Source organism: Agromyces hippuratus (assembly GCF_013410355.1).
GTDB classification, from domain to species: Bacteria; Actinomycetota; Actinomycetes; order Actinomycetales; family Microbacteriaceae; genus Agromyces; species Agromyces hippuratus.
This window is the reverse complement of sequence record NZ_JACCFI010000001.1, coordinates 3,293,841-3,519,708: the sequence shown is the minus strand read 5'-3', so window position 1 is coordinate 3,519,708 and position 225,868 is coordinate 3,293,841. Positions and strand designations below refer to the sequence as shown.

General features: G+C 69.9%; 210 protein-coding genes (2 of these 210 only partly in view). 86 read left to right on the top strand and 124 right to left on the bottom strand.

Going from position 1 to position 225,868, the window contains the following annotated elements:
* Positions 1–1,964, bottom strand: partial view of a beta strand repeat-containing protein gene (locus tag BJY17_RS16435; protein ID WP_179552315.1) — the 5' portion only. The gene continues 2,557 nt to the left of window position 1, outside the view; 1,964 of the gene's 4,521 nt are visible here — the first part of the coding sequence; the start codon lies at positions 1,962–1,964; its stop codon lies beyond the left edge, outside the window.
* Positions 1,965–2,152: 188 nt separating this feature from the next.
* On the opposite strand from BJY17_RS16435, the gene BJY17_RS16430 reads away from it, so the two are divergent.
* The 4 genes from BJY17_RS16430 to BJY17_RS16415 all read left to right on the top strand — a co-directional run bounded on the left by BJY17_RS16430 (position 2,153) and on the right by BJY17_RS16415 (position 4,924).
* Positions 2,153–3,019, top strand: coding sequence for an alpha/beta fold hydrolase (locus tag BJY17_RS16430; protein WP_179552314.1), 867 nt, complete (start codon positions 2,153–2,155; stop codon positions 3,017–3,019).
* 31 nt (positions 3,020–3,050) lie between these two features.
* Positions 3,051–3,839, top strand: coding sequence for a strictosidine synthase (locus BJY17_RS16425; RefSeq protein ID WP_179552313.1), 789 nt, complete (start codon positions 3,051–3,053; stop codon positions 3,837–3,839).
* 30 nt (positions 3,840–3,869) lie between these two features.
* A complete protein-coding gene (locus BJY17_RS16420) occupies positions 3,870–4,472 on the top strand; it encodes a TetR/AcrR family transcriptional regulator (RefSeq protein ID WP_179552312.1) in 603 nt (200 codons plus the stop codon).
* An 86-nt stretch (positions 4,473–4,558) separates the two neighbouring features.
* Positions 4,559–4,924, top strand: a complete 366-nt coding sequence (locus BJY17_RS16415; RefSeq protein ID WP_179552311.1) for a hypothetical protein — start codon at positions 4,559–4,561, stop codon at positions 4,922–4,924.
* 124 nt (positions 4,925–5,048) lie between these two features.
* Here BJY17_RS16415 and BJY17_RS16410 read toward each other — a convergent pair whose 3' ends face one another.
* Both BJY17_RS16410 and BJY17_RS16405 read right to left on the bottom strand, forming a co-directional pair.
* On the bottom strand, positions 5,049–7,661 hold the full coding sequence (locus BJY17_RS16410; RefSeq protein ID WP_179552310.1) for an ATP-dependent Clp protease ATP-binding subunit: 2,613 nt from the start codon (positions 7,659–7,661) through the stop codon (positions 5,049–5,051).
* Positions 7,662–7,907: 246 nt separating this feature from the next.
* A complete protein-coding gene (locus BJY17_RS16405) occupies positions 7,908–9,404 on the bottom strand; it encodes an ATP-dependent nuclease (RefSeq protein ID WP_218889937.1) in 1,497 nt (498 codons plus the stop codon).
* A gap of 618 nt (positions 9,405–10,022) precedes the next feature.
* Here BJY17_RS16405 and BJY17_RS16400 point away from each other — a divergent pair.
* The 5 genes from BJY17_RS16400 (at position 10,023) to BJY17_RS16380 (ending at position 14,434) form a co-directional block, all read left to right on the top strand.
* Positions 10,023–10,928, top strand: a complete 906-nt coding sequence (locus tag BJY17_RS16400) for a hypothetical protein (protein WP_179552309.1) — start codon at positions 10,023–10,025, stop codon at positions 10,926–10,928.
* Complete coding sequence (locus tag BJY17_RS16395) at positions 10,921–11,751, top strand: hypothetical protein (protein ID WP_179552308.1); 831 nt, start codon at positions 10,921–10,923, stop codon at positions 11,749–11,751. The genes BJY17_RS16400 and BJY17_RS16395 overlap by 8 nt, the downstream gene beginning before the upstream one ends.
* 56 nt (positions 11,752–11,807) lie before the next feature.
* Entirely contained in the window at positions 11,808–12,809 is a 1,002-nt protein-coding gene (locus BJY17_RS19050; RefSeq protein ID WP_407647834.1) for an ImmA/IrrE family metallo-endopeptidase, read from the top strand.
* A gap of 400 nt (positions 12,810–13,209) precedes the next feature.
* Positions 13,210–14,109, top strand: coding sequence for an SDR family oxidoreductase (locus BJY17_RS16385; protein ID WP_179552306.1), 900 nt, complete (start codon positions 13,210–13,212; stop codon positions 14,107–14,109).
* Between the two features lie 121 nt (positions 14,110–14,230).
* Positions 14,231–14,434, top strand: a complete 204-nt coding sequence (locus BJY17_RS16380; RefSeq protein ID WP_179552305.1) for a hypothetical protein — start codon at positions 14,231–14,233, stop codon at positions 14,432–14,434.
* 200 nt (positions 14,435–14,634) lie between these two features.
* Here BJY17_RS16380 and BJY17_RS16375 read toward each other — a convergent pair whose 3' ends face one another.
* The 3 genes from BJY17_RS16375 to BJY17_RS16365 all read right to left on the bottom strand — a co-directional run bounded on the left by BJY17_RS16375 (position 14,635) and on the right by BJY17_RS16365 (position 16,568).
* Entirely contained in the window at positions 14,635–14,997 is a 363-nt protein-coding gene (locus BJY17_RS16375) for a PRC-barrel domain-containing protein (protein ID WP_179552304.1), read from the bottom strand.
* 130 nt (positions 14,998–15,127) lie between these two features.
* Positions 15,128–15,820 (bottom strand): SGNH/GDSL hydrolase family protein, encoded by a 693-nt coding sequence (locus BJY17_RS16370; protein WP_179552303.1) that lies wholly within the window; start codon positions 15,818–15,820, stop codon positions 15,128–15,130.
* A gap of 76 nt (positions 15,821–15,896) precedes the next feature.
* On the bottom strand, positions 15,897–16,568 hold the full coding sequence (locus tag BJY17_RS16365) for a molybdopterin-dependent oxidoreductase (protein ID WP_179552302.1): 672 nt from the start codon (positions 16,566–16,568) through the stop codon (positions 15,897–15,899).
* Positions 16,569–16,769: 201 nt separating this feature from the next.
* Between BJY17_RS16365 and BJY17_RS16360 the strand changes: the two genes are divergently transcribed.
* Positions 16,770–17,132: a cupin domain-containing protein gene (locus BJY17_RS16360; protein ID WP_179552301.1), complete on the top strand. Its 363-nt coding sequence runs from the start codon at positions 16,770–16,772 to the stop codon at positions 17,130–17,132.
* A 62-nt stretch (positions 17,133–17,194) separates the two neighbouring features.
* On the top strand, positions 17,195–17,986 hold the full coding sequence (locus BJY17_RS16355; protein ID WP_179552300.1) for an aminoglycoside adenylyltransferase domain-containing protein: 792 nt from the start codon (positions 17,195–17,197) through the stop codon (positions 17,984–17,986).
* Positions 17,987–18,002: 16 nt separating this feature from the next.
* Here BJY17_RS16355 and BJY17_RS16350 read toward each other — a convergent pair whose 3' ends face one another.
* The 3 genes from BJY17_RS16350 to BJY17_RS16340 all read right to left on the bottom strand — a co-directional run bounded on the left by BJY17_RS16350 (position 18,003) and on the right by BJY17_RS16340 (position 20,575).
* Positions 18,003–18,878: an RNA polymerase sigma-70 factor gene (locus BJY17_RS16350; protein WP_179552299.1), complete on the bottom strand. Its 876-nt coding sequence runs from the start codon at positions 18,876–18,878 to the stop codon at positions 18,003–18,005.
* Positions 18,875–19,483, bottom strand: a complete 609-nt coding sequence (locus BJY17_RS16345) for a carboxymuconolactone decarboxylase family protein (RefSeq protein ID WP_179552298.1) — start codon at positions 19,481–19,483, stop codon at positions 18,875–18,877. Before BJY17_RS16345 ends, BJY17_RS16350 begins: the two co-directional genes overlap by 4 nt.
* A 156-nt stretch (positions 19,484–19,639) precedes the next feature.
* Positions 19,640–20,575 carry a LysR family transcriptional regulator gene (locus tag BJY17_RS16340; RefSeq protein ID WP_179552297.1) on the bottom strand — a complete coding sequence of 312 codons (936 nt, stop codon included), beginning with the start codon at positions 20,573–20,575 and terminating at the stop codon, positions 19,640–19,642.
* Positions 20,576–20,647: 72 nt separating this feature from the next.
* On the opposite strand from BJY17_RS16340, the gene BJY17_RS16335 reads away from it, so the two are divergent.
* From BJY17_RS16335 to BJY17_RS16310, 6 genes are all read left to right on the top strand, one after another.
* Positions 20,648–21,604, top strand: coding sequence for an EamA family transporter (locus tag BJY17_RS16335; RefSeq protein WP_179552296.1), 957 nt, complete (start codon positions 20,648–20,650; stop codon positions 21,602–21,604).
* Between the two features lie 61 nt (positions 21,605–21,665).
* Positions 21,666–22,886 carry a serine hydrolase domain-containing protein gene (locus tag BJY17_RS16330; RefSeq protein WP_179552295.1) on the top strand — a complete coding sequence of 407 codons (1,221 nt, stop codon included), beginning with the start codon at positions 21,666–21,668 and terminating at the stop codon, positions 22,884–22,886.
* An 11-nt stretch (positions 22,887–22,897) separates the two neighbouring features.
* Positions 22,898–24,100 (top strand): serine hydrolase domain-containing protein, encoded by a 1,203-nt coding sequence (locus BJY17_RS16325; RefSeq protein WP_179552294.1) that lies wholly within the window; start codon positions 22,898–22,900, stop codon positions 24,098–24,100.
* 25 nt (positions 24,101–24,125) lie between these two features.
* Positions 24,126–24,761, top strand: a complete 636-nt coding sequence (locus BJY17_RS16320; RefSeq protein ID WP_179552293.1) for an HAD family hydrolase — start codon at positions 24,126–24,128, stop codon at positions 24,759–24,761.
* 9 nt (positions 24,762–24,770) lie between these two features.
* A complete protein-coding gene (locus BJY17_RS16315; RefSeq protein ID WP_056005054.1) occupies positions 24,771–25,361 on the top strand; it encodes a hypothetical protein in 591 nt (196 codons plus the stop codon).
* 219 nt (positions 25,362–25,580) lie between these two features.
* On the top strand, positions 25,581–25,976 hold the full coding sequence (locus tag BJY17_RS16310) for an amino acid-binding protein (protein ID WP_179552292.1): 396 nt from the start codon (positions 25,581–25,583) through the stop codon (positions 25,974–25,976).
* Positions 25,977–25,984: 8 nt separating this feature from the next.
* On the opposite strand, the gene BJY17_RS16305 is transcribed toward BJY17_RS16310, so the two are convergent.
* Entirely contained in the window at positions 25,985–27,163 is a 1,179-nt protein-coding gene (locus BJY17_RS16305; RefSeq protein WP_179552291.1) for a N(5)-(carboxyethyl)ornithine synthase, read from the bottom strand.
* A gap of 132 nt (positions 27,164–27,295) precedes the next feature.
* On the opposite strand from BJY17_RS16305, the gene BJY17_RS18995 reads away from it, so the two are divergent.
* Positions 27,296–28,348, top strand: a complete 1,053-nt coding sequence (locus tag BJY17_RS18995) for a GNAT family N-acetyltransferase (RefSeq protein WP_218889935.1) — start codon at positions 27,296–27,298, stop codon at positions 28,346–28,348.
* 54 nt (positions 28,349–28,402) lie between these two features.
* Here the strand turns inward: BJY17_RS18995 and BJY17_RS16295 are convergent, their stop codons facing one another.
* Entirely contained in the window at positions 28,403–28,753 is a 351-nt protein-coding gene (locus tag BJY17_RS16295) for a metallopeptidase family protein (protein ID WP_179552290.1), read from the bottom strand.
* Between the two features lie 107 nt (positions 28,754–28,860).
* On the opposite strand from BJY17_RS16295, the gene BJY17_RS16290 reads away from it, so the two are divergent.
* The gene (locus tag BJY17_RS16290) at positions 28,861–29,421 is read left to right on the top strand and encodes a DUF1697 domain-containing protein (protein WP_179552289.1); all 561 of its coding nucleotides are present in this window, start codon (positions 28,861–28,863) and stop codon (positions 29,419–29,421) included.
* Between the two features lie 87 nt (positions 29,422–29,508).
* On the opposite strand, the gene BJY17_RS16285 is transcribed toward BJY17_RS16290, so the two are convergent.
* On the bottom strand, positions 29,509–30,699 hold the full coding sequence (locus BJY17_RS16285) for an ROK family transcriptional regulator (RefSeq protein ID WP_322789881.1): 1,191 nt from the start codon (positions 30,697–30,699) through the stop codon (positions 29,509–29,511).
* A 188-nt stretch (positions 30,700–30,887) separates the two neighbouring features.
* Here BJY17_RS16285 and BJY17_RS18825 point away from each other — a divergent pair, with 188 nt between their 5' ends.
* Entirely contained in the window at positions 30,888–33,248 is a 2,361-nt protein-coding gene (locus BJY17_RS18825; RefSeq protein ID WP_281371179.1) for a beta-N-acetylglucosaminidase domain-containing protein, read from the top strand.
* Between the two features lie 152 nt (positions 33,249–33,400).
* On the top strand, positions 33,401–33,976 hold the full coding sequence (locus BJY17_RS16275; RefSeq protein WP_179552288.1) for a dienelactone hydrolase family protein: 576 nt from the start codon (positions 33,401–33,403) through the stop codon (positions 33,974–33,976).
* A 3-nt stretch (positions 33,977–33,979) separates the two neighbouring features.
* Here the strand turns inward: BJY17_RS16275 and BJY17_RS16270 are convergent, their stop codons facing one another.
* The 3 genes from BJY17_RS16270 to BJY17_RS16260 form a co-directional block, all read right to left on the bottom strand.
* Positions 33,980–34,876, bottom strand: coding sequence for a TerC family protein (locus BJY17_RS16270; protein ID WP_179552287.1), 897 nt, complete (start codon positions 34,874–34,876; stop codon positions 33,980–33,982).
* Positions 34,877–34,931: 55 nt separating this feature from the next.
* Positions 34,932–35,465: a dihydrofolate reductase family protein gene (locus tag BJY17_RS16265; RefSeq protein ID WP_275581164.1), complete on the bottom strand. Its 534-nt coding sequence runs from the start codon at positions 35,463–35,465 to the stop codon at positions 34,932–34,934.
* 68 nt (positions 35,466–35,533) lie between these two features.
* Positions 35,534–36,601 carry a winged helix DNA-binding domain-containing protein gene (locus BJY17_RS16260; RefSeq protein WP_179552285.1) on the bottom strand — a complete coding sequence of 356 codons (1,068 nt, stop codon included), beginning with the start codon at positions 36,599–36,601 and terminating at the stop codon, positions 35,534–35,536.
* 128 nt (positions 36,602–36,729) lie between these two features.
* Between BJY17_RS16260 and BJY17_RS16255 the strand changes: the two genes are divergently transcribed.
* Positions 36,730–37,152: an acyl-CoA thioesterase gene (locus tag BJY17_RS16255; protein WP_179552284.1), complete on the top strand. Its 423-nt coding sequence runs from the start codon at positions 36,730–36,732 to the stop codon at positions 37,150–37,152.
* 93 nt (positions 37,153–37,245) lie between these two features.
* Positions 37,246–37,944, top strand: coding sequence for a hypothetical protein (locus BJY17_RS16250; protein ID WP_179552283.1), 699 nt, complete (start codon positions 37,246–37,248; stop codon positions 37,942–37,944).
* Between the two features lie 98 nt (positions 37,945–38,042).
* Here BJY17_RS16250 and BJY17_RS16245 read toward each other — a convergent pair whose 3' ends face one another.
* The gene (locus BJY17_RS16245; RefSeq protein WP_179552282.1) at positions 38,043–38,714 is read right to left on the bottom strand and encodes a DUF4097 family beta strand repeat-containing protein; all 672 of its coding nucleotides are present in this window, start codon (positions 38,712–38,714) and stop codon (positions 38,043–38,045) included.
* A gap of 235 nt (positions 38,715–38,949) precedes the next feature.
* On the opposite strand from BJY17_RS16245, the gene BJY17_RS16240 reads away from it, so the two are divergent.
* From BJY17_RS16240 to BJY17_RS16230, 3 genes are read left to right on the top strand one after another with little or no spacing between them, the layout of a single operon-like run.
* Complete coding sequence (locus BJY17_RS16240) at positions 38,950–39,693, top strand: GbsR/MarR family transcriptional regulator (protein WP_179552281.1); 744 nt, start codon at positions 38,950–38,952, stop codon at positions 39,691–39,693.
* Between the two features lie 54 nt (positions 39,694–39,747).
* On the top strand, positions 39,748–40,404 hold the full coding sequence (locus BJY17_RS16235; RefSeq protein WP_179552280.1) for a CatA-like O-acetyltransferase: 657 nt from the start codon (positions 39,748–39,750) through the stop codon (positions 40,402–40,404).
* Positions 40,401–40,709, top strand: a complete 309-nt coding sequence (locus BJY17_RS16230) for a hypothetical protein (protein ID WP_179552279.1) — start codon at positions 40,401–40,403, stop codon at positions 40,707–40,709. Before BJY17_RS16235 ends, BJY17_RS16230 begins: the two co-directional genes overlap by 4 nt.
* Before the next feature lie 119 nt (positions 40,710–40,828).
* Here BJY17_RS16230 and BJY17_RS18385 read toward each other — a convergent pair whose 3' ends face one another.
* Positions 40,829–42,292 (bottom strand): helix-turn-helix domain-containing protein, encoded by a 1,464-nt coding sequence (locus tag BJY17_RS18385; protein ID WP_218889934.1) that lies wholly within the window; start codon positions 42,290–42,292, stop codon positions 40,829–40,831.
* 153 nt (positions 42,293–42,445) lie between these two features.
* Between BJY17_RS18385 and BJY17_RS16220 the strand changes: the two genes are divergently transcribed.
* Positions 42,446–43,111 (top strand): hypothetical protein, encoded by a 666-nt coding sequence (locus BJY17_RS16220; protein WP_179552278.1) that lies wholly within the window; start codon positions 42,446–42,448, stop codon positions 43,109–43,111.
* A gap of 30 nt (positions 43,112–43,141) precedes the next feature.
* Here the strand turns inward: BJY17_RS16220 and BJY17_RS16215 are convergent, their stop codons facing one another.
* Positions 43,142–43,615 carry a cupin domain-containing protein gene (locus BJY17_RS16215; protein ID WP_179552277.1) on the bottom strand — a complete coding sequence of 158 codons (474 nt, stop codon included), beginning with the start codon at positions 43,613–43,615 and terminating at the stop codon, positions 43,142–43,144.
* Positions 43,616–43,674: 59 nt separating this feature from the next.
* Positions 43,675–44,163, bottom strand: a complete 489-nt coding sequence (locus BJY17_RS16210) for a recombinase family protein (protein WP_179552276.1) — start codon at positions 44,161–44,163, stop codon at positions 43,675–43,677.
* A gap of 114 nt (positions 44,164–44,277) precedes the next feature.
* On the opposite strand from BJY17_RS16210, the gene BJY17_RS16205 reads away from it, so the two are divergent.
* Positions 44,278–45,543, top strand: coding sequence for a glycosyltransferase (locus BJY17_RS16205; protein WP_179552275.1), 1,266 nt, complete (start codon positions 44,278–44,280; stop codon positions 45,541–45,543).
* 31 nt (positions 45,544–45,574) lie between these two features.
* Here the strand turns inward: BJY17_RS16205 and BJY17_RS16200 are convergent, their stop codons facing one another.
* The 3 genes from BJY17_RS16200 to BJY17_RS16190 all read right to left on the bottom strand — a co-directional run bounded on the left by BJY17_RS16200 (position 45,575) and on the right by BJY17_RS16190 (position 47,964).
* On the bottom strand, positions 45,575–46,147 hold the full coding sequence (locus tag BJY17_RS16200) for a hypothetical protein (protein ID WP_179552274.1): 573 nt from the start codon (positions 46,145–46,147) through the stop codon (positions 45,575–45,577).
* A gap of 78 nt (positions 46,148–46,225) precedes the next feature.
* A complete protein-coding gene (locus BJY17_RS16195) occupies positions 46,226–46,591 on the bottom strand; it encodes a cupin domain-containing protein (RefSeq protein WP_179552273.1) in 366 nt (121 codons plus the stop codon).
* 2 nt (positions 46,592–46,593) lie between these two features.
* The gene (locus tag BJY17_RS16190; protein ID WP_179552272.1) at positions 46,594–47,964 is read right to left on the bottom strand and encodes an NAD(P)/FAD-dependent oxidoreductase; all 1,371 of its coding nucleotides are present in this window, start codon (positions 47,962–47,964) and stop codon (positions 46,594–46,596) included.
* Between the two features lie 146 nt (positions 47,965–48,110).
* Between BJY17_RS16190 and BJY17_RS16185 the strand changes: the two genes are divergently transcribed.
* On the top strand, positions 48,111–48,728 hold the full coding sequence (locus tag BJY17_RS16185) for a TetR/AcrR family transcriptional regulator (RefSeq protein ID WP_179552271.1): 618 nt from the start codon (positions 48,111–48,113) through the stop codon (positions 48,726–48,728).
* A gap of 19 nt (positions 48,729–48,747) precedes the next feature.
* Here the strand turns inward: BJY17_RS16185 and BJY17_RS16180 are convergent, their stop codons facing one another.
* The 8 genes from BJY17_RS16180 to BJY17_RS16145 form a co-directional block, all read right to left on the bottom strand.
* Positions 48,748–50,379, bottom strand: a complete 1,632-nt coding sequence (locus BJY17_RS16180) for an ABC transporter ATP-binding protein (protein ID WP_179552270.1) — start codon at positions 50,377–50,379, stop codon at positions 48,748–48,750.
* Between the two features lie 8 nt (positions 50,380–50,387).
* Positions 50,388–51,500 carry a serine hydrolase domain-containing protein gene (locus BJY17_RS16175; RefSeq protein ID WP_179552269.1) on the bottom strand — a complete coding sequence of 371 codons (1,113 nt, stop codon included), beginning with the start codon at positions 51,498–51,500 and terminating at the stop codon, positions 50,388–50,390.
* A 37-nt stretch (positions 51,501–51,537) separates the two neighbouring features.
* A complete protein-coding gene (locus BJY17_RS16170) occupies positions 51,538–52,029 on the bottom strand; it encodes a GNAT family N-acetyltransferase (RefSeq protein WP_179552268.1) in 492 nt (163 codons plus the stop codon).
* Positions 52,030–52,038: 9 nt separating this feature from the next.
* Positions 52,039–53,208, bottom strand: a complete 1,170-nt coding sequence (locus tag BJY17_RS16165) for an anhydro-N-acetylmuramic acid kinase (protein ID WP_246303748.1) — start codon at positions 53,206–53,208, stop codon at positions 52,039–52,041.
* Positions 53,205–54,116, bottom strand: coding sequence for an N-acetylmuramic acid 6-phosphate etherase (gene murQ, locus BJY17_RS16160; protein WP_179552267.1), 912 nt, complete (start codon positions 54,114–54,116; stop codon positions 53,205–53,207). Before murQ ends, BJY17_RS16165 begins: the two co-directional genes overlap by 4 nt.
* Positions 54,113–55,000 (bottom strand): ABC transporter permease, encoded by an 888-nt coding sequence (locus tag BJY17_RS16155; RefSeq protein WP_082600957.1) that lies wholly within the window; start codon positions 54,998–55,000, stop codon positions 54,113–54,115. The genes murQ and BJY17_RS16155 overlap by 4 nt, the downstream gene beginning before the upstream one ends.
* Complete coding sequence (locus tag BJY17_RS16150) at positions 54,997–55,968, bottom strand: ABC transporter permease (RefSeq protein WP_074261855.1); 972 nt, start codon at positions 55,966–55,968, stop codon at positions 54,997–54,999. Before BJY17_RS16150 ends, BJY17_RS16155 begins: the two co-directional genes overlap by 4 nt.
* A 64-nt stretch (positions 55,969–56,032) precedes the next feature.
* On the bottom strand, positions 56,033–57,583 hold the full coding sequence (locus tag BJY17_RS16145) for an ABC transporter substrate-binding protein (protein ID WP_179552266.1): 1,551 nt from the start codon (positions 57,581–57,583) through the stop codon (positions 56,033–56,035).
* 189 nt (positions 57,584–57,772) lie between these two features.
* Between BJY17_RS16145 and BJY17_RS16140 the strand changes: the two genes are divergently transcribed.
* From BJY17_RS16140 to BJY17_RS16130, 3 genes are read left to right on the top strand one after another with little or no spacing between them, the layout of a single operon-like run.
* Complete coding sequence (locus BJY17_RS16140) at positions 57,773–58,678, top strand: MurR/RpiR family transcriptional regulator (RefSeq protein WP_179552265.1); 906 nt, start codon at positions 57,773–57,775, stop codon at positions 58,676–58,678.
* The gene (locus BJY17_RS16135) at positions 58,675–59,838 is read left to right on the top strand and encodes an MFS transporter (protein ID WP_179552264.1); all 1,164 of its coding nucleotides are present in this window, start codon (positions 58,675–58,677) and stop codon (positions 59,836–59,838) included. Before BJY17_RS16140 ends, BJY17_RS16135 begins: the two co-directional genes overlap by 4 nt.
* Positions 59,835–62,702 (top strand): FAD-binding and (Fe-S)-binding domain-containing protein, encoded by a 2,868-nt coding sequence (locus BJY17_RS16130; protein WP_179552263.1) that lies wholly within the window; start codon positions 59,835–59,837, stop codon positions 62,700–62,702. Before BJY17_RS16135 ends, BJY17_RS16130 begins: the two co-directional genes overlap by 4 nt.
* 22 nt (positions 62,703–62,724) lie before the next feature.
* Here the strand turns inward: BJY17_RS16130 and BJY17_RS16125 are convergent, their stop codons facing one another.
* Positions 62,725–63,771 carry an NAD(P)-dependent alcohol dehydrogenase gene (locus BJY17_RS16125; protein WP_218889933.1) on the bottom strand — a complete coding sequence of 349 codons (1,047 nt, stop codon included), beginning with the start codon at positions 63,769–63,771 and terminating at the stop codon, positions 62,725–62,727.
* Between the two features lie 102 nt (positions 63,772–63,873).
* On the opposite strand from BJY17_RS16125, the gene BJY17_RS16120 reads away from it, so the two are divergent.
* Positions 63,874–64,563: a TetR/AcrR family transcriptional regulator gene (locus BJY17_RS16120; RefSeq protein ID WP_179552262.1), complete on the top strand. Its 690-nt coding sequence runs from the start codon at positions 63,874–63,876 to the stop codon at positions 64,561–64,563.
* Between the two features lie 52 nt (positions 64,564–64,615).
* Here BJY17_RS16120 and BJY17_RS16115 read toward each other — a convergent pair whose 3' ends face one another.
* Positions 64,616–66,208 (bottom strand): ABC-F family ATP-binding cassette domain-containing protein, encoded by a 1,593-nt coding sequence (locus BJY17_RS16115; RefSeq protein WP_179552261.1) that lies wholly within the window; start codon positions 66,206–66,208, stop codon positions 64,616–64,618.
* A 115-nt stretch (positions 66,209–66,323) separates the two neighbouring features.
* Here BJY17_RS16115 and BJY17_RS16110 point away from each other — a divergent pair, with 115 nt between their 5' ends.
* The 3 genes from BJY17_RS16110 (at position 66,324) to BJY17_RS16100 (ending at position 69,169) form a co-directional block, all read left to right on the top strand.
* Positions 66,324–66,665: a hypothetical protein gene (locus BJY17_RS16110; protein WP_179552260.1), complete on the top strand. Its 342-nt coding sequence runs from the start codon at positions 66,324–66,326 to the stop codon at positions 66,663–66,665.
* A gap of 148 nt (positions 66,666–66,813) precedes the next feature.
* Positions 66,814–68,067 carry a hypothetical protein gene (locus BJY17_RS16105; protein WP_179552259.1) on the top strand — a complete coding sequence of 418 codons (1,254 nt, stop codon included), beginning with the start codon at positions 66,814–66,816 and terminating at the stop codon, positions 68,065–68,067.
* Positions 68,068–68,134: 67 nt separating this feature from the next.
* On the top strand, positions 68,135–69,169 hold the full coding sequence (locus tag BJY17_RS16100; RefSeq protein WP_179552258.1) for an NADPH:quinone reductase: 1,035 nt from the start codon (positions 68,135–68,137) through the stop codon (positions 69,167–69,169).
* Positions 69,170–69,202: 33 nt separating this feature from the next.
* Here BJY17_RS16100 and BJY17_RS16095 read toward each other — a convergent pair whose 3' ends face one another.
* Positions 69,203–69,838, bottom strand: a complete 636-nt coding sequence (locus tag BJY17_RS16095) for a LysE family translocator (protein ID WP_322789880.1) — start codon at positions 69,836–69,838, stop codon at positions 69,203–69,205.
* 102 nt (positions 69,839–69,940) lie between these two features.
* Here BJY17_RS16095 and BJY17_RS16090 point away from each other — a divergent pair, with 102 nt between their 5' ends.
* Both BJY17_RS16090 and BJY17_RS16085 read left to right on the top strand, forming a co-directional pair.
* Positions 69,941–70,393 (top strand): Lrp/AsnC family transcriptional regulator, encoded by a 453-nt coding sequence (locus BJY17_RS16090; RefSeq protein ID WP_179552257.1) that lies wholly within the window; start codon positions 69,941–69,943, stop codon positions 70,391–70,393.
* An 83-nt stretch (positions 70,394–70,476) separates the two neighbouring features.
* Positions 70,477–70,944 carry a VOC family protein gene (locus BJY17_RS16085; protein WP_179552256.1) on the top strand — a complete coding sequence of 156 codons (468 nt, stop codon included), beginning with the start codon at positions 70,477–70,479 and terminating at the stop codon, positions 70,942–70,944.
* A gap of 65 nt (positions 70,945–71,009) precedes the next feature.
* Here the strand turns inward: BJY17_RS16085 and BJY17_RS16080 are convergent, their stop codons facing one another.
* The gene (locus BJY17_RS16080; RefSeq protein WP_179552255.1) at positions 71,010–72,107 is read right to left on the bottom strand and encodes an ROK family transcriptional regulator; all 1,098 of its coding nucleotides are present in this window, start codon (positions 72,105–72,107) and stop codon (positions 71,010–71,012) included.
* Between the two features lie 182 nt (positions 72,108–72,289).
* On the opposite strand from BJY17_RS16080, the gene BJY17_RS16075 reads away from it, so the two are divergent.
* Positions 72,290–75,511, top strand: a complete 3,222-nt coding sequence (locus tag BJY17_RS16075; protein ID WP_179552254.1) for a putative Ig domain-containing protein — start codon at positions 72,290–72,292, stop codon at positions 75,509–75,511.
* A gap of 144 nt (positions 75,512–75,655) precedes the next feature.
* Positions 75,656–76,930 (top strand): diaminobutyrate--2-oxoglutarate transaminase, encoded by a 1,275-nt coding sequence (ectB, locus tag BJY17_RS16070; protein ID WP_179552253.1) that lies wholly within the window; start codon positions 75,656–75,658, stop codon positions 76,928–76,930.
* Positions 76,931–76,990: 60 nt separating this feature from the next.
* Here ectB and BJY17_RS16065 read toward each other — a convergent pair whose 3' ends face one another.
* Together BJY17_RS16065 and BJY17_RS16060 are read right to left on the bottom strand one after the other, a co-directional pair.
* The gene (locus BJY17_RS16065) at positions 76,991–78,580 is read right to left on the bottom strand and encodes an amidohydrolase (protein WP_179552252.1); all 1,590 of its coding nucleotides are present in this window, start codon (positions 78,578–78,580) and stop codon (positions 76,991–76,993) included.
* A 30-nt stretch (positions 78,581–78,610) separates the two neighbouring features.
* Positions 78,611–79,939: an MFS transporter gene (locus BJY17_RS16060; protein ID WP_179552251.1), complete on the bottom strand. Its 1,329-nt coding sequence runs from the start codon at positions 79,937–79,939 to the stop codon at positions 78,611–78,613.
* Between the two features lie 95 nt (positions 79,940–80,034).
* Between BJY17_RS16060 and BJY17_RS16055 the strand changes: the two genes are divergently transcribed.
* Positions 80,035–80,931 (top strand): LysR family transcriptional regulator, encoded by an 897-nt coding sequence (locus tag BJY17_RS16055; protein WP_179552250.1) that lies wholly within the window; start codon positions 80,035–80,037, stop codon positions 80,929–80,931.
* A gap of 19 nt (positions 80,932–80,950) precedes the next feature.
* Here the strand turns inward: BJY17_RS16055 and BJY17_RS16050 are convergent, their stop codons facing one another.
* A complete protein-coding gene (locus BJY17_RS16050; protein ID WP_407647826.1) occupies positions 80,951–84,049 on the bottom strand; it encodes a DUF5107 domain-containing protein in 3,099 nt (1,032 codons plus the stop codon).
* Between the two features lie 47 nt (positions 84,050–84,096).
* Between BJY17_RS16050 and BJY17_RS16045 the strand changes: the two genes are divergently transcribed.
* On the top strand, positions 84,097–84,993 hold the full coding sequence (locus BJY17_RS16045) for an AraC family transcriptional regulator (RefSeq protein ID WP_218889932.1): 897 nt from the start codon (positions 84,097–84,099) through the stop codon (positions 84,991–84,993).
* Here the strand turns inward: BJY17_RS16045 and BJY17_RS16040 are convergent.
* A complete protein-coding gene (locus BJY17_RS16040) occupies positions 84,972–85,916 on the bottom strand; it encodes an aldose epimerase family protein (RefSeq protein WP_179552248.1) in 945 nt (314 codons plus the stop codon). The two genes, BJY17_RS16045 and BJY17_RS16040, sit on opposite strands and share 22 nt — an antisense overlap.
* 190 nt (positions 85,917–86,106) lie before the next feature.
* Here BJY17_RS16040 and BJY17_RS16035 point away from each other — a divergent pair, with 190 nt between their 5' ends.
* A complete protein-coding gene (locus BJY17_RS16035) occupies positions 86,107–86,817 on the top strand; it encodes a GntR family transcriptional regulator (RefSeq protein ID WP_322789879.1) in 711 nt (236 codons plus the stop codon).
* A 22-nt stretch (positions 86,818–86,839) separates the two neighbouring features.
* Here BJY17_RS16035 and BJY17_RS16030 read toward each other — a convergent pair whose 3' ends face one another.
* From BJY17_RS16030 to BJY17_RS15990, 9 genes are all read right to left on the bottom strand, one after another.
* Positions 86,840–89,482 (bottom strand): right-handed parallel beta-helix repeat-containing protein, encoded by a 2,643-nt coding sequence (locus BJY17_RS16030; protein ID WP_179552247.1) that lies wholly within the window; start codon positions 89,480–89,482, stop codon positions 86,840–86,842.
* 68 nt (positions 89,483–89,550) lie between these two features.
* On the bottom strand, positions 89,551–90,423 hold the full coding sequence (locus tag BJY17_RS16025) for an amidohydrolase family protein (protein ID WP_179552246.1): 873 nt from the start codon (positions 90,421–90,423) through the stop codon (positions 89,551–89,553).
* On the bottom strand, positions 90,420–91,370 hold the full coding sequence (locus tag BJY17_RS16020; protein ID WP_179552245.1) for an aldo/keto reductase: 951 nt from the start codon (positions 91,368–91,370) through the stop codon (positions 90,420–90,422). The genes BJY17_RS16025 and BJY17_RS16020 overlap by 4 nt, the downstream gene beginning before the upstream one ends.
* Entirely contained in the window at positions 91,340–92,128 is a 789-nt protein-coding gene (locus BJY17_RS16015; RefSeq protein WP_179552244.1) for an RraA family protein, read from the bottom strand. The genes BJY17_RS16020 and BJY17_RS16015 overlap by 31 nt, the downstream gene beginning before the upstream one ends.
* A gap of 20 nt (positions 92,129–92,148) precedes the next feature.
* Complete coding sequence (locus tag BJY17_RS16010; RefSeq protein ID WP_179552243.1) at positions 92,149–94,071, bottom strand: hypothetical protein; 1,923 nt, start codon at positions 94,069–94,071, stop codon at positions 92,149–92,151.
* Between the two features lie 3 nt (positions 94,072–94,074).
* Positions 94,075–95,025 carry a carbohydrate ABC transporter permease gene (locus BJY17_RS16005; RefSeq protein ID WP_179552242.1) on the bottom strand — a complete coding sequence of 317 codons (951 nt, stop codon included), beginning with the start codon at positions 95,023–95,025 and terminating at the stop codon, positions 94,075–94,077.
* Positions 95,022–95,921, bottom strand: a complete 900-nt coding sequence (locus tag BJY17_RS16000) for a carbohydrate ABC transporter permease (RefSeq protein WP_179552241.1) — start codon at positions 95,919–95,921, stop codon at positions 95,022–95,024. Before BJY17_RS16000 ends, BJY17_RS16005 begins: the two co-directional genes overlap by 4 nt.
* Before the next feature lie 103 nt (positions 95,922–96,024).
* On the bottom strand, positions 96,025–97,278 hold the full coding sequence (locus BJY17_RS15995; protein ID WP_179552240.1) for an ABC transporter substrate-binding protein: 1,254 nt from the start codon (positions 97,276–97,278) through the stop codon (positions 96,025–96,027).
* Between the two features lie 92 nt (positions 97,279–97,370).
* Complete coding sequence (locus BJY17_RS15990) at positions 97,371–98,384, bottom strand: LacI family DNA-binding transcriptional regulator (protein ID WP_179552239.1); 1,014 nt, start codon at positions 98,382–98,384, stop codon at positions 97,371–97,373.
* A gap of 138 nt (positions 98,385–98,522) precedes the next feature.
* Between BJY17_RS15990 and uxaC the strand changes: the two genes are divergently transcribed.
* The 6 genes from uxaC (at position 98,523) to BJY17_RS15960 (ending at position 104,805) form a co-directional block, all read left to right on the top strand.
* Positions 98,523–99,935, top strand: coding sequence for a glucuronate isomerase (uxaC, locus tag BJY17_RS15985; RefSeq protein ID WP_179552238.1), 1,413 nt, complete (start codon positions 98,523–98,525; stop codon positions 99,933–99,935).
* On the top strand, positions 99,932–101,176 hold the full coding sequence (locus BJY17_RS18990) for a mannitol dehydrogenase family protein (RefSeq protein WP_179552237.1): 1,245 nt from the start codon (positions 99,932–99,934) through the stop codon (positions 101,174–101,176). Before uxaC ends, BJY17_RS18990 begins: the two co-directional genes overlap by 4 nt.
* A complete protein-coding gene (gene manD, locus BJY17_RS15975; RefSeq protein WP_179552236.1) occupies positions 101,173–102,420 on the top strand; it encodes a D-mannonate dehydratase ManD in 1,248 nt (415 codons plus the stop codon). Before BJY17_RS18990 ends, manD begins: the two co-directional genes overlap by 4 nt.
* Before the next feature lie 41 nt (positions 102,421–102,461).
* On the top strand, positions 102,462–103,223 hold the full coding sequence (locus BJY17_RS15970; protein ID WP_179552235.1) for a DsbA family protein: 762 nt from the start codon (positions 102,462–102,464) through the stop codon (positions 103,221–103,223).
* The gene (locus tag BJY17_RS15965; RefSeq protein WP_322789878.1) at positions 103,220–104,098 is read left to right on the top strand and encodes a cytochrome c biogenesis CcdA family protein; all 879 of its coding nucleotides are present in this window, start codon (positions 103,220–103,222) and stop codon (positions 104,096–104,098) included. Before BJY17_RS15970 ends, BJY17_RS15965 begins: the two co-directional genes overlap by 4 nt.
* 65 nt (positions 104,099–104,163) lie before the next feature.
* Positions 104,164–104,805 carry a GntR family transcriptional regulator gene (locus BJY17_RS15960; RefSeq protein ID WP_179552234.1) on the top strand — a complete coding sequence of 214 codons (642 nt, stop codon included), beginning with the start codon at positions 104,164–104,166 and terminating at the stop codon, positions 104,803–104,805.
* 30 nt (positions 104,806–104,835) lie between these two features.
* On the opposite strand, the gene BJY17_RS15955 is transcribed toward BJY17_RS15960, so the two are convergent.
* From BJY17_RS15955 to BJY17_RS15930, 6 genes are read right to left on the bottom strand one after another with little or no spacing between them, the layout of a single operon-like run.
* On the bottom strand, positions 104,836–106,101 hold the full coding sequence (locus BJY17_RS15955; protein ID WP_179552233.1) for a flavin-dependent oxidoreductase: 1,266 nt from the start codon (positions 106,099–106,101) through the stop codon (positions 104,836–104,838).
* Between the two features lie 44 nt (positions 106,102–106,145).
* Complete coding sequence (locus BJY17_RS15950) at positions 106,146–107,885, bottom strand: dipeptide ABC transporter ATP-binding protein (RefSeq protein WP_179552232.1); 1,740 nt, start codon at positions 107,883–107,885, stop codon at positions 106,146–106,148.
* On the bottom strand, positions 107,882–108,742 hold the full coding sequence (locus tag BJY17_RS15945; RefSeq protein ID WP_179552231.1) for an ABC transporter permease: 861 nt from the start codon (positions 108,740–108,742) through the stop codon (positions 107,882–107,884). The genes BJY17_RS15950 and BJY17_RS15945 overlap by 4 nt, the downstream gene beginning before the upstream one ends.
* Complete coding sequence (locus BJY17_RS15940; RefSeq protein ID WP_179552230.1) at positions 108,739–109,695, bottom strand: ABC transporter permease; 957 nt, start codon at positions 109,693–109,695, stop codon at positions 108,739–108,741. The genes BJY17_RS15945 and BJY17_RS15940 overlap by 4 nt, the downstream gene beginning before the upstream one ends.
* A 48-nt stretch (positions 109,696–109,743) precedes the next feature.
* On the bottom strand, positions 109,744–111,402 hold the full coding sequence (locus tag BJY17_RS15935) for an ABC transporter substrate-binding protein (protein WP_246303747.1): 1,659 nt from the start codon (positions 111,400–111,402) through the stop codon (positions 109,744–109,746).
* A 19-nt stretch (positions 111,403–111,421) separates the two neighbouring features.
* Entirely contained in the window at positions 111,422–113,080 is a 1,659-nt protein-coding gene (locus BJY17_RS15930) for an amidohydrolase (RefSeq protein WP_179552229.1), read from the bottom strand.
* Positions 113,081–113,269: 189 nt separating this feature from the next.
* Between BJY17_RS15930 and BJY17_RS15925 the strand changes: the two genes are divergently transcribed.
* Complete coding sequence (locus BJY17_RS15925) at positions 113,270–113,968, top strand: TetR/AcrR family transcriptional regulator (protein ID WP_179552228.1); 699 nt, start codon at positions 113,270–113,272, stop codon at positions 113,966–113,968.
* A 3-nt stretch (positions 113,969–113,971) separates the two neighbouring features.
* Here BJY17_RS15925 and BJY17_RS15920 read toward each other — a convergent pair whose 3' ends face one another.
* The gene (locus BJY17_RS15920) at positions 113,972–114,970 is read right to left on the bottom strand and encodes an AraC family transcriptional regulator (protein WP_179552227.1); all 999 of its coding nucleotides are present in this window, start codon (positions 114,968–114,970) and stop codon (positions 113,972–113,974) included.
* A 138-nt stretch (positions 114,971–115,108) separates the two neighbouring features.
* Here BJY17_RS15920 and BJY17_RS15915 point away from each other — a divergent pair, with 138 nt between their 5' ends.
* The gene (locus tag BJY17_RS15915) at positions 115,109–115,927 is read left to right on the top strand and encodes an NAD(P)H-binding protein (protein ID WP_179552226.1); all 819 of its coding nucleotides are present in this window, start codon (positions 115,109–115,111) and stop codon (positions 115,925–115,927) included.
* Positions 115,928–116,054: 127 nt separating this feature from the next.
* Positions 116,055–116,426: a hypothetical protein gene (locus BJY17_RS15910; RefSeq protein ID WP_179552225.1), complete on the top strand. Its 372-nt coding sequence runs from the start codon at positions 116,055–116,057 to the stop codon at positions 116,424–116,426.
* 35 nt (positions 116,427–116,461) lie between these two features.
* Here the strand turns inward: BJY17_RS15910 and BJY17_RS15905 are convergent, their stop codons facing one another.
* The 3 genes from BJY17_RS15905 to BJY17_RS15895 are packed head-to-tail and all read right to left on the bottom strand — an operon-like array spanning position 116,462 to position 118,055.
* Positions 116,462–117,259: an SDR family NAD(P)-dependent oxidoreductase gene (locus tag BJY17_RS15905; RefSeq protein WP_246303746.1), complete on the bottom strand. Its 798-nt coding sequence runs from the start codon at positions 117,257–117,259 to the stop codon at positions 116,462–116,464.
* Positions 117,256–117,690, bottom strand: coding sequence for an SRPBCC family protein (locus BJY17_RS15900; protein ID WP_179552224.1), 435 nt, complete (start codon positions 117,688–117,690; stop codon positions 117,256–117,258). The genes BJY17_RS15905 and BJY17_RS15900 overlap by 4 nt, the downstream gene beginning before the upstream one ends.
* Complete coding sequence (locus BJY17_RS15895) at positions 117,687–118,055, bottom strand: ArsR/SmtB family transcription factor (RefSeq protein ID WP_179552223.1); 369 nt, start codon at positions 118,053–118,055, stop codon at positions 117,687–117,689. Before BJY17_RS15895 ends, BJY17_RS15900 begins: the two co-directional genes overlap by 4 nt.
* 132 nt (positions 118,056–118,187) lie before the next feature.
* Between BJY17_RS15895 and BJY17_RS15890 the strand changes: the two genes are divergently transcribed.
* Positions 118,188–118,763 carry a GNAT family N-acetyltransferase gene (locus BJY17_RS15890; protein WP_179552222.1) on the top strand — a complete coding sequence of 192 codons (576 nt, stop codon included), beginning with the start codon at positions 118,188–118,190 and terminating at the stop codon, positions 118,761–118,763.
* Here the strand turns inward: BJY17_RS15890 and BJY17_RS15885 are convergent.
* Positions 118,741–121,362 (bottom strand): MMPL family transporter, encoded by a 2,622-nt coding sequence (locus BJY17_RS15885; protein WP_179552221.1) that lies wholly within the window; start codon positions 121,360–121,362, stop codon positions 118,741–118,743. The two genes, BJY17_RS15890 and BJY17_RS15885, sit on opposite strands and share 23 nt — an antisense overlap.
* Before the next feature lie 120 nt (positions 121,363–121,482).
* Between BJY17_RS15885 and BJY17_RS15880 the strand changes: the two genes are divergently transcribed.
* From BJY17_RS15880 to BJY17_RS15865, 4 genes are all read left to right on the top strand, one after another.
* Positions 121,483–122,040 (top strand): TetR/AcrR family transcriptional regulator, encoded by a 558-nt coding sequence (locus BJY17_RS15880; protein WP_179552220.1) that lies wholly within the window; start codon positions 121,483–121,485, stop codon positions 122,038–122,040.
* 46 nt (positions 122,041–122,086) lie between these two features.
* Positions 122,087–123,445, top strand: coding sequence for an FAD-binding oxidoreductase (locus BJY17_RS15875; RefSeq protein ID WP_179552219.1), 1,359 nt, complete (start codon positions 122,087–122,089; stop codon positions 123,443–123,445).
* A gap of 34 nt (positions 123,446–123,479) precedes the next feature.
* Positions 123,480–124,577, top strand: coding sequence for a DNA glycosylase AlkZ-like family protein (locus BJY17_RS15870; RefSeq protein ID WP_179552218.1), 1,098 nt, complete (start codon positions 123,480–123,482; stop codon positions 124,575–124,577).
* A gap of 72 nt (positions 124,578–124,649) precedes the next feature.
* A complete protein-coding gene (locus BJY17_RS15865) occupies positions 124,650–124,946 on the top strand; it encodes a Dabb family protein (RefSeq protein ID WP_179552217.1) in 297 nt (98 codons plus the stop codon).
* On the opposite strand, the gene BJY17_RS15860 is transcribed toward BJY17_RS15865, so the two are convergent.
* A complete protein-coding gene (locus BJY17_RS15860; RefSeq protein WP_179552216.1) occupies positions 124,925–126,346 on the bottom strand; it encodes a hypothetical protein in 1,422 nt (473 codons plus the stop codon). The genes BJY17_RS15865 and BJY17_RS15860 overlap by 22 nt on opposite strands.
* Positions 126,347–126,430: 84 nt before the next feature.
* Between BJY17_RS15860 and BJY17_RS15855 the strand changes: the two genes are divergently transcribed.
* Positions 126,431–127,357, top strand: a complete 927-nt coding sequence (locus BJY17_RS15855; RefSeq protein WP_179552215.1) for a prenyltransferase/squalene oxidase repeat-containing protein — start codon at positions 126,431–126,433, stop codon at positions 127,355–127,357.
* A gap of 3 nt (positions 127,358–127,360) precedes the next feature.
* Here the strand turns inward: BJY17_RS15855 and BJY17_RS15850 are convergent, their stop codons facing one another.
* From BJY17_RS15850 to BJY17_RS15835, 4 genes are all read right to left on the bottom strand, one after another.
* Positions 127,361–128,362, bottom strand: coding sequence for a CPBP family intramembrane glutamic endopeptidase (locus BJY17_RS15850; protein WP_322789877.1), 1,002 nt, complete (start codon positions 128,360–128,362; stop codon positions 127,361–127,363).
* A 53-nt stretch (positions 128,363–128,415) separates the two neighbouring features.
* Entirely contained in the window at positions 128,416–130,101 is a 1,686-nt protein-coding gene (locus BJY17_RS15845; protein ID WP_179552214.1) for a 3-ketosteroid-delta-1-dehydrogenase, read from the bottom strand.
* 108 nt (positions 130,102–130,209) lie between these two features.
* Positions 130,210–130,698, bottom strand: a complete 489-nt coding sequence (locus BJY17_RS15840; RefSeq protein ID WP_246303745.1) for a GNAT family N-acetyltransferase — start codon at positions 130,696–130,698, stop codon at positions 130,210–130,212.
* Between the two features lie 56 nt (positions 130,699–130,754).
* On the bottom strand, positions 130,755–131,258 hold the full coding sequence (locus BJY17_RS15835) for a MarR family winged helix-turn-helix transcriptional regulator (RefSeq protein WP_322789876.1): 504 nt from the start codon (positions 131,256–131,258) through the stop codon (positions 130,755–130,757).
* Between the two features lie 155 nt (positions 131,259–131,413).
* On the opposite strand from BJY17_RS15835, the gene BJY17_RS15830 reads away from it, so the two are divergent.
* The 4 genes from BJY17_RS15830 (at position 131,414) to BJY17_RS15815 (ending at position 136,116) form a co-directional block, all read left to right on the top strand.
* Positions 131,414–132,709: a SufS family cysteine desulfurase gene (locus BJY17_RS15830; protein ID WP_322789875.1), complete on the top strand. Its 1,296-nt coding sequence runs from the start codon at positions 131,414–131,416 to the stop codon at positions 132,707–132,709.
* Positions 132,706–133,164 carry a Fe-S cluster assembly sulfur transfer protein SufU gene (gene sufU, locus BJY17_RS15825; protein WP_179552211.1) on the top strand — a complete coding sequence of 153 codons (459 nt, stop codon included), beginning with the start codon at positions 132,706–132,708 and terminating at the stop codon, positions 133,162–133,164. The genes BJY17_RS15830 and sufU overlap by 4 nt, the downstream gene beginning before the upstream one ends.
* A 299-nt stretch (positions 133,165–133,463) precedes the next feature.
* Positions 133,464–134,927: a Gfo/Idh/MocA family protein gene (locus BJY17_RS15820; RefSeq protein ID WP_179552210.1), complete on the top strand. Its 1,464-nt coding sequence runs from the start codon at positions 133,464–133,466 to the stop codon at positions 134,925–134,927.
* Positions 134,928–134,952: 25 nt separating this feature from the next.
* Positions 134,953–136,116, top strand: coding sequence for an NEW3 domain-containing protein (locus tag BJY17_RS15815; protein ID WP_218889931.1), 1,164 nt, complete (start codon positions 134,953–134,955; stop codon positions 136,114–136,116).
* An 82-nt stretch (positions 136,117–136,198) separates the two neighbouring features.
* On the opposite strand, the gene BJY17_RS15810 is transcribed toward BJY17_RS15815, so the two are convergent.
* Together BJY17_RS15810 and BJY17_RS15805 are read right to left on the bottom strand one after the other, a co-directional pair.
* Complete coding sequence (locus tag BJY17_RS15810) at positions 136,199–137,545, bottom strand: class I SAM-dependent methyltransferase (protein ID WP_179552209.1); 1,347 nt, start codon at positions 137,543–137,545, stop codon at positions 136,199–136,201.
* Positions 137,542–138,921 carry an FAD-binding oxidoreductase gene (locus tag BJY17_RS15805; RefSeq protein ID WP_179552208.1) on the bottom strand — a complete coding sequence of 460 codons (1,380 nt, stop codon included), beginning with the start codon at positions 138,919–138,921 and terminating at the stop codon, positions 137,542–137,544. The genes BJY17_RS15810 and BJY17_RS15805 overlap by 4 nt, the downstream gene beginning before the upstream one ends.
* 88 nt (positions 138,922–139,009) lie before the next feature.
* On the opposite strand from BJY17_RS15805, the gene BJY17_RS15800 reads away from it, so the two are divergent.
* A complete protein-coding gene (locus tag BJY17_RS15800) occupies positions 139,010–139,690 on the top strand; it encodes a YdeI/OmpD-associated family protein (protein WP_179552207.1) in 681 nt (226 codons plus the stop codon).
* Between the two features lie 10 nt (positions 139,691–139,700).
* On the opposite strand, the gene BJY17_RS15795 is transcribed toward BJY17_RS15800, so the two are convergent.
* The gene (locus BJY17_RS15795) at positions 139,701–140,504 is read right to left on the bottom strand and encodes an alpha/beta fold hydrolase (protein ID WP_179552206.1); all 804 of its coding nucleotides are present in this window, start codon (positions 140,502–140,504) and stop codon (positions 139,701–139,703) included.
* A 131-nt stretch (positions 140,505–140,635) separates the two neighbouring features.
* On the opposite strand from BJY17_RS15795, the gene BJY17_RS15790 reads away from it, so the two are divergent.
* From BJY17_RS15790 to BJY17_RS15780, 3 genes are read left to right on the top strand one after another with little or no spacing between them, the layout of a single operon-like run.
* Positions 140,636–141,346: a DUF2306 domain-containing protein gene (locus BJY17_RS15790; RefSeq protein ID WP_179552205.1), complete on the top strand. Its 711-nt coding sequence runs from the start codon at positions 140,636–140,638 to the stop codon at positions 141,344–141,346.
* Positions 141,347–141,351: 5 nt separating this feature from the next.
* Positions 141,352–142,506, top strand: coding sequence for a sensor histidine kinase (locus BJY17_RS15785; protein WP_179552204.1), 1,155 nt, complete (start codon positions 141,352–141,354; stop codon positions 142,504–142,506).
* A complete protein-coding gene (locus tag BJY17_RS15780) occupies positions 142,503–143,210 on the top strand; it encodes a response regulator (protein ID WP_179552916.1) in 708 nt (235 codons plus the stop codon). Before BJY17_RS15785 ends, BJY17_RS15780 begins: the two co-directional genes overlap by 4 nt.
* Positions 143,211–143,233: 23 nt before the next feature.
* Here the strand turns inward: BJY17_RS15780 and BJY17_RS15775 are convergent, their stop codons facing one another.
* The gene (locus BJY17_RS15775) at positions 143,234–143,737 is read right to left on the bottom strand and encodes a bifunctional nuclease family protein (RefSeq protein ID WP_179552203.1); all 504 of its coding nucleotides are present in this window, start codon (positions 143,735–143,737) and stop codon (positions 143,234–143,236) included.
* A 164-nt stretch (positions 143,738–143,901) separates the two neighbouring features.
* On the opposite strand from BJY17_RS15775, the gene BJY17_RS15770 reads away from it, so the two are divergent.
* On the top strand, positions 143,902–145,041 hold the full coding sequence (locus BJY17_RS15770) for an acyl-CoA dehydrogenase family protein (protein ID WP_179552202.1): 1,140 nt from the start codon (positions 143,902–143,904) through the stop codon (positions 145,039–145,041).
* A gap of 42 nt (positions 145,042–145,083) precedes the next feature.
* Here BJY17_RS15770 and BJY17_RS18635 read toward each other — a convergent pair whose 3' ends face one another.
* The 4 genes from BJY17_RS18635 to BJY17_RS15750 are packed head-to-tail and all read right to left on the bottom strand — an operon-like array spanning position 145,084 to position 149,024.
* Positions 145,084–145,674, bottom strand: a complete 591-nt coding sequence (locus tag BJY17_RS18635; RefSeq protein WP_179552201.1) for a TetR/AcrR family transcriptional regulator — start codon at positions 145,672–145,674, stop codon at positions 145,084–145,086.
* Between the two features lies 1 nt (position 145,675).
* Positions 145,676–147,244 (bottom strand): cytochrome b/b6 domain-containing protein, encoded by a 1,569-nt coding sequence (locus BJY17_RS15760; RefSeq protein ID WP_179552200.1) that lies wholly within the window; start codon positions 147,242–147,244, stop codon positions 145,676–145,678.
* A gap of 6 nt (positions 147,245–147,250) precedes the next feature.
* Positions 147,251–148,237: an electron transfer flavoprotein subunit alpha/FixB family protein gene (locus tag BJY17_RS15755; RefSeq protein ID WP_179552199.1), complete on the bottom strand. Its 987-nt coding sequence runs from the start codon at positions 148,235–148,237 to the stop codon at positions 147,251–147,253.
* 10 nt (positions 148,238–148,247) lie between these two features.
* Positions 148,248–149,024 (bottom strand): electron transfer flavoprotein subunit beta/FixA family protein, encoded by a 777-nt coding sequence (locus BJY17_RS15750; protein ID WP_179552198.1) that lies wholly within the window; start codon positions 149,022–149,024, stop codon positions 148,248–148,250.
* 164 nt (positions 149,025–149,188) lie between these two features.
* Here BJY17_RS15750 and BJY17_RS15745 point away from each other — a divergent pair, with 164 nt between their 5' ends.
* Entirely contained in the window at positions 149,189–150,985 is a 1,797-nt protein-coding gene (locus BJY17_RS15745; RefSeq protein ID WP_179552197.1) for an acyl-CoA dehydrogenase C-terminal domain-containing protein, read from the top strand.
* A gap of 111 nt (positions 150,986–151,096) precedes the next feature.
* Here the strand turns inward: BJY17_RS15745 and BJY17_RS15740 are convergent, their stop codons facing one another.
* The 8 genes from BJY17_RS15740 to BJY17_RS15705 all read right to left on the bottom strand — a co-directional run bounded on the left by BJY17_RS15740 (position 151,097) and on the right by BJY17_RS15705 (position 157,666).
* Entirely contained in the window at positions 151,097–151,993 is an 897-nt protein-coding gene (locus tag BJY17_RS15740; protein ID WP_246303744.1) for a lytic transglycosylase domain-containing protein, read from the bottom strand.
* Between the two features lie 155 nt (positions 151,994–152,148).
* The gene (locus BJY17_RS15735) at positions 152,149–152,922 is read right to left on the bottom strand and encodes a PspA/IM30 family protein (RefSeq protein ID WP_179552196.1); all 774 of its coding nucleotides are present in this window, start codon (positions 152,920–152,922) and stop codon (positions 152,149–152,151) included.
* Positions 152,919–153,554 carry a hypothetical protein gene (locus BJY17_RS15730; protein WP_179552195.1) on the bottom strand — a complete coding sequence of 212 codons (636 nt, stop codon included), beginning with the start codon at positions 153,552–153,554 and terminating at the stop codon, positions 152,919–152,921. Before BJY17_RS15730 ends, BJY17_RS15735 begins: the two co-directional genes overlap by 4 nt.
* Positions 153,555–153,697: 143 nt before the next feature.
* Positions 153,698–154,588: a sucrase ferredoxin gene (locus BJY17_RS15725; RefSeq protein ID WP_179552194.1), complete on the bottom strand. Its 891-nt coding sequence runs from the start codon at positions 154,586–154,588 to the stop codon at positions 153,698–153,700.
* Positions 154,585–155,820 (bottom strand): cupin domain-containing protein, encoded by a 1,236-nt coding sequence (locus BJY17_RS15720; protein WP_179552193.1) that lies wholly within the window; start codon positions 155,818–155,820, stop codon positions 154,585–154,587. Before BJY17_RS15720 ends, BJY17_RS15725 begins: the two co-directional genes overlap by 4 nt.
* A complete protein-coding gene (locus BJY17_RS15715) occupies positions 155,820–156,077 on the bottom strand; it encodes a hypothetical protein (protein ID WP_056657317.1) in 258 nt (85 codons plus the stop codon). Before BJY17_RS15715 ends, BJY17_RS15720 begins: the two co-directional genes overlap by 1 nt.
* Before the next feature lie 124 nt (positions 156,078–156,201).
* Positions 156,202–156,603 (bottom strand): PIN domain-containing protein, encoded by a 402-nt coding sequence (locus tag BJY17_RS15710; protein ID WP_179552192.1) that lies wholly within the window; start codon positions 156,601–156,603, stop codon positions 156,202–156,204.
* An 82-nt stretch (positions 156,604–156,685) separates the two neighbouring features.
* On the bottom strand, positions 156,686–157,666 hold the full coding sequence (locus BJY17_RS15705) for a LysR family transcriptional regulator (protein WP_179552191.1): 981 nt from the start codon (positions 157,664–157,666) through the stop codon (positions 156,686–156,688).
* A gap of 130 nt (positions 157,667–157,796) precedes the next feature.
* Between BJY17_RS15705 and BJY17_RS15700 the strand changes: the two genes are divergently transcribed.
* From BJY17_RS15700 to BJY17_RS15685, 4 genes are all read left to right on the top strand, one after another.
* The gene (locus BJY17_RS15700) at positions 157,797–158,243 is read left to right on the top strand and encodes a winged helix-turn-helix transcriptional regulator (RefSeq protein WP_179552190.1); all 447 of its coding nucleotides are present in this window, start codon (positions 157,797–157,799) and stop codon (positions 158,241–158,243) included.
* 69 nt (positions 158,244–158,312) lie between these two features.
* Positions 158,313–160,082 (top strand): L-aspartate oxidase, encoded by a 1,770-nt coding sequence (locus BJY17_RS15695; protein WP_179552189.1) that lies wholly within the window; start codon positions 158,313–158,315, stop codon positions 160,080–160,082.
* A gap of 124 nt (positions 160,083–160,206) precedes the next feature.
* Positions 160,207–160,764 carry an HdeD family acid-resistance protein gene (locus tag BJY17_RS15690; protein WP_179552188.1) on the top strand — a complete coding sequence of 186 codons (558 nt, stop codon included), beginning with the start codon at positions 160,207–160,209 and terminating at the stop codon, positions 160,762–160,764.
* Complete coding sequence (locus tag BJY17_RS15685) at positions 160,757–161,566, top strand: tyrosine-protein phosphatase (RefSeq protein WP_179552187.1); 810 nt, start codon at positions 160,757–160,759, stop codon at positions 161,564–161,566. The genes BJY17_RS15690 and BJY17_RS15685 overlap by 8 nt, the downstream gene beginning before the upstream one ends.
* A 42-nt stretch (positions 161,567–161,608) precedes the next feature.
* Here BJY17_RS15685 and BJY17_RS15680 read toward each other — a convergent pair whose 3' ends face one another.
* The 10 genes from BJY17_RS15680 to BJY17_RS15635 form a co-directional block, all read right to left on the bottom strand.
* Positions 161,609–163,720, bottom strand: a complete 2,112-nt coding sequence (locus tag BJY17_RS15680) for an FUSC family protein (protein ID WP_179552186.1) — start codon at positions 163,718–163,720, stop codon at positions 161,609–161,611.
* On the bottom strand, positions 163,701–164,618 hold the full coding sequence (locus tag BJY17_RS15675; RefSeq protein ID WP_179552185.1) for a DMT family protein: 918 nt from the start codon (positions 164,616–164,618) through the stop codon (positions 163,701–163,703). Before BJY17_RS15675 ends, BJY17_RS15680 begins: the two co-directional genes overlap by 20 nt.
* Before the next feature lie 2 nt (positions 164,619–164,620).
* Complete coding sequence (locus BJY17_RS15670; protein ID WP_179552184.1) at positions 164,621–166,354, bottom strand: cation:proton antiporter; 1,734 nt, start codon at positions 166,352–166,354, stop codon at positions 164,621–164,623.
* A 75-nt stretch (positions 166,355–166,429) separates the two neighbouring features.
* On the bottom strand, positions 166,430–167,101 hold the full coding sequence (locus BJY17_RS15665; RefSeq protein WP_074261971.1) for a GAP family protein: 672 nt from the start codon (positions 167,099–167,101) through the stop codon (positions 166,430–166,432).
* The gene (locus tag BJY17_RS15660; RefSeq protein WP_179552183.1) at positions 167,101–168,213 is read right to left on the bottom strand and encodes a hypothetical protein; all 1,113 of its coding nucleotides are present in this window, start codon (positions 168,211–168,213) and stop codon (positions 167,101–167,103) included. The genes BJY17_RS15665 and BJY17_RS15660 overlap by 1 nt, the downstream gene beginning before the upstream one ends.
* A gap of 42 nt (positions 168,214–168,255) precedes the next feature.
* Positions 168,256–168,966, bottom strand: a complete 711-nt coding sequence (locus BJY17_RS15655) for a hypothetical protein (protein WP_179552182.1) — start codon at positions 168,964–168,966, stop codon at positions 168,256–168,258.
* A gap of 93 nt (positions 168,967–169,059) precedes the next feature.
* On the bottom strand, positions 169,060–170,463 hold the full coding sequence (locus tag BJY17_RS15650; protein ID WP_322789910.1) for a glutamate decarboxylase: 1,404 nt from the start codon (positions 170,461–170,463) through the stop codon (positions 169,060–169,062).
* 75 nt (positions 170,464–170,538) lie between these two features.
* Positions 170,539–172,494 (bottom strand): YhgE/Pip domain-containing protein, encoded by a 1,956-nt coding sequence (locus tag BJY17_RS15645; protein ID WP_074261973.1) that lies wholly within the window; start codon positions 172,492–172,494, stop codon positions 170,539–170,541.
* The gene (locus tag BJY17_RS15640) at positions 172,491–173,264 is read right to left on the bottom strand and encodes an ATP-binding cassette domain-containing protein (protein WP_074261974.1); all 774 of its coding nucleotides are present in this window, start codon (positions 173,262–173,264) and stop codon (positions 172,491–172,493) included. The genes BJY17_RS15645 and BJY17_RS15640 overlap by 4 nt, the downstream gene beginning before the upstream one ends.
* A 64-nt stretch (positions 173,265–173,328) precedes the next feature.
* On the bottom strand, positions 173,329–174,582 hold the full coding sequence (locus tag BJY17_RS15635) for a metal-dependent hydrolase family protein (protein ID WP_218889930.1): 1,254 nt from the start codon (positions 174,580–174,582) through the stop codon (positions 173,329–173,331).
* Positions 174,583–174,643: 61 nt separating this feature from the next.
* Here BJY17_RS15635 and BJY17_RS15630 point away from each other — a divergent pair, with 61 nt between their 5' ends.
* The 5 genes from BJY17_RS15630 to BJY17_RS15610 are packed head-to-tail and all read left to right on the top strand — an operon-like array spanning position 174,644 to position 180,174.
* On the top strand, positions 174,644–175,072 hold the full coding sequence (locus BJY17_RS15630) for a LapA family protein (protein ID WP_179552179.1): 429 nt from the start codon (positions 174,644–174,646) through the stop codon (positions 175,070–175,072).
* Entirely contained in the window at positions 174,997–176,097 is a 1,101-nt protein-coding gene (locus BJY17_RS15625) for a linear amide C-N hydrolase (protein WP_246304081.1), read from the top strand. Before BJY17_RS15630 ends, BJY17_RS15625 begins: the two co-directional genes overlap by 76 nt.
* 49 nt (positions 176,098–176,146) lie before the next feature.
* Positions 176,147–177,754 carry a helix-turn-helix transcriptional regulator gene (locus BJY17_RS15620; protein WP_179552178.1) on the top strand — a complete coding sequence of 536 codons (1,608 nt, stop codon included), beginning with the start codon at positions 176,147–176,149 and terminating at the stop codon, positions 177,752–177,754.
* Positions 177,738–179,066 carry a threonine/serine exporter family protein gene (locus BJY17_RS15615; protein WP_179552177.1) on the top strand — a complete coding sequence of 443 codons (1,329 nt, stop codon included), beginning with the start codon at positions 177,738–177,740 and terminating at the stop codon, positions 179,064–179,066. Before BJY17_RS15620 ends, BJY17_RS15615 begins: the two co-directional genes overlap by 17 nt.
* On the top strand, positions 179,059–180,174 hold the full coding sequence (locus BJY17_RS15610; protein WP_322789874.1) for an AI-2E family transporter: 1,116 nt from the start codon (positions 179,059–179,061) through the stop codon (positions 180,172–180,174). Before BJY17_RS15615 ends, BJY17_RS15610 begins: the two co-directional genes overlap by 8 nt.
* Positions 180,175–180,243: 69 nt before the next feature.
* Here BJY17_RS15610 and BJY17_RS15605 read toward each other — a convergent pair whose 3' ends face one another.
* From BJY17_RS15605 to BJY17_RS15595, 3 genes are all read right to left on the bottom strand, one after another.
* A complete protein-coding gene (locus BJY17_RS15605) occupies positions 180,244–181,110 on the bottom strand; it encodes an AraC family transcriptional regulator (protein ID WP_179552175.1) in 867 nt (288 codons plus the stop codon).
* A 158-nt stretch (positions 181,111–181,268) separates the two neighbouring features.
* Complete coding sequence (locus tag BJY17_RS18815) at positions 181,269–181,712, bottom strand: peptidoglycan-binding domain-containing protein (protein ID WP_179552174.1); 444 nt, start codon at positions 181,710–181,712, stop codon at positions 181,269–181,271.
* Positions 181,713–181,889: 177 nt separating this feature from the next.
* Positions 181,890–183,122: a glycosyltransferase gene (locus tag BJY17_RS15595; protein WP_179552173.1), complete on the bottom strand. Its 1,233-nt coding sequence runs from the start codon at positions 183,120–183,122 to the stop codon at positions 181,890–181,892.
* A gap of 145 nt (positions 183,123–183,267) precedes the next feature.
* On the opposite strand from BJY17_RS15595, the gene BJY17_RS15590 reads away from it, so the two are divergent.
* A complete protein-coding gene (locus BJY17_RS15590; protein WP_179552172.1) occupies positions 183,268–183,669 on the top strand; it encodes a TIGR03618 family F420-dependent PPOX class oxidoreductase in 402 nt (133 codons plus the stop codon).
* 105 nt (positions 183,670–183,774) lie between these two features.
* Here the strand turns inward: BJY17_RS15590 and BJY17_RS15585 are convergent, their stop codons facing one another.
* Positions 183,775–184,374, bottom strand: coding sequence for a TetR/AcrR family transcriptional regulator (locus BJY17_RS15585; protein ID WP_179552171.1), 600 nt, complete (start codon positions 184,372–184,374; stop codon positions 183,775–183,777).
* A 61-nt stretch (positions 184,375–184,435) separates the two neighbouring features.
* On the opposite strand from BJY17_RS15585, the gene BJY17_RS15580 reads away from it, so the two are divergent.
* Entirely contained in the window at positions 184,436–185,233 is a 798-nt protein-coding gene (locus BJY17_RS15580; RefSeq protein WP_179552170.1) for an SDR family NAD(P)-dependent oxidoreductase, read from the top strand.
* Complete coding sequence (locus BJY17_RS15575; RefSeq protein ID WP_179552169.1) at positions 185,230–185,841, top strand: LysE family translocator; 612 nt, start codon at positions 185,230–185,232, stop codon at positions 185,839–185,841. Before BJY17_RS15580 ends, BJY17_RS15575 begins: the two co-directional genes overlap by 4 nt.
* Positions 185,842–186,351: 510 nt before the next feature.
* Here the strand turns inward: BJY17_RS15575 and BJY17_RS15570 are convergent.
* From BJY17_RS15570 to BJY17_RS15555, 4 genes are all read right to left on the bottom strand, one after another.
* Positions 186,352–186,834, bottom strand: coding sequence for a hypothetical protein (locus BJY17_RS15570; protein ID WP_179552168.1), 483 nt, complete (start codon positions 186,832–186,834; stop codon positions 186,352–186,354).
* 129 nt (positions 186,835–186,963) lie between these two features.
* Positions 186,964–187,707: a formylglycine-generating enzyme family protein gene (locus BJY17_RS15565; protein WP_179552167.1), complete on the bottom strand. Its 744-nt coding sequence runs from the start codon at positions 187,705–187,707 to the stop codon at positions 186,964–186,966.
* A gap of 92 nt (positions 187,708–187,799) precedes the next feature.
* Complete coding sequence (locus BJY17_RS15560; RefSeq protein WP_322789873.1) at positions 187,800–188,936, bottom strand: peptidoglycan-binding domain-containing protein; 1,137 nt, start codon at positions 188,934–188,936, stop codon at positions 187,800–187,802.
* A 76-nt stretch (positions 188,937–189,012) separates the two neighbouring features.
* Positions 189,013–189,471: a DNA alkylation repair protein gene (locus BJY17_RS15555; protein WP_322789872.1), complete on the bottom strand. Its 459-nt coding sequence runs from the start codon at positions 189,469–189,471 to the stop codon at positions 189,013–189,015.
* A gap of 29 nt (positions 189,472–189,500) precedes the next feature.
* Here BJY17_RS15555 and BJY17_RS15550 point away from each other — a divergent pair, with 29 nt between their 5' ends.
* Positions 189,501–189,908, top strand: coding sequence for a VOC family protein (locus BJY17_RS15550; RefSeq protein ID WP_179552165.1), 408 nt, complete (start codon positions 189,501–189,503; stop codon positions 189,906–189,908).
* 100 nt (positions 189,909–190,008) lie between these two features.
* Here the strand turns inward: BJY17_RS15550 and BJY17_RS15545 are convergent, their stop codons facing one another.
* The 6 genes from BJY17_RS15545 to nrdH all read right to left on the bottom strand — a co-directional run bounded on the left by BJY17_RS15545 (position 190,009) and on the right by nrdH (position 195,119).
* Complete coding sequence (locus BJY17_RS15545) at positions 190,009–190,278, bottom strand: hypothetical protein (protein ID WP_074261996.1); 270 nt, start codon at positions 190,276–190,278, stop codon at positions 190,009–190,011.
* A 67-nt stretch (positions 190,279–190,345) separates the two neighbouring features.
* Positions 190,346–191,101, bottom strand: coding sequence for a hypothetical protein (locus BJY17_RS15540; RefSeq protein WP_179552164.1), 756 nt, complete (start codon positions 191,099–191,101; stop codon positions 190,346–190,348).
* A gap of 89 nt (positions 191,102–191,190) precedes the next feature.
* Positions 191,191–192,213: a class 1b ribonucleoside-diphosphate reductase subunit beta gene (nrdF, locus tag BJY17_RS15535; protein ID WP_056005472.1), complete on the bottom strand. Its 1,023-nt coding sequence runs from the start codon at positions 192,211–192,213 to the stop codon at positions 191,191–191,193.
* Positions 192,214–192,270: 57 nt separating this feature from the next.
* On the bottom strand, positions 192,271–194,376 hold the full coding sequence (gene nrdE / locus BJY17_RS15530; protein WP_179552163.1) for a class 1b ribonucleoside-diphosphate reductase subunit alpha: 2,106 nt from the start codon (positions 194,374–194,376) through the stop codon (positions 192,271–192,273).
* 32 nt (positions 194,377–194,408) lie between these two features.
* Positions 194,409–194,825 (bottom strand): class Ib ribonucleoside-diphosphate reductase assembly flavoprotein NrdI, encoded by a 417-nt coding sequence (nrdI, locus tag BJY17_RS15525; RefSeq protein WP_179552162.1) that lies wholly within the window; start codon positions 194,823–194,825, stop codon positions 194,409–194,411.
* Positions 194,826–194,885: 60 nt separating this feature from the next.
* Positions 194,886–195,119: a glutaredoxin-like protein NrdH gene (gene nrdH, locus BJY17_RS15520; protein ID WP_056005481.1), complete on the bottom strand. Its 234-nt coding sequence runs from the start codon at positions 195,117–195,119 to the stop codon at positions 194,886–194,888.
* A gap of 417 nt (positions 195,120–195,536) precedes the next feature.
* Between nrdH and BJY17_RS15515 the strand changes: the two genes are divergently transcribed.
* A complete protein-coding gene (locus BJY17_RS15515; RefSeq protein ID WP_179552161.1) occupies positions 195,537–196,334 on the top strand; it encodes an alpha/beta fold hydrolase in 798 nt (265 codons plus the stop codon).
* A 702-nt stretch (positions 196,335–197,036) separates the two neighbouring features.
* Here BJY17_RS15515 and BJY17_RS15510 read toward each other — a convergent pair.
* Entirely contained in the window at positions 197,037–197,612 is a 576-nt protein-coding gene (locus tag BJY17_RS15510) for an HhH-GPD-type base excision DNA repair protein (RefSeq protein WP_179552160.1), read from the bottom strand.
* A gap of 139 nt (positions 197,613–197,751) precedes the next feature.
* Here BJY17_RS15510 and BJY17_RS15505 point away from each other — a divergent pair, with 139 nt between their 5' ends.
* Positions 197,752–198,135 (top strand): glyoxalase superfamily protein, encoded by a 384-nt coding sequence (locus tag BJY17_RS15505; RefSeq protein ID WP_179552159.1) that lies wholly within the window; start codon positions 197,752–197,754, stop codon positions 198,133–198,135.
* 144 nt (positions 198,136–198,279) lie between these two features.
* Here the strand turns inward: BJY17_RS15505 and BJY17_RS15500 are convergent, their stop codons facing one another.
* From BJY17_RS15500 to BJY17_RS15415, 18 genes are all read right to left on the bottom strand, one after another.
* Positions 198,280–199,311 (bottom strand): LacI family DNA-binding transcriptional regulator, encoded by a 1,032-nt coding sequence (locus tag BJY17_RS15500; protein ID WP_179552158.1) that lies wholly within the window; start codon positions 199,309–199,311, stop codon positions 198,280–198,282.
* 74 nt (positions 199,312–199,385) lie between these two features.
* Positions 199,386–200,435: a galactofuranose ABC transporter, permease protein YjfF gene (gene yjfF, locus BJY17_RS15495; protein WP_179552157.1), complete on the bottom strand. Its 1,050-nt coding sequence runs from the start codon at positions 200,433–200,435 to the stop codon at positions 199,386–199,388.
* The gene (locus tag BJY17_RS15490) at positions 200,432–201,478 is read right to left on the bottom strand and encodes an ABC transporter permease (RefSeq protein WP_179552156.1); all 1,047 of its coding nucleotides are present in this window, start codon (positions 201,476–201,478) and stop codon (positions 200,432–200,434) included. Before BJY17_RS15490 ends, yjfF begins: the two co-directional genes overlap by 4 nt.
* Complete coding sequence (locus BJY17_RS15485) at positions 201,475–203,148, bottom strand: sugar ABC transporter ATP-binding protein (protein WP_179552155.1); 1,674 nt, start codon at positions 203,146–203,148, stop codon at positions 201,475–201,477. The genes BJY17_RS15490 and BJY17_RS15485 overlap by 4 nt, the downstream gene beginning before the upstream one ends.
* Before the next feature lie 135 nt (positions 203,149–203,283).
* A complete protein-coding gene (locus tag BJY17_RS15480) occupies positions 203,284–204,270 on the bottom strand; it encodes an ABC transporter substrate-binding protein (protein ID WP_179552154.1) in 987 nt (328 codons plus the stop codon).
* A gap of 370 nt (positions 204,271–204,640) precedes the next feature.
* Positions 204,641–205,732 (bottom strand): LacI family DNA-binding transcriptional regulator, encoded by a 1,092-nt coding sequence (locus BJY17_RS15475; RefSeq protein ID WP_179552153.1) that lies wholly within the window; start codon positions 205,730–205,732, stop codon positions 204,641–204,643.
* A 12-nt stretch (positions 205,733–205,744) separates the two neighbouring features.
* A complete protein-coding gene (araA, locus tag BJY17_RS15470) occupies positions 205,745–207,268 on the bottom strand; it encodes an L-arabinose isomerase (protein ID WP_179552152.1) in 1,524 nt (507 codons plus the stop codon).
* Between the two features lie 45 nt (positions 207,269–207,313).
* Positions 207,314–208,930 (bottom strand): xylulokinase, encoded by a 1,617-nt coding sequence (locus tag BJY17_RS15465; RefSeq protein ID WP_179552151.1) that lies wholly within the window; start codon positions 208,928–208,930, stop codon positions 207,314–207,316.
* Positions 208,927–209,631 (bottom strand): L-ribulose-5-phosphate 4-epimerase, encoded by a 705-nt coding sequence (locus BJY17_RS15460; protein ID WP_179552150.1) that lies wholly within the window; start codon positions 209,629–209,631, stop codon positions 208,927–208,929. The genes BJY17_RS15465 and BJY17_RS15460 overlap by 4 nt, the downstream gene beginning before the upstream one ends.
* Before the next feature lie 169 nt (positions 209,632–209,800).
* Positions 209,801–210,916, bottom strand: coding sequence for a substrate-binding domain-containing protein (locus tag BJY17_RS15455; protein ID WP_179552149.1), 1,116 nt, complete (start codon positions 210,914–210,916; stop codon positions 209,801–209,803).
* A 77-nt stretch (positions 210,917–210,993) separates the two neighbouring features.
* Positions 210,994–212,349, bottom strand: a complete 1,356-nt coding sequence (mmsB, locus tag BJY17_RS15450) for a multiple monosaccharide ABC transporter permease (protein ID WP_179552148.1) — start codon at positions 212,347–212,349, stop codon at positions 210,994–210,996.
* A complete protein-coding gene (gene mmsA / locus BJY17_RS15445; RefSeq protein ID WP_179552147.1) occupies positions 212,346–213,887 on the bottom strand; it encodes a multiple monosaccharide ABC transporter ATP-binding protein in 1,542 nt (513 codons plus the stop codon). The genes mmsB and mmsA overlap by 4 nt, the downstream gene beginning before the upstream one ends.
* A gap of 171 nt (positions 213,888–214,058) precedes the next feature.
* Entirely contained in the window at positions 214,059–215,156 is a 1,098-nt protein-coding gene (locus BJY17_RS15440; protein ID WP_179552146.1) for a LacI family DNA-binding transcriptional regulator, read from the bottom strand.
* A gap of 70 nt (positions 215,157–215,226) precedes the next feature.
* On the bottom strand, positions 215,227–216,705 hold the full coding sequence (locus BJY17_RS15435) for an MFS transporter (protein ID WP_322789870.1): 1,479 nt from the start codon (positions 216,703–216,705) through the stop codon (positions 215,227–215,229).
* Between the two features lie 88 nt (positions 216,706–216,793).
* Complete coding sequence (locus BJY17_RS15430) at positions 216,794–218,143, bottom strand: phytase (RefSeq protein ID WP_179552145.1); 1,350 nt, start codon at positions 218,141–218,143, stop codon at positions 216,794–216,796.
* An 84-nt stretch (positions 218,144–218,227) separates the two neighbouring features.
* The gene (locus BJY17_RS15425; RefSeq protein WP_179552144.1) at positions 218,228–219,058 is read right to left on the bottom strand and encodes an aldo/keto reductase; all 831 of its coding nucleotides are present in this window, start codon (positions 219,056–219,058) and stop codon (positions 218,228–218,230) included.
* 77 nt (positions 219,059–219,135) lie between these two features.
* Positions 219,136–220,062 (bottom strand): cyclase family protein, encoded by a 927-nt coding sequence (locus BJY17_RS15420; RefSeq protein ID WP_179552143.1) that lies wholly within the window; start codon positions 220,060–220,062, stop codon positions 219,136–219,138.
* Positions 220,059–221,465 carry an APC family permease gene (locus tag BJY17_RS15415; protein ID WP_322789869.1) on the bottom strand — a complete coding sequence of 469 codons (1,407 nt, stop codon included), beginning with the start codon at positions 221,463–221,465 and terminating at the stop codon, positions 220,059–220,061. The genes BJY17_RS15420 and BJY17_RS15415 overlap by 4 nt, the downstream gene beginning before the upstream one ends.
* Positions 221,466–221,615: 150 nt before the next feature.
* On the opposite strand from BJY17_RS15415, the gene BJY17_RS15410 reads away from it, so the two are divergent.
* From BJY17_RS15410 to BJY17_RS15400, 3 genes are read left to right on the top strand one after another with little or no spacing between them, the layout of a single operon-like run.
* The gene (locus BJY17_RS15410) at positions 221,616–222,557 is read left to right on the top strand and encodes a hypothetical protein (RefSeq protein WP_179552141.1); all 942 of its coding nucleotides are present in this window, start codon (positions 221,616–221,618) and stop codon (positions 222,555–222,557) included.
* Between the two features lie 15 nt (positions 222,558–222,572).
* Entirely contained in the window at positions 222,573–223,745 is a 1,173-nt protein-coding gene (locus BJY17_RS15405) for a sensor histidine kinase (protein WP_246304068.1), read from the top strand.
* On the top strand, positions 223,742–224,392 hold the full coding sequence (locus BJY17_RS15400) for a response regulator (RefSeq protein ID WP_179552139.1): 651 nt from the start codon (positions 223,742–223,744) through the stop codon (positions 224,390–224,392). Before BJY17_RS15405 ends, BJY17_RS15400 begins: the two co-directional genes overlap by 4 nt.
* Before the next feature lie 6 nt (positions 224,393–224,398).
* Here the strand turns inward: BJY17_RS15400 and BJY17_RS15395 are convergent, their stop codons facing one another.
* Both BJY17_RS15395 and BJY17_RS15390 read right to left on the bottom strand, forming a co-directional pair.
* Entirely contained in the window at positions 224,399–225,190 is a 792-nt protein-coding gene (locus BJY17_RS15395; protein ID WP_179552138.1) for a slipin family protein, read from the bottom strand.
* A 134-nt stretch (positions 225,191–225,324) separates the two neighbouring features.
* On the bottom strand, positions 225,325–225,868 hold the end of the coding sequence (locus BJY17_RS15390; RefSeq protein WP_179552137.1) for a cystathionine gamma-synthase. Its footprint extends 638 nt past the window's final position; only the last 544 of its 1,182 coding nucleotides appear in the window; its start codon lies beyond the right edge, outside the window; its stop codon occupies positions 225,325–225,327.

Sequence of the window (225,868 nt, the reverse complement as noted above, 5' to 3'; positions counted from 1 at the left end):
GGGTCACCCACGTGCAGGGTGCGGCCGCCGACGACGAGGTCGGATGCCTCGCCGATGAGCTGCTGGTCGTCGTCGAGCACGATCGCGGTCGAATACCCGGTCGAGGTGCCGTCGCCGTCGAACACGAAGATGTCGTCGCCCGCGCTGCTCGCCGCCGCGGCCTGCGCGATCGTGTCGAACGGCTTGCTCCCGTTGCCGTCGTTGCCGTCGGCGGCGTTGTCGACGTACCAGACGCAGTCGCTGATGGCGATGGTCACATGCCCGGTGTCGGTCAGCGCCTGCACGGCGCCCCGGTCGGTGACCGTGTAGTCGAACCCGTCGGTGGCGGCGGTGCAGCCGACTGGTGGCAGATAGGCGAAGTCCCCGTCGGCCTCGAGGTAGACGAAGCCGCCCTGCTCGGTCACGGTGACACCGGACTCGATCGCGAGCTCGGTGCCCGGGTCGGCGTCGGTGTCGCCCTCGAGCAGGTTGCCCGCGACGAGGAGGTGCGGGCGGGAGAGGTCGATTGCGCCGTCGGTCGGGTCGTCGATGACGAGGAACGTGTTGCCGACGGCCGCGTCGGGACCGTCGAACGTCTCGTCGTCGGCGACGGGCGCATCGGCGATGCAGATCACCTTCACCGAGACCTGCGCGTTCGCGTCGCCGGGGGTCAGCGTGTAGCTGAACACGTCGTTCGCGTCACCGGGTGGCGCGTTGCAGTACTCGGCATGGGGTTGGTACGTGAGCCCTGTGCCGCCGCCCGTGATGACGACCGTGCCGTGCTCGGGCTGCACGACGCTCGTGATGGAGCGCGCGCCGCCATCGCTGTCGGTGTCGTTCGCGAGCACGTCGATCGCCGTGGCGGCGGCATCCTCGTCGACCGTGGCTTCGTCGTCGGCGGCGACCGGCAGGTCGTCGACACACGTGACCGTCACGCCGACCGTCGTCGTCGAGCCACCGGGTGCGAGGGTGTAGGTGAACTCGTCGATGGTCGTGCCGGGCGGGTCGTTGCAGAACCCGGGGTCGGGTTCGTAGGTGACGGATGCCTCGTCGCCGGCGATCACGACGGTGCCGTTCACGGGCTGACTGACCTGGCTGATCGAGATCGGCCCGCCGTCGATGTCGTCGTCGTTGACGAGCACGTCGACGGTCGTCGGCGCGGCGTCCTCCTCGACGGTCGCCGTGTCGGCGACCGCGGTCGGCGGCACGTCTTCGACGACGTCGAGCACGCTGATCGTGAACACCTGCTCGAGGCTGCCGCCGTACCCGTCGGTGCCGCGCACGCGGATCGAGTAGCTCGCCTTCGTCTCGAAGTCGAAGCTCGCCGCGGTCTTGAGCGTCGATCCGGTGATCGTGAACGCCGCGTTGTCGCCGCTGCCGGCGCCGCTGACGAGCGAGAACGCCGGCGTCGCGGCGGGGTCGTCGTCGACGAGGCCGAGGGTGCCGACGATCGTGCCCGCGGGTTCGTTCTCGGGCAGCGAATCGTTCGAGAGCGTGAGGGCGCTCGGGGCGTGGTTGCCGATCACGTAGCGCTGCTCGGTGCTGAGGCACGCGGTCGCGGCGCTCACCCGGCGCAGCACGCCAGAGGCGGGCGCGCAGAAGTACACGGGCTCGCCCGTCGTGGTCGGCACGACGAGCACCGTGCCGGCCGGCTTCGCGCCCGTGCACGACTTCGCCGACGCGAAGCGGCGCACCGAGCCGTCGGGCTGGATGCAGAGCGAGGTCGGGCCCGGCCAGATCGTGACCGGCGTCTCCTGCTTCGGACGGCAGTCGCCGGGGCTCGAAGCCGCCCGCATCAGCCCGTTCGACTTCTGCGCGCACGCATAGCGCAGCTGCGTCTCGGTGTCGGCCGCGAACGCGACCGACGGGGTCGCGAGCACGACGATCATCGCCAGCACCGTGAACAGCACGAGTGCGAGCCGAGTCGACCGGCGCGAATCCGGGGCGAGGGCAGCGACGGATTGCAGACGAAGCGCGTTGGACACGGGGGCCTCCTCGAGGCGGCACCAAGCCGTCGATCCGCGTTCGTCGGGTTCGATGCGGAGCTGTGCCAACACTCGACCCGTCGCGCACGTTCCACCAGACCCGAGAACGGGGGTGGCGCGCGGCTTCGCTTGACAACTTTACTGAGTCGACTCATAATTGAGTCAACTCACGAAAAAGGAGAATCCTCATGAGCACCACCCCCGATACCGCGAGCGGGCCGGTCACGTCCTACGCGAAGGCCCCCACCCGCACGATCACCGCCGGCGGCGTCACCTACGCCTACCGCGAGCTCGGCCCGAAGGGTGGCGTGCCCGTCGTCTTCTTCGTGCACCTCGCCGCGACCCTCGACAACTGGGACCCGCGCATCATCGACCCCATCGCCGAGGGCCGCCACGTCATCGCGTTCGACAACCGCGGGGTCGGCGCTTCCACCGGCGAGGTGCCCGACTCGGTCGAGGCGATGGCCGCTGACGCCTACACCTTCGTCCGCGCGCTCGGCTTCGACCAGATCGACATCTTCTCGTTCTCGCTCGGCGGCATGGTCGCCCAAGCCCTCGTCGTCGAGCACCCCGAGCTCGTGCGCAAGCTCGTGCTCACCGGCACCGGCCCCGCCGGCGGCGCCGGCATCGACAAGGTCGCCGGCGTCACCTACTTCGACATCCTGCGCGCGACCCTGACCCGCTCCGACCCGAAGGAGTTCCTCTTCTTCAACCGCAACGCCACCGGCAAGCCCGCCGCGAAGGCGTTCGTCAGCCGACTCCAGGAGCGCACCGTCGACCGCGACGCCCCGATCACGACGAAGGCGTTCCAGACGCAGCTGAAGGCGATCAAGAAGTGGGGTCGCTCGGCGCCCGCAGACCTCTCGAAGCTCACCCAGCCCACCCTGATCGCCAATGGCGACCACGACCGCATGGTGCCCTCGGTGCTTTCCGACGACCTGCACCGCCGCATCGCGGGGTCGGAGCTGATCATCTACCCCGACTCCGGCCACGGCGGCATCTTCCAGTTCCACGACCGCTTCGCGCCCGTGGCCGCCCGGTTCCTCGCGCGCTGACCGGCATTCGAATCACTCAGGAAGGCACACCATGACGAACACGATTCCGTTCACGAAGAAGGCGCTCGCGTCATCGATCCTGCTGTGGATGCGCACCGATCAGCCCCGCCAGCAGGGCATGGAGCACTGGAAGGGCCCGCACTCGAAGATCATCTCGGCAAGCCCGGGGCTCGACGAGTACCGGCAGCTCCACCTCGACGCCACCATTCCCGGTCTCTGGCCCGCCACGCACGGCGTCGAGACGACCATTCCCGCAGATCGCAAGATCGACGGGGTCGCCGAGGTCACCTTCGCCTCCGCGCTCGCGCCAGTGCAGGGCCGTGCGCAGACCAAGCTCGCGTTCCAAGACGAGGTGAACGTGTTCCGGCGCACCCTGATGTACGCCGGCCCGCCGAACTCCACCCGCTGGTACGAGCGAAACGGCGACACGGGGTCACGTGCCCTCGTCTACGTCAGGCGACGCGAGGGCGTCGGCACTCGAGCGTTCCGGAGGTACCTCACCGACAGCCTCGTGCCTGCGCTCACGAAGGCCGCACCCGTGACCGAGCTGCGCACCCAGGTCTTCATGCCCTGGAACGAGAAGCTCTGGAACACCCCCGACGTCGCCCACGACAATCCCGCCGACCAGCGGTTCCACGCCTCCTTGGTGCTCGGCTTCGCCGATGCCTCCGCGCGCGCGGCATTCTTCGAGGGCGACGCGATCTCGACCATGTCAGACGAGCTGTCGATGTTCGCATCGGCGGCGCACGCCTACAACGTCTCCGAGGCGTTGACATACGTGAGAGAGGGCCGAGTCCTCCCGCATTATGCTCAGAACTGAGCACAGTCAGATCGAATCCTGGAGGACGGAATGGCCTCGGTCACGGCACCGGTCGGGCGGCGCGAGCGGAACAAGCAGGTCAAGCTCGAACGCATCACGGCCGCCGCGCGAGAACTCTTCGCCGAGCACGGCGTCGACGACGTCACCACGCAGCAGATCGCCGAGAAGGCCGATATCGGCGCCGGCACCCTCTTCCTCTACGCCAAGACCAAGGGCGAGCTGCTCCTGCTCGTGCAGAATTCCGGCTACGCCGACGCCCTCGAAGAGGGACGGGCGGCCGCCGAGAGCCTGCCCGATGCGCTCGAGGCGGTGATGGCGATCGTGCGCCCGGTCGTGCACTGCAACCGCATCCAGATCGACAACGGGCGCACCTACCTGCGCGAGCTGGTCTTCGGCGACCCCGAAGAGCCGCACCACCGCGACGCGCTCACGCTGACCGCGCAGACCGAAGAGGCCGTCGCCGCCGTGCTGCGTCGCGACGACCGCCTCGGCGAGCGCGACGCCGCCACCCTCGCGCGCGTCGTCTCGGCGATCATGTTCGTCACCATGGCGGCGACGGCGAACATCACCCGCACCGTCGACGAACTCGTGCAGGACATTCGCGACCAGGTCGGCGTGCTGCTCCCGAGCTGATCGCCCGCTCGCGCCCGCGCAGGCCCCCCGAGTTGGGGGCAGCCGCACCCTTCCGGGCCGTGATGCGCGGTCGACAGGATGTCTCCATGGTCACTCCCGACACGGCACCGCCCCGCGACGAAACTCCGACGGATTCCCGTTCGACCAGCGCGGCCGTCTCATTCACGGCCGGGATCAGTGCGGTTGCGGCCAACCTGGCGTGGATCGTGGTCGCGCTGATCCCACAGGACTCCGTCGACGCCTGGAGCCTGCTCGGATGGGCCGCAATGACCCTGATCGTGTCGAGATCGCTCGCCGGGGTGCTCGCCATCGTGGCGATCGTCGCCGGCATCATCGCACTTCGCCGTCCGACCGGACGCGCTCGTGCCGGGGCGGGAGTCGCACTCGGGGCGATGGCTCTCGTCGATCTCCTGACGTTCCTCGTGTCGATGGCGTCGACGCTGCGGGGATGACTCCGGGCGATATCACCGCCTGTTCCTGCACGACGAACGCCCGACCCTCCGAGAGGGCCGGGCGTTCGTCTTCGGCCGGTTACGGTCGCTGATTCACACGGTTACGTGCGACGTGGCGAGGCGGTTACGCCGCCAGAGGCACCGTCACGGTCGCGCGGGGCACGGATGTCACGACGAACTCGCCGTCCGAGGCATCCACCTTCACTTCCTCGCCGTCGCCGAGCTCGCCGCTCACGAACAGGTCGCTGATGCGGTCGTCGATCTCGCGCTGGATGACACGGCGCAGCGGCCGGGCACCGTACTCGGGCTCGTAGCCGCGTTCGGCCAAGAGCGACACCGCGGCATCCGTCACCTCGAAGGCGACCTCGCGCGCGGCGAGCCGCGACGCGGTGGCGCCGAGCATGAGTCGCACGATCTGTGCGAGCTGCGGCTCGTCGAGCTTCTGGAACAGCACGATCTCGTCGATGCGGTTCAGGAACTCGGGGCGCATGGCCTCACGCACCTTGCCGATGACGCGCTGGCGCACGTCATCGGAGGAGCTGAAGCCCGAGCCATCCGTCGAGGCGACGAAGCCGAGTGCACCCGAACGCGACGCGAGGAACTCCGAACCGAGGTTCGAGGTCATCACGATCACCGTGTTGCGGAAGTCGACCGTGCGACCCTGGCCGTCGGTCAGGCGTCCGTCGTCGAGCACCTGCAGCAGCAGGTTGAACACATCGGGGTGCGCCTTCTCGATCTCGTCGAACAGCACGATCGAGTACGGGTTGCGCCGCACGCGCTCGGTGAGCTGCCCGGCCTCGTCGTACCCGACGTATCCGGGAGGGGCGCCGACGAGGCGCGACACCGTGTGCCGCTCGCCGAACTCGCTCATGTCGAAGCGCACGATCGCCTGCTCGTCGTCGAAGAGCGACGACGCCAGCGCACGCGCCAGCTCGGTCTTGCCGACACCTGTCGGCCCGAGGAACAGGAATGATCCGACCGGCCGCTTGGCGTCGCCCATGCCGGTGCGGCTGCGGCGCACGGCCTTGGCGACCGCGGTGACCGCATCGTCTTGACCGATGACACGCGCGTGCAGCTCGCCTTCGAGGTCGCCGAGGCGCTCGCGCTCGCTCTCGGTGAGGCGGTTCACCGGAATGCCGGTGGCCCGCGAGATCACCGCGGCGATCTCGGCCTCGTCGATCACGGTGCTCTGCTGGTTGAGCCCGTCACCCTGCTGGTTGAGCTTGTCGAAACCAGCGCGCCCCTTCTCGGTGGCCGCATCGAGCCGATCCTGCACCTTCGAGATCTCGTCGCGGATGCGCGAGGCCTCCTCGTAGTGCTCGGCGCTCACGGCGGCGTTCTTGTCGGCCTCGAGGTCGGCGAGTCGCGCGATGAGCGCGGAGACATCCGTCTTCATGCCGAGCTTGAGGCGCAGACGTGCGCCTGCCTGGTCGATGAGGTCGATGGCCTTGTCGGGCAGCACGCGGTCGGTGAGGTAGCGGGCGCTCAGCTCGACGGAGGCGCGCAGCGCGGCATCCGTGTACTGCACGCCGTGGTGCTCCTCGTAGGCGGGCTTCAGCCCGTGCAGAATCAGCACGGCGTCTTCGATCGAGGGCTCCCCCACGCGCACCGGCTGGAACCGGCGTTCGAGTGCAGGGTCCTTCTCGATGGCGCGGTACTCCTTGAGCGTCGTCGCACCCACGAGGTGCAGCTCACCGCGCGCGAGGCGCGGCTTCAGGATGTTGCCTGCATCGGTGCCGCCGTCGCCCGAGCCGCCAGCACCGACCACGGTGTGGATCTCATCGATGAAGATGATGAGCTCGCCCTTGTGCGCGGCGATCTCCTCCATGGTCTTGGTGAGGCGCTCCTCGAAGTCGCCGCGGTAGCGGGTGCCCGCGAGCATGCCGGGCAGGTCGAGCGAGATGACGCGCTTGTCGAGCAGGGCCTCGGGCACCGACTCCTCGACGATCGCGCGGGCGAGGCCCTCGACGATCGCCGTCTTGCCGACGCCGGCCTCGCCGATCAGCACCGGGTTGTTCTTGGTGCGACGGCTGAGGATCTCGATGGTCTGCTCGATCTCGTCGGCACGGCCGATCACGGGGTCGAGCTCGCCGTTCGCGGCCAGCTCGGTGAGGTCGGTGCCGAACTTGTCGAGCATGGGGGTGTCGGATGCCCCGGCGCCCGGCATGCCCGAGGCATCCGTGTCGCCGTCGGCACCCGGCATGCCCGCCTCGACCGTCTCGCGCATGCCTTGCGTGAGAGCCTCGGCGGTGACGCCGGCGCGCGCGAGCACCTGGCCGGCAGGAGCGTCTTGCCCCAGCACGAGCGCGAAGAAGAGGTGCTCGGGGTCGATGTAGGTCGAGCCGGCCGAGCGCGCCACCTGATAGCTGTGGAACAGCGCGCGGGAGGCGCTCGGGGTGATCGTCGCCGCGTTGATGTCGGCGGTGTCGCCGGCAGCGGGCAGGCGCGCCTCGGTCGCGGTGATGAGCCGCTCGGGGGCGACGCCGATGCGGGCGATCGCCTGCTTGACGCTCTCGTCTTCGACGATCACGCGCAGGATGTGCAGGGCGTCGAGCTCGGTCTGGCCGCGCTCGAGCGCGAAGCGTCCTGCTTGACGCAGGATGCCTTGAGTGCGGGCGGTCAGGAACCGGCTGAGGTCGATCGACCGAGCCTGACGCGCCTGCTCACCCGCGAGATAGCGGGCGAGAAACTCGTCGAACGAGCTCGCGCCGGCTTCGGGGTTGAAGTCTTCGGGCACCAATCCTCCTGGAGAGTTGAGCGGGGTACGCTCAAGTTCAACGCGGAGTGGGCTGGCGTATTCCCACGACATCTGATGGTCGCCTTTAGGCCAGCCGCAGGCAGATCCGCTTGCGATCAATCCGCACCTCGACATGGCCGCGCGCGAACTCAGCGAGCGCGATCGCCCCTACAGGCCTCGACCTGCGCCTCAAAGCGTCGACACCGTGTCAGCTCCGCCGCAACTACGCGATTCGCACCCAGCCCGCTAGCGGTGCTTCGGAATCATTGCTTTGAACGGATCGAACATCTCGTCTACCTCGCGCGGCACCAACTGAGCCCATTGCGCTAGGAACGCGTTCTGCACTACGAGTTCTGCCGTCAGATCCAGGTCCTCACCGATCTCCGCAAAGATGATGTGACGATCGCGATTCGACTGTGCCCGACGACGAACGGTGTCCTTCACGCGCTCCTGATCTGAGAGCGGCAGGTTGAGTGCCGCGGTAAGACGCGCAGCAACTGTCTCAATTTCGGCGAGAACTGTGTCAAGGACGTGCGCCTCGGGATCAACGGTGCCAGGCAACGAGAACACTTGCTCATTTGGATCGACGAGTGCTCGCTGATCACCATCAACTAGTGCGACGCTTTCATATCTGCGAGTTGGATCTCCGTTGTGATATCGATTCACCTTGATAGCTGGATCATGCCCACCCATGCCGTGCACCTTGATCGCAGAAAGCTCGGCCCCGTAGTAGCGAAGTGCAGTATGCACCATAAGTTCCGCGAACTTGTCCTCAACAAAGATTGCCAACTTTGAATCCACGCGACCCGTAATCGTCCGAAGCGCCTCGATGTTGAGCGCTCCTTGCACAACTTGACCGTTGAACGCAGCCCAGATCGCTGCTGGTGGCAAGGCTTCGATCGCAGCGTGGGAGTGTGTTGTAAAGATCACTTGGCAAGACTTGCGCTTCGCCACGTGAACGAGGTATTCGACGAGGGCGCGAGTCGCCACAGGGTGAAGACCGTTCTCGATCTCCTCGATGAGGATGAGGCTGTTGTCGGGAGCGAGTTCAATTCCGCTGACGATCTTGATGACACTCGCTTCGCCGGCGCCGAAGTGAAACTCAGAGTATTGGTTGCCGGTAGACTTGTCGGTTGCAGCGTAGAGCGTGGTTCTCCCGTTCTTGGTTACACCGAGCTCCGAGTATCCGCTTATCGCCTTCCCGAGAATCCGCTCCGATTCTGCCACGACCACATCTGGCAGCTTGGTTTCGCTTGTCGCCGCGAAACTTCCACCGATCGCTCGTTGAAGTTCGGTCCGTTCCGTCGCCGGCACAGTCCGATTCACACCGAAGATATGCACTTCTCGTTGAAACGGCTTACGGTTCCACTTTGAAGTCGGGTAGTTCACGCTACGACGGATTTCCAATCGCGCGTCCACGTCCTTATCGATCACGTAGTGCTCGATCGACCAATCCACCATGCTGCTGTCGTATTTGCCGCTCTTTGCGAAGAACCGACCAGGCGGTACGTCAGCGTATGCGAGTGCCGCAGCACCTAGGACCGTCGTCTTGCCGCCACCATTTGGCCCAACTAGTGCCGTCACGGGGAAGTCAAAGGTGACCTCACGATCAACGAATCCCCGGACTCGCTTCAATATGACGCGTTTTAGGTACTTGCCGTAACTGTTCTTGCTGACTTTTTCCAAGAGCGCGGCAACAGTACTAGGAGCGATCTGCCGACTATTCGAGAATGTCAACTGCACTCATTTCCACATTGAACGGGACCGACGACGAATTCCGAGCACCAGCACCCGGAGCCTACTGGACTGCCTGCTCAAATGTGGTCACCACTTCGACGGGTTCGGTCGCACTGCATCGAGAGATGGGGCTTCGAAAGCCACGCTCCTTCACTGATGCTTGCCCCAATGCTTCGTTCCCAACAGCTGGTAACTCACTCCTGGTTTCTGCGTCGGTGGCAGATGTTTGCCTTTCACCGCGTGATCGCGGCGACCGCGCACCCGCCGCGATGAAGAAGGAGCTGGCTGTGCCCTGAGGCGGAGACGGTCGTATGAACACAAACTGCACACTTATCGCCTTACGTACGAAACCTGACCCTCGTTTCGGGGGCAGTGCGAGACCCCAACCCGGCTCAGACCATCGATAGCGTGGAAACCGTGCGACGTCGAGCAGGAGGAAGCCACAGTGGCTGATAAGTGGACGCTGGCAGCAACTGCGTGCCGCCGCGCTCGCACCCGGTCGGTATCGGAGAACTTGGCCCGTCGAATCTGCTCTTCGGGCGTGTGCCTCGACCCTCGGTGTCTCGCGTGACGGCTTTCGATGAGCTATCCATTAAGGGCGTGGTTGGTGCCGAGTGCGTAGCGATGCTGACGAACATCTGCGCGCAGGTTGCTCGCACGCACTCGTTCCCGCCTCCCGAAGGTCACCGTCGTTGGTCCGATCAGGCTGTTCTGGACTACGTCGGAATCGTGTTCGCGCGCAAGGGCGGCCCCGGATTCCTCATTGAGTGCTTCCTGAAGGCGGACGATCAACAGTCGTTCGAACGGCTTCTCTACACGGCGATTCGTCGCGACCTCATCGATGAAGCGAAGGCGCGCCCCGTAGGAAAGCTTCGCCGTCGCCTGCATACGTTGCTGTCGAAGGACCCGCGTTTTGTGTTCGTACCCGAGTTGTTCGCCGGGGAGCACGCCTGGTCTCTACCTGCCCTCGGTGAGGCACGGTTCGACGGCGGCCCGGACGACCTTCGCGAGGCCACCGCAGCAGTGATCGTGGCGCCAATCGAACGGCTGCCCCCTGCCGGTCCGACGCCGCGCGCGGCTAGGGAGAGCCTTCTGACGCTGTGCCTCGCTGCCATCGAGATTGTCGCTGGCGCGATCCGCGCACAGATCCTCGCAAGGTTTCTTGCGCGCCGCTTCGGCATAGACATCGTCCCTGCTTGGTCCCTGAAGGACATCGACGGCGCCACTGAGGCGAGTGTCGAGTTACTCGACAATGAAGCTATCGCGCTCGGCGACGCCATCTACGCCGAGATGTCGCTCCTCGAGCGGATGCTCGTCGCATACCTTGACGACCCGGAGGCAGTACGCGCAAGGTGGGGGGAACCTGGCATCTCCGCATTGGATGACCTCACTTTCCGGCTCCGCGCCGTCGCGGCAGGATCGGAAATCGGCGTCGAAGCCCTGCGTCAGGTGATCCGACGGTGCATGGAAGATACGTCGTCTGTTAGTGGTGTGTCCGAATCCGAAGAGGGGGCGGTAGTCAATGAGTGACCTCACTCCCCTCACATTCGACGATCTCGTTCGATTTGCCAGTCGGATTCAGGTCGGCGCACCAACCACAGGCGACCGCGAACCAGAGCGTGGCGAACTGTGGCGACTCAACTGGGATGGCGTCACGGAGCTCGGCGTTGTTGTCGACGTCGAGGAGGGTGTTCCAATCACAGTTCCTGCCACCTTGACCCGGTCACGCCTGAGCGAATCACAGCCTTCGACGGCTCGAGTAGGAGATCGTCTACTCCATTTCGATGCATTCACGGATGCCACTCACCCAATTCCTGCTATTGCGTTCGACCGACTCGTGTCGAGCGAGGTCGATTGGTCCACCGCCACGGTTGACGAGGCGACCACTTCTCATCGCGATGGCGATGCGTCCTTAAGGCGACTCGCCTCGTGGAACCAGAGCTTCAGTGTCGGTTCTGGTGGACTAGGGGCCCGCCTGAAGTCGGCCGGATTCACGCCATCCTTGCTTCGTCGAGAACTCGATCTCTCATTGGACGAATCGCTCGCTCTCCTTCGCGATCACCGCGCGCTTTCTGACGACGACACGACGCGGATTTCGCGGCTGCTGGACACGACTTCAAGCGAAGTAGAGGCGCTTGCGGGCGCTGTGCCGGCATCCCTCCGCGCCGCTTTGTCGCGTCGGCGGTTCCGCGAGAGGGTGATGGCCTTAGCCGTTCGGCGCAAGGAACTCGCTTCCCGCGCGTGGGGATTTGCCTTGTTCGGGGTTTTGGAGACGCCCTATCGGCAGACTGGTGTGGGCGGCATGGAGGATTGGCAGGAACGTGCGGACCGCTTCTTTGAGGTGGCGCTGTGAGCAGCGCGTTCGACAGGGCCCGAGCCCGCGCAGACGCTCTCAGCCACGCGGGGGCGATGCTAGAAGCGTTTGAACGTCAATTCGGGTCAATCGAGTCACTTCGCGCTGACCCAATCGAATGGCTCCATTCTTCCCCGGAGTTCGAGCTGCGCATCTTGGAACCGAATGCTCCTAAACCCATCGGCGCACCTGACTGCGCGGTCGACGGGTGCTATCTCGGGGGGCCGATACCCCCGAGGATCGGTGTTGGAGAGTCTGTTCGCGCGCGTATGAATTTCACCGCGCTTCACGAACTGGGTCATCATGTTCAACGCACCACAGACCAACTGGCCGATGCGCTTGGGGAGCGTGATGACATCGGACTTGCGCTTGAAGAGCGAGCGTGCGACATGTTCGCTGCCCAAATTCTTGTCCCCGAGGAAGTCGCACATGATGAGCTGGGTGAGGCGACGCCGTCGGCAACCGCAGTCGTGGCGCTAATGGCCCGCGTTCCGCAGGCTTCTCGCGCTGTGGTGGTGATACGGGCGGCCAAGAACCTCGCATCGGATGGTCACGTTGCTCTGTTGGACGAGTACGGGCTCGTCGGGGCGTCATCGTCCAGAGGCGCGTTCGGACTCCGAACTGGCTCTGACCAGACGGCCACAGAAGTGTGGACCGCCGTACGAGCTCGCCCCGGCCAGGTCGTGCACACGCGTTCGCGCTTCGCCTACGGCGGCATACTCGCAGGTGAAACGATGTACACACAGGCGGCGCCGGTACCCGGCACGCACCTGACCGTCATTGTCGCCGCTACAGAGCGTGTGCCGTGGGAATTCTCGGTCTACGCACCCCACTTCGACAGCTACGGCTACTTCTGGACATGTGAACGGCCGGGCTGCGGGCATGAGTTTCGGGTCACGAAGCCCGCATGCGCCACATGCGGGAAACCAGAGTGCGAAAGGTGCGGGAAATGTGGATGCGGTGGCAGCTTGGCCGAGTTCACCTGCAGCAAATGCACGTTCGTCCGAAGTCCCGCCGAAGCGTCCGAAACCCCGGGAGTATGCAACGAGTGCGTCTGAGAGTTACGTCGTCTGTTCTCGGCAGATGAGCCAAGACTCATTCGCTCGGCCAGCGCCACTGGGGCGCTGCGAGCCTACCCGTTGGAGGCACAATGCCTATCGGAACCCTTGCAAAGACCGGAGAACGATGCCCTGAGAGCGGAGTGTGGACCGTGGTCGGTACTCCGACGACCACTGCTCCGATTGCGCGGGCAAATGTGATGCCGCCGTACGCCGGCAAGGCGGTGACTTGGCGCCTGTCGCGCCTGGCCTAGTCGCTCCGCACGGGCGGGGTCGAGCCGATACTCGGGGTCGATCCCGCCCGACGCTCAAAGTCAGAGCGTCCCCGTTGCCGCAGTCTCGGCGACACGGCTTGTGCTGTCGAAGTAGGCGGGCTCACACGCATACTACGGTCTCAGTCATGACCCAACACCCCCGCACCGCGATCACCGGCGGCACCGGATTCGTCGGACGCCACCTGGCCGAACGGCTCGGGCCCGAGGCATCCGTCGTCATCTCTCGCCGCACCGGCGTCGACACCAGTGATGTCGAAGCGCTGACGCGAGCGTTCGAGGGGTGCGAGGTCGTCGCGCACTGCGCGGGCATCAACCGCGAGATCGGCGACCAGACCTACCAGCGGGTGCACATCGAGGGCACCGCGAACGTGATCGAGGCCGCCAAGCGCGCCGGGGTGCGCAAGGTCATCATGCTGAGCTTCCTGCGGGCGCGACCCGACTGCGGATCGCCGTACCACGAGTCGAAATGGGCGGCCGAAGAGCTGATCCGCCACTCGGGCCTCGACTACACGATCCTCAAGGCCGGCATGATCTACGGCCGCGGCGACCACCTCATCGACCACCTCAGCCACACCGTGCAGACCCTGCCGGTGTTCGCGACCGTCGGCTTCCGCGAGAAGCCCATCCGGCCCATCCCGATCGACGACCTCACCGACATCCTCGTCGCCGCGATCGACGGGCGGATGCCGCGTGAGACCATCGCCGTCGTCGGCGCCGAGCAACTGCTGCTGTCGAAGGCGGTGCGGCGCGTGGCATCCGTTCTCGAACGCCGCGTGGTCGTGGTGCCGTGGCCGGTGTGGGCGCAGTACGCGCTCGCGCAGGTGACCGAGTGGACCATGAAGGCGCCGCTCGTCGCGAAGGCCCAGGTGCGCATGCTCGCCGAGGGCGTGACGGATGCCTCGCCGCCCGCGGCATCCGTGCCCGACGACCTACGGCCGCGGCGCATGTTCACGGCCGAGCAGATTCGGGAGAGTCTGCCCGAGCCCGGCCGTTTCGGCTGGAAGGATCTGCGGGTCAGCGGCTGACGACGTTCGTGTCCCAGTTTGGGGACGAGTGCCGCCTGGCGAATCGAAGTGGACAAGGGAGCCGCCATCAAAGGCGGACGGACGTGCGTACCTGGCTATGTTGTAGATGGAAAGGGGCACCATGGGCTTCAAGGTTGAGTGGGAAGACGGCGATGAGGACGACGAGGTCTTCAACACTTATGAGGAAGCCGAGGCGCACGCGCTCGAGGGCGTCAGCAATTATCATGCAGGCGGCGAAGTGCTTCATCTCTCGAACCCGGGCGACTACCCCGAGGACGACGATGACGATGACCCAGAGTACGAGATCGTCGAGGTGGACGACTGAACGCGCACGCGAGGCTCGTGCGTCCGTTCTCGGACGAAAGGTCGTCGTCGTGTCGTGCCCTTCGACAGGCTCAGGGAACGACCACGTAGCTCACGCAGGTGACCGCGTGGACCATGACGGCGCCGCTCGTCGCGAACCCGCCGTTCAGGAGCGGACTCCGGAACGGCGGGCGAGTGGGTTGATCTCAGTCGGGGTGATGCTCAGTAGTCGTAGTACCCGCTGTAGTAGCCGCCGACTTGCTCTCGGTAGCCGGCGTCATCCCAGCTGGTTCCCTCGTTGAGTTCGGGCGAGTTCTTGATCTGGGCCTTGGTCAGGTCCACATACACCCGCTCCTCGGTGTCATCGACTCGGTCGATGGTGCCCGCCGGCAGCAGGACCTTGCGGCCGAAGATCCACGGGCCGGTGTCGACGACGATCTGGCTCGCACCGACGTCATCGCTCGCCTCATCCACCTTGCCGATGTGACCATCGGTGGCGTGAACTTCGTAACCGACGATGTCTGCGCTCTGCGCGGTGCGCCCGGCTGATTGGCGGTACGTCCACGCGTCCCAATTGGTGCTCATCATTCCTCCCTTCGCAGGTGCCCGTGAAGGCCCCTGACCGTGATGGTGATACCGACGGTAGGTCGGAAGCAGCTCCTCATACAGAGGGTTGACAGGGCGCCGGCGGGCGGGTCTGATCCGTAGGGGCTACTCACTCCTCGCGCAGCGCCGCCGCGATCGCCTCTCCCAGCACACGCGCGCCCTCCGCCGACGGGTGCAGCCCGTCGAAACTCATCCCCTCGCCGAACCGTCCGTCGGCGGTGCGGAGGCCAGCAGATGCGTCGACGAACCGCCATCCCTGATCCGTCGCCAGGTCGTGGAGGCGCTCGTTGTACGCCTCCGCTCCCGTAGGCAACGCGTCCATCGGCGGGATCGAGACGACGACGACGTCCTCGATGCCGACGACCTCGACGATGCGGTCGAGGTTCGCCGCAGAGTCGTCGAACGGGATTCCGAACGCGACATCATTGGTGCCGGCGAGCAGCACGAGCACGTCCGCATCGACCGGGCCGACCGACTCGGCCATCATCGCCGTCGTCGCACCCCACTCCGCCCAGCCACCGGCGAATGCGAAGCCGTCGTCCATGACGTACCTCGTCCACGACGCCTCGCCGATGTTGCCCGCGGCGAAATCGGGACTGTCGGCGTCGGTGATCGAGTCGCCGACCGCGGCGAACGTGCCGTGAGCGGCCAGAGCGGATGCCTCGGGCGAACCGGTGCCGTCAGCGGGCCTTGGCGCGGAGCATCCCACGATCGTGCTCGCGCACGCGAGGATGACGACGGCGACGCCGACCCACCGCGCAGCCGCGCCGATTGCCGCTGTCGTTGTCGCTGCTCCGACCATGGGGCCAGTCTAGGAATTCCGTCCGCGGGCGCTGCAGACGCACGACGGATGACGCGAGGGCGCGGCCTCTGAACCGCTATTTCAGTGGCGGAGCCGGCAGCTTCACGAGCAGCCGGTAGACCTGTCGCGTCAGCCAGGACGGCAGGTGCCGTCGGCGCTCCTCGTGCGCGACCCTCGCGCGCCGGTGAGGTCGAACCGCGCTCAATGCGCGTTGGACCGGCTTCCACGGGTGGTAGTAACCGACGGGCTCCGATCGGTACAGCTCGATTCGACAGAGGTGCTTGGTGCTGACGTACCCGTACTGACGGGGGCTCACGAGCCGCACCGGCGCACCGTGCTCCGGAGGGAGGGGCTCGCCGTCGAGCCGGTCGGCGATCAGAACGTCGACCTCGAGCGCGTCCTCGAGCGTCACGATCGAACGGTAGTCGTCGAGTCCGACGAAGACGAGGTATTCCACCCTCGCGCCCTCGGCGAGCGCGGGCTCGATCACCAGCTGGTAGAAGTCGCGGAACAGCACACCCTCCCATCGCAGCCCGATCGCCGACCAGCCCGCAACGCAGTGGAAGTCGGCGTCGACCTCGCGATGAGGCAGACGGGCCAGCTCGTCCAGGTCGATGGAGACACGGCGAGCGAGCGGCCCGCTCACCTCGATGTTCATGCCCTCGGGCGCTCTCGGCGGCGGACTCACCCGGTCGATGCCGAATCGGGGGAATCCGCGCACGGCTCGCTGCCCGGGTGGAAGATCCATCGATCGCCTCTCATATCCATACGGTGACGTATCTTCTTCGATCCTCGACGTCGAGATGGTCGTACGCGGCCGGGCTCGCCGCGATGCCGCAATCGCGGCGCGGCATTCGTGCCAGCCGAGACCTGATCGGGGATTCGTTGACGGCCGCGGGGGCCACTGCCATAGTGAGGTTAACTCAACAATGGTGCGAAGGAGCCCCTCATGTCCGCCATGATCCGCAAGAGCCTGAACCAACCCGAAGAGACACGCCCGTTCGAGGACGGGATGGGACGACTCGAGCTCGTCGACGTCGAAGCCGGTGCCGTCGGCCGGGCCACCTTCGAACCGGGCTGGAAGTGGTCCAAGCATGTCAAGCCGATCGCGAAGACCGAAAGCTGCCAGTTCGCTCACCTGGGCTATGTCCTGTCCGGGCGAATGAAGATCGTCATGGACGACGGCGACGAGAACGAGTTCGGCGCCGGCGACGTCATGGTCATCCCGCCCGGCCACGACGCGTGGACGGTTGGAGACGAGGCGTGCGTCGTCATCGACTGGCAGGGGATGGACGACTACGCCAAGCGCTAGGCAGTCGACGCTCACCCACCGACCGACACTGTTGAGACGGCCCGACTTGCTAGCGTGGCGGCATGGAGGAGCAGATCGCACCCGTGCTCGACCACCTCGACGAGGCCGACCCCGGCGAGATCCTCGGCGTCTACCTGTACGGCTCGGCCGTCTCGGGCGGTCTCCGCCCCGACAGCGACCTCGATCTCCTCATCGCGGCGCGTCGCTCGCTCACCCCCGACGAGCGCGAAGGGCTCACCGGGGTGCTGCTCGACGCCTCGAGCGGATCGGCGCACGTCCGCACGCTCTCAGATGGCAGTCGCGGCCGCCCGCTCGAAGTGACGTACGTGGTCATCGACGAGGACCGCCGCTGGCCGGAGCCCGCCATGCACGACTTCCAGTTCGGCGAATGGCTGCGCGGAGACATCCGAGGCGGTCTGACGCTCGAACCGACGATCGACCCCGACGTGCCGATACTGCTCGCGACGGCGCAGACCGCGCATCGGGTGCTGCGCGGCCGCCCGCTCACCGAGATCATCGACCCTGTGGAACCCGCCGTGCTGCGCGAGGCGATGCTCGCGAGCATCCCCGACATCCTCGAGGAGATCGAGGGCGACGAACGGAACTCGCTGCTCGCCTTCGCCCGCATCGTGACGACGCTCCGCACCGGTGAGATCGTGCCGAAGGATGTCGCCGCAGCATCCGTCGCCGCCACGTCGGAGCCGAGCGGGCGAGCGCTCCTCGAGCGCGCGCGGGTCGGCTACCTCGGCGAGGCGGCCGACGACTGGACGGGCCTCGGCGACGAGGTCACCGCACTCTGCCACGCGTTGGCGATACAGGCGCAGCACCTCGCAGCGACCGACGGTGCCGAGTAGGCATCACGCTCTCGCGTCACCGCACCAGGTGCGCCGCCTCGTCCATCCGCCCGAGCTTGTTCGGGTTGGCGATCGAGAAGATCCGCGTGATGCGGCCGCCCTCGACCTCGAAGCAGATCGCCCCGGCGAGCTCGCCGTCGACCTCGCCGCGGATCGCGGGATGTCCGTTCACCCACGTCGGCCGCGCCTCGAACGGCAGCGCGAGCTTCGCGAGACCGCCGAGCAGGTAGCGGGCGATCTTGTCGGCGCCATGGATCGGCCGGAGCGCGGCACCCTTCACCAGTCCGCCGCCGTCGGCGACGGAGACCACGTCGGGTGCGAGCACGTCCATCAGCCCTTGCAGGTCGCCCGAGTTGACCGCCCTGAGAAACCTCGCCACGACCGCCTCCTGCTCGGCGCGATCGACCGCGACACGGGGGCGCCGGGCGGCGACGTGATCCTTCGCCCGGTGGGCGATCTGCCGCACGGCCGCCGGCGACTTGTCGACGGCCGCCGCGATCTCGTCGTACGGCACGTCGAACACCTCGCGCAGCACGAACACCGCGCGCTCGGTCGGGCCCAGCGTCTCGAGTACGGTCAGCATCGCGATCGACACGCTCTCGGCCAGCTCCACGTCGTCCGCGACATCCGGACTCGTGAGCAGCGGCTCGGGCAGCCACTCCCCCACGTACGACTCGCGCCGCCGCGACATCGTGCGCAGGTGATTGAGCGCCTGCCGGGTCACGATGCGCACGAGGTACGCGCGCTCATCGCGCACCTCGCTGCGGTCGACCTGATCCCACCGCAGCCAGGACTCCTGCAGCACGTCTTCCGCGTCGGCCGCGGAGCCGAGCATCTCGTACGCGACCGTGAAGAGCAGGCCACGGTGGGTGACGAACGGATCATCGGTCATGAGGCCGAGCCTACGACGTCAGCCGCGACATCCGCCCGGGTGGCGAGCGGCCGCATCTCGCACGCATCCGCATAGCCCTCGGAGTGGATGCCGAGCGCCACGTTCATGCGCGAGCTCATGTTCATGAAGGCGACCTTGGCGGTCAGTTCGATGAGCGCGGCCGGGCCGAGTGCGTCGAGCAGCGATGCCGACAGCTCGTCGGTGACGCTGGGCGGGGTCTGGCTCATCGCCTCCGCATACTCCATGACCTGACGCTCGACCGGCGTGAACACGGATGCCTCGCGCCAGACCGGCACCTGCCGCGCCTTCTCCTCGTCGAGGCCCTCGTTGTGCGTCTTGTAGTAGTTGAAGTCGAGGCACCAGCTGCAACCGATGTAGGCCGCCGTCGCCATCACCGCGTAGCTCGCGAGGTTCTCGTCGAGCTCGTCGAGCGCCTCGATCTTGCGGCCGATGCCCATCGAGGCCCGCATCAGGGCGGGGTGGTGCGCGAGCACGCCCATCGAGTCGGGCACTCGGCCGATCATGCGCTTCGCGGCGACCTTCACGACCGCTCCGAAGACGCCGGTGAGCTCGGTCGGCGGGATGCGGGTCTGGGTGGTGGTCATCATGTCCTCCTGCGTGTCGACGGCCGGGGTTCGGTTCCCGGATGATCCGTCGACATGAAGACACCGGATGTCGCGTGGTTGTGACATCCGGGTGGGAATCAATTCTTCGGCAGTCAGAAACCAGGCCGCCGTGCGGCCGCCGCGACGTTCGCCTCGTCAGTCGGCGGGGCCGACCGTGGCCTCGCGGATCGCGTCGAGCACCGTCTGCAGGGCGGGCGAGTCGGCCTGGCTGCGGCGGTGCACCGCCGAGACGCCGCGGGTCGACGCGGGGCGCACGGTCGGGATGCCGACGAGGTCCGGGTGCAGCGGCGGCCGCCCCATGCGCGGCACGAGCGCGACACCGAGGCCCGCACGCACGAGCTCGAGGTGGTTCTCGAACTCCATCGACTCGTGCACGACGCGCGGCGCATTCGAGACGCCGTCGAACAGCCGGCGCAGCCACTGGCGGCAGATCGTCGAGTCGAAGGTCGCGATCCACTCCTCGTCGGCGAGATCGGTCGGGGTCAACTCGGTGCGGTCGGCGAGCGGGTGGTCGCGCCGCAGGATCACGTCCGCGACATCCGTGAACAGGGGCGTCTCGACGAGGGGTTCGGGCATCGCGAGGGCAACCCCGCCCCATCGATGCACGATGCCGAGGTCGCGCTGGCCCGATGCGACGAGCGCGATGGTCTCCCACGGCTCGCTCTCGCGGAGCGGCACCCGCAGCTCGGGATGCTCGTCGCGCAGGCGCGGCAGCACGTCGACGAGGATGCCGCGCACCGCGGTCGAGAACGCACCGATGCGCACCTCGCCGGTGACCCGGCGCTCGGCTCTGCCGGAGCCACTGCTTCCGCCGGCGAGGTGCAGGTCGGCTTCGATGCGCTCGAGGTCGGCGAGCACGGTCGCCGACGAGGTCACGAGGTGACGACCGGCATCCGTCAGCACGACGCCGCGACCGACGCGTTCGAGCAGCGCGATGCGAGTGCCGCGTTCGAGGCGCTTGATCTGCTGCGACACGGCCGACGGCGTGAAGCCGAGCGAGTCCGCCGCCGCTGCGACGCTTCCGTTCGTGGCCACCGCCCGCAGCGCGACCACGGCTTCGAGATCGATCATGCAGCGATGCTACCGAATTGCGCACAGAAATGATCGCTGGTGTTTCCGGATGCCTCGGGCGATCGTAGATCCATGACGAGACGCGACATGCTGCTGGCCGCCGCAGTGGCAACACTGTGGGGCTTCAACTTCGTCGTGATCGACTGGGGCATGGCGGGCATCCCGCCGCTGTTCTTCGTCGCCGTGCGCTTCGGCGTCGTCGCGCTCGCGGCGTTCATCGTGCCGCGCCCGCTCGCGAGCTGGAAGACCGTCGTCGGGGTCGGGCTCTTCATGTGCCTCGGCCAGTTCGGCTTGCTCTACACCTCGATGGCCCTCGGGCTGCAGCCCGGCATCGCGGCCCTGCTGCTCCAGGCGCAGGTCGTGCTGACGATCGTGGTCGCGGCGCTCGCCCTGCGCGAGCGCCCCACCCGCCTGCAGACGATCGGCGTGCTCGTCGGCACCGTCGGACTCGGCGTCGTGGCATTCGGCCGCGGCGGCGACGCTCCGGCACTCGCCGTCGTCTTGTGCCTGCTCGCCGCATTCTCGTGGGCGATCGGCAACGTCATCTCGCGCAAGGCCGGCCCCGTGGCGCCCGCGAGGCGACTCGGCGCACTGTCGCTGACGGTGTGGTCGTCGCTCGTCGTGCCACTGCCGGCCCTCGGCTTGTCGATGATGATCGAGGGGCCGGATGCGATCGCCGCCGGCATCGAGGTGTTCGGCTGGCGTCCGATCGTCTCGACGCTGTACACGGCGGGCCTCTGCACCCTCGTCGGCTACGCGATCTTCAACGCCCTGCTCGCACGCAACCGCTCGGCATCCGTGGTGCCGTGGGTGCTGCTCGCGCCGGTGGTGGCGATGGCCTCGGCAGCCCTGCTGCTCGGGCAGGTCCCGAATCTGTGGGAGACGATCGGCGGACTCGTGCTCGTCGGCGGCGTCTTCATCGCGAACGCCCCCTCGCGGCGACGCGCGAGCCCTCCACCCCCGAGCGCGGGCCCTCGACCCCTGAAATGGGGCACCTCCGCGCCGCATCGGCGCATTCCGGCGGCGTAAGGTCGCGGGTGGGGGCACACCGCTCTCGAACCGAGTCTTGCGCGACGCCAGGGGGCTGGTCATGCGGAACTCCACGTGGGCGGTCGCCGCGGTCGCGGCCGTCGCCGCGCTCGTGCTGAGCGGCTGCGTCGCCACCGCGTCGGACGCCGACGTCGCCTCCCCGCCGCCCGCGACATCCGCCCCGGTGCTCGACTCGGCGCTGCGGGAGCAACTCGAGGCGGCCCTCGACGAGGGCTTCGCGGCATCCGGAATGCCGGGGGTGATCGTCGGCGTGTGGTTTCCCGGCGAGCAGGAATGGGTCGCCGCCCGGGGCGCGGCCGATGTCGAGACCGACGAGCCGATGGCGCGCGACAACCAGCAGAAGATCGGCAGCATCACCAAGACGATCGTCTCGACGGTCATGCTGCAGGTGATCGGCGAGGCCGAGTTCGACGTGCGTCTCGACGACACCCTCGACCGGTGGTATCCCGCGTTCCCCGAGGCGTCGAACATCACGGTGCGGATGCTGCTGAACCACTCGAGCGGCACCGGCGAGGCCGGGCGGGCGCAGGTCGACCGCATCTGCAGTGCACCGTACGCCGTCCCGACGTCCGACGAACTCATCGCGGTGGGAGCGGCGACGCCCCGCGCCGACTTCGCTCCAGGCGCGGGATTCGAGTACGCCAACACGAACTACTTCCTCCTCGGCGGCATCCTCGAGCAGGTCACGGGCGACGACCTCGCAACGCTCATCCACGACCGCATCACCGAGCCGTTCGGCATGGAACGCAGCAGGTTCGCTCCCGACGGAACGGTCACTGCCCCGCTGACCCACGGCTACTCCGGCTTCTGCCCCGAGCTCGGCGACCCGGTCGACACGGTCGACTGGTCGAACGGCGAGAGCTGGGCGGGTGGCGCCATGGTGTCGACCCTCGACGACCTCCACGCGTGGGGCGAGGCCCTCGGCGACGGTGCGGGCGTGACCCCCGAGTTGCAGGCTGCGCGGTACGCGGACGTCGCGCCCATCCCGGGCCAGCCCGGAGCCGCGTACGGCCTCGGCACGGGTCTCGAGCTCGACGTCGAGACCGGGTGCGTCATCAGCGTCACCCACGCCGGAGCCGAACCAGGGTACGGCTCGAACCTCGCGTACTACCCGGCAACCGGGGCGGTCTTCGCGATCCTCGGCAACGGCGACGGCGGCACCGGCGACGCGACGACGGAGGTGCTGAATGCGCTGGGGCCGGTGCTGCGCTCGGCGGTCCTCGGGTCGACGACCGAGCCCTGCGCCGCGCCGTGGGGATGAAGGGGGCGATGATGCGGAACCTGAAGCGGGTCGCCGTCGCGATCGCGGTGGTCGCCGTCGCCATGCTGAGCGGATGCATCGCCACCACGAACGCCGCCTCGGCCCCGCCGCCCGCGGCCACCCCGCCCCTCGATCCCGAACTGCGCGAGCAACTCGAGGCGGCCCTCGACGAGGGCTTCGAGGCATCCGGAATGCCCGGCGTGGTCGTCGGCCTGTGGGTTCCCGGTCAGGCGGAGTGGGTCGCCGCCCGCGGCGTCTCGGATCTCGACGGGAACGTGCCCATGGACCGTGCGAACCAGTCGAAGATCGGGAGCATCACGAAGACCGTCGTCGGCACCGTCGCCCTGCAGGTCATGGGCGACGGCGAGGCCGGGCTCACCCTCGACGACACGATCGACGAGTGGTACCCCGACTTCCCGCTCGCCGGCGAGATCACCGTGCGCATGCTCATGAACATGTCGAGCGGCATCGGACCTCCGGGTCAGGCGCAGCTCGACCGGATCTGCGCGGACCCGCACTCGACGATCACGCCCGACGAGATGATCGCGATCGGCGCAGCCACGCCGCGCGAGGCCTACGCGCCGGGCGAGGGCAACACCTACTCGGGCTACAACACGTTCCTGCTCGGGCGCATCCTCGAGCACACGACCGGCACCGATCTCGGCGCACTCATCGACGAGCGACTGATGGTGCCGCTCGAGATGACGCGAAGCCGTTTCGCTCCCGATGCCGTGCTCGCCGAGCCGTTCAACCACGGCTACTCGGAGTTCTGCCCGCTGATGCCGCAGCCCACCGACACGACCGACTGGACCAACCACGAGGGCTGGGCGGCCGGCGCCATGCTCTCGACGATCGACGACCTGCACACGTGGGGGCTCGCACTCGGCGACGGCTACGGGCTCACGCCCGAGATGCTGGCCGCCCGCATCGACGACCGCGCCCCCGGAACGACCGACGCGGGATACGGCTACGGGCTCGGCGTGAGCGTGCACGTCGACCCGGCGACCGGATGCCTCCTCGACCTCAATCACAGCGGCGCCGAGCCGGGCTACGGCGCGCACGTGCAGTATTTCGAGGGCTCCGGGGCCGTGTTCGCCCTCATCGGCAACGGCGACGGCGGCACCGGCGAGGAGTTCTTCAAGGTCGTCAAGGAGGTGCTCACGGTGCTGCCGACGTCGGTGGCCGCGACGTCGAGCGACGCGTGCCTCGAGTAGGCGGGTCGTGCGAGAAGATCGTTGGATGATTCGCGTTGTGCTCTTCGACCTCGACGGCGTCATTCGACACTTCGACCCCGGCCACCTGGCCGACATCGAACGCCGGCACGGGCTGGCCGCCGGGACGATCGAGGGCATCGCCTTCGCGAAGCCGTTGATCGAGGAGGTCACGACCGGTCGCATCACCCGGGCCGAGTGGGTGCGCCGGGTCGGCGAAGCGGCCGGAATTCCGTCGGCTGCCGAGGAGTGGGGTGGGCAACCCGCGGCTCTCGACGAGTCGATCGTGGAACTGTCCGATGAGCTCCGCGGTCTGGGGCTCACGACGGCGGTGCTCACCAACGGCACCGACACCATCCCGGCGGAGATCGCCGCCCTCGGCATCGGCGACCGGTTCGATGCGATCTTCAACTCGGCCGACATCGGCTTCGTGAAACCCGATGTGCGCGCGTTCGAGCACGTGCTCGGCGAGCTCGGGGTGACGGGCGCAGAGGTGTTCTTCACCGACGACACCGCCTCGAAGCTCGTCGGAGCCGACCGGCTCTCGATGCGCACTCACCTGTTCGACGGTGTCGACGGCCTGCGCGATCGGCTCATCGCGGCGGGTGTCGCGGTGCGGCGCACGCCGGTCGCCCCGCAACCTTCGGTCGGCGCCGACTCGTAGGCTGGAGGGGTGCCCCGACTTCACGCCGAGCCCGACCTCTCCAAGTGGGTGCCCATCACGGACTCCCTCGGATTCCGCGGCCGCCGACACCGCAAGGCGGCGATCCGGATGCTGCTGACGCAGGCCAAGGGACCGGGTGCCGCGCCGGGCGGCGCCGGCAGCGGCTTCAGCGCGTGGGCGATGAGCCAGGCCGTCCCGTTCCTGATGCGCAAGGCCGCGGGCCGGGTGCTCGTGTGGGTCTGGAAGGCGGAGCCGGAACTGCTCGTCGTCATGGCGCAGGTGCAGGAGGCGACGCCCCAACTGCGGATGGCGCGGGCCTCGATGCCGATCGAGTACGACGACACCGAGGAGTTCCGCGGCGACTACCTCGGCGTCGGCGAGAAGCTCGCGATGCCCCTGCCCGAGGGCGGCCGCCCGCCCTTCGCCACCTACACCTGGGACCTCGGCACGCACTTCGTGAGCGTGACGGCCGTGTGCAGCGATCGCGAGCGGTTCGGCACCGTCGTCGGTGCCGTCGACGAGCTCGCGCGGGGCATCCGCGTCGTCGACGACCTCACCGTCGGCGAATCGGCGCCCGTGCTGCGGATCGACCCGGCCTGAGCCCAGGGCCCCGCGGCTGATCAGCCGCGTCAGGCGGATGTCTCGGCCGCGGTGCTCCTCCTGCAGACCGGCCCGTTCGCGGCCCGCACCCGGGCGCGCGACGCGGTGTTCCTCGAACTCGCCGGCGCCGTGCGCGCGCTCGCGACGACGGCCTGAATCGGCGTTGACGCGCCGCCGACGCGGGCGTAGACCTGAGGCATCCGAGAAAGAGGTGCCGCCATGGTGAAGGATCTGCTGATCATCCTCGAAGACCAGCCCGGCGAGGGGGCCCGGCTCGGCGAGGCGCTCGGGCGCGCGGGGGTCAACATCGAGGGCCTCTGCGCGATCATGGAGGGCGGTCGGGGCACCGTCCACATCCTCGTCGAAGACGTCGCCGGTGCCAGGGCGGCGCTCGAGGGTGCCAGCATCAGGGTCGACGCCGAGACCGACGTCATCGTGAGCCCCGCACTGCCAGACCCCGACCTCGACACGCCGGGCGTCTTCGGTGGGATGGCTCGCGCACTGGCCGATGCCGGCATCAACATCTCGCTCGCCTACGTGGCCGCCAGGAACCGCGTCGTGCTCGCGACGGACGACAATCAGCGGGCCACGAAGCTGCTGCAGTCGATGATGTAGCGACGAGCTCAGGCGAGCGGTCGATACGGGTACTCGGTCGAGCGCCCCTGGAACTGCAGGATCGCCTCGTTGCGGATGCGCCCGCGCTCGATCTCGATCGCGCGGTCGATGGCGTCAGACGACGCCCACGCCTCCGGGCCCTCCATCACGGTGCGGATGAACGGCATCAGGGCTTCGCTGATCTCCCAGGTGGCGGAGTTCCACAGGAACGACGGGCTGTGGTCGACGGCGTAGTAGTTGGTCGACTCGCCGACCGTGAACATCGGCTCGGCGAACGAGGTCGGCCGCGCCCACTCGAATCCCATGCCGGCGTCGATCGAGACGTCGATGATGAGGCTGCCGGGGCGGAAGGCCCCGACATCCTCGGTGCGGAGGTAGGTGAGCGGTGCGTTCGGATCCTGCAGCGTGCAGTTGACGACGATGTCGTGCGCCGCGAGGAAGGGGGCGAGCGCGATCGGGCCCTGGTCGCCGATCGGACCCTGTTCGATGTGCACCGTGCTCGCATACGGAGCATCGGGGTCGTGGTCGAAGTGGATGATGTCGGTCGACGGGATCGGCGATCCGACGGCGGCGGTGTCGCGGTTGGTCAGCACCCGCACATCGTGGATGCCGTGCGCGTTCAGCGCGGTCACCGCCCCGCGCGCGGTCGCGCCGAACCCGATCACCACGGCATTGAGGCGCCGCCCGTAATCCCCCGTGGAGCCGCACAGCTGCAGGGCATGGAGCACGGAGCAGTAGCCCGCCATCTCGTTGTTCTTGTGGAACACGTGCAGCCCGAACGCCCCGTCGGCCTTCCAGTGGTTCATGGCCTCCCAGGCGATGAGCGTGAGGCCCTTGTCGATGGCGTACTGCGTCATGTCCCGGTCCTGCACGCAGTGCGGCCACCCCCACAGCACCTGCCCGTCACGGAATTCGGCGAGGTCGGATGCCACGGGCTTCGGGAGCGTGATGACGTCGGCCTCCGCGATGATCGCCTCGCGGGATGCGATCGCGCCGACGAGCGGAGCGAGCTGCTCGTCGGAGATGCCGAACCGCTCGCCGTAGCCGCGCTCGACCATCATGTTCGACCGCAGGTCGGCGTCGATCCGCTCGAAGTGCGCGGGATGTATCGGCAGTCGTCGCTCGTCGATCTTGCGCGAGGTGACCATCACACCGAGTCTGAGGAGTGCGGGGGTGGGCGTGCTCATCGTTGGCCTCCAGTTGTGCGGGCTGGCCGGGTGTCGGCTCTGAGCTCGCTCACCGGCATCCGTCATCGCGGATGCGAACCGACTGGTGAGCCGCCGTCTGTCGAACCGGCGTCCTGCTCTGAGGCTACCCCGGTGAGCGAGACCCGCCAGCGTTCGCAGTGCTGGTGGGTCGGCGGCGATGGATATCGTGGTGGGGTCGACGACGCCAACCCCGAAGGACACATGCACCCGATCACCAGCACGTTCGAACTGCGGCACCTCACGGGCGCCGACGAGGTCGACTTCTTCAACACGCTCCCCTACGCGCTGAACCACGAGGTCGCCGCCGACCTCGAGCAGCGGCGGCGCCGACCGGAATGGACGTGGCTCGCCGTGCGCGACGGTCGGCTGCTCGGGCGCCTCGCGCTCTGGAGCACCGCGGATGCCGCGGAGCCGATGCAGTTCGACATCTTCGACGTCGACGGCTCCCTCGACGACGACGAGCAGCGCGCCGTCGGCACAGCGCTGCTCGGCGCGGCACAGCACGAACTGCTCGACGGGCTCGCGACCCCGCCCGAGATCGCCCGGTACCTGCCGGCCGACTGGCGGGAGCACGAGGACTCGCTGCAGGCCACCGAGTTGCGCATCGCGCTGCTCGAAGCGGCCGGCGCCCGGTTCGTCGTCGAACGCCTGCGACTCGAGTGGACGCCGGCCTCCGGCATCCCGTCGCCCGACCCCCGCCTGTCGTTCCGCGACTTCGCCTCCGACGAGGAGATGATCGCGATCACGACGCGGGTGCTCGACGGCACGCTCGACGCCCACAGCCGCGAAGACCTCGGGGGTGCCACGCCGCGCGAGGTCGCCGAGCGCCAGTTCGACGAGGAGTTCGCCCGCTACGCGACGCCCCGCGAGTGGTGGCGCGTCGCGACCGACGAGTCGGGTGAGCCGGTGGGCTTCGTGATTCCCGCCCGCAACAGCTACCACCACATCATCGCCTACGTCGGCGTGCTGCCCGAGTACCGCGGCGCGGGCCTCATCGACGGCATCCTCGCCGAGGGCACGCGCGTGCTCGCCGAGGCGGGTGCACCGTACATCCGCGCCTCGACCGATGTCGGCAACGTGCCGATGGCGGCGGCCTTCGCGCGGGCGGGCTACGCCACCTTCGAACGCATCATCAACCTCGCGTGGGAGGCGCCCGTGCGCTGAGCGCGCCCAGCGTGCCCGCCGTCGCGACGGGCTCGGCTGGGCGTCGGCGGCCGCCTACGCCCAGCCCAGCTCCTGGAGCTTCGCGTCGTCGAGCCCGAAGTAGTGGCCGATCTCGTGGACGAGCGTGATGCGCACGCGCGCCCGCAGCGACTCGAGGTCGGCGCTGTGCGCCTGCATGTTGTTCTGGAACAGCGTGATGCGGTCGGGCAGCTCTCCGAAGCCGTAGACCCCGCGCGTCTTCAGCGGTCGCCCGCTGTAGAGGCCGAACAGTCGCGGCCGCTGGCCGAGGGGCTGATTCTCGATCAGGATCGCGACGTTCTCGACCCCGCGCACCATCTCTTCGGGCAGCGCGTCGAAGACGTCGCCGACCATGCGTTCGAAGTCCTCGTCGGAGATCTCGACCATGTGCCCATTGTGCTCGCTCGCCGGGCGGGCAGGGCCCCCTGACGCATTCCCCTGCTGCGCCACGAGCGAACCGGGCGGGTGTCGCCCGCAGGTGGCATGCTCACGGTATGGAGACACCGACGCACGTCGCACTGCTGCGCGGCATCAACGTCGGCGGCAGGAACCCGGTCGACATGCGGGCGCTCGTCGAGTGCTTCCGCGATGCCGGCTACGGCGAGGCGCGCACGCACCTGCAGAGCGGCAACGTGCTGTTCAGGGCCGCGCGCGGCACCGACGCGAAGCTCGAAGCCGACCTCGAGCACGCCCTGCAGCAGCGCTTCGGCTTCGCGATCCCGACGCTGGTGCGCTCACGAGACGAGTTCGCCGTGACGATCGCCGCAGCGCCCGACGACCATGGGTCCGACCGGCTCCGCAGCGAGGTGTTCTTCGTCAAGGCGCCGCTCACGGTCGATGCGGTGCTCGACCAGATGCCCGAGCTTCGGGCCGGCGTCGACTCGATCGCACCGGGGCCCGGCGCGATCTACTTCTCACGCGTGAAGGCGCTGGCCGGCAAGACGCGCATCACCCGGCTGATGGCCATGCCCGTCTTCCAGCAGATGACGGTGCGCAGCTGGCGAACCGCCACCCGGGTGCGGCAACTGCTCGACGAGGAGCTGCCGGGCGGGTAGGCGTGCGGTGAGCGCTCGTCGCTCGTCTCGACGTCAGCGCTCGTCTCGACGTGAGCGCTCGTCTCGACGTGAGCGCTCGTCTCGACGTCAGCGCTCCTGGGTCAGCGGCAGCGCGTCGCCCAGCACCGGCGCGAGCGCGAACCTCGCCGGCCCGAGGTACTCGCTGAGCTCGGGGCGGCCGTAGCGGATCGGCACCGGGGTCGTTCCCTTGGCCGGATACATCTCGTACTCGTCGCGCAGCGTGCCGAGGAAGTGCGGGCCGAGCGCCGGCGCCGCGCCGGCGATGACGATCTCCTCGGGGTCGAGCAGTGCCGAGCTGATGCGCAGGGCACGGGCGAGCGCCCGCGCGCCGAACCCCATGCGCTCGCGCGCCTCTGCCGTCGACGCCAGCAGGCTCGTGTCATGGTCGTCGAGCTCGTCGGTGTACGAGTCGCCGAGCATCGCGCTCATCGAGGTCGCCGACTCGAGGCATCCGGAGAGGCCGCAACGGCACTTGGTGCGTTCGCCCTCGTAGATCACGCGAACGTGCCCGATCTCGCCGGCCCGACCGGTGGCGCCCGACATGAGCGAGCCGCCGTTCGTGATGGCGGCCCCGACTCCCTCGCCGAGGTGCACCACCAGGCGGATCGCGCCGTCGTCGGCATCGACCGCTTCGGTGAGCGCTTCGGCGTCGACGTCGTTCACGACGGATGCCGGTGCGCCGATCGCCTCCTCGACGATGCGCGCGAGGGGCACATCGCGCCAGCCGAGCTGCACGCTGTCGACGACGACTCCCCCGGCGGTGACACCCGGCACCTGCACGCAGGCGGCGAGCACTCGCGCGTCGAAGCCCTCGGTGAGCTCGCGGATCGCATCGACGACGGTCGAGACCTCCATGCCGCCGGCGACGTCGAGGCGGCGGCTCGCGACGGTGCGCCCCGCGAGGTCGACGAGTGCGGTGTCGATGGCGCGGGTGCGCACCACCGCGACCACGACGAGATAGGCGTCGCGCTCGATCTCGAGGCGGGTCGCCCGCTTGCCGCCGGTGCTCTCGGCACGGCCGGTCTCGACGACGAGTCCCAGTGCGATGAGCTCGGCCACGAGCGACGAGGCCGTCGCCGAGGTGAGGCCCGTGCGCCGCGCGATGACCGCCCGCGTGACCGGTGCGGGCTCGCGTGCGATCAGGCCGAGCGCACGGAGCAGGTGCTCGCGCCGGATGCCCGTCTGCGCCTCGAACTGGCCGTTGCGCGCGAAACGGCGCAACAGATCGGACTTGCGCTGCAGGCCGGCGGTGCTCACGGTTATCGTCTCCTCGGGTGTGCCGGCGGTCGCGGATGCCTGTGCCTGCACGAAGACATCTTGCCCCTTGACGCTCGGACTTGGGATCACATAGGTTCAGGACTACTTAGTTTACTCAGTCAACAAAGTGAGTGCCGACCGGATCTCGGCAGCACGTTGACGCCGAGTCGTCGAGACAGTTGGAGGCAATGATGCAGACAATTCGCAAGACGTTCGCCACGGTGGGAATCTCCGCCGTCGCCATAGCGGGGTTGCTCACGCCGCTCTCGGCGTCGGCAGCGCCGCCATCGGGCCCGCTGCCGCCGGTGAGCCCGACTCCCCAGTCGATGACCCGCGCCGGCTCCGACCTCAACGTGCCGGGCCGCGTCGAGATCGTCGTCGACGACGGCACGGATGCCGCGGCGCTCGCCGAACTGCGCGAGACGCTGAGCGAGCACGGCGTCGACCGCATCGACGAACGCGCCGAGGCCACCGGCCGGGCACCGCTCACGATCAAGCTCGGTGCGACCTCGCGCGCCGACATCGAAGCGGCACTCGGCGACACCGAGGCACCGAAGCACGCCGAGGGCTACGCGCTCCTGGCAGATGCCTCCGCCGGCCCGCTCGGCACCGTCGCACTCGGCGGCGTCGACGCGGCCGGGCAGTACTACGCCGTCAAGACCCTCGACCAGCTGTTCGTGCCGAAAGACGACGGCGGCTACCGCATCGCCGGCGCGTCGATCAGCGACTTCCCGTCGATGCCGCTGCGCGGAACGATCGAGGGTTTCTACGGTGAGCCCTGGTCGCACGAGGAGCGACTCGACCAGCTCGAGTTCTACGGCGACGTCAAAGCGAACACCTACATCTACGCACCGAAGGACGACCCCTACCACCGCGATCGCTGGCGCGAGCCCTACCCCGCCGACAAGCTCGCGGAGCTCGGCGAACTGGTGAACACCGCGACCGACAATCACGTGCGGTTCACCTTCGCGCTCTCGCCCGGCAACAGCGTCTGCTACTCGAGCGACGCCGACTACCAGGCACTCGCGACCAAGCTGCAGCAGATGTACGACCTCGGGGTGCGCGCGTTCAACATCCCGCTCGACGACATCGACTACGGCCGCTGGCACTGCGACGGCGACCGCGCGACGTTCGGCGCGCCGAGCGCGCGCACCGCGGGCGTCGCACAGGCCGCCTTCCTCGACCGCGTGCAGAAGGAGTTCGTCGAGACGCACGACGGCGTGCACCCGCTGCAGATGGTGCCGACCGAGTACTCGAACACGGCCGACTCCGGCTACAAGACGGCACTCCGCACCATGGACGAGGACGTCGTCGTCATGTGGACCGGCGAAGGAGTCGTTCCGCAGTCGGTGACCGTCGACCAGGCCAAGAAGGCCGCGACGGTGTTCGGCGGCCCGACGTTCCTCTGGGACAACTACCCGGTCAACGACTACGGCAACACCTCGGGCCGCCTGCTCATGGCGCCGTACGACAAGCGCGAGGCCGGGCTCGGCGAGTACCTCGCGGGCATCGTCTCCAACCCGATGAACCAGGCCGCCGCCAGCAAGATCGCGATCTTCGGCGTCGCCGACTTCACCTGGAACGACGAGGCGTACGACGCCGGCCACAACTGGTCGCGGGCGCTCGACTACCTTGCGAGCGGGGATGCCGCGACGACCGCTGCGCTCCGCGTCTTCGCCGACCTCAACCACCTCGCCCCGAGCTTCGGTGCGCCGTGGCAGCCGCAGGCTCCCGAGCTCACGGCACGCATCGCGGAGTTCTGGGAGAGCTGGAGCGCCGGCGACAAGGCCGGCGCCGTCGCCGAGCTGCGCACCTACGCCCAGTCCATCGCCGACGCCCCCGAGGCGATCCGCACCGGCACCACCGACCCTGCTTTCGTGTCGGACTCGAGCCCGTGGCTCGACGCCGCCGCCCTGTGGGGCGAGTCGACCGTCGAGCTGCTCGACGCCGTGCAGGCACGGATCGACGGCGACACCGCGGCATCCGACGAGCTCGCCGCCTCGGCGAAGGCCACGGCGGCGCAGGCGGCGGCCGTCGTCGTCGACCCGCCCGACAACTCGTGGGGCAAGGCCAAGGTGAAGATCGCCGACGGCGTGCTCGACGCCTTCCACGGCCGCATCGGGTTCACCCTCGCCATGTGGGACGCGGGCGACGTGGTCAACGTCGCGCCGAACGGCACGGCGACCGCCTCGAGCACCGAGGTGCCGCAGTTCGGCGCCAAGAACGTCAACGACGACAACCCGTCGACGCGCTGGGCGTCGGGCTACAGCGACGACTCGTGGGTGCAGGTGAAGCTCGCCGAGCCGACGGTCGTGCGCGGCATCACGGTCAACTGGGAGGCCGCGTGCGCCAACGCCTACGAACTGCAGACGTCGACCGACGGCACGACGTGGACGACGATCCGCACGGTCGACGACTCGACCTGCGCGCTCGACGTCTACACCTTCGACGAGAGCGAGCCGGTGCAGTACGTGCGCATGCAGGGCATCGACCGCAAGTCGACCTGGGGCTACTCGATCTGGGAGCTCGGCGTCTACGCGACGAGCTGATGCCACGTGATCTGATCGCCGACTGAAAGGGGTGCCCTCCCGCTCGCACCGAGCGGGAGGGCACCTCGCTTTCGCAACCGGTCGACAATGTCGTACCCAGCCGGTAACTTCGCGTTCGGAATCGCCAGATCGCTCTCGAACGGGGAATCACGATGTCAGAGGTACTGCTCTTCCACCACGCGCTCGGTCCCACCGAAGGCCTGCACGCCTTCGCCGACGAGTTGCGCGCCGCCGGTCACACGGTGCACACGCCCGACCTCTTCGAGGGGCGCACGTTCGCGACGATCGAGGAGGGCGTCGGCTACGCCCGCGAGGTCGGCTGGGACGAGATCATGGCCCGTGGCGAGCGCGCCGCAGCAGAACTCCCGAACGAGCTCGTCTACGGAGGATTCTCGCTCGGGGTCGTGCCCGCTCAGAAGCTCGCGCAGACCCGCGCCGGCGCGCGTGGCGCGCTGTTCTTCTACTCGTGCATGCCCGTCTCGGAGTTCGGCTCCTGGCCGGCAGGCGTGCCCGTGCAGATCCACGGCGCCGACGCCGACCCGATCTTCATGGACGAGGGCGACGTCGACGCCGCCCGCGAACTCGTCGAGGCGGCCGACGATGCCGAGCTCTTCCTCTACCCCGGCGACCAGCACTACTTCGCCGACTCCAGCCTGCCGAGCTACGACGCGGAGGCAGCCGCGCTGCTCACGCAGCGCGTGCTCGCGTTCCTCGCGCGAGTGGGCTGACGCTCAACCGAGTCCGGCGCGCTCCTCCGCGGCATCCGACTCGCCCGCGACCGGGCGGTTCGAGAGGCCGACCGAGCCGGCACCCTCGCCCCTCGACAGCGCGGCCGACACGGCGACCGACTCGTCGACGTCGGGGTACTGCGGGCGCAACTGCACGGCATCCTGCCGACGCTGCTCGCGCTTGGCCTTGCGCGCCGAGGCGACGAGGTTCAGCGCCTCGACGAGGATGGCGAACGCCATCGGCGCGTAGATGAGCGCCTTGTCGATGTGCACGCCGAAGCCCTCGGCGATGAGGAACACGCCGATGAGCAGCAGGAACGACAGCGCGAGCATCTTCACCGTCGGGTGCTGGTTGACGAACGAGAAGATGAATCGCGACGCGAAGAGCATGATGCCGAACGAGAGCACCACGACGGTCACGATGACGACGAGGTTCTCGGTCATGCCGACGGCCGTGATGACCGAGTCGAGCGAGAACACGATGTCGAGCGCGAGGATCTGCAGCAGCACCGAGCTGAACGTGATGCGCTTCGGCGCCGCACCGCCGTGCTCCTCTTCGGCGCCCTCGAGCTTGTGGTGGATCTCGGTGACCGCCTTGTAGACGAGGAACAGGCCACCCGCGATCAGGATGAAGTCCTTGATCGAGAAGCCCATGCCGAACCACACGACGACGTCTTCCTTCAGCGTGATGATCCATCCGGCGAAGAACACGAGCACCACGCGAATGACCATGGCGAGTGTCAGGCCGAGGTTGCGGGCGCGGGCCTGCTGCTCGATCGGGAGCTTCGACGCGAGGATCGAGATGAAGATGACGTTGTCGACGCCGAGCACGACCTCGAGCACGAACAGCGTCACGAAGACGGCGATGAGATCCGGCGTGAATGCGAAGGAGAAGTCCACCCGCTCATGTTAGAGGCGCAGTCGCGAGCGGATGCCGCTTTCGCCGCCGTTTTCGCTAGGCCGGCGCGTACCTCGCGAAGATGGTGCCCGACTCGGAGCCCTGCACCTCGAGCAGCCGCAGGCCGACCGGGTGCGGCGTGCGCAGTCGATCCTCGGCATTGCCGACGATGAACGGGTGGATGCCCGCGTGCACCTCATCGACCAGCCCGGCATCCATGAGGGTCGCCGCCAGCTGCCCGTAGCCGTGCGAGATGATCGAGCCGTACTGGTCGCGCAGGCTCCGCACCGCCTCGGCCACGTCGCCCTCGATGAGCGTCGAGTTCCAGTCGAGCGGGCCCGTCAGCGTCGTCGAGGCCACGAACTTCGGCAGCGCGTTGTAGTGCGCCGCGAAGCCGCGCTCATCGGTCTGGGCCGGCCAGTACTCGCGGAAGAACTCGTAGCTCTCACGGCCGAGCAGCACCGCGTCGGCGCCGAAGACGAGTTCGTCGGAGTGGCGCACCAGGTCGGGTTCGTTGTCGTCGAACCACTGCTCCATCTGGTCGAACGCCCCGTCGAGTGTCATTTCGAAAGAGATCGTCACTGTTCCCATGCATTCCAGACTGCGCCTTCGGGCGCCGGATGTCACGGGGCCCGACGAGTGCCGACCGGTGACGTTCTTCAGACGCCGGCGAACTGCACGCGCGCCTCGCGCCCGAGAAACTCGCCGTACCGTTCCGCGGCATCCTGAACGGCGCCGACTTCGCGCGTCGACAGCGTGCGGTGCGGATGCACCGCGAACGTGACCGCCTTCGCCGACACCGTGCGCTTCATGCCGGCCACGAGCTGCGCGTCGACGAGCGCCATGCCGATCGCCGCCTCGCGCGCCCGCGGCACCACGCCGTCGGCGTCGATGACCCAGCGCGAGTCCTGATAGCCGCGGTACATCTCGTCGAGCACCTGCAGCAGGTGGCCGGCTGGCGCAGCGGATGCCGGGGCTTCGCCGGGCAGGTGCCAGAACGTTCGGCCGTCGTGCTCGAAGGAGTCGAGTCGATCGCCGACCGCGGCGATGCCCCGCCGCACGTCGGTCACCGTGAGGGTCGCCCAGTAGGCGAGGTCGCGATCGGTCGCCGGCCCGTGCGACGTGAAATAGCGCAGGGCGAGTTCGGCGAGCGCCTCGTCGCGTTCGAGTCGGCGCGGATCGGGCACGCGGTCGGTGAAGCGGGCATACGTGTGCTCGCCGTCGCGCGGCGCACCGCTGCAGACGAGGCGCTGCACCTCGAGTCGACCGAGCAGCAGCATGAGCTGCTGGCCCGTGAGCTGCTCGCCTCGTTCGGCGAGGCCTTCGGCGAGGTCGCCTCGGGTGCGGTCGGGCGACTCCGCGAGCATCTCCTCGATCCCAGCGCCGAGCGCCTCCAATCGGCTCGCGATCGGCTGCAGCTGCTGCTCGAAGATCGGCATCACCCGCGGCGCGGTGAGCTCCTGCAGCCAGAGCGCGTCGTCGGCGTGCACGTAGTGCCAGGTCGAGCGCAGCACGTGGATGCGCAGCACTCGCCCGTCGGCGAGCGCGCCGGCCAGATCGGCCTGGTCGGGCGAGGCCGTTCGCGTGGCGACCGCCCACGCCGACTGCGAGGTGTTCTCGGCCTGCACCGCAGTCAGGGAGCGCACCACGTCTTCGGCGGTCGCGACGGGTGCGGCGAGCAGTTGCGAGTGCAGTCGCCAGCGGGCGAGGTCTCGATCGGTGATCACCCCTGCAGGGTATTTTGCGCCAGGCACCGAGTACCAGAGCGCACGCCGCGGAATCGGCCGTGGTGGCCGCGTCCGCTGCATCGGCGTAGCCTGTGCCGCGACGTGCCCGCGAGCTCGAGGAGGGTTCGATGACGACGACGCCGATCGTCTACGAGACCGTGCACCGCATCGCCTTCTCGGAGCTCGATCCGTTCCAGCACGTGAGCACCGGCAACTACGCCAGGTACTTCACCGACCACCGCATGGAGGGGCTGGCGAGATACGCCGGCTGGGATCTGCCCACCCTCGGCTCGCTCGGCTTCATGACGTGGGTGCGGCGCATGGAGATCGACTTCATCAGGCCGGTGACCGCGGACCAGGAGGTCTCGATCACCTCATTCGTGCGCGAGTTCCGAGGCCCCGACGCGATGATCGAGTGCACGATGACGGATGCCGCGGGCACGACGGTCTCGACGTGCCTCATGGTCGTGGCCCACGTCGACGGCCGCACGCGGCGCGCCACGGACTGGCCCGACGAACTCCAGGCGCTCTTCTTCGAACCCGGCGACTGACGCACCCGCATCAGTGCCCGCCCGGAACTGGCCTGACCGGCGCGAGCCGTAGAGTGTGCGCGTCCCTCTCGTTCGCACCCGAAACGGAGCTCTATGAACGCCCCAATCCGCCGCTCCGCAGTCATCGTGCCGCTCGTCGCCGTCTTCGCATTGTCGGGGTGCACGTTCGGCACGACTCCGGCCTCCAGCCCCTCGCCCGAGGCGATCGAAACGCCGAGCCCGACGCCATCAGTGGACCCGCTCACCACGGTCGCCGAGATCGTGGTTCGTCCCGAGCAGCTCGACCTCCTCGACGCCGCCGGTGTCGTCGTCACGACCCTCTCGTACGATGCCGACGCGGCGACCCTGGTCAGCGCACTGTCGACGGTGCTCGCCGCCGAGCCCGCCCAGACGGAGAGCGCCGGCGGCCTCGAGAGCCGGCCCGCCACCCAGTACCTCTGGGAAGGGCTGCGCGTCTGGGACGACGATGACAGCGCCGAGCTCGGCGGCCCGCTGGAGATGAACGTGAGTGTGAGCTTCACCTCGCCCGTCGTGGGCGACGGCGTGGGCGTGCGCACGGTGAACGGGTTCCGACCGGGCGACGATGTCGAGGCGCTCGCACTCGCATCGGGCGAGCCGTGGTACGGCAACGGGCACGACCAGGTGAGGGTCGAGACCGGCGAGGCCATCGGCGAGCAGCAGGCCGGCATCGAATACGAGAACGCCTACTCGGTCGCCGTGAACACCTGGGAGGTCGACGGCACGACGAGCTGGGTGTCAGCGCCGTGGAACTTCGGCGTCGGGCACGTGTAGCCCGGAGCATCCGTCATCGCTCGCCGTGATGAGACGAGCGAGCCGCCGACGCCCACTGGGGGCGTCGGCGGCTCTGCGTGATGCGCTGGGCTCGGGGCTCAGAGGCTCCGAGCCTCGATGTCGCCGTACGCAGTGGTCGCCGTGATGGCGAGCTCGGCGTCGGCGCCCTTCGTGTTGTTGAGCGAGTTCTGCACGCGGCCGTAGGTGGTGCCCGCGTCGAGCGTCGCGGATGCCCCGGGCACGACGCCGACCGAGAGGTTGCCGGCCTGTGCGCTCAGCACGACCGAGCCGCGCACGGCCTCGGCGATGCGGATGTCGCCCTTCTGGGTGCTGATCTCGGCCGGACCGTTGAGTCGGCCGACCACGACGTCGCCTGCGAGCGCCGAGAGCCGCACGCTCGCAGCCTCGTCGATCTTGATCGTGCCGTTGGCGCCGTCGAATGCCACGTCGCCGAGGCGTCCGACCCCGCGGAACTCGGCGGCGGCGGCCTTCGCCTCGATGCGGGACCCGGTGGGCAGCTGCACCGTGACCTCGACCGATCCCGACGGGCCGAGGATCTGGTTGCCCGAGGGGGTCGCGATGCGCAGCACGCCGTCGCGGTAGTCGACCGTCGTGCCTTCGGCCGCCTTCACGTCGCGGCTCTTCGACGCGTTGGCGGGGCGAACCTCGACCGCGGTGTCGACCCGGTCGGCGGCGATGACCTGCACGCGGCCCGCCGCGATGTCGAGCACGGCGGCGATGGGGGCGGGGGTGTCGAACTTCTGCGTCATGATGATTCCGTTTCTGTCGGTGTTGCTCCAGATGTTGTTTCTGATGTCGGTAACGCTACGTTGCGTTCACGAATCACGCAACACTCGAGTTGTATTGTCAGCGAAAAAGAGCCGATCAGGTCGGCATAATCGTTGCAACAGCCGTGAAACTAACGCAATGAGGGCTACGCCCATCGTTGCAATGGCTGTGAAACGAAGGTCATACTGGAGGCATCCATCGACGAAGGAGGCCGACATGCCGGGAGGCAGGCTCACCCAGCACGAACGCCAGCAGATCTCGATGGGCCTGGCCGACGACCTCGCCTATGCGGAGATCGCCAGACGCCTCGATCGCCCGACCTCGACGATCACCCGCGAGGTGATGCGCAACGGCGGCCCGGCGGCCTACCGGGCCGATCTCGCGCAACGGGCCACGGAGCGCCGCACGCATCAGCGCAAGCCGGTGGCACCGCGCGGCGAGCACGCGCCCGCACCGGCCCACGGCCGCGATGCCGACGCGGTGCACGAGTACGAGGAGGCGTTCATCACGATCCTCATGCAGTCGGGACTCCCCCGCATGGCGGCCTCGGTGCTGACCTGCCTCTACACCTCCGACGCCGGTAGCCTCACCGCTGCGGAGCTGGTGCAGCGCCTTCAGGTCAGCCCCGCGTCGGTCTCCAAAGCGGTCGCGCTGCTCGAGAACGTGGGACTCGTGCGCCGTGAGGTCGGGGCGGGTCGGCGCGAGCGATACTCGGCCGACAACGACGCCTGGTACCAGTCGATGATCGCCGCGGCCCGCTCCAACGCCGAGCTCGCCGAGGCCGCCCGCCGCGGTGTCAACGTGTTCGGACGCGACACCCCGGCCGGCAACCGGCTCCAGAACATGGCCCGCTTCGTCGACTTCGTCGCCGAGAGCATCAGCCGGGCAGCGGAGCAGGCGCGGGAGATCCTCTCGACGATGCCCGCCACGAATGCCGACGAGAACGCCGACGAGCGTTGACGGATGTCGCGGCGCGCGCGGTTCGCGTGCGCCGCGGCATGCGACGATCGAGGAATGACCACCCCCGATCTGATCGACCTCGCCACCTGGCCGCGGCGTGAGGCGTTCGAGCACTACCGCCACCGCGTTCCCTGCACCTACGCCATCACCGTCGAGATCGACGTGACGGAGTTCGCGATCGCACTGCGCTCCTCGTCGCGCAAGACGTACGTCGCGCAGATCTGGGCGATCGCCACGGTCGTGAACCGGTACCGGGAGTTCCGAATGGCGCTGACCGATGACGGCGAGGCGGCGAGCTGGCCGGTCGTGCACCCGGCGTTCACGGTGTTCAACGCCGAAGGCGAGACGTTCGCGGCGGTCTGGGCGAGCTACGACCCCGACTTCGGTCGGTTCCACGAGCACGCCGCCGAGCTGCTCGCCTCCACGGCGAGCGCCACCACGATGTTCCCGCAGGGCGCGCTGCCGCCGAACGTGTTCGACGTATCGAGCCTGCCGTGGACGAGCTTCACCGGATTCACGCTGCAGATCGACGGCGGCACGAACCACCTGCTGCCGATCTTCACCCTCGGCCGGTACGTCGAGCGAGACGGCCGCACGCTGTTGCCGGTCGCCGTGCAGATCCACCACGCCGCCGCCGACGGGTTCCACACGGCCCGGCTGCTGGGCGACCTCGAGGCACTCATGGCCGATGCGAGCTGGGTGGGCGCGTGACATCCGCTCAGCCCGACGCCCCCACCCGGCGCATCGAGCTGACACTGCACAAGCCGTGGTTCGCGCTGTACGCACGCGTGAGGCCGACGCTCGTGATCGGCGGCCTGGGACAGCCCGCGCAATGGGGCATCGGCACCTGGCAGCTGCCGGCTGACGAGACCGCGGTGATCGGCGTGTACCTGTTCAACCGCATGTGGCGCTTCGGGCGAGCCGAGTTCGCGCTCGAACCGCACCATGCACCGGCGCTCGTGTACCGGGCGCCCGCGCTGCCGTTCCTCCCCGGCCGCATCCGCGCCCGGGTGTAGCCGGCGAAGGCTGCTCGGCGCCGGCTCCCGGCCGCGTGACGCCTCGGCGTGACGCCTGATCGCGGCGCATTGGCGCGGACGATGCTTTCACACCCTTCGGGCGTGAGCGATCCGGGCGGTCAGCGCCCGGAGCGAGCGACCCAGGTCGCAACCGCCGTCCGATTCGGCAACGCGAGCTTGTGCATGATGTTCCGCACGTGCTGCTCGACGGTGCGCTCGGACAGGAACAGCGAATCGGCGATCGCACGGTTCGAGTCGCCGGCCGCGACCCGGCGGGCGACCTCCGTCTCTCGTGGCGAGAGCGGCGCGAGGGTCGTTCCGCCCCGGAGCACGGCGCGCGACGAGGCGACGAACCACGGGGCGCCCATCACCTCGGCTCGTTCGCGCGCGTCGTCGGCCCAGGCGCGCGCAGTGGCGCGGTCGCCCAGGTGGTCCGCGAGCGCCGCGAGCGTGAGCGACACGGGGCCGCCGTAGGGAGTCGTCGCCGGACCCGCGACATGCAGGTGCTCGAAGGGACGGAGGAGCTCGAGCACCTCTGCTGCGCGCTCCCGATCGTCGGCGAGGATGGCCAGCCTGGCATGGCCGACGGTCGCGACGAGCACCTCGTTGGAGTCGGGCGGCAGCTCGGCGATGTGCGGAGCGAGGGTGCGCCAGATCGCGACCGCCTCGTCGGCGCGGCCGAGGTCGGCCAACAGGATCGCCCGCCAGCCCTGGGCGAACAGCGGGCCGTCCACGATGACCGCGCGCACCTCCGCCTCGATGTCCGCGAGTCCCGCTCCGGTGCGCTGGGCGACGTTGGATCGCAAGATGAGGTCGAAGTCTGCGGCATCCGACACCCCGGCCTCGACACCGGCGCGTTCGGCTGCGGCGACCGCGGCGGGCACGTCCTCCAGGCGGTCTTCGAGGAGCGCGAGGCACGCGTGCACGTTCGCAAGGCGCCACGTCCAGATCGGTGATGCCATCCGCTCAACCAGGCCGCTGAACTCACCGAGGGTCGTGTTGAACTCGAGGCGCCGCCCGAGCTGCACGAGCGAGTCGAGGCGCCACATGCGCCCGTACGCGAGCACCTCGTCGTCATCGCCGGCACGACCGATCGCCATCGCCTCGTCGGCCATCGCGAGCCGGGCAGCCGCAGCACCAGGGCCGACTGCGCGCCGATGCGCGACCCGCAGCGCGGCGAAGCGCTCCTCCACGTCTGCGGGCGACAACCGCTCCCGCGGCACTGCGACGTGCTCCGCCCAGCCGGTCGACAGCGCCTCGAGCTGCGCCTCGACGCGTTCCCGCAACGCTCGCGTGGCCGGGTCGTCGTCGCCGGGGGCGCCGAGCATCCGCAGCGCCTCGACGCACATCGCCTGCCGGTCGGACGTCGTGCGCCACTCGACGAGCTCACGATCGGAGAGCAACGTCGCCGCGGTTGCGACGATCACGGCATCGCCCGTTCGACGCCCGATCGCCGCCGCCGCTCGGCAGGCCGCCCAGGCCGAGGCACGTGATCCGGCCCGAGCCTCACGCCGGGCGGTCTCGAGCAGCCGGTGCGCCTCGGCGGCGGCATCCGGTGCAGATCGCTCCGATTCGGTACGCATGCCCGTCCCTGGATTGCGTAGTCCCACGGATGTATCGCGGGTGGTCGCCAGCCTACTGTCAGGACAGTTCGATGAAGGAGGCATCATGGACGAGCGAATCGCCGCCCGGGCGGCGACGGGCGGGGCGGCACGTCGCATTGAGGCGGCGTCGGCATGAACAGGTGGGCGCTGATCTCGGTCGGGGCCATCGCGGGTCTCGCGTGGGCAGGCGCGTTGCGCGCCTGGATGGCCGAACTCAGCGGCTCGATCTCCGCGTTCAGCTGGGGCACGTTCGTCGGCGTGCTGCTGCCCGGACTCATCGTCGGGGCGGCGATCGGCTGGGCTTCGACGGTCGGCCCCGCGGCATCCGCTCGCGAACGCCGGATGCTGCGCTGGTGCGCCGCCTCCCCATTCGCCTTCGCGATCGCGCCGATGCTCATTCCTGGGGGCCTCGTGGGTCTGCTCACGCAGGGACTCGGCGGCGGCGCCGTGCTCATCGCACTCATCGCGATCGGCGGCGGATACGCCTTCGGCGGCGGCCGCCCGATGTGGGCCCGAGCGATCTGCGGCGTCCTCGCCATCGGCGTCTCGATCGCCGTCGCCCTGATGCTCGGGTCGATGATGCGCGGCGCCGCGCTCGCCCTCACGACACCGCGCGGCGCGTGGCTCGCGGTGCTCGACCTCGCGCTGATGCTCACGCTCATCGCGGCGGCGAGCGTGCCGTTCCGGAAGCTCTCGGCGATCAGGAGTCTCGAACTCGCGGGGCGGGAACGGCACGCGAGCAGCACGAACACGAACACGCCGACGAGCAGCGCGGACCCGGTGACGGAGACCTCCTGATGAGGAGGCGGCAGCGCGTGGAGGGACGGCTCAGGCGTGCTGGTCGGGCCGCCCCTGCTCGGGCTCGACCGCCCATGCGGGCGGCTCGTCGACGCCCGACTCCTCGTCGCGATCGGCGTCCTCCTTGGTGGCCTGCACGATGCCGGCCGAGTGATGCACGGGCGCGTACACGACATAGAGCCGCATGGGCTCGTCGCCGATGTTCTCGACGTCGTGCCACGTACCGGCTGGTACCTGGATGCTCCAGCCGTCGGAGACCTCGTGCTGGATCGGGAGGTCGTGCTCGGACGGCCCCATCTTCACGCGGCCACGGCCGGCGTCGAGACGGAGGAACTGGTCGGTCTCGGGGTGCACCTCGAGCCCGATCGACTCGCCCACGGGAATCGACATGAGCGTCACCTGCAGGTACTTGCCGCTCCACGCGACGGTGCGGTACGTGTCGTTCTGCGTGGTGGCCGACTCGAGGTCGAACACGTTCGGCTGAGGCCCGTTGTCGATGCTCATGTCCCGACACTATGCCGGGATACCGCGCGACGGCCAGCCCTCGCGCACCCGGTCGCAGCTCAGCTGCGCGCGTCTTCGAGGTGCGGGGCGCCGTGGCTCAGCACCTTGACCACGAGGTTGTGCCGGGCGAGGGTGCGGATCGCGCGCGTGACCTCATCACGGTCACGGCCGAGCGCGTGTTCGTTGGCCACGACGAGCACATCGCCCGCGCGCAACGTGCCGAACAGGCGGCCGAGGCGCTGCTCCCAGGTCTCGGGGGCCTCTGCCGCAGGATGCTTGAAGTCGAGGATCGCGACGCCGAAGGCGGCGAGGTCGTTCCGCTGCTCGACGACCGAGGGCATGTCGTCGCGTGCGACGACCAGACCCACGAGACGGGCGCCCTCGGGCCGCGCCTTCCACCAGTCCTGGTTGCGCTGCAGCTCCTCGAAGCACTCGGGGCAGCCGAGGGCGTGGTGCCCCGGGCCGTGGGGTGCGGGTGCGGGCGCGCCATCCTGGGTCGACGAGGCCGCCGACTCATCCGTCGTCGCCTCTGCGTTCAGCTCTGCCATGCCGTGCCCCTTCGATCCAACCCCCATTGTCGCGCCGATCGCCGACGAGTGCGACCGCGAGCCTCAGCGCAAGCACGGATGCCGCGCAAGCGGGTCGGGCGTAACGTGCCGCGCATGAGCGACAACGTTCGCACCTACCTGTTCGTGCTCACCGACGCCGGCGGCACGGTTCCTCCCGAGATGGGAGTCGTGCGGCGACTCGCCGACCGCGGCCACCGCGTCACGGTGCTCGCGGACGATGCGTTGGAGGCACCGGCGCTCGCGGCCGGCGCGAGGTTCCGGCCGACGACGGGGCGGGTGACGAAGCCGTTCGACGACTGGGCGATCCGCACCCCGCCCGGCATCGCCCGCGGGATGGCCGAGCAGATGATCGTCGGCCCCGCGCCCGTGCAGGCCGACGACACGGTCGCGGCGATCGACGAACTCGGGCCCGACGTCGTCGTGGTCTCGTCGTTCGCCGTCGGCGCGATGATCGCGGCCGAGTCGCGCGGCGTGCCGTTCGACCTCTTGGTGCCGAACACCTACGCACTGCCCGCGAAGGGCATGCCGCCGTTCGGCGTCGGACTCAAGCCCGGACACGGGCCGATGGGGGCGCTCCGCGACCGGGCGTTCGGAGCGGCCGGCCGGCGCCTCTTCGATCGGTTCGCGCTCGAACCCCTCAACGCCGTGCGCACCGACCACGGCCTCGAGCCGGTCGAGACGATGTGGAACCAGATGCAGCACGCGCGACGCCAGCTCGTGCTCACCTCCGCAGCGTTCGACTTCCCTGCCGAGCTGCCGGCCAACGCCCGCTACGTCGGGCCGGTGCTCGACGACCCGAGCTGGGCTGCCGGCGAGCCGTGGACACCGCCGGCCGGCGACGACCCGCTCGTGCTCGTCGCGATGTCGTCGACGTTCCAGAACCACGTGGAGTGCCTGCAGCGCATCGCCGACGCACTCGGCGACCTGCCGGTGCGCGGGGTCGTGACCACCGGGCCGGCCGTCGAGCCGGGTGCGATCAGCGCTCCCGCGAACGTGACCGTCGTGGCATCCGCCCCGCATCGCGAGGTCATGCGGCACGCGAGCCTCGTCGTCACCCACGGCGGCCACGGCACGGTCATCAAGACGCTCGCCGCCGGGCTTCCGCTCGTCGTGCTGCACCACGGCCGCGACCAGGCCGACAACGCCGTACGGGTCACGGAGCGCGGCGCGGGGGTCGCGATCTCGCGTCGCTCCTCATCGCAGAAGATCAGCAGGGCGATCGCCCGGGTGCTCGGCGACGATCGATACCGGCAGGCCGCCGCGCGACTCGGCGAGCAAGTGGCGCGGGATGCCTCGGGCACGGCACTGCTCGACGAGCTCGAGAGCGCTCCACTCGTGCGCGGCGACACGCTCGGGTAGCGCCGCGGGAGCGGGCCGGCGCAGCGCGGGCTCAGATACCGCCGCGTTGCGAGCGGATCCATCGTCGGCGCTCGGCCAAGACGTCGTCGATGTCGTGCAGCCGCTCGAGCTCGACCTCCTCGATCGGGTGCCCGACCGCCTCGATGACGGCGCTGACACCACCGACGCGGCCGGCCGCACGCACCACGTCGCCGCCCGACCAGAGCTCGAAGGGCTCGGCCGCGCCGTCGACCATCAGCTCGACGACCGCGTCGGGCGTCGGCGACTCGTCGAAGAGCCCGGGCGGTTCGTGCGTGCGCACGAATTCCTCGATCGCGAGGCGTCCGGCCAGTATGCGCCTCGGCTCCTCGACGTCGGTGAGCACCCCGACGCGGGGCCTGACATCGGGGTCGTCGAAGTTCGCGCCGTCCCAGTCCGCAGGGAGGAACGCGAGCGAGCGGATGCCGCCGCCATCGCCCAACGCCCACTCGGAGAGGATCGTGCGTCCGCGCCATCCGCGAACCGTGAAGACCGGCCGCTCCGCGAACGTGCGTCGGATCTGGTCGTCGACATCGTCGACGACCGCCCAGAACTGCTCAGGAGTGAGCTCACCCGCGTAGTGCATGCCGTCACCCTTCCGCACGACGGGCCGCCCCACAAGTCCTCGACGACGAGCGCCCGGCGGAAGTGACCGGCGTGCTATCTAGGGCGCGGGAGCGTCGTCGACGATCACGTAGAGCTTGCGCACCGTCTCGTGCACGGTCCACACCCCGCGCCATCCGCTCGGCATCACCAGGGTGTCGCCGGCCTCGAGGGTGACGGGCGCCTCGCCTTCGACCTCGATCGAGACCCGCCCCGAGAGGATCTGGCAGATCTCCGTGTAGCCGTCGCGGGTCGCGGTGAAGCGGCCGGGAGTGCACTCCCAGTAGCCGACGTCGAGCCCGGCGCGACCCCAGAGCGAATCGGATGCCTCGAGCATGCCGTCGGTCACGGCGGTCGGCTTCGGCGAGCGCTCGCCGAGGTCGCGCTCGAGCGGGCGCAGCGCTGCGACGTGGTGCTGCTGGTTCATAGTCAGCGCCCCGCGACGAGGTCGGCGAGATGGGCGATCGGCGAGGTGGTCGCGCGGCCGCGCAGTTCGGCACGGTCGGCGGCGTGGTACGCGCCGTAGATGGCCTGCACGGCCAGCCAGCGGAGCGGCTCGATCTCCCACTTGCGGGCGCGGTGCCCGACCCACGGCAGGCGGGTGAGGTCCGTATCGCGGCCGAGCACGAGGTCTCGCAGGGTCCGCCCGGCGAGGTTCGTCGCGGTCACGCCGGTGCCGACGTAGCCGCCCGCCCAGCCGAGTCCGGTGGCGCGGTCATGGCCGACGGTGGCCGCCCAGTCGCGGGGAACGCCGAGCACTCCCGACCAGGCGTGGTCGATCGCGGCATCCGCTGCCATGGGGAAGAAGCGGGCCAGCAGCGCGCCCAGGCTCTCGATCGTGGCCTGCTGGGTGCGGCCGTCCTGGTCGACGCGCGAGCCGTAGCGATAGGGCACGCCGCGGCCTCCGAACGCGATGCGGTCGTCGGCGGTGCGCTGCGCGTACATGTAGACGTGCGCCATGTCTCCGAGCACCTCGCGGCCGTTCCAGCCGATCTCGTCCCACACGGATGCCGCGAGTGGCTCGGTCACGATGAGCGACGAGTTCATCGGCAGCCAGGTGCGGTGCTCGCCGCGCAGGTCGGGCGTGAAGCCCTCGGTCGCGCGCAGCACGTGGGCGGCGCGCACGGTGCCGTGGTCGGTGCGGGCCTCGCCGGGGCGGATCTCGGTGACCGTGGTGCCTTCGTAGATCGTCACGCCGAGTCGCTCGACCGCCGCAGCGAGGCCGAGGGCGAGCTTGGCGGGGTGGATGCGTGCGCAGTGCGGGTGCCAGGCGGCGCCGAGCAGGCCGGCGACGTTGACGCGAGTCTTCGCCTGCGCCGCATCGAGGAGCTGGACGTCGGTGGCGGGCCACGACTGCTCGGCCGCAACGTACGACTTCAGCCGGGCGAACTGGGCCGGCGTGTAGGCGACCTCGAGTTCGCCGCCCTTGTGCAGGTCGGCGTCGATGCCCTCGGCGGCGGCGATGGCGATGACCTCGTCGACGGTCTCGTTGAGCGCCACCTGCTGCGCGATCGCGGCGTCGCGCCCGTGGGTCTTCACGTACTGCTCGCGGCCGCCGGTGACCGAGTTGGTGAGCCATCCGCCGTTCCGGCCCGAAGCGCCGTACCCGGCGAAGCGCCGCTCGAGCAGGGCGACGCGCAGGTCGGGCTGGTCGCGCTTCAGGTAGTACGCGGTCCAGAGACCGGTGTAGCCGGCGCCGACGATCGCGACATCGACGTCGAGGTCGCCGGGCATGGCCGGGCGCGGGGTCGGCAGGCCGACCTGTTGCAGCCAGAACGAGACTCCGCCGTTCGCGGTCATGCGTGTTCCTCTCCGGTGAAGTTCGAGCACCCGAGATATCGGAGTGTTTTACAACAATGTTTTGAAACGTAGCGCCGAAGCTGGCAGGCTGTCAACAGCCGGCCATCACCAGCAGCCGACAGTTGCCAACGAGAGAGGGAGGGCCGATGCCGATCGACGTCGACACCGACGAACGCCTCGCCGACATCGCGCGCGCGACCGTCGAGGTCGCCCGCGAACGAGGCACCCGCGCGGTGACCCTGCGCGCCGTCGCCGATCGCCTCGGCCGCTCGACCGCCTACATCACGAACTTCGTGCCCTCGCGCGCCCACCTCATGGCGAACGCCCTCGATCACGCCCGCACGCAGTGGGACGCCGAGCGCCTCGAGCACCTGGGCGACCTCGTCGGCGTCGAGCGGCTCGCCGCCCTCGCCCGGTGGATGTGCACCTCCGACCCGGAAGAGAACGTGCTGCGCAGCCTCTGGATCGAGGTCATCGCCGACGTGCGCGGCGCGAACGAGCGCGCCTACCAGGTCGTGCGACGGGTGACGGATGCCACGTACGACAAGTTCCTCGCCGGCGCCGAGCACGTCGAGCGCGACGGGGCATCCGTCGATCTCGAACAGGCCGCGCACATCGCCGACATCCTCTACCTCTACTGCCGGGGCTACGAGGTCAAGGCCGTCGAGGACCCGGCGTCGTGGACGGATGCGCGCGTGCAGGCCTCGCTCGAGGTGCTGCTGCGCGCACTCGTGTTCGGCGCGAGGCACGACGCGACGGCGTAGTCGCCGAGCAGCCGGCCGCTCAGGACGCCAGCGCGGCCCCCGGGATCGCCGCCAGCAGCTCCCGTGTGTACGCGTCCTGCGGGTCGTCGAAGATCTGCTCTGGCGTGCCGCTCTCGACGATGCGACCGCGCTGCATCACGTGCACCTCATCGGAGATCATGCGCACGACCGCGAGGTCGTGGCTGATGAAGAGGTAGCTGAGACCGAGGCGGGCCTGGAGGCCCGCGAGCAGTTCGAGGATCTGCGCCTGCACGAGCACGTCGAGCGCCGAGACGGCCTCGTCGAGCACGACGAGCTCGGGCTCGAGCGCGAGGGCGCGGGCGATCGCGACGCGCTGGCGCTGGCCGCCCGAGAGCTCGTGCGGCAGGCGCGAGGCCATGGCCACCGGCAGGGCGACCTGCTCGAGCAGCTCGGCGACGCGCTTGCGGCGACTCGCGGCGTTGCCGATCCGATGCACCTTCAGCGGTTCGGCGATCGACTCCTCGACCGTGTAGCGCGGGTCGAGCGAGGCGTACGGGTTCTGGAAGACGGGCTGCACCCGGCGGCGGAACGCGAAGAGCTCGCGGCGCTTCAGCTTGGTCAGGTCGGTGCCGTCGAAGGCGATGCGACCCGAGGTGAGCTGCTCGAGCCCGAGCACGAGGTTCGCGGTCGTGGACTTGCCCGACCCCGACTCCCCCACGATCGAGACGGTCCTGCCGCGCGGGATCGTGAAGCTCACGCCGTCGACGGCGGTGAACGTCGCGGGCTCCCCCGCCTTCGGCGAGCGCAGGTGGAACTCCTTGCGCAGCTCGGTCACCTCGACGAGCGGACGCGTGTCGACGTCGCCGCCGCGGATGGGCAGCGGTTCGCGGCGCGAGGCGAGGCTCGGCGCGGCGGCGAGGAGCTGCTTCGTGTACTCGTGCTTCGGGTTCTCGAGCACCTCCTGCGAGGTGCCGGTCTCGACGATGCTGCCGCGGAACATCACGACGATGCGGTCGGCGCGCTCGGCGGCGAGCGCGAGGTCGTGGGTGATGAGGAACACCGCGGTGCCCATCTCGCCGGTCAGCTGGTCGAGCTGGTCGAGGATGCGGCGCTGCACCGTGACGTCGAGGGCCGAGGTCGGCTCGTCCGCGATGAGCAGGCGCGGCTGACACGCGAGCCCCATGGCGATGAGGGCGCGCTGGCGCATGCCACCCGAGAACTCGTGCGGGTACTGCCGCGAACGCTGCTCGGGGTCGGGGATGCCGACGAGCTCGAGCAGCTCGACCACCCGCGCGCGCACGGCCTCGCCGGTGCCGTAGCCGTGCACCTCGAGCGCCTCGCCGATCTGCTCGCCGACGCGCATGAGCGGGTTGAGGTTCGACATCGGGTCCTGCGGCACGAGGCCGATGCCAGCGCCGCGGAGCTTCACGAGCTCGTTCTCGCCGAGCTCGGTGATCTCCCGGCCCTCGAATCGGATGCTGCCCGCGGTGATGACGCCGTTCTCCGGCAGCAGCCGGTTGATCGCCGCGGCCGTGGTCGACTTTCCGGAGCCCGACTCGCCCACGATCGCGACGGTCTCGCCCGCTGCGACGTCGATCGAGACGTCGTCGACGGCGGTGACGAGTTCGCCGCCCGAGCGGAAGGCGATCGAGAGGCCGCTGATGCGGAGCACCGGTTCGTTCGTGGTCATGGTCGGGTTCACTCCTGTGTGCTGAGGGTCGAGGCGAGCGCATCCAGCACGCGCTGCCAGTGGAGGTCGGTGGGCGCCGGCTCGGCCGCGAGCAGGCGGTTGCTCGCGAAGGCCACGGCGATGCCGCGCCCGGGCACGAAGCCCACGGCGCAGCCGGTGAATCCGGGGTGCCAGAGGAGCGGCATCCGCTCGCCCCGCACGACGAGCTCTCGGCGCCGCCAGCCGAGCGCCTGCTCGGCATCGGGTCCCGCCGCACTGAAGTCGGCCGTGACCTCGGGGTCCCAGAGCTCGCGCCGTTCGTCGGCGCGGCTGAGCGTCGCCACGACATCGAGCACGTCGTCGATGGAGCCGAAGAGCCCCGCGTGCCCGGCGACGCCGCCGAAGGCGTGGAAGCAGTTGCCGTCGTTGGCCTCGCCATTGACGGGCGCGGTGCGCCAGGCGAATCCCGCATCGCTCCATGCGACGGGGTACGGATGCCCCGTGGCGACCATCCGGCGTTCGGCCTCGTCGCCGTGCGAACTCGTGGCCGCCTCGCCCGCGACCGGCCCGTAGCCGAGCGAACGGAGGCCGAGCGGGCGCGCGACGAGGTCGCGCACAGCGGCGTCGAGCGACAGGCCCGCGACAGCCTCGACGACCCGGCCGAGGTGCATGAACCCGAGGTCGGAGTAGTGCCGTTCGCTGCGCAGGGCGTAGCGGAGCGGGAGCGCGTCGATCGTCGCGAGGGGGTCGTCGCCGGGCGCGAGGTACAGCGGCTGCCACTCCTGGAGTCCGGCGCGGTGCTGGAGGAGGTCGCGGACGCTCGTCTCGGCGTGACCGCCGAATGGCGGCACGAATCGCGTGACGAGGTCGTCGACGTCGAGCTCGCCCATCGAGGCGAGGCGGTGCAGCGCTGTGGTCGTGCCGACGACCTTGCTCACCGAGGCGAGGTCGTGCAGGGTGCCGCGGCGCATCGGCACCGGGGCGGGATGCTCCGGCGCAGCGAGACCAGCGGCGGCGACCTGCCGCTCGCCGTCCAGGTCGATGCCGATCACGCAGCCGGCGGGCGAGCCGGCGGGCGAGCCGGCGCTCGGCGCGATCATCGCCGCGGCAGCAGCGCCGAGCAGGGTCTCGGGCGCGCTCATGAGGCCGCCTCGTGCGCGCTGAGTCCGGCGAGCCGGATCATGCCGGCCTCCGTCCACCACGGCGGAGGCGGAGCTCCGGCTCGCCGAACTCGGCCTGCGTGCGCGCTCCCCCGTCGGGCAGCCAGCCGCGGCCCCGGTAGAACGCGATCGACGGCGCGTTCGCGGCGAAGACCCACAGCGCGACCGATGCCGCGCCGCGCTCGCTGAGCGAGTCGTAGGCGGCGTCGAGCAGGCGCGTGCCGAGGCCGAGACCGCGGGCATCGGGCGAGACGTAGAGCGAATGCACCGCACCGCCGTCGCCCTCGGGCGCGAAGCGGGTGACCCCCTGCACGAGGCCGTCGTGCTCGGCGACGAACACCGTGCCCTCGGTCGAGGCCAGCACCCGTCGCCAGAGCGCCTGCGCACGGTCATCCGTCATCGCCTCGATCGCGACGGCCGGCAGCACGCCGACGTAGCTCTCTCGCCAGCAGGCGAGGAAGACGGCGACGATCGCGTCGCGGTCGTCGCTCGTCGCGGGGCGAAGCGTCACGGACATCGTTCAGCGACCCGCCTCGAGCACCAGCGAACGCAGGCCGTCGACCGGCTGCGGCAGCACGAGCGGGCCGTCACCGGGCGTGATGGTGCCGAGGATGCGCGGCGCGCTAGCCCCGGTGCCGCCCGGAACCGTCGCCGGGATGCCGTGCAGGGTGCACCAGCCGATGAGCGCGAAGGCGATGGCCTCCTTGCTGTCGGCCGGCGCGCCGAGCTCGTCGGCGAGCACGACCTCGACCTCGGGCAGCGCGGCGCGGAGCCCGTCGAGGATCAGCGGATTGCGGCATCCGCCGCCCGAGGCCGCGAGGAAGCCGATGCCCGCCGCCCGCACGTCGCGGGCGACCGTCTGCACCGTGAGCTCGGTGAGCGTGCGCACGAGATCGTCGACCTCGATCGAACGACCGAGGCGGGCCTCGGCGTCGCGCACATAGGCGAGGTGGAAGTGCTCCTTGCCCGTGCTCTTCGGCGCCGTCAGCGCGTAGTACGGGTCGGCGAGCAGCAACGCCAGGAGTTCCTCGTCGACGGTGCCGGTCGACGCGATGCGGGCGTCGTCGTCGTAGCCGAGGTCGTTCAGGCCCTCGTCGACGACGACGGCGTCGACGAGCGCGTTCGACGGTCCGATGTCGTAGGCGACGAGCGCGTCCTCGCCGACGACGGTCATGTTCGAGATGCCGCCGAGGTTCAGCGCGGCCGAGACGCCCGAGCGGTCGCGCAGCAGCAGTTCGTCGAGGAAGGAGACGAGCGGAGCGCCGTGGCCGCCGGCGACGATGTCGCGGATGCGCACGTCGGAGACCACCGGAACGCCGAGCAGCTCGGCGATCCACGCGGGCTGGCCGATCTGGAGCGTGCCGAGCGCGTGCGCGCCGTCGACCCAGTGGTAGACGGTCTGGCCGTGCGAGGTGACCGCGTCGACCCCGCCGACCGCGTCGCGCGCGGCGAGCGCGGCGTCGGCGAAGGCCTGGCCGATCAGCGTGTCGAGCTCGCAGATCTCGGCGAGCGTCGTCGGCGCGGGAGGCAGGGCGGCGATCAGCCGCTCGCGCAGGGCCGGCGCGTAGGGGGTGGTGGCGTCGTGGAGCACGCGCCCCGAGAGCACGCCGTCGCGTTCGGTGAACTCGACGACGGCGACGTCGATGCCGTCGTGCGAGGTGCCGGAGATCATGCCGAGAACGCGCATCATGCACCTTCCATCGCGGGTCGGAGCCTGCCGCCCGCGACCGCCAGGCGCGCCTCGGCCTCGGCCTGCGAGAGGCCGCGGGCGAGCACCAGCACCGAGGTCTTCACGTCGTAGTCGTTGCCCTCGAGCGTGGCCTCGGCCTCATCGCGCGGCACCCCGGCGATCTCGGCCACCATGCGCACCGCACGGTCGCGGAGCTTGTGGTTCGTCGGCTTCAGGTCGACCATGAAACTGCCGTAGGTCTTGCCCTGCTGCACCATCACGATCGTCGAGAACATGTTGAGCACGAGCTTCTGCGCCGTGCCGGCCTTCAGCCGCGTCGAGCCCGTCAGCACCTCGGGGCCGACCGCCACCTCGATCGGGAACTCGGCGGCCGCGCTCAGCGCCGTGTCGACGTTGCACGAGAGGCCGACCGTGAGGGCGCCGAGCGCACGAGCGCGCTCGATGGCCGCGATCACGTAGGGCGTGCGGCCGCTCGAGGCGATGCCGATGACCGTGTCGAGCGGTCCGATCCCCGCCTCGTCGATCGCGGCGGAGCCGGCGTCGGCGTCGTCTTCAGCGCCCTCGGTGGGGGTGACGATGGCGGAGGCGCCGCCGGCCATGATCGCGAAGACCAGCTCGGGCGGCGTGCTGAACGTGGGCGGGCACTCCGAGGCGTCGACCACGGCGATGCGGCCGGGCGTGCCGGCACCGACGTAGACGAGGCGCCCGCCTCGCGACATCCGCTCGCTCGCGGCCTCGATCGCCGGAACGATCTGCGGCAGGGCGCGGCTGACGGCGCCGGGCACGGTGGCGTCGGCCTCGTTCATGGCCGCGGCGATCTCCGCGACGCTCATGCGGTCGAGCTCCGCGTAGCGCGGGTTGCTCGCCTCGGTGGCGAGGTTCGCCAGGTCGTCGTCGAGCGTGCTCATTTCTTTCCTCTGTTTCTGGGGTCGAGTGCGTCGCGCAGACCGTCTCCGAGGAGGTTGAGTCCAACGACGAGGAGGACGACGACCGCGCCGGGCGCGATCATGGTCCACGGCGCGATGCCGATGAGGGTGCGCGCCTCGAAGATCATGGAGCCGAGCGACGGGGCCGGCGGCGGGGTGCCGAGGCCGAGGAAGCTCAGCGAGGCCTCGGTCAGCACGGCCCACGAGAGCGAGAGCGTGACCTGCACGATGATGATCGAGGTGATGTTCGGCAGCACATGGCGGAACATCACCATCGAGCGGCTCTGGCCTGTGCTCGTCGCGGCCTTCACGTACTCGATCTCGCGGAGCGAGAGCACCGGCCCGCGGGTCACGCGGATGAAGATCGGCACGTAGACGATCGCGATGGCCACGGCGATCGTGAACCAGTTGCGGTCGAAGACCGAGGCGAGCGACAGCGCGAGGAGCAGCGGCGGGAAGGCGAACAACACGTTCGTCACGCCCGAGATCACCCCGTCGGAGACGCCGCGGTAGAACCCGGCGACGAGACCGCAGAAGGTGCCGACGAGCGTGGCGAACGCCACCGCGACGAGCGAGATGAGCGCCGAGTTGGCGACGCCCGCTGCGACGCGCGAGAAGACGTCGCGGCCGAACTGGTCGGTGCCGAACCAGTGCTCGGCCGACGGCGGCTGCAGTCGGGCCGGCGGGTCCTGCGCGATCGGGTCGTAGGGCAGCAGGCCGAACGCCGAGAGCAGGCTGAGCACGCCCAGCACGATGACGATGATGAGGCCGACGAGGCCGCTCCGGCTGCGGAGCAGGAGGCGAACGCGCTCCATGGTCCGCCCGCCGCCGGGAGCGAGGGTCGCGGTCTGGGTGATGTCGGTCATGCGGCACGCACCCTCGGGTCGATCATGCGGTAGAGCACATCGGTCAGCAGGTTCACGATCACGAACGAGAGCGCGATGATCAGCACGGTGCTCTGCACGAGTGCGTACTCCTTCTGCTGGATGCCGAGCAGCACCTGGCGGCCGATGCCCGGCAGCGAGAAGATCTGCTCGACCACCACGGCGCCGCCGAGCAGGTAGCCGAACTGCAGGCCCGTCATCGTGACGATCGGCACGAGTGCGTTGCCGAGCACGTGCTTGGCCTGGAGACGGCGAGGCGGAACGCCCTTCGCCTTCGCCGTGCGGATGAAGTCGTTCGAGCGGATCTCGAGCACGGCGGTGCGCGTGGTGCGCATGATGGGGGCCGCGATGCCGAAGCCGAGCACGATCGAGGGCAGCAGCATCTGCTGCAGGTTCAGCCAGGGGTTGTCGACGAAGTACGCGTAGCCCTCGCCGTTGGGGTTGTACCCGAAGCTCGAGGCGAGCACGGCGAGCAGCGTCGTCGCGAGCAGGAACGCGGGGATCGAGAGACCGGCGAGGCCGACGACCTGTCCGAAGGCGTCACGGGGAGAGTCGGGCCGCGATGCCGAGAGCATGCCGAGCGGGATGCCGATGAGCAGCGCGAGCACGATCGAGAAGATCGCCAGCTCGATCGTGACGGGCAGCGACTGCGCCGTCAGTTCGAGCACGCTCTGCTGCGCACGGGCCGAGAAGCCGAGATTGCCGGTGAAGATGTTGCCGAGCCAGCTGAAGAACTGCGCGATGAGCGGCTGGTCGAGACCGTAGTACGCCTCGAGCTGCTGTTGCTGTGCGGGCGTGAGGGCCGCGGCCTCGGTGCCGAGGCCGGCCGTGATCTGGTTGCCGGGGATCGCCCGCAACATGATGAAGACGAACACGGCCACGCCGAGCAGCGTCGCCAGTGCGGCGAGGATGCGCCGGAGCACCGGGTTCCTGAAGAGTCGTCGAAGCATGGTCTTCCGTGGGTTGTGCCGAACGGCGCGGCGCATGTGTGGGGACGCCGCGCCGTTCGGGGTCTTAGTTGACCGTCGTGGTGCGGAGGTACTGCAGCGAACCGTTGGCCATGGGCGTGAAGCCCTGCACCTCGGACGAGGCCGCGGTGTAGGAGTAACTCGTGAAGAGCCAGATCCACGCGGCGTTGTCTTCGAGGTTCTCCGAGATCTGCGCGTAGATGTCCTTGCGCTCATCGGGGTCGGAGCTCTGCTTGCCCTCGGCGAACAGCGCGTCGAGCTCGGGCGAGCTGTACCCGGCGACCTGGTTCAGGTTGCCCGTGCTCGTGAAGTAGCGGCCGTACATGCCGTCGGGGTCGGGGCGTCCGCCGTTCAGGGCGACGGCCGCGTCGAAGTCGGCGGCGATCCAGCGGTCGACGAAGGCGCCCGACTCGAGCACCTCGAGTTCGAGGGTGATGTTCGCCTCGGCCAGCTGGGCCTTGAGGTTCTGCGCCTCGTTGACGCTCGTCGCGTACTCGCCCTGCGAGACGATCGTCTTGATCGTCACGCCGTCGGACTTGCCGGCCTTGTCGAGGTACTTCGCGGCCTCGTCGAGGTCGCGCTCGGGGCAGGGGCGGGCGTCGGGGTCGGAGCGGTACGCCGGCGACGTGATCGGGCCGGTCACCTCGCCCTCGCCGAGGGCGGCGGTGTCGAGCACCTCCTGGCGGTCGACGGCGCACTGGATCGCGAGACGCACGTTGACGTCGGCGAGGTCGCCGCGACGGGCGTTCAGCTGCAGCGCGTGGTAGCTCAGCTGGGGCGTCTTCTCGACGGTGACCGTGCCGCTCTCGGCGGTCTGCGCGACGAGCGGGTCGTCGAAGACCGCGAGCTGCACGTTGCCCGACTGCATGGCCGAGACGATCGAGGACTCGTCGGGGATGACGCGGAACTCGACGGTGTCGAGCTTCGCGGCGTCGCCCCAGTAGGCGTCGTTCTTGGCGAGCGTCAGCGACTGGCTGGCCTTGCGGTCCTCGAGCACGAACGGCCCCGTGCCGTTCGGCGTGGTGTTCAGCTCGGCCTCGGTGTCGTCGGAGGAGAGCATCGCCATGTTGATGACGGCGAGGTTCGCCGGCAGGGCGGCATCGGGCGCGCTCAACGTCAGCACGACGGTCTGCTCGTCGGGCGTCTCGATGCCGGCGACCGACGCGAGCGAGGTGCTCGCGACGGCTGCGGTGGCTTCGGCCGCGATGGCCTCGAGCGAGAACTTCACGTCTTCGGAGCCGAAGGTGGAGCCGTCGGCGAAGGTGACGCCCTCGCGCAGCTTGAAGGTCACGGTGAGGCCGTCCTCCGACGCCTCCCACGACTCGGCGAGGCCGGGCACGACGTTGAGGTCGGCGTCGAACTCGGTCAGCGTGCCGTACAGGTTCTGCAGCACGTTGACGGCCTGGAACTGCGTGGCCTTCCAGGGGAACAGCGTGTCGGGGTCGCTCGTGACGCCGACGACGAGCGAGCCGCCTGCCGCACCTGCTTCAGTGGGCGCGGGCTTCGCCGAGCTGCAGCCGGTGATCGTCAGAGCGACGGCCGCTGCCAGGCCGACCGCTGCGAGGGCGCCGCGTGCACCGCGGTTGCCTCCGTTCATGGGGAACTCCTCAGGGCTAGGTGCTGCCTCGTCCGGGTGGTACTGCGCTGTGGGCGCCGGGTCGAAGAGCATCGATGATCTCAGTGGGTCACAAAAGTACATCACATCAGCTAGGCATGTAACAAAATTTCTTCTAGGGTGGTGTCACCGCCCCGATGGGGCATCGAGTGTCGTCGACGAGGAGAGCTGATGCCCACCCACGAGCCCAGGGCCGACGAGCCCGGCCAGCGCCCCGTGCTCGTGCGCATCCGGGCGATCCTGCCCGAGCTGCGCCCGAGCGAGCAGCGCATCGCCTCGCTGTTCGTCTCCGAGCCCGCGCTCATCGCCGAGCTCTCGATCGCCGAGCTCGCCGCGCGCTGCGACACCTCGACCACCTCGGTCGTGCGCTTCTGCAAGCGCATGGGCTACGAGCACTTCAAGGCCCTCCGCATGGACGTGCTCCGCGACGTCGCGCGCGAGACGTTCGAGACCGCTGGGCTGCCCGAGATCTCGGGCGACATCGACCGCGACGACACTCTCGACGACATCGTGGCGAAGGTCTCGATGGCCGAGACCCTCTCGATCGCCGACACGGCGAAGGTGCTCGACATCGACGCCTTGCAGGCTGCCGTCGACGCGGTCGGGGCGACCCCGCGCGTCGACATCTTCGGCGTGGGCGCGAGCTCGTTCGTCGGCCTCGACCTGCAGCAGAAGCTCACCCGCATCGGCCGCACTGCGCTCAACTGGTCCGACCCGCACGCCGCCTGGACCTCGGCGGCGACGCTCCGCCCCGGCACCGTGGCGATCGCCGTCTCGCACAGCGGCGGCACCGTCGACACGGTCGAGTTCCTCGCGATCGCACGCGCCGCGGGCGCCACGACGATCGCGATCACCAATCACGATCACTCCCCGCTCGCCGAGCAGGCCGACATCGTGCTCACCACCGCCGCCCGCGAGACCGGGTTCCGCTCGGGTGCGCTCGGCAGCCGCATCGCACAGCTCATGGTCGTCGACTGCGTCTTCATCGGCGTCGCCCAGGCCAGCTACGACCAGTCGATGGAGGCGATCCGCAACACCTACGCGGCAGTGCACCACCTCCGCGCGCTTCGCCGGTGACCCCGGCGATCCGAGGGCTCTACGCCGCGTTCGCCGGACTCGGTGCGACCGCGGCGGTGATCCCGGCGGTGCTCCCCTCGGTCGAGCAGGGCATCGGGACATCCGTCGTCTCCGCCATCCCCGCCCTGTTCGGCGGCCTGCTCGCCGGCGTGCTCGCATCGAGCGTCGTGCTGCGCCGCGTGCGTGCGCTGCACCTCGCGGCGATCGGATGCCTCGTGCAGGCGGTCGCCCTCACCGGCGCCGCCCTCGCCGGCACGGCACCCGGCTTCATCGCCTTCGCGGCCCTCGCCGGCCTCGGGTTCGGACTCACCGAGGCCTCCGCGAGCGTCGCCTCGAAGGCCGCTTCGACCTCCTCGACCGCCGCCATCCTCACCGCGCTCACGGCGACGGTCGCCGTCACCGCGGCGCTCACGCCCCTCCTCGTGGCCCTGGCCGCGGGCACCGAGCGGCCACCGCTGGTGCTCCTCGTGGTCGCCGCCGCGCAGTTCGCCGCCGCCGTCGCGCTCCTCGCCGGCGCCCGCGGCAGCACCGCTCCGGCCCGTGGCGAGCGCCGACGCGGCCTCCGTCGTGCGAGCGTGCTCGCGCTACTGCCGCTCGCGATCGCGCTCCCCCTCTACGTCGGCGTCGAGACCGTGTTCGCCGGGTGGTCGGCCGTGATCCCGGCGGGACTGCTGCGGGTCGACCCCGCCGCCGCCGCACTCGGCACCTCGGTCTTCTGGGGGCTCATGGCCGTCGGCCGGTTCGCCTCGTCGGCGATGCTGCGGGGCGGCGTCACGACGCGTCGCGCCCTGCTCCTCGGCACGCTCACCGCCGCCGGGGTGCTCGGCGTCGCTGCGGTCGTCACGCCGACCGCCCCGGTGTTCGGCCTCGTCGCGATCGCCGTCGCCGTCGTCGCCCTCGCCCCGACCTACGCCCTCACGGTGGGGCTCGCACTCGATCGCCTCGACGACGACGAAGCCGCGAAGGCGACCGGGGTGCTCGTCGCCTGCGGCGCAGCCGGCGGCAGCTTCGTGCCCGCCGCGATCCTGCTCCTCACTGAGGATCCCACCGCGTCCGCGACGTTCGTCGCGACCGCCGTCATCTGCCTCGTGGTCGCCGCCCTCTCGGCGATCCCCGTCCGCACCGCCAGCCCAGCCGTCCCAGGAAGCCGCACCGCATGACCGTGTCCGCCACCGCCCACCGCTCCGCCGTCGACCCCGGCGATGACCGCCTCGCCGCCGAGCTCGGTCGAGTGCTCGGCACGATCGCCTCGCCGGCATCGACGGCCGCGGATGTCTCGGTCGCCGAGTTCGACCGCATCGTCGCGGGCGTCGACGCCTCGCACGTGCTGCTGACGCCCGCCGCCGTTGTCACCCCGCGCAGCCTCGAGCAGGTCGCGGCCGTGCTCCGCTTCGCGGCCGACGCCGGGCTCGGGGTGACCGTGCGTTCGGGCGGCACCAGCCTCTCGGGCCAGGCCTCGACCGAGGGCATCCTGCTCGACACGCGCACCGCGTTCCGCCGCATCCAGCCCGAGGCCGGCGGCGAGCGCGTGCGCGTGCAGCCCGGGGCGACGGTGCGGCAGGTCAACGCCCGGCTGCTCCGCCACGGCCGCAAGCTCGGGCCCGACCCGGCCAGCGAGATCGCCGCGACCGTCGGCGGCGTGATCGCCAACAACTCGAGCGGCATGGCCTGCGGCACCCACCACAACAGCTACCGCACGCTCGCCTCGCTCACCTTCGCCCTGCCGAGCGGCACGATCGTCGACACCTCGGCGCCCGATGCCGCCCGGCGGCTCGCCGACGCCGAGCCCGCGCTGCACGCAGGTCTGGCCCGGCTCCGCGACCTCGTGCGCGACCGTGCGGACCTGCGGGCCGAGATCGAGCGGCAGTACCGCGGCAAGAACACGATGGGCTACGGCCTGAACTCCTTCCTCGACTTCACCGAGCCGGTCGAGATCCTCGCGCACCTCATGGTCGGCAGCGAGGGCACGCTGGGCTTCGTCGCCGAGGCCGTCTTCGACACCGTGCCGATCGCCTCGAGCATCGCCACGGCGCTCGTGGTCTTCCCCACGCTCGACGCGGCCACCGGCATCCTTCCGGTGCTCGTCGAGACGGGCGCCGCCACCCTCGAGCTGATGGATGCCGCGTCGCTGCGCGTGATCCAGGCCGACCCCGCGGCATCCGGCATCATCGACGACGTCGTGATCGACGGGCATGCCGCGCTGCTCGTGGAGTACCACGGCCGCGATGACGACGACCTCGCCGAGCAGCTCGCCCTCGCGGGTGCCGCCCTTGCCGCCGCCGGTGCACCAGCGCTCGACGTCACCCGCGATCCGACGGAGCGCGCGCGGCTCTGGCACTTCCGCAAGGGCCTCTATGCGGCGATCGCCGGTGCCCGACGCCCGTGCACCACCGCGCTGCTCGAGGACATCGCAGTACCCGTCGAACAGCTCGCCGCGACCTGCGCATCCCTGCAGACGCTCTTCGAGCGCCACGGCTACGCCGATGCGGTGATCTTCGGGCACGCGAAGGACGGCAACATCCACTTCCTCCTCACCGAGGACTTCACCGCCGCCGATGCGATCGCGCGGCAGGAGCGCTTCACCGAGGAGCTCGTCGACCTCGTGCTCGGCGCCGGCGGCACGCTGAAGGCCGAGCACGGCACCGGCCGGATCATGGCGCCCTTCGTCGAACGCCAGTTCGGCGCCGAGCTCTACGCCGTCATGCGCGAGGTCAAGGCGCTCTGCGACCCCGCCGGCGTGCTGAACCCCGGCGTGCTGCTCACCGACTCGCCGACCGCGCACCTCGAGCACCTGAAGCTCACGCCCGAGGTCGAGTCGGAGGTCGACCGCTGCGTCGAGTGCGGCTACTGCGAGCCCGTGTGCCCGAGCAAAGACGTCACGATCACGCCGCGCCAGCGCATCGCGGTGCGCCGGGCGCGCGCCGCCGCGAAGGCCGCCGGCGACACCGACCTCGACGCACGCCTCGCCGCCGCGGAGGAGTACGCCTCGGTCGAGACCTGCGCCGCCGACGGCATGTGCCAGACGGCGTGCCCCGTGATGATCAACACCGGCGACCTCGTGCGGCGCCTGCGCGAGCAGGAGGCGAACGCGCCGACCCGCACGATCGCTGCGGGCCTCGCGAAGATCTGGGGCCCGGTGACCCGGGGCGCCGCGCTCGCCCTCACCGCGGCGAAGGCCGTGCCGCCGATCGCCGCGGCCGCCAGCGCCGCCGGCCGCGCGGTGCTCGGCGCCGACGTCGTGCCGCAGTGGACCGCCGACCTGCCACGCGGCGGGGCGAAGCGCGCCCACGCCTCGGCCGCCACCGGCGACGCCGTCTTCTTCTCGGCCTGCGTCGGCTCGATGTTCGGCCCGGCCGACGACGGCATCGGCGCGGCATCCGCCTTCCGCCTGCTCTGCGATCGCGCGGGCGTCGAGTTGGTCACGCCCGACGGCATCGACGGGCTGTGCTGCGGAACGCCGTGGAAGTCGAAGGGCCTCACCGCCGGCTACGCCACCGCGATCGAGAAGACCGTGCGCGCGCTGCTCGCCGCCTCGGACGGCGGGCGCCTGCCGATCGTCTGCGACAACTCCTCGTGCACCGAGGGCCTCGTGCACGCGCTCGAGAACGTGGGCGAGCTCGACGGCGCGCCCGTCTCCCTCCGCATCGTCGACGCGGTCGACTTCGCGGCCGAGCGGCTGCTGCCCGCCCTCGACGTCGGTGAGCGGCTCGATTCCCTCGCGCTGCATCCGACCTGCTCGAGCACGAGACTCGGTTCGAACGACCACCTGCGGCAGCTCGCGAACGCGGTGGCCGTCGACGCGGTGGTTCCCGATGCCTGGGGCTGCTGCGCCTTCGCGGGCGACCGCGGCATGCTCCACCCCGAGCTGACGGCATCCGCGACCGCTACGGAGGCGGCGGAGCTCGCCGAACGCGACTTCGACGCCCATGCCTCGTGCAACCGCACGTGCGAGATCGGCATGACGCGCGCGACGGGCGAACCGTACGTGCACATCCTCGAACTGCTCGAGCGCGCGACCCGCTGAGGCGATGCCGGGAGCGCTCGGCTCACCCGACGCGGAGCACCACGCTCCCCCGCTTGCGGCCGGTGTCGACGTAGCGGTGCGCCTCGACGATCTCGTCGAGATCGAAGGTGCGGTCGATGACCGGCCGCAGCCGCCCCGACTCGGCGAGCGCCGCGAGCCGCTCCATCCCTTCCCGTCCCACGCGGCCGCCGCGGTGGTCGACGACGAGTCCGCTTCGGCGGGCCTGCATGCCGGCGGCGAGCATGCCGGGCAGATCGGCGATGACGAGCAGCAGTGCGCCGCCCGGCGTGAGCAGGTGGGCGACACGACCGAACGGGGCATTGCCGACGCACTCCACGATCACGTCGTAGCGCGGGCCTTCGGAGCGAGCCTCGCCGGATCGTCCGCCCGCCGCGAAGTCCTCGCGGGTGTAGTCGACGACCTCGCTCGCGCCGAGCGAGCGCACGAGGTCGGCGTTCCGCCCGCTGGTGACGGCGGTCACGTGCGCGCCCCTGGCCGCCGCGAGTTGCACGACGGCGGTGCCGACCGCGCCCGAGGCACCGTTCACGAGCACCCTGGTGCCGGGCCGGATCGTCACCCCGTCGAGGTAACGCAGCGCGGTGTGCCCGCCGAAGACGATCGCGGCGGCCTCGTCGAACGACAGGTTCGCGGGCTTCGGCGCGACCTCGCCCTCGGCGTCGACGACGACGAACGCGGCATGGCAGCCCATGCCCGCACCGCGCATCACGATGACCTCATCACCAGGCGCGAATCGGGTGACGTCCTCGCCGACGCGCTCGACGACGCCGGCAGCCTCCATGCCGAGCACGGATTTCCTGGGGCGGAACCACCCGATCACCGGCCCGACGACCAGCCCCAGACCCCGCGGCACACGGCGGCTCCGCACCCGGTGGTCGGCGATGCTCACCGTCGAGGCGCGCACGCGCACGAGGAGTTCGCCGGGCCCGGGCTCGGGTTTCGGCACCTCGGCGACGTGCACGACCTCGGGCCCGCCGAAGCGCGCGGCGACCGCGGCGCGCATGGTGCTGCGGGTGTCGGATGTCGCCGGCTGAAGTGATTCGGTGGACATGTGCTGCTCCCTTACGTTGTAAGACTTACGGCGTAAGATACGCCGCGGATGCCGCTGCGTCCAGTCCCTGAGGACGATTGCCTGACGTTGTAAGGTGAAGGCATGCCGCAGCGGTCCGTCGTGCGCCCCCAGCTCACTCGCGAGAGCGTGCTGCAGGCTGCCCTGCAACTCGCAGATCGCGACGGAATCGAGGCCCTCACGATGCGCGCGCTCGCCGAGCAGCTCGGCGTCGAGGCGATGTCGATCTACTACCACCTGCCGAACAAGGACGCGATCCTCGACGGCCTCGTCGAGGTCGTCTTCGCCGAGATCGACCACGAGGTCGGCGGGTTCGCGCCTCCCCCGGCGACGGATGCCTCGAGCTGGGCGCCGGCACTCCGCGAGCGCATCCTCGGTGCGAGGAGCGTGCAGCTGCGGCATCCGTGGTTGCCGAACGTCATGAACGCGCGCGGCGCCTCGGGGCCCAACGCCATGCGCCACGTCGACGGCGTCGTCGGCATCATGCGGGCGGGCGGCATGTCGCACGACCTCATCCACCACTCGCTGCACGCGATCGGCAGCCGCATGTACGGCTACGTGCAGGAGCTCAGCGACGACGGGGCGGCCCCGGCACCGCTCGAACTCGAACACCTCGCCGCGCTCGCGCCGCACCTCGCCGCCATGCTCGCCGAGGTCGTGCACGACGATCCCGAGTCGACGCTCGGCTGGTGCGACGACCAGACGGAGTTCGAGTTCGGGCTCGACCTGCTGCTCGAGGGGCTCGAGCGGCGCCGGGCCGCGCAGCCGAACTGAGCGGAGAGTCTCGATACGCTCCTTCGTCGCTACTCGACCGGCGGGGCCGGGCTCAGAGCGCTCCGGTCGCCGCCGTCTCGATGACGTTGGGCGTGCCGTCGAAGACGAGCAGCCGGTCGGCGAGCTTGTCGACGAAGAACCGGTCGTGGCTGACCACGATGACGGCCCCAGGGAAGTGCGTGAGCGCCCGCTCCATGACCTGCGTCGAGGTGATGTCGAGGTGGTTCGTCGGCTCGTCGAGCACGATGACCGCCGCCCCCGAGAGCAGGCACTGGGCGATCGCGACGCGGGCGCGCTGGCCGCCCGAGAGCGTGCCGATCTTCTGCTTGAGGTCGGCCTCCGAGAACTGCAGCATCGCGAGGAACCGGTTCACGCTCTTCTTCGTCGCGGTGAACGCGAGCGAGTCGGGGTAGGCGTTCACCGCGTGGCCGACGGTGTCTTCGAGGTCGAGCTCGGCGTAGACCCGGTTGTACGAGACGTACCTGGCGCCCTTGGCCCAGCGCACCGTGCCGAAGTCCGCCTCGGTCTCGCCGGTCAGCACGTCGAGCAGCGTCGACTTGCCTGAACCGTTCGAGCCGAGCACCGCGACCCGGTCGCCGCGGCGCAGGTCGAACGAGAGGCCCTCGAACAGCGGCTCGCCGCCGAAGCCCTTCGTCAGCCCGGTCACCGTGAGCAGGTCGTTCGAGACCCGCAGTCCCTCGTAGATGCCCGTGATGATCTGGTCGATCGGGCGCGGCGCCTGGCGCTTCTTGATGTCGGCGAGGCGCCGCGCGACCGCGTTCGACGGGTTGCGGGCGGCCTCGCGGCGCGCGGCCGACGCGGCCTGCTCGTAGGCGAGCAGCTCCTCTTCGTGGGCGAACTGCTTCTCGAGCATCTTGAGCCGCGACTGCTTCGCGTGCACGTACGCCGAGTAGTCGCCCTCGTACTCCTGCAGGCGGTAGTTCTCGAGCTCGATGATGCGGGTGACGACCCCATCGAGGAACTGCCGGTCGTGCGAGACCACGAGCACGGCGCCCGCGAACGACGAGAGCCAGTTCTCGATCCACTTCACGCCCTCGAGGTCGAGGAAGTTCGTCGGCTCGTCGAGCAGCAGCACGTCGGGCGACTGCACGAGGATCTGCGCGAGCGCGGCGCGGTTGCGCCATCCGCCCGACAGGCGCCCGACGGCCAGCGCCCGGCGCTCCTCGTCGAAGCCGAGCCGGGTGAGCACCGTGTCGATCGTGGTCTCGTAGGTCCAGCCGCCGATGTGGTCCATGCGCTCGAAGAGCTCGCCCTGCTCGGTGAGCAGCCGCGTCATCGCGTCATCCGCCATCGGCTCGGCCAGCGCCATGCCGATCTCGTCGAGGCGGGCCTGCGTCTCGTGCACCTGCGCGAAGTGCCCGCTCAGGATCTGCTGGATGCTCTGCTCGCCGTCGAGCTCGGAGAACTGCGAGAAGTAGCCGATCGTGGTGCCGAGCGTGACGTCGCGGGTGCCGCCGCTCGGCTCGCGCCGCCCGAGCACGACCTCGAGCAGGCTCGTCTTGCCGGTGCCGTTCTTGCCGATGAGGCCGACCCGGTCGCCCTGCTTGAGCTTCAGGAAGGCCTCCTTCAGCACCGGGCGCCCGTCGAACTCGATGCTGACGTCGTTCAGGCGGATCAGGCTCACGGGTGTCCTTGCGGTGAAGAGGTGGAGAGGTTCGGCGAGACGGATGCCTCGAGCCGCGCGCCCACTCTACCGACGCCGCCTGCGCGGCAACCCGGCCGCATGCGACGATCGGTGCATGGCGTATCGGGAACCCAACGACCTCGGCAGCATCGCCCTCTCGGACGAGGGCCTCGCCGTCACCACGAGCGGCTCGCCCGAGGTGCTGGTGCCGTGGGACGAGATCGACTCGGTCGCAGTGGACGTGACGGAGATCATGGGCGAGGTGCACCGCGCCGTCGTGTTCGACCACGTCTCGGGCGAGTTCTTCGAGATCTCGGACCGGGCCGACGGATGGGAGGAGGCGATCGAACACCTCGGCGACCACATGGCCCTGCTCGTCGACGCGCCGCTCGAGGTCTGCCGCGAGGCCCGCCCCGACGCCGAGCCGATCGAACTCGCCCGCCGCCGGAAGGGCTGAGGCCGGGCCCGCAGCTGCGCCTGACGGCGAGGCGCTCACCGCCGAGACCGGCTCCACCGATGCCACCGGAGCGACCGGGATCATGCCGAGGGCTGGTGCGCCGTCCGCACGAGGAGCAGACTCGCAGGCGAGACCGCCGGGAGGAACCATGGGCGACGCGCAACCACCGCCACCTTCACCCGACGAACGATTCGCGCCCGTCTTCGGCGCCGCGGCGTTCGAGGGCGAATCCCCGGGTGCCATCGCCAGCCGGGCCGGCCACTTCCTCGCGATGGGCACCGCGGCCTTCGGGTCGCGCGAGCAGACCGCCGATGTGCGCGATGACGCCGAGGCGCTCGGCGTGCCGTTCGTCGTCCCGGCGACCGACGACGATCTGCTCTGGAGCGAGCAGTCGAACCTCGACCGGCTCACCCGATTCGCGCTGCAGGACCACGGGTCATCCGATGCCCGCGACTGGAGTGGTGGGGCACCGCCTCGCGCCGAGGACGAACTCGCGCTCTGGCAGAACGTCGAGCTCACGCACTCGGTGCCGTCGCTGCTCGCCCTGCTGAACCACTCGCGCGCCAGCGAGCACGAACTGCAGCGCGTCGCTGCAGCGACCGCGCTCCGCACCTTCAGCAACGGCGCGCTGGCTGCGGCCGACGAGGTGCTCGCCGCCGCGACCACCTCGACCGACGAGCACGTGGCCGCGATCGCGAACACCGCGTTGCGCCGGAGCGACGGCGGCGGTTCGCAACCGGCGGCGCCGACGCGCGCGCCGACGGGCGGCGGCGCTCCGCCGGCCTTCGACCACGCAGAGGTCAGCCTCGCCATCCACGGCACGTGGGCCCAGGTCACCGCAGACCCCTGGTACGCGCCGGGAGAGCCGCTGCACAACCACATCCAGGTCGCCTCGACCCCGAACCTCTATGACGAGGACACCTACTACACGTGGAGCGGCGAGTACACGCAGGCGGCCCGAGATGCCGGTTCGGCCGAGCTGCCGATCTGGAGGGACGCGCTCGCGCTGCCCCCGTTCGACACCGTCTTCGCCCACAGCCACGGCGGCAACGTCGCACTGACCGCGGCGGCCGACGGCGAGCGGATCCGCATGCTCGTGCTCATGCACACCCCCGCCCTCCCGCGGTCGGATGCGCAGTGGGCAGCGATCAGGGGGCACGTGGGGCGCACGGTCGTGATGCGGACCCGACTCGACCACGTCGTGCTCGCCGACGGGCTCGTCAACGGGAGCTCGCAGCGCTTCGACCAGAACAAGCTTCCGCATCATCCGGTCGTACTGCACTGGGCGAACGCCGACGCCTGGTTCTCGCACACCTTCTTCACCGAGGTCGGCAAGTGGCTGCAGTACGATCTCGCGGGCACGGTCCGCAGGCAGCACCGCTACGCCGAACAACTCGTGTAGGCGGCGCCGGACACCCGGCCGAGCCCCGGATCGGAAGGTTCTCGGCGCCCGCCGCGTTGGCCATTGCATGAGAGCGATCGCGTACGCGAAGACCGGGGACTCGTCCGTGCTGCACCTCGTCGAGCGCGAGGCGGCCGAACCGGGCACCGGAGAGGTGCGCGTGCGCATCGCCGTGTCGGGCGTCAACCCGACCGACTGGAAGGCGAGGGCCGGTTCACGTCCGGGCGAGGCGGCGCCGTTCGCCGAGGTCGTGCCGAACCAGGACGGCGCCGGCGTCGTCGACGCCGTCGGCCCGGGGGCGACCGGGTTCGCGGTCGGCGACCGGGTCTGGGCCTACCTCGCCGCGCACAGGCGGCCGTCCGGCACCGCGCAGCAGTTCGCGGTGCTCACGGCCGAGCACGTGGCGCCCCTGCCGGATTCCGCGAGCTTCGACCTCGGCGCCTCCCTCGGCGTGCCCGCCATGACCGCGCACCGCGCGCTCACCGTCTCCGAGGCGGGTCCGTCCCGACTCGGCCCCGGCGCGCTCCACGGCCGCACGGTGCTCGTGGCCGGTGGCGCCGGCGCGGTCGGGCACGCGGCCATCCAGCTCGCCCGCTGGTCGGGAGCGACGGTCATCACGACCGTGAGCTCGCCCGAGAAGGCCGCACTGGCGACCGCGGCCGGAGCCCACCACGTCGTGAACTACCGCACCGACGACGCCGCGGCCGCGATCCGCGCCATCGCCCCGCACGGCGTCGACCAGGTCGTCGAGGTCTCGCCCGCCCGCAATGCCGGGCTCAACGCGAGCGTCATCGCGAATCACGGGTCGATCGCCGTGTACGCGACAGACGGCGGCGCCGAGATGACTCTCGACGTGCGCCGGCACTTCGCGCTCAACGTGCGCTACCAGTTCCTGCTGCTCTACACCGTCGGCCGGGACGCGCTCTCGGCTGCCGCCGAGGACCTCGGCCGTGCACTCGTCGACGGTGCGCTGCCCGTCGGCGAGGCGGCCGGTCTGCCGATCACCCGCTTCCCGCTCGAGCGCACGGCCGAGGCGCACGACGCCGTCGAGGCGGGCACGGTCGGCAAGGTGCTCATCGTCGTCGACCCCGACCTCGCCTGATCCCTCCTCGATGAGGGGCGGCCGGCACTCGGCTCAGCCGAGCAGGTGCGACAGCTGCTCGACGACGAGCACCACGGCGAGCACGACCATCGCGGCGCCCGAGATGCGTGAGACGAGACGCATGGCCGACGGCCGGGCGCGCAGCACGGTGCGGGCGCCCATGCCGACGACGAAGTAGACGAGCGCGCAGCTGCCGACGAAGATGAGGCCGAGCACGGCGAGTTGCACCGGGATCGGCCAGGCGCCCGCGGCATCCGTGAACTGCGGCAGCAGCACGACGAGCACGAGCAGGCCCTTCGGGTTCAGGCCGCTGACGCCGGCGCCCTGCACGAGGCGCAGCCACGGCCGCGTCTCGGCTCCTCCGCCGGGTGCTGCGCCGGCGACCACCCCGGGCGGCTCGATCAGCACCCGGATGCCGAGGTACGCCAGGTACGCCGCGGCGGCCAAGGTGAGTCCGCTCAGCACCCACGGCATCGCCGCCACCGCGGCGCCGACGCCCACCGCCACCGCGGCCACCGCGGCGAGGTAGCCGATGAGGATTCCGGAGAGGGCGGGCACGATGCTGCGGTCGCGCAGCCCCGAGGCGATGATGTACGCCCAGTCGGGGCCCGGCACGAGCACCATGAACGTCATCATCGCCCAGCAGGCGAGCAGCAGTTGGGTGTTCACGGCGGCCTCTCCTCGACGGATACGACGAATGTAGGCGAGGTGCGCGGGCAGCCGCTGCCGTATTCCCCCCGGAATGCGTCATCTCATGGAAGAATCCACCCCATGGACGCGGTCGATCGGAAGATACTTGCCGAGCTGCAGCAGGACGGCCGATTGAGCCTCACCGACCTCGCCGCTCGCGTGCAGCTGAGCATGTCGCCGACCCATCGCCGACTCCATGCGCTCGAGGCATCCGGAGCCATCTCGGGCTATCGTGCCGTCATCGACCCCGAGGTGGTCGGGCTCGGCTTCGGCGCGCTCGTGTTCATCACGATGGATCAGGCGAACCGAGCGACGATCCCCGCCTTCGACGCAGCCGTCGCCGAGATCCCCGAGGTGATCCAGGCCCTGCGACTCTTCGGCGACCCCGACTACCTGCTGCGCGTCGCCGTGCCCGACCTGCCCGCGTATCAACGACTGTGGGACGAGCGGCTCTCGGCACTGCCGGGCGTTCGCCGAGTCGAGTCCACCCTCGTCATGAAGACGATCGTCGACGATCGGCCGCTGCCGATCTGACGGCCGACGCGCGCCCCTCGACGCCGTCGGCCGGTCGGCGTACCGTGGCCGTCGAAGCGACAGCCCGAACGAGGAGGTTCCCGATGGCCGAGCTCTCACCCATCCAGCCGTGCCTGTGGTTCGACGAGCAGGCGCGCGAGGCGATGACCTACTACGTCGAGGTCTTCCCGGACTCGCGCATCACCCGCATCGACGAGTACCCCGACGAATCGCTCGACGAGCACTTCGTCGGCATGACCGGCAAGGTGCTGAACGGCCAGTTCACCCTGAACGGCGTCGACTTCGTGTGCCTCGACGGCGGGCCGCTCTTCGCCTTCAACGAGTCGATCTCATTCGTCGTCTCGTGCGCCGATCAGGCCGAGATCGACTATTACTGGTCGAAGCTCTCGCACGTGCCCGAGTCGGAGCAATGCGGCTGGTGCAAAGACCGGTTCGGCGTCAGCTGGCAGGTCATCCCGGCGAACATGGGCGAGCTGACCCGGCGACCCGAGCAGATCCAGGTGATGATGGGCCAGAAGAAGGTCGTGATCGCGGAGCTCGAGAACGCCTGAACCGACGGATGCCGCGGTTCGCCCTCACCGATCGGGCATGACGCCGTCGGTGAACCCGGGGGCCGTCAGGAGGCGAGCGGTCGTCGCGCCCGCTCGGTGTCGAAGAGCCAGGCGTCGACGTCGTTCAGCGCGAGCCTGAGCGCCCCGAGCACGCTGACGTCGGTGCCGAGCGTCGAGGCCACGACCTCGACGGGGAAGAGGCACGCCGAATCGAGACGCTCCTGGAGCGGCCCGATGAGCCGGTCGCCGACCCCGGCGAGCTCGCCCGCGATGATGAGCCGGGGAGTGTCGAGCACCGTCACGAGCGTGATGAGGCCCAGCGCGAAGTGCTCGATGAACTCGGCCAACGCGGCGCGACTGCGCTCGTCGTCTCCCCCGTCGAGCACGCCACCGGCGCTCGCGAACTCCCGCAATGCGGCAGCGGCCCGCGGCCACCCGAGCTCGGGCAGTCCGCCGATCTCGCCCGAGGCGCCGTGGCGTCCGAGATAGGGCTTGCCGTCGATCGTGATCGCCGCCGCCATCGTCGTGCCGGCGAGCACCGTGACCGACGCGTCGAGGTCGGCACCCGCCCCGATCCAGTGCTCGGCGAGCGCTGCGCACCGGGCATCGTTGCCGACCGAGGCGGCGGCCTGCGGGAACATCCGCTCGAATGCACCGGCGATGTCGGTGCCCGCCCAGTCGGCGAGGCGGGAGCTGCGCACGACGGTGCCGTTCGCGTCGACGATGCCCGTCGTCGAGACGGCGATCGCCCAGACCTCGGCCGGCGTGCGGCTGTGATCCGCGAGCAGCGCCGAGACCGCGGCCGTCATCGCCGCGAGGCGGCCGGCGGCGGGCAGGTCGGCGTCGATGCCCTGCCCGCCGCGGGCGAGCACGACCCCGTCGAGGTCGGCGAGCATCAGCCGCAGCTCGTGCACGCCGAGTTCGCACGCGACGACGAGGCCCGCATCCGCTCGGAACGCGAACCGCTTGGCCGGTCGGCCGACCGGCCGGTTCGAGGCCGGCTCGGGCGCGATCGCGACCACGAGCCCGTCATCGATCAGCTCGGCGACGGCGTCTTCGATCGTCGGCCGTGACAGTCGCGTCGATTCGCTGAGCTCGGTGAAGCTCATCGATTCGACTCCGCGCAGTCGGCGGAGCACCGCCACACCGTTCTGGCGCTTCACGAGTGGGCTGCTCCCAGCAATCATCGGTCTTCCTCGTCCGTCGGGGATTGACAGGCATCTGGCGAGCTGCTTGACTCCCACCGTAATTATTAATACTAACTGAATAATTAATCGGGAGGCGGCGGACGCAGTCGCGGCACGCCGGCAGTTCACTTGTCCAAGTATCTTCCTCGGGAGTTTCAATGAAGAGACATCCAGCGCTCCAAGCGCTGACCATCGCATCGGTCGTCGCCGTATCGACCGCAGGCGCCGTGAGCTCGGCCTCCGCCGCCGAGCCGGCGGCGCCGGGCGCCTCCGACGGCATCACGGTGACCGCGGGCGCCCTGTCGATCGGCCTCGATGCCGCAGGCACCGTCACGAGCCTCGTCGACCAGCGGCTCGGCGAGAACCACCTCGCCGCCGACAAGCGGGCCCCGCTCGTGAGCCTCGTCATCGACGGGGAGCAGGAGGTGCCGACCGGGGTGACGCAGGACGGCGACACGCTCGTCTTCTCAGACGACTCCGCCGGCTACGAGATCGAGGTCGCGATCGACGCCTCGGCGAGCTACACCACCCTCGAGGTCGTCGACGTGCGCGCACCCGAGGGCACCGACGTCGAGTCGCTCCTGTGGGGCCCGCTGCCCACCTCGATCACCGAGACCGTCGGCGAGACCGTCGGCGTCGTGCGCGACGGCGACTTCGCGATCGGCGTGCGACCGCTGAACGACCACACCGAGGGCGGGTGGCCGCAGGAGTACCAGGACACCGGCTGGCAGAGCGAGGTGGAGGCGAACCCCTCGAGCCTCGAGGTCGCTCCGGTCTCCGAGCCGCTCGAGGAGTGGAGCGTCGCCGGCGTCACCCCGTGGGGCACCGTGCTGCGCGCGTTCTCGTTCGACTACTCGTCCGAGCGCCTGCGTTCGCAGCCGAACGGCTATCAGGTCCCCGTCGGCCCGCTGCCCGACTCGACCGTCGTCGGCTCCAAGCTCGCCGTCTTCGGCGGCACGCCGTCGATGGTGCCGACCGTGCTGTCGACCATCTCGAAGGGCGAGTCGCTGCCCTACCCGACGATCGACGGCCAGTGGCAGAAGGTCGCCCAGGCGACGTCGCAGTCGTTCCTCGTGCTCGGCGATCTGCGCACCTCGAACCTCGACGCCGCTGCGAAGTACGCCAAGGCAGCGGGCCTCGAGTACCTCTACTCGCTGCCGAACGCCGCCGGCCCGTGGAAGGCCACCGGCCACTACGAGTTCGATTCCTCGCTGGGCGGCAGCGACGCGGCCGTCGCCGACTTCGTCGACCGCGCCGAGGAGCTCGGCGTCAAGGTGGGCGTGCACACGCTCTCGGACTTCGTCGCCTCCAACGACGCGTACGTGCAGCCGGCTCCTGCCGATGAGCGCCTCGCCCTCGGCGGCCGTGCCGAGCTCACCCGTCCGCTCTCGTCGAGCGCCAACGTGCTCTACCTCGATGACGACACGCTGCTCGCCGCGGGTGCGCAGGGCAAGAAGCTCCGCGTCGGCGACGAGTTCATCGACTACGGCTCGTTCCGTCAGGTCGGCGAGGAGTGGGAGGTGACCGGCCTCACGCGCGGCCGCTGGGGATCGACCGCCGCCGCGCATGAATCCGGTGCATCCGCCGCGCGTCTGCTGCAGAACCAGTACGGCGGCGCGCTCGGCGACCTCGGCATCATCGACGAGATCTCGACCCGGTTCGCCGACATGTGGAACGACACGGGCATCCGTGCCATGTCGTTCGACGGCCTCGAGTCGGCCTCGCAGGCCGGCTACGGCGGGTACGGCATCGCTCGCATGGTCAACGGCACGTTCTCGCAGGTCGACGACCACGACGGCTTCATCTCCGAGACGAGCCGCATGACCTCGAACGCGTGGGACGGCCTGTCGCGAGCGAGCTGGGGCGAGGTCGCCTCGACGAGCATGGATCAGGTGTTCCTGAACAACGCGTTCTACAACGCGAACTACCTCCCGCCGATGATGGGCTGGATCCACCTCGCCGGCAACGAGAGCCTGCTGAGCATCGAGAGCAAGCTCGCACGCGCGGCCGGCCTCGACGCCGGCACCGGGCTCCAGACCTCGGTCGGGAGCCTGAACGGCGGCGGCGCGCAGACGACGCTCGTGCTCGACGCGATCAAGCAGTGGGAGACCGCCCGCAACCTCGGCGCCTTCACGGCCGAGCAGCGCGAGGCGCTCCGCGACCGGTCGACGAACTGGCACCTCACCATGGTGTCGGCCGAGCGCGAGTGGTCGCTGCAGCAGCTGGATGCCTCGGGCGCACCGATCGGCGAGCCGCAATCGGTCTCGGCGCCCGAGCCGGCGATCGTCACCGAGAAGCTGACGGATGCCGAGGCGGGCACGCTCTACGGCCAGGTCGTCGAGTCCAACTCGCCGGCTACGATCCGCTACGAGGTCACCGCGGGCTCGCTCCCGAGGGGCCTCGAGCTGAACGCCGACACCGGCGGCATCATCGGCATCGCCGAGAAGCCCGGTTCGAGCCGCTTCACGGTCACCGCACGCGGCAGCGCCGGCATCGCGGACTCCTCGAAGGAGTTCACGCTGCAGGTGCGACCGTTCACGCCGCGGGCCGACGTCGAGCTCGAGATGCCGCTCGAACCGAGCGCCCCGGCCACCGTGACGGTGACCAACGCGGGAACGCACGCGATGAAGAACGTGCGCATCGAGGCCTCGGCCGGCAACGGCTGGGCGATCTCGCCCGAGCTCGAGACCGTCAGGAAGCTCGACGCGGGCGAGGCCGTCACGGTCGAGCTGCAGCTCACCGAGCAGGATGACGCGTCGCGCACGGTCTCCGTGAAGACCCGAGTGCGCTTCGACGCCCCGGGGTCGAAGGACAACGAGCTGACCCGCGAGGCGACGCTCGAGCTCCCGCTCGCGAACATCGCGGCGGCCTACAACCGCGTCTCGATCTCGGATGACGCCGCACCCCGCACGGCCAACTTCGACGGCGCGGGCAACAGCTACTCGGCGCAGGCCCTTGCGGCCGCCGGTCTGGTCGCGGGCGCCGAGTTCGAGCACGACGGCCTGTCGTTCACCTGGCCGTCGGCCGTCGGCACGCCGAACAGCGTGGCTGGCTCCGCGACGTTCGAGGTGAGCGGCGACGGCACCAGGCTCGGCCTGCTCGGCAGCGCGGTCGGCCCGCAGGCGGGCAGCGGAACGATCACGTACCGCGACGGATCGACCCAGCCGTTCGAGGTCGCGTTCAACAACTGGGCGGGCGAGGAGGCCGAGGACGCGGTGATCTCGTCGCGCTACCGCAACACCCCGTCGGGTCCTGCGAACCACGGCTACCACTACCGCGTGTTCTTCGACTCGGTGGAGCTCGACCCGGCGAAGGAGGTCTACACGATCACCCTGCCGGCGAACGGTTCGATGCGGGTGTTCTCGGTCGCGATCGGCTGACGCACGCCGACCCCGCACGAGGGCGGGTCGACCGGTCTCCGGTCGGCCCGCCCTTCTGCCGTTCCCTGCCGATGCACCGGCCACCCAGCCGTACGATCTAGGCTCGAAGCACCGTCACCCGAACTGCAGAAGGAGCATGCCGCCATGAGCGACGCCGCGAACCTCGACGTCTTCGACCGCCGCGAGTCGGAGGTGCGCGGCTACGTCCGCGCGTTCCCCACGGTCTTCGACCGTGCGAGCGGCTCGACCCTCGTCGACACCGACGGCCGCGAGTACCTCGACTTCTTCGCCGGCGCCGGCGTGCTGAACTACGGGCACAACAACCCCGTGTTCACCCGCGCGCTCATCGAGTACCTCGAGCGCGACGGCATCATCCACGGCCTCGACATGGCGACCTCGGCCAAGCGGGCGTTCATCGAGGCGTTCGAGCAGTACGTGCTGGCGCCCCGTGGCCTCGACCACAAGCTGCAGTTCACCGGCCCGACCGGCGCGAACGCCGTCGAGGCGGCGCTCAAGGTCGCCCGCCAGGCGACCGGCCGCTCCAACGTCGTCGCATTCACGAACGCGTTCCACGGCCTCAGCGTCGGCGCCCTCGCCGCGACCGGCAACGCCACCTACCGCGAGGCCGCGGGCATGCCGCTCGGCAACGTCGCGCGCCTCCCCTACGACGGCTACCTCGGCGCCGGCGTCGACACGCTCGACCTGTTCGAGAAGATGCTCGACGACCCGGGATCGGGCCTCGACCTGCCCGCCGCCGTCATCGTCGAAGCGGTGCAGGGCGAGGGCGGCATCAACGTCGCGAGCGTGCCGTGGCTGCAGCGCCTGCGCGCGCTGACCGCCGAGCGCGGCATCCTGCTCATCCTCGACGAGATCCAGTCGGGCGTCGGCCGCACCGGCTCGTTCTTCGCGTTCGAGGCCGCCGGCATCGTGCCCGACATCGTCACCGTGTCGAAGTCGATCTCGGGCTCGGGCCTGCCGATGTCGCTCGTGCTGCTGCGCCCCGAGGTCGACGTGTGGAAGCCCGGCGCCCACACCGGCACGTTCCGCGGCAACAACCTCGCCTTCATCTCGGCGCGCGTCGCACTCGAGACGTACTGGGCCGATGCCGAGTTCACCGACGCCGTGGCCGCGAAGTCGGCGCTGCTGCGCGGCGAGCTCGAGGCGATCGCGGCCGAACACCCCGAGCTCGGCTTCGTGGTGCGCGGCCGCGGCCTGATGTACGGCCTGGCGTGCGACGCCGACCGTGCGCTCGCCGGCCGCATTTCGAAGGAGGCCTTCACGCGCGGCCTCGTCATCGAGACCTCGGGCGCCTTCGACGAGGTGCTGAAGTTCCTGCCCGCGCTCACGATCACCGACGAGGAGCTGCGTCGCGGCCTCGCGATCGTGCGCGAGAGCCTCGCCGCGGTGCGCTCGGCCTGATCACGGATGCTCCGGGGCGGGCGCATCCCCCCGACGCCCGCGCCCGGAGCGGCACTCGTGTCACACCCCGCCGTGCACGAGCCTCCCGCCGGTGAACGTCGCCAGCACCGGGATCTCGGAGATCCCCTCGGGGTCGGCGCGGCGAGGGTCGGCGCCGAGCGCGACGAAGTCCGCGAGGTATCCGGGTGCCAGGCGCCCCTTGCGCCCCTCTTCACCCGTCGCCGTCGCCGAACCGATCGTGTAGACCCCGATCGCCTCCTCGACGCTGATGGCCTGGGTCCCCCCGACCCGCACCCCGTCGACTCCCCTGCGCGTCACCATCGACTGGATCGCGCCGAGCGGCTCGATCGGACTCGCAGGGTGATCGGTCGAGGCCGCCACGGGCACACCGGCGTCGAGGAAGGCCCGGTGGGCGAACAATCGCTCGACCCGGTCGGAGCCGTACCACTCTTCGAGTCGCCCGCCGTAGAAGCGCGCGTACGCCGAGAACGGCACGACCGTCAGGCCGAGCGCGGCGATGCGCGTGATGATCTCGGCGTCGACGATGCTGCAGTGCTCGATGCGGTGGCGCACGCCGGTCTGCACGGTGCGCGCTGCGGTCTCGTAGGCCTGCAGCAGCATCCGGATCGCGACATCGCCGTTGGCGTGGACCGCGAGTCGGTTGCCGTCGGCGTGCACGCGCCCGACCAGTGAATCGAGCTCCTCCTGCGTGCTGATCAGCATGCCGTGGTCGTGCGTGCCGGCGAACGGCTCCGAGACGCGGCACGTCCGCCCGCCGATCGCACCGTCGACGAACGCCTTGACGCCTGCGACGCGCAACCATTCGTCGCCGAAGTCGGTGCCGAGCCCGAGCGCCCGGTACTCTTCGTACCGCTCGGCGGCGAGGAGCATGGCCACGCGGATGCCGCGGCCGCCCTGCGCCCTGGCCATCGAGTGGATCTCGAGCTGCTGGGGCCCGACGAAGGCGTCGCACGTCGAGGTGATGCCGACGGCGTTCCACTCGGCCGCCACCCGCGCGTACTCGGCCATGACGTCGGCGGGCTCCGGCGTCGGCAGCGGCGCGAGCGCGTCGCCCGGCCGACTGACGTACCGGCCCAGGAGTGCGCGCTCGTAGACCCGGCCGTCGAGTCGCCCGTGCTGGTCGCGCCCGTAGCTTCCGCCGGCGATGTCGGGCGCGTCCTCGCCGACGCCGAGTTCCTCGAGCGCGCGGCTGTTGAGCACGGCCCAGTGCGCCGACACGTGACGCACGATCACGGGTGTCGCGGGAGCCGCGGCATCGAGCATGGCCCGGTCGACCCGTCCGGTGACCGAGTCGTCGTAGTTGCCGGCGAGCACCCATCCCCGCCGGCTCGCCGCGCGCTCGCGGACCGCTTCGAGCAGCCCTTCGACACCGATGACGCTCGCCGGCGAGACATCCAGGTCGAGACGGGACTGCACGGTGTCCGCGAAGTGGGCGTGGGCATCGTTGAATCCCGGCACGACGACCGCGTCTCCGAGGTCGACGGTCTCCGCGTCGGGGTATCGATCGCTCAGCTCGCGGAACGCGCCCGTCGCACTGATCCGGTCAGCGGCCACGGCGAACGCCTCGGGCTCGGTGCCGTCCTGGCTGATGATCGTTCCGGCTCGGTACAGCACCGGGCTCTGTCTCATGTCGTCCTCCATCGATTCACTTCGCGCCGTTCAGACGGTGACCGCGGCGACCGGCTCGACGGCGGCATCCGGCGCGGCGACCATCGGCTTCCGGCGCAGGCGCTTGGCCAGCGCCGCGGTGCAGACGATGCTGATGGCGATGAGCACGATGTGGTACGCGGCGACGCCCCAGATCTCGTTGCCGAACGCGGTGAGGAGCGCCTGCGCGACGAGCGGCGTGGCACCGCCGACGACGGTGGCGCAGAGCTGGTACGAGATCGACAGGCCCGTGTATCGCACCCGGGAGGGGAAGGCCCCGGCGAGGAATCCCGCGAGGACGGCGAAGTACGACGCCGTGGTGACGGTGGTCAGCGCGAGGCCGAACGTGATCAGCCCGGGCTCGCCGGTGCTGATGAGCAGGTACGACGGGATCGTGAGCAGGAGGCTGCCGGTCAGGGTGATGAGCATGAGCCGACTGATGCCGATGCGATGCGCGACGAGCGCCGCCAGCGGTTGCACGATGAACTGCAGGATCGCGATCACGAGCAGGATGTTGAGCACGGTCGGTCGCGGCACCTCGAGCACGCCGGTCGTCCACGACAGCGTGAAGGTGTTGTTGAAGTACGCGATGGCGATGCCGATGGCACTCGCGCCCATGCCGAGGAAGATCGACGCCGGAGCGATCTTGAAGACTTCGACGATCGGGGCCTTCACCACCGCAGCGGACTTCTTGAGTTCGGTGAACGCGGCGGTCTCCTCGAGGCTCAACCGCACGACGAGTGCGACCAGCACGAGCACTGCCGAGAAGAGGAAGGGCACGCGCCATCCCCACGCCATGAACTGCTCGTCGGGCAGGCCGCTGACGAGGAGGAAGGCGAGCGTGGCCAGGATCGATCCGGCCGGCGAGCCCTGCTGCACCCACATGCCGGCGAGGCCGCGGCGGCGTTCGGGGGCGTTCTCGGTCGCGAGGGTCACCGCGCCGCCCCACTCCCCGCCGAGGCCGAGGCCCTGCAGCGCCCGCAGCACGACGAGCAGCACCGGCGCCCAGACGCCGATGGCCGCGTAGCCGGGCAGCACGCCGATCAGCGTCGTGGCGATTCCCGTCAGCAGGAGCGTCGCGACGAGCGTGCCGCGGCGACCGAAGCGGTCGCCGAGGTGACCGAAGACGAGTCCGCCGATCGGCCTGGCGATGAAGCCGACCCAGAAGGTGGCGAAGGAGGCGAGGAGCCCGACGGTCGGGGATGCCTCGGGGAAGAAGACCGGCCCGAAGACGAGCGCTGCCGCCGTGCCGAACAGAAAGAAGTCGTACCACTCGATCGCCGTTCCGACGAAGGTCGCGGCTGCGGTCTTGATCTCAGTCGACCGTGTCGACGATGACATGGTGTCTCCCTGGGAGTGGGGCACCTGCGGCCCGGGTGCCACCAATCACATCAGTCGCGGCCTATGCTGTCGAATAACACTTTCTTTGGATATCCATGTTGAATGCGCATACCCTCCCCGACCTCCGACTGTTGGCGCATTTCCTCGCCGTCGTCGAAGCCGGCTCGGTGACGCGAGCCGCCGAGACGCTGCGCCTCACGCAACCGGCCCTGTCGCGCCAGATGCAGCAGCTCGAGCGAAACCTCGACACACGGCTGTTCGACCGCACCACGACCGGCGTGCGCCTGAGCTCCGCCGGCCTCACGCTGCTGCCGCTCGTGCGAGCTCTCGTCGATCGGGCCGAGGGGGTGCAGCGCGCGGTCGAGCAGGTCGCGACCGATGCGCCGCTGACCTTCCGCGTGGCCTGCCCCGAGGCCACGGTGCGCGGCGTGATCGCACCGTTCGTCGCCGACACCGCAGCCCCGATCACCGGCACCGAGATCGACCTCGCGGTGCGCGTCTACGAGCACGTCGTCAGCCGCAGCGCCGACATGGCGGTGAACACGCTGCCGCCGCCGCTCGGCCTCGAATCCGAGCTCGTCGACTCGGCACCGGTCGACGTCTACGTGACGCCGGGGCATCCGCTCGCCGCACTCGACTCGGTGGACGCGAGCGACCTCGTCGGCGAATCGATCATCGTGCTCGCCCCGGGCTCAGGACTTCGCCGGGTCATCGACCATGCCCTGTGGCCGGTGCGCAATCGGCTCACGATCGTCGCCGAGCCCTCGTCCTCCGACCTCGCGATGGCGCTCGCATCGACCGGGGCGGGCGTCTGCCTCGATGTCGGCAGCGGACCGCAGTTCGGACTCGTCGGGCATCCGTTCACCTCTGAGGGGAGTCGCGTGAAGATGCCGATCTTCGCCGCCTGGGAGGCCGACCACTTCGCCGCGGATCAGCTGCGGGCGCTCGCAAGCGCGCTGACAGCATGGTCGAGCGCGCGAGCGCGCTACTGACCCGACCGCGTTCAGCGCATCATCCGATTCCCTCGCCGTCGTCGCCCTTCGGCGCACGTGCGAACAGCAGCAGGTCGGGCAGCGAGGTCGCGAAGAAGTCCACCTCGTCATCGTCGAGCGATGCCGCGACCGGCGCCACCTCGCTCACCACGGCGCTCGCGCGCACCCCGGCCGCGTCGTCGGCACGACCCAGCTCGTCGAGGAGCACGGCGAGCCGTTCGTGCAGCTCCCGGGTGTCGGTGAGCGGATGGCGCACCTCGCCGAGCGTCGTCGGCAGCTCGATCGCCCGGCGCGCGAACGACGCGGCCTCCTCGAGATCGCCGCCATCGCGCGCGGCATCGCTCAGTGCCAGCGCGAGCTCCTCCCATGCGGCGATCGTCTGCCCCTCGCCGCCCTCCCACGGCGCGAACTGCCGAGTGCGCATGATCTCGAGCGCTTCGAGGGCACGGCCGGTGCGGGCCAGCAGACGGCAGTAGCTCACCGTGAGGTCGTCGCGCCGCAGCACGTCGTCGCGTCGCCCGTCGAGCGGCGTGAGACGCTCCTCGGCCGAGGCGCCCATGCGTGCGAGCAGCTGGTCGCGCTCGTACAGCAGTCGCGCACCCGGGTCCAGCGCGAGCGCGCGGTCGTACCAGTCGAGCGCCTGCTCGACGTCGCCCGTGAGGTTGACCGCCGCGATCGCGGCGGTACGGAAGGCGACGGCGTCCTCCAGCCCTGCGGCGATCGCGTCCGTCCACAGCTCGAGCGCCTCCGCCTCGCGAGCCCGGTCGACGAGGAGCAGGGCGAGCAGTGCGGCGGCTCGTGTGTCGCGCGGGTCGGCGTCGAGCGCGGCACGCAGCACGTCGTGATCGTCGAGACCGGACGGGAAGCACCGCGTGGCATCCGCCGCGCGGGCGGCCTCGCGTGCAACCCGCGCCGCTGCCTCGAGGCCCTGCTCGGCGAGCAGCGCAGCCCGATGGTAGTGGGCGAGCGGCCGCGGGTTGCCGGCCGCCGTGGCAGGAGCTTCGGCGGCCCGCTCGAGCACGACGAGCGCGCCGGCGCGGTCTCCGGCGGCGCGCAGCTCGAGGGCGACGTCGAGCGTCGTGCGCGGGTCGGTCGTACCCGGGCGGCCCGAGAGGGTCAGCGCGACCTGGTCGAGCGGATCGTCGGCGAGCCACGACGCGAGCGCCCGCTCCGCGTCGTCCCGGCGATCGAGCGCGCGCAGCGCGACCACCTGCAGCGAGCGCGCCCGTGAGTCGTCGGGACGCGCGGCCAGCGCGGCATCCGCTCGCTCGAGTGCCTGCCGCCACCGGCCGGCCCGCGCGTCGATGCGGCCGAGCTGCACGGCGGCGGCAGCAGACCAGCGGGCGTCCCAGGCCGCCTTCGCGAGCGCGTCGTAGGCCTCGGCCGTGCGGCCGGTGCGGGCCAGCACGAGCCCCAGCAGGTAGGAGGTCTCGCCGTCGCGCGGGTTGGCGTTGCGCACCGTGATGCGCTCGAGCGCCCGGCGTGCGTGCGTCTCCGCGACGGCGTAGTCGCCGCGCCGGTAGGCGTCGCGGGCGAGCGCCAGGTTGCAGCGCGAGTCGCCCGGGTCGCGGCGCAGCGCCTCGCGCCAGTACGGCAGCGGCGAACGGGACGGGTGCCGGAACTGCTCGAGGTGCACGCCGGTGAAGTACAGCTCGTCGGCGCTCTCGATCTCACCGGGACGGAGCGGCTCGGCGGCCGTCCACGGCAGCTCGCCCGGCGTCTCGGGCCGCGGCCGCCAGCTCACGAGCACCGTTCCGGCCTGCTCGACGTGCACCTCGACCTCGTCGGGCGCCGCTTCGCCGGTGGTGACGCTCGCGGTGAAGGGCGTGCCCGGCGCCAGGTCGACGAGCTCCTCGAACACGAGCCCGCCCTGCACCGTGACGGTGACGCGCGTCTGCGGCCGCACGGCCGTGACGCCGACCGCGAGCTCGGCGACGCCGCCCTCCACGGCGAGGTGCACCACGGCATCCGTCGTCGCCTGCTGCACGGTGCCCGTGCCCTGGATCGGGTACCAGTACTGCGTGAAGCTCTTGGTCTCACCGGGTTCGAGCCACGCGAAGTCGGGCTGGTTGTCGGTGTAGACGCCGGCCATGAGCTCGATGTACGGCCCGTCGTCGTCGGTGAGCTGGCGGTCCCAGGCGCGCCCGAACTCGGCATCGCCCCAGGTCCAGAGCTTCTTGCCCGGTGCGACGTGCCGGTCGGCGACGTGCACGAACCCGGCGCCGACGCGGTGGTCGTAGCCGCCGAAGAAGTCGTCGTCGGTGTCGGTGACCATGTACGAGGTCGGCACGTGGATGTTGCGGAAGAAGTCGAGCCGGTCGCCGCCGGTCGCCGCGCGCGACGGGTAGTCGACGCCGTAGTAGTGCCGGTCGGCTTCGGGGAACGCCGTGATCGCGCGGCGGGCGTGGTCGGCCACGTACGTCACGTCGGTCGGGAAGAACGCCTGGTAGTCGTCGTGCACGCGGGCCGCGACATTGGCCCACCAGTGGAACGTCTGCGGCTCGTCGGTGCGGTTGTGCACGCGCCCCACGAGTTCGATGACCGAGGAGTCGGGGCGCAGGCGCACGCCGTGCATGCCCTTCATGCGGGTGAACGGGTCGTGGTCGGAGCACCACACCGTGACGGTGCCGTCGTCATCGGTCTCGATGGCGGTCTCGACGGGCAGGAACGTGGCCGGGCGGTGGTGCTGCGGCCAGTTGAACTCCACGCCGCCCGAGATCCACGGGCCGGCGAGCCCGACGAGGGCCGGCTTGATGACGTTGTTGCGATAGAAGAAGTCGTAGCCCGCGACCTTGTCGTAGCCGACGTGGATGCGCCCGCCGAGCTCGGGCAGGATCATCAGCCGGACCCAGCGGTTCTCGAGGTGGATCGCGTCCCAGCTGCGCGCCGTGCCCTCGGTGCTGACGCTGTCGATGAACGGGATCGGGTAGACGCGGCCGCTCGAGCCCTGGTAGACCCGTCGGTCGAGGAACATCGGGTAGGTGTCGGGCTCACCCGGCTCGTACGTGCGCATGCTCACGCCTTCGCGCCAGGCGATGGCGGCGCCGTCGGCGAGGCGCTCCTCGAGTGCAGCGGGCGGGTCGGGAAGGATCAGTCGGTCATCGCTCACACGATCCATCCAAGCCGCGCTCCGGCCGTCGCCGAATGCCCGAAGGGCTGGGCCGCATGGACGATTCGACGATCCTGCAGCAGACTGGTGGGGTGCTGATCCCCGAAGGCTTCTCGAACCAGCGCCTCTTCATCGTGCCGCGCCCCGCTGCGCACGAGGCGCTCAAGCGACCGGTGACGCGGCGTCTGCTCGTCACCGACGTCGGCTACTACCCCGAGGCGCGCGATCACGGCATCAAACGACCGCGCGGCACGCCCGAGACCGTCGTCATCCTCTGCACCGCGGGAGCCGGATGGGTGCGCATCGGCGGCGCGGTGCACCGGGTGACCGCACGCAACGCCCTCGTGATCCCGGCGGGCGCACCGCATTCCTACGGCACGGATGCCGCGCACCCATGGACGATCTGGTGGTGCCACCTCACCGGCACGGATGTCGCGGAGCTCGTCGAGTTCATGGAGGTCTCCGTCGACCGGCCGATCGTGCCGGTGCGTTCGATCGAGCGCGCCGTGGCACTGCTCGACGAGATCATGTCGGGGCTCGAACGCGACCAGTCGCCGGCGCGACTCGTTGCCGCCTCCGGCGCGGCGTGGAAGCTGCTCACCCAGATCGGCGTCGACCGCGTGCTGCCGGCGACGGGCGACCCGTTGCAGCGGGCGATGGCGTTCCTCGCCGATCGCCTCGACGGCACCGTGAAGGTGCCCGAGCTGGCCGCACTCGTCGGGGTGTCGCCGTCGCACCTCAGCGCGCTGTTCCGCCGGGCGACGGGCGGCGGCGTGCTCGCCCATCACACGGCACTGCGGATGGCTCGTGCCCGGCAGCTGCTCGACGGCACCGACGCGCTCGTCGGCGAGGTCGCCCGAGAGGTCGGCTACGACGACGCGTTCTACTTCTCCCGGCACTTCCGCCGCCACCACGGCATGAGCCCGAGCGACTACCGGGCGCGCGACGCCTGAACGAGGCGGATCGAGAACCCCGCCGACCACTGCGACCCCGGCTCGATCCAGGCCAGGCCCTCGCCGGTGCGCAGCGCGTTCGCCGGTGCCGACATCGGCTCGATCGCGAGCGCGCGGCGCGGCCCCTGATCGGTGTCGAGCGCCTCCGCGAGGTAGATCCAGGTGAACCGGAAGGCGGGGTCGGCGTGCAGTTCGACGCGGGTGCCGTCGGGCGCCTCGAGCGCGTGGCGGAGCGGGCGGGCCGACCCGGTCATGGCGAATGCCGCATGGCGAGGAGCCTCCGGCACCGGCGCACCCGACCGCAGGTCGGACGCGGTCCCGGCAACGGGTCTGCGGTCGATCGGGACGTACCGGTCGTCGAGCAGCAGTTCGGTGTCGGCGTCGACCTGCACCGACAGCTCGTCGACGGGCACGTCGCCGACGCGCAGGTACGGGTGGGAGCCGGCAGCGAACGGCGCTCGACCGCTCCCCCGGTTGCGGGCCGTGATCGTCACGTCGACGCCGTCGTCGCGGAGCGCGTACCGCACCGTCACCTCGATCGCGAATGGGTATCCCCGCTCTCCTCCGAGTCGCGCACGCAGCTCGACCCCCGAGTCGGTCGCGGCGACGACCTCGAGTTCGCGCGCGAGGAGCAACCCGTGAAGGGCATGGCCGAGCCCGGGCTCCGTCACCTCGAGGCGCTGCGTCGCACCCTCGTGCACCCAGAGCGCCCCGTCGACCCGGTTGGGCCACGGAGCGAGGAGCGTGCCGGCCGCACCCGGAGGCACCGCGGCATCGGCCGTGGGCTCGACGACGGCCACGCCGTCGACCACGAGCGATCGGAGCGCTCCCGCCAGCGTGGAGACGGCTGCCGCGACCCGGCCGTCAGCCGAGACGAGTGCGATCGTGGGGCCGCGCCGCTGCGCATGATCGTGCACGGTCATCTCGCCTCCGCGATCGGGTCGGCTTCGAGCGTAGGCGCCGCCTGCCGGCACGGCATGTCGAATCCTCTGGCCCGGCTGGACGATCTCGCGTTACTGTGTGCGAGCACGGCATCGACGGCCTCCGACACGGAGTCGGCCGGCCAGCCGCAAATCTCGCCTAGCGATTCTCGATAAGCGATAGGCTGAGGTCGTGTCAGAATCATCCGAAATGCCGCTCGAGTTCGATCGCGGGCTGCTCTCCGACCGCATCTACGACCTCGTGCGCTCGATGATCAAGGACTCCACGCTCAAGCCCGGCGAACAGGTCGTCGAATCGCAGCTCGCCCGCAGGCTCAGCGTGAGCCAGGCCCCGGTGCGCGAGGCCCTGAAGCGGCTGACCCACGACGGCCTCGTCACCCACATCCGCCACCACGGCAGCTTCGTGACCGAGTTCTCCAAGCGCGAGGCCGACGACGCCCGCATCGCCCGCATGGCACTCGAGGGCATGGCCGCCCGGCTCAACCACGGCCGCATCGACGCCGACACCCGCGCCCGTCTCATGGCGCTCGTCGATTCGATGCACGAGTCCGCCGACCGCAACGACATCGCCGCCTTCCGCGAGACGGACTTCGAGTTCCACCGGGCCATCATCGAGGCCAGCGGCAACGTCTACCTGCCGCGCATGTGGGACATCGTGGAACCGAGCCTGCGCTCCATGCACGTGCTCTCCGATCCCGGCTACGACGGCGACTGGCACGTCGTGGCCGAGACCCACCGCGGTCTCGTCGACGCCCTCGCGAGCGGCGATCCCGACGCGGCATCCGACCTGTTCGTGGCCCACGCGATGGGTCTCGCGACGAAGCCCGAGCACCCGATCGGGCCGGCGATGAACCGGGCGATCGTCGCCGCCCGCGCCGAGTGAGGCACGGGCGGCGACGGCCGGATCAGTCGATGCTCACGTCGTCGAAGTAGACCGACCCGCTGCGGCCGTCGGCCCACCAGTCGCCCAGCTGGATGCGGTCGAACGCGGGACTCGAGGCATCCGTCGCCACGCTCGTGCCGTCGATCCGCAGCTCGAGGGCGTCGCCGTCGCCGTAGACCCACTCGAACCGGTGCCAGCCCGTCGAGCGGGGCACCGAGGTCGCGACGAAGCTGGTGCCGATGCGCGAGACGTAGTGCGAGGTCGACGTGGTCGTCGCGACGCCGAGCGCCCGGAAGAGCGACCCCGTGTCGCCGGTCGAGGCGTTGGCCGCGACCTGCATCGAGGTGTCGGACGCGTCATCCCAGAACCACACGGTGACCGTGCCCTCCTGGCGCAGCTCGCCGGTGTGCGTCAGGATCTCGCGATCGGCGACGACGGCGTGGCTGCTCGTTCCGCCGTGCACCTGCTCGGTGCTCGGGTGCCCGGCACCGGACCAACCGGTCAGCCCGAGGTCGAGCGGCTCGAGCGGCTCTCGCGTGGACTTGCGCATCCGCTCGAACGGCAACGGCTCGAACCCCGGCACCTTCGCGAAGACCGGCGAGTCGGGTGAGAGCGTGAGGTCGCCGCCGGTCTCGTCGACGAAGCGGAGGTCGTCGGTCGTGACCCAGTTGTCGGCGATCGTGCCGTTCGCCGCCGCCGATCCGGCGATGCTCGGCGCCGCGCTGTCCTTGAAGACGTTGCGCTGCACCGAGTTGTACTTCGGGATGCAGGGCTGGTCGGTGAGGAGGCCGACGAGCCACGGGTAGCGACCGGCCCACAGCTCCTGCTGGTAGGGCATCTTCTCGAGCGACTTCTGCATGCCGCCGTTCGGCGCGCAGTGACCGGCGGCCCAGTTGGTGCCGCGGTCGTCGAGGGAGAGACCGCGCGAGCTGTTGATCACGAGGTTGTTCTCGATGGTGTTGGAGCGGCCGCCGCCGATGAGGAACGCGAGCGGCACGTTCTCGAGCACGTTGCCGACGACCGTGATGCCCGAGGTGAGGTCGTCGAGGTAGATGCCCTCCTGGTCGTGGCCGGGCGCAGTCGCACCGCCGACGTCGTGGATGTAGTTGTACCTGATCACGGTGCCGGTCCAGCTCCAGTCGCGCACGGTGTAGATCGCACCGGAGTCCGCCGTGTCCTGCACGACGTCGTGGACGTCGTTGTACTCGATCATGTGGTCGTTGCCCTCGAACGCGATCGCCTGGTGCGGGGCGTCGAAGATGTGGTTGTCGGCCGCCGTGTTGCCCACACCGCTCAACATGACGCCGGGGTTGTACGTGAGCGCCAGGCGGCTGAAGTCGTGGATGGTGTTCTCGGTGGCCGCGTTGTCGGCCCTCGTGAGCGTGGGGCGGTCACCGCCGCCGACGAAGACGCCGCCATGGCCGGTGCGCGTGATCTCGCTGCGGTGCACGATGTTGTCGACACCGCCCTCGATGCGCGCGCCCCACCCGCCGAGGTTCGCGAGGGTCGAGTCGACGACCCGGTTGTGGTCGCCCGACGCGATGCGGATGCCGTCGCCCCTGCTGTTCTCGAAGCCGATTCCGCTGAACGTGACGTGCGAGGCCCCGTCGATCTGCACGATCGGTTCGGTGAGCAGTGAGAGGTCGACCGTCGTGCCGGCGAGCGGAGCGGGCGGCAGGAAGTAGAGCACGTTCGCCCCACGGTCGAGGTAGTACTCCCCGGGCGCGTCGAGCTCTTCGGGCACGTTGTAGTAGTAGTACCGCTGGTTCGACCGCACCGTGTAGTGCGAGGCGTTCTTCGTGCTCACCTGGTTGGTGGCCGCGTCGATCGAGTCGATCGGGAGGTTGCCGTCGGCCCAGTCCCAGTACCAGTACCCGTACATCCACGCGCCCTCGGTGCTCGCCCAGGTCTCCGGGCGCTCGTCGGCGTAGCGGAAGGTGGCGCCGTCGTCGTAGACGGGGTCGAGCGGTCGGCTCGTGGCGTTGCCGCCGAGCACCTGCCGCGGGTTGCCGCCGGGGTCGCTCACCGTGCCGGTCTTGACGAACGAGCCCGCGTTCGGGAAGCGGGCGACGGTCATCGGCGCACCGTCGAAGAAGATCTCCGCGGGTTCGTCGCCGGGCGGAAGGCCGTACCCGGTCTGCAGGATGCCGCCGAGGTCGCCGACGCCCGCGGCGCCGAGATCGATCTGCATCACCGATGAGCGCACGCTGTCACTGAGACGCGCACCGACGCCGTCGGTGCCCGCCGGAGTGAAGTCGTCGCCGTCGAGCACCCGGCCGCCGTGCAGGCGCACGTCTTCGCCGGGGTAGGCGCGGTAGACGATCGGCGCGCCCTCCTCGCCGGAGTCCTGCTTCGCGAGTTCGAACGAGGTGTCGCGCTCGTAGTCGCCTTCGCGGAGCGTGACGGTGACGCCGCCGTCGGGCAGGCCCTGGCTGGCCTTCATCGAGCGGATCACCGCCCTGGCCTTCTCGAGCGTGCGATAGGGCGAAGCCTCGGAGCCCGCTCCCCCGTTCGAACCTTCGGGCGAGACGAAGATCTCGAGCGCGGAGTCGGCGGCGGCGTAGGCCGCCGGTGGTGCGGAGATCGGTGAGATCACCGACGCGACCAGCGCGGCGGCGATGGCGAGTGGAGCTGTTCTTCGGAGTGCGGGAGATGCAGGGATCATCGCGATCCTTTCGACGTCTTCGGCGAAGCAGTGCTGACCAGAGGTACTGATCGAGAATAGATTAGCGGTTATCGATTATCGCGCAAGGCTGAGTACGTCGTCCGGACGGTGCCCGACCAGAGCGCCTCGCGCTCGAAGCCGGTCAACGGGCCGAGCGCCACCGCCGTGCGCTCGACGACCTCCGCATAGCCGCCCGCCCTCGACGACATCGGCCAGTCGCTGCCGAACATGAGCCGCTCGGGCCCGAACGCCTCGAGTGCGATCCCGACGGCACGAGCGGCGCGAGCATCGCCCTCGGCGACCGCCTCCCCCGGCGCGAACAGGCCCGACACCTTCGCCAGGACGTTCGGCCGCGAGCGGAGTCCGTGCACGGCCGAGTGCCACACGGCATCGGGTTCAGATGCGCCCAACCCGAGGTGGTCGAGCACGAACACGAGGCGTGGATGACGCGCTGCGAGGCCGTCGAGCGCCGCCACCTGATCGGGGCGACACAGCACCTCGACCACCAGCCCCCGCTCCTCGGCACCGCGCAGCAGCCCCGGCAGCCCGTCGAGGTCGGTCCAGTCGGGATCCCGCCGGTGCACCGGAAGGCGCACGCCCTGCGGCAGCTCGCCACGCGCATCGACGGCCGGCTGCACACGGCCGAGCCAGTCGCCGTGCGCCGGGGAGAACTGCACCACCATGGCCGCCTCGAACGAGTCCCCGCGCGCGTCGTCGAGCGCGTCGGCGAGCCAGGCCGCCTCGGCGGCCGACTCCGCCGCCTGCACCACGACCGCGGCGCGCACGGGCACGTCGCCCACCGCGGCGAGGTAGTCGCCGGCGGAGTACCGCCCCCGCAGCGCGGGAACGTTCACGAGCCACGGGAGCTCGAACGCCGCAGCATCCCAGAGGTGGATGTGCGCATCGACGATGGACGCGGGGGTGTCCGCCGCGCCGGTCACGGCCGCTCCAGCTCCGACCAGAGCCCGTCGGGCACCGACGCCTGCGCATCGGCGACGAACGATCGCACCTCGGCGGGGGTGCGAGCTCCGACGACGACCGCGCCGACCGCCGGATGCCGCAACGGGAACTGCACGGCCGCGGCGGACAGCGACAGGCCGCGCGCGAGGCATCGCGACTGCAGCTCACGCGCCCGGTGCAGCACCTCGGGCGCGGCCGGCCGATAGTCGTAGGGCGCGCCGTCGACCGGATCCGCGAGCACCCCGGTGTTGAACACGCCCGCGGCGACCACCGTGACGTCGCGGTCCAGGGCGGTCGGGAACAACTCGTCGGCGGCCGAGCGATCGAGGAGCGTGTAGCGCCCGGCCTCCATCACGACATCGATGTCGGCCTCTGCGGCGAACCGGGCGAGCGGGGCCGACACGTTCATGCCGACCCCGATCGCGCGCACGACGCCCTCGTCCCGGAGCGCCGCCATGGCCGGCAGCGCTCCGGCGAGTGCGGCGTCGACATCGTCGGGGTCGTGCAGGTACAGCACGTCGACCCGGTCGAGTCCGGTGCGCGCGAAGCTCGATTCGAGGCTTCGCAGCACACCGTCGGCACTCAGGTCGGGCACGGTGCGAACACCCAGTGCGCCCGGTGCGACCTCGCGCCCGTCGGCTTCGACGAGGCGCCGGCCGACCTTCGTGGCCACTGAGAACCCATCGCGGGGAACACCCCGAAGAGCTCGGCCCAGTCGCTGCTCGCTCAGGCCCGCGCCGTAGTGCGGCGCCGTGTCGAAGAAGCGGATGCCCGCCTCGAGCGCCGTGCCGACGGTCGCCTCCGCGTCGGCCTCGGTCACGCTCGAGAACAGGTCGCCGATCGGCGCGCAGCCGAGGCCGACCCCGTCGAACGACCCGCCCGACGCGTGCAGTGCGCTCAGCGCTGCGATGCCGCGGCCGAGCGCCATGCCTCGTACTCCGCACGGGTGTCGGGGGTGAGCGGGTAGTAGTCGCTCAAGCGGGCGCCGGTGTCCAGTCGCTCGCGGCTGAACACCTCCCAGTCCTGGTGGTCCTTCGCCGCCGAACGCACCTGCGGCGACAGCGCCTGCGGCACGATCACGGGTCCGTCGTCGTCGGCGACGACGAAGTCGCCGGGAAGGCAGAGTGCGCCGCCGACGGCGACCGGCACGTCGTACGCCCACGGGAAGAGCTCGGACTGCGAGGCGTAGTGCGGTGTCGCACCGGTGCTCCACACGGGGATCCCGAGCGCGCGGATGCGGCCGGCGTCGCGGATGCGTCCGTCGACGACGATGCCGGCGCCCCCCTTGCGCTGGAAGTACCGGGCGAGGATGTCGCCGATGCATCCGGAGAACGCACTGCCGTACGCCTGGATGACGAGCACGTCGCCCGGCTGCACGGTCTCCATGACGGCCCAGAGCGCGGTGTGCCGTTCGACGTACTCCTGCGCCAGGCCCGACGCCAGGTCCTCGCGCTGCGGCATGAACTGCAGCGTCAGCGCCGACCCGACGACCTTCTGGCCCGGCGTCAGCGGGCGCGGGCCGTCGACGAAGGAGCGGCGGATGCCGAGCTGGTGCAGCTTCGAGCAGGCCGTCGCCGAGCCGATCTCCTGCATCGCCTCCATCTCGGCGGCATCCGGGCGCTGCCAGGATCCGCCTCGGATCGGGAGCTCGATCGGCGAGGTCGGGGCGTTCAGTCGGTCGGTCATCTTCGGTTTCCTTCGTTCGGTCAGTGTGCGGTCTGTGCGCGCTGGTGGCGCGGCGGTCGGATCGGATCGGTGAGTTCGAGCACGAGATCGGCGCGATGGGCGGGCGGCAGCTCGACGGTGATCCACGGCGCGTCGATCGCGGTGACGGCCTCGACGGCCTCGCCGGGCACCGAGGTGTACGCCACCGGGTCGCCGGGGAACGCGGTGGCTCCCTCACTGGTCGAACGCACCGAGCGGATGTCCCGCTCGCCGAAGCGCCCCGGTCGGATCTGCACTCGGCGCACGTGGCGCAGCGAGGTGTTGACGAGCTCGAGCGAGATCTCGTCGCCATCGAGCGCGGTGACGAGGGCCGCGACATCCGGCGGCAGGCCGGGTCGCGCTCGATCGACATCGACGTAGCTCACCGCGGCGAACGGAAGGCCGCCGTTGTAGAGCACCTGGGGCACGCCGCCGATCAACTGGCCGAGGACTTCGGTCACGACCGGCTGGACCCGCTGCCAGAAGTGGATGTGCACGGTTGCCGGGTCGGGGTGCTCGGCCTCGACGAGGGCAGCGCGACGCGCGACCTGGCCGAGCGCCATCGACAGCGCACGCTCGGGATACCCGGGATCCTCACCCGCGAGGAAGCTCAGCCACGGCAGGTCGTGCCCGCCCTCCGCCTTGTCGCGGAACGGCTTCACCTCGTGCGGCGATTCGGGCTGCACGGCCATGAGCGAGCGGAGCCGCTCCAGGTCGCCGGCGTCGCGGGAGAACCACCAGAGCCACGTCGGCAGCTCGAGCGGGATCGGGCCGAAGTCGAACCAGCCGTCGAGGCCGTGCCGGTGCGGAACGAGCATCGCAGGCACCGCGGCATCCGGTCCGAGTCGGCTCAGCCAATTGCCGTGCAGGCTCATCGGCGTCTCGGCGACCGTCGCGGTCGTCGCGTTGCGGATCACGGTGTCGAGCGGCACCCGTGCCAGCTCGAGGTAGCCGGCGTCGCCGGTGACGAATGCGGCGTTGATCGCCCCGATGAGCGCCGCCATGCCGACGGAGGGCAGGCCGTGCGGCCAGTTCCACCCGTAGTGGCCGCCCCACCAGCGACCGTCCTGGAGCGAGCCGACCTCGCCGTCGGGCCCCACGTTGTCGGGAACCAGCCCGCCGTTCGCGCGAGCCCGGCCGAGCCAGCCGTCGACGTAGCGGGCGACCCACTCCCCTGCCTGCCGGTCTCCGTCGTAGAGCCATCGATTGGCGACGAGGCTCGTCGCTGCGAGGTTCACGGCCACATCGCCTCGAGCGCGCCGCCGCATCTCGTCACCCATGAGATCGGCATTGGCCGGGTCGCCGAGGTCCTCCCACTCTGCGATGCCGGGCAGCCCCTCGATCGGCAGGCCGTATGGCTGCATGTTGCGCTGGCTCGCGGGGTACGACACCCACTCGGGCCCGAGCCCCTCGAGCGCGCCGAGCGCGCCGGTGTGCGGCGCCAGGATGATGTTGCGCTCCGCGTCGTAGTTGCCGCGGGCCGGATCGAGGTAGAGCGCGGCGAAACGCTCCGCCCGCTCGCGGAACTCCGCGTCGTCGGGGTCGGCGGCGCAGAGCGCGTAGAAGAAGATGAGCGACTCGCCCTGGTGGAACCAGTCGTACCCGTTCTCGAACTCCTCCGTCAGCATGCCGGCCTCGGCGAGCTGCGCGGTCACCCCGCGCCAGTGGTGCTTGGCCGCCTCGAGCACGGCGTCACTGCCGCCGAGCGAGTAGAACGCCGGCCAGTTGAAGAACGGCTCGTAGAAGTCGTCGACGCCGTCTCGGCTCTCGAACGCGCGCGAGAAGCGCAGCCGCCCGTCGGGCTCGCAGTACCGCTCGACGAATCGCGGCCACGCCACGTCGATCTCGTCGAACAGGCGACGTTCGAGCACCGCCCAGGCGGGGATCTCCCGCATGGGCGAGACCGGGATGCGCGGTTCTGCCATGGCTCAGCCCTTCGTCGCGCCGGCGACGAGGCCGCCGATGATGTAGCGCTGCATCACGATGAAGAAGATGATCGCGGGCGTGACCGCCAGCAGCAGTGTCGGGAACACCGTCGTGTAGTCGGTGGCGTACTGCCCGACCGCCGCGTAGACGCCGGTGGTCACCGTGTAGATGCCGGAGCTCGGCCCGAGGATGACCTGCGGGTTCACGAAGTCGTTCCACACGCTGATGGAGTTCAGCACCACGATCGTCGCCACGACCGGCTTCATGATCGGGAAGATGCACGACCAGAACGCGCGGATCTTGCCGGCGCCGTCGAGGGCCGCCGCCTCGTCGATGTCGCGCGGGACGCTGCGGAGGTACGCGGTGAACAGGAAGATCGTGATCGGCAGCGTGAGGGCGGTCTCGAAGAGCACGAAGCCCGGGATGGTGCCGATCAGGCCGAGCATGCGGAGCACGAACACGACGGGGATCAGGGTGACCTGGCCGGGGATGAAGAGGCCCGAGACGAAGACGAGGAGCAACGCCATGTGCCACTTGCGGCGGCCGCGCGCGATGACGTAGGCAGCCGGCGCCGAGAGCAGGATGCAGAAGACGTTGACGAGCAGCACGAACAGCAGCGTGATGCCGTAGGCGCCGATGACGTTGAACTTCTCGCTCGTCACCGCGTTCATCAGGTACTCGAGGGTGAACGAGTCGGGTGAGAAGCCGAGCGGGTTCTGCAGGATGTCGGCCTGCGGCTTGAACGCGCTGATGATCATCACGTACAGGGGCACGAGCATGACCACGGCGACGACCGCGAGCACGAGCCACTTGGCGATGCGGCCGGCGAGCGGCGTTCTGATCTTCGAGCGCCGGCGCTTGCGGAGCGGCCTCGCCCGAATCGCCGCGGTGTTCAGCGTGACCTCGTCGGGACCCTCTTCGAGCGTCGTGGTGATGGACTCCGTCGTGGTCATTCGGCCACCTTCTTCTCTGCGCCGCGGCGCGACAGGGTGACCGCGAGTCCGAGCACCGCGGTGACCACCAGGAGGATCACGGACTGCGCCGCGCCGAACCCGAGCTTGCCGTTGATGAACGACTCGCTGAGGATCTGGAACACGATCGTCTGCGTCGAGGCGGCCGGACCGCCCGCAGTGAGCGAGAGCACCACGTCGTAGACCTTCAGGAATCCGACGAGCGAGAGCACGAGATTGACGGTGACGACAGGTGCGAGCATCGGGAACGTGATGTTGCGGAACTGCGCGGCACGGCCGGCGCCGTCGACGGTCGCGGCCTCGTAGTACTCGGCCGGCACCGACTTCAGGCCGGCGATGTAGAGGATCATGTTGAACCCGAAGTGCGACCAGACGACCGTGAAGATCACGGCGCACTTGGCGAACGTCGGATCGGTGAGGAACGGGATCGGGTCCATGCCGACCTGCGCGACGAGGTTGTTGACCACGCCCTGGGGTGCAAGGAGCGCAGACCAGAGGAAGCCGATCACGAGCGCGCTGATGATGTACGGGTAGAAGAAGACCGTCCGCGCGACGGAGTTGATGGCACCAGAGCCGCTGATGAGCGCGGCGAGGCCGAGGCCGAGTGCGTTGCAGAGCACGGTGCCCACGACGGCGAGCACCGCGGTGAAGATCGCCGCGTCGAGCGCGCGCGGGCTCGAGAACGCGTCGAAGTAGTTCTCGAACCCGACGAAGCCGAAGTCGAGGCCGTACCCGTTCCAGTCGGTCAGGCTCAGGACGAACGCGAGGATCATCGGGACGACGAACATCGCGACGAACACGAGGACGGCGGGTCCGGTCATCAGGAGACCGGGAAGTCGCCGCTTCCAGGTGATCAGCGCGCGTGAGGTGTCGGTCATCTTCGACCCTTCGTTCGGGTGCGGGTGTATGGAAGCCGTCCGGGACGCGATGGTCCGCGTCCCGGACGACGACGCTGCTCGAGCCGTCGGCGACGGCTCCGGATCAGCGGTTGGCGGTGAACCAGTCGTCCATCGCCTTCACGACGGCGTCGGGCGTCGTACCGGTCAGCAGCCCCTGCACCTGGGTGTTGAGCTCCACCTGGTAGCCGGCGGGCACGGTGCGGTCGCCGTAGCCGTCGCCGAGCGGCGTGAACGCGTCGACCTCGGTGTCGGCGACGATCGCCTGCATCTCCGTGGCGAGGTCGCTCATCTCGTACTCGTAGCCCGGGCGGAAGTTTCCGTCGGCTTCGAGCTGGGCGGTGACGGCGTCCTGATCGGTGACCAGGAACTCGACGACCTTCGCGGCGGCGTCCTGCTGCTTCGACGCCTTCATGATGACGTACGGGTTCGCGACGTTCGCGGCCTGTGCGGGGGCGACCCCTTCATCGGCCGGCGCCGGGAACACGCCGATCTCCGGTGCGTCGGTGGCGTTCGCCGCCGCTGCGGCGAACCAGCTGCCCATCGGGTAGATGGCCGACTTGCCGGCGAGGAACTGCTGCTCGCCGTCGGCGTACTTCAGGCCGACCGAGTCGGCGGGGATGTACCCGTCGGCGACCCAGCCCGCGTAGCGATCGACCGTGTCACCGTACGATTCGCCGAACGTGAGGTCGCCCGAGCTCATCTCCGCGAACCAGTCCGGGTTCTCGGAGAGCACGGTCGGGGCGCCTGCGTACTGGAACGCCACCTGGGTCGCCCACTCGCCGCTCGTCTGGATCGGCGTCCAACCGGCCGCCTTGAGCTTCTCGAGCGCTGCGTCGAACTCCTCGGTCGTCGCCGGCGGCGCTTCGATGCCCGCATCGGCGAACGCCTGCTTGTTGTAGAAGTAGACCCCCTGCAGCTGGATTCCGACGCCGGCCATCAGCACCTTGCCGTCGATCGAGTACTGCTCGGCGAGCGGGCCCTCCGTGGCCCAGTCGTAGGCCGAGAGGTCGACGAGCTCGGGAGCGAGTTCCGGGGTGGGCGAGAGCGTCTCGACGATGTCGGGCACGTCGCCCGAGGCGAGCAACTGCGGCAGCGTCGCCTTCACGCCCTCGGCGACCGGCGCCTGGATCTTCACATCGATGTCGGGGTTGGCCTCCTCGAACGGCGCGACCAGCTCGTTCCACCAGTCCTCGGTCAGGTTCGGCGTGATGTTGACGAGCATGCGGACCTCGACGGGGCCGCTGTCGCCGGTTCCGCCGGCGGAGCAGCCGGCGAGCACGAGCGATGCGGCCGCGAAGCCCGCGGTGAGCGCGATGGAACGGCGTGTGATCTTCATTGAACCTCCAAGAGCCGGTGACCCGAAGCGGGCTGCACGATCGTACGATAATCGATAATCGTTTGCAACCTGCCTCGGCCGGCCGGTTCGCTTCAGGCCGTTCGAGCCGCTTCGGCCACCGAGCCGGTCGACCGCCGCACGACCAACTCGGCGCTCAGCACGCGGGGAGCCCCGGCCTCCGCATCGGGATCACGGAGTTGCGCGAGCATGGTCGCTGCCGCCGCTCGCCCGGCTCGCTCCCCCGGCACTCGGATCGTGGTGAGCGGCGGGCTGCAGAAGTCAGCCCCGAACACATCGTCGCACCCGACGACCGAGAGATCGCCGGGTACCGCGACCCCGCGCTCGTGCAGCCTGCCGAGCATGCCGATGGCGATGGCGTCGTTGTACGCGAGGCACGCTGTGGCTCCGGTCAGCAGCACGGCGTCGGCCGCGGCGACCCCCGACGCCCGGGTGGGCGTGAAGTGCCCGACGTCGACGATGTCGACCCCGAGCCGACGACCCGCCTCCAGGGTCGTGTGCCGCCGTCGGGCACCCGACCACGATTCCGCAGGTCCGCCGACGAATGCCACGCGGCGGTGCCCGAGCGACGCGACATGCTCGAGGGCGCGGACCGCCGCCGCCGCCGTGTCGACGACGACGGTCGCGACCCCCTCGGCGCTCCGGTTGATCGTGACGAGCGGGTGCAGGGCCGCGGTGCTGCGCAGCTCGGCGTCGCGCAGGCGGGACGCCGCGATGACGATGCCGTCGGTGGCGCCCCGCAGGGCGGCGATCGCGGCACGCTCGGCATCGGCGGACTCCTCCGTGTCGACGAGGAACAGGCGGTATCCGGCTGCACCGAGCTCGAGCTGGGTGCCGCGGATGACGTCGACGTAGTACCCGTTCGCGATGTCGGCGACGACGAGCGCGATGGCACCGGTGCGCCGTGATCCGAGCGCACTGGCGTGCACGCTGGGGCGGTAGTCGAGCTCCGCGGCGACTCGCTCGACGAGCTCGCGAGTGGACTCGCTCACCCGCCCGGGTCGACTCAGCGCCCTCGAGACGGTCGACGTGGCCACGCCGGCGCGCTCGGCGACGTCGCGGATCGTCACGGTCCTGCGGTTCACCATGCGGGCCTCCTGAGTCGTTCGACGGCGCGATCGCCGACGCGTCCCGGCGAGCCTAGACGACCTTCTGGCAATTTTTGGCAACCGTTTGTCGTCCGCGTCGACGACCGCCTACCGTCGGCTGGAACCGAGAGGAACACCGTGACGCACGCCACTGCCGACGCGCAGCTCGAGCACTCCCCCGAGCGAGTGCTGCCCGCCGACCCGCGCACGCGCGGCATCGCGCGCGAACTCCTCCACGAGGCCGAAGCACTGCCGATCCTCTCCCCGCACGGCCATGTGCCGGCCGAACTCGTCGAGGCCGATCTCGCCTTCGGCGATCCCGCGACGCTCCTCGTCACCCCCGACCACTACGTCACCCGCCTGCTGCATGCCGATGGCGTGCCCTACGGCGAGCTCGGGCGGGGCGACTCCCCGGCCGATCCCCGTTCGGTGTGGCGCCGGTTCTGCGAGCGGTGGCCGATCTTCGACGGCACGGCGAGCGGCCTGTGGCTGCGCCACGAGCTCGCGACGCTCTTCGACGTCACGGTCGAGCCGTCGGCCGCGAATGCCGACGCGCTGTACGCCCGGCTCTCCAGTCGACTCGCCGAGCCGGCGTTCCGCCCGCGCGCCCTGTTGCGCGGCTTCGGCATCGAGCTGCTCGCGACCACCGACGACCCGCTCGACGACCTCGCCGCCCATGCGGCGCTCGCCGAGCGGGCAGATGTGCCGACGCGGGTCGTGCCGACGTTCCGGCCCGACGCCTACACCTCGGCGGCCCCCGGCTTCACCGACCGTGTCGATCGCCTGACCGCGGCATCCGGCACCGGCGCCGACCATGCCGGGTACCTCGAGGCGCTCCGCACCCAGCGCGCTCGCTTCATCCGCCACGGCGCGTTGTCGGCCGACCACGGCGTGCGGACGGCGCAGACGCTGCGGCTCGACACCGACGAGGCGGCACGGCTCTTCGACCGGGTCCGCCGCGCCGACGCCGTCGAGTCCGACCGAGCGGCCTTCGAGGCCCACATGCTCTACGAATCGGCCCGGATGAGCGTCGAAGACGGCCTCGTCATGACCATCCACCCGGGCGTGCACCGCGATCACCATCCGGCCACACGGCGCGCGTTCGGCCCTGACACCGGTCACGACATCCCGTTCGCCCTCGGCTTCACCCGCGAGTTGCAGCCCCTCCTCGAGGACTTCGGCACGGCCGACGGCTTCCACCTCGTGCTCTACACGATCGACGAGACGACCTATTCGCGGGAACTCGCGCCCCTGGCCGGGTTCTACCCGAGCGTGTACCTCGGATCCCCGTGGTGGTTCCTCGACGCTCCCGACGCGATGCTGCGCTTCCGTCGTGCGACGGTCGAGACCGCCGGGTTCTCGCGCACGGCCGGGTTCGTCGACGACACCCGCGCCCTCTGCTCGATCCCCGCGCGCCACGACGTCGCCCGCCGAATCGATGCGGGCTTCCTGGCGGACCTCGTCGCCGAAGAGCGGATGTCCCTGCCTGCGGCGCGCCGCGCCATCCGAACCCTCACCGACGAGGCCCCGCGGCGGGTGTTCAAGCTGTGAGCGCCCTTCCCCGTCTCGGCCGCGCACCCGGTGCAGTCGTTCCCCCTGTCCGGATCGTCCACCTCGGGCTCGGCGCCTTCCACCGTTCCCACCAGGTGTGGTTCACGGCGAACGCGTCCGACGCCGCCGAGTGGGGCATCGCGGCCTTCACCGTGCGCAGCCCTGACGCGGCGCGACCGCTCGCCGAGCAGGGCGGTCTCTTCACCCTCGTGGAGCGCGGGCCGGACGGCGATCGGGCCACCGTGCTGCCGAACCTCGTCGAGGCGCACGACGGCGCGGACCTGCCTCGGTTCCGCGAGCTCCTCGCGGATCCATCCGTCGCGATCGTCACACTCACCGTGACCGAGCGCGGCTACGGCGTCGGCCCCGACGCCCCGACGCCCGAGGCGTTCCACGCCGACGACGTCGCCCGGCTGACCGCCGGCCGCGACCCGGTGACCCCCCTGGGGCGCCTGTACGACGGGCTGCGGCACCGACATGCCGTCGGCGCCGGCCCGATCACCGTCGTGCCCTGCGACAACCTGCCCGACAACGGTGCGCTCGTCGCGAGACTGCTCCGCGGCATCGCCGACCGCGTCGACCCCGCCTTCCGGGCCGCACTGGAGCAGGACGTGTCGTTCGTCTCGACCTCCGTCGACCGCATCACCCCCCGCACGACGGCGCACGACCTCGAGGCGGCCGGTCGCCTCACCGGGGCGGACGACCATGCCCCGGTCGTCGCCGAGCCGTTCGCCGACTGGGTGCTCGCCGGGCGCTTCCCGGCGGGCCGGCCGAATTGGGAATCGGCGGGGGCGACGTTCACCGACGACGTCGGCCCGTACACGACGCGCAAGCTGTGGCTCCTGAACGGCGCGCACACCATGCTCGCCGCACGCGGGCTGAGCCGGGGGCACGAGACGGTCGCGGCCGCCATGGCCGATCCGGTGGTCGCCGACGACGTCGAGGCGTTCTGGGCCGCGGCCGTGCGCCACCTGCCCGCCGACCTCGAGCCCGACCGATACCTCGCCCGGCTCCGGTCGCGGTTCGCGAACGGGCGCATCGAGCACCGGCTCCGGCAGATCCAGCAGGATGCCCCGCTGAAGATCCGACTCCGGATCCTGCCGGTGCTCGAGGCCGAGCACGCCGAGGGGCGAGCGCTCCCCGCCGCAGACCGCGCCATCGCGGACGCCGCCGCGTTCGAGACATCCAGCACCCATGCACCGGCCGACGGCCCGGACCACGAAAGGACTCCAGCATCATGAAGATCACCGGCGCCGAGGTGCTCGTCTCGAGCCCAGGCCGCAACTTCGTCACCCTGCGCATCACCGTCGAGGACGGCACGACCGGGCTCGGCGATGCCACGCTGAACGGCCGTGAGCTCGCGGTCGCCGCCTACCTGTCGGAGCACCTCGTTCCGCTCCTGATCGGTCGCGACGCCCACGCGATCGAGGACACCTGGCAGTACCTGTACCGCGGCGCGTACTGGCGCCGCGGACCGGTCACGATGACGGCGATCGCCGCCGTGGACACCGCCCTCTGGGACCTCAAGGCCAAGGCGGCCGGCCTCCCGCTCTACCAGCTGCTGGGCGGCCGGAGCCGCGAGGGATGCCTCGTCTACGGGCACGCGAGCGGCGCCGGGCTCCCCCAGCTCTTCGACTCGATCACCGAGCACCTCGAGCAGGGCTATCGGGCCATCCGGATCCAGACCGGGGTGCCGGGCCTCGGCGCGGTCTACGGCGTCGCGGGCGGTGCGGCACCGGGCGGGCCGGGCCGAGACGGCGGCATCCGCTACGACTACGAACCCGCCAAGCGCGGACCGCTCCCGGCCGAGGAGGCGTGGGACACCCGGGCGTACCTGCGCCACATTCCCGGGGTGTTCGAGGCGGTGCGCAACGAGTTCGGCCCTGAGCTGCCGCTCCTGCACGACGCGCATCATCGACTCACTCCCATCCAGGCCGCCAAGCTCGGCAAGTCGCTCGAACCGTACGACCTCTTCTGGCTCGAAGACGTGACGCCCGCCGAGAATCAGTCGGTGCTGCGCCGGGTGCGGGAGCACACCACCACGCCGCTGGCGATCGGCGAGGTGTTCAACACGATCTGGGACTACCGCGAGCTCTTCGAGGAGCAGCTCATCGACTACGTGCGCTCCCCCATCACGCACGCGGGCGGCATCACGGGCCTGCGCCGCATCCTCGACTACGCGTCGGTCTACCAGATCAAGTCGGGCGTGCACGGTCCGACGGATGTCTCGCCCGTCGGACTCGCGGCCGCGATCCACCTCGGCGTCGCGATCCCGAACTTCGGCATCCAGGAGTACATGCGGCACAGCGCGGCCACCGGCGAGGTGTTCCGCAGCGAGATCCGCTTCAGCGACGGGATGCTCGTGCCGGGCACGAGCCCGGGGCTCGGTGTGGACTACGACGACGTCGTCGCTGCGGCACATCCGTACGAGGCGGCGTACCTGCCGGTCAACCGACTGCTCGACGGCTCGATGCACGACTGGTGATCGGATCGTTCTCTAGGATTCAACATGTATCCTAGGCCGCGATGTCCACGAACGCTCCTGCTCCGAAGCCCGTCCACCCGCTCGCGCGCAAGCTCCGCTTCGCCCGCATCCTGAACGTCGTGCTCGGCGCGGTCGCCGCGTTCCTGCTCGTCGTCGTGATCGCGCTGTCGGTGCCGAGCGCCGGTCAGGCTCCCGCGGCCGGGGCGCCGCAGACTCCGTCGGCGGATGCCACGGGCGACGGCTCCGGCTCGGAGATCGCCACCCGCGACCCCGACGACCCGCTCGCGATCGGCGACGTCGACGCCCCCGTGGTGCTCGTCGAGTGGGCCGACTTCCGCTGCCCCTACTGCGCCGTCGTGACCAACGAGACGCTGCCGGTCATCTTCGACGAGTACGTCGAGCAGGGCCTCGTGCGCTACGAGTTCCGCGATGTCGCGTTCTTCGGCGAGGAGTCGATCGACGCCGCCGTCGCGGCCCGTGCCGCGGGCGAGCAGGGCAGGTTCCCCGAGTACCTCGAGGCCGTCTTCGCCGCCGCCCCCGAGAAGGGCCACCCCGACATGCCGCGCGAGAAGCTCATCGGCTTCGCGACCGAGGCCGGGGTGCCCGACCTCGCGAAGTTCGAACAGGACCTCGACCGCGCCGACCTCCGCGACGCGGTGCTCGCGAGCACCGCCGAGGCCCAGAAGCTCGGCGTCACGAGCGTGCCGTTCTTCGTCGCCGGCGACCAGGCGATCGCCGGTGCGCAGCCGATCGAGAACTTCCGCGCCCTCCTCGACGAGCAGCTGGCCGCGGCCGGCGAGTGATCGACCTCGGGCTCGCGGGCGCCCTCGTCGGGGGCGTCCTCACCCTGCTGAGCCCCTGCTCGGTGATGCTGCTGCCGGCGTTCTTCGCCTACGCGTTCACGAGCCCGACCCGGCTGATCGCGCGCACCGGGGTGTTCTACCTCGGCCTCATCACGACCCTCGTGCCGATCGGCGTGCTCGCCGGCACGGTCGGTGCGTTCGTCAGCACGAACCGCACGACCCTCGTGACGGTCGCCGCGATCGTGATCATCGTGCTCGGCGCGGTGCAACTCATCGGCATCCCGCTGCCGGCCTTCACCCGCGGCGGGGCCGCAGAGGGCACCGGCGTGGCATCCGTCTACCTGCTCGGCACCGTCTACGGACTCGCCGGGGTGTGCGCGGGCCCGCTGCTCGGATCGGTGCTGGCGCTCGCCGCGCTCGGCGGGCAGCCGCTGTACGGCGGCGTCGTGCTCGCGGTGTTCGCGCTCGGCATGACCGTGCCCCTCTTCGTGCTCGCCGTCGCGTGGTCGCGATCGCCGCGGCTGCGCGGCCTGCTGCGCCCGCGCACCGTGCGCATCGGGCGATGGACCAACACGTGGACGCAGATCGTCGGCGGCCTCCTCGGCATCGGCATCGGCGTGCTGCTCATCGTCACGGAGGGCACCGCCTCGCTCGGCGGCGTGCTCGGCGCCTCGCAGCAGTTCGCGGTCGAGAGCCGGGTGCTCGAGCTCACCGCGGGCGTGCCCGACCTCGTCTTCGCCGTGATCGCGATCGCCGCGCTGGCCGGCGCCTGGGGCATCCACCGATGGCGCAGCAGAGCGGCACGGCGAGCGGATGCCTCGGCCGCCGTCTCCGCCGAGGCATCCGGGGTCGCCCGCGAAGGCGAACCCTCGTGACCCCCGCGGCGCGCGCGCCTCGCTCGGCGGATGCACCGGGGCCGCGGCAGCGCCATGATGGTGGGATGCCGACCGTCGACAGCGCCGCAGAGCGCGCCCGCACCGCGATCCGCGCCGGGATCCTCGACGGCACCCACCGGCCCGACACCATGCTCAGCGAGAACGAGCTCGCCGCAGAGCTCGGCATGAGCCGCACCCCCGTGCGGGCCGCGCTCACCCGGCTGCAGGACGAGGGCTGGATCACGATCTACCCGAAGCGCGGCGCACTCGTGCGCTCGCTCAGCGACGGGGAGATCGCCGACCTCGCCGACGCGCGGCTGATCCTCGAGGCGGCCGGCGTGCAGCGCGCGACCACGGCGGCCCGTCAGGCGCTCGCCGACCGGCTCGAGCCCGAACTCGTCGCACAGCGCGCCGCCCTCGAGGCCCGCGACCTCGACGGCTTCGTGACGCTGACGATCGCGTTCCACCGCTCGTTCGTCGAGGCCGGCGGCAATCGCACCCTTGCCGAGATCGGCGACCGGCTCACCGCCCGGCAACGGCTGCTGCTGAGCGCCCACCGGGATTCGCTCTTCGAACGCTCCGACCAGGTCATCGACGAGCATCGCGCCCTCATCGAGCGGCTGCGCGCCGACGACCCGGCGGGCTTCGCCGAGGCCCTGCGCACCCACCTCATGGAGACGCACGGACCCGAACTCGGCCCGATCTGACGTCGAATGGCCTGCGGGCGACCGTACGGCTCAGTCGTCGGTGGGCGTCGGCACCGTGAGGCTCGCCCGCTCGTTCAGCAGTTCGGGTACGAATCCCGCCGCCTGCTTGTAGCGGTTCGCGATCTCGGCGCGCTCGGCGTAGGGCACGACGAGGTCGATGTCGCCGAAACCACCGGGCGCACGCTCGTAGGCGAGCTGCATCACCTGCTCCGGCCCCATCGACCGGTTGCTGAGCGTGAGCGCGGTCGTGCGCGGACGACGCTCGGTCTCGTAGGCGCCCAGCGCGTCGACGATCGAGTCGACCGTGCCGAGCTGGAAGGCGAGGGTGCGGGCGTCGATGATCGCCTGCGACGCACCGTTGGAACCGATCGGGTACATGGCGTGCGCGGCGTCGCCGAGCAGCGTCTGCGAACCGAAGGTCCAGCGTTCGACCGGGTCGCGATCCACCATCGGGTACTCGAGGATCTCGTCGGCGGCGGAGATGACGGCCGGAACGTCGAGCCATCCGAAGTCCCAGTCGGCGAAGCGGCCGAGCACCGCGCTCGGGTCTGCGCCTCGGTTCCAGTCGCTCGCACCCGGCTCGGGGTCGTCGGAACGGTACTCGGCGATGAAGTTCACCGTCTGCAGCCCGTCGTCGCCGACCGCCGAGAGCGGGTAGGCGACGAACTTCTGCATCGCGTCGCCGGCCATGATCATGGTGAGCCCGTCGAGGTACGGCCGCACCCGCGCGGTGCCGCGCCAGAGGATCAGGCCGTTCCACACCGGCGCACCCTCGTCGGGGTACTGCTGGCGGCGCAGCGCACTGTGGATGCCGTCGGCGGCGATCACGGCGTCGGCCGTCATCCGGGTGCCGGCATCGGGGCCGCCGACGATGGCGACGCTCGTGCGCGCACCCTCGCTGCGGGCGTCGCCGACCGGGCTGCCGAGGCGGATGGCGTCGGCGCCGAGACGCTCGAGCACGGCGTCGCGCAGCAGGAGCTGCAGGCGACCCCGATGCACGGAGTACTGCGGCCAGTGGTAACCGGCCGCGCGCCCGCGCGGCTCCGACCAGATCTGCTGACCGTGGCGGTTGAAGTACGAGAGGGTGCTCGTGGCCACGCCGAGCTCGGCGAGCTCGTCGCCGAGCCCGAGCTCGGTGAGCTCGCGCACGGCATGCGGCAGCAGGTTGATGCCGACGCCGAGCGGCCGGATCTCGGGCACGGACTCGTACAGTGTCACGTCGTCGATGCCCGCCGCGTGCAGCGAGAGCGCCGTCGTCAGGCCGCCGATGCCGGCGCCCGCGATGAGGACGTTCATGGTTGGTTCTCCAGTTCGATGGTTCGGGGCCGACGGCGTCGCGCTCAGTTCTGCGCGACGGGGTCCTCGAGCTCGCTCGCCTCTGCGGCAACCGCCTCGAGGTTCCACTCCGGGCGCGGCACCGAGTCGATGAGCAGTCGTGTGTAGGGATGCTGCGGGTTGCCGAGCAGCTCGACCGTGCTGCCGCGCTCGACGATCTCGCCGGTCTTCATGACCACGGTCTCGTCGCAGAGTCGGCGCACGACCGCGAGGTCGTGGCTGATGAAGAGCACCGTGAGGCCGCGCTCGCGGCGGATCTCCTCGACGAGCGAGAGCACCTGCGCCTGCACCGACACGTCGAGCGCGCTCGTCGCCTCGTCCATGACGAGCACGTCGGGTTCGATCGCGAGCGCCCGGGCGATCGCGACGCGCTGCCGCTGTCCGCCCGAGAGGGTGCGCGGCCGCGCCTGGGCTTGCACGTCACCGAGTCCGACCTGCTCGAGCAGCTCGATGACGCGATCCCGGGCGTCCGTCGTCGACAGGCGGCGGTGCAGTCGCATGGCGTCCTCGATCGCCTTGCCCGCGGTGATGCGCGGGTCGAGCGACAGGTACGGATCCTGGAAGACCATCTGCACGGAGCGGGCGTGCTCGAGCCGTTCGACCCGCGAGCTCGGCACCGAGGTGCGTTCGCGTCCGGCGATGCGGATGTCGCCGGCATCCGCCTGCTCGAGGCCCACGATCATGCGGGCGAAGGTCGACTTGCCCGAGCCCGATTCGCCGACGACGCCGAGGGCGCCGCCCCGCGGGATCTCGATCGAGGCGTCGATGACCGCGCGCACCGGCTCCTTGCCGCGGCGCACGTACGTCTTCGAGATGCCGCTCGCCGAGAGCATCGGCTCGGTCGAGGTCGCACCGGTTGCCGCAGCCGAATCGGATGCCGCGTCGGCGGTCGCCGGTCGGACGGTCGCGTCCGAGATCGTCGCCGCAGCGGCATCCGTGCCCGAGTCGGCAGCCGGAGTCGTGTCGCGAGCGACGACGATCGTGGGCGTGGCCGCGACGAGTCGCTTGGTGTACGCCGCCTGGGGGTTGCGGAACACCTGGCGGGCGTCGCCCTGCTCCTCGACCCGGCCCGCGCTCATCACGTAGACGCGATCGCAGATCGCGGCGGCGAGGTTCAGGTCGTGGGTGATGAAGAGCATGCCCATGCCGCGGCTCGCACGCTGCTCGGCGAGCACGCCGATGATCTCGGCCTGCGTCGTGACGTCGAGCGCGGTCGTCGGCTCGTCGCAGATGAGCAGTCGCGGCGAGCTCGTGAGCGCGCCGGCGATCATGACGCGCTGCAGCATGCCGCCCGAGAGCTCGTGCGGGTACTGGTTCAGGTGCTCTTCGGGGCGCGGCAGGCGCACCGCCTCCATGAGCGAGATGGCGACGGCCTTCGCGTCGGCCGCGGAGCGACCCTCGCAGAGACGCATCGTCTCGGTGAGGTGGTCGCCGACCGTGCGCATCGGGTTGATGCCGGCTCGCGGATCCTGGAAGATCATCGACGCACGCGTGCGGCGGAGGTCGAGCAGTTCGCTGCGGCTCGCGTCGAGCACCGACTGGTCGAGCAGCTGCACCGAACCGCCCATGGTCGCACGGCTGGGCAGCAGGCCGAGCACCGAGCGGGCCGTGAGCGACTTGCCCGAGCCCGACTCGCCGACGAGGCCGACGGTCTCCCCTTCGGCGACCGTGAGGCTGATGCCGTCGAGCAGTCGCCTGCCGTTCGGCAGGTCGAGCGTGAGCTCGGAGATGTCGAGGAGTGTCATGCGGGGATCTCGCCTCCGATGCGGTCCGAGAGTTCTTCGCCGATCACGTTGACCGCGACGACGACGAGCACGATCGCGACCGCTGGCACGAGTGCGGGAAGGAAGTAGCCGCCGATGAGGCCGGACTGGGCCTCGTTCACCATCGCGCCCCAGTCGGCGGTGGGCGCCTGGACGCCGAGGCCGAGGAACGAGAGGGCGGCGAGCTCGGCGAGCACGTAGCCGAAGTTCAGCGTCGACTGCGCGCCGACGATCGGCATCACGTTGGGCAGCACTCGGCGGAGCGCGATGAACCCGCCGCCGAAACCCTGCACGCGGTATGCCGAGACGTACGGCCGAGAACGCTCGGACGCGATGAGCGAGCGGGTGAGCCGCGCGACGAACGGCGCGTAGGCGATGCTCATCGCCACGACCGGGGCGACGAGGCCCTTGCCGAAGAGCGCCACCGCCATGATCGCGAGGAGCAGCGCCGGGAAGGCGAAGATCACGTCGAAGATGCGACCGAGAACTGAGTCGATCCAGCCGCCGCGCCAGCCGGCGAGGAGGCCGAGCAGGATGCCGACGATCGTCGAGAAGACGACCACGAGCAGCGGCGCGAGGAGCGCGGTGCGCGCGCCGAACATCATGCGGCTCAGGGTGTCGCGGCCGAGTGCGTCGGTGCCGAGCCAGTGCGCCGGGCTCGGCCCCGCCTGGATGTTCAGCAGGTCGACCTGGTTCGGCGGATACGGGGCGAGGAACGACGCGAAGATCGCGGCGAGCGTCACCACGCCGAGGAACACGGCGCTGATGAGGAACGTGGTGCTCGAGCGCCGCACACGCGGGGCGCGGAGCACCTTCATGGCCATGGTGGGGGTGGTCATCGGGCACCAGCTCCTGCGGCGGCTCGGGGGTCGATCCACGGTTCGAGGACGTCGATGATCGCGTTCACCACGACGAACGCCGTGACGATGAGCAGCACGATCGCCTGCACGACCGGGAAGTCGAGACGGTCGACCGATGCGACGAGCAGCGATCCGATGCCGGCGAGGCCGAAGGCCGCCTCGACGATCGAGCTCGCGACGAGGAGGCCGGCCACCAGCACACCGCTGACGGTCAGGATCGGACCGATCGAGTTGCGGAAGACGTGGCGGCGGATCACGGTGCCGCGCTTGAGGCCGCGGCTGGTCGCCACCTCGACGTGCTCACGACCGAGCTGCTCGACCATGGAGGATCGGGTGACCTTGCCGACGAGCACGACGAACACGATCGCGAGCGCGATCGACGGCAGCACGAGGTGGTAGATCGTGTCGAAGAACCCCTCGCCCGATCCGAACGACGGGAACCAGCCGAGCTGCACCGCGAAGATCGCGATCAGCACGATGGAGCCGACGAACGACGGGATGGCGCCGAGCACGGTGAGGCCGATGAGCACGGCGCGGTCGAGCACCTTGCCGCGATTGAGGGAAGCCACGATGCCGGCCGTGAGGCCGACCACCGCGATCATCGTGCCGGCCATGACGACGAGGCCGAGGGTCACCGGCAGGCGATCGCCGATCACCTGCGAGACATCCTGCCGATACTGCAGCGAGCGACCGAAGTCGCCCTGCAGCACGCCGGTGAGCCAGTTCAGGTACTGCTGCCACGGCGGCAGGTCGAGCCCGTACTGGGCGGTGACCTGGGCCACGGCCTCGGGGCTGGGCTTCCGGCCGCGCAGCAGGAAGCTGACGGGGTCGCCGGGCACGAGGAACCGCGAGAAGAACACGAGCAGTGATGCGAGGAAGAGCGTGAGGAGCAGGGCGCCGAGCTTGCCCGCCACCCGGCGGAGCGTGGTCATCGAGAGACCCCCGCTCCGCCGAGGTGGACCAGGCTGCGCCCGTCGGTGCTAGCGTGCGCCAATGGTTGCTGCCCAGGGGTAGTACAGGAAGGCGATCGACGGTGCGACGCCGGTGATGCGCTCACCCATGAACAGGGTCACGGGGGCCTCGAACATCGGCAGCCACGGGAGCTCCTCGTTCGCGATCTGCTGTGCTTCGGCGGTCTTCTCCGAGCGCGCAGCGGGGTCTTCGATCGTGAGCGCCTCGTTGACGACGGCGTCGAACTCGGGGTTGGACCATTCGCCGTAGTTGCTGAACTCGCCGGTGCGCAGCACGCTGTACATCTCGAGCGGGTCGGGGCTCGAGAGGTACCACGAGGTGTAGAACAGGTCGACGCCCTCGCGAGCGGTCGGGTCGGAGAAGAGCGCCGTGTAGGCATTCGGCGTGACGGTCTCGATGTTGACCTTGAGGCCGATCGCCTCGGCCGCCGCTGCGGTGGCCTGCGCGTAGACGTTGAAGTCGCTGCTGATCGGGGCGGTCACGTAGGTGAGCTCCTCGCCGGCCACGCCGGCTTCCTCGACGAGCTTCTTGGCCGCCTCGAGGTCGTACGGGTACTCCTCGATGTCGCCGAACGCACTCGCGATGGCGGCGTCGCTCGCGCCGTCCCAGACCGACTCGGTCGTGAGCACGTCGGTCGTGTTGCCGTAGCCCTTGACCGCCGCGTCGACGATGCCCTGGCGGTCGAGCGCCATGAGCAGCGCCTGGCGCACGCGCACGTCGCCGAGCGGGCCCTCGAGGTCGGAGATGATCAGGTTGTTGACCGCGGTGTTCAGGCCGAAGAGCATGTCGCCCTGGTCGGAGTCGAGCAGCTGGGGCACGGCGTCGGCGGGAATCATCCAGCCGCCGTCGACCTCACCCGACTTCAGCGCGTTGGTGCGGGCGTTGGCGTCGTTCATGAAGATGAACTTCACCTCGGCCGAGCGCGCGGTGAGCTCGGGGTCCCAGTAGCCGTCGTAGCGCTCGAGCGTGATCGACTCGCCCGACTGCCACTCGCCGAAGCTGAACGGGCCGGTGCAGTTCACGCCGCCGGTCGAGTTGCCGTAGTCGGCACCCTTCTCTGCGAGGGTGGCCGCGGACTCGATGACACCGGCGGAGCCGCCCATGCCGAGGTTGAACTGCGAGTCGGGCCCGGTCATGGTGACCGTGACCTGCATGTCGCCGGTCTGCTCGATCGAGGCCACGTTCTGGTAGTTCGAGTACCACGACGAGCCGACGGCCGGGTCGAGGTGGCGGCTCATCGACGCGACGACGTCGGCCGCGGTCAGCGGGGTGCCGTCGTGGAAGGTGACGCCGCTGCGGATCTCGTAGACCCAGGTCTCGGGCGTCGGGTGCGCGAACGACTCGGCGAGGCCGGGCGAGAGGGTCCAGTCGGGGTTCAGGCGCATGAGCGACTCGCAGACGTTGGCGAGCACCATGTTGTCGGCGTAGTCGAACGCGTAGGCGTAGTCGAGCGAGTAGGGCTCGGCGTAGTTCGCCCACGTGAACGAGTCGAGGTCACCCGAGGGGGCGTCGGTCTGAGCGGTGAGCTCCCACTCGGCCGGCTGGGCCTTCTCGGGTTCGGCGCCGGAGCAGCCGGTCAGGACGAGTGCGGCTCCGAGTCCGGCGGCGACGAGCGACGCGACGCGGCGACCGGTGCTCCGGGCGGGCATGACAGGGGACGGGGACATATTTGGCGGCTCCTCTTGGTCAGGCAGTGCGGGTGAAGGCGGACGTGCCCTCGATCCAGGTGGAGGTCACCGTCGCGCGGTGGATCTCCTCCTGGGGGAGGCTGAAGGGGTTCGGTTCGAGCACGACGAGGTTCGCGAGATAGCCCTCGCGGATGTATCCCGTGTCGTGGTCGCGGTGGTTCACGTAGGCGGTGCCGGAGGTGTAGGCCGCCATCGCCGTCTCGAGGTCGAGGCGCTGGTGCTCGCCGCCGAGCGGCTCGTAGTCGAGCCCGGGCGCGATGCGGTTGACGGCGATGTGGATCGCGTCCATCGGGTCGGCGCTCGACACGGGCCAGTCGCTGCCCGCCGCGAGACGCGCGCCGTGTCGCACGAGGTCGCCGAACGGGTACTGGCGGGCCTCCGCGCCGTCCTGCAGGAACGGCAGCGTGAGGTCGTCGATCTGGTCTTCGTGCGTCGCCCAGAGCGCCTGCAGGTTCGCGACCGCGTCGAGCGGGGCGAAGCGCGCGGTCTCCGACTCCTCGACGATCTGCAGGTGCGCGAGGTGGTGCCGGCCGTCGGTGGGGCCGTTGGCCGCGCGTGCCGCCTCGATCGCGTCGAGCGCCTCGCGCACCGCCCGGTCGCCGAGCGCGTGGAAGTGCACCTGCATGCCGGCGGCGTCGAGCTCGGTGACGACCTGCTTCAGGAAGGCGGGGTCGACGAACGAGAGTCCGCTGTTGTCGGTGTCGTGTCCGTGGCTGTCGCGGTAGGGCGTGAGCATCGCCGCCGTCTGGTTCTCGGCGACGCCGTCGACCATGATCTTGGTCGTGCCGAGCGAGTATCGAGCGGTCGTGCCTGCTGCGACGAGCTCGTCGCGACGCGCGATCATCTGCTCCACCTGCTCGATGCCGCCGTCGCGCTCCCACCACTGAGCACCCACGACGTGCACGCGCAGCGTGCCCTCGGCGACCGCGCGGCGGTAGACGTCGTCGACGCTCTCGATGCCCGAGATGCTGCCGATCATGGCGTCCTGCCAGCCGGTGATGCCGAGCGCGAGCAGCTCATCCTGCGCGCGCAGGAGTCCGGCGTAGGCGAAGTCCGCCGCAACTCCGGGCCGCACGTCGTTGAAGAGATGCTCGGCACCCTCGTGGAACGTGCCGGCCGGGAAGCCGTCGGCCTCGCGCTCGATGCGCCCGTCGACGGGGTCGGGGGTCGAGGCGTCGAGACCGGCCAGCGTGATGGCCGCGGTGTTCGCCCAGACGCTGTGGTGGTCGCGGCTCGAGAGCACGACGGGGCGATCGGGCACGACCGCGTCGAGCAACGCGCGCACCGGTGCTCCGCCCGGGTACTGGTCCATCGACCATCCGCCGCCGAGGATCCACGCCTCGTCGGGGTTGGCGTCGGCGTAGGCCTTCACCGCGGCGACGGCCTCTTCGGCGCTCTCCGTCTCGGTGAGGTTGCACATGAGCAACTCGACGCCCGCCCCGATCGGGTGCACGTGCGCGTCTTGGAATCCGGGGCTCAGCAGCGCCCCGTCGAGCTGGACGACCCGCGTTCCCTCGCCGATGAGCGCCTGCGCCTCGGCCTCGGGAACGACCGCCGTGATGCGATCGCCGGTGACGGCCACGACGTGGCCTTGAATCGGTTGGCCGGTTCCGGTGAACACGGCCCCTCCGGTGAACAGCACATCGGCAGCTGACACGTCGCCCTCGCTTCCTCGTCGAACGGGTTGGTGAAGGTGACGTTAGCGACGCTCCAGCGCTGCTGTCAACTGTGTTGACAACATTGTGCCCGCATTCGTTATGCTGACGTTATCCAGCGCGCCTCAGGTCAGTCCGAACCCCGGAGCGTGGCACGATGGACTTCGAACTTCGAGGATGAAGAGGGCGATTTGACAGCGACAGGCTCCACCCGCGGCGGTGCCGCGCGCGCATCGACCGGCCGGGCCCGCCTCGACCGCGAATCGATCGTGGCTGCGGGCCTCGAGCTCGCGGCCACGTCCGCGACGACCACGATCTCGGTGCGCGAGCTCGGCACCCAGCTCGGTGCCGACCCGACGGCGATCTACCGTCACTTCCGCAGCAAGGAGCAGCTCATGGAGGCGCTCCTCGACGAGTTGACCCTCCGCAGCGTCGCCTCCGTCACCGCCGAGAAGTCCGACTGGCGCGGGCGGCTCCGCCAGCTCTCGCGCTCCACGCTGACGCACTACTCCGCCCACCCCGCCATCGGCGCCGAGGCGATCGTGCTCACGACCCACGGCCCCGGCGAACTCGAGGCGATCGAGATCATGCTCGAAGCATTCTCCGAGGCGGGACTCACCGGCGACGACGTCGTACGGCACTACGCGCTGCTCGCCTCGCACGTGCTCTCGAGCGCCGCCGGCATCGCACGCGGACGCGCCGAACGCGGCGACGGCCCCGAACCCGGGCCGTGGTTCGACGGTCCGATCCTCGCCGACCCGCGCAGGTTCCCGCTGATCACGGCCTTCAACAGCGAGCTCGCCGACCTGAGGGACGAAGAACTCTTCCTGCTCGGGGTCGAAGCCGTCATCCAGTCGGCCGAGCTGACCGTGGCGCGCAACGCGGAGTAGCGCTTAGCTCCGCGGCGCCGGCGAAGGCGCAGGCCGAAGCGCCGCGGGGCCGAACCGCGGCGCCTCGCGTCGCACGTCGCCCGGAGTCGACCCGTGGTGCCGCTTGAAGGCGCGACTGAACGAAGCCTCCGAGGAGTAGCCGACCCGGCGCGAGATCGACGCGATCGGATCGCTCGTGCTCGCGAGCTCCGCCCTGGCCTGCTGCAGACGCCAGCCCGCGAGATAGCGCATCGGCGGTTCGCCGAGGAGGGCGGTGAAGCGCTCGGCGAATGCCGACCGCGACATGTTCGCCTCCTGCGCGAGCTCGACCAGGGTCCAGTCGTGGTCGATGCGGGCGTGCATGCGGCCGAGCGCACGGCCGACGTGCGGGTCGCGGAGCGCGGCGAGCCATCCGGTCGCCGCCGGATCCGACGTGCGCAACCACGAGCGCAGCACCTGCACGACGAGCACGTCGGCGAGGCTCGTCATGACCGCCTCTCCGCCCGGCTGGATGCTCTCCGCCTCCCGCGCGAGCAGCCGCAGCACGGTCTGGAACGCCCCCGCCTCGCCGTCGTCCCACGAGTCGATCCTGATGAGGCCGGGCAACTCCTCGATCATCCGTGCGGAGAGCGGACCGTCGACCTGCAGTGCGGCATACGCGATCAGGGTGCGGTCGCCGCCTCCCCCGATGCGCATGTGCTCGTAGGTGTCGCTCACCTGCTCGACGGGGATGTCGAAGAGCGGTGTGCTCGAGGCATCCGCCGCACTGAGCAGTCGGTGCGCTGCGCCGCGCGTGATGAGCGCGGCACTGCCCGCCTCGAGCTCGTGCCGTTCACCGTCGAGCTCGAGCACGCACCGGCCGGCGAGCACGACCGGCAGCATCATGAACCCCTCGAGCGCGGGGAACTCCACGCCCCACGGCGCCGTGAGCTCGGCGCGGCAGTAGAGGGCGCCGGTGAATCGGAGCAGCTGCAGGCCGTCGCCCAGCGAATCGGCGGCGACCCGGGTGCGCGGGTTGACCATGCGTCCAGCGTGCCATGCCGTTCCGCCGAAGATCCTGAGATCTGGACGACCGGCACAAAAATGCGGCGTCTGAGCGATTGCACGTCCGGCAACGGGGTTCGAGGCTGGACCCATCAACCCTTCTGAAAGGACACGGACATGTCTGAGAACTTCGCGGTCATCGGCGCCACCGGCAAGACCGGCCGTCGCGTCGCCGACCTCCTCGAGGCGGACGGCCACGCCGTGCGCCGCCTCGCCCGCGGCACGAACCCGGCGTTCGACTGGGAGCAGCCGGAACACTGGGCCGCTGCCCTGCAGGGCGTCGACCGGCTGTACGCGGCCTACGTTCCCGACCTCGCAGCCCCCGGCTCCGAGGCCGCCATCGCCCGCTTCGCCGAGATCGCCGAGGCGGCCGGCGTGCAGCGCATCGTGCTGCTGTCGGGCCGCGGGGAGGACGGGGCGCGTCGCTGCGAGGACATCCTGCTCGCCTCGAGCGTTCCCGCCGCGATCGTGCGGGCGAGCTGGTTCGCGCAGAACTTCACCGAGGGCATGCTCGGCGATGCGGCCACCACGGGGGTGCTGGCACTTCCGGCCGGGAACGTGCGAGAGCCGTTCATCGACGTCGACGACGTGGCGGCGGTCGCCGTCGAGGCGCTCACGGGCACGGGGCACGAGGGCCGCGTGCACGAGGTGACCGGCCCCGAGTCGCTCACGTTCGCAGAGGTCGCGGCGATCCTGTCGGAGACCACGGGACGCGAGATCGTCTACGTGCCGATGGAGTTCGACGAGTTCCACGCCGCGGTCGCCGCCGAGGAGGGCGAGTCCGTCGCGAACCTGCTCACCGAGCTCTGCCGCGAGACCTTCGACGGCCGCAACGTGCTCCCGACCGGGGGCGTGGCCGCGGCACTCGGCCGGCGGCCGCGCGACCTTCGCTCGGTGCTGACGAATGCCGCCGCCGCCGCGACGGCACGGCCGTGAGACCAGGTGAGACCGAGCCGGGATCGCGGCATCGACCGTCGGTCGGGCGACACCGACGACCGAGGCCCGGTGCTCCACGCACCGGGCCTCGGTCGTACCCGCTCCCGTCACTCGATAGGCTCACGGCATGCTCGCCGCCATCGCACTCTGCGTGATCCTCGGCGTGCTCGCCGTCTTCCAGCTCGCGCTCGCCCTCGGAGCGCCGATCGGTCGATTCGCGTGGGGCGGGCAGCATCGCGTGCTGCCCGCACGACTGCGCATCGGCAGCGCCATCGCGATCGTGATCTACGCCGTGATCGCGGTGATCGCACTCGATCGCGCGGGCGCCATCGACGTCGTCTCCGACGTGGTCTCGACGGTCGGCATGTGGGTCGTGTTCGGATACTTCGTGCTCGGCATCCCGATGAACGCCGTCTCGCGAAGCAGGGCCGAGCGGTACACGATGACACCGATCGTCGTGGTGCTCGCCGTGCTGAGCCTCGTGATCGCGCTCGGATAGCACCGGCGCGGCGCGCCGCACGTCCCGGACCGAGGTCAGTCGACGAGCGCCCCGGCCGTGAGGTTCGAGATCACGCCGGTCATCGAGCGCGCCCGGTCGGATGCCGCGAATGCGAGGTACTCCGCGACCTCGCCGAGCGACGGCAGCCGGCCGAGCAGCGTCGTGCCCGCGAGCCCGGCGAGCCACTCGTCGCGGCCGATGCCGCCCGCCGCGGCGATGCGGCCGAACATCTCCCCCGTGTACGAGGTGTCGTACGCGTCGGCCATCGCGTGCGGGCGCACGCAGACGACGCGCACGCCGCCCGGCCCGAGCTCGCCGGCGAGAGCCCGCGAGAAGCCCTCGAGCCCGGCACTCTGCGCGGCGTTGCCGATGAGGCCGCGGCCGGTCAGCCGCGCGCCCGGCGTCGAGATCGTGAGGATCACGCCGCCGCCCTGCGCGAGCATCGGCCGCGAGACCGCCTTGGCCGTGACGAAGTTCGTCCGCAGGTAGCCGGTGACGGGGTGCAGGTAATCGGCGAGCGAGGTCTCGGCGATCGGCAGGCCCTGCACGTGGTCGAAGCCGACGGCGTTCAGGGCGATGTCGATGCGGCCCGCGGCATCCGTCACCTCGTCGACGTGCCGGTCGACGGCCGCCTGGTCCATCGCGTCGACCACGGCGATGTCGACGGATGCCCCGAGCTCGCGAGCTGCGGTTGCCGCGGCCTCGAGTCGCGACAGGCTGCGACCGGCCAGGAACAACCGGGCGCCCTCGCGCGCGAACACCCGCGCGGTCGCGGCCCCGATCGATCCCCCGCCGCCGTGGATCACGGCCACCTTCTCTTCGAGCAGCATCATGCCTCTCCGTTCTCTGCGAATGTCGCGGCGAACCGGTCGATGATCTCGGTCCAGCCCTCGGTGTGCCGCTGCACGGCCTCTGCGTCGGGAAGCAGCTCGTGGCGCACCTCGACGACGGTGGCATCGCCGTCGGGCGTGAAGGTGACGCGCACCACCGAGTCGGTCTGGTGCGTGGCGGCCGAGCGCCAGGTGAACTCGAGCGTGTGCGGCCGGTCGATGACCGTGTAGTTGCCCGCGTGCACGAACGAACCGTTCGGGTCGTGCATCGTGATCGCGAACGCGCCGCCGACCCGGCGATCGGCGACCGCGCCCGACGGGGCGCTGCCGTCGCGGCGCATCCACACGGCGAGGCTCTTCGGGTCGAGCCACGCGTCGAAGAGACGCTCGGCGGATGCCGCGATGCGCCGGCTGACCGTGACGACCGCGGTCATCGCTCTGCTCCACTCGCGGTGTCGGTGTCGACATCACCGTCGGCATCGGCGTCGGCGAGCACGAACGCCTCGAGCGCGGCGAGGCGCTGCTCCCAGAACTCGCGGTACTGCGTCATCCAGGCGACCGCCTCGCCGAGCGCCTCGGCGCGGAGCGAGAGCACGTGGTCGCGGCCGCGCACATGCCGCTCCACGAGTCGGGCGCGCTCGAGCACCTTGATGTGCTTGCTCGTGGAGTTCAGCGAGATCGGGAACTCGCGCGCGAGTTCGGTGACCCGAGCGTCGGAGACGCGGAGGCGGTCGAGGATCGCGCGTCGCGTGGGGTCGGCGACGGCGCTGAGCACGGTGTCGAGTTGATATTCACCCATAGGGGTGAATATATGCCCGAGGTCTGCGTGCGTCAAGGGGTTCGACACGAATCGCCGCGGTCTCGACTGCCGACGGGCGACCGCCGGCCGTGCCGACCTCGCGATGTCGGCGGGCGGTGGCAGGCTGACCTCATGGCGATCGAGGTGCGCGCGGCGACCGAGTACGACGATGTCGCTGCGGTCGTCGGGCCGAAGAACCCCGCGTCGAACGTGTGCTTCTGCCTGAGCTACCGGCTGCTCTCGTCAAAGGAGAACGTCGAGCTCCGCGGGCCCGCGCGCGCCGATCGCGTGCGCGAACTCTGCGCGCTCGACCCGCCGCCCGGCGTGCTCGCCTACGACGGCGACGAGGTGGTCGGCTGGGCGGGGGTGCATCCGCGTGCCGATACGAGCTTCGCGAAGAACCGCAAGATCCCGCACATCGACGACCTCGACGTGTGGTCGGTGTGGTGCATCCGCGTGCGGCCCGGGCACCGAAAAGTCGGCATCAGCCACCACCTGCTCGCCGGCGCGGTCGACTTCGCCCGCGAGCACGGCGCGCCGGCGATCGAGGGCTACCCCGTCGACAACCGGGGCGAGAAGGTCGACCCGACCATGGCATACGTGGGCACCCGCGCGCTGTTCGAGCGGGCCGGCTTCACGAAGGCGGCCGACACCGAGTCGGTCGTGGGCGGGTTCCCCCGCGTGCTCATGCGCCTCGATCTGCGCTGAGCCCCGCCGCCTCGTCCGTCGCCGCTGCCGGCGACTCGTCGGTCGAGGCATCCGTCGCCGCCGCCTCGCCGGTCGTCGCCGTCCCGTGAACCGGGTGGCTCCGTTCGAGGGCCGCGCCCTCGACGTCGACGTCGGGCAGCAGCCGGTCGAGCCACTTCGGCAGCCACCATGCGGCCGGGCCGAGCAGGTGCATGATCGCGGGCGTCAGCAGCATGCGCACGATGAACGCGTCGAAGAGCACGCCGATCGCGAGGCCGAAGCCGAGCGGCCGCACCATCGTGAGGTGCGAGAAGACGAAGCCGCCGAAGACGGCCGCCATGATGATCGCCGCCGCGGTGACCACCGCCCGCCCGCCGCGCAGGCCGGCGACGACCGCGACCCGCGCGGGGGTGCCGTGCACGTAGGCCTCGCGCATGCCCGAGACGAGGAACAGCTGGTAGTCCATCGCGAGGCCGAAGAGCACGCCCATGACGATGATCGGTGCGAAGTTCAGCACCGGCCCGGGGTTGTGCACGCCGAAGACCTCGCCGAACCAGCCCCACTGGAAGATCGCCACGGTGGCGCCGAACGCCGCGAACAGCGAGAGCACGAATCCGGCCGTCGCGATGAGGGGCACCAGGATCGAGCGGAACACGAGGATCAGGATGATGAGCGAGAGCCCCACCACGACCGCGAGATAGAGCGGCAGCACCCCGGCGAGCTTCGCCGAGATGTCGATGTTGCCACTCGCCCCGCCCGCGACGCCGAGCTCGACGCCGTCGAGGCCGGCATCGGATGCCGCGTCGTCGTCGATCGGCGACTGGCCGCGCAGCTCGTGCACGAGCGCCTCGGTCGACTCGCTCGAGGGCCCGTCACTCGGTACGACCTGGAAGGCGAAGAAGTCGCGATCGTCGGAGACGCCCGCCGGCGCGACGGCGACCACGTCATCGATGCCCATGAGCCACTCGGCGAGGTCGGCCTGCGTCGCCACGACCTCGTCTTCGGCGACCCCGTCGGGCAGTGTCGCGGTGACGAGCAGCGGCCCGTTCTGGCCGGCGCCGAAGGCATCGGAGACCGCGGTGTAGGCCTGGTAGGTGGTGGCATCCGGTGATTCGGATGCCCCGTCGGGCAGGCCGAGCCGCATCGAGAGCGCCGGGATGGCGATGACGAGGAGCACGACGATCGACACGACCGCGGTGACGATCGCCCGCCACGTCGGCATGGCGACGAGCTTCGGCGCGGCGTGCGACTCGTGGCCGATCTCGGCCCTGGCGCGCTTCGAGAGCACCCGCACGCCGATGAGTCCGAGGAGCGCCGGGGTGAGCGTGACCGCGATGAGCACGGCGACGAGCACGCAGACCGCGCCGACGGTGCCCATGATGCCGAGGAACGGGATGCCGGTGATGTTCAGGGCGAGCAGGGCCACGAGCACGGTCGAGCCGGCGAAGACGACGGCGTTGCCGGCCGTGCCGTTGGCGAGCTGGATCGACTCGCGCAGCTCCATGCCCGCGAGCACCTGTCGTCGGTGCCGGTTGATGATGAAGAGCGCGTAGTCGATGCCGACCGCGAGGCCGAGCATGACGCCGAGCACGGGGGTCACCGACGACATGTCGACGACGCCCGAGAAGGCGAGGGACCCCGCGACGCCGATGCCGACGCCGATGAAGGAGGAGATGATCGGCAGGGTGGCCGGCAGGAGCGCGCGGAACACGATGATGAGCACGAGGGCGGCGATGAGCACGCCGACGATCTCGCCGATGCCGATGAGCCCGTCGATCGACGCGGCGATCTCGGAGGAGTAGTCGACGTTCACGCCGTCGATGTCGGCGCCGTCGAGCTCGCCGGCGACTTCGGCCTTGAGCTCGCTCGACAGCGAGAAGAGGTCGTCCTCGAACATGACGGCGCCGATCACGGTGGTCTCGTCGGTGGAGACCGTGCGGATCTCGGCGGCGGCGTCCATCAGCCGCGTGCCGTCCTCGAGTTCGGCGGCCGAGGCGTCGAGCTTCTCGGCACCGGCATCGAGCTGCGCCTGCTGCGCGTCGAGTTCGGCCGCGCCCGCGTCGAGCTGGGCCTGCTGCGCCTCGAACTGCGCGGCGGCCTGCTCGTAGGCGCCGGCGGCCTTCGCCTGCTCGATCGCCGCGTCGAGCTGCGCCTGCCCCGCGTCGAGCTGTGCACGCGCGGCGTCGAGCTGGGTCTGGCCGGCCTCGAGCTCGGCGCGGCCGGCTTCGATCTGCGCGGCGCCGTCGGCGAGCTGCGCGGCCTGGTCGTCGCGAGCGGCGGTCGTGGTGAACGGATCCACGACGCTCGAGACGCCGTCGATCTCGGCGATGTCGGCGAGGAGCGCGGAGATCTCCTCGCGCTGCGCGTCGCTCAGCGCCTCGCCGTCGTCCGTCTGGAAGACGACGGTGCCGGTGGCGCCGCCGAGCCCGTCGAGCCGTGCGTCGAGCTGCTCGGTGACGCGCTCGGTCTCGGTGCCCGGGATGCTCATGCTCTGGGTGAGCGTGCCGCCGAAGGCGAGGAACGCGCCGCCGGCGAGGGCGAGCACGCCGAGCCATCCGAGGAGCACGAGCCATGCTCGTCGTACGGAGAATCGACCGATGCGGTACAGGAGTTCAGCCATTGAGCCGAGGCGCCCTTCATGAGGTGACAGGTCGGCGCTTCATCGAGCCTTCTCGAGGATAACCGACATCTGTCGGAGATCCTGCCGCTTCGGGACATCCGGAACTGGCAGAATCCCCCTATGGACGTCAGGGTGGAGCGAACACGGCGACGCCTGCAGGACGCCCTGCTCGAGCTCGCCCGCGAGCGGCCGCTCGACGAGGTGACCGTCGCCGAGATCGCGACGCGCGCCGGCGTGAATCGCAGCAGCTTCTACCAGCACTACTCCGACAAGGAGACGCTGCTCGCCGACGCCCTCGATGCGGCCGCGGAGGCGGCAGCCGCGATGCTGCCGAACCACTACGAGCCGCCGAGCGGCCCGCCGCAGGCGCTCGTCGTCTTCCTGCAGCACGTCGACGAGCACGCCGAGCTCTACCGGTCGGTCTTCGGGCCGACGGGATCGGCCGCGGTGCTGGCCCGCCTGCGTGCTCGCATCGACGCCATCGTGCGCGCCGGGTTCGTCTCCACGGACTCTCGGGCGTACGACGGCCTGCCGCTCGACATCATCGCGGCCGGCATCACGGGTTCCGCGCTCGGGGTCGTCGAAGCGTGGCTCATGCGCGATCCGCGCCCATCGGTCGACGTCGGCGCCGGCTGGGTCTGGCGTGCGCTGCTCGGCCCGGGAGCCGACTGGGAGTGACGCCGTCGGTCGTCTCCGCTAGGTTGACCCCGACGAAAGGAATGCGATGACCTCCGCATCCGAACTCCTCGCTCTTCGCTCCGAACTCGGCGGTTCGCTCGTGCTTCCCGGCGATGCCGACTACGAGGCCGCGCGCATGCCGTGGAACCTCGCCGTCGACCAACGGCCGGCGGCCATCGCCGAGCCGGCGGGTGTCGCAGACGTGCAGGCGATCCTCCGCACGGCGGCGGCCTCCGGCCTCGGGGTGACGGTGCAGCCCAACGGCCACGGCGCCTCCGGCGACCTGAACGACGTCGTGCTCGTGCGTCCCACGCGTTTCGACACCCTCATCGTCGACGAGCAGGCGCGAGTGCTGCGCGCCGGAGCCGGCGTCAACTGGGGCCGCGCGCTCGAGCAGCTCGACGGCACCGGGCTCGTCGCCCTCGCGGGGTCGAACCCCGAGGTCAACGTCGTGGCCCTCGCCATCGCCGGCGGCCATTCCATGTTCAGCCGCCGCTACGGCATCACCGCCCGGTCGATCATCTCCGTAGAGTTCGTCGACGCGGCAGGCACGCTGCACCGGGTGACCGATGCCGACGACGCCGAACTCATGTGGGCGCTGCGCGGCGGCGGCGGCCTGTTCGGCATCGTCACCGAGGTCGAACTCGTGCTCTACCCCGGCGAGGCGATCTTCGGCGGCAGCCTGATGTTCCCGGCCGAGGCGGCCGAGGCCGTCGTCGTCGCCGCCCTCGAGCTCGCGCGCGACGAGCTCGAACTCGGGCTCGACATCGGCATGATGCACTTCCCCGACGCACCGCAGGCACCGCCGCACCTGCGCGGCCGAACGGTCGCGACGATCGGGCTCGTGCACGTCGGCGACGAGGCCTCCGGCCGCGCCTTCGCCGACCGTCTCGTCGCCGTCGCCGAACCGATCGCCGACACGCTCACGAGCTTCACGATCGGGTCGCTCGCCGCCGTCGCGGCGGAGCCCGTCGATCCGATGCCATCGGCCGACTTCGGTGCGGCACTCGACGGACTCGACGCGGCCGCCTTCGCGCACGACTTCGTCGACGCGTTCCTGCGCGGTGCCGAGCGGGGTCTCATGCGCGCCAGCATCCGTGCCATGGGCGGTGCGATCGCCGACGAGCTCGGCGCCGAGTTCGCCGCGGTCGGGGCGACGCAGGCCGACGGCCTGCTCAGCTGCGGCGTGCTGCTCTTCGACCCGTCGCTCGATGCCGCCGCGGCCTTCGAGCCGATGCGCGACCTCGCCGCCAAGTACCCCGGCGGCACGCTGCTGCCGACGTTCCTCGGTTCGGGCGCGACGCTCGCCGATGCCTACGATGGCGAGGTGCTCGACCGGCTCGCCGCCGTCAAGCAGCGCGTCGACCCGGGCGGCCTCATCCGCAGCAACCGTCCGCTCGGCTGATGCGGCTCGTCATTCCGCACGGGGCGTGAGCCGCATGGAGCCCCATCGTCTCGATCGCGCCGAGGCGCGACGCATCGCGATTCGCGCGCAGCTGCTCGATGCCGACCGGCCGACCGCGCTGCTCGACGTCGTGCGCCGGCTCACCCTGCTGCAGGTCGACCCGACCGCGGCGATCGCGCCGAACGCCGACCTCGTCGCGTGGAGTCGTCTCGGCACGGCGTATCGGCCCGACGACCTCGTGCGTGCCCTCGAGCAGGAGCGCACCCTCTTCGAGGTCGACGCGCTCATCCGCCCGATCGAAGACCTCGCGCTGCATCGTGCCGACATGGCGGCTTGGCCGGTGTGGCAGCGGTCGCGCGACTGGCTCGAGCAGAACGGGTCGTTCCGCCGCGACATCCTGAACCGCCTCGCCGACTCCCCCGAACCGCTGCTCTCCCGCGACCTCCCCGACACGAGCACGGTGGCCTGGCAGTCGAGCGGATGGACCCACAATCAGAACGTCGGCAGAATGCTCGAGCTCCTCACGCTTCGCGGTGAGGTCGCGATCGCCGCCAGGCGCGGGCGTGAGCGGCTCTGGACGCCGGCCGATCGGGTCTACCCCGCCGAGCTGCTCGCGGCCCCCGTGATCCCTGCCGACGAAGCGCTGCGACGACGCAACGAGCGCCGCCTGACGGCGCTCGGCATCGCCCGCGAGAAGTCGACGAAGATGCCGCTCGAACCCGTCGACGTCGGCCTGGCCGGCGAACCGGCGATCGTCGAGGGAGTGCCCGGCGTCTGGCGGGTCGACCCCGACGCGCTCGGCCTGCCGTTCACCGGCCGCACCGCCCTGCTCTCGCCGTTCGACCGGCTGACCTACGATCGAGTGCGGGCGCAGCAGCTCTTCGACTTCGAGTACGTGCTCGAGATGTACAAGCCCGCCGCGGCCCGCCGGTGGGGCTACTTCGCGCTGCCGATCCTGCACGGCGACCGGCTCGTCGGCAAGCTCGACGCGAAGGCCGACCGCAAGGCCGGCACGCTCACCGTGCACGCGGTGCACGAAGACGTGCCGTTCAGCCGCGACATCCGCCGAGCCGTCGACGACGAGATCGCGAGCCTCGCCGAGTGGCTCTCCGTCGAGGTGGTCGGGGCCTGACCGGTCAGCCGGCGACGAGTGTGCGACCCGGCCCACCACGGCTTCACGCCGCCACGCCTCTACAGTGAGCACATGATCCGACACACGGTCGCCTTCCGATTGCGGCATCCCTCCGGCTCCACCGCGGAGCGATCCTTCCTCGTCGATGCCGAATCGCTCGCCGCGATCCCCGGCGTCGAGCACTTCGAACAACTGCGTCAGGTGAGCGCGAAGAACGGCTTCTCATTCGGCTTCTCGATGGAGTTCGCCGACCAAGCCGCATATGACGCCTACAACGAGCACCCCGTGCACGTCGCATTCGTGCGCGATCGCTGGGCGGCCGAGGTCGAGGACTTCCTCGAGCTCGACTACGTGCCGCTCGAGGACTGAGCTGCGACGGCGCCGGCACGACTGCGGCGCCCGACTCGAGCCGATGCGGCGATGACGAGGCCGGCGCCCGCGACGAGCGCGACACCGGAGAGGGTGATCGCGGTCGAGGGCGCAGATCCGCTCTCCGCGAGCGCCGGCCCTGACGGCGTCGACGGCGCCGCCGGCGTCGACGGCAGCACCGGTGCGAGCATCTCGAACTCGCCGAGCGCGGTGCACTGGCTGACGGCACCGGTGAGCTGCACCTGGTGGGTCCCGATGGCGGTTCCTTCGGGAACCGCCACGCTTCCGGCCACAGCGCCTGAGGAGTCGGCCTGCAGCCATCCCGCAGCTGCCACCTCGGGGAAGAGGGTCGCGGCGACGAACTCACCGGGCCGGAAGCCGCTCGAGGAGACCGCCACCTGGCCCGGGCCGTCGAGTGTCGGCGGGTCCACGGACAGCGGGAAGTCCGGTGCCGGCGCGGGCTCGGTCGGCGCAGGCGCCGCCCCGCCGTCCGGGCCGGGCAGCACCGTGTCGCTCGTGCCGTATCCGATGTCGGCGAACAGGAATCCCTGGCCGAGGGTCGCAGGTGCCGGCGGGAGACCGGCCTCGAACCCGACGCCGGTCGGCGACGGTGCGCTCGTCGTGAGTCGGAACGAGAAGTCGCTCACCGTCGCGGTGGTCGAGCCGCCGCTCAGCGCGTGGAAGGTCTCCCACGTCGTCAGCCCGGAGCATCCGGAGACCAGCTCGCCGTCGACGAAGATGTCGAGCACGTCGGTCTCGCCTTCGAGGAACACCGCCCTGACCTCGATCCGATGCGGCACACTCGGGTCCACGGTCGCGAACACCGCCGACCGCCAACTCGAATTCGCAGTGCTCGTCGCGTCGGGCGGCACCCAGTAGCTCCCGATCTCGAGTCCTGCAGCGGTCTGTCGAAGGTGCACGACGCCGCCGTATCGCGACGCCGCCCCCAGGACCACCTCGAGCATGAGTCCGTCCTGGATGCCGCCGGTCGCCGACGCCACGGTGAACCCGCCGCTGAAGGTGTTGCCGAGGGCGCCGGGAACGCCCGGCTCGCCGGCGCTGTCGACCGACGGGCTCCGCACGAAGCTCGTGCCCGGAATGACCGCGTTCGAGACGCGAAGGCTGCGACCGTCGGTGAGACCCGACGCCGGGAACGTCGTGTTCTCGTCGAGCGCGAAGTCGAAGTTGGTGCCGGTCGAGGTCCAGCCGTTCTGGCCAGCCGGACTGTTCGGCCCGACCACGTAGCCCGGGCTGTCGAAGTCGATCACGATCGATGGCGCCGCATGCGCTGCAGAAGCGCTGCCGATGGCCATGGCGAGCGCGACGGCGCCGACCACGGCGATGCGGGCCGCCCATCGCGCTCGGACAGTCCCTACGATCTGGCGCCCCCCGGTTGCCATACGGAGGAAGCTACCCCTTTTCCGCGAAAGCCGCCACCATCGGGAAGGCTGGTGCTGACGCAGGGAATTCGCGAACATGGGCGAATGGACGTCACCGAATGGCTGCTCGATTCCGACCCGGCGATCCGCTGGCAGGTCATGCACGACCTGCTCGACGCGCCGCCCGACGAGACCGATCGCGAGCGCGCTCGCATCGCGACCGAAGGCTGGGGTGCCCGCCTGCTCGCCCTCCAGCCCGACGACGGCTACTGGGGCGGCGAAGAGTACGGCATCGACGGCGACCGCCGGAGCGTGATCTGGACCCTCCATCTGCTGCGACGCCTCGGCATCGACCCCGATGCCCCGCAGACCCGCTCGGCGATCGCCCGGGTGCGCGACGGCGTGGTCTGGCGGGAGTGGGGCGAACTGCCCTTCTTCCACGGCGAGGTCGAGGAGTGCGTGAACGGCGGCGTGCTCGCACTCGCTGCGTACTTCGGCGAACTCGGCGCCGGCAGCGACCGCATCATCGAGCGACTGCTGCACGAGCAGCTCGCCGACGGAGGGTGGAACTGCGAGCCGATCGAGGAGTCGACCCGCTCCTCGTTCGACTCGACGATTTGCGTGCTCGAGGGGTTGCTCGCCTACGAACGAGCCGTGCCCGATGCACCGCCCGAGGTCGCGGCATCCCGCCGCCTCGGCGAGGAGTACCTGCTCGAACGGGGCCTCTTCCGCCGCCGCTCGACGGGCGAGATCGTGCTCCCCCGCTACGCGACCCTGAAGTTCCCGCCGTACTGGACCTACGACGTGCTGCGCTCGCTCGACTACTTCCGGCTGGCCGACGACCGGCCCGACCCGCGGGTCGCCGACGCGGTCGAGCTCGTGGTCTCGCAGCGCGGCGACGACGGCCGCTGGCTCGCGGGCACGCCGTGGAACGGGCAGGTGTTCTTCGCCGTCGACGCGCCCGAGGGCGAGCCGAGCCGATGGAACACGCTGCGGGCGCTGCGCGTGCTGCGCTGGTTCGACCAGCGGTAGGCGTCAGCCCAGGCGGGCGTCGAGCCGGTCGCGGCGGAACTGGCCGGCGGCCACGAGCACCGCGACGACGGCCGCCATCACCGCGCACGTGATGAGTCCTGCCGGCCCCGCGAGCCATGCGGGCGGCACCGAGGAGTCGGCGGCGACCACGAGGGCCCCGAGACCGGCCGCCGCGTTGAAGGCGCCGTGGCCGAACACCGCCGGCCAGACCGACCCGGTGCGGAGCCGCGTCCAGCCGAGCAGCACGCCGAGCACCATGCAGGCGAGGATCATCAGCAGCACCCCGGTGATGTCGGTGAGTCCGAAGTTGTAGCCGAGCAGGATCAGCGGCGAGTGCCAGAAGCCCCAGAACGCGCCGGAGACGAGCAGCGCCGGCCAGACGCCGAGGGGCCGCAGCGCGGGCAGCAACCAGCCGCGCCATCCGATCTCCTCGCCGAACGCGAACGGTGCGTTGACGACCGCGCCGACGGGGATCATCACCAGCTGCATGGCGACGAGCAGCACGATCGGCGGGGCGGGCGTGCCCTGCGGCAGCACGGCGTCGAGCTGCGCGGCGAATCCCGAGAAGCCGACGAGGTCGAACCGGGCGAGGCCGAGCAGCCCGACGACGAGGAGCCCGGCCGCGATGAGCAGCGGGAGCACGACGATCGCGGCCGCCGACATGCCGAGCGTGCGGCCGACCGGCCGCAGCGGCCACATGCCGAGGTCGTGCAGGATGCCCCGTGCACCGCGCCGTCCGCGCCGCCGACGCTCCACCAGGAGCGCGGCGATCGTCGCGATCGCCGGGGTGAGCATCATGGCCGCGGCGATCACGGGCAGGAGCGGGTCGGTCATGCCGAGGCCGCGCACCCAGAGCGGCGAGGCGACGAGCCACGCGAGGCCGCACGAGACGATCGCGAAGACGGCGACCGCCGCCCACGGCACGCGCGGCGCCTGGAGCGGCACCGCGGGCGCCTCGGGGTCGGGGGACGTCATGACGGTCGGGTCGGCCTGCGCATCGCTCACGCCATCGACGCTATCGACGGCGCCCCGCCCGCGAATCCCCCGGGCGACGGAGTTCAGCGCTCCGCGTCGACCTCGCGGGCAGCCATCGCGTGGCTCGCGACGATGTGCCCGTAGACGAGCCCCTGGCCGATCGTCGCACCGGCGCCGGGGTAGCTCTCGCCGAACACGTTGGCCGCGGAGTTGCCGATCACGTAGAGCCCGCGGATCGGCGTGCCGTCTTCGGCGAGCGCGCGGCCCTCGGCGTCGGCGGTGATGCCGCCGCAGGTGCCGAGGTCGGAGAGCACGACGCGGAGGGCGTACAGCCCGGCGGGGTTCAACGGGCGGAGGTTCGCGTTCGGTGCGATCGTCGGGTCCCCGTAGTAGCGGTCGTAGGCGCTGTCGCCGCGCCCGTAGTCGTCGTCGGCTCCCGCCGCGGCGAGCTCGTTGAACCGGCGGGCGGTCTCCCCCAGCGCGGCGGCCGGCACGCCCATCTGCTCGGCCAACTCTGCCCATGACGAGCCGCGCACGGCGATGCCGTGCTCGTACCAGGCCTTCGGCAGCGCCATGCGGGGGAACACCTGCCCGCCGAGCAGGTAGCTGTTGCGGTATTCCTGGTCGAAGACGAGCCACATGGCGCCGACCGGCCGGCCCTCGCGCTCCCGCTCGAGCACGTCGTGGCCGAACGACATGTAGTCCTCGGCCTCGTTGAGGAACCGGGAGCCCGAGTCGTCGACGATGAAGGAGCCGGGCAGCGAACGCTCGGCGAGCATCACGATGGGCCGCTCGCCGGGCAGCGGCGAGATCGCGGGGAACCACCATGCCTGGTCCATCAGGGCGACGCCGGCGCCGAGCTCCTGCGCGGCGCGGATGGCGTCGCCGGTGTTGCCGTCGGCGCCGAGGCTCCAGTCCTCGAGCGAGGCCGACTGCACGCTGCGCCGCAGCGCGAGGTCGTGGTCGAACCCGCCGGCGGCGAGCACCACGCCCCGCCGCGCGGTGATCGTGATCTCCCGGCCGTCGCGGGTGACGACCGCGCCGACCACGGCGCCGTCGGCATCGGTCAGGAGTCGCTCGAGGCCCGCTCCCGTCCACACCGGGATGCCGGCTCGCACGACGCCGTCGAAGAGGCCCGCGGCGAGCGCACGGCCTCCGGCCGCGTACTCGCGCCCGATGAGCTTGCCGCCGATGCCCTGGATCGCGCGCTTGATCGCGACGCCGAAGCCGCGCACCGGCGACTTCGACATGAGGTTCAGCCACTTGTAGTCGGCGCCCGTCACGGGCATCGGCAACGGCGCCTCCATGACCGCCGGCCGCAGTCGCGCGCGTTCCCTGCCGAGCCGGGCGACGTCGAACGGGCGGCACTCGCAGCTGCGACCGGCGGGCGAGCCCCCGGGCAGCTCGGGGTGGTAGTCGGAGTAGCCCTTGGCCCAGGTAAACCGCATGCGGGTCGTGCGCTCGAGCATGCGCACGGTGTCGGGGCCGTGCTCGAGGAAGCTCTCCCACCGGGGTTCGGGGCTCGTGGCGTCGACGACCGCGGTCAGGTACTCGCGGGCCTTCTCAGGTGAATCGTTCGCGCCGAACTCGTCGAGCACCGGGTTCGCGGGAATCCAGAACGCTCCGCCCGAGCGTGCCGTCGAGCCGCCGACGAAGTCGGTCTTCTCGATCACGAGCACCCCGGCGCCCTGCTCGTGCGCGGAGAGGGCGGCGGCGAGCCCGGTTCCGGATCCGACCACGAGCAGGTCGATCGTCATGTTCTCGGTCATCTTCGGCGCGGCTCCATTGCATCGGCGGACAGTGGAGCCATCCTCGCCGATGTGCACGTCATGCACAATAGGCACGTCGTGCCATCAACCGCCGGTCGACCCGCCGGGTCAGAGGAAGAGCTTGAACCCCACGTGGGACGCCGCGAAGCCGAGCCGCTCGTAGAAGCGGTGGGCGTCGGCGCGGCGCGCGTCCGACGTCAGCTGCACCAGCGCGGCGCCGTCTTCGCGCGCCCGGCCGATCGCCCACTCGATCATCGCCGAGCCGAGTCCGAGTCCCCGCAGCTCCTCCGACACGCGCACGGCCTCGATCTGCACGCGCATCGCCCCGCGTCGCGCGAGCCCCGGGATCAACGTGAGCTGCATGGTGCCGACCACCCGGCCATCGGCGGTCTCGAGCACCGTCAACGTCTGCGCGGCGTCGGCGTCGATCGCCGCGAAGGCGCGCTCGTACGGTTCGAGCCCGTCGGCCGAAGCGGTCTCCTCGGCGGCCCGAAGCGAATCCGCGGCGATCAGCGCCACCAGTGCCGCGAGGTCACCGCGCTGCGCACGCCGCAGCGTGAAGGTGGTACCGCCGGCTTCGAGCGTCATGGAATGCATGCACTCAACCTCTCACGGCGACGGGCGGCCGGATGCCGCGGCATCCGTTCGAGCGCCTACTCCGCGTCCTGCCCGAGCCGCCGCAGCAGGGCGGCGAGGGTCGCCTGCTCCTCACGGCTGAGGCCGCGGAGCTCCTCGGCCTCGCGCTCGGCGAGGGTGCGCATCGCCGCGTCCACGCGGGTCGCGCCCTCGTCGGTGAGCCGCACGAGCACGCTGCGGCCGTCGCGCGGGTTCGGCCGGCGTTCGACGAGGCCGCGGCGGGTCAGGTTGTCGAGCCGGTTCGTCATGGCGGCGCTGCCGATCATGGTCGCCTCGATCAGCTGCGCCGGGCTGAACTCGTGCGGCGGGTCCTCCCGGCGGAGCGCAGCCAGCACGTCGAACTCCCAGACCGCGAGCCCCGCGCCGCTGAACGCGCTCGCCCGAAGCCGCCCGAGGCGGTTCGCCACCCGCCGCAGCCGCGACATGACGTCGAGCGGCGTCAGGTCGACGCCGGGCAGGCGATGCGACCAGGCGTCGATCAGCAGGTCGACCTCGTCATCGCGGTCACCGCGCTCACTCACGCTCCGGGGCATACCAAACGGTAACCCAGCGCGGCCGTCGAGCACATTTCGACCACCCGAGATGACGGATGACCCGCTCACGGCGATCACCGATCGAAACTGCGTCAGACTGGAAGGGTGCCGACACACGCCCGCGCCGGCCGCTGGGAGGAACCGTGACCCTCGATCGAACGACGACCATCGACGGTCTGCTCCCGACGGAGCTCCGTCGCGACTTCCCGTACCTCGACCAGGAGCTGAACGGGCATCCGCTCGCCTACCTCGACTCCGGCGCGACCGCGCAGCGGCCGCTCGCCGTGCTCGACGCCGAGCGCGCCTACCTCGAGCACGCGAACGCCGCCGTGCACCGGGGCGCGTCGACCCTCGTCGGCACGTCGACGACCGCGTTCGAAGACGCGCGCGCGACGGTCGCCCGCTTCGTCGGCGCCGGCCCCCGCGAGATCGTGTGGGCCTCGAACGCGACCGACGCGATCAACATGGTCGCGCTCGGCATGGCGGATGCCGCAGCCGGCCTCGGCGGCGCCGAAGCCGAGATCTTCAAGCTCGGGCCGGGCGACGAGATCGTCGTCACCGAGGCCGAGCACCACGCCGATCTCATCCCCTGGCAGCATCTCGCGGCGAAGACCGGTGCCGCGCTGCGCTGGATCCCCGTGAACGAGGACGGCACGTGGTCGATCGACGACGCGGCATCCGTCATCGGGCCCCGCACCCGCCTCGTCGCCTTCGGGCACGTCTCGAACGTCACCGGGTTCCTCGCGCCCGCTGCCGAGGTCGTCGAGCTCGCCCACCGCCACGGCGCCCTCGTCATGCTCGACGCCTGCCAGTCGGTGCCGCACCGCCCCGTCGACTTCGCAGAACTCGGCGTCGACTTCGCCGCCTTCTCGGCGCACAAGATGCTCGGCCCGACCGGCATCGGCGTGCTCTACGGCCGGGAGCACCTGCTGGACGCCCTGCCGCCCGCCCGCACCGGCGGATCCACGATCACCACGGTGACGATGGAGTCGGCGGCGTTCCTGCCCGCACCCCAGCGCTTCGAGGCCGGCACGCAGCCGGTCTCCCAGGCCGTCGCCCTCGCCGAGGCGGTGCGCTACCTCGACGGGCTCGGCATGCAGCGGGTGCACGCGCACGAGACCGCGCTCGCCGAGCTCCTCGTCGAAGAGACCTCGCGGGTGGCCGGAGTACGCCTCGTCGGCCCGCCGCCGGGCAGCCCGCGTGCCGCCCTCGCGAGCGTCGACGTGCCCGGCGTGCACGCCCACGACGTCGGCCAGTTCCTCGACTCGCAGGGCATCGCCGTGCGCGTCGGCCACCACTGCGCCCAGCCCCTGCACCGGCGGCTCGGGCTGCGCGCCACCACGCGCGCGAGCGCCTACGTCTACACGACGGCCGACGAGGTGCGCCGCTTCGCCGCCGCGCTCTCCGAGGTGCGCGGATTCTTCGGGGTCGGCGCATGAGCGACCTGTCGGGCCTGTACCAGGAGCTCATCCTCGACCACTCGCGCCGCCGGCTCGGTGACGGCGAGCTCGCCGAGCCGCACGCGACCCATCACGAACTGAACCCCACCTGCGGCGACGAGATCACGATGGGCGTCCGCCTCGATGCATCCGGCACCGTGCTCGAGGAGATCGGCTGGACCGGCGACGGCTGCAGCATCTCGATGGCCTCCGCCTCGGCGCTCACCGAACTCGCGGCCGGCGCCGACCTCGACCGGGTCCGCGAGCTCATCGACGGCTTCCGCGCGATGATGCGCTCGCAGGGCGCCGGCGAGGCCGACGAGGAACTGCTCGGCGACGCGATCGCCTTCCACGGCGTCTCGAAGTACGTCATGCGGGTGAAGTGCGCGATGCTCGCGTGGGTCGCGCTCGAGGCCTGCATCGCCGCGGCGAGCGCCGACTCCGCGCGCTCCTGACGAGACCGGCACCGCCGGCCGTCTGCGCGCGAACGAGCAGGATCCGCTCATCGCGAGCCCTCGGCGATCGAAGCGGACACCGGTCGCACTCCCCCAGATCAGCGATGATTTCTGCGCACCGTCACGTCGCCTGCACGCGGCCGAACGCCACGGCCTTCTCCTGCGTGCGCGCAGAAGAACTGATCATTTGTGATTGAAACCCTCAATATTCCGTCAACTCTTGACACGAACCGATCAGGCCAGCAGGGTGTGGGATACCGAGCATCACCGAGCATTCCCTACCTCATCTGGAGAGTGTCATGACGCGTTTCCTCACCACCCCCCGCCCGACCGAGCATCCGATCACCGCTGATCGGGACTCGGGGGCATTCGGCTTCAGCCGGCGAAACCTCCTCGGCGGAATCCTCGCCGGCGTCGCCGTCACCGCCGTCGTTCCCTCGATCGCCAATGCGGCGATCATCCCCGCCCGGAAGGGCGGCGCCACGTCGATGGCGAACGAGCCGTTCGAAGCCGTCGACGTCGTCAAGATCGGCCTCATCGGCCTCGGCAACCGGGGCATGGGCATGCTGAACGGATGGGTCGACGTGCCCGGCACCGCCGTCACGGCGGTCTGCGACATCCGGGCCGACCGTGCCACCACTGCGGCCGACCGGGTCGCCGGCAAGGGCAAGCCACGGCCTCGCGAGTACGGCGGCAGCGACGAGTCCTTCCAGAAGATGCTCGACACCGAAGAGCTCGACCTGGTCTACATCGCGACACCGTGGGAGTTCCATCACGCACACGGCAAGGCCGCCCTGCTCGCAGGAGCGCACGCGGGAATCGAGCTGCCGATCGCGACGGAGCTCGACGAGCTCTGGGATCTCGTCGACACCTCCGAGCGCACGCGCAAGCACCTGTTCCTCGCTGAGAACTGCTCGTACGGACGCAACGAACTCGCGATGCTGAAGATGGCGCACGAGGGCGTCTTCGGCGACGTCACGAGCGGCCACGGCGGCTACCTGCACGATCTCCGCTCGCTGCTGTTCGCCGACGGCTACTACACCGACGACTGGCGCCGCCTCTGGCACACCCGCAGCACCGCGAGCTTCTACCCGATGCACGGACTCGCACCGATCGCCGCCGCCATGGACATCAACCGGGGCGACCGCCTCGACACGTTGACGGCGACGGCGACGGCGGCACGCGGCCTCGCCGACTACCGCGAGCGCTTCGTGCCCCGCGACCACCGCTCGTGGAAGGAGGAGTACATCAACGGCGACCTCGTCACCTGCATGATCACGACGGCGAACGGCCGCACGATCCGCGCCGAGCACAACGTCAGCCAGCCTCGCCCCTACAGCCGCATCAACACGCTCGAGGGCAGCAGGGGCATCTTCGAGGACTACGTCGGCGGCGATTCGACGGGTGCCCGCATCTACGCCGAGCCGTATCACGGCGGCGACACCTGGCGCGGCGCGAGCGCGATGCGCACCGAGTTCGACCACTGGCTCTGGAAGGACCTCGAGGGTCCGGCCGCCGGCGGCGGCCACGGCGGCATGGACTACATCCTGCAGTGGCGGATCGTGCAGCAGATGCGCGCCGGTCTCGTGCCCGACATCGACGTCTACGACTCCGCCGCCTGGTGCGCGCCGGTGCCGCTCAGTGTGAAGTCGCTCGAGAAGGGCGGCAAGCCCGTCGAGGTGCCCGACTTCACCCGTGGCGAGTGGAAGAAGCTGCGCCTCGGCCTCGACTCCACCCGCTCCGCCATGCCCGCCGTCGTCTGATCGATCAGCTGAGAGAGGATTCACCATGTCGATGAAGTTCCTTCGCCGTGCCGCGATCGCCGGCGTGTTCGTGCTCGCCGCGTCCACCTGGTCGACGTCGGCCGTGGCCGGCGCATTCGCCGAGGAGACGCCCGCCGCGACCGCCCCACCTGCCGCATCCGATGCGGCGGAGACCGCAGCACCCGAGACCGAGGCACCCGAGACCGAGGCACCCGAATCGGAGGCACCCGCCACCGAGGCACCCGCCGAGTCGGCGACGTCGTCGGAGGTCGATGACCCCGAGACGCCCGCGGCGGCGGAGCCCGCGCCCGAGATCGTGGTGTCGATCCCCGAGGTCGACCTCGAAGGCCCGGCGATCGCCGAGGTCGAGGTCACCGTGTCGAACGACTCGTCCGAGAAGATGAGCTCGGTCGTCGTCTCCTTCGCGGGCCCGGTCGGATGGCAGGTGGTGCCGTCGAGCCAGAAGGTCGACTCGATCAAGCCCGGCCGCGACCAGTCCGCGACCTTCCAGATCCGCGTCCCGGAGAAGCGCCCCGGCTTCGCACTGCGCGTCTTCACCTCGACGGTCGCCTACAAGGGCGGCGACGGTGCGGGAAGCGCGACCGGGGTGCGAGCGATGCCGACGACGCCGCCCACCGACTCGCTCCCCACGCTCTTCAACAACGTGGGCATCACGGCCCTGTCGCAGACGACCGCAGGCAACTTCGACGGCGAGGGCAACACGTTCTCGGCGGAGCAGCTCGCAGCGGTGGGCGCCGCACCGGGCGCCCAGCTCGAGGCGCTCGGAGCCACGCTCACGATGCCGTCGTCGCAGCCGGGCACCGCCGACAACGTCACGGCGGCCGGGCAGGCGCTCCGCATCAGCGGACAGGGGCAGCGACTCGTCTTCCTCGGCTCCGGCTCCAGTCTCGGCGCGACCGGCACCGCGACCGTCTTCTACACCGACGGCACGACCAGCTCGGGCGCCATCGGATTCCCGAACTGGTCGTTCCACGACGAGAATGCGCACGGCGCCGAACTCGCGATCTCGACGAACGGCCGGAACCGACCGAGCGGGTACGGCGACGCCGCCTATCAGTACCGCATGTTCGCGCATTCGGTGCCGCTGACAGCGGGCAAGACGGTCGACTTCGTCGTACTGCCGACGAACAGCTCGATGCACATCTTCTCGATCGCGGTCGCTCCCTGATCCGCTCGCGCTGATCGATTCGCGCCCGGCCGATGATCATCGGTCGGGCGCGAACGCGTCGGCACGAGTGATCGCGAGCGGATCAGGGCGTCCACCACGGCCGCAGCGGCAGGTCGCCGGTGCCGCCCCGCTCGTCGGGCCGCACGGCGAGCACCTGGTGCAGTTGGATGCCGTTCGTCTCGAAGGCGAGCCGGGACCCCGCCATGTAGAGGCCCCACACCTTCGCGGTCGGCAGCCCGACCTCGGCGACCGCCTCGTCCCAGTGCGCGACGAGGTTCGCGCACCAGTCGCGCAGCGTCATCGCGTAGTGCAGGCGCAGGTTCTCTTCATGCATCACCTCGAGCCCCACGTCCTGCGCCTCGGTGATGATGCGGCCCGAGCCGGTGAGCTCGCCGTCGGGGAACACGTAGCGATCGATGAACCCCTTCGCCGCGGGCTCCGATCGGTTGTCGGGCCGGGTGATGCAGTGGTTCAGCAGCAGCCCGCCGGTGCGCAGTCGCGACTGCAGGAACGTGAAGTACGACGCGTAGTTCTTCACGCCGATGTGCTCGAGCAGGCCGATCGACGAGACCGCGTCGAAGCCCGACTCGGTGATGTCGCGGTAGTCGCCGTAGCGCACCTCGGCGAAGTCGCTCAGCCCCTCGTCGAGGATGGCCTGCTGCGCCCACGCGGTCTGCTCGGCCGACAGCGTCACGCCGAGGGCACGGACGCCGCGGCGCGCCGCATAGCGCACCATGCCGCCCCAGCCGCACCCGACGTCGAGCAGTCGGTCGCCGGGGTGCAACCGCAGCTTCTCGAAGACCAGTCGGTACTTGTTCTCCTGCGCCTCGTCGAGTGAGGCGTCGTCGTCGGGATAGCACGCGCAGGTGTAGGTCATCGAGGGTCCGAGCACCCATTCGTAGAAGGTGTTCGAGACGTCGTAGTGGTGGTGGATCGCCTCGGCATCGCGGCTCTTCGAGTGCCGCAGCCCCTCGGCGACGCGACGCCAGCGGGGCGGCGCCTCCCGCGGGGGCGGCGCGATCGGGCGCAGGTGCTCGAGCCCGATCGAGCGGATGACGTGTGCCATCGTGCGCGGCGGCGGCAGCTTGAAGACGAGCTCGTCGGCGAGCGCCTTCAGCAATTCGTAGGGGTCGCCGGGGTGCACGCCGTGGATGTCGATGTCGCCGGCGATGTAGGCGCGCGCGAGACCGAGGTCGCCGCGCCCGGTGGCGAGGTAGGTGGTGCCCCGCGGGCTCTTCAGCTCGATGCCGAGTGACGCGTCGGGCGGCCCGGCCGAACTGCCGTCGTAGGCGGTGAAGTGCAGCGGCAGCCGGCCGCCGGCGAAGATCTCGAGGATCTCGGCGAGGGTGAGCTTGCCAGAGGCATCCGTCGCCTCGTGGTGTTCGGGTGTCTCAGCCGCCTCAGCCGCCGTGCCCTTGGTCGTGGTCATCGTCGTTGCACCGCCTTCGCGTAGAGGTCGAGGAGTCGGGAGCCGGGGTCGTACCGATGCTTGGCGGCCCGGTAGGCGTCACCGCCGTAGAGGGCGTCGAACTCCTCGCGGGAGTAGAAGGCGTCGGAGTAGAGCGACTTGTGGCCGTCGAGCGCGCTGACCTCGCGTTCGATGCTGCGGTTCGTCTCGCCCTCGCTCGCCCCGACCGGCACCGTCGACCAGAAGCCCACGTTGACGTAGCTGCGGTGCGGTTCGAGCGGGTAGAACGGCCAGGCGTCGTCGCCCCGCAGCCGCAGCGGGCACAGCCAGATCGGCTCGATCGGTACGTGCTCCAGGAACCAGTCGAGGAACTCCGCGCACCGCTCGATCGGTACCTCGACGTCCTGGATGACGCGTTCGCGTGGCGGCAACCCCTTGAGCGCCTCGAGGCGATTGCCGAGGTCGTAGCGCCGTTCGAGTCGCATCAGCGTCGCGTACGACCTGCTGCGCCGCAGTCGGCGCGGCCAGAGCCGGCGGATGAGCGGATGCTGCGCGCCGAACGCCTCGGAGCACCAGAACCAGTCGGTGTCCCACCGCCACAGGTAGTCGTGCGTCGTGAGGCGGTCGTGCGCGGCTCCGCCGTCGTGCTGCATGGAGCGGTAGAACACCCGCTGCCCGGTGTAGTCGCTGACGGGGCCGGATGCCGCGGTCCGCCGCCCGACGCAGAGGTACGACTCCTCGGCGCTGAACACGACGCCGTCGAGGTAGTCGACGTCGACCTCGTCGTGCCGGCCCGTCTGGACGATGCCGTGCATCGCATCGACGAGGTCGGCGACGGCGTGGAACCGCAGGTGGGTGAGCGCGACGAACGGCAGCACCGGCTCGAGCTCGATGCGCAGGCGCACCGCGTAGCCGAGCGTGCCGTACGAGTTCGGGAAGGCGCGGAACAGCTCGGCGTGCTCGCTCGGCGACGCCGTGAGCAGTTCCCCCGCCCCCGTCAGGACGTCCATCTCGAGCACCGACTCGTGCGGCAGGCCGTTGCGGAACGACGTCGACTCGATGCCGAGGCCCGTGACCGCGCCGCCGAGGGTGATGGTCTTCAGCTGCGGCACGACGAGTGGCGCGAGACCGAACGGCAGGGTGGCCGCGACGAGGTCCTCGTAGGTGCACATGCCCGCCACGTCGGCGGTGCGCGCCTCGACGTCGACCGAGATGACGTGCGTCAGGCCCGAGGTGTCGAGGCCAGGGGCATCCGTCGCCGCTCTCGACCGGAAGAGGTTGGAGGTGCGCTTGGCGAGCCGCACCGGCGACCCGGGAGGCACGGCCCGGTAGCTCGCGAGCAGGCGCTCCACGCCGGCGGCGTGGGTGGTGCGTGCGTCGATCGCTGGTGCGGACACGCCTCCAAACTAGTCCGCGGTGCCTGCGTGCGCATCAGCTCGTCCACATGATCCCGTGCGCGTCGTCGGGTGCTGGCAGACTCGGGGCATGACGACGGAGATCGGCACCCCCGGCGGCACCCCCGAACGCCCGGCGCGCTTCTTCGCCTCGCCCGAGGAGTTCCGAGCGTGGCTCGAGGCCAACCACGACACGGCCACCGAACTCTGGATGGGCCTGTACAAGAAGCACGTGCCCGATCGCGGGCTGACCTGGGAAGCGGCGGTGCCCGAGGCTCTGTGCTTCGGCTGGATCGACTCGGTCTCCCAGCGCATCGACGACGATGCCCGGCGCCAGCGGTGGACCCCGCGCAAGGCCGCGAGCACCTGGTCGAGCGTGAACATCGCGCACGTCGAACGCCTCACGGCAGCAGGCCGTATGCACGCGGCCGGCATCGCCGCCTTCGAGCGCCGAAGCGAAGATCGATCCGGCATCTACTCCCATGAGAACCCCGACCCTGGGCTGCCTGCCGAGGCCGCGGCTCGGCTCGCCGCGAACCCGGCCGCCTCGGCGTTCTGGCAGGCCGCGACGCCGACCTATCGTCGCGTGGTCGCGCACTGGGTGCTCAGCGCCAAGCAGGAGGCGACCCGCGAGCGGCGCCTCGCCCAGCTCATCGACGACAGCGCGGCCGGCCGCCTCGTCTCGTTCCAGCGCTACGGCGAGACGCCGAAGTGGCTGGAGCGGGCCGCCGAGGCGGCGCGAGCCGCGGCATCCGCGACGACGACCGACTGACCGCGCGCGATCAGGCGCCGAAGAACTCCACCGCTGCCTCGCGGAACACCCGCGAGCCGGGCGCGTTGAAGTGGTGTCGCGCCGGCAGCTCGACGAAGGTGCCGTTCGGCGTCGCGCGCGCGAGCAGCTTGGACTGCGCGAGGATCGCGTCTTCGCTGCCGGTCGCGAACAGGATCGGCTGCAGCGGCGGGTGCGCGACGTCGGGGTCGGCGTCGCCGAGCCGCATGCCCTCGGCGAGCGCGACGAGCGCACGCAGGTCGTTGCCCGCGACCCGCTCGGCGAGGGTCACGTAGTTGCGGGTGACCTGGTCCTCGACCGGGGTGCCGTGCTCGGCGAAGGCGCGCGCCTGCTCGATCTGCAGCCGCGCGAGCGGCCGCCCATCGGGGATGCCGCCGAGCACTGCGCGCTCGACGTGGTCGGGCACCTGCACGGCGACCTGCCAGCCGACGCGTGCGCCGAGCGAGTAGCCGGCGTAGAAGACGACGTCGAGCAGGTAGGTGTCGAGCACGGTCGTGATGTCGTCGACGAAGGCGTCCATGCCGTAGGCGGATGCCTCGTGCGGCTTGTCGCTCGCACCGTGGCCGCGCTGGTCGATGCCGAGCACCCGGTATCCGGCGCGCGTGAGGTCGCGTACCCACCCCGTGCTGACCCAGTTGTCGCGGCAGCTCGAGGCGAAGCCGTGCACGCAGAGCACCGTCGGGGCGTCCTCGTCTCCCCATGAGTAGGTGGCGATGCGGATGCCGTCGCCCGACATCACGTACTGCGGCGCGGGCATCTCGGTGAGGGCGGGAAGAGATGGGAGCGAGGCATCCATGTCAGCCATCCTCTCGTTCTCTCCCGTGCTCCGAGCGGATGTCGCGGGGCGCGCCGCATCGGCCGAAGGGACGAGGCAGGTCGAGCCGATCGCCCGATGTCGCACGCGCCCGTTCCCGCGAGCATCGGGGCATGACCGAAGCATCCGCTCGCCAGACCGTGTCGCGCACGACCGCACCGAGCCGCCGGGAGTGGCTCGCACCCGTCGGCCTCATCCTCCTCAGCCTGGTGCCGGTCGTCGCCGGCAGCATGCGGCTCTCCGAACTCGCGAGCGACCCGGTCGTGACGGCCGACAACGCACGGTTCGTCGTCTTCCCGGCGCCGGTCATCGTGCATATCGTCGGCGCGACCGTCTTCGCGCTGCTCGGGGCCCTGCAGTTCGCGCCGTCGCTGCGTCGGCACCGCTGGCACCGCATCTCTGGGCGCATCGCGGCACCGGCGGGCCTCCTCGCCGCCCTGTCGGGCCTCTGGCTGACGGTCTTCTCCGACCTCCCCGCCTCCGACGGGCAGGCGCTCGCCGTCATCCGCCTCGTGTTCGGCTCGGCGATGGCGGCGAGCATCGTCGTCGCGTTCGTCGCGGTCCGGCGCGGCGACCTCCGCACCCACAGCGCCTGGATGACCCGGGGCTACGCGATCGGTCTCGCTGCGGGCACCCAGGTGTTCACGATGCTCCCGTGGTTCCTGCTCTTCGGCGTGCCCGACGTGAACCAGCGCGCCGCGCTCATGGCCGCCGGCTGGCTGATCAACCTCGCCGTCGCCGAGGTCGTCATCCGGCGGCGCGACGCCCGCGGCATGTTCCGTCCTTCCGGCCGATCCGCACGTGCCGCCGCAGCCCTACGATGAGGGGCATGACGAGCCCCGCCCGCGTGCTGTGGGATGCGCCGGCCGCGTCGCCGTCGCCGCCCGGCCGCGTCTGGCGCGACTGGGTGCTCGTCGCGGCGATCCCGCCGCTCGTGCTGCTCGAGGCGGCGCTGCGCACCGACGTGCCGTGGCGCTGGCTCTGGGCCGTCGTGCTCATCGCGCTCGTGCCGACCCTGCTCTGGCGGCGCACCCGGCCGCTCCTCATGCTCGTCATCGCGTTCGGCACCGGCGCGGTGGTCTCGGTGGCGACGGGCGGCGACCCGCAGCTCGCCGCGACCGCCTACATGCTCGTGCTGGTCTACGCCGTGTTCCGGTGGGGCGACGGTCGGGCGCGCATCGTCGGCGCGGCACTGCTCGTCGGCTCGACGACGCTCTCCCTCGCGTTCGGACCGACGACGCTCACCGATCTCGTCGGCGGCACGGCCGTGCTCGTCGCCACCATCTCGCTCGGTGCGGCGTTCCGTTGGCGGGCGGGATCGCGCGCCCGCCAACTCGACCGGGTGAAGCTCGACGAGCGCGAGCAGCTCGCTCGCGACCTGCACGACACGGTGGCGCACCACGTCTCGGCGATCGCGATCCAGGCGCAGGCCGGCACGGTGCTGGCGGCGACCGACCCCGGTGCCGCGATCGCAGCGCTGCGCACCATCGAGGGCGAGGCCTCGCGCACGCTCGCCGAGATGCGATCGATCGTGCGGGTGCTGCGCCGAGCGGATGCCGCCGAGCTCGCGCCGGGGCCGGGACTCGGCGATCTCCGCGGACTCGCGTCGGCCGACTCGGCCGACTCCACCGACTCCGCGTCGGCATCTCCCCGCGTCGAGGTGCGGGTCACCGGCGACGCCGAGTCCGTGCCGCCGACGATCGGCGCCGCCGTCTACCGCATGGCGCAGGAGTCGGTGACGAACGCGCGGCGTCATGCTCGCGGGGCGACTCGGGTCGAGGTGCTCGTGCAGGTCGACGACGCCGGCATCCGGCTCGACGTTCACGACGACGGGGTCGCCGCGGCATCCGCTTCGCCCGGGTTCGGCATCGTCGGCATGGTCGAGCGCGCGACGCTGCTCGGCGGCACGTGCGCTGCAGGCGCCGCACCCGAGGGCGGCTGGACCGTGACCGCGGCACTCCCCCGCAGCGGGTGGGCGACGTGACCGTGCGCGTGCTGATCGCCGACGACCAGGAGCTCGTGCGGGCGGGGCTCCGCGTGCTCCTCGACACGCAGCCCGACATCGAGGTGGTCGCCGAGGCCGCCGACGGCGCCGAGGCGATCGCCCTCGCGCGGCGGCTGCGTCCCGACGTGTGCCTCCTCGACATCCGCATGCCGGGCACCGACGGCCTCGAGGCCACCCGGGCGATCGCCGGTCCGGATGTCGCGGAGCCGATCCCGGTCGTCGTGATCACGACCTTCGACCTCGACGAGTACGTCTACGCAGCCCTGCGCGCCGGCGCTCGAGGTTTCCTCCTGAAGGACGCCGGCCCGGCGATGCTCGCCGAGGCGGTGCACGCCGCCGCCCGCGGCGACGCGCTCATCGCGCCGAACGTGACGGTGCGGCTGCTCGAGGCGTTCGCGGGCGCGGAACCTGCGAGCGGTCCGAAGTCGACCGGGTCGGCCGGCGTCATCGGCCCGCCCGGCTCCGGGTCTGCGCGACCCGTCGAGCCGCTCACCGCCCGCGAGCGCGAGGTGCTCGCTGCGGTCGCACGCGGTCTCGGCAACACCGAGGTCGCCGGCGAGCTGCACATCTCGCTCAGCACCGTGAAGACGCACATCGCGAGCCTCATGACGAAGCTCGGTGCACGCAACCGGGTCGAGCTCGCGATCTGGGCCATCGGCGAGGGCCGCGGCCGTCGCGACTGAGGTCGTCGTGCCGGAGGGCGGGGTCAGCCCTGGAAGTCCTCCGGATCCACGTCCTCGAGGAAGCGCTTGAACTCGTCGAGCCTCGCCTCGTCGCCGGCCTCGGTGCCGAAGTCGACCATCTCCGCCGGGATGCCGGCGACCTCGAGCACCTCCTCGGCGACCCAGATGGCGGCGTCCGCCCGCAACGCGAGCGCGATGGCGTCGGACGGACGCGAATCGATGGTCTGCGGCCCCGACGGGGTCGTGAGCGAGAGCTCCGCGAAGAAGGTGCCCTCCTCGATGCGGGTCAGGTCCACACGCTGGAGCTCGGCCCCGACCGCGGCGAACAACGTGGCGATGAGGTCGTGCGACAGCGGCCGGGGCGGCCGCCGCCCCTCGAGGGCGATGAGGATCGACGTCGCCTCCTGCGGGCCGATCCAGACCGGCAGCACGAGCCCGGTCCCCGTCTCCTCGTGCAGGGGCTTCAACAGCACGAGATTGCGCTGCAGGGAATCGAGCGCGATTCCGAGGACTCGAACCTGGACCACTTGCCTCCCGCCGGATGATCGGGTGCGACCCTGCCATCGTACGTCGAGCACCGCTCAACGACCCCGGGCGACTGGGATGCAACACCCAGCCGACTGGCTGTCCGATTCGCGGCGCGCCCGACTAGGCTCGGCCTCGGCGGCAGCGACGAAGGGCCGAGGGAGCCATGGGGAACGCACTCACCGAAGACCAGATCGCGATCGTCGATGCGGTGCGCGAATTCACGGCGGCCGAGCTCGCCCCGTTCGCGAACGAACGCGACCAGACGAAGCAGTTCCCGATCGAGGCGCTCGAACACGCCGGCCGACTCGGTCTCGGCGGCATCTACGTGCGCGAGGACGTCGGCGGCTCGGAGCTCGGCCGGTTCACGGCCGCGCTGATCTTCGAGGAGCTCGCCCGGGGCGACACCACGATCGCGGCCTACCTCTCGATCCACAACATGGTCGCGTGGATGATCGACCGCTACGGCGACGACGCGCAGCGCGAGCAGTGGCTGCCCGCGCTCACGACGCTCGTGGACCGCGCCAGCTACTGCCTCACCGAGCCGTCGGCGGGGTCGGATGCCGCGGCGATCACGACGACCGCCAGGCGCGAGGGCGACGAGTACGTGCTGAACGGCGTGAAGCAGTTCATCTCGGGCGCCGGCTCCTCTGCGGTCTACCTCGTCTTCGCGCGCACCGGGGAGCAAGGGCCCCGCGGCATCAGCGCGATCGTCGTGCCCGCCGAGGCATCCGGTCTCTCATTCGGCCCCGACGAGAAGAAGATGGGCTGGAATGCGCAGCCGACGCGCCAGGTCGTGCTCGAAGACGTGCGGGTGCCCGTCGGCAACCGCCTCGGCGCCGAAGGCGACGGCTTCGCCATCGCGATGTCGGGACTCGACGGCGGCCGGGTCAACATCGCCGCGTGCTCCATCGGCGGTGCGCAGTGGGCGCTCGACCAGACGCTCCGCTACGTGCGGGAGCGCGAGACCTTCGGGCACCCGCTCGGCGACCACCAGTCGGTCGTCTTCACCCTCGCCGACATGGCCACCGACCTCCATGCCGCCCGCCTGCTCGTGCACGATGCGGCAGAGTCCATCGACGCCAAGAGCCCCGACGCCACCTCGCGGTGCGCGATGGCGAAGCGGTTCGCGACCGACGCCGCGTTCACGGCGGCCAACAGCGCGCTGCAGTTGCACGGCGGCTACGGCTACCTCTCGGAGTACGGCATCGAGCGGGTGGTCCGCGACCTGCGCGTGCACCAGATCCTCGAGGGCACGAACGAGATCATGCGCATGATCGTCGGCCGGCGGCTGCTCGGCCGCTGAGGCGAGCCCGCGAGCACCGGGGCAGCCCGCTGGGGCCTCGCCTCAGCCCTCGACCGTGAGCATGCCGTGGTGCAGCAGGTCGAGGTAGTTCTCGCTCATGCTCGCCGCCGTGTGGCTTCCGCCGGGGCGGAACCAGAACACCGTCGACCATACGGTGTCGCGGATGAACCGGAACGCGAGCCGGGGATCGATGGTGTCGCGGAACACCCCGGTCTCCTGCCCCTCCATGATCTGGTCGAGCCACAGCTCCTCGATGCGCGCGGCGCCGTCGGCGAGGAACTCGAACCCCGGCTGGGTCATGAGGAACCCGGTCTCGTTCTGGTAGATGCGCACGTCGTCGGGCCGCTGCTCGATCGTGAGGAAGGCGTGCTCGATCAACTGGTCGAGGCGCTCGCGCGCACTGCCCCCGCTCGCGGCGATGCGCTCGAACGCCGAGAGCGTGTCGTGCTGGAAGCCGTGCAGGATCTCCTGCAGCACCGCCTCCTTCGAGGCGAAGTGGTGGTAGAGGCTCCCCGACAGGATGCCGGCCTCGTCGGCGATGTCGCGCACCGTCGTCGCCGAGTACCCTCGGGCGGCGATGAGCCGCCTCGCGATGACGATGATCTGGTCGCGCCGTTCGGAACCGTCGCCCACGTCAGCGCCCGCTGACCTTGCCGAACAGACGGGCGATCGGCGCGAGCACGAGCGGGCGCGCGGCGACCCAGACCGCCGCGATCACGACGAGCGAGGCGACGAAGATCCAGAACCCGGTCCAGTTCACGACGTCTTGGCTGGCGTACATGTGGTTGAGGTTGCGCAGCGCACCGGTCGCGAACACGAGCCCCACGTGCACGATGATGAACAGCACGAAATAGAGCATCACCGGGAAGTGCACGGCGCGCGCCCACTCCACCGGGTAGATGCGGTTCAGCGTCTTCGCGTTCTTCGGCCAGAGCCCCGACATGCGCACACCCGTGATCGCCGCGAGCGGCGCCGCGATGAAGACGGTGAGGAAGTAGGCGATCTGCTGCAGGCTGTTGTAGTTCACCCAGCCGTTCTCGGTCGGCCAGTCGAGCGAGAGGTACTGCAGCAGCGCCGACAGCGCGTTCGGGAAGACCTCCCAGCTCGTCGGCACGATCCGCATCCACTGCCCCGTCATGAAGAGGAGCACGACGAACACCGCGCCGTTGACGAGCCAGAGGATGTCGAGCGACTGGTGGAACCACAGCGAGAGGCTGATCTTGCGCTGGGGGTTCCAGCGCGGCGACCAGAACGCGGTCGGCCGCTTCTGCGTGCGCACCTGCAGGCCCGAACGCATGATGAGCACGATCAGGAACACGTTGAAGAAGTGCTGCCAGCCGATCCAGGCCGGGATGCCGATGGGCGCGGACTCGGGCAGGTGGTACTCGCCCGGGTAGGCCGCGATGAAGTCCTGCATCGGTGCCAGGCCGAGCAGCCAGTTCACCACGACGACCACGCCGGTCGCGGCGAGCAGCAGCCCGAAGCCGCCGATGACGAGCGCGGCCGCCCACTCCGCTCGGGAGTACGGACCGTACAGCTTCGGCCACGGCTCGGCAGCAGGGCGAGCGGATGCCGCGGCGGCCGCGACCGGGCGGCGCGGGGGCTGGATCGGAGCGCGCTGCGGCGCCGGCGCGGCAGCGGCGACAGGTGCCGCCACAGGTGCGGCGATGGGTTCGGGGGCCGCTTCGACCTCGACCACGGATGCCGCGGCGACGCGCTCGGGCCTCGCAGGTGCCGAACCGGCGGGCGGCCAGGGCTCGCCGTCGGGCGTACGGGGCAGCCCGCGGCGGAGCGCTTCGCCGCCACCGGCCGACCCCGCCGCCGCCGCGGGAACGGCCGCAGCAGCGGGAACGGAATCGGCGCGACCGACGGCGGCCGCGACATCCGTTGCAGGAGTCACCGATGCCACGACGGGCGCCGCGGTGTCCACGACGGGCGCTGCCGAGGCGGGCGGCCACGGCTCGCCGCCGGGCACGCGGGGCAACCCGCGTCGCACCGTGCGCGCGGTCGACACGACAGCGGCAGGGGCGACGGCGACCACCGGTGCGACGGCTGCCGTGACATCCGCTGCCGCTGGAGCGCTCGCCGCGACGACCGCCGCCGGAGCGGCAGCCGTCCCTGCGATCTCGAACACGGGGGGCCAGGGGTCACCGCCGGCGACGCGGGGCAGGCCCTGCCGCGTCGTTCGCCCGTACGTCGCCATCGCGCGCTACGCCTTCCGCGCCTCGAGCGCGGCGATCAGCTGCGGCACGACGGTGAACAGGTCGCCCACGATGCCGAAGTCGGCGATCTCGAAGATCGGGGCGTCGCCGTCCTTGTTGATCGCGACGATCGTCTTCGCGGTCTGCATGCCCGCGCGGTGCTGGATCGCACCCGAGATGCCGAGCGCGATGTAGAGCTGCGGCGACACGGAGACGCCGGTCTGGCCGACCTGGTGCGACTGCGGGATGTAGCCGGCGTCGACCGCGGCACGCGACGCGCCGACGGCGGCGCCGAGCACGTCGGCGAGCTGCTCGACGAGCGCGAACCGGTCTTCCGAGCCGAGCCCGCGACCGCCCGAGACGACCTTCGCCGCACCGCGCAGCTCGGGGCGCGACGAGGCGACGACCTCTTCTTCGAGCGCGCCGATCTCAGCCGCCCTCCGGCCGGATGCCGCGACCTCGAGCCGCTCGATCGAGGCGGGCTGCGCCTCGGCGCGGGCGTCGATCGAGCCCTCGCGCACGGTGATGACGGGCGCACCCCAGGTGACGGCGGAGTCGACGTTGTAGGCGCCGCCGTAGACGGAGTGGTGGGCGACGATGCCCTCGGAATCGCGGGAGACCCCGACGGCGTCGACCGCGAGTCCCGAGCGCGAGCGCGCCGCGAAGCGGGCGGCGATCTCGCGCCCCTCGATCGAGTTCGACACGAGGATCGCGTCGGGCCGCACGAGTTCGGCGGCCGCGGCGAGCGCGTCGGCGCCCGGCACGGTGAGGCCCGAAACGGCAGCGGCATGCTCGGCGACGAGCACGTGGGTCGCGCCGAGCGCGTCGGCATCCGCTGCGGCCTGTTCGCCGTCGCCCGCGGCGGCGACGATCAGGGCGACGGGGGTGCCGACCCCGGCTGCGGCGCCGAGGAGGCCGGCGGCGCTCTTCGCGAGTGCACCCGACGGAGTGACGTCGAGGAGCACGAGGATCGAGTCTGCGGAGTAGTCAGTCATCGTGGTCCCTTTACGCGAGCCGGTTCTGGACGAGGTACTCGGCGAGGCGCTCGCCGGCATCACCCTCGTCGACGATCTTGGTGCCCGCCGAGCGGGGCGGCTTCTCGCCGAGCGAGATCACGATCGAGCGCGACGCCTCCGTGCTCTCGGCGTCGACGCCGAGGTCGGTGAGCGAGAGCGTCTCGAACGGCTTCTTCTTGGCGGCCATGATGCCCTTGAAGTTCGGGAACCGGGCATCGGGCAGCGCCTCGGTGATCGAGATCACCGCGGGCAGCGACGCCGTGACCTGCATCGTGCCGTGGTCGGTCGCGCGCTCCCCGCGAAGTTCGGCGCCGTCGATCTCGACCGAGTTCAGGCTCGTCGCGTTCGGCACGTCGAGGAGTTCGGCGATCATGGCCGGCAGCACTCCGCCGGAACCGTCGGTCGACTGGTTGCCCGCGATCACGAGGTCGAAGCCGATGCGCTGCAGCGCGGCCGCGAGCACCTCGGCGGTGAGGCCGAGGTCGGCGCCGAGGAGCGTCTCGTCGACGACCTGCACGGCGCTCGCGGCGCCCATCGCGAGGCCCTTGCGCACGGTCGCCGCAGCCGACCCGGGTGACATCGACAGCACGACGACCTCGGTGTCGGCGTGGGAGTCGGAGTGGGCGAGCGCCACCTCGAGCGCGCGCTCGCTGATCTCGTCGAGCACCGTCTCGCTCGCAGCACGGTCGGCGAGGCCGGTCTGCAGGTTGAGCTTGCGGTCTCCGTACGTGTCGGGGACTTCCTTGACCAGGACGACGATCTTCATTCCGCTCCTTCGACGAGTTGCTTCATCCTAACCAAGCACTTGCTTGCCCGAAAAGGGGCCTGTTTTGTGGGATGCCGCCAAACCCGCGCGCGCAGCAACCGGCCACGCTCGTGGAACCCGCACAGTTCATGCTCACTCGAGAGGCGCCGGGTTACGCTGCGGGCATGAGTGGATTCCGACCCCCTGTTGCAGATATCGCCTTCGCCCTCGAGCATGTCGTGGACTACGACGCCGTCGCGCAGCTGCCCGGCTTCGAGCACGCCGACCTCGAGACCGTCACCGAGATCCTCGACGAGGCCGGCAACTTCATGGCCGAAGTCGTGGCCCCGACCAACCGAGCCGGCGACCTCGAGGGTTCGAAGCTGAACTCCGACGGAACCGTCACCACCGCCACCGGCTTCAAGGAGGCCTACTCGGCCTACGTCGACGCCGGCTGGGGCTCGGTGCCGCTGCCCGAGGCGTTCGGCGGCGGCGGATTCCCGCGCACCATCGGCCTCGCGCTCCAGGAGCTCATGGCGACCGCGAACATGGCCTTCGCCCTCGCGCCGCTGCTCACGCAGGGTGCGATCGAGGCACTGCTGCACTACGGCAGCGACGAGCAGAAGCAGCAGTGGCTGCCGAAGATGGTCACCGGCGAGTGGGCCGGCACCATGAACCTCACCGAGCCGCACGCCGGCACCGACGTCGGCGCGCTCACCACGAAGGCCGTCAAGCGCGACGACGGCACCTACGGCATCACCGGCCAGAAGATCTTCATCACCTTCGGCGACCACGACCTCAGCGAGCAGATCGTGCACCTCGTGCTCGCCCGCACCCCCGACGCGCCGGCCGGCACGAAGGGCATCTCGATCTTCATCGTGCCGAAGTTCCTCATGAACGACGACGGCTCGCTCGGCGAGCGCAACGGCGTGCACACCGTCGGCGTCGAGCACAAGATGGGCATCCACGGTTCGCCCACGTGCGTGCTCTCCTACGAGGACGCGACCGGCTACCTCGTCGGTGACGAGAACATCGGCATGCGCATCATGTTCGTCATGATGAACAGCGCCCGCCTCTCGGTCGGCATGCAGGGCCTCGCCGTGTCGGAGCGCGCCTACCAGCAGTCGCTCGACTACGCGCGGGAGCGCATCCAGGGCCGCGCGATCGGCGCCACCCAGGACTCCCCCATCATCGACTTCCCCGACGTGCGCCGCATGCTCATGACGCAGAAGGCGTACATCGCCGCGATGCGCCGCATGATGCTGCTGACCGCGACCTACACCGACGTGTCGACGCACCACCCCGACCCCGCGACGCGCGCTCGCGCCAACGAGATCGTCGGCCTGCTCACGCCCATCAACAAGTCGTTCGGCACCGACCTCGGCAACGAGCTCACGTCGCTCGCGCTGCAGATCCACGGCGGCATGGGCTTCATCGAGGAGACCGGCGCGGCACAGCACTACCGCGACGTGCGCATCGCCGCGATCTACGAGGGCACCAACGGCGTGCAGGCCGCCGACCTCGTCGGCCGCAAGCTCCCGGTGCGCGACGGGGCATCCGCACTCGAGTTCATCGCCTCGATGCGCGAGCTCGACGGCGAGCTCGCCGCTGCCGGTGAGGAGTTCGCCTCGATCCGCACGCAGCTGAACGCCCAGCTCGACGCGCTCGAGCAGACCACGGTCTGGATGCTCCGCACCGGCGCCACCGACCCGAACGCCGTGCTCTCGGGCTCCACGCCCTACCAGCGCATCTGGGGCCTCGTGGTCGGCGGGTGGCTCATGGCCAAGTCCGCGCTCGCCGCTCGCGGCCTCGACGACGACGGCATCGCCGAGACGCAGCTGCCGCTCGCCCGGTTCTACGCCGAGCAGCTGCTGCCGCAGGCCGCAGGCCTCGTCGGCGCAGCCACCGCCGGGTCGCGCGACCTCTTCGCCCTCAGCGGCGAGGCGCTCGCCGATGCGGCCACTCGCGGAGTCCGCGTCTGAGCTGACCGCTCGGCACGACCCGATGCGCCCGCCCTTCCGAGGGCGGGCGCATCGTCGTTCACGCGGGCATCATCGCGCATCGAGCGGATGCCGCGGCATCCGCTGCCCGGCTCAGCCGACCGAGTCGGCGAACTCGAGCGCGGTGGTCGCGATCCTGTCGACGTAGTCGTTGTCGTGGTTGTACGAGAGGACGGCGGCGCGCCAGCCCTCGGAGTTCGTCATCTCGCCCGACTCGCAGAGATAGCGCGCCGTCGACAGGGCGGCGTCGTCGATCTGGTTCGGGTCGGCGACACCGTCGCCGTCGCCGTCGCTGCCCCACTTCTGCCATGTCGATGGGATGAACTGCATCGGGCCGACCGCGCGATCCCACTTCGTGTCGCCGTCGTACTCGCCGTCGTCGGTGTCGTCGATCTTCGCGACATCGGCTCCGCCGTCGAGCGCCGGTCCGATGATCGGCGGCTGGGCGTTGCCGTTGGAGTCGAGCTTCGAATCGCCGTGCCGCCCGTGATCGGACTCGACGGCGCCGATCGCGGCGATCGTCGCCCAGTCGAGACCGCACTCGGCGTCCTCCTCGGCGATCATGACGTGGGCGAGCGCATAGGCCGACAGTGCTCGCTTGGGAATGTCGGTGGCCTCCGAGATGCTCGCCAGCCATTCGGGGTCGACCGACGGCATCGGCGCGAGCTTCGAGCCCGAGAGCCCGGTCGGCTCCTCGGGTATGGCGTCGCCGTTCGCCGGCTGCTCATCGGCGTCCGCCTCAGGCGGCGTGGTCAGCTGCGGCATCGCCACGCCCGGCCCGTAGGCGTCGGGCGCCGCGAAGCCGTCGGGGTTGGTCGCCGTGCCGACGAGGTTCACCGCGACGACGGCGCCGACCACGAGCGCGACCGCCCCGACCACGATGCCGACGGATGCCGCGGCCCGCCGGACGATCCGCCACTTCGACCCCGGCGCTCGGCCCGGGCGACGCGTTCCGTACTCGTCGTCGTCGAAATCGTCATGCCAGGACATCGGTGTCGCGCTCCGTTCAGGCGTGGGTGCAGGGTTCCCACCGCGGCGTTCGCCGCCGGCTCATTCGAGCCCGGCGATCACGACCGCCCCTTCACAGTACCCGCGCGTCGCGGCTGCCGCATCAGTCGCGGCAGACGTCCAGGAGGCACCCGGCGTCAGCCCGCTCGCCCGATGCTCAACCACCCGTCGGGTCCCGGACGCTCCGTTGCACCGCCGGCCTGGCCGGGAGCCCCCTTCAGCGCCTCCAGCTGACGTTCGATCTCCGCCTGGGCCGAGACGGCGGCGAGCTGACGCTCGATGTCGGCGTCGGGCGCGGCCGTGAGGTCGGTCAGGGCGCCACTGGCGAGCAGTTCGTCGGTCGCGGCGGCGCGGGCCTGCATCTGCGCGACGCGGTCGCGCGCACGGTCGAGGCTCGACCCGACATCGGTGATGCTGTTGCTGATGCCGGAGACGGCCTCGTTGGCACGCACCTGCGCCTCGGATGCCGTGTAGGTCGCCTTGATGGTCTCCTTCTCGATGCGGAACGCGGCCACCTGATCGGTGAGCCGGCGCTCCCGGTCCTGCAGCTGCGCCGTCTGGCGATCGAGCGCGGTGAACTGCTGCTGCAACTGCGCAACCTGACCCTCGAGCATGGCGCGACGCTCGAGCGCGGCCCGTGCGAGGTCTTCGCGCCCCTGCGCGAGCGCCTCGGCGGCCTGCGAGCCCAGGCGCTGATAGCGCGCACCCATCTCTTCACCCTGCAGCTCGATGCGCTTCTTCGCGGTCGCGACCTCGGCGACCGCGAGGCGAACCTGCTGGAGCAGTTTCACCTGCTGGTCGTAACTGTCGTCGAGGGTCTCGCGCGGGTCCTCCATGCGATCGAGCGCCTTCGAGGTCTTGCTCCGGAAGATGGTCCGCATCCGCGCGGAGTTGCTGTTGCTGGTGCTCATGGTCGGTTCCCCTCATCTCGAACGGTGGAAGTCGTCGGCGGTCGCGTCACGCCGACGCGACCGTCGCGTCGGTTCAGCGCCTGAAGTTCTTCGATGCCCGACTGCAGGGCCGCGACCTCGCGGTCGACGTCGGAGCCGAGCGCGGACAGTGCATCGTCGGTCGTACCCGAGAGACCGGATGCCACGGCATCGCGCACCCTTCGCACGAGCACCTCGACCTGTTCGACGCGGCGGCGAGCCGCGGGGATCTCGTCACCGAGCACGGCGGAGTTCGTCTCGGACTCCATCAATCGCAACTGCAGGTCGAGCACGCCGCCCTCCTCGCTGATGCGTCGGAAGAGTCGCGGCAGCTCGCCGCGGGCACCGCCCGATCCCCCCGATTCGCCGGAGAGCTCGACGGCGGCGCGCCCGCTGTGCAGGGCGTCGGCGAGCCGAACGCGCAGGGCGAGCACCGTTCGTTGCGGCCCGTGGCTCACGCGGGCCCGGGCGCGCAGCGCCGTGGCGCCGACCGCACGGCTGCTGCGAACACGACGCACGAGGGCCCGAACGACGAGCACGAACGTCACCATGACGCCGATCGAGAGCAGCACGATCGCCCCGAGCCCGATCAGGATCGCTTCGATGCCGGTCACGTGCACCACCCCGCTCTATTCCAACCCGCACTGCCGAGAACGCGATATAACGCGTGTCGCACAAGATACTCCGGAATCGCCGGAACCGTGAGCCCCGGCGCCCGATTCGCAGGCAGCACGCAGATGACGCACCGCTCGAACGGCTAGCCGTTGGACGCGATCGACCGGAGCGCGTACTGCCGCACCTGCACGAACCGCGTCGCGGCGCACGTCGACAGCAGGGGTTCGGAGCGGGTCTCCTCGAGCTCGACGACGAGGTCGCCACGGTCGTCGCCGAGCCGAACGCGCCATCCGGTGTCGGCCGCCTCCTCGGCGATCGGCGCATACGAGTCGATGCGTTCGTCACCGAGCGCCTCGCGGGCGAAATGCTGGGCGGCCTGCACCGGATGGGTCAGCGAGCTGCGCCCCCGGTACCGGTCGGGCACGATGCGGCCGGCGTCGAAGGCGTCGGCGATGCGCACGGGGTCGCCGTCGTCGGCGTACCCGTAGTAGAGCCCGTGCGGGAAGACCACCATGGTTCCGGCGAACCGGTCGCCGCCGAGGTGCGAGCACTCCCAGGTCTCGTCGGGGCGCGATTCGGCGAGCGCGGCGACCACCCGACGACCGCGCACAGCGCAGCATCGGTCGTGCCGGGCATGGGTGCAGACGCAGTAGACGGGCTGCGACGACGGCGTGCCCGTCGACCCGTCGAGCGGCACGTCGATCAGGGCCGCCGCATCCGGCACCTCACCCCAGACGACGCGCTCGCGACCCGGCCGTGAATCGACGATCGCCCACCGCTGCGCCTTCGGTGCAGCGCGGCGACCGGTGCGGCGGATCGCGAGCGGCCGCATGCCGGCACCCTCGATGCGCCGCACCAGCGCGCGCCCGAGTTCGCGGTCGAACGGCGCGTCGAGCAGGGCGTTCTGCCCCCAGCTGCCCGCCACCTCGATGAGGAACCACCGCAGCCCGCGCGGGCCGGTGCCGACGAGCGGATCGCTCCGCTCCCGAGCACGATCGCTGCACGGTGCCCACTGCTCGACGGCGAGGGTCACGCGACTGCCACCACGAACCCCTCGCGCATGAGGCGGCGCACCACGACGACCGCGCTCTCGGCGTCGAGGCCGGGCAGCTCGCCCGCCCTGACGGTGCCTCCCGCTGCGAGCCGGCGCACGGCCTGCTCGGCCTCGATCGGGAGCGACAACGTCTTCGCGCGCCCCACGATGCGCACACGGTCGTCGATGGTCGTGACGAGCACGGGCAGCGATGCGCGCCAGCGCACGGCAGTCGACGCATCCAGCGTCGCGAGCGCCTCGAGCGTCGCGAGCGGCGCGACCGGTTCCGCGCGAGTCTCGCCGTCGAACCGGTTCGCGAGCACGGCGGCCGGCCGCGAGGCATCCGTCTGCTGCAGCATCTCGACGAGTGCCTGCACCGTCTGCGCGACGATGGGTGCGAGCGCTTCCTCGTCGCGCAGGTCGATGCCGAGCGGAAGCGACGTGCGCAGCGCGGCGTTCTCGCCGACCTCGCGGAGCAGCACGTCGACCACATCGGTGTGGGTGAATGGTGCCATGCCGATGGTCAGGTGCACGGAGGTCGCGCCGAGCGCCGTCGCCGAATGGATCCACCCGCGCGGCAGGTAGAGCGCATCGCCCGGACGCAGCACCGCATCGATGACCGGCTCCCCGGTGGCTGCACGCGCCACGGCTCCCCGGTGCTGGTCCCACGGCTGGGCGCGCAGCGGATCGACGTGCACCGGCGCGTGGATGCGCCAGTGCTTCTCGCCCGAGATCTGCAGCACGAAGACGTCGTGGGTGTCGTAGTGCGGGTCGAACCCCTGCGACGACGGCGGCGTGACGTAGGCGTTGACCTGCGCCGGGTGGCCGAGGTCGTCGATGAGCTCGCGCGTGTGGTCGATGATCGGCGGCCACAACCGGTGCAGTCCCTGCAGCACGATGGTCGCGCCGCCGGCGAACTCGGCGAGCACCTTGTCGCTCGAGACCTGGTCGGCGACCTCGGCTCCGAACCCACCCGAGGCGGTGTACGCGGATGCCGCGAGCACCGCACCCTCGTTCGCCATGCGGATGAACGGCGTGCGCACCCCGCGACGCGTGATGAGCTCGTCGACGGCGGCGACCGAGAAGAGGTCGTCGAAGCCGGCGCCGAGCTCGGCGGCGGTCGAGAGCAGCGGTTCGCGACCCCAGTACCGTTCGGCGAACTCGTCAGCCGGCACACGGATGCAGCGCGAAAGCGCGGGCCGCTCGATCGGCCCGCGCTCCGATCCGGTCACTACGCCGAACCGTCGGCGCCGCCGTCGTGACCACCGGGGTTCGCACCGCCATCGGCGACGCCCTCCCCCGCTGCCGCGGACCCGTCGGCGCCGCCGTCGTGACCACCGGGGTTCGCACCGCCGTCGGCGACGCCCTCTCCTTCAGCGGCCGATCCGTCGGCGCCTCCATCGTGGCCCTTCGGATTGGCACCGCCATCGGCGGTGCCTTCCCCTTCGGCTCCGGGCTCGAGGGTGATGTCGTCATCGTTGATCGTCATGGAGTTTCCTCTCCTCGCCTGCTCGCTCAGCGTATCGAGGGCGCCACTTCAGCGGAATGGGTTGACGAATCCGATCGGAGCGTCGTGACCACGATCGGGGATCCGCTCGATGAGCTCACTGCGCTCACTGCGCTCGCAGAGCATCGAACGGCGCGATCGTGACGACGCCGTCCACCTGGCGCGCGAGTTCGGGGTCGAGCGTGATGAAGGCGTCGGCCTGCAGCTTGGCGACGGCGACGAATTCGGCGTACGTCGTATCCTCCCAGTCGAACTGCTCGGCGACCCTCCAGGCGACCGCACGAGACACGCGGTCGCCCAAGAGCCTCACGCGCATCGACGTGAGCCGGTTCAGTTGCACGTGCGCATCATCGCCGCTCAGCTCTCCACTGCGAACTCCGCGGTACAGGTGCGACATCACCCGCGAGCGGAGCACGTTCGGTGCGACCAGCTGGTGGGCATCCGGCACGGTGAACCCCTCCTGCACCAGTCGCAGCGCCGCAAGGGTATCGATCGCGAATCGTGTCATGGCCTGCTCCTCCGCTGGTCCCTGCGGCACACGATACGACGACGCTCACAGGAGCGCATCACCCCCTCCGACAGGGTCGCCCTCACCGAGGTTCGACGGTTGCCCCGGAGACGCCCCGCCGCTCACCGGCGAGTCGCATCGTCTCCCCCGCCCTGGCCGCGAACGACGTGGCGCTCGCGGTGATCGTGCGCCGCATGACCTCGACGGCCGCGGTCGGCGCGACGTCGGCCGCGCAGGCGAGGCTGATCGAACGTTCGAGTGCCGGCGTCCCGAGCCCCGGCGTTTCCAGCCGCACCGATCGCAGGCCCGGCCGGTCGACGAGCACCATCGCGGGCACGATCGCGACGCCGAGCCCGCGTTCGACGAACCGCAGCACGGCATCCATCTCAGCCCCTTCGAGCACCACCTCGGGCGCGAGGCCGGCTGCGCGGAACGCCGCATCGGTGGCACTGCGCAGGTCGTACGTCGAGCTGAAGACGATCTGCGGCAGCGCCGCGACATCCGCCAGTTCGATGGTGTCGCGCGCGGTGATCGGCGGCGCGCCGGCCGATGAGATGACCACGAGCTCCTCGACGAGCAGCGGGGTCACGGTGAAGCGCTCGGCGGTCGAGGCATCAGTGGTCGTGATCAGCGCCAGGTCGAGCTCGCCGCCGGCGAGTTCGTCGAGGAGCCGGCGCGAGCCCTGTTCCGAGAGGTGCAGTTCGATGGCCGGATGCTCCGCGTGGAACGCGCTGAGCACCTCGGCGACGAGGCTGATGCAGAGTGTGGGGGTGGCGCCGAGCCGCACCCGGCCGCGATCGAGGCCGGCGAGTTCGGCGAGTTCTCGCCGCACCGATTCTGCGTCGGCGAGCATGCGCCGGGCGAGCGGCAGCAGCGACTCCCCCGCGGTCGTGAGCGTGCTGCCGCCGCGGGCCCGGTGGAACAGCTCGGCGCCGAGGTCGTGCTCGAGCGCGGCGATCTGGCGGCTCAGCGAGGGCTGGGCGAGATAGAGCTCCTCTGCGGCCCTGGTGAAGTTGCCGAACCGGGCCACCTCGACGAAGCTGCGCAGTTGTTCGAGGTTCATGTCGATACCGTACGCGCATCATGACCGAGACATCCATACCGCCGACGGATGCCTCGCCGGTCGGTTACTCAGGGTACGTGACGCACGACCTGATAGCGTCCGGAACATCACGGCAACTGGAGGCCAGCCCATGACGAACGACCCCATCCGCGTGCTCTCGACGCCGGCGATCGCCGCCCCCGAGGGGCACGAGGGCAGTGAGGCATGCAGCGTCGACAACCCGGCGAGCCGCGTCATCCGCGAGACCCTCGCCCGCGTGGGCGACAAGTGGAGCATGCTCGTCATCGGGGTGCTGCACGACGGCCCCCTTCGGTTCACCGAACTGCAGCGCAAGGTCGACGGCATCTCGCACCGCATGCTCACCCAGACCGTGCGGAGCCTCGAGCGCGACGGCCTGGTGACGCGCACGAGCTACCCAGAGATCCCGCCCAGGGTCGAATACGCCGCGACGGCGCTCGGCCGCTCGCTCTCGGTGCCCGTCATCGAACTCGCCCGTTGGGCGGCCGCGCACCACGACGACATCCTCGACGCCCGCGAGGCCTTCGACGACCAGCGCGAGGCATCCGCAGTTCGATAGCTAGAGCGTATCGTCACGACGTTTTTTATGCATTGGAGTAATCCAGTGCGCGAACCTAGCGTTGTGCCAATGAGCACCCCGAGCGCCCCCAGCACCCCTGACAGCACTCCGGCAGAGCGCCAGATCTCCACGACGGTCCTCGTGATCGGCACCGGCGGATCCGGCCTGCGCGCCGCCATCGAACTCGCCGAAGCGGGCGTCGACGTGCTCGCCCTCGGCAAGCGGCCCAAGTCCGATGCCCACACCTCGCTCGCCGCCGGCGGCATCAATGCGGCCCTCTCCACGATGGACGCCGAGGACAGCTGGCAGCAGCACGCTGCCGACACCCTCAAGGAGAGCTACCTGCTCGCCGACCCGCGCACCGTCGTCACGGTCACCGAGGGCGCGGCCCGCGGCATCGACGACCTCGAGCGCTACGGCATGCCCTTCGCCCGCGAAGCCGACGGCCGCATCTCGCAGCGCTTCTTCGGCGCCCACACCTATCGCCGCACGGCGTTCGCGGGCGACTACACGGGGCTCGAGATCCAGCGCACGCTCGTCAACCGGGCCGCGCAGCTGAACGTGCCGATCCTCGACACCGTCTACGTCACGCGCATCCTCGTCAACGACGACGGGGCGGTGTTCGGCGCCTACGGCTTCGACCTCGAGGACGGCACCCGCTACCTCATCCACGCCGACGCGGTGATCCTCGCCGCCGGCGGGCACAACCGCATCTGGCGGCGCACCTCCTCGCGGCGCGACGAGAACACGGGCGACTCGTTCCGCCTCGCGGTCGAGGCGGGCGGGCGCCTGCGCGACCCCGAGCTCGTGCAGTTCCACCCCTCGGGCATCATCGAGCCCGAGAACGCGGCCGGCACCCTGATCAGCGAAGCGGCGCGCGGCGAGGGCGGCATCCTCACCAACGGCCTCGGCGAGCGCTTCATGCACAGGTACGACCCCGAGCGGCTCGAGCTCTCCACGCGCGACCGCGTGGCGCTGGCCTGCTACACCGAGATCAAGGAGGGGCGTGGCACTCCCAATGGCGGTGTCTGGCTGGATGTCTCGCACCTGCCCCGCGAGACGATCATGACGCGCCTCCCCCGCGTCTACCAGACCATGCTCGAGCTGCAGATGCTCGACATCACGAAGGAGCCGATCGAGATCGCGCCGACCGCGCACTACTCGATGGGCGGCGTGTGGGTGCGCCCCGACGACCACGGCACGGACGTCCCCGGGCTCTACGCCATCGGTGAGGCATCCTCCGGCCTGCACGGCGCGAACCGCTTGGGCGGCAACTCGCTCATCGAACTGCTCGTCTTCGGACGCATCGTGGGGCGGGCCGCTGCCGCCTACTCTGCGTCGCTCGACGCGCAGACGCGGTCGGCGGCCGCGGTGCAGACCGCGCGCGACGAGATCGCGGGGCTGCTCGCCTCCGACGGCACCGAGAACGTGCGCGCCCTGCAGCGCGCCATCCGCGACACCATGACCGAGCACGCCGGAGTGGTGCGCGACGAAGCGGGCCTCCTCGCCGGACTCGCCGAGCTCGACGCGATCGAGGCGCGCATCGCCGACATCGGCGTGCACCCCGACATCGCGGGCTACCAGGACCTCGCGCACGCCTTCGACCTCAAGTCGGCCGCCCTCGCCGCGCGCGCCACCCTGGCGGCGGCGCTCGAGCGCCGCGAGACTCGCGGCTGTCACAACCGCAGCGACTACCCCGAGACGGATGCCGCGCTGCAGGTGAACCTCGTGTGGTCGCCGTCGACCGGCGTGACGCGCGAGTCGATCCCGCCGATCCCGGAGGAGATCGCGGCGCTCATGCGCGACGAGGTCTCGGTGGCGGGCAAGCTCGTCGAGTGATGACGCGTCGGGTGATGCGCCGGGTGAAATTCGGATCGGTCGGGCCTGTCACCGTGCCTCGCTCGACAAACTGGCGTCACACGCCGTATGCGTGACCGATCCGCCGCACCCGGAGGGACCCAGAATGACGACGACAACCGACACCGGCAAGGCCGCGAACGCGGTCCGAACCGCCCTGGGGATCGCCGGGGTGCTCGCACTCATCGTCGGCGTCCTGATCCTCGTCTGGCCCGGGAAGACCGCGATCGTCGTCACGGCGATCATCGCCATCTACGCCATCGCCGCCGGTCTGGTCTACGCGGGCCTCGGCATCTTCGTCCAGGGCAAGAGCGGCTGGTCCCGAGTCGGCAACATCGTGCTCGGCATCGTGTTCGTTCTCGCAGGCGTGATCGCGTTCATGAACCTCGCACAGACCAAGGCCTGGCTCGCCGTGTTCCTCGGCATCCTCGTCGGCATCATGTGGATCGTCGAGGGCATCGTCGCGCTGTCGTCGCTCCGCGATTCCTCGTCGAAGGGCTGGTCGGTCTTCTTCGCGATCATCAGCATCGCCGCTGGCATCATGCTGTTGTTCTCGCCGATGTGGGGTGCCGCCGTGCTGTGGTGGCTGCTCGGCATCTCCCTCATCGTGCTCGGTGTCATCAACATCGTGCGCGCATTCTCGTTCGGCAAGCAGCGTGGCTGAGGCGGCGATGAGCATGCAGGTCGAAGGGCTCTACAACTTCCGCGACATCGCAGGGATGCCGCTCGCGTCTGGCGGCACGACCCGCGCCGGCGTGCTCTTCCGATCCGAAGCGCTCGGCACGCTGACGCAGGTCGGCGTCGACGACCTCGCGGCCACGGACATCGGGACGATCGTCGACTTCCGCACACCGACGGAGCGCCAGGCAGCGCCCGACCGCGTTCCGACATCACGACCATTCACGGTCGTCGACCTTCCGATGCTCGAGGGCGCCATGGCCGACATGACCGGGCGATTCGTCGCAGGCGGCCCGTCGACGCCGCCGCCATCGGAGATCGCCGACGCGATGGCTTCGTTGCCGACCCTGGGCGAGCTGTACCTGGAGATGCTGCAGCACGGCGCCCCGCCGTTCGCCGAAGTCGCTCGGCTCATCGCGGCATCGACAGATGGTTCGCCCTCCGCCGTGCTCGTGCACTGCACCGCCGGCAAGGACCGGACCGGAGTGGCGACGGCGCTCATGCTCGACGCTGCGGGCGTGGAGCGTGCCGCTGTCGTGGCCGACTACGCCGTCTCGCAGCACAACCTCGCCGGGCCGTGGGCCGACGGAATGCTCCACTCGATCGCATCGTTCGGTCTGCCCGTGTCTCCCGAGCTGCGAACCCTCGTGACCGGCACTCCGCCCGAGGCGATCGAGCAGGCGCTCTCGTGGACGGACGATGAGCACGGAGGTGCCGCCGAGTACCTGCTCTCCGGCGGTCTGCAGCCCGCCGAGCTCGACGGGCTCCGCGCGCGAATGGCCGGCTGACCTTCCGGGCGGGTGTCGCCCCGTCACCGGCCCGGGTCGGTATCACGAGCTCTCGTGCGGCTTCTTCGTACCCGGCTGCCTGACCGCTCGACCGCGGCGCGCTCTCGGCGCGCGCTCGCGGACCCGCGACGAGAGCGCCGCACGTGCCGCCGAGAGTTCGTCACCGAGCGCCGCGAGAGGGCCCTCACCCGGCACCGGCACGGCACTCGGCGGCCTGCCCTCGTCGATGGCCTCCGCCAGGTCGATGAGCACGTCGCGAGCACGGGCGAGGTCGCGGGGGTCGATCGCGACTCCCGATGCCGCCGTCGTGGTCGCGATGGCGGTGACGGTGTCGGCCACGCCCTCGAGTGCGTCGATCTCCGGTATCCACGATGCGGCAGGCGCGCTGATCGCCGGCGGCTCGGGGAGCGACTTCGCCACCCGGGTCCGCAGATCGGACAGGCTGCGATACGTCGCGCGGCGAGCGGTGACCCGTGCACGATCCGCGTCGGACTCCGTCGGCGACACGGCATCGCTTTCGCCCGTCGCGCCGGTGCCGGACTCGGAGTCGCGCCGGGCACCGAGTGCGATGTCGAAGTACTCGACCATCGACCGGACCACGTCGGCGACCCCCGATGCGAGGTGTCTCGGCGCGTGCCACGTCGACGGCCACGGCAGGTAGCCGAACACGAGCACGATCGCGCACCCGACAAGCGTGTCGAGCAGACGTGCTCCGACGATCTGCGCGCTCGCACCGGCGTGCACTTCGACGAGGATGACGGCAAGTGGGGTCGTCACGATCGCGTACAGCCCGTAGTTGCGCGGCATCATGATCGGAAGGGCGCCGGCGAGAGCCGCGATCACGAGCACCTGCCCGCCGCCGCTCGGCACCGCGACGACGACGAGCGAGCCGATGACGACGCCGGCCACCGTGCCGAACCCGCGCTGCACGGCGCGAGCGAAGACGGATCCGAAGTCGGGTTTCATCACCTGGGCGACCGTGAGCATGACGAGGTACGGACGATCGAGATGCAGCATCAGGCAGATGCCCTGCGCGATCGCCATGCAGAGCACGAGCCTGAGGATCGCCGACCAGGTCTCGCTCCCGGCGACGAGCGTCCGCTCAGCTCCGCGCAGGCGGTCGACGACTGACGGCTTCGCCGGGAGCGGAACCTCGCGATCCCGTCGATGTCGACGGGGATCCGCCGCGGCGATCCGTGCGGCGATTCGCGCGACGCGATCCACCGACGACTCCAGCACTGCACGATCGGCCGGAGATGTAGCGGACTCGGGCGGCGCAGGCAGGGGTCGCGTCGGGTCGCCGACCCAGCGAGCGATGCCGCGGAGGTAGTCGATCGTCGCTGCGTCGGGGGGAGTCCCGCCGCGCGTCACCGCGATCGTCGCGTCGACGACGGGCGCCGACGCGTTCAACATCGTCGCGAGGGACTGCCAGCGCAGGTCGCGTTCGGCGATCGCGGTCTCGGCCGCGACCATCACGTCGTACGCCTCGTCGAGGGCCGTGGTCACGGCGGTCGCCGCCGCTCGCCGCCGGCCCGAACCGGTTGCCGCGAGTTGATCGGCGATCGCGGTGTACACGGCGGCGACGGCACGCCGCTCGGGTGAGAGGGTCGTGCCGACCGCACCCGCCACCGCGATGGTCAGCAGCAGGCGCCACATCGCCCCCGCCAGGAAGATTGCCGGGGCCGCCCAGGGCGAGCCGAGCCCGAACTCCACATTCGCCGCGGTGACCGCGTACAGGAGGAAGAACTGGCCGGCCCTCGACGCCGTCGCGCTGACCGCACCCGAGAGACCCGAGACGAACGCGGCGCCGACCACCGCGATGAATGTCGCAACCGGGTCGCCGAAGACGAGCGTGCCGAGAGCGAAGCCCGACGCGGCCAGGAGCGAGGTCAGCGCCATCCGGTGCACCCGCTCGATGCCGACCGAGCCGACGTCCATCACGGAAGCGATGAGGGCACCCATGGACGCCACGGAACCTGCCACCACCACGGAAGTGTCATGCGGTGCGACCAGGACCGCGAGACCCACCGGCGCGGTGATGCCGACGGAGGTGAGCACGACCCGGTCCCAGGGGATGGGGGCACGATTCGTGCGAGCGAGGGCGCGGATCCAGGCCCCCCAACCCCAGCTGCCGTCAGCCGGCGAGGACGACATCACGCGACTCGGCTCGAGACAGGGCGAAGACCCCTCCGATCGACACCGCACCGGCGACGACGAACGCGACGATCGCCCACGCCGGCGCAGCGCTGGCCTCGCCGAGGATCGTGATGCCGAGTACGACAGCGACCGCCGGGTCGACGACGGTGAGTCCGGCGACGACGACCTCGGGGCGATTGGAGGCGTGCGCGCGCTGCACGAAGTAGATCGAGAGCGCCCCTGCGACGCCGATGCCGATGATGCAGCCGATCGTGAGCAGGTTCGTCACGTCGAACGAGAACTCCCGCGACGCGAGTGCCGTCTGCACCCGCAGGATCACCGTCTTGCCGAGCGTCGCGACGAACGCCGAGTACACCCCGCCGAGCAGCACCCAGAAGACGGGGGGCGTCGGCCGGTTCCGACCGACGACGAGCACGAGCGCCGTCGCCAGCAGCACGCTGACGAGCACCACGAGCACCGCGATGAGCTGCACATCCGTGATGGGGTGCTGGGTGCTCACGAGTGCCGCGACGGTGACGAAGGCCGCGACCCCCAGCACGCAGGTCGCGATCGCACGCACGATCCGGGCCGACGGTGCCCGCTTCATCACGATCGCCGTCAGCAGTGCCGTGAAGACGAGAGCAGCGACGCCGATCGGCTGCACGATCATGAGCGGTGCGAAGGTGAGGCTGCCCATCTGCAGCAGGATGGCCACGATCAGCATGAGCGCGCCGAGCAGCCACGCGCGGTTGCGCACGAGATCGATCGCCTTCGATCCGTCGACCCCTCGAGCCGCGTCCGCCTCCATCACGCGCACGCCGCGCGCCTGCAACAGGTTGCCGATCGAGAGCGCCGCCGCCGACACGACCGCGAGTCCGATCCCGAAGCCGATGAGCGGGGACGAGTCCGGTTCCATGATCACTTCTCGCTTTCGAGGTGGAGTTTCACACTGATCTCGTAGGCATCGAGCTCGTCCAGCACATAGCGGAGCGCACTCGTGCTGTGCCGCCCGGATCGGCCGAGCTCGTGGAGTCGGGCGCGCATCACCCGGACCAGCGCGAGCTCGAACTCGAGGGCGTCCGACCCGCACTGCGCGTCCGTGGGATCGAGCGGTGCGACGAATCGGGATCGCGGCAGCGAGTAGAGCTCGTGCGCGAACCTGGTCCGATCGGGGCGCAGCAGCGTTCCTCCGGCGATCGCGCCCTCTGCGGCGGCTCGCAGCTCGCTGTCGATCACGCGGATCTCAGCGCGAGGCAGCCCTCCCTCCCCCGCCGAGCGCAGGCGCAGCAGGCGCGCGAGCGCGGGCAGCGTCAGGCCCTGCAGCAGCAGGCTCCCCGCGGCGACGAGGAAGGCGATGAAGACGAGGAGGTCCCGGTTCGGAGCGTCGTCCGGCAGCGTCTGGGCGGCGGCCAGGGTGACCGCGCCGCGCATTCCCGCCCAGATGATGATCGTGTTGTGCTTCCACGTGAGCGGCGAGGCGTCGAAGTAGTCGATATCGGCGCGCATCCGCCCGATCCGCTTCGGGCTCCGCTTCCGCTCGGCTGCCGCAGCGGCCCCGGGCAGCGATGACAGGCGACGGTGCCGATTCGCCGCAGCATCCGCTGGCTTCGTGATGCTCGTGGCGCTCGCATCGAGCTGGCTCCGCACCGAGCGTTTCACGCGCGCGGAATGTGCGCTGAGCATCGGGATGACGTACGCGGCCCGTACGACCACGAGGATGACGAAGGCGAGCGCGGCGATCCAGATGCCGCGGAGGAGTCCCTCGTCTGCGGCGAGGTTGTTCTGCACGATGCCGTAGAGCTGGAGCCCCATCACGAGGAAGACCGCGCCCTCGAGGAGGAACGCGATGGTGCGCCAGTTGAGCTTGTCGGAGATGCGTTGCTCGGGGGTGAGCCACCTCACCGCCCCCTGGCCGCAGACCACGCCCGCAGCGACCGCAGCGACGAGGCCCGAACCGCCGACGGCCTCGGTGGGCAGGAATGCCAGGTACGGAACGGTGAGACCCAGCGCCGTGTTGGCCGTCGCACTCGTGGTCCAGGCCCGCAGCCGCAGGGCGACGAGTCCGGCGAGCGTTCCGATCACGATCGCCGAGACGACGGCCCACGCGAGGGAGCCGAGGGTGGTCAGCAGCGAGAATCCGGATGCCGCGGCGACGATCGCCGTGCGAAGCAGCACGAGCGCCGTGGCGTCGTTCAGGAGGCTCTCCCCCTCCAGCACCGTCACGACGCGACGGGGCACGCCGAGCTTGCGCACGATCGAAGTGGCGACCGCGTCCGTCGGGCTCAGGATCGCTCCGAGCGCCACTGCGAGCGGAAAGCCGATCTCGGGAATCGCCCAGAAGAAGAAGCACCCGAGCACGAGCGAACTGATGATGACGAGCAGCACGGAGAGGCCGCTGATCGCGCTGAAGTCGCGGCGGAACTCGATGGCGGGCGCCGACACCGCCGCGGAGAAGAGCAGCGGCGGCAGCACTCCCGTCAGGATCAGAGCCGGTGGGATCGAGACCGCCGAAACCGCCGGGATCAGGCTGACCGCCACGCCCACTGCCAGGAGGATGAGCGGACCGGCGACCCCGGTTCGCTTCGAGAGCGAGTTCGCGAAGACGACCACGAAGACGCCCGCGATGACGACGACCAGCAGTTCTACCGGCATCCGGTCTCTCCCCTCTGTCTCGATCTCCACAGCGCGGGATGCCTCGACCGCGCGCCGCTCGGCATGGCGCGCGTCTCAGCCTGCGAGATCGGCCACGCCCGAGCCGATCAGCTTGAAACCGAGGACGACGAACAACACGGTCATGATCACGGCATGGTTCGAGACGAGCCAGGTGCGGGGGCCCGTGAGCCGTGCCTCCACGGTGCTAGGCGAGATGACGCTGAACAGCCATGGGATCGCGACGGCGGCGACCCCGATGACGCCGAAGATGAGGATGACGCCGACGACCTCCTCGATGGGGAGGGCCGCCTGCGAGATCCGTCCGCCGGCCGCGGCGAGCAGGGGCAAGTCCTTCGGCGAGAGCGGACCCGAGATCAGGATGCCGACGAAGAACGCCTTCCACAGCGTCAACCCGTCGAGGCTGTCCATCCACTTGGGCGTGCCGGGCTCCGATCGATGGCGCCATTGCATGAGCGCGAGCACGAGCAGGCCCGCGCCGAGGATGATCTCGATGACGTCGATCGTGATGTGCGGTCCGCTGTCGGGCTCGTCCGTGCCGGTGGCACGCCCGATGATCACGAGAATGCCGATGAACACGATGGCGAAGGTGTAGCAACCGAGGATGAATGCGGTGCCGTTCGTGCGGCCCTTCCCGGCGGTCGCCATCAGGATGACGGCGACGATCGCGAGCGGGCTGATCGCGATCGCGATTCCGAGCGTGAGCAGGTCTGCGAGTACGGGGAGCATCAGTGCGACTCCTCGAGCTGGGCGTTCGTCTGGACGTTGCGCAGGAAGAGGATGATCCAGCTGAAGATCAGGAGCGACGACACGAGCTCGACGGCGGTGAGGTTGTAGACGCCGGCTGCGAAGAGCACCGCAAGCACGATGACCACCCCGACGTAGACGAAACCGAGCACGACGAAGGCCTTCGGCATGCTCGGGACGAGCCAGGGCAGGCCGATGACCAAGGCGGCGAAGGCGACGGTCATTCCGGTGGCGACCGTGTTGTGCAGGAGGAAGAACCGATCGACGGGGAAGATGCCGACGCAGGCCAGGAGCACGCCGAGGAGCACGAACAGCACCCGGACCGCGGTCCGTCGTCGACGCTGAGCCGTGGTGTACGACGGCAGCGTCGCCGTGCCGAGCCGGGCGATCGTCGTGATGATGACACCCGACACGATCAGCGTGAGATTGAACGTGAGCGACGAGATGTCGTGCGTGATGCCGAGTGCAGAGAGGTTCATCTGCCACCACAGCGGGTCGGTGGAGCTCAGCATCGCCGTGGTCATGCCGACGACGAGGAACACCGCCAGCACGAGCGAGAGCTGGCGTGGCGAGAGGTTCACCCCGCTGAGCACGGCGAGGTAGGCGGACAGTGCCGTCGCCGCCGAAGCGATCATGATCGCGGGCGAGGCGTAGACGGTCGCACCGATGAAGCTGTGCTCCATGACGGTCGCGATGCCGATCCATCCGAGCAGGGCGACGGCACCGTGCGCGAGGGAGAGCGCCACGAGGTCGAACCAGTGGTAGCGCTCTCGGCGGGCGCTCGGCACCGGTGGCCGGTTGCGATGACGCGGTACCGATCGAGCGACGGCGAACGCGATCGAGGCGGCGATGGCGCTCGCGATCGCCGTGAAGTCGCCCAACGACCCTCGCCCGTCGATGGGGAGTTCGCGCCCCCAGAACACGAACCCCGCGACCACCGCCGTCACCGCGAAGACGACCGCACCCACGGTCAGCGCGAAGGACTCGTCGTCCATGCCCCGCAGCCGCCGGGCGGTTCGAGGCGCCGTGGCGGCGAGCACCGGACCTCCGTGCACGTCAGTACCCGCCGGGTACAGGATCTGGTCGTTCGACATGGCATCTCCCCCTATTCCGCCGGCACACGAGCGAGCTTCGATTCATTGGATGACGGGCGAGAACCCTCCGCCTGCCCGAGCGTGCCGGTCCTTCGAGCGGTTCCACTGCGGCAGCACGACGAGGGACGCGAGCAGGAAGCAGATCGCCCCGATGAACGTGCCGCTGTTCGCGAGCGACCCGCTGATGGCGCTTCCACTCGGCAGGATGTAGGCACCGACGGCTGAGACGCCGAAGGCGACGCATCCGATGAAGTTGATGAGCACCGACCACCACGCCGCACGCCCGATGTCCCAGAGTCGCGCGACGCGCGCGTAGGCGATGAAGGCGAGCACGCCGCTCACGAGGAACGCGACCGAGCCGCCGGCGTCGGGGTTCCAGACGAAGTGCTCCTGGGCGGAGATTGACTTCGCGTACAGCGCCGCAGTGGTGCTCACGTTGAACATGAGCGTGCCGAACGACTGCGTCGCGGCCGCGAGCCATTCGGCGCGCACCATTCGCCCCGGCGCGTACGACACCGGGACCGCGATCGCTCCGCTGAGGAACAGCTGGATCAGGCCGGCCGTGGTAAAGAACCACGCGCCGACGAAGAACAGCAGGTTGGCGCCCGCGGTGCCGAGGGATTCGCTCAAGCCCGGGGCGGATCCGAGTGCGAAGAAGGCGGAGCCGATCATGAAGCCCCAGCACTGCTTCGTCACCGTGGGGATGAGGAAGGACTTCCGGTGGTGTTCGATGTTCGTGGCTGCCGCACTCATGGCCGCGTGCTCCACCTCTCTCATGCAGGGTCGATCCCGGCGGACCGCAACGGGGAGGACGTCGCAGCGACGCCTCCCCGCAGCGGATGCCGATCAGTGATGGAAGTGGGATCCGCTGCTCGCCTCGCGGGGAAGCGGGGACTGCAGCGATTCGAGGAACGCCACCTCGCCCTTGATGTCCGACAGGAGCGCGGACGCCAGGTCGCGGCTGAGCCCGACCTTGACGACGATCCGCTGCAGCACGACGTCCGACATGTCGTCCGCCATGGGATACGCAGGCACGAGCCAGCCCTTCATCCGCAGGCGGTCGGCGAGGTCGTAGAGGCTCCACGTGTCGGTGTAGCCGTCCTTCAGCACCCAGGCGAACACCGGAATGGTGTCGCCCTTGCTCACGAGCTCGAAGGGACCCATCTTTGCGATCTCAGAAGAGAGGTACGTCGCGACGTCGATCGAGTTCTGCTGCACCGCCCTGTATCCCTCGCGCCCCAGACGCAGGAACTGGTAGTACTGCAGCAGCACCTGCGCGCCCGGCCGGGAGAAGTTCAGTGCCAGCGTCGGCATGTCGCCCCCGAGATAGCTGACGTGGAAGATCATGCTCTCGGGCAGCACGGCGGTGTTGCGCCAGATGACCCATCCGACACCGGGATAGACGAGTCCGTACTTGTGACCCGACGTGCTGATCGAGTTCACGCGGTCGATCTGGAAGTCCCACTTCAGGTCGGGCTGGCAGAACGGCGCGACCATGGCGCCGGATGCCCCGTCTACATGGATCTTGACGTCGAGACCCGTGTTCGCCTGGATCTCGTCGAGCTTCGCGGCGATGGCCTCGACCGGCTCGTAGGCGCCCGTGAAGGTCTGGCCGAGGATGGCGACGACGCCGATCGTGTTCGCGTCCACGTACTTCTCCAGCTCGAACCCGTCGAGCACCATGTGCTCGGGGGTGACGGGGACGTATCGGGGCTCGATGTCCCAGTAGTTGCAGAACTTCTCCCAGACGACCTGCACGGCCGCCGACATGATCAGGTTGGGCTTCTCGGTCGACTTGCCCTCAGCCTTGCGCTTCTGCTGCCACAGGCGCTTGAGCGCCAGGCCGCCGAGCATGCACGCCTCCGACGACCCGATCGTCGAGGTTCCGATCGTGTCGCTCGTGTCGGGCACGTGCCAGAGGTCGGCGAGCATCCGCCAGCATCGATCCTCGATCGCCGCGGTGGCGGGGTACTCGTCCTTGTCGATCATGTTCTTGTCGGCGGCTTCGGCATAGAGCTTCTTGGCCTCATCGTCCATCCACGTCGAGACGAACGTCGCCAGGTTCAACCGTGAGTTCCCGTCGAGGATCGCCTCGTCGTGGACGATCTGGTAGGCGGTCTCAGGCAGGCTGGGCTGCTCGGGCATCACGAACTTGTCGAACTCGGTCGCCTCACCGGGGCGGACGAAGACCGGGTTCACACTGATCGTGGGGTCGACGTTCGTGGTCTGGCGTGCCTTGCTGGTGTTGATAGTCACTTTCGCTCCTGATCTTGCGTGTGCAACGTGTGGTGATGTGCGGCTGAACTGCTCGTGCTGATGGCCCTCCTAGACCTCGACCGGTGGATAGAGGCGGTCCATGTTGTACTGACGGTTCCGGCGGGCTGCCCACGTCGAGACGGCGAGGAAGGCGACCGTGAGCACCACGATCACGACGACCGATGTCCACAGCCTGGAGTCGACCCCGCCGACGATCAGCTGCCGAAGTCCCGTCACGGTGAAGGTCATCGGGTCGATCCAGTGCAGGTACTGGAACGGCACCGAGGTGACCGGAACGGGGTAGATTCCCCCGGCCGACGTCAGCATGATCATGAGGAACACGAGCGTCGCCACCCTGCCGACGGCGGGACCGAACAATGCGTTGAACATCTGTATCAGCGCCAGGAACATCGCGACCATCAGGAACATGAACGCGAGCGTTCCTCCTGCATGAACGGGATGCAGCCCGAGGCCGAAGTACAGGACCAGGAAGAGGATGAGCGCCTGCAGGATGCCGACGAACAGCGTCGGCGCGTAGGAGGCGAGCACCACGCGGAACGACCCGAGGCCCTGCGCCAGCGGTCGCGCCTGCAGCGGTGTGAAGAGCATCCACGCGATGAGCGAACCGACGAACAGGCCGAGGCCCATGAAGAACGGTGCGAAGCCGTACGCGAAGGTCTTGGCCTCGTTGTTGGTCACCTCCTCGAGCGCGACGGGATCGGCGAGCGCCTTGATGAAGTTGCCCTGCTCCTCGTTGTCCCAGGACGGGATGAACTGCAGGCCCTGCTCGACCGCACCGGCCAGTTGGTCGGTGCCCGCCGCCAGGATCGGAGTACCCGCCGCGAGCCGGCTCGCGCCGTCGCTGAGCTTCACGAGGCCGGAGGACAATTCGTCAGCGCCCGAGCGCAGCTGCCCCGCGGCGGCCCGCACCTCGCCGAGGTCCCGCTGGACTCCCCCGTTCTCGACCGAGCGCAGGATGACGCTCACACGACTGTCGGGGTTGTCCAGTTCGGCGGCGATGATGTCGACATCCTCCTGAATGGCGGCGAACGTCAGTGCCAGGTCTTGGGAGACCCAGTTGTCGAGGATGAAGTCGCGCACCTCCGTGAGGCGGTCCGCGAAGTCCTGCTGGACCTCGTCGTCGCCGGCGGCGAGTTCGGCGATGATCGTGTCCAGCCGGTCGATGGCCTCGTCCCTGCCCGAGACGACCCTGTCGAGTGCCGCGGCGGCCTGATCGGTGTCGGCGGTCACGCGCTGCACCACTTGGCGCAGCTCCGTGCCCGACATGCCCGAGCTGTCGACGATCGACTCGGCGCGGGTCACGGCGTCATCCACGGCGTCGTCCAGCTCATCGAGCGCACCGGCCAGCGTCGCCGAGCCGTCCTTCGCGGTGACGAGGTTGTCGGCGAGCTCCTGCGCGCCCGAGTTCGCCTGCTGCATGCCGGCGTTGAGCTCGTCGACCTGGGCTGCCGCCTCCCGCAGCTTCGGGATCGTGTCCTCCGCGAGACCCAGCACGGTCTGGAAGACCTGCTCGCCGACTTGAGCGCTGACCTGGTTGATCGCCTCCTCCGCGGCATCCTGACCGATGACGGTCGCGAGGTAGTTGTTCGCGTCGTTGTAGGTGAAGATCAGCTTCGCCTGATGTGCGTTGTCGGATGCCGCCGACGTCACCGATTCGCTGAAGTCCTCAGGGATCGTGATGGTGAAGTAGAAGCGCCCGTGGGCCAGTCCGTCGACGCCCTCCTGCTCGTCGACCTCGTGGAGATCGAGCTGCTTCGACTCGATGAGCCCCGTGACGACGTCGGCTCCCGCATCGGTCCGTTCCCCGTCGACGGTCACCCCCTCGTCGAGGTTGATGATCGCGACCGGCAGCTTGTTCACTTCGCCGAACGGGTTCCAGAACGCCCACAGATAGAGCGCGCAGTACATCAGCGGCATGAGGATGATCACGATGAGGGCGAGCCGCGGCATGCGGCCTCGGTAGTAGCGCTTGAAATCGCTCCCGGGTGAGAATGCGGCAATCATCGGCTGAGCGCCTCCTGCTCGAGAACGGCGAACTCTCGGTCCGTCAGGTTCGGGACCTCGATGTACTCGCGTGCGCCGCTGCCGGGGAATGCGCCGTTCACATCGGCAGTGATGATGGTCTGCTCGCGGCCGAGGGCGACGAGTCGCTCGAGCAGCATGTGCGCGTTGCGAATGCTGTGGAGCGTGTCGATGCCGCCGACGACGAGGATCTGTGGCTTGCGGATGTTCGCGACCGCGATGCGGAAGAGCGCGGCGGTGAGCTCCGGCAGCTCTTCGACCATCGCGTCCATGGTCGGCAGGGTGTAGTCGCCGAACACGGGGCGGCAGATGCGTTCCAGGTCGGCGTCGGTCGACTGGGGCACCCACCCGTACCAGGGCGCCGCCCAGCGGACCTGTTCGGTCACGATGTCGTGAACGCGAATGGTCTGCGTGATGCCGTCCACCTCGTCGATGTTGGCGATATTGGCGTGATCGAAGAGATGGTGGGCCTCGTTCACTCGACCGAATGCCGTCAAGGTTCCCGCCGACGGCTTCATCCGCCCGGCGAGCGTGAGCATGAGCGAGGTCCTGCCGCGCCCGCCCGCGCCGACCAGCACCGTCACGCCCCCCGCGCGAACGGTCAGGTCAACGGGACCGTAGATGTGCCCCCAAGAAGCATCGACCCCCATCTCGGATGCCTCGAGCAGCACGTCACCGGCTGCGACCCCCGGCTCGGTGGTGCGTTTCGAGCCGTTCGCCGCGACCGGCTCTTCCCCGTTTGACGATGTCATTCACTCTCCCCCTTCGAACCGTGGCCACCGACGCCGGCGCCCGCGATCGGCGGGCGCCCCGGCGTCACAGCGTGTTCTTGACGATCCGCCCGCCCTTGACGATGAGCTTGAAGTTGCTGTCGGGGTCGCCGATGAGCGAGATGTCGTCGGTGGGGTCGCCGTCGACGAGGATCATGTCCGCCCAGGCGCCCTCGGCGATGACGCCGAGTCGCCCGCCGCGATAGGTGTTGCGCTCACCGGCGAGCTCGAAGAGCGAGGCGTTGCCCGAGGTGAGCATCTTGAGCGCCTCGACGTTGCTGTAGAACTCTCCGAGTCGAGCGGCCATCTCGCTCTGTCTCGGCGCCGATTGCGGCTCGAGCAGGAGGTCGGTGCCCCAGGCGGTCTTGACGCCGTACTTCTTCGCCCACTCGTAGACCTGTTCGGTGCCGTGGCAGATCTCGGTGTTCTTGCCGGCTCGCACGGGGTCGGGGTAGTGGTGGTCGTCCTCCGCGAACGGCTGCATCGAGAGCCAGATCTGCGCGTCCGCGATTCGCTTGATCGTCTCCTCATCGGCGAGGTGACCGTGCTCGATCGAGGTCACTCCGGCATCGATCGCCCGCGCGATGCCGGCAGGCGTGTACACGTGGGTCGCGACATAGGTGCCGTAGTCGCCGGCCGCCTGCACCGCGGCACGGATCTCATCGGGGGTGTACTGCAGGGTGTTCAGCGGGTCGTACATCGAAGCCGCGCCTCCGCCGAGTGTGAGCTTGATCTGCGTGGCGCCCTGACGCAGCTGCTCGCGCACCGCAGCGAGCACTCGCGGGACGCCGTCGGCGATGCGCGTGAAATGGATGTCCTCGGTGCGACTGGGCTTGCCGCCGAACTCCTCGGGCACGTCGTAGACGAATGAGAAGTCCGCGTGGCCCGATGTCTGCGAGATCATCGCCTGGCTCGGGAAGATCCGGGGGCCCTCGAAACTGCCCCGGTCGATGAGCGCCTTGACGGGCGCTGTGTCGCCGCCCATGTCGCGAACGGTCGTGAAGCCGCGGAGCAGCATCCGCTTCGCCTCGGCGATCGTGTTGCCGTAGAGCACGCCGGTGGGACCTTGCAGGAAGTCCATCATGCTGTTGGCGTTGCCCATCAGGTGAACGTGGGCGTCGCTGAGACCCGGCATGAGGAACTTTCCGTTGCCTTGGATCTCGACGACGCCGTCCGACACATCGCCGGCCACCGGCGACGTGGAGACCGCAAGGATGTGCGCGCCCTCGACGAGCACATCCACGTTGTCGAGCGTGCGATCGCTGATCCCGTCGAAGACGCGGACGTTGCGAACGATCATTCTCTGAGATGCATGCGTTCCTGTGGTCATGGCGGCGACACTATGCCGAGGAGAAGGGGGCTTGGACGAATCGCAATCGAAATCCCCCGAGCCGTCATCCAGCGCATCACCCGGCCTTCACCCCCCTCTCACCCGCGGAAAATCGGGCTGGACGACGGGTTGCGCGGCGTTGATAGACTGCGGCGCAAGGGGCTGGATATACGCTCGGCGTTACATCAGCAGCAACTATTTCGGGGGAAATATGAACGGCAAGGAACCTGACAAACCAAGGGCAGGCGCAGGGGGTGCCTCGTCCAACGGCAAGGTGATCATCGCGATCATCATTGCCGTGGCCGCGCTCACGTTCGTCTTCTCGAACGTCGCACCGGCGACCCTGAGCTTCCTCTTCCTGCAGTTCACGATGCCCGCGTGGGGATGGTTTCTCGCCGTCCTCCTCGCCGGCGTGGTGATCGGCTCGCTCTTCCCCTGGTTCAGGGCGCGGAAGGGATAGCCATGTGCACCAGAGTGGTGTGGCCGGATGCCGCTGGGTCGGTCCTCGTCGGTAGAAACATGGATTACCACCGTGACCTCGACACCAACCTGTGGAAGCTGCCACGGGGCATCCGTCGTGACGACGGGGTGACCGGCCAACTGTCGTGGCAGGCACGGTACGGCAGCGTGGTCGCGACGGCGTTCGACATGATCTCCGTCGACGGGATCAACGAGGTCGGTCTGGCGGGGCATGTCCTGTGGCTCTCCGAATCGGTGTACGGCGCCGTCGACGAGTCTCGTCCGGCGCTCAGCCAAGCGGTCTGGCTGCAGTACTTCCTCGACAACTTCGAGACGGTCGCCGAGTCCGTCTCGTGGATGGAGAGCACGGCGGTGCAGGTCGTGCAGCTCGCCGATCCGGCAAGCGGCGAGGCTCCCGCGATCCACCTCGCGCTCGATGACGCGCACGGCGATTCGGCGGTCATCGAGTACATCGACGGTGCGGTCGAGATCCATCACGGTCCCGAGTATCGGGTGCTGACCAATTCTCCGAAGTACGACGAGCAGCTCGCGCTGCTCGAGCAGATCGACGCATGGGGAGGCGACAAGCCGCTGCCCGGCACCACCGCCGCCCCGGATCGATTCGCACGGGCGGCGTACTACGTCGATCGCCTGCCCCCGCCCGTCACGCAGCTGGAGGCCATCGCCTCCATGCTCAGCGTCATCCGCAATGCCGCGCAACCCTTCCGCATTCCCGACCCCGGCAAGCCCGACGCCTCCCAGACGATCTGGCAGGTCGTCGCCGATCTCACGACGAAGCGCTACGTGTTCGAGTCGACCACGCGTCCGAACATTGTCTGGGTCGACCTTGAAGACTTCGATTTCAGTGCCGGGTCGCCAGAGCTGGTGCTGGACCTCGGGAGCAAGCTCGCCGTCGAAGGCGGAATCGCTGGAAACGTGAGCGCGCGTTTCGAGGAAGGGCGCTCACTGCGCTTCCTGACCTTGGCCGATGTCACCGAGCACGCCGCGGGAGTCGAGCGAAGCTGAGTCGGCCGTCGAGGTATCGCGCGATGGGTTGTGTGAATGGGGGACGCACATGAATCTGAACGACGAGGTCAAGGCACTGGAGGAGCTGGAACGAGCGATCGCCTCCGGCAACCAGGAGACGATCGCCAAGGTCGCGGTGGCGAACATCCTGCCGCTGTACCACGAGCACTACGAGCTGCTGACCTCGACGGTCGACCGGCTCCCCAGCAAGCTGATCGAACGCTTCCCGATCCTCCGGTTCGGACACCGCATGACGCCGGTGCTCGCCCGGACGTCACGCCCGTTCAAGCCGCTCATCGATCCCGACGCAGCCAGGACCATGAGCGCAGACGAACTCGATGTGTTCACGCTCGTGCAGATGATCTCGTTCCGATTCAGCGGCGACGTGTCCGCGGCCCTCGTCTACGCCCGACGGCTCGAAGACCGAATCCTCGACGTCCGTGTGGAGTCGCGTGAGCGGGTCGACGGACCACTGTGGTTCTACCACTACGAGATCGGCTCCACCCTGCTCGCCGCAGGCGATTCCTCCCGTTCACTGCTGGAGTTCAGCACCGCACGACAGCTGGGCAGGCTCTCGCGCCAGCGCGACGCCGAACGGCTCGCGCTCTGTCGAGCTGCGCTCGCGCATGCACTCCGAGGTTCACTCGACGAAGCGGAATCCGCCCTTGCCGAGGCTGCACTGCACCCGCCCCCCACTGCATCGCATGTCGCAGCGAGCCGAACCACCGAAGCCTCGGCGGCCGCGCTCATCGCCGTCGAGCGCATGACCGATGACGTCGATGAGCGGCTCGCGGAGCTCGACGCATACGACAGCGTGCAGCTGACCTGGCCGTTCGCGCTGCTTGCTCGAGCCCGGTTGCTCCTCGCGAGGCAACGGCCCGGCGAAGCACTCGAGGCGATCCGACTGGCCAAGGATGCCCACCCGGTGCAGCATGGCTCCGTCGCATCCGATGTCATCGCGTCGACGCTCATCGACGCACTGTGCGCGCTCGGTGACTCGGCGACCGCATGGGAGATCGCAGGGTCGAGTGCGAGCGTCGGCAACATGACGAGATTCGCCATCATCCGACTGGCGTTGCACGACTCGCGCTTCGACGTCGCGGCTGCCGAAATCCGTCGACTCGCGGGCGACAGCACGCTGAGCCCGAACCAGCGAGCCAAGGGGATCCTGTTCTGGGCGTGGCTCGAAGTCGCGGAGGGAGCCGATCTCGACGCGAGCACCGCCACTCAGATCCACCGCCTCGCCGTCACGGGGAGCATCCGGCGGCTCCTCGCGACCGTGCCTCGGCAACTCGTCGATCGCGTTCGGGCGCACCTCTCCGGCGAGGAACTCGCGGAGTTCGACGCGGCAACGAACGACCTCACGCATTTCGCGATGAAGATGCGCCCGATTCTGACGCCCAGCGAACTCCGGGTGCTGAGCGCGCTGCCCACGCAACCGACGACCGCGGCGATCGCATCGGCATTCCACGTCTCCCCCAACACCATCAAGTCACAGCTCAAGGCCCTGTACCGGAAGCTCGGGTGCTCAACGCGACACGAGGCGATCAAGATCGCGACCCGGCACCGCCTGCTCGTCCACGACGGTGAGGTGGACACCATCGATCGACTCGCAGTCGGCCCGCAGAACAAGAGGCTCGATGTCGGGGTTCACTGATCGCATCCGTGCGGCCGCAACCGCATTCCATCGGGCACCGACGATCGAGGCATCCGACGACGAGGTGATCGGCGTGCCCGAGATGCTCGGTGCGATCGGGGCGGCCCTGCTCGACTCGTCGCAGGCGACCAGTGATGTCGAGGAGATCTTGAAGCGCATCGCGGATCGCTATGCACGCCCCGAACTCCGCGTCTTCGTGCTCCCCACACTCATCCTCGTCGAAGACCCCGGCACGACACCGTCCCAGACGTCGATCTTCCCCGCGAATCAGAGCGCGCTGCGACTCGATCAGGCCGATGCAGTCGAGCGACTCGTGCGGCACTCGGTGAGAGACCGCGCAACACCCGAATCAGTCGTCTCAGCGATCGCGCAGATCAGGAAGGACGACTCCCGCTTCGGCCCCGTGCTGACCGTCGTCGGCTACACCCTGCTCACCATCGGCTTCGGGCTGATGCTCAATCCGACCGTGAGCGCATTGCCGATCTACGTCATGCTCGGCGTCGTCGTCGGCACGATAGTGCAGGTCGGCAACCGAGTCTCGACCCTGTCGTTGATCCTTCCGGCATTCACGGCGTTCGCCGTCACGCTGGTCATCTCGCTCCTGATCAGCCCGCTGGTGCACGACGACGTGATCCGGCTCGTCGCGCCCTCGCTCGTCTCGTTCCTGCCGGGGCTGACGCTCACAGTCGCCGCCGTCGAACTCACCTCGGGTCAGATGATGGCGGGTGCGAGCCGGCTGGTGTTCGGCATCGCGCGTCTCGGGCTCCTCGTCTTCGGCGTCTTCGCGGGCATGTCTGTGGCCGCCGCACCGGCATCGAGCGGCGAAGCCCCGGTACAGCTCGGCGCGTGGGCGCCGTGGGTCGGCATCGCCTTCGTCGCCCTGGGCTATTACTTCTTCTCTGCAGCGCCGCGTCGGTCGCTGGTCTGGATCCTGTACGCCCTCGTCGTCGCCTATTCCGCCCAGCTGCTCGGCAACCTCGTGCTCGGACCCGAGCTCTCGGGGCTCGTCGGCGCACTCCTCGTGATTCCCGCCGTCAACCTAGCCGGCCGACTGAAAGGGGCGCCGTCGAAAGGCATCATGCTGACGTGCGCATACTGGCTGCTGGTTCCCGGTTCCATGGGCTTCATCGGCCTCAGCGAAGCGGCGTCGGGCACGGCAGGCGCCACGAGCACCATTCTGCAGACGTTCGGCTCCCTGATCGCGATCGCGATCGGGATGGTGCTGGGCGCCGGGTTGAGCCGTGATGCCACCGCCTTCGCCCGAGGTTGGCACTCGCTCGCGAAACAGGATGAGGAGCTCGGCCGTGACTGACCAGGACACCGACACCATCACGCCAGAGAACGTGCAGGAGGCGCCCCGAACTACCTCCACGACGCTCAAACGGCCCTTCGCGTCCGGCTTCATCCTCACCCTCGGCGGTCTGGTCGCCATCGCGGCCGGAACAGCGTTCTCGCACCTGTCGACCGTGCTCATCTCGGTGGCGTTCGCCCTGTTCGCCGCCCTCGGACTCGATCCCGTCGTACGTTGGCTCGAGCAGCGAGACGTGCGACGTCCATGGGGAATCGTCATCGTCTACGTCTCCTTCGCAATGGTCGTGGTCGGCGTGCTGCTGCTCATCGTGCCCACGGTCGTCAGCCAGGTCTCGCAGATCATCGCCGACCTCCCGAAGCTCGTCCAGGCCTTCGAGAAATCCGAGGTGTACGCGTGGCTCGACGACGTGTTCGGTGCCGAGGCGAGTTCGCTCATGCATCAGGTCACCTCGTTCCTCACGCAGCCGACCCATATCGCGACGATCGGCCAGGGCGTGTTCCGGGTCGGCATGACGATCGTGTCGACGCTCTCTGGAGTGATCATCGTGCTCGTGCTGAGCCTCTACTTCCTTGCCTCCTTGCCGGCGATCAAGGTCGGGTTCAACCGCCTCGCCCCCGCACACAGCCGAGCGCGTCTCGCGTCGATGACCGAGCAGATCACCGACTCGGTCGGCGGGTACCTCATGGGGATGGTGGCACTCGCCTTCTGCAATGCGGTCGTCGCGTTGGTGCTCCACCTCGCGCTCCAACTTCCATTCCCGATGCTGATGGCGGTCGTGGCGTTCTGCGTCACGCTGATTCCGCTCGTGGGATCGGTGATCTACTGCGGCCTGGCGACAGCCCTCGCACTCTTCTCCGGCTGGTTGCCGGCGCTGGTGTTCGCGGCGATCTACCTCGCATACATGCAGGTGGAGGCCTACGTGCTCACGCCGAAGGTCATGAATCGCGCGATCTCGGTGCCCGGCGCCTTGGTCGTCATCGGGGCGCTCGTCGGCGGCACTCTCCTCGGTCTTCTCGGTGCCCTGATCGCGATTCCGGTCACCGCCTCGATCCTCCTGATCGTCAAGCAGGTCGTGGTTCCGAAACAGGACGCCAAGCTCACAGCCTGAAGACAGGGCGCGAAGGCCGGACTGGCGAGCGCGTGGCCGGGCCCCCTCACCAGTCCGGTCGCGCACGCGTCAGGCGCGTTCCACCGGCAGCCACAGCTCGGTGGTCGCCGTGCTGAAGTCAGCGGCGCGGTCGAGGATGGCCACGATCGACGGGCCGGGCCTCAGCTGCCAGGGGTTGGAGGGGAACCACTCCGACGCCGTCGCCGCCCACGTCGACTGGAGGGCCGCCGGGTAGGGGCCCGCCGTGCGGAACACCGCCCAGGTGCCGGCCGGCACCTCGATCGCGTCGAGATCGTCGGGCACGGGTGCGGCTTCGCCGACGGCGACGCCGTGCAGGTAGGTCAACTCGCTGCCCTCGGTGCTGTCGGGGTCGACGTCGGCACTGACCTGCAGCAGCCCCGCCGGTTCGGTATCGCTCAGGGCCTTGAGGCGAGCGTGCTCCGCTTCGGGTATCGAGGCGATGTGGGCTTGGATGTGCGGGTTGGGGCCCTGGTGAATGAGCGGTACGCGGGCGGTATGGCCGACGAGCCGGAAGGCCGGTCGATCTGCGATGCGAGTCTCCATCGTGGTGTTCCCTTCTACGGTCAGGCGGAACCTGAGCTGTGGTTGTGTACGAAGGGGGCCACCGTCTCGCCGGGCATCGCCCGGGCTGATGCCGTGCACGGCCCGGAACGCGCGGTTGAACGCCTCCGTGGAGCCGTACCCGAAGCGCACCGCGGTTCCCAGCAGATCGCGGCCTCCGAGAACATCGGCCGCGGCGACCGTCATGCGCCGTCGCCGGATGTACTCCGACAACGGCATGCCGGCCAGTGACGAGAACATCCGCCGAACGTGATATTCGGTGGTGCCGAGCTCGGCCGTCAGACCGGCGACGTCGATCTCCTCGGTGAGGTGCTCCTCGACGAGATCGACCACTCGGTTCAGCACTGCGATCACGATCGCCTCCTTCGACATCAAGCCTGCTGATCGGCCCCGGCTCACACCCGACTATCGCAGTTCGATTCGATCGGGCCCGTATTCACCTGCCTCTCCCGACACGGCGGCGCGACGATGGAGGGCCGGATGCCCCACGGCATCCGGCCCTCCATCCACGATCAGTACTTCGAGATCGTGACGTAGCCAGGGGACCCCGACGCCGGCTTCTCGACGTAGCATCCGGCGTCGTACGCGGCCTGCCACGCCGTGCGCTTCGCCGCGCTCGAACTCGCGTAGGCGAAGTTGACCTGGCCGGCGTACGAGCAGAGCGTGTTCCACGTGTTGCGGCCGACGATGCCGTCGGAGGTGATGTGCACCCAGCTCTGGAACTTGCGCACCTGCGACTCGGTGGCGGGACCGAACGAGTTGTCGACGGCGAGGGCGCTGCCGAGGCTGTACGCCGACTGCACGCCGTTCAGCATCCGCTGGATCTGCCCGACGCACGTGGCGTATCCGCCGCGCGAGTACTGGTAGGCCGTGCAGCCCTTGCCGGACGTTCCGCTGTACGCGGTCGCCGCGGTCGCCGGCGCGATGGCGCAGAGCCCTGCGATCGCGAGCGCCACTGCGCCTCCGGCAATTCCTCTTCTGAGCTTCTTCATATGCGTACTTCCCCAATCTCGGGCACCGGAACGGCGCCGGCGTCTGCTGCGCCCCTTGCGCGCACGCCGATCACACCACGCGGGGTGGGGCCGGGAGAATGGGCAGCACTCCCCATCGCCCGTTCGAGTCGGGCGCCGTGCTCACCCTTTCAGGGCGACGGCGCGCTCGATCAGGCGGGCCGAGGCGGCCGCCCCGTCGGCGCCGCGATACGCCTCGCGCACGTCGTCGGCCGCGGCCCGGATTCCCGGGTCGTCGAGCACACGACGCACCGCGGCGAGGAACTCGGGTCGGGCAACATGCTTCGGAGACACGGCGATCGCGTTGCCCCTGCGTTCGCAGGCGCGCACATGCCAGGTCTGCTCGGGCTGGAGCCCCATGCCGACGAACGGCACGCCCGTGGCACAGGCGGTCTGCACGGTGCCCTGGCCGCCGTGGAGCACCGCCGCGTCGACCAGCCCGCCGAGGCGATGCGCCGGAAGCAACTGAGTGACGTGGACGTTCGACGGCACCGCATCGCCAGGTTCGAGATAGTGCCGGATGGGCGCGACGACATTGATCGGCAGCGTCCCGAGGGCGCGCGCCGCATCGAGCGCCAGCTTCCGGTCGGCAGATGAGCCGAGGCCGAGGTAGACGAGCGGCTCTGGCGCGTCAGCGAGCTCGGCGACGAGGTCGGGCATCGGCGACTCGAGATGGGCGAAGATCGGCCCGACGAGCTCGAACCCGTCGGGGAGTTCGAATCCGTCCATCTCCCACGGCATCTCGGTGACGAGGTTGCGATCGGCAGTGAGCAGGTCGGAGACGGTGCGCAGCGGAGGAACGCCGTTCGCCTTCGCGACGCTCGTGAAGGCGCGGGGCGCGAGGGGCGCCGAGTTGTAGATCCACCGGAAGACCGAGGTCGCGACTCGGTCGGCCGCGCGCGCGATCCATCCGCGACCGCCGACCAGAGCGAGGTGCTTCGCCTGCGCTACCTGCGGACGCGTGAGCGGAAACGGCACCGGATAGAACAGCGGCACGCCCTCGGCTCGGGCGGAGATGAACGAAGTGAGGTTCGATCCGGTCACGACGGCGGCAGCATCGAGCTCGCGGATCAGCCGGCGCTCGAGCTCGACCCGCGCCCCGACGAGCGCCGGCGTGAACGGGCTGCGGAACGACCGCCCCTGGTCGAACGCGATCGCCTGATCGCGTTCCGCACGAGTCCATGCCGGTTCGCACGCGCGGTAGTCGAACCCCGCATCGCGGATGAGGTCGACGAAGTCGGTCTCGTACCCCATGAAGACCACCCGGTGCGCCGGGTCGAGGGCCTGCGCCACCTGGATCATGCGCGTCGTCTCGGCGAGGTTGAACGTCACCGGACAGAACACGACGGTGGCCATGACAAAACGTTAGCGCGCAGGGCCGCCTCGAGCGGGTGCCGTCACGGCAGGTCGGACGGATGCATCACGGCATCCGCTCTTTCGTAGAATCGGTGAGCGGGCCTCATCTCGACACACCGCCACCGCTCTGCACGAAAGGCGCGAAGTGCTGACCGACACCGCACGGGAGTTCCTCTCGGAGTACCACCTCGCGACGCTCTCGACCCTCGATCGGCACGGCCGAATCCACTCGGTGCCGGTCGGCATGACCTACCTCGACGGGGTCGTGCGCATCATCGGCGGCAGCGGCTCGCAGAAGTTCATCAACGCCGAGCGCAGCGGCCGCGCGAGCGTCAACACGGTCGACGGTGCGCGCTGGATCAGCTTCGAGGGCCCGGCTCGCGTTCACGGTGATCCCGAAGCGGTCGCCCTCGCGGTGGAGCTCTACGCCGCGCGCTACCGGCAGCCGCGCCCGAATCCGCAGCGCGTCGTGCTCGAACTCACGGTCGAGCGCGTGCTCGGCTCGGCCGGCATGCGCGCGAGCGACGGCGTTCGCGCAGCTCGATAGCCTGTCGGTTCCACCCCCGAACACTCGGATGCCTCGTGACATCCGGCCCCTTCTGCGTGGTCGCGCTGGGCTGACGGCGCGCAGAGCCGACCGACGCCTGCGAGGTCATGACGTCGCGACGCCCGCCAGCGAGCCGAGCACCGCATCGATCGTCGCCTCGGCGGCGTCGCGCCACGGCACCCCGTCGAGCAGGTCGTCTGTGGCGAGCGCGGCGACGCCGTGCACGGCAGCGAAGACGACGAGCGACTGGCGTTCGACGTCGCCGGGCCGAACCTCGCCCCGCGCCTGCGCCTCACCGACGAGTTCGACCACGACGGCCATGCTCGCCCGGCTGAGCCGAACGAGTTCGGGCGACGCATCGGGATGGTGCTTCGCCTTGTACATGAGGTCGAGGATCGCCGGGTGCTCGACCGCGAATCCGATGTAGGCGAAGCCCGCGGCGCGCAACTGCCCGGCGAACGTCGCCTCGCTCGCCACCGCCGTCGCGAGCGTCTCGTTCATGCGTGCGAAGCCCTCGACTGCGATCGCATCGAGCAGTGCCGTGCGATCGGCGAAATGGCGAGCGGATGCCCCGTGGCTGACGCCGACATCGCGTGCGAGCTGTCGCATCGAGAGGGCGTCGAGGCCGGCGTCGTCGATCGTCGCCCACGCGCGCTCGAGCAGTGTTTGGCGCAGGTTGCCGTGGTGATAGGCGCGTTCGGTCACCTGTGCACTCTACCGGAAAGTAGACATTGACAACAATGCTGGCACTGTCTACATTTGCCACATGACCACTGACTTCACTGGAACCACGGCCCTGATCACCGGCGCCAGTTCGGGCCTCGGCGCCGCGTTCGCGAGCGGATTCGCCCGTCGGGGCGCCGATGTCGTACTCGTCGCCCGGCGCGAAGGGCGACTGCGCGAACGTGCCGAGCGCATCGAGCACGAGCACGGCGTGCGCGCCACGCCGATCGCACTCGACCTCGCACGGCCCGATGCCCACACCGCGCTGCGGGCCGCAGTCGACGAGCGAGGCATTCGCGTGCAAACGCTCGTCAACAACGCCGGCTTCGGCGTCAAGGGCGCCTTCGTCGACGCCGACCCGGCTCGCATCGCCGCGATGGTGCAGCTGAACGTCGCCTCCGTCGTCGCGATCACGCGCGAGTTCCTGCCCGATCTCGTGCGCGACGGGCGGGGCGCCCTGGTGAACATCGCGAGCACCGCTGCGTACCAGCCGTGCCCCGACATGGCGGTGTACGGAGCAACCAAGTCGTTCGTGCTGAGCTTCACCGAGGCGCTCGCCTACGAGACCCGCGCGTCGTCGTTGCGGGTGCTCGCGCTCAGCCCGGGCGCGACGAGCACGGAGTTCTTCGATGTCGTCGGCACCCGCGATGCCGCGGTCGGCAGCTTCCAGACGCCCGAGCAGGTCGTGGCGCTCACCCTGCACCGCCTCGACAAGCGTCGTCCGCCCGCGAGCGTCGTCTCCGGACGGGCCAATGCCCTCACCAGCACGCTGGTGCGCTTCATGCCGCGGCGTCTCGCACTGGCGACCAGCGGCCGGGTACTCGCGGAGCAGGCGCGATGAGCCTCGCCTTCCTGCTGACGACGCTCGTGGTCGTCGCCACACCGGGCACCGGGGCGGTCTACTCCATCGCGGCGGGTCTGTCGCGGGGTGCGAAGGCCGGAATCGTCGCCGCGTTCGGCTGCACGCTCGGAGTGCTTCCGCACGTCGTGGCGGCGATCACCGGGCTCGCGGCCGTGCTGAACGCCTCCGCGATCGCCTTCCAGACGATCAAGTGGCTCGGCGTCGCGTACCTGCTCTCCCTCGCCTGGCAGACGTTCCGCGATCGCGCGCTGATCGAGGTGGACCAGGCCGCTGCGCCGGATTCGTTCTGGCGGGTCATCCGCACCGCGGTGCTCATCAACGTGCTCAACCCGAAGCTGACCATCTTCTTCTTCGCGTTCCTGCCCCAGTTCGTGCCTGCCGGAGCGGCCGACGGCATGCTGCACATGGCGGGCCTGAGTGCCGTGTTCATGGCGGTCACGTTCGTCGTCTTCGCGCTGTACGGCTTGTTCGCCGCCACCATGCGCGATCGCGTGATCACCCGCCCAAGGGTGGTGGCGTGGCTGCGACGCACCTTCGCCGCGAGCTACGTGCTCCTCGCCGGTCGGCTGGCACTCGAAGGCCGCTGAACGTGCGCCGCGCGGAGTCGTGCGCCGGATCTCCAGCCCTGTCGCGCTCAGGAGGTGCGCCATACGCCGGGGTTCCGGTACGGTCATCGACGTAGACGTCATCAGCGCCCCCGCACCCGCCCCCGCGATCCCATCGGCTCATCGGCTCATCGGTGGGGTCTGCTTCATGCCCTCGTCGGTGTCGGAATCTTCGTGCACTCGGCGATGAACATCCTCGCGACCGCCAGCGCCTATGGGCTCGTGGGCTGAGCCCGCATCGTGACGCCAACCGCATTGCTCATCGCAGGGATCGCACAGGTGTGCCTTGCGCCGGTCTTGATCGTTGGCCGACACTCGATCGCCGATTGGCTCGCGGACACTGTCCCGCCATTGGATGTCACTTGGTTTCGCGTGCGGGGCGGGCTCTACCTGTTGCTCGGGGGCATCGCCGGCGCCATCTCCGGCGCAGTCTTCATCGTGGCGGGAACGGCTTCTCTCCTTTCCGCGTGAGCGCGCAGTTGGAGCCCCCGCTCAGTGCACGAGCGAGCTCAGCCAGATGACCGCGAGTCCCAGCACCATCGTGATCACCGCGCTGAGCAGCCGGAGGTACCAGGCGCCGCGATTGCGCTCGGAATTGACCCAGCCGATGACGGCGAGACTGACGATCCCGATCCAGAGGGCGATGTAGTACGCGACGTACTCGTCGACCCACCCCAGCGTTGCGAGCGCAAGTGCCAGCGCCGGCAGCAGCATGGCCAGCAGCATCCCGACCGATCGGGAGGCGGTGCGAGCAATGGCCCGGCCGATCGGAACCGCACGCCCCTCTGCGGTGCGCCGGCTCGCCACGACACCGGCGTAGACGTGCGTCAGCCAGAACACGCCGACCGTACCGGCGATGAAGAGCAGCACTTCGAGATCGGTGTCGAACTTCCACCCGACGGTGATGAGCGCCGTGACGAGCACCAACCCGTAGACGGCGTGCTCGGTGTTGTAGGCGTCGAGGATGAACCTCACGGGGCGAGCTGCCGCCTCCGCAACGGTACGACGAGAATGCGCAGCCTCTTCGCCCATGCACACAGATTCCCACGCGACGGGGCCTTCTGGCGAGCACGCGGCGAACTTCGTCAGCTCACGAATCCGACGTCAGCCGCGAGGCGTCCACCCCGACGGCAGCGGCCCTTCGATCACCGCCCGCTCCTCGTCCGCGGCGGCAGACCAGCCCTGCGCGGCATCCGTCGTCTCGAAGCCGCCGCGCGCGACTCGGAAGCCGACGTCGTCGTGGTGCATGCGCGGCGCTCCGCCGCGGCGCACCGAGGCCCGCACGCTCCACGCGTCGTCGGCGAATCCGCCACCGCGGAAGACGCGATACGCGTCGTAGCGCGCCGGGTCGAGCAGGTCCCAGCACCACTCCCAGACGTTGCCGAGCGTGTCGAAGAGTCCGTTGAGGTTCGGATACTTCCCGCCGACGTCCTGCGGCGTGGTCACGCCGTCGGCGCTCGTCCAGGCGACCTCGTCGAGCGGGCCGTAGTGCGGGCGCGTCGAGCCGGCACGGCAGGCGAACTCCCACTCGGCCTCGGTCGGCAGGCGGAACCCGTCGGCGTCGACGTGCCAGGTGACGTCTTCACCGTCGTACGTGTAGGCGGGCTCGAGCCCCTCCCATTCGGATGCCGCGTTGCAGAAGCGGATCGCCCGCAGCCAGCTCACGTCGGTCGCCGGGCGTCGCGGATGGGTCGACGTCTCGCCGAGCAGTTCGGCGAGCTGCTCCTGCGTGACCGGGTACACGCCGATCTCGAAGGGCTCGAGCTCGACGCTCCAGCGCACCTTGCGGCGGGCGTCGTGCAGTCCGACGGTGCCGCCGTCGATGCTCGCCATCTCGATGTCGGTCACCGAGGCAGTCTTGCACGCCGGCGCACGTGTGACGTCGATCGGGCGGCTGCGTGACGAAACGCGGTTCGTCGGCAGCCGCCCGATGCGGCGTCTCAGCCGGCCGGCGGACTCGTCGGCGACGCCGACGGGCTCGGCTCGGCATCCGGCGCGGTCATCTCGGCGATCGCCTGTTCGAACGCGGCGATCGTCGCGGCATCGACGGCACCGGTCGGCTCGACGCCGAGTTCGGTCTGGAACGCCTGCAGCGCCGCGGTGAGTTCGTCGGTCCACACCCCATCGACCGGTCCGTCCCAGAAACCGACGAGGTTCAGCGTCTGCTGCACGGCAGCCGTCGACGCGAGCGAGTCCTGGGCAGCGGCGCCGCCGAGCGCCACGAGTTCGGCCTGGAGCGCCGCGGCCGTCGCCTTGTCGACCGTGCCGGTGACGGGCAATCCGTTCGCCTCCTGGAGGTCTTCGATCGCCTGCACGGTCATCGGCCCCGACACGCCGTCGACGGTGCCCGTGTAGTACCCGGCCGTGGCGAGGTCCTGCTGCAGCGCGTAGGTATACGCGCCGACCGCCGTCACGGCCTGCACCTGCTGGTCGTCGGTGAGGCAGCCTGCATCGGCGAAGAGCGTGAGCCACGCCATCTCGAGCGCGACCACCGCACTGTTGAACTGCTCGGATGCGTCGGCCAGCGGCGTCTGCGCGGTGACGGATGCCTGCGCGTCCTCGAATTCGGCTTCGGCCTGCTCGACCCGGTCGACCGAGGCGGCCGGCGCCAGCGGCGTACTGGTCGGGGCGGGCGGAACGACGGATGGCGTGCCGGTCGGCCCCGCCTCCGCGACGGCCAGGGCGGTCTGCGCCTCGACGAGTTCCTGCCGGGCGGTCACGAGCGCCTGCTGCGCAGCCACCGCTGCTTCGGCGTCGTCGAACGCGTCGTCACGGGGATCCGCGAGATCGGCACCAGCGACCTGAACATCACCGACGGTGGGCGCGGTGTCGTTCAGCACGTCGCCATACCGATCGAGTGCGCTGATGTAGTCGCTGCTCGCACCGCAGAACGCTTCGGATGCTGCGTCGAACTCGGCCTGGGCGCTCGCCACGGCCTTCTCCTTCGCGGTGACCTGCGCCTTGGCCCGGTCGACGCTGTCGGCGCCCTCCGCACATCCGGTGAGCGCCACCGCGACGACGATCGACACCATGGCAGTTGCGAGGAGCCCCGGCATCCTCGTGCGATCTGTGTTCACGCATATCCCCGATCATGAAGTGAAACGTGCTCACATCATGGCACCGGGGCGGGTCGCAGCGCGGGACATTCTGCGCTCATGATTCGCGTATCAGGCCTTCGCTCGACCAACGATCGACGATGCGCCGAGCCCGTGTTGCGTCGGCACCCGCCAACCGGTCGAGCAGCGGATGCACGACATCGGCGACGAGCGGATCGACGAGATCCTGCACCCCCGCCGATCGCAGCAACTGCTCGAGGCGGGTGAAGTCGCTCACGAGCAGCGTCGGCACCTGCCCCTGCAGCAGCACGACCGCGGCGAGCCGGCGCTCGTACACCGGCTCGGCCCACAGCTCCGACGCGAGCGCGGTGACCTCGTCATGCGACAGCTCCGGATGCCGCCGCCGCGCGTCTCTCACCGTGCCCCGCACTGCGCCGACCGAAGCACCGTAGAACCGCAGTCCGCCGGTGATGCGCGCGGCATCCGCGCTCGCGCGCTCCTCCGATCCCTCGGCCTGGAGGGTGCGGTCGATGAACTCTGCGGCGGGCGTCGTCACCCTGAAATGCTCCCTCATAGGATGGCCGAATGCGCTTGTTCGACCATCTCGGAATCTCCGTCGAAGACCTGCCCCGCTCGATCGCCCAGTTCGATCCCGTGATGGTGGCCCTCGGCTGCACGAGGCAGGACGCCGACAACGGAGTGTCCTGGTACAAGGGCGAAGATGAGCTCATCCTCTTCCCAGCGCGCGAATCGGGCAGTGGGCCCCACCGGCACGGCAAGGTCGGATGGCAGCACCTCGCCTTCCCCGTCGGGTCACGCGAGGAGGTCGACCGCCTGCACGCGATCGCCGTCGACGCGGGGTGGACCTCCGTGCGCGATCCGAAGGTGTTCACGCGGTTCAGCGACCGCTACTACGCGTCGTTCGTCGAAGACGACAACGGCATCCGCTTCGAGTTCATGTTCAACCCGCCGAAGGACGCCGTCGCAGACTGACCGGCATTGCCTCGTTCCGTCACCCAGCTCGATGCAATGCGGGTAGCCCTCGGCTGCACGCGTCTCGTCGTCGCCGTCGACTCACGCGAAGCCGATCGATCTACCAGACGGTGCCGCCCCCGACCGAGATGCCGCCCCACGTGAGCGCGATGAAGATCGCGGCGAACACGACGGGCGCGATGCCCTTGCCGCTGCGCGCGAGCCCTTTGAGGAGGGCGATCACGGCGAGGATCGCGGCGATGATCGAGAGGACGCCGCCGAGGATCAGCCCGATGAACAGCGGGATGGGCATGAGCACGAGGCCCGCCAGCGCGAACCAGAACGCGGCCCAGGCAGTCGGATTGGATTGGCGTTCGACGGAGGAGGACATGCTGCATTATCTCGTGTCGGCACCCCGCAGTGCGTGAGACCCGCGCTGCGGACAGTAGCGGGGACGTTCAACGAAGGCTGAGTGCGCGATCCCAGCCCTCGAAGCGGCGCTGCGCGACGATCGTGCTGAGTTCCTCACGCAATTCGGGGTGATCGACGTAGAAACGCACCGCACAGTACAGGAGCACCGCGTCCTGCTCGAAGACACCCGCGGTGAACTCCAACGGCTCGGACCTACCGATGCGGCTGATGCTGACGCGAGAGTGGAGCTGCGTCTCAACGCCGCCGATCGTGTCCCACGGCACCCATCTCACGCCCCCGGCGATCAGATACCGCGCCACACCATGACGGCTGAGGGTGAGTCCGACCGGGATCCTGCCGAAGGAGGTGTTCTTGCCGTCGAGCACGGGTTGGAGCACCCCCGCCCCGAGAGCCACGAGGCAGAGCGCGAGCAGCGGAACGAACAGGAACAACCACCAGAGGCCGCCGGGCGCGCCCAGCACGCCCGGCATCGCCAGCCCGAGCAGCACACCGGAGCCGAGCCCGGTCAAGATCAGCCACAGCACGCTCCAGATCCGCACCGGGCGTTCACGGCAGAAGTGCACCCAGTCGTCGACCGGGCGCACCGTGGCCCGGCCGAGCGTCACGGCGTTGATCAGCACCGGAGGACTCCGACGCACGGCGAAGAGGCCGAATACGGTGGCGGTCAGCGCCAGCAACCCGAAGAGCACGGCGAGCACGACGCCCCACACCAGCGACCCCGCCGCGGTGAGCAGCGCTGAACCGATGCCGGCCGCGACCGCAGCACCACCCACGGCCCACATGGCCGAGGTCGAGAAGTACTGCGAATCGGGCAGCCATCCTTCCGGCGAAGGATACGGGAGCGCCTCCGAGGTCGGCTCGGATTCGCCTGTCAGAAGTCCCAGTCCTCATCCTCAGTGACGACGGCCTTGCCGATCACATAGGACGAACCCGACCCCGAGAAGAAGTCGTGGTTCTCGTCGGCGTTCGGCGAGAGCGCCGAGAGGATCGCCGGGTTCACGTCGGTGACCGTCTTCGGGAACATCGGCTCGTAGCCGAGGTTCATGAGGGCCTTGTTGGCGTTGTAGTGCAGGAACTTCTTGACGTCTTCGGTCAGGCCGACACCGTCGTAGAGGTCTTGCGTGTACTGCACCTCGTTGTCGTAGAGCTCGTAGAGCAGCGAGAACGTGTAGTCCTTCAGGTCATCGCGCTCTGCCTGCGAGAGCCCCTCGAGCCCCTTCTGGAACTTGTAGCCGATGTAGTACCCGTGCACGGCCTCGTCGCGGATGATGAGGCGGATCATGTCGGCCGTGTTGGTGAGCTTCGCCCGCGACGACCAGTACATCGGCAGGTAGAAGCCGGAGTAGAACAGGAAGCTCTCGAGCAGCGTCGAGGCGACCTTGCGCTTCAGCGGGGAGTCGCCCTGGTAGTACTCCATGACGATCGCGGCCTTCTTCTGAAGGTTCTCGTTCTCGACCGACCAGCGGAAGGCGTCGTCGATGTCCTTCGTCGAGCACAGCGTCGAGAAGATCGACGAGTAGCTCTTCGCGTGCACCGACTCCATGAAGGCGATGTTCGTGTAGACCGCCTCTTCGTGCGGCGTGATCGCGTCGGGGATGAGCGAGACCGCGCCGACCGTGCCCTGGATCGTGTCGAGCAGCGTGAGCCCCGTGAACACGCGCATCGTCAGCACCTGCTCGTCACGAGTCAGCGTGTTCCACGACTGGATGTCGTTCGACAGCGGGATCTTCTCGGGCAGCCAGAAGTTGTTGACCAGACGGTTCCAAACCTCGAGGTCCTTGTCATCCTGGATGCGGTTCCAGTTGATCGCGTTGACGTGGCTGACCAGCTTCAGCTTGCCGCCCGTGTGAGCGGGGTCGTTGCTGGCGGAGTTCACCGGGTCTGTGAGAGTCATGTCTGTTCCTTCTGAGCGGATGTCTCGTGGCGACGGGTCTTCAGCGGTGCGCGATGCTCAGAGCATGCACGAGACGCACTCCGTCATGTCCGTGCCCTCGAGCGCGAGCTGACGCAGGCGGATGTAGTAGATCGTCTTGATCCCCTTCTTCCATGCGTAGATCTGCGCCTTGTTGATGTCGCGCGTCGTCGCCGTGTCCTTGAAGAACAGGGTGAGCGAGAGGCCCTGGTCGACGTGCTGCGTCGCCGCGGCGTAGGTGTCGATGACCTTCTCGTAGCCGATCTCGTACGCGTCCTGGTAGTACTCGAGGTTGTCGTTCGTCATGAACGCAGCCGGGTAGTAGACGCGACCGAGCTTGCCTTCCTTGCGGATCTCGATCTTCGACGCGATCGGGTGGATCGAGGCCGTCGAATTGTTGATGTACGAGATCGAACCGGTCGGCGGCACGGCCTGCAGGTTCTGGTTGTAGATGCCGTGCTCCTGGATGGAGGCCTTCAGCGCCTTCCAGTCCTCCTGCGTCGGGATGTGCACGTTCGAGTCGGCGAAGAGCTGCGTGACCTTGGCGGTCGCGGGCACCCACGCGGCATCCGTGTACTTGTCGAAGAATTCACCCGACGCGTACTTCGAGTCCTCGAAGCCGACGAAGGTCTCGCCGCGCTCCTTCGCGATGGCGTTCGACGCGCGCAGCGCGTGGAACAGCACCGTGTAGAAGTAGATGTTCGTGAAGTCGATGCCCTCTTCGCTGCCGTAGAAGATGCGCTCACGAGCGAGGTAGCCGTGCAGGTTCATCTGGCCGAGGCCGATGGCGTGCGACTTGTCGTTGCCGTCTTCGATCGAACGCACCGAGGTGATGTGGCTCATGTTCGACACGGCGGTGAGGCCGCGGATGGCGGTGTCGACCGTCTTGCCGAAGTCGGGCGAGTCCATCGTCAGCGCGATGTTCAGCGAGCCGAGGTTGCACGAGATGTCCTTGCCGATCTCGTTGTAGCTCAGGTCTTCGTTGTACGTCGTCGGCGTGTTGACCTGCAGGATCTCGGAGCACAGGTTCGACATGTTGATGCGGCCCTTGATGGGGTTCGCCTTGTTCACCGTGTCTTCGAACACGATGTACGGGTAGCCGCTCTCGAACTGGATCTCGGCGATCGTCTGGAAGAACTCGCGCGCGTTGATCTTGGTCTTCTTGATGCGCGGGTTGTCGACCATCTCGCGGTACTTCTCGGTGACCGAGATGTCGCCGAACGGCTTGCCGTAGACCTTCTCGACGTCGTACGGCGAGAAGAGGTACATGTCTTCGCCGTTCTTGGCGAGCTCGAACGTGATGTCGGGCACGACGACGCCGAGGGACAGCGTCTTGATGCGGATCTTCTCGTCGGCGTTCTCGCGCTTGGTGTCGAGGAACCGCATGATGTCGGGGTGGTGCGCGTTGAGGTACACGGCACCGGCGCCCTGGCGGGCACCGAGCTGGTTGGCGTAGCTGAAGGAGTCCTCGAGGAGCTTCATCACGGGGATGATGCCGCTCGACTGGTTCTCGATCTGCTTGATCGGGGCGCCGGCCTCGCGGATGTTGCTCAGGGAGAGGGCCACGCCGCCGCCGCGCTTCGAGAGCTGCAGGGCGGAGTTGATGCCGCGCGAGATCGACTCCATGTTGTCTTCGATACGCAGCAGGAAGCAGGAGACGAGCTCGCCGCGCTGGGCCTTGCCCGTGTTGAGGAAGGTCGGGGTGGCCGGCTGGAAGCGGCCGCCGATGATCTCTTCGACGAGGTTGACGGCGAGCTTCTCGTCGCCCTGCGCGAGGCCGAGGGCCGTCATGACGACGCGGTCTTCGAAGCGCTCGAGGTAGCGCTTGCCGTCGAACGTCTTCAGCGTGTAGCTCGTGTAGTACTTGAACGCGCCGAGGAATGTCTCGAAGCGGAACTTCTTCGAGTACGCCAGGTCGTTGAGCTTCGTGATGAACTCGAACGAGTACTGGTCGAGCACGGCCTGCTCGTAGTACTCCTTCTCGACGAGGTAGTCGAGGCGCTCCTTCAGCGAGTGGAAGAAGACGGTGTTCTGGTTGACGTGCTGCAGGAAGTACTCGCGCGCCGCTTCACGGTCTTTGTCGAACTGGATCTCGCCGTTCGGGCCGTAGAGGTTCAGCATGGCGTTCAGGGAGTGGTAGTCCATGCCGCTCGCCGATCGCGGTGCGTCGATGAGCGCTACGCCGTCAGTTGCTGTTGCGTTTGCCAAAATGCGTCCAATCCATCGTCGACGGCGCGAACGTCGTCTGGTGTTCCGAATACTTCGAAGCGGTAGAGGTGCGGCACCCCCGTCTTGGCGGCGATGATGTCGCCGGCCAGGCAGAAGGCCGTACCGAAGTTGGTGTTGCCCGCGCTGATGACGCCGCGGATGTTCGAGCGGTTGTCGGGATCGTTCAGGAAGCGGATGACCTGCTTCGGAACGGCACCCTTGCCGTCGCCGCCGCCATAGGTCGGCACGACGAGCACGTAGGGCTCGTCGACGTGCAGTGCTGCTTCACGCGCATGCAGCGGGATGCGGGCCGCAGGGCGGCCGAGCTTCTCGATGAAGCGCTTCGTGTTGCCCGAGACGCTCGAGAAGTAGACCAGATTCGTCATGGTGCGTCCTTCGCGACTGCGTTCTCCACCGGTTCACTCCCCCGAGCTCACCGGCGACCCCTAGGCGAGGCGCGAGGCGAGTTCGTCGATCTTGTCGGGACGGAATCCCGACCAGTGGCCTTCGTCGGTGATGACGACCGGAGCCTGCAGGTAGCCCAGCTCTTTGACCTGCGCAAGGGCGCTCTCGTCGACAGAGAGGTCGAGCACTTCGTACTCGATGCCCTTACTGTCGAGGGCGCGATACGTCGCGTTGCACTGGACGCAAGAAGGCTTGGTGTAGACCGTGACCGTCATTGTTTTCCCCTCGTTCTCAGGCTCTGGAGGAGCCTGTCCCCCGGTGTTGCATTTCGTACTTCAATACTACATCTAGTGTTCGAAGAACTCGACTGCCACAACATGCTGTAGTTACATTCGTGTAGTTATCCACGGGGTTATCCACGGGTTATGAACAGCGGATGCCGCTGAGACCTGCGGATTCTCGCGGCTTCTCCCGAGGTTATCCACACCCGTCGACTTCGAAATCTCTTGCCCTGTGGACGAATGCCGGGCGTGTCGCGAATCGGAACCCTTGGGGGTGCTACAGGCGACCGACCCCTACATATGGTGTTGTGACCCAACACTGCCACCACCCGCCGACATCGCCGCGGCGCGACGCGCGGCGACGGCCCGGGCGGCGTAGCCTGAGCCCGAGCGAGACGAAGGGGCATCCTCATGACCGAGTTCGCGACCTCAGCCGATGGCACCCGCATCGCCTACGACCGGCAGGGTTCCGGCCCACCCGTGATCCTCGTCGACGGTGCGATGCAGTTCCGCGCCTTCGACCCGGCGACCGTCGAGATGGCGGGCGAGCTCGCCCGGCACGGGTTCGCCGTCTACCACTACGACCGGCGCGGGCGGGGCGAGAGCCCGGCAGCGCCTCCGATCACGCTCGGGCAGACCCTCGACGACCTGCGCGCGCTCATCGACGTGGCCACCGAGGGCACCGACGACGCTGTCGCCCTCTTCGGCAGCTCCTCGGGCGGGGCGATCGCGCTCGCGGCCGCGGCATCCGGTCTCGCGGTCTCGAAGGTCGTGCTGTGGGAGGTGCCGCTGAACGCCGAGCTCGGCACCGACGGCGCGGAGTTCCTCGCCGGGCTGCGCGAGCGCATCGCGGCGGGCGACGGCGACGCAACGATCGAGTACTTCATGAAGGACATGCCGCCCGAGTGGCTCGCGGGCGCGAAGTCGAGCCCCGGCTGGCCGATCATGACGGCGATGGGCCCGAGCCTCGAGCCCGACGCCGAAGCGCTCGCCTGGACGCAGAGCGCAGCGCGCCCCGCGCTCTGGGCCGGTATCGCGCAGCCGACGCTCGTGCTCCTCGGCGAGCAGACCCTCGACTTCATGACGCCGGCCGCCGACTCCCTCATCGCGAGCCTGCCGCACGCGATCCGCGGCACCGTGCCCGCCGCCGACCACGCGTGGGAACCGAAGTCGATGGCCCTCACGATCGCGGGCTTCCTCGTCGACTAGGAATCAGTCCGCCGCGATCCACTCCAGTTCATGGTGTCCTGAGGATCTGGCAAGGGTACCTGGCACCACTCATCGCGAAACAGCCAGTTGCCGTCGCTGCACTCCCGGCAATAGCCGGTCCCGTGGTGGATCATCCGGTGGTTGCATCGAGTGCAGTCGCCCAACTGAGAAACACTCCACGTCTCTGCAACATCGCGTACGAGGTAGCTCTCTGCCCATTCTCGGCGAAGGGCTGGCATGGCAACGCGGCCCCAACCAGTTCCCGTTCGGCGTTCGGCCCGTACCGCTTCGCTCTTTTCACCCAGAACCGTGACCCACGATTCCCTCGCCGATTCGAGGATGTCGATGGCTTCGAGTATCTGGGCGGACGTCCATCGCCTAGGCGCAGCACCGGTCCGATAAATGAGCCTGGAGCGGGTTGCGGTGAAACCGAAGACGTTGAAGCGTTCGAGACAGTCCGAGAGCCCGCGCGCACGCTGCCCGATCGATCGGGACTCGTCGCGGGCCCGGCTCGCCGCTGTCCTGAAGCTCACCCGCCCACAGTAACCCGACACAGGCGCACGACACGTGGCCTCCTTCAAGCCGTTCGCGCTCAGGAGCGCTGATTCCGCGTCGCGGCGCTCAATGGAGCACTGCACAAGAGTCCCGGCACTTCGGCACGTCGGGACTTCGGGACTTCGGCGCGGTCGCCCGCGCGACGGCTCAGCCCTTCGCGGCCTTCGCGGCTGCCTTGGCGGCCTGCTTCGTCGCGCGAACCTTGGCGAGCGAATCGGGGTCGACGATGTCGGCGACCGAACGGAAGGCGCCCTCGTCACCGTACGAGCCCGCGGCCTCGCGCCAGCCCGGCGCTGCGAGGCCGCACTGCTTGCCGAGCAGCGCGAGGAAGATCTTCGCCTTCTGGTCGCCGAAGCCCGGCAGCGCCTTCAGGCGCTTGAGCACCTCGGTACCGTTGGGGTCGCCCCGAGTCCAGAGAGCGGATGCCTCGCCGCCCCACTCCTCGACGATCGCAGCCGCGAGCGCCTGCACGCGACCGGCCATCGAACCCGGGAAGCGGTGCACGGCCGGGGTCTGCTTGAACACCTCGACGAAGGCCTCGGGGTCGTAGGCGGCGATCGTCTCGGGGTCGATCGAACCGATGCGCGAGCGGATCTTCTCGGGCCCGGCGAACGCCGACTCCATGGTCACCTGCTGGTCGAGGAGCATTCCCGTGAGCAGCGCGAACGCGTCGTCGCTGAGCAGCTCGTCGGCGGCCTGCTCCCCCGTGATGTGCAATGCCATGCGTCCATCCTTCCACTCGAGGGCCGCGGCATCCGCTGGTATCTGAATGCGGACGGAAACCGACCGCTTCGTTGCCTACCGTGGAAGGAGGCGATTCGATGGAACGGATCGCACCACCGCACCCCTACGAGGAGTCACCATGGACTGGAAGATCGAGCTCATCTACGTGCCCGTCACCGATGTCGATCGGGCGAAGGCGTTCTACGTCGACAAGCTCGGCTTCAACGCCGATCACGACCATCGGGTCAGCGAGAGCCTGCGCTTCGTGCAGTTGACCCCGCCCGGGTCGGCCTGCTCGATCGCGTTCGGCGAGGGAATGGGCGGCGGCCTGCAGCCCGGGCAGCAGGACTCGATCCAGGTCGTCATCCCCGACGCCGACGCCGTGCTCGCCGAGCTCCGCGCCAAGGGGGTCGAGGCCGAGGGCGTCGACGAGCAGGCCTGGGGCCGCTTCGTCACGCTGAAGGACCCCGACGGCAACCGCTGGACCCTGCAGGAGCTGCCCGACTACAGCCAGCAGTCGTAGGCCGGATCACTCGCCCGCGTTCGGGATCACCGTCCCGAGCGGGGTGCGCGGGCAATCGGCCTCGCGACCGGCGGCGGGTGAGCGGGCGGCGGGTGAGCGGGCGGCGGGTGAGCGGGCGGCGGGTGAGCGGGCGGCGGGCGCGGGCTACGCGGCCGGCGGCCCGTCGACGGCCCGCGTCGATGCGCGCACCACGAGCGTCGGCGCCCGCACGGGCAGGTCTTCGGCCTCCTCGTCGCCGAGCACCGTGAGCACCGCGGCGACGGCATCGCGACCGAGCAGCGCGAAGTCCTGCCGCACGGTCGTCAACGGCGGCGCGAGGTGCTCGGCCTCGGGGATGTCGTCGAAACCGACGATGCTGACGTCACCCGGAACCGAGCGCCCCTCGACGGTGAGCGCGTGGATGAGGCCGAGCGCCATCTGGTCGTTGCCGACGAACACCGCGGTGAAGTCGGGGTCGGATGCCGCGAGCTCGCGCCCGAGGCGATACCCGCTCCCCGGCGACCAGTCGCCCACGAGCGGTTCTCGGGCGACGAGCGAATGGGCGGCGAGCACGTCGCGCCAGCCGCGGGCACGCTCCGCGGCGTCCATCGAGTCCTCGGGTCCGGCGAGGTGGCGGATCTCGCGGTGGCCCGACTCGACGAGGTGCGAGACAGCCCGCCGCGCGCCCTCGAACTGGTCGAGCGACACCCGGTGCGCGAGCCCCGAGCCCTGCGACGCGACGGCGACGAGCGGCACGCCGAGCTCGATGCCCTGCACCGCGTCGACGGCCGTTCGGTGCGCCGCGATGAGCACGATGGCCTCGACGTTCTGGCGCACGAGCATCTCGGCGGCTGACCGCAGCGACGCGGCATCCGTCTCGAGCAGGCTCGCCATGATGACCGCGTACCGGGCATCGCGCGCCGCCTGGTTGAAGTGCAGCGCCGTCGCGGACGGACCGAAGTCGGGGGCACCGGTCGTGATCAGCCCGAGGGTGCGCGAGCGTCGCGTGACGAGCGCGCGCGCCGCTTGCGACGGCACGTAGCGCAGCTGCTTGATCGCCTTCTCGACGCGGTCGCGCGTGGCGGGCCGCACGTTCGGCAGCTCGTTGAGCACGCGTGACACCGTCTGGTGCGATACGCCGGCGAGGCGGGCCACGTCGAAGATGGTGGCCGCGCGCGCCTTGTCGTCTTCACTCACCGGTTCCGTCGGCTCCTGCCCGGCGCTTCCGCGCGCTCTCTGTGCTGCACATCATTATCCGAGACGGCAGCCCGCTATCGCCGCCGCGACGTGAGCACCTTCTGCAGGATGATGAAGACGAGCAGCAGGGCGCCGATGAAGATCTTGGTCCACCACGACGACAGGGTGCCCTCGAACGTGATGATCGTCTGGATGACGCCGAGCACGAGCACGCCGAGCACCGAGCCGAGCACGAACCCGTAGCCGCCCGTGAGGAGGGTACCGCCGATCACGACGGCGGCGATGGCGTCGAGCTCGGTGCCGATCGCGGTGAGCGGATACCCCGACAGCGTGTAGAAGGTGAAGAGCACGCCGGCCATGCCCGAGCAGAACCCGCTGATCACGTAGACGAGCACCTTGGTTCGCGCCACGGGCAACCCCATGAGCAGGCCGCTCTGCTCGCCGCCGCCGATCGCGTACACGGTGCGGCCGAACCGCGTCGCGTGCAGGACCCAGACGGCGATCGCCACGACGACCACTGCGATGATGACGCTCGGGGTGATCGAGAGGTTGCCGCCCAGCGGGATGCGCGCGACGGCCAGTTGCACGAACGTCGGGTCGGTGATCGAGATGGAGCTCTGGCTGATCACGTAGCAGAGCCCGCGGGCCAGGAACATGGCGGCCAGCGTGGCGATGAACGGCTGCACCTTGAAGACATGGATCATGAGCCCGACGAGCAGGCCCAGGATGCTCGTGAGCACGAGGATGAGCGGGATCACCGCTGCGGGCGACCACCCCGTCTGCAGCAGGCTCGCGGCGATCATGCCGCTGAGGGCCACGACCGCACCCACCGAGAGGTCGATGCCGCCCGTGAGGATCACGAACGTCATGCCGACTGCGAGCACGATCAGGTAGGAGTTGTCGACGAGCAGGTTGAGGAAGACCTGTCCCGAGAAGAAGCCGCGGTAGCGCAGGCCGCCCGCGATGAAGATGACGACGAAGAGCACGGCCGTCACGGTGACCGGCCCGTACTTCGGGCTGGTCAGCAGGTTCCGGATGCGTCGCGCCAGACCCGCTCGCGGGGCCGTGCCGTTCGGGTCTCCGGTGCGGAGGGGACGCTCGGGTGCGTCGAGGAGCTTCGTCATGACGCCGCCACCCCCGTGCCTGCGCGCATGGCCAGTCTTCGTCGGAAGTCGCCCAACGCCTCGTTCGTGGTCGGCGACTGGAGCAGGCACACGATCGTCACGACCGCCGCCTTGAACACCATCGTCGCGATCGGCGGGATGCCGACCGTATACACGGTCGTCACGAGCGTCTGGATCACGAGGGCGCCGACGAGGGTGCCGACGAGCGAGTAGCGACCGCCGGCGAGGGAGGTGCCGCCGATCACGACCGCGAGGATCGCGTCGAGCTCGATGAACAGGCCCGTGTTGTTGGCGTCGGCCGCAGCCGTGTTCGCCGTGAGGATGAGGCCCGCGATCGCGGCGCACAAGGCGCTGAACGTGTAGACGACGAAGAGCAGCCCGCGCGCACGCACCCCGGCCTGGCGGCTCGCCTCGGGGTTGATGCCGACCGATTCGATGAACATGCCGAGCGCGGTGCGCCGGGTGACGAGCGCCGCGATGCCGAAGACGACGGCCGCGATGATCACCGCGATGGGGATGCCGAACCAGAACCCCGAGCCCAACGCCTTGAACGGCGGACTGTTCACCGTGATGATCTGCCCCTCGGTGATGAGCATCGCGACGCCCCGACCGGCGGTCATGAGGATGAGCGTGGCGATGATCGGCTGGATGCCGAGCACCGCGACGAGGAACCCGTTCCACATGCCGAGCACGAGCGAGATGATCAGCGCGACCGTCACGGCGACGGCGACGGTCGCCGGGCTCGCGGGTTCGGGCGAGCCGAGGATGATCGAGCAGGCGACCGCACCTGAGATGGCGGCGACGGCGCCGACCGAGAGGTCGATGCCCCGCGTCGCGATCACGAGCGTCATGCCGACGGCGATGATCAGCGTCGGCGCGCCGTTGCGGAGGATGTCGATCAGGCTGCCGAACAGGTGGCCGTCGCGCAGCGTCACCGCGAAGAATCCGGGGAACGCGATCAGGTTGATCGTGAAGAGCACGAGCAGCATCACGATCGGCCAGAACAGCCGGCTCGCGACGAGCCTGGCGAGCAGTGCGCTCATCGGGGATCTCCTGTGGGGTCGGTGGGGTTCGGGTCGGCATCGGATGCCGCAGGGTCATGGGGTCGGTCGGCGCTGGGCACGGCGGGCACGGCGATCGGCACGCCGCCCGCGGCATCCGGAACCTCGTCGTCGCTCGACCCCTCGGCGATGAGCGCGAGGAGCGAGTCGACGGTGAGCCCGTCGTTCTCGAGATCGGCCACGACGTGGCGGTCCCTCAGCACGACGATGCGGTGGCTGAGGCGCAGCACCTCTTCGAGCTCGGCCGAGATGAAGAGCACGCTCATGCCGTTCTCGGCGAGGTTGAAGACGAGCTTCTGGATCTCGGCCTTGGCCCCGATGTCGATGCCGCGCGTCGGCTCGTCGAGGATGAGGAGCCGGGGTGCGATGGCGAGCCACCGTGCGAGGAGCACCTTCTGCTGGTTGCCGCCCGAGAGGTTGCGTACGAGGGCGTCGGGGTTGCCCGGGCGGATGTTGAGCGCCTGGATGTAGCTCTGCGTGAGCTCGTCGCGCCGCTTCGCGGGGATGGGCCGGAACCACCCGCGGTCGGCCTGCAGCGCGAGCACGATGTTGTCGCGCACCGTGAGGTCGCCGACGACGCCCTCGTCGCGGCGGTTCTCGGACGAGTAGGCGATGCGGTTCGAGATCGCCTGCCGCGGCGTGCGGAGCTTCGTGACCTTGCCGCGGATCGCGAGTTCGCCCTGGTCGGCGCGGTCGATGCCGCCGAGCAGCCGGGCGAGCTCGGTGCGGCCGGAGCCGAGCAGGCCCGCGAGGCCCACGACCTCGCCGGCTGCGATGGGAAGGTCGGCCGGGTTGATCGCCCCGCGGCGCCCGAGGCCCTCGGCGTTCACGAAGATCGCGGCATCGGACTCGTCGACGACCGCCGAGCGCGCACGCTGCTCGAGGTCGTCGAGGGTCGTCAGCTCCTTGCCGATCATCTTCTGCACCAGGTCGATGCGCAGCAGTTCCTCGACGAGGTACTCCCCCACGAGGGACCCGTTGCGCAGCACGGTGAGGCGGTCGCAGATCTCGTAGACCTGGTCGAGGAAGTGCGAGACGAACAGGATCGCGACGCCCTGCTCCTTGAGCGAGCGGATGACGCGGAACAGCTCGGCCACCTCGTCGGCGTCGAGGCTCGACGTGGGCTCGTCGAGGATGAGCACCTTCGCCTGCACGTCGATCGCACGCGCGATCGCCACGAGCTGCTGCACCGCGAGCGAGTGGTCGCCGAGGAGCGAATTCGGGTCGAGGTCGAGGTTGAGGCCCGCGAGCAGCGCGGCGGCACGGCGGCGCATCGCCCGCCAGTCGATCGAGCCGAACCGACGCGGCTCACGCCCGAGCATGATGTTCTCGGCCACCGACAGGTTGGGGAGGAGGTTGACCTCCTGGTACACCGTGGAGATGCCCGACGCCTGCGCCTGGGCGGGGCCGCTGAACGAGACCTGCTCGCCCGCGAGGGTGATGGTGCCAGCGTCGATGCCGTAGACGCCCGTGAGGGCCTTGATGAGCGTGGACTTGCCCGCGCCGTTCTCGCCCATGAGCGAGTGCACCTCGCCGGGGAACATGCGGAAGTCGACGCCGTCGAGCGCCTTCACGCCCGGGAAGGTGATCGAGATGCCCTGCATCTCGATGACGGGCGCGGCGACGGATGCCTGGGTCACGAGTCTCTCCATCGAGGTTGTGGCGGCGTCCGCTCGGTGCGGCGCCGTGGGTCGAGCGTAGGGGCACGGCGGGTGTGCGGCAGGGAAGCCGGGCACACCCGCCGAGCCGCGAGCGAGCGGATGCCGCGGCATCCGCTCGCTCGGAACTCAGTACTGACGGTCGGGCAGCGCCTCGATGGCCTGCTCCTGGTCGAACGTCGTCTCCTCGGTGATGATGCGCGGCTCCACCGTGCCGCCGTCGTTGAGGGTCGTGATGATCTCGACGAGCTGGTTGCCGAGCAGCGGCGAGCACTCCACGATGAAGTTGATCTTGCCGTCGGCGAGCGCCTGCATGCCGTCCTTCACTGCGTCGACCGTGACGATCTTGATGTCCTCACCGGGCACGAGGCCGGCGGCCTCGATCGCCTCGATCGCGCCGAGGCCCATGTCGTCGTTGTGCGCGTACACGAGGTCGATGTCGGGGTTGGACTTCAGCATCGCCTCCATGACCTGCTTGCCACCCGCGCGGGTGAAGTCGCCGGTCTGGCTCTCCACGACCTCGAGGTTCGGGTTCTGGCGGATCACGTCGGCGAAGCCCTCTGCGCGGTCGATCGCCGGTGCGGCGCCCGTCGTGCCCTCGAGCTGCACGATGTTGACCTTCTCGGTGCTGTCCTTGTACTGGTCGAGCACCCAGAGGCCGGCCTTCTTGCCCTCCTCGATGAAGTCGGATCCGAGGAACGAGACGTAGAGCGACGTGTCCTCGCTGTCGACGGCGCGGTCGGTGAGGACCACGGGGATGCCCGCGGCCTTGGCCTCGTTCAGCACCGCGTCCCAGCCGGTCTCGACGACGGGCGAGAACGCGATGTAGTCGACACCCTGCTGGATGTACGACCGGATCGCCTTGATCTGGTTCTCCTGCTTCTGCTGCGCATCGGAGAACTTGAGTTCGATGCCGGCTTCTTCGAACGACGCCTGGATGTCCTTGGTGTTGGCGGTGCGCCAGCCCGATTCGGCGCCGACCTGCGCGAAGCCGACGACGAGTTCGTCGAGCGCCTTGGGGCCCTCGGCCGCGCCGGTGCCGCCGTCGCCGCCCGCGCAACCGGCGAGTACGAGAGCGAGGGATGCCGCTGCGGCGATGCCGATCAGCTTCTTCATCGTGAACCTCCTTGTTCAGTGATCCGGCCGGATGTGCTGCGAGCTCCTGGTGCCGGCCGGCCAGGTCGTTCTGGCCGTGGTGAGATGTTAGCGCTCACTTGTGAGCGCTCACAAGTGGCGGGTTCATAACGTATTGATTACGGCGTCGGCCAAGCACCAGTTGATCCGCGCACCCGCGCTCCGAACGCAGCACCGCTCGGTTGTGAGCGCTCATATCTGAGCATCCCGCCCGGTCGGGACCACTCGTCTCGCACCGGACGCATGCCATCCACCGTCCCGTGCGACACGAGTGGTCCCGTGTGCCAGAGGCACGGCGCGGCCAGAGGCACGGCGCGGCCGGAGGCACGGCGCGGCGCGGGCGAGGCGGACGTCAGCGGCGCGCCCGCGGCGCCGTGCTCGCCCGCACGACGAGCTCCGGCACGCGTGCCGTGCGGTCCACGGCATCCGCCCCGCCCCGGAGCACCTCGAGCAGGGTCGCGACGACGTCACGTCCGAGGGCGTCGAAGTCCTGACGCACGGTGGTGAGCGGCGGCGCGAAGTGCGCGGCTTCTGGCACGTCGTCGAACCCGATGACGCTCACGTCGTCGGGCACGCGAACGCCTGCCTCCCGATAGGCGTGCAGCAGGCCGATCGACATCTGGTCGTTGGCGCTGAAGACGGCGGTCGCCTCGCGATCGCCGGCGAGGCGGAGGCCCGCAGCGTAGCCGGATGCCGCGAGCCAGTCGCCCTCGATCGGCTCGGGCGTCGCGAGCCCGTGTTCGCGCATGACGTCGGCCCACCCGCGACGTCGCTCGGCGGCATCCATCGACTCGGCCGGTCCGGCGAGATGCCGGATCTCCCGGTGGCCGAGACCGATGAGGTGGCCCGTCGCGAGACGGGCGCCCTCGTACTGGTCCATCGAGACGCGGTGCAACGCGGGTGCGGGTTCCGACGCGACGACGACGAGCGGCACGCCCGCGTCGATGCCGCCGAGCACCGCGACGCCCTCGCGCTCGCCCGAGATGAGCACGATCGCCTCAACTCGCTGCAGCACCAGGCGATGCACCGCCTGGCGCAGCACGTCGGCGTCGAGCGAGCGCATGCTCGCCTGGCTGACGGTGTAGCCGGCCTCGCGGGCGGCCTCGTTGAAACCGAGGGCGGCGTTCGACGGACCGTAGTCGGGCCGACCGGCCTGGATCAGGCCGATGACGCCCGACCGCCGGTTCGCCATCGCGCGCGCCGCGGGAGACGGCGTGTAGTTGAGTTCGGCGATGGCCTGCTCGACGCGGACCTTGGTCGACGCCGCGACCCCGCTCAGATCGTTGAGCACTCGCGACACGGTCTGGTGCGAGACTCCGGCGCGACGCGCGACGTCGAACATCGTCGGCACTCCCGTGCCGGCACCACTGTGCACATCACCGACGGGTGCATCCCCGCCGCGCGCGCTCGTCGCCTCGTCGTCGCGCGATGCGTGCCCGCCCATGTGCCACCCCGATCAGAGACCCTGCGCCAAGCGGTAGTAGGCCTGGTTCCAGCGTACTTCGCGCTGGAACCCGGGCAGCGTCGTCTCGCCGTCGATGACGAGCAGCTCGGCCTTCGCCATCTCGGCGAAGTCGCGGAACACCTCGACCCCGACGGCGGTCGACATGACGGTGTGGTGCGCGGCGCCCGCCGTCAGCCAGGCCGCGGCACTCGTGTGGAAGTCGGGGGCCGGCTTCCACACGGCGCGCCCGACCGGCAGCTTCGGCAGCGGATGCCGCAGCTCGACGTTCTCGACGACGTTGGCCGTGAGGCGGAACCGGTCGCGCATGTCGCTCAGCGCGACGACGACCGCGGGGCCGGGGTCGGCCGTGAAGACGAGACGCACGGGGTCGTCTTTTCCGCCGATGCCGAGCGGGTGGATCTCGAGCGTCGGCTTCGACGTCGTGAGCGACGGCGAGACCTCGAGCATGTGGGCGCCGAGGATGAGCTCGTCGCCGGGCGTCATGTCGTAGGTGTAGTCCTCCATGAGCGAGGCGCCGCCTGGCAGCCCGGCGCCCATGACGTTCGCCACGCGCACGAGGATGGCGGTCTTCCAGTCGCCCTCGGCGCCGAAGCCGTAGCCCTCGGCCATGAGCCGCTGCACGGCGAGGCCGGGCAGCTGCTTCAGCTCGCCGAGGTCTTCGAAGCTCGTGGTGAAGGCACCGAAGCCGCCCTCCTCGAGGAACGAGCGGAGGCCCAGCTCGATCGCCGCACCGTCGCGCAGCGACTGGTGGCGTTCGCCGCCCGCGCGCAGCTCGGGAACGACCTCGTACAGCTCGTCGTACTCGGCGACGAGCGCGTCGACGTCGGCATCGGATGCCGCGGCCACCGCCGCCGCGAGCTCGTTGACGCCCCACGTGTTGACCTGCACGCCGAAGCGCAGCTCGGCCTCGGTCTTGTCGCCCTCGGTCACTGCCACGTAGCGCATGTTGTCACCGAAGCGGGCGAGTCTCAGGCTGCGGGATGCCGCGAGGCCGGCCGCTGCCCTCTGCCACGTGCCGAGCTCGGCCTGCACGCGCGGGTCGCTCGCGTGGCCGACGATCGTCTTGCGCGGCACGCCGAGGCGGGTCTGGATGTACCCGAACTCGCGATCACCGTGCGCGGCCTGATTGAGGTTCATGAAGTCGAAGTCGATCTCGCCCCATGGCAGCTCGACGTTCGCCTGGGTGTGCAGGTGCGCGAGCGGCTTCTGCAGCGCTTCGATGCCCGCGATCCACATCTTCGCGGGACTGAACGTGTGCATCCACGCGACGAGACCGATCACGTGGTCGGCCGCGTTCGCTTCGAGGGCCGTGCGCCGGATCGCGTCGGAGTCGGTGAGCACGGGCTTCCACACGAGCCTCACGGGCACGGCGGATGCCGCAGCGAGCGTCTCCACCACCCGCCGGGACTGCTCGGCGACCTGCGCGAGCGTCTCGGGCCCGTAGAGGTGCTGGCTGCCGGTGAGGAACCAGACCTCGTAGCCGTCGAGCGAGGTGGTCAGGGGGGTGCGGGTCATGCGGATCTCCTTGAAACGAAGGGTGAATGGATCGGGCTGCGCCGGTCAGAGCGCTTCGACGGCAGCGGCCTCTGCTGCCAGGCCGGCCCGATAGCGGTCGAGGAAGACCGCGAAGCCCGCGACGTCGTCGGGCACCGGGTCGACGGTGTCGAACGCGGCGCCGGCGAACACGCGATCCCGCAGGTAGGTGCCGAGATCCTGGTCGCCGGACGCCGACAGGTAGGACGCGAGCACGGCGATGCCCCATGCCCCGCCCTCCGACGCGGTCGCGCCGACGGTGACGGGCGCATCGAGCGCTCCGGCGAGGAAGCGCTGCGCGATGCCCGCGGTTCGGAAGATGCCGCCGTGCGCGTACATCCGGTCGAGTTCGACGCCCTCCCCGGCGAGCACGCTCATGCCGAGCGCCAGGGTGCCGAAGACCCCGTAGAGCTGTGCGCGCATGAAGTTCGCGAGGGTCAGTCGACTGTCGGGCGTGCGCACGATGAGCGGGCGACCTTCCGACAGGCCCGCGATGGGCTCACCCGCGAGGTGGTTGTAGGCGAGCAGGCCGCCCGCATCGGCCTCGCCCTCGAGAGCCGAACGGAAGAGCGCATCGTATGCGGCATCCGTGCCGACCGGTGCTCGGGCCGCGACGGCGAACTCGGAGAACAAGCCGACCCAGGCCGCGAGCTCGCTGGCGCCGTTGTTGCAGTGCACCATCGCGACCGAGTCGCCCGCCGGGGTGGTCACGAGGTCGAGCTCGTGGTGCGCGTGCGCGAGCGGGCGTTCGAGCACGACCATCGCGAAGATCGACGTGCCCGCGCTGACGTTGCCGGTGCGGGGCGCGACCGAGTTCGTGGCGACCATGCCGGTGCCGGCGTCGCCTTCGGGCGGGCAGAACCTGGCGCCCGGCCGCAGCGCGCCCGACGGATCGAGCAGCGCGGCCCCCGCCGTGGTGAGCGTGCCGGCGTCCTCCCCCGCCCGGAGCACCTCTGGCAGCAGCTCGGCGAGGCGGAGTCCGGGCGCGCGATCGGTCACGAGGGCGTCGTACGTGGCGACGAGCCCCGCGTCGTAGTCGCCCGTCGTCGAGCCGATGGGGAACATCCCCGACGCATCGCCGACGCCGAGCACCTTGCGTCCGGTCAGTCGCCAGTGCACATAGCCCGCGAGGGTCGTGACGAACCGGAGGTCGGGAACGTGCGACTCCCCATCGAGGATCGCCTGATGGAGGTGGGCGATCGACCACCGCAGCGGGATGTTGCGGCCGAACCGATAGCTGAGTTCGGCCGCGGCCGGGCCGGTCGAGGTGTTGCGCCACGTGCGGAACGGCACGAGCAGCTCGTCATCCGCGTCGAAGGCGAGGTAACCGTGCATCATCGCCGAGATGCCGACGGCGCCGAACCGCTGCGGCACCACGCCATGACGTCGGCGCGCGTCGGCGACGAGATCGGCGTACGCCGCCTGCAGCCCCGACCACACGTCGGCCAGCGAGTAGGTCCAGACGCGACCCTCGAACCGGTTCTCCCATTCGTGGCCGCCGACGGCGAGCACCTCGGTCGGATCCTCGCCGACGAGGCACGCCTTGATGCGCGTCGAGCCGAACTCGATGCCGAGCGAGGTGCGCCCGTCGAGTATCGCCGTGCGCGCGTCATCCGGATGCCGCGGGCTCGTGGAGTCGGTCATCGCCCGGCCTCCCCGGTCTGCCCGTACACCTTCTGGTACCGGTCGAAGAGCCGGTCGATCGCATCCTGCGGGATCGGCACGAGTGGCCCGGCCTCGCGGGCGTAGTGCACGCTGCGCGCGACGTCCTCGAGCATGACGGCCGCCTTCACCGCGTCCGCGGCATCCGCCCCGATCGTGAACGGCCCGTGGTTGCGCATGAGCACCGCGCGCGAACGGTGGCCCCGGAGGGTCTCCACGATGCCGCGGCCGATCGAGTCGTCGCCGATGACCGCGAACGGGCCGACCGGAACCGGGCCGCCGAACTCGTCGGCCATCGCGGTGACGACGCAGGGGATCTCCTCGCCGCGCGCCGCCCAGGCGACGGCGAAGGTCGAGTGGGTGTGCACGACTCCGCCGACCTCGGGCAGGTTGCGGTACACGTAGGCATGCGCCGCGGTGTCGCTCGAGGGGTGCCGGTCGGAACCTGCCGAACCCGGGACCACCTCGCCGTCGAGCGTGCAGAGGATCATGTTCTCGGGCGCGAGGTCGTCGTAGGCCACGCCCGAGGGCTTGATCACGAACAGCTCGGCGCCGGGCACGCGGCCCGAGACGTTGCCGCCCGTCCAGACGACGAGCCCGTAGCGGGTCAGCTCGGCGTGCAGCCTCGCGACGTCGTCGCGCACGTGCGCGATCGCCGCCTCGATCTCGGGCGCGAATTCCATGTCGACTCCTTCGTCTGCCAGGCATTGTGAGCGCTAACGAAGCCATGTTAGCGCTAACGAAGAGCGAAGCAACCCGTTCGCAGGACAAGGAGCGAAACGTCCGCCCGCCGCCGTGACACGACGAAGGCCCCCGCTCCCGGAGGAGCGAGGGCCGTCGTGCTGCAGGTGACTAGCCCGCTGCGTTCACGATGTCGAGGAGGTTCGGGTTGTTGGCGTACGCCTCAGCCGCGTTCTCCTTCGTCACGATGACCGGGGCGAGCAGGTACGAGGGAACGACCTTCACGCCGTTGTCGTACTGCTCGGTGTCGTTGACGTCGACCTCTTCGCCCTTCTGGAGCTGCTGGATCATCTTGATCGTCTGCTCCACGAGGAGGTTGGTGTCCTTGTTGATGGTCGAGTACTGCTCGCCCGCCATGATCGACTTGACCGACTCGACCTCGGAGTCCTGACCGGTGACGGTCACCTTCGTGATGTCCTTGCCGGCCTGCTTGGTCGAGGTGATGATCGCCCGAGCGAGGTTGTCGTTCGGCGAGAGCACGCCGTCGACGTTCTTGTCGCCGTAGTTCGCGGCGAGCAGCGAGTCCATGCGGCTCTGGGCGTTCTCGGCCTCCCAGCCCTGGGTCGCGGTCTGGGCGATGTCGGTCTGGCCCGAGACGACGACGAGCGTGCCGTCATCGATCTTCGGCTGCAGCACCTTCATGGCGCCGTCGAAGAACACGGCCGAGTTGGCGTCGTCGGGCGAACCCGAGAAGAGCTCGACGTTCCACGGCGCCTCGTGGCCCGAACGCGCGGCGAGACCGTCGAGCAGGGCCTGGCCCTGGAGCTCGCCGACCTTGAAGTTGTCGAACGCGACGTAGTAGTCGACGTTCTCCGTGTTCTCGATCAGGCGGTCGTAGGCGATGATCGTGACCCCGGCGTCGGCGGCCTGCTGCAGCTGCGTGCCGAGCTGCTTGCCGTCCTTCGCACCGATGACGATGACCTTCGCGCCGTTGGTGACCATGGCCGAGATCTGGTTCTGCTGCTCGGCGACGGTATTCGAGGCGGGTGCGTACTGCACGTCGCCCTTGAACCCGGCGTCGGCGAGGCCGTCTTCGAAGAGACCACCGGCCAGCACCCAGTTCTCCGACGTCTTGTCGGGCAGGGCGATGCCGATCGTCGAGTCGGCTGCGAAGCCGGCCGCACCGGTCTCACCGCCGCCCTCTCCGCCGCGGTCGGACGAGCAGCCGGCCAGGGCCAGCGCTGCCACTGCGGCGATCGCGGTGGCCGCAAGAGTGATTTTCTTCATTGATCTTTCACTTTCTCGATGGGAATTGCAGGACTTCTCGGAGGTGACGATTTCGAGCGGATGCCGCTGCTGGCGCATCAGCGCCGGGTGAGGTCCTCGGGCAGCGAGGACACGTTGGCCTGGCCGGTGGGGGCGACGGTCGGCGCCTCGTCGGGGGCCTGCGTCTCGAGGCGCGCCTTGCGGCGACCCGACCAGAGCCCGAGGATCGACGGGCGGCCCTGGCGCTTGCTCCACACGTCGACGCCGACGGCGAGGAGGAGCACGAGGCCCTTGATGATCTGCACCACGTCGGCGCCGGCGCCGATGAGCTGCAGGCCGTTGTTGAGGAAGGCCATCACGAGACCACCGACGATCGAGCCGATGACGGTGCCGATGCCGCCCGAGACCGCAGCGCCACCGATGAAGACGGCCGCGATGGCGTCGAGCTCCCAGCCGTTGCCGTCCTGCGGTCCCGATGCCGTGGCGCGGGCGACGTAGATCATGCCGGCGACGGAGGCGAGCACGGACATGTTCATCATCACGAAGAAGTCGACCCGGCGATCCTTGACGCCCGAGAGCGTCGCCGCGAGGCGGTTGCCGCCGACCGCGTAGATGTGACGGCCGAAGATCGTGTTGCGCGTGATGAACGAGTAGAGGATGACGAGCACCACGAGGATGATGCCCGAGATCGGGAAGCTCGTGCCGGGGCGGCCGGTGGCGAAGAGCCAGGCCGCCCAGAGGATGACGCCTGCGAGCACGATGACCTTGACGACGCTCACCCAGACGGGCGCCGAGTCGGAGCCCATCTTCTTCTGCTGGCGGCGCAGGTGGATCTCGTTCCAGACGATCCAGCCGGCACCGACGAGACCGAGCAGCATCGTCAGCACGTTGAAGTTGAACGGCAGTGCGAGCTCGGGCAGGTACCCGGCGCCGATCATGCCGAACTCCTGCGGCACCGGCGTGGTCGTCGACTGTCCGATGAACTGGTTGCCGCCGCGGAAGATGAGCATGCCGGCGAGGGTCACGATGAACGCGGGCACCCCGATGACCGCGACCCAGAAGCCCTGCCAGGCGCCGATCGCCACGCCGACCGCGATGCCGAGGAGGATCGCGAGCGGCCACGGGAAGTTCCACTCCGCCATCGACTTCGCCACGATGATGCCCGTGAACGCCGCGACCGAGCCGACCGACAGGTCGATGTGGCCCATGATGATGACCATCACCATGCCGATCGCGAGGATCAGGATGTAGGAGTACTGGTTGACGACGTTGATCAGGTTCGTCGGGGAGAGCGTCAGCCCGTTCGTCCAGATCTGGAAGATCACGATGATGACGATGAGGCTGCCGAGGATGCCGAACTGACGGAGGCTGGACTGGCCGCCTCCGAAGATCTTGCGGATGTCGGAGAGCCCGCCCTTCTTCTGGGCGGCCGGGTCCTTCGCCGTGGTGCTCATGCGTTCGCCTTCTTCTTGGCGGAGGTCATGCTGCGCATGAGCGCCTCCGGGTTCGCTTCGGATGCGGGGATGTTGTCGGTGATCTGGCCTTCGAAGACCGTGTAGATGCGGTCGGCGATGCCGAGCAGTTCGGGCAGCTCGCTCGAGATGAGGATCACGCCCTTGCCCTGCGCCGCGAGCGACTGGATGATCGTGTAGATCTCGTACTTGGCGCCGACGTCGATGCCGCGGGTGGGCTCGTCGAGGATGAGCAGGTCGGGATCGGTGAACATCCACTTCGCCAGCACGACCTTCTGCTGGTTGCCGCCCGAGAGCTTGGAGACGCCGGCGTCGACGCTCGGCGTCTTGATGCGCAGCTGCTTGCGGTAGTCCTCCGCGATGCCGAACTCCTGCGAGTCGTCGACCACGCCGCGCTTCGCGATCTTCGAGAGCTTCGCCGAGACGATCGATCGCTTGATCGTGTCGAGCAGGTTCAGCCCGAGCTGCTTGCGGTCTTCGCTGACGTAGGCGAGGCCGTGCTCGATCGCCGACTCGACGTCCTTCAGCACGATCTCCTTGCCGTCCTTCACGATCGTGCCCGAGAGGTACGTGCCGTAGGAGCGCCCGAAGATGCTCATCGCGAGCTCGGTGCGCCCGGCGCCCATGAGCCCCGCGAGTCCCACGATCTCACCGCGCCGCACGTTGAGGCTCGAGCCCTTCACGACGAGGCGCTCGGGCACCTGCGGGTGCTGGATCGTCCAGTCCTTCACCTCGAAGAACACGTCGCCGATGCGCGGGGTGCGGTCGGGGAAGCGGCTCTCGAGGGAGCGGCCGACCATGCCGCGGATGATGCGGTCCTCGTCGACGCCGCCGGCGTGCACGTCGAGGGTCTCGATCGTGTGGCCGTCGCGGATGATCGTGATCTCGTCGGCGACCGCTTCGATCTCGTTGAGCTTGTGCGAGATCATGATCGACGCGATGCCCTTGCCCTTCAGGCCGCGGATCAGGTCGAGCAGGTGCTGCGAGTCGTCTTCGTTGAGGGCGGCCGTCGGCTCGTCGAGGATCAGGAGCTTCACGTCCTTGACGAGCGCCTTCGCGATCTCGACGAGCTGCTGCTTGCCGACGCCGAGGTGCTTGATCTGCGTGTCGGGGTCTTCGTCGAGCCCCACTCGTGCGAGCAGGTCGATGGCCCGCACCTTCGCCGCGCGCCAGTCGATGCGACCGCCGCGGTTGATCTCGTTGCCGAGGAAGATGTTCTCGGTGATCGACAGCTCGGGGATGAGCGCGAGCTCCTGGTGGATGATCGCGATACCGGCGTTCTCGCTCTGGCGGATGTCGCGGAACTGCACCTCCTCGCCCCGGAAGATGATCTGCCCGGTGTAGGTGCCGTGCGGGTAGACCCCGGAGAGCACCTTCATGAGGGTCGACTTGCCGGCGCCGTTCTCGCCGCAGATCGCGTGGATCTCGGCGGGCATCACCGTCAGCGAGACCTCCGACAGCGCCTTCACGCCGGGGAACTCCTTGGTGATGGAGCGCATCTCGAGAATCGGCTGCGGCATCATCGGGTGCCTCCCGACCTGCGGGGGTCCGCAAGGGGTGTCGTCGGCGACTGGTTCACGTGCGACCTCGATGTCATTCGTTCGGGGGCGGTACCTGTGTGCGGTCTCGTGTGACCGTTCACATCGAGACCAATGGTGCATCCGAGTTGCGGCGCTGTCAAGCCGAGTCAGTCACGCTTGCATAACGGGTCGACGGCCGGATGCCTTCGCCGACGAGCCGCGGACGACGAGCCGCGGCACGATCTCCTCGACTTCGAGCACCTCGCGCCCGTGCACCTGGTTCAGGAGCAGGGCCACCGCGCGGCGCCCGACCTCGCGGAAGTCCTGGTGCACCGTCGTGAGCGGCGGCCACACATGCTGGGCCACGGGGATGTCGTCGAACCCGACCACGCTGATGTCGCCCGGCACGTCGAGGCCGGCGTCGCGGAACGCGTGCATGAGGCCGATCGCCATCTGGTCGTTCGCTGCGAACACGGCGGTGAAGTCGCGGGTGCGACTGAGCTCGCGGCCCGCGAAGTACCCGAAGTCGGCGCTCCAGTCGCCGAGGATCGGCGGGTGCAGCGTGAGGTCGGCATCGTAGATCGCATCGAGGAATCCGCGCATGCGCGCCTCGGCCTCGATCCAGTCCTGCGGGCCGGCCAGGTGCACGATCTCGCGGTGCCCGAGACTCACGAGGTGCTGCGTGGCGCGGCGCGCACCCGTCACCTGGTCCACGGAGAGGGCGAGGTGGTCGCTCCGCCCGGTGGACTGCAGGCTCACGAACGGCACGCCGATGGGCGCCGCGGCGAGCACGTCGAAGACCCGCACCTGCGGGGCGATGACGACGAGCCCTTCGATCGCCTGGAGCATGAGGTGCTCGAGGGCGTCGGTGATGGCCTCCGGCGTCACGCTGGCGAGATTCGCGGTGTTGACGTAGTACCCGTGCTCCCGCGCGGCGTCCTCGATCGCGGCGATGCTCGTCGCAGGGCCGTACTCGGAGCTGCGCGCCGCCAGTACGCCGATGGTGTGCGAACGGCTCGTCACCAGCGCTCGTGCCGCCCGGTTCGGCCGGTACTGCAGCGTCTCCATGGCGAGGAGGACGCGCTCCTTGGTCTCGGGCCGGATGCTCGGATGGTCGTTCAGCACCCGCGAGACGGTCTGGTGCGACACCTCGGCCAGGCGCGCGACATCACGGATGCTGGGCGCCCGCCCTTTGGGAGTCTCAGGATTCACTGCCAACCCGTTCACCCCGATGTGCACGTTCACATCAGCGGCGCTTCCATTATGCATGCGGACGTCGTTTCGCGCGCCATCGAGATGTGTGACAGTCACATGGCGGGGTCGGCGCACGCCGCCGGGCTCAGCTCGTGCCCGATGACGCGCCGAGCGGTCGCACCCGACCGGCCAGCAGCACGGCGACCAAAGCGATCGCGACCGTCACGGCGAAGTCCGCGGCGAACATGCCGGAGCCGAGCGCGCTCGAGACGAGCGCCGTGATCGCGAGCGCGATCGCCGCGCCGAGCGACTCGGAGATCGTCAGCGCCGCGCTGTTGAAGCCCTGTGCCGAGACGGGCGAGAGGGCGAGCACCGCGACCGAGAACCGCGGGTACATGAAGCCCATGGCACCGCCCGCGAGCGTCCACGCCGTGAACGCGATCGCCGGCGCCAGCGTGAACAGGGCGACGACGAACACGATCGCGAGGGAGATCGCGAGCAGGATCGTGCCGATCACGACGGCCTGCGTGTTCGACACCCGGGTGAGCCGCCCCTGCAGCCACGACGCGACCGCCCACGAGACGCCCGCGCCGGTGAGCACCGCGCCGGCGAGGCTCGGCGAGAACTCGTAGCGCTCGATGAAGAGGTACGGCAGGTAGATCTCGCTGCCGAAGAACGCGCCCGCCACGATGAGCTTCAAGAGCACGGTCGCCGGCATGCCGCGCGCCGCGCGCAGGGTGCCCTGCGGCAGCAGCGGGCGAGCCGCCCACGCGGCGAGCGCGATCGCGGCGATCGCGACGACCCAGCGCCACGGGTCGCCGAGCTCCTTCGCGAGCGAGACGCCGAGCGCCGCGGCCGCCACGAGCACCGACCAGCCCACGCGGCTGATGCTCCACTGCACCGACGGGTCGCCCTGCACCTGACTGCGCACCCGCAGCACGGGCGGCAGCATCATCGCGGCGGCGGGCACGACGAGCACGATGACGCCGAGGAAGACCCAGTGCCAGCTGAACGTCTCGGCGACGACGCCGGCGAGCGCCGGGCCGATGATCGACGGGATCACCCAGGCCGCGGCGAAGCCGGCGAACACCCGGGCGCGGAGCTCCGACGGGTAGACCCGTCCGACGATCACGTAGAGGGGCACGATGACCGCGGCACCCGAGAGGCCGTGCACGAACCGGCCGACGATGAACACCTCCATGTTCACCGCGGTGCCGGCGATCACGAGCCCGACGACGAACAGTGCGGCCGAGACGAGGAGCGACGGGATCGGCCCCGAGCGGTCGGTCCAGTTGCCCGCGATGACCATGCCGATGATGCCGGCGGCGAGCGGCACGGCGAAGGCGAGCGCGAAGAGCGACTCGCCGTCGAGCTGCTCGGCCACGAGCGGCATGATCGTGGTGACGGCCATCGCCTCGAACGCGGCGAGGAAGATGAGCGAGAACATGCCGATCGACAGCCAGCGGTACGGCTTCGAGAGCGGCCCCGATGCGGGCACCGGCGCGGCCGGCGCGACCGGCGCCACCGGTGCAGCGGATGCCTCGGCGCCCGCCGCGGTCGCGGTGCTCGTCGCCTCGGGGTCGGTCGCGGGCGGCGCGGGGGTCTCAGCGGTGGGTTCGGTCACCCTGTCGAGCCTACGACTTCAAGCGCGCTTGAGCTCAAGCGGATGCCCCGGGTGGCGAAGCCGCCGCCCGGGGCATCCGTGCAGTCGACTACCGGAAGCGCGGATCGTTGCCCGCCGAGGTGCTCACCTTCAGGTGCAGTGCCTCGGCGACGTCGTCCCAGTCCACGTACGAGAAGTTCGTCGCGTCGCGGTCGCCGTCGACGCCCTCGCCGGTCTCGGGCTCGTCGTGCGTCACGAGCAGTCCGTCACGATAGTCGCCGACGACGCGGTTGGTGACGGCGAGCCCGTCGGAGCCGTTGATCTCATCGGCACCGTCGGCACCGTCGACGGTGAACGTGCCGACGAGGCGGTTGCGTCCCTGCCGCTCGTACACGGCGAACGTGTCGTCGCCCTGGCTCGAGACGATCAGGTACCCGGTCGCGCCGGGGCCGTAGTAGAGGTCGACGCCCTCGGCGTCGGCCTCGAGCACTGAGCCTCCGAAGCCGCCGTCGTCGGAGTCGACGACTGCGCATTCCTCGGTCTCGGGGTCGTACGCGTCGTGGACGCCGAAGTCCTTCACCCGGTCGATGAGCCGCGGCTCGGCCGCTCCGAAGGGGAGCTGCAGACGCCACAGGCCGACGTCCTCCTGGGCCGCGTACAGCACGCCGGTGCGCTGGTCGACGGTCAGACCCTCGAGGTGCGGTTCGATGCCGGCCTCGAGGCATGGCGTCCAGGTGGTGCCGTCGGGCAGCGGGAACGAAGCCGGCATGTCGGTCGTGGCGACATCGGCGTACCCGAGCGCACCGTCGATCTCGACGATGCGGGCGGTCGCGAGGGTCGTGGCGCCCTCCTGCGTGACCACGGCGTACGCCTCGTCGCCGGCGGTGGGCTGCCACACGGCGAGGCCGTAGGCGGTGTGCCCCTCGTCGACCGTCGCCCGGTCGGCGCTGAAGAGGAACGGCTGCTCGGTCGCGGTGACCTCGACGAGCGGGGTCTCCGCCTCCGTGCCGGCGGGGTCGATCGTGAAGAAGCGCAACTGATCGTTGTACCGATCGGTGACGACGGCGACGTCGACGAGTTCGCCGTCGAGTTCGATTCCGTAGGCGATGTCGACGTTGTTGTACCGGCCCTCGGCGCCGTCGGCGCGCGGCGCGACCGTGGCGGGCAGCGACTGCAGTTCGTCGGACTCGAGGTCGTAGACGCGCAGACCGCCCTCCTTCGCCGTGACGATCACGATCGATTCGTCGGTGTCGTCGGGGTGCACCCAGATCGCCGGGTCGTCGCCGACGGCGTTGCCGCCCGCCTCATCGTCGTAGAGCACGGGCGTCTCGTTGTCGGTCGTGACGACGGCCGGCGCGTCACCGGCGCGGTGCGGTGCGGCGGCCCACGCGGCGGGCGCGGCGGCGAGGAGCAGGGCGGCGACGGATGCCGTTGCGGCACCCTTCAGCAGTGGGGTCATGCGATGAGACTCGCGGATGCCGCGAAACTCCGGCTGGACGCCAGGTGAACTCCGCCCGACGACGACAACCCGAGGTGTCGCGGCTCAGAACTCCTCGTGCGTGTCGGGGTCGCCGCCCCAGATGCGGCCGCGCGACAACGCGGAGATGGCGTCGACCTCTTCGGTCGTGAGCGTGAACCCGAAGACGTCGAGGTTCTCACGGCGGCGCGCGGCATCCGACGACTTCGGGATCGGCACCGCCTCGAGCTCGATGTGCCAGCGCAGCACCGCCTGCGCCGGAGTGACGCCGTGGGCCGCGGCGACCTCGGCGATGACCGGCTCCTGCAGCAGCTCGGTGCGCTTGGCGAGCGGACTCCAGCTCATGGTGCGGATGTCGTGCTCGTCGTGGAACGCGCGCAGCTCCTCCTGCGGGAAGTAGGGGTGCAGTTCGACCTGGTTCACGACCGGCACGATGCCCGTGCTGTCGATCAGCCGGGTCAGCATCTCGGCCGTGAAGTTCGAGACGCCGATCGACCGCACGAGCCCCTTCTCGCGCAGGGAGATCATCGCCCGCCAGCTGTCGAGGTACTTGCCGAGGCGCGGCAGCGGCCAATGGATGAGGTACAGGTCGACCCAGTCGAGGTCGAGCCGCATGCGCGACTGCTCGAAGCTCGCGATCGTCTCGTCGAAGCCGTGGTGCTTGCCCGGCAGCTTCGTCGCGATCACGAGGTCGCTGCGATCGACGTCGGTGCGGCGGATCGCCTCGCCCACGGCCTCTTCGTTGCCGTAGTTGAAGGCAGTGTCGATAAGCCGGTAGCCGTCGGCGATGCCCGCGGTGATCGCGTCGATGCCCGCCTGGTCGTCGAGCCCGTACGTGCCGAGTCCGATCGCGGGAATCGTGTTGCCGTCGCGGAGTGCGTACGCGGGTGCGATCATCTCTCCATCCTCACGCACGCGGGCGTCGGATGCCAGATACGACGCCCCGTGGATTCCGGCGGTGCGTCCGCCTCCCGTCAGCCGGCGTCCGGCACCTCGGCGAACGCGCGCACCGGGAAGGTGCCGAACCCGGCGACCCGCGGTGGCACGGCCGTGAAGCGGGCACCGCGCACCGGCACCTCGTCGAGCGCGGTGAGGTGCTCGACGACGTGGATGCCCGCTGCGAGCAGGATCGAGTGCGCGGGCCGCTCGCCCGCCGACTCGGCGTCGTCGATGTTGAGCGAGTCGATGCCGACGATCGCGACGCCGGCGTCGGCGAGGTGCTGCGCGCCCGCCTCGGTGAGGAACGGGGCGCCGTGCAGGTATTCGGGCTGCCCGAAATGCCGGCTCCAGCCCGTGTGCAGCAGCACCGCCGTGCCCGCGAGCTCGCGATCGAAGAAGACCTCTGCGGGAATGCCGCGCTCCGCGGCATCCGTCAATCGGAAGACCTCGGCCGGGATGCCGACGAGCGTCTCGAGCGACAGGCTCGCGAGGTCACCGCCGTCGGCGTAGCGGTGGAACGGGCTGTCGAGGTAGGTGCCCGTGTTGCCCGCCATCGCGATGATGTCGATCTCGAACTCGGTGCCCGGCGCGTAGTGCTCGCGCGAGGCCTCGCGCGTGAGGTGCGGCGTGATCACCGGCGCCGGGATGCCCGGGTAGGTCACGAGCCCCTCGCTGATCACATGGCTGAGGTCGACGAGTCGCCCGCGCTGCGTGCTGCCGGAAGCAGCGGATGCCTCGGCGCCGACGCCCCGCGAGCCCTTGTGCGGCTCCTCGACGATCTCGAGGTTCGAGAGCTCGACGGTGCCGACGAGCGCGAGCCCGAGGTGGCGCACGAGCAGCTCGCCGATCTGCGTCTCGGTGAGGTGCTGCGACGGCAGGTCGAGCCGGAACGCCTCGGCGCGCAGGCCTCCCCCGTTGACGAAGGCGATGTCGGCGTCGAAGTGGGCGCGGTACTCGGTCATTCGGTCTCCTGTGCGACGGGCTGGGCCGGGTGGGCGGCGGGTGCGGACTCGGCAGCGATCGGTTCACCACGGCGGCGGGCACGCACCCGGCGCACCACCGTCACGAGCACCGCGGCGGCGGCGAGCACGAGCGGCACGAGCAGGTTCGCCCAGGCCAGCACGAGGAGTCCCATGGTCATGACCGTCGCGACGACCGCGAGCCACCACCCGAACGACCAGCGCTTCAGCAGCAGGGTCGCGGCGAGCATGCCCACGGCGTAGATCGCGACCATGTTGCTCGTGTGGATCAGGATGAACCCCGTGAGATCGAGGTCGTTCAGCAGCATGAGGCCGAAGTAGGCGACGATGAGCACCCCGGTGAGGGCGAGCGCGCGACGCGGCACCTCGCCGTCGGCGGCGCCCTTGGCGAAGAACCTGGGCAGGTCGCCGTCGCGCCCGAGTGCGGCGCCGAGCTTGCCGAACGCCGGCATGTAGGCGTTCATCACGCCGAGCGTGACGATCGCCGCGACGATCGCGACGAGCACGGGGCCGATGCCGGGCGCGGTCGTCTCGACGAGGTCGAGCAGCGGCACCTGGCCGTCGCCCGCCCGGTCGCCGAGCACCGCGACGGTGACGAACTGCAGGGCGAGGTAACCGGCGCCGACCACGACGACGGCGATGCCGGTCGCGAACGGGATGATCTTGCGCGGATTCCTGAACTCCCCGGCGATGTGGGTGCCGACCTCCCAGCCGGCGAAGGCCCAGACGAAGAGGCTGATGGCGACGCCGACGCCGCCCCAGCCGTTCGGCAGGAACGGCGTGAAGTTGGATGCTTCGGCGGCTGGGAACGTGACCGCGACCACGCCGACGACCACGGCGATCAAGAGACCGGTGAGCACGAACTGCACCCAGCCCGCGACCCGCACACCGAACCAGTTGACGATGAACGGGGGCACGAAGACCGCGAAGCCGATGATCGGCACCGCCGATCGATCGATGCCGAGCACCGCGACCACGTACTCGCCGCCGAGCACGGCGAGCACCGGGGCGCCGATGCAGACGCCGAAGTAGAACCAGTACCCGGCCATGCGGGCGGCGGTGTCGCCGAGCGCACGGCGCGCGTAGCTCGCGACGCCGCCCGCATCGGGGTAACGCGAGGCGAGCGCGGCGAAGGTGCCGGCGAGCGGGATCGACAGCACGAGCACCACGGCGACCGCGACGACCGAGGCCGGGCCGGCGGCCGAGGCGGCGAGGCCGGGCAGCACGAGGATGCCGGTGCCGAGTACGCTCGCGATATAGAGCGCCGTGCCCTGCACGAGCCCGAGGCTGCCGCGGTGCGGCTCGGAAGCGGTCGCCGCGGTGCCGGATGCCGGGTGCAGGGCAGGTGCCGCGCCGGCTGCCACGGCGGTCTGGTTCGAAGTCACTCGCTCATTCTGGAGCATCTCACCGTCATGCACCGCTGGCAGTATTGACACACTTCGTCGAAATACTGCCAGCGACTCAGCTACCGAGGTCGCACGTCGCCGCGACCGTCGGTGGATGTGCGCCGGGTCGGCATCGGCTGGGCTGGACGCATGATCACGAAACGCACTCGAACGGCAGGCCCGACCCTCATCGCCGCCACGATCGGCGCGGCAGCAATCGCCGCCCTCACCGCCGCCGCATCCCTCGCGATCGGCCCCACCGACGATTACGCGCGGATCTTTCCGCCTCGTTGGCTCGCCCTGATCGCCGTGACCCTGGTACTCGCGTCGCTGCTCATTGCGCGGATGACGAGCTCGACGCGCGGAACGCGTGCGGCGGGCGTGCTCGGCTGGGCCGCAGCGGTGTTCTTCTTCGGCGCATCCGGAGGGGCCGTCCTCGACGGGTTCCGTGCGTTCTTCTGGGCCACGGGCATCCCCTCCGGTGACTTCGCGACCGTCGACTGGCCTGGCGCGACCGCACGGGCCGCGAGCCTCCTCGCCGCACTCGTCACCGTCGCCTGGGGATGGCGACTCCGCGCCGGTCATGCCCGCGACGCCGGCGCCGCGGCATCCGCTCGCACACGAATCGCGGTGGCGTGGTGCGCCGTCGCCTTCGCCGTTCCGTATCCGCTGCTGAAACTGGTGTGGTGGGTACAGGATCGCTCGAGCTCTTCGGTCGACCTCACCGCCGGCTTCCCGGTGATGGAACTCCTCTCCTTCGGCGCAGCGCTCGTGCTCGTGCTGCTCCTGACCTCGTCACGGCGCGTGCCCCTCCCGGCATGGCTGCTCGTCGCCGGCGGCTTGTGCGCGTCGATGGCACTGCTCAGCATGGGGTTCCTCATGGTGTTCGGGCTGCTGGCGCAGGTGACCGGAGTCGCGGCGGGTTCCGTCGTGTTCGCAAGCGATGGGGCGACCCTGATGGTGCTGGGCGTCTACGGCACGTGGCTCGCGCTCGGAGTGGTGATGCTCACCGCGACACTCGGATTCATCGATGCTCGCGGTTCGACTCGCGATGCCGAGCACGCTCGCGCCCAAGCGAGCATCGCCGCATAGGTTGGAGGTGTGACCATGACACCGACGCACCACGACGCACTCATCGCCGCCGTTGCCGCGATGGTGCTGCTGCCGCCGACGGCGCTGGTCTCGTTCACGTCGATCCCGGCCCCGGGCGCGTGGGTCGTGGTTGTGCTCGCGATCGTCGGGCATGCCGCGCTGTTGTGGCGGAGCTCGCACCCGTCGGCTGCGCTGCTCGTGATCGCGGGGTGCGTCGGCGGCGAGGCCGTCGTCACGGGCCTGTTCTTCGTCCTGCCGTCGTCGCTCGTGTTCGTGATCGCGGTCTACGCCGCGACCGCGTACGGAACACGCTGGATGCCGCTCGTGATCGGGCTCGTCGGGTCGGTCGCTGCGGCGGGCCGCTACGCCGCAGACCCGAACGTCGTCGACTCCGGATTCGGGCCGTCGCCGTGGCTGCTCTTCGTGCTCTTCACCGCGGTCGTGCTGTGCGCATGGACGATGGGTCTCCTTCGACGGTCCCAGCTGCTGGCGACAGAGCTCGCCGAGCAGCGGGCCGAGAGCGAACGCCGCGAGCGCACACAGCGCGAGGCGCTCGCTGCGTTCGAGGAGCGCGCCCGCATCTCGCGCGACATGCATGACGTGCTCGCCCACTCCCTTGCGGTGATCGTCGGCCAGTCACGGGTCGCCAGGTTCGACGAGGCGCGAGCGACCTCGGCGCTCACCGTGATCGAAGACACCGCACGCGATTCGCTGCACGAGATCAGGGTGCTGCTCCGAGGCATCCGCGATGACGAAGCTTCGCCCGATGCGCGGCCGCTCCCGCAACCGACCCTCGCCGAACTCCCCGAGCTGATCGAGCGGGCGCGTTCGCTCGGTTTCGTCATCGCGCATTCGACGGAGGGTACGGCGACTCCGATCGGGGCGGCCGCGCAAGTTGCGATCTACCGCGTCGTGCAGGAGGCGCTCACCAACGTCGCCAAGCACGCGCACCCCGGCGCGATCGTCGACCTCTTGATGAGGTGGGACGACGATCGGCTGTCCGTGATCATCACGAACGACCGGGCGCGCGTGCGAGGTGGCGCCGAGACGATCGAGCCCGGACTCGGGCTGCTGGGCATGGGCGAACGACTGCGTGCGGTCGGCGGAAGCCTCACGACCGTCGACGCGGGTGACGGCAGCTTCACGGTGACCGCCACGGTGCCGACGCGGGCGGAGCCCACCGCATGATCCGCGTACTCGTCGTCGACGACCAGGACCTCGTGCGAGCCGGCATCGTCGCGAGCGTTGATGCCCAGGCCGACCTCGAAGTCGTCGGCGAGGCCGCGACGGGTGCCGAGTCCGTGCACGCGACGGCGCGACTCTCCCCCGACGTCGTGCTGATGGACATCAGGATGCCGCAGCTCGACGGCGTCGACGCGACCCGCGAGATCCTCGAACACCACGCCGACACACGGGTGCTCGTGCTCACGACGTTCGATGCCGACGAGTACGTCTTCGGGGCGCTGCGCGCCGGGGCATCCGGGTTCCTGTTGAAGGACGCCTCGGTCGAGGAACTGGCCGCGGCGATCCGAGCGGTACACCGCGGCGATGCAGTGCTCGCCCCATCGACGACGAGCCGGTTCGTCGAGCTGATGCTTCCCGGGATGCCCGATCCCGGTCGGCGCGCGGCCGCCGAGGCGAGCCTGACCGAGCGCGAACTCGAGATCGTGCGGCTCGTGACGCAAGGCCTCGGCAACGCCGAGATCGCTCGAACCGTCCACCTCGCCGAGGCGACGGTGAAGACGCACATCGGTCGGGTGCTCACCAAGCTCTCGCTCCGCGACCGGGTGCAGATCGTCATCTGGGCCTACCGGAACGGCATCGCGCCCGTCTAGCCACGCCTAGTGTCCGCGCACCTGGGCGACCGCCGCCTCCCGATCGATGAAGTTCGTGAGCTCGCCGATCGAGGCCATGAGCGGCGCCGGGAAGAGGACGACCGTGTTCTTGTCGACCCCGACCTCGACGAGCGTCTGCAGGGTGCGCAGCTGCAGGGCGAGCGGATGCGACATCATCGTGTCGCTCGCGACGCCGAGCTGCACGGCCGCGAGCGACTCGCCCTCGGCGGCGATGATCTTCGCCCGCTTCTCGCGCTCGGCCTCCGCCTGCTTCGCCATGGCGCGCTTCATCGAGTCGGGCAGCAGGATGTCCTTCAACTCGACGAGCGTGACCTCGACGCCCCAGTCGAGCGTCGTGACATCCAGGATCTCGCGGATGTTGGCGTTGAGCGCAGCGGTGTCGGCGAGCGTCTCATCGAGGTGGTGCTGACCGACGACGCGTCGGAGCGTGGTCTGCGCGATCTGCTCGATCGCGGCCTTCACGTTCTCGATCGCGATCACCGACTTCACCGCGTCGGCCACCCGGTAGTAGGCCACGGCCGACACCCCGACGGTGACGTTGTCCTTCGTGATGATGCCCTGCGACTGGATCGGCAGCGTGACGATGCGCAGCGACACCTTGGTCATCACGTCGACGATCGGGATGATGAACCGGATGCCCGGTTCGCGCACGCTGTGCAGTCGGCCGAAACGCAGCACCACGCCGCGCTCGTACTGCTTCACGATCTTCACCGACATGAAGAAGAGGACGATCGCGAGGATGCCGACGATGACCAAGGTGATCCAGAGCCAGACCATGAGAGCTCATCTCCCGAAGCGCCGGAGTCGTGCCGTGCGCCTGCTCCCATTCTCCCACTCCAGCGGGCGCGCACACCCTCCGTCAGGCGCCTCGCAGGCAGGTGACGAACGGATGCCGCGCCGAACGGATGCCGCTACAGGCGGGCGAGCGCCCCGTCGATGTCGGCGAGCAGGTCGGCGACGTCCTCGATGCCGACCGACAGGCGCACGATCGACTCGGGCACCTCGGCGTCGGTGCCCTTCACCGAGGCGTGCGTCATCTCCGACGGGTAGTTGACGAGCGACTCCACGCCGCCGAGCGACTCGGCGAGCTGGAAGAGCTCGGTCGACTCGGCGAACCGGCGTGCGGCCTCGCCGCCGCCCGCGAGCGAGATCGAGAGCATGCCGCCGAACCCCGACATCTGCCGGGCGGCCAGCTCGTGACCCGGATGCGACTCGAGCCCCGGGTAGTACACGCGCTCGATGCCGGCGTGCTCGTCGAGGCGCCGGGCGATCGCGAGGGCGTTCGAGCTGTGGCGGTCCATGCGCACGCCGAGCGTCTTGATGCCGCGCGAGGTGAGGAACGCGTCGAACGGACCCGAGACCGCGCCCGCCGCGAACTGCGTGAACGTCACGCGCTCGGCGAGGTCGGCGAGTTCGGGGCGACCGGCGTCGCCGAGACCGCCGGCGAACACGAGC

Excerpts from the sequence above, each read along its gene's own strand:
- BJY17_RS16060 (WP_179552251.1), bottom strand. The coding sequence starts at position 79,939 with ATGTCATCGTCGACACGGTCGACTGAGATCAAGACCGCAGCCGCGACC.
- BJY17_RS15625 (WP_246304081.1), top strand. The coding sequence starts at position 174,997 with ATGGTTTCTCGCCGTCCTCCTCGCCGGCGTGGTGATCGGCTCGCTCTT.
- BJY17_RS15580 (WP_179552170.1), top strand. The coding sequence starts at position 184,436 with ATGACCACTGACTTCACTGGAACCACGGCCCTGATCACCGGCGCCAGT.
- BJY17_RS16140 (WP_179552265.1), top strand. The coding sequence starts at position 57,773 with ATGCCCACCCACGAGCCCAGGGCCGACGAGCCCGGCCAGCGCCCCGTG.
- BJY17_RS15800 (WP_179552207.1), top strand. The coding sequence starts at position 139,010 with ATGACGACGGAGATCGGCACCCCCGGCGGCACCCCCGAACGCCCGGCG.
- BJY17_RS15680 (WP_179552186.1), bottom strand. The coding sequence starts at position 163,720 with ATGTCGTCCTCGCCGGCTGACGGCAGCTGGGGTTGGGGGGCCTGGATC.
- BJY17_RS16150 (WP_074261855.1), bottom strand. The coding sequence starts at position 55,968 with ATGCTTCGACGACTCTTCAGGAACCCGGTGCTCCGGCGCATCCTCGCC.
- BJY17_RS15795 (WP_179552206.1), bottom strand. The coding sequence starts at position 140,504 with ATGGATGCCTCGCTCCCATCTCTTCCCGCCCTCACCGAGATGCCCGCG.
- BJY17_RS15675 (WP_179552185.1), bottom strand. The coding sequence starts at position 164,618 with ATGGAACCGGACTCGTCCCCGCTCATCGGCTTCGGGATCGGACTCGCG.
- BJY17_RS15465 (WP_179552151.1), bottom strand. The coding sequence starts at position 208,930 with ATGACCGACTCCACGAGCCCGCGGCATCCGGATGACGCGCGCACGGCG.
- nrdF (WP_056005472.1), bottom strand. The coding sequence starts at position 192,213 with ATGACTCTCACAGACCCGGTGAACTCCGCCAGCAACGACCCCGCTCAC.
- BJY17_RS15645 (WP_074261973.1), bottom strand. The coding sequence starts at position 172,494 with ATGATTGCCGCATTCTCACCCGGGAGCGATTTCAAGCGCTACTACCGA.
- BJY17_RS16255 (WP_179552284.1), top strand. The coding sequence starts at position 36,730 with ATGACGACGACGCCGATCGTCTACGAGACCGTGCACCGCATCGCCTTC.
- BJY17_RS15480 (WP_179552154.1), bottom strand. The coding sequence starts at position 204,270 with ATGAAGAAGCTGATCGGCATCGCCGCAGCGGCATCCCTCGCTCTCGTA.
- BJY17_RS16110 (WP_179552260.1), top strand. The coding sequence starts at position 66,324 with ATGGCGTATCGGGAACCCAACGACCTCGGCAGCATCGCCCTCTCGGAC.
- BJY17_RS16185 (WP_179552271.1), top strand. The coding sequence starts at position 48,111 with ATGCCGATCGACGTCGACACCGACGAACGCCTCGCCGACATCGCGCGC.
- BJY17_RS15815 (WP_218889931.1), top strand. The coding sequence starts at position 134,953 with ATGTCGATGAAGTTCCTTCGCCGTGCCGCGATCGCCGGCGTGTTCGTG.
- BJY17_RS15735 (WP_179552196.1), bottom strand. The coding sequence starts at position 152,922 with ATGAGCACCAGCAACAGCAACTCCGCGCGGATGCGGACCATCTTCCGG.
- BJY17_RS15905 (WP_246303746.1), bottom strand. The coding sequence starts at position 117,259 with ATGATGCTGCTCGAAGAGAAGGTGGCCGTGATCCACGGCGGCGGGGGA.
- BJY17_RS16420 (WP_179552312.1), top strand. The coding sequence starts at position 3,870 with ATGGCCTCGGTCACGGCACCGGTCGGGCGGCGCGAGCGGAACAAGCAG.
- BJY17_RS15840 (WP_246303745.1), bottom strand. The coding sequence starts at position 130,698 with ATGCATTCCATGACGCTCGAAGCCGGCGGTACCACCTTCACGCTGCGG.
- BJY17_RS15515 (WP_179552161.1), top strand. The coding sequence starts at position 195,537 with ATGACCGAGTTCGCGACCTCAGCCGATGGCACCCGCATCGCCTACGAC.
- BJY17_RS15845 (WP_179552214.1), bottom strand. The coding sequence starts at position 130,101 with ATGACCGAGAACATGACGATCGACCTGCTCGTGGTCGGATCCGGAACC.
- BJY17_RS15950 (WP_179552232.1), bottom strand. The coding sequence starts at position 107,885 with ATGACACTCCTCGACATCTCCGAGCTCACGCTCGACCTGCCGAACGGC.
- BJY17_RS16205 (WP_179552275.1), top strand. The coding sequence starts at position 44,278 with ATGAGCGACAACGTTCGCACCTACCTGTTCGTGCTCACCGACGCCGGC.
- BJY17_RS15960 (WP_179552234.1), top strand. The coding sequence starts at position 104,164 with ATGCCGACCGTCGACAGCGCCGCAGAGCGCGCCCGCACCGCGATCCGC.
- BJY17_RS16360 (WP_179552301.1), top strand. The coding sequence starts at position 16,770 with ATGTCCGCCATGATCCGCAAGAGCCTGAACCAACCCGAAGAGACACGC.
- BJY17_RS16295 (WP_179552290.1), bottom strand. The coding sequence starts at position 28,753 with ATGGTCGAGATCTCCGACGAGGACTTCGAACGCATGGTCGGCGACGTC.
- BJY17_RS15810 (WP_179552209.1), bottom strand. The coding sequence starts at position 137,545 with ATGACCACGACCAAGGGCACGGCGGCTGAGGCGGCTGAGACACCCGAA.
- araA (WP_179552152.1), bottom strand. The coding sequence starts at position 207,268 with ATGACCCGCACCCCCCTGACCACCTCGCTCGACGGCTACGAGGTCTGG.
- BJY17_RS16305 (WP_179552291.1), bottom strand. The coding sequence starts at position 27,163 with ATGAGCACGCCCACCCCCGCACTCCTCAGACTCGGTGTGATGGTCACC.
- nrdH (WP_056005481.1), bottom strand. The coding sequence starts at position 195,119 with ATGACGGTCACGGTCTACACCAAGCCTTCTTGCGTCCAGTGCAACGCG.
- BJY17_RS15770 (WP_179552202.1), top strand. The coding sequence starts at position 143,902 with ATGGGGAACGCACTCACCGAAGACCAGATCGCGATCGTCGATGCGGTG.
- BJY17_RS15910 (WP_179552225.1), top strand. The coding sequence starts at position 116,055 with ATGCTCGCCGCCATCGCACTCTGCGTGATCCTCGGCGTGCTCGCCGTC.
- BJY17_RS15890 (WP_179552222.1), top strand. The coding sequence starts at position 118,188 with ATGGCGATCGAGGTGCGCGCGGCGACCGAGTACGACGATGTCGCTGCG.
- BJY17_RS16180 (WP_179552270.1), bottom strand. The coding sequence starts at position 50,379 with ATGACCACGAACGAACCGGTGCTCCGCATCAGCGGCCTCTCGATCGCC.
- BJY17_RS15655 (WP_179552182.1), bottom strand. The coding sequence starts at position 168,966 with ATGAGTGCGGCAGCCACGAACATCGAACACCACCGGAAGTCCTTCCTC.
- BJY17_RS16030 (WP_179552247.1), bottom strand. The coding sequence starts at position 89,482 with ATGATCCCTGCATCTCCCGCACTCCGAAGAACAGCTCCACTCGCCATC.
- BJY17_RS16240 (WP_179552281.1), top strand. The coding sequence starts at position 38,950 with ATGCCGGGAGGCAGGCTCACCCAGCACGAACGCCAGCAGATCTCGATG.
- BJY17_RS16190 (WP_179552272.1), bottom strand. The coding sequence starts at position 47,964 with ATGACCGCGAACGGCGGAGTCTCGTTCTGGCTGCAACAGGTCGGCCTG.
- BJY17_RS15455 (WP_179552149.1), bottom strand. The coding sequence starts at position 210,916 with ATGAAGAAAATCACTCTTGCGGCCACCGCGATCGCCGCAGTGGCAGCG.
- BJY17_RS15475 (WP_179552153.1), bottom strand. The coding sequence starts at position 205,732 with ATGGGCGGGCACGCATCGCGCGACGACGAGGCGACGAGCGCGCGCGGC.
- BJY17_RS16430 (WP_179552314.1), top strand. The coding sequence starts at position 2,153 with ATGAGCACCACCCCCGATACCGCGAGCGGGCCGGTCACGTCCTACGCG.
- BJY17_RS16175 (WP_179552269.1), bottom strand. The coding sequence starts at position 51,500 with ATGAGCGCGCCCGAGACCCTGCTCGGCGCTGCTGCCGCGGCGATGATC.
- BJY17_RS15820 (WP_179552210.1), top strand. The coding sequence starts at position 133,464 with ATGACGCGTTTCCTCACCACCCCCCGCCCGACCGAGCATCCGATCACC.
- BJY17_RS16290 (WP_179552289.1), top strand. The coding sequence starts at position 28,861 with ATGGAGACACCGACGCACGTCGCACTGCTGCGCGGCATCAACGTCGGC.
- BJY17_RS15970 (WP_179552235.1), top strand. The coding sequence starts at position 102,462 with ATGTCCACGAACGCTCCTGCTCCGAAGCCCGTCCACCCGCTCGCGCGC.
- BJY17_RS15615 (WP_179552177.1), top strand. The coding sequence starts at position 177,738 with ATGTCGGGGTTCACTGATCGCATCCGTGCGGCCGCAACCGCATTCCAT.
- BJY17_RS15440 (WP_179552146.1), bottom strand. The coding sequence starts at position 215,156 with ATGCATAATGGAAGCGCCGCTGATGTGAACGTGCACATCGGGGTGAAC.
- BJY17_RS15755 (WP_179552199.1), bottom strand. The coding sequence starts at position 148,237 with ATGACTGACTACTCCGCAGACTCGATCCTCGTGCTCCTCGACGTCACT.
- BJY17_RS15710 (WP_179552192.1), bottom strand. The coding sequence starts at position 156,603 with ATGACACGATTCGCGATCGATACCCTTGCGGCGCTGCGACTGGTGCAG.
- BJY17_RS15760 (WP_179552200.1), bottom strand. The coding sequence starts at position 147,244 with ATGGCGACGTACGGGCGAACGACGCGGCAGGGCCTGCCCCGCGTCGCC.
- BJY17_RS15640 (WP_074261974.1), bottom strand. The coding sequence starts at position 173,264 with ATGACATCGTCAAACGGGGAAGAGCCGGTCGCGGCGAACGGCTCGAAA.
- BJY17_RS15785 (WP_179552204.1), top strand. The coding sequence starts at position 141,352 with ATGACGAGCCCCGCCCGCGTGCTGTGGGATGCGCCGGCCGCGTCGCCG.
- BJY17_RS15895 (WP_179552223.1), bottom strand. The coding sequence starts at position 118,055 with ATGGGTGAATATCAACTCGACACCGTGCTCAGCGCCGTCGCCGACCCC.
- BJY17_RS16195 (WP_179552273.1), bottom strand. The coding sequence starts at position 46,591 with ATGAACCAGCAGCACCACGTCGCAGCGCTGCGCCCGCTCGAGCGCGAC.
- BJY17_RS16130 (WP_179552263.1), top strand. The coding sequence starts at position 59,835 with ATGACCGTGTCCGCCACCGCCCACCGCTCCGCCGTCGACCCCGGCGAT.
- BJY17_RS16085 (WP_179552256.1), top strand. The coding sequence starts at position 70,477 with ATGGCCGAGCTCTCACCCATCCAGCCGTGCCTGTGGTTCGACGAGCAG.
- BJY17_RS18385 (WP_218889934.1), bottom strand. The coding sequence starts at position 42,292 with ATGCGTACCGAATCGGAGCGATCTGCACCGGATGCCGCCGCCGAGGCG.
- BJY17_RS16425 (WP_179552313.1), top strand. The coding sequence starts at position 3,051 with ATGACGAACACGATTCCGTTCACGAAGAAGGCGCTCGCGTCATCGATC.
- BJY17_RS15405 (WP_246304068.1), top strand. The coding sequence starts at position 222,573 with ATGACACCGACGCACCACGACGCACTCATCGCCGCCGTTGCCGCGATG.
- mmsA (WP_179552147.1), bottom strand. The coding sequence starts at position 213,887 with ATGCCGCAGCCGATTCTCGAGATGCGCTCCATCACCAAGGAGTTCCCC.
- manD (WP_179552236.1), top strand. The coding sequence starts at position 101,173 with ATGAAGATCACCGGCGCCGAGGTGCTCGTCTCGAGCCCAGGCCGCAAC.
- BJY17_RS15695 (WP_179552189.1), top strand. The coding sequence starts at position 158,313 with ATGAGCACCCCGAGCGCCCCCAGCACCCCTGACAGCACTCCGGCAGAG.
- BJY17_RS15790 (WP_179552205.1), top strand. The coding sequence starts at position 140,636 with ATGACCGAAGCATCCGCTCGCCAGACCGTGTCGCGCACGACCGCACCG.
- BJY17_RS16015 (WP_179552244.1), bottom strand. The coding sequence starts at position 92,128 with ATGACCGACCGACTGAACGCCCCGACCTCGCCGATCGAGCTCCCGATC.
- BJY17_RS15550 (WP_179552165.1), top strand. The coding sequence starts at position 189,501 with ATGCGCTTGTTCGACCATCTCGGAATCTCCGTCGAAGACCTGCCCCGC.
- murQ (WP_179552267.1), bottom strand. The coding sequence starts at position 54,116 with ATGAGCACGCTCGACGACGACCTGGCGAACCTCGCCACCGAGGCGAGC.
- BJY17_RS16120 (WP_179552262.1), top strand. The coding sequence starts at position 63,874 with ATGCCGCAGCGGTCCGTCGTGCGCCCCCAGCTCACTCGCGAGAGCGTG.
- BJY17_RS16325 (WP_179552294.1), top strand. The coding sequence starts at position 22,898 with ATGCGGAACCTGAAGCGGGTCGCCGTCGCGATCGCGGTGGTCGCCGTC.
- BJY17_RS16055 (WP_179552250.1), top strand. The coding sequence starts at position 80,035 with ATGTTGAATGCGCATACCCTCCCCGACCTCCGACTGTTGGCGCATTTC.
- BJY17_RS15595 (WP_179552173.1), bottom strand. The coding sequence starts at position 183,122 with ATGGCCACCGTCGTGTTCTGTCCGGTGACGTTCAACCTCGCCGAGACG.
- BJY17_RS15855 (WP_179552215.1), top strand. The coding sequence starts at position 126,431 with ATGGACGTCACCGAATGGCTGCTCGATTCCGACCCGGCGATCCGCTGG.
- BJY17_RS16125 (WP_218889933.1), bottom strand. The coding sequence starts at position 63,771 with ATGTCCACCGAATCACTTCAGCCGGCGACATCCGACACCCGCAGCACC.
- BJY17_RS16265 (WP_275581164.1), bottom strand. The coding sequence starts at position 35,465 with ATGGGAACAGTGACGATCTCTTTCGAAATGACACTCGACGGGGCGTTC.
- BJY17_RS16065 (WP_179552252.1), bottom strand. The coding sequence starts at position 78,580 with ATGAGACAGAGCCCGGTGCTGTACCGAGCCGGAACGATCATCAGCCAG.
- BJY17_RS16345 (WP_179552298.1), bottom strand. The coding sequence starts at position 19,483 with ATGACCACCACCCAGACCCGCATCCCGCCGACCGAGCTCACCGGCGTC.
- BJY17_RS15870 (WP_179552218.1), top strand. The coding sequence starts at position 123,480 with ATGGAGCCCCATCGTCTCGATCGCGCCGAGGCGCGACGCATCGCGATT.
- BJY17_RS15705 (WP_179552191.1), bottom strand. The coding sequence starts at position 157,666 with ATGAACCTCGAACAACTGCGCAGCTTCGTCGAGGTGGCCCGGTTCGGC.
- BJY17_RS16400 (WP_179552309.1), top strand. The coding sequence starts at position 10,023 with ATGCTGACGAACATCTGCGCGCAGGTTGCTCGCACGCACTCGTTCCCG.
- BJY17_RS15505 (WP_179552159.1), top strand. The coding sequence starts at position 197,752 with ATGGACTGGAAGATCGAGCTCATCTACGTGCCCGTCACCGATGTCGAT.
- BJY17_RS15700 (WP_179552190.1), top strand. The coding sequence starts at position 157,797 with ATGACGAACGACCCCATCCGCGTGCTCTCGACGCCGGCGATCGCCGCC.
- BJY17_RS16145 (WP_179552266.1), bottom strand. The coding sequence starts at position 57,583 with ATGAACGGAGGCAACCGCGGTGCACGCGGCGCCCTCGCAGCGGTCGGC.
- BJY17_RS15575 (WP_179552169.1), top strand. The coding sequence starts at position 185,230 with ATGAGCCTCGCCTTCCTGCTGACGACGCTCGTGGTCGTCGCCACACCG.
- BJY17_RS15750 (WP_179552198.1), bottom strand. The coding sequence starts at position 149,024 with ATGAAGATCGTCGTCCTGGTCAAGGAAGTCCCCGACACGTACGGAGAC.
- yjfF (WP_179552157.1), bottom strand. The coding sequence starts at position 200,435 with ATGACGAAGCTCCTCGACGCACCCGAGCGTCCCCTCCGCACCGGAGAC.
- BJY17_RS16385 (WP_179552306.1), top strand. The coding sequence starts at position 13,210 with ATGACCCAACACCCCCGCACCGCGATCACCGGCGGCACCGGATTCGTC.
- BJY17_RS16245 (WP_179552282.1), bottom strand. The coding sequence starts at position 38,714 with ATGACGCAGAAGTTCGACACCCCCGCCCCCATCGCCGCCGTGCTCGAC.
- sufU (WP_179552211.1), top strand. The coding sequence starts at position 132,706 with ATGAGCGACCTGTCGGGCCTGTACCAGGAGCTCATCCTCGACCACTCG.
- BJY17_RS15865 (WP_179552217.1), top strand. The coding sequence starts at position 124,650 with ATGATCCGACACACGGTCGCCTTCCGATTGCGGCATCCCTCCGGCTCC.
- BJY17_RS16010 (WP_179552243.1), bottom strand. The coding sequence starts at position 94,071 with ATGGCAGAACCGCGCATCCCGGTCTCGCCCATGCGGGAGATCCCCGCC.
- BJY17_RS15935 (WP_246303747.1), bottom strand. The coding sequence starts at position 111,402 with ATGTCCCCGTCCCCTGTCATGCCCGCCCGGAGCACCGGTCGCCGCGTC.
- BJY17_RS16165 (WP_246303748.1), bottom strand. The coding sequence starts at position 53,208 with ATGATGCGCGTTCTCGGCATGATCTCCGGCACCTCGCACGACGGCATC.
- BJY17_RS16155 (WP_082600957.1), bottom strand. The coding sequence starts at position 55,000 with ATGACCGACATCACCCAGACCGCGACCCTCGCTCCCGGCGGCGGGCGG.
- BJY17_RS16100 (WP_179552258.1), top strand. The coding sequence starts at position 68,135 with ATGAGAGCGATCGCGTACGCGAAGACCGGGGACTCGTCCGTGCTGCAC.
- BJY17_RS15425 (WP_179552144.1), bottom strand. The coding sequence starts at position 219,058 with ATGATCGCACCCGCGTACGCACTCCGCGACGGCAACACGATTCCCGCG.
- BJY17_RS16330 (WP_179552295.1), top strand. The coding sequence starts at position 21,666 with ATGCGGAACTCCACGTGGGCGGTCGCCGCGGTCGCGGCCGTCGCCGCG.
- BJY17_RS15740 (WP_246303744.1), bottom strand. The coding sequence starts at position 151,993 with ATGTCCTGGCATGACGATTTCGACGACGACGAGTACGGAACGCGTCGC.
- BJY17_RS16320 (WP_179552293.1), top strand. The coding sequence starts at position 24,126 with ATGATTCGCGTTGTGCTCTTCGACCTCGACGGCGTCATTCGACACTTC.
- BJY17_RS16005 (WP_179552242.1), bottom strand. The coding sequence starts at position 95,025 with ATGACCACGACGGAGTCCATCACCACGACGCTCGAAGAGGGTCCCGAC.
- ectB (WP_179552253.1), top strand. The coding sequence starts at position 75,656 with ATGAGCGACGCCGCGAACCTCGACGTCTTCGACCGCCGCGAGTCGGAG.
- BJY17_RS15940 (WP_179552230.1), bottom strand. The coding sequence starts at position 109,695 with ATGACCACGCTCCGCCGGGTGGCGGGCAAGCTCGGCGCCCTGCTCCTC.
- BJY17_RS16250 (WP_179552283.1), top strand. The coding sequence starts at position 37,246 with ATGAACGCCCCAATCCGCCGCTCCGCAGTCATCGTGCCGCTCGTCGCC.
- BJY17_RS15400 (WP_179552139.1), top strand. The coding sequence starts at position 223,742 with ATGATCCGCGTACTCGTCGTCGACGACCAGGACCTCGTGCGAGCCGGC.
- BJY17_RS16215 (WP_179552277.1), bottom strand. The coding sequence starts at position 43,615 with ATGAGCATCGACAACGGGCCTCAGCCGAACGTGTTCGACCTCGAGTCG.
- BJY17_RS15665 (WP_074261971.1), bottom strand. The coding sequence starts at position 167,101 with ATGCTCCCCGTACTCGCAGACCTGCTCACGCTCGGAATCGCGATCGCG.
- BJY17_RS16020 (WP_179552245.1), bottom strand. The coding sequence starts at position 91,370 with ATGGCGCTCGGCCGCGGCATCGCAGCGCTGAGCGCACTGCACGCGTCG.
- BJY17_RS16365 (WP_179552302.1), bottom strand. The coding sequence starts at position 16,568 with ATGGATCTTCCACCCGGGCAGCGAGCCGTGCGCGGATTCCCCCGATTC.
- BJY17_RS15670 (WP_179552184.1), bottom strand. The coding sequence starts at position 166,354 with ATGCCGGTAGAACTGCTGGTCGTCGTCATCGCGGGCGTCTTCGTGGTC.
- BJY17_RS15990 (WP_179552239.1), bottom strand. The coding sequence starts at position 98,384 with ATGGTGAACCGCAGGACCGTGACGATCCGCGACGTCGCCGAGCGCGCC.
- BJY17_RS16105 (WP_179552259.1), top strand. The coding sequence starts at position 66,814 with ATGGGCGACGCGCAACCACCGCCACCTTCACCCGACGAACGATTCGCG.
- BJY17_RS16350 (WP_179552299.1), bottom strand. The coding sequence starts at position 18,878 with ATGACCGATGATCCGTTCGTCACCCACCGTGGCCTGCTCTTCACGGTC.
- BJY17_RS15545 (WP_074261996.1), bottom strand. The coding sequence starts at position 190,278 with ATGTCCTCCTCCGTCGAACGCCAATCCAATCCGACTGCCTGGGCCGCG.
- BJY17_RS16395 (WP_179552308.1), top strand. The coding sequence starts at position 10,921 with ATGAGTGACCTCACTCCCCTCACATTCGACGATCTCGTTCGATTTGCC.
- nrdI (WP_179552162.1), bottom strand. The coding sequence starts at position 194,825 with ATGACGAATCTGGTCTACTTCTCGAGCGTCTCGGGCAACACGAAGCGC.
- BJY17_RS16000 (WP_179552241.1), bottom strand. The coding sequence starts at position 95,921 with ATGACCGACACCTCACGCGCGCTGATCACCTGGAAGCGGCGACTTCCC.
- nrdE (WP_179552163.1), bottom strand. The coding sequence starts at position 194,376 with ATGGACTACCACTCCCTGAACGCCATGCTGAACCTCTACGGCCCGAAC.
- BJY17_RS15510 (WP_179552160.1), bottom strand. The coding sequence starts at position 197,612 with ATGGCATTGCACATCACGGGGGAGCAGGCCGCCGACGAGCTGCTCAGC.
- BJY17_RS16075 (WP_179552254.1), top strand. The coding sequence starts at position 72,290 with ATGAAGAGACATCCAGCGCTCCAAGCGCTGACCATCGCATCGGTCGTC.
- BJY17_RS15490 (WP_179552156.1), bottom strand. The coding sequence starts at position 201,478 with ATGAGCGCACTGCTCGCCAGGCTCGTCGCGAGCCGGCTGTTCTGGCCG.
- BJY17_RS15430 (WP_179552145.1), bottom strand. The coding sequence starts at position 218,143 with ATGACCCCACTGCTGAAGGGTGCCGCAACGGCATCCGTCGCCGCCCTG.
- BJY17_RS15620 (WP_179552178.1), top strand. The coding sequence starts at position 176,147 with ATGAATCTGAACGACGAGGTCAAGGCACTGGAGGAGCTGGAACGAGCG.
- BJY17_RS15715 (WP_056657317.1), bottom strand. The coding sequence starts at position 156,077 with ATGACGATCAACGATGACGACATCACCCTCGAGCCCGGAGCCGAAGGG.
- BJY17_RS16310 (WP_179552292.1), top strand. The coding sequence starts at position 25,581 with ATGGTGAAGGATCTGCTGATCATCCTCGAAGACCAGCCCGGCGAGGGG.
- BJY17_RS15410 (WP_179552141.1), top strand. The coding sequence starts at position 221,616 with ATGATCACGAAACGCACTCGAACGGCAGGCCCGACCCTCATCGCCGCC.
- BJY17_RS15460 (WP_179552150.1), bottom strand. The coding sequence starts at position 209,631 with ATGGAATTCGCGCCCGAGATCGAGGCGGCGATCGCGCACGTGCGCGAC.
- BJY17_RS18825 (WP_281371179.1), top strand. The coding sequence starts at position 30,888 with ATGATGCAGACAATTCGCAAGACGTTCGCCACGGTGGGAATCTCCGCC.
- BJY17_RS16335 (WP_179552296.1), top strand. The coding sequence starts at position 20,648 with ATGACGAGACGCGACATGCTGCTGGCCGCCGCAGTGGCAACACTGTGG.
- BJY17_RS16370 (WP_179552303.1), bottom strand. The coding sequence starts at position 15,820 with ATGGTCGGAGCAGCGACAACGACAGCGGCAATCGGCGCGGCTGCGCGG.
- BJY17_RS15875 (WP_179552219.1), top strand. The coding sequence starts at position 122,087 with ATGACCTCCGCATCCGAACTCCTCGCTCTTCGCTCCGAACTCGGCGGT.
- BJY17_RS16375 (WP_179552304.1), bottom strand. The coding sequence starts at position 14,997 with ATGAGCACCAATTGGGACGCGTGGACGTACCGCCAATCAGCCGGGCGC.
- BJY17_RS15660 (WP_179552183.1), bottom strand. The coding sequence starts at position 168,213 with ATGTCGAACGACCAGATCCTGTACCCGGCGGGTACTGACGTGCACGGA.
- BJY17_RS15995 (WP_179552240.1), bottom strand. The coding sequence starts at position 97,278 with ATGAAGATCACACGCCGTTCCATCGCGCTCACCGCGGGCTTCGCGGCC.
- BJY17_RS15915 (WP_179552226.1), top strand. The coding sequence starts at position 115,109 with ATGTCTGAGAACTTCGCGGTCATCGGCGCCACCGGCAAGACCGGCCGT.
- BJY17_RS16235 (WP_179552280.1), top strand. The coding sequence starts at position 39,748 with ATGACCACCCCCGATCTGATCGACCTCGCCACCTGGCCGCGGCGTGAG.
- BJY17_RS16415 (WP_179552311.1), top strand. The coding sequence starts at position 4,559 with ATGGTCACTCCCGACACGGCACCGCCCCGCGACGAAACTCCGACGGAT.
- BJY17_RS16040 (WP_179552248.1), bottom strand. The coding sequence starts at position 85,916 with ATGACCGTGCACGATCATGCGCAGCGGCGCGGCCCCACGATCGCACTC.
- BJY17_RS16045 (WP_218889932.1), top strand. The coding sequence starts at position 84,097 with ATGGACGATTCGACGATCCTGCAGCAGACTGGTGGGGTGCTGATCCCC.
- BJY17_RS15885 (WP_179552221.1), bottom strand. The coding sequence starts at position 121,362 with ATGGCTGAACTCCTGTACCGCATCGGTCGATTCTCCGTACGACGAGCA.
- BJY17_RS19050 (WP_407647834.1), top strand. The coding sequence starts at position 11,808 with ATGCTAGAAGCGTTTGAACGTCAATTCGGGTCAATCGAGTCACTTCGC.
- BJY17_RS15955 (WP_179552233.1), bottom strand. The coding sequence starts at position 106,101 with ATGAACGTCCTCATCGCGGGCGCCGGCATCGGCGGCCTGACGACGGCG.
- BJY17_RS15745 (WP_179552197.1), top strand. The coding sequence starts at position 149,189 with ATGAGTGGATTCCGACCCCCTGTTGCAGATATCGCCTTCGCCCTCGAG.
- BJY17_RS16200 (WP_179552274.1), bottom strand. The coding sequence starts at position 46,147 with ATGCACTACGCGGGTGAGCTCACTCCTGAGCAGTTCTGGGCGGTCGTC.
- BJY17_RS16380 (WP_179552305.1), top strand. The coding sequence starts at position 14,231 with ATGGGCTTCAAGGTTGAGTGGGAAGACGGCGATGAGGACGACGAGGTC.
- BJY17_RS15880 (WP_179552220.1), top strand. The coding sequence starts at position 121,483 with ATGGACGTCAGGGTGGAGCGAACACGGCGACGCCTGCAGGACGCCCTG.
- mmsB (WP_179552148.1), bottom strand. The coding sequence starts at position 212,349 with ATGAGCACCACGGCGAAGGACCCGGCCGCCCAGAAGAAGGGCGGGCTC.
- BJY17_RS15690 (WP_179552188.1), top strand. The coding sequence starts at position 160,207 with ATGACGACGACAACCGACACCGGCAAGGCCGCGAACGCGGTCCGAACC.
- BJY17_RS16210 (WP_179552276.1), bottom strand. The coding sequence starts at position 44,163 with ATGGCAGAGCTGAACGCAGAGGCGACGACGGATGAGTCGGCGGCCTCG.
- BJY17_RS15420 (WP_179552143.1), bottom strand. The coding sequence starts at position 220,062 with ATGACCGAGTACCGCGCCCACTTCGACGCCGACATCGCCTTCGTCAAC.
- BJY17_RS15395 (WP_179552138.1), bottom strand. The coding sequence starts at position 225,190 with ATGGTCTGGCTCTGGATCACCTTGGTCATCGTCGGCATCCTCGCGATC.
- BJY17_RS15635 (WP_218889930.1), bottom strand. The coding sequence starts at position 174,582 with ATGATCGTTCGCAACGTCCGCGTCTTCGACGGGATCAGCGATCGCACG.
- BJY17_RS16090 (WP_179552257.1), top strand. The coding sequence starts at position 69,941 with ATGGACGCGGTCGATCGGAAGATACTTGCCGAGCTGCAGCAGGACGGC.
- BJY17_RS16355 (WP_179552300.1), top strand. The coding sequence starts at position 17,195 with ATGGAGGAGCAGATCGCACCCGTGCTCGACCACCTCGACGAGGCCGAC.
- BJY17_RS15920 (WP_179552227.1), bottom strand. The coding sequence starts at position 114,970 with ATGGTCAACCCGCGCACCCGGGTCGCCGCCGATTCGCTGGGCGACGGC.
- BJY17_RS16220 (WP_179552278.1), top strand. The coding sequence starts at position 42,446 with ATGAACAGGTGGGCGCTGATCTCGGTCGGGGCCATCGCGGGTCTCGCG.
- BJY17_RS15540 (WP_179552164.1), bottom strand. The coding sequence starts at position 191,101 with ATGTGGGCCGTGGGTGGTGCTGCGGTCGCGGCCGGCATCGGTTCAGCG.
- BJY17_RS15900 (WP_179552224.1), bottom strand. The coding sequence starts at position 117,690 with ATGACCGCGGTCGTCACGGTCAGCCGGCGCATCGCGGCATCCGCCGAG.
- BJY17_RS15945 (WP_179552231.1), bottom strand. The coding sequence starts at position 108,742 with ATGACCACCCCCACCATGGCCATGAAGGTGCTCCGCGCCCCGCGTGTG.
- BJY17_RS15860 (WP_179552216.1), bottom strand. The coding sequence starts at position 126,346 with ATGGCAACCGGGGGGCGCCAGATCGTAGGGACTGTCCGAGCGCGATGG.
- BJY17_RS16050 (WP_407647826.1), bottom strand. The coding sequence starts at position 84,049 with ATGGATCGTGTGAGCGATGACCGACTGATCCTTCCCGACCCGCCCGCT.
- BJY17_RS16275 (WP_179552288.1), top strand. The coding sequence starts at position 33,401 with ATGTCAGAGGTACTGCTCTTCCACCACGCGCTCGGTCCCACCGAAGGC.
- BJY17_RS15485 (WP_179552155.1), bottom strand. The coding sequence starts at position 203,148 with ATGGAGAGACTCGTGACCCAGGCATCCGTCGCCGCGCCCGTCATCGAG.
- BJY17_RS16340 (WP_179552297.1), bottom strand. The coding sequence starts at position 20,575 with ATGATCGATCTCGAAGCCGTGGTCGCGCTGCGGGCGGTGGCCACGAAC.